Origin of the sequence: Rhizobium sp. RU20A (assembly GCF_900155885.1) — a bacterium.
Lineage (GTDB): Bacteria > Pseudomonadota > Alphaproteobacteria > Rhizobiales > Rhizobiaceae > RU20A.
On record NZ_FTMB01000008.1, the window covers coordinates 1 to 168,456 of the forward strand.

At 62.6% G+C, this 168,456-nt stretch carries 139 protein-coding genes and 13 pseudogenes; 87 read left to right on the top strand and 65 right to left on the bottom strand.

Going from position 1 to position 168,456, the window contains the following annotated elements:
• The 3 genes from F3H41_RS16825 to istB all read left to right on the top strand — a co-directional run.
• A partial coding sequence (locus F3H41_RS16825; RefSeq protein WP_188129511.1) for an alpha/beta fold hydrolase occupies positions 1-842 on the top strand: 842 nt, incomplete at its 5' end.
• Between the two features lie 352 nt (positions 843-1,194).
• On the top strand, positions 1,195-2,457 hold the full coding sequence (gene istA, locus F3H41_RS16830; protein WP_149739855.1) for an IS21 family transposase: 1,263 nt from the start codon (positions 1,195-1,197) through the stop codon (positions 2,455-2,457).
• Positions 2,454-3,332: an IS21-like element helper ATPase IstB gene (gene istB / locus F3H41_RS16835; protein WP_149739856.1), complete on the top strand. Its 879-nt coding sequence runs from the start codon at positions 2,454-2,456 to the stop codon at positions 3,330-3,332. Before istA ends, istB begins: the two co-directional genes overlap by 4 nt.
• A 51-nt stretch (positions 3,333-3,383) precedes the next feature.
• On the opposite strand, the pseudogene F3H41_RS16840 reads toward istB, so the two are convergent.
• Positions 3,384-4,279: pseudogene (locus tag F3H41_RS16840) on the bottom strand (IS3 family transposase); the annotation flags it as partial.
• Positions 4,280-4,798: 519 nt separating this feature from the next.
• On the opposite strand from F3H41_RS16840, the gene F3H41_RS16845 reads away from it, so the two are divergent.
• From F3H41_RS16845 to F3H41_RS16860, 4 genes are all read left to right on the top strand, one after another.
• Positions 4,799-5,713: a hypothetical protein gene (locus F3H41_RS16845; protein WP_149739857.1), complete on the top strand. Its 915-nt coding sequence runs from the start codon at positions 4,799-4,801 to the stop codon at positions 5,711-5,713.
• Positions 5,714-5,797: 84 nt separating this feature from the next.
• Positions 5,798-6,172: a hypothetical protein gene (locus F3H41_RS16850; RefSeq protein WP_149739858.1), complete on the top strand. Its 375-nt coding sequence runs from the start codon at positions 5,798-5,800 to the stop codon at positions 6,170-6,172.
• Positions 6,172-8,196: an ATP-binding protein gene (locus F3H41_RS21440; RefSeq protein WP_210246670.1), complete on the top strand. Its 2,025-nt coding sequence runs from the start codon at positions 6,172-6,174 to the stop codon at positions 8,194-8,196. Before F3H41_RS16850 ends, F3H41_RS21440 begins: the two co-directional genes overlap by 1 nt.
• On the top strand, positions 8,183-8,923 hold the full coding sequence (locus tag F3H41_RS16860; protein WP_210246671.1) for an ATP-dependent Zn protease: 741 nt from the start codon (positions 8,183-8,185) through the stop codon (positions 8,921-8,923). The genes F3H41_RS21440 and F3H41_RS16860 overlap by 14 nt, the downstream gene beginning before the upstream one ends.
• Positions 8,924-9,836: 913 nt before the next feature.
• Here the strand turns inward: F3H41_RS16860 and F3H41_RS16870 are convergent.
• The 15 genes and pseudogenes from F3H41_RS16870 to F3H41_RS16940 all read right to left on the bottom strand — a co-directional run.
• Positions 9,837-9,991 (bottom strand): annotated as a pseudogene (locus F3H41_RS16870) (IS3 family transposase); the annotation flags it as partial.
• A gap of 150 nt (positions 9,992-10,141) precedes the next feature.
• Entirely contained in the window at positions 10,142-11,410 is a 1,269-nt protein-coding gene (locus tag F3H41_RS16875) for a Zn-dependent hydrolase (RefSeq protein ID WP_149739861.1), read from the bottom strand.
• Positions 11,407-12,240, bottom strand: a complete 834-nt coding sequence (locus tag F3H41_RS16880; RefSeq protein WP_149739986.1) for a BtpA/SgcQ family protein — start codon at positions 12,238-12,240, stop codon at positions 11,407-11,409. Before F3H41_RS16880 ends, F3H41_RS16875 begins: the two co-directional genes overlap by 4 nt.
• A gap of 5 nt (positions 12,241-12,245) precedes the next feature.
• Positions 12,246-13,151: a PfkB family carbohydrate kinase gene (locus tag F3H41_RS16885; RefSeq protein ID WP_149739862.1), complete on the bottom strand. Its 906-nt coding sequence runs from the start codon at positions 13,149-13,151 to the stop codon at positions 12,246-12,248.
• A 10-nt stretch (positions 13,152-13,161) separates the two neighbouring features.
• Complete coding sequence (locus F3H41_RS16890) at positions 13,162-13,926, bottom strand: glutamine amidotransferase (protein WP_149739863.1); 765 nt, start codon at positions 13,924-13,926, stop codon at positions 13,162-13,164.
• Positions 13,927-13,953: 27 nt separating this feature from the next.
• Positions 13,954-15,045, bottom strand: a complete 1,092-nt coding sequence (locus F3H41_RS16895; protein WP_188129512.1) for a phosphotriesterase — start codon at positions 15,043-15,045, stop codon at positions 13,954-13,956.
• A gap of 1 nt (position 15,046) precedes the next feature.
• The gene (locus F3H41_RS16900; RefSeq protein ID WP_244616255.1) at positions 15,047-16,015 is read right to left on the bottom strand and encodes an ABC transporter permease; all 969 of its coding nucleotides are present in this window, start codon (positions 16,013-16,015) and stop codon (positions 15,047-15,049) included.
• Positions 16,016-16,053: 38 nt separating this feature from the next.
• The gene (locus F3H41_RS16905; protein ID WP_149739865.1) at positions 16,054-16,851 is read right to left on the bottom strand and encodes an ATP-binding cassette domain-containing protein; all 798 of its coding nucleotides are present in this window, start codon (positions 16,849-16,851) and stop codon (positions 16,054-16,056) included.
• Positions 16,852-16,922: 71 nt separating this feature from the next.
• Positions 16,923-17,864 (bottom strand): substrate-binding domain-containing protein, encoded by a 942-nt coding sequence (locus F3H41_RS16910; protein ID WP_149739866.1) that lies wholly within the window; start codon positions 17,862-17,864, stop codon positions 16,923-16,925.
• Between the two features lie 122 nt (positions 17,865-17,986).
• Positions 17,987-18,607: a cupin domain-containing protein gene (locus F3H41_RS16915; RefSeq protein WP_149739867.1), complete on the bottom strand. Its 621-nt coding sequence runs from the start codon at positions 18,605-18,607 to the stop codon at positions 17,987-17,989.
• 273 nt (positions 18,608-18,880) lie between these two features.
• Complete coding sequence (locus F3H41_RS16920) at positions 18,881-20,188, bottom strand: hypothetical protein (protein WP_149739868.1); 1,308 nt, start codon at positions 20,186-20,188, stop codon at positions 18,881-18,883.
• A gap of 452 nt (positions 20,189-20,640) precedes the next feature.
• Positions 20,641-20,979, bottom strand: a complete 339-nt coding sequence (locus F3H41_RS16925) for a hypothetical protein (RefSeq protein WP_149739869.1) — start codon at positions 20,977-20,979, stop codon at positions 20,641-20,643.
• A gap of 336 nt (positions 20,980-21,315) precedes the next feature.
• The gene (locus F3H41_RS16930) at positions 21,316-22,410 is read right to left on the bottom strand and encodes a hypothetical protein (RefSeq protein ID WP_149739870.1); all 1,095 of its coding nucleotides are present in this window, start codon (positions 22,408-22,410) and stop codon (positions 21,316-21,318) included.
• A gap of 147 nt (positions 22,411-22,557) precedes the next feature.
• Positions 22,558-23,148, bottom strand: coding sequence for a hypothetical protein (locus F3H41_RS16935; RefSeq protein ID WP_149739871.1), 591 nt, complete (start codon positions 23,146-23,148; stop codon positions 22,558-22,560).
• A gap of 88 nt (positions 23,149-23,236) precedes the next feature.
• Positions 23,237-23,632 carry a hypothetical protein gene (locus F3H41_RS16940; protein WP_149739872.1) on the bottom strand — a complete coding sequence of 132 codons (396 nt, stop codon included), beginning with the start codon at positions 23,630-23,632 and terminating at the stop codon, positions 23,237-23,239.
• 303 nt (positions 23,633-23,935) lie between these two features.
• On the opposite strand from F3H41_RS16940, the gene F3H41_RS16945 reads away from it, so the two are divergent.
• From F3H41_RS16945 to repC, 4 genes are all read left to right on the top strand, one after another.
• Positions 23,936-25,009: a hypothetical protein gene (locus F3H41_RS16945; protein ID WP_149739873.1), complete on the top strand. Its 1,074-nt coding sequence runs from the start codon at positions 23,936-23,938 to the stop codon at positions 25,007-25,009.
• Positions 25,010-25,383: 374 nt separating this feature from the next.
• Positions 25,384-26,589 (top strand): plasmid partitioning protein RepA, encoded by a 1,206-nt coding sequence (gene repA / locus F3H41_RS16950; RefSeq protein ID WP_149739874.1) that lies wholly within the window; start codon positions 25,384-25,386, stop codon positions 26,587-26,589.
• Positions 26,590-26,659: 70 nt separating this feature from the next.
• The gene (gene repB / locus F3H41_RS16955; protein ID WP_149739875.1) at positions 26,660-27,649 is read left to right on the top strand and encodes a plasmid partitioning protein RepB; all 990 of its coding nucleotides are present in this window, start codon (positions 26,660-26,662) and stop codon (positions 27,647-27,649) included.
• 153 nt (positions 27,650-27,802) lie between these two features.
• Positions 27,803-29,041: a plasmid replication protein RepC gene (gene repC / locus F3H41_RS16960; RefSeq protein WP_149739876.1), complete on the top strand. Its 1,239-nt coding sequence runs from the start codon at positions 27,803-27,805 to the stop codon at positions 29,039-29,041.
• Between the two features lie 26 nt (positions 29,042-29,067).
• On the opposite strand, the gene F3H41_RS16965 is transcribed toward repC, so the two are convergent.
• Genes F3H41_RS16965 through F3H41_RS16975 form a run of 3 tightly spaced genes read right to left on the bottom strand, consistent with a single transcriptional unit; the run spans position 29,068 to position 30,868 of the window.
• Entirely contained in the window at positions 29,068-30,213 is a 1,146-nt protein-coding gene (locus F3H41_RS16965; RefSeq protein WP_149739877.1) for a tyrosine-type recombinase/integrase, read from the bottom strand.
• Positions 30,210-30,614 carry a type II toxin-antitoxin system VapC family toxin gene (locus F3H41_RS16970; RefSeq protein WP_149739878.1) on the bottom strand — a complete coding sequence of 135 codons (405 nt, stop codon included), beginning with the start codon at positions 30,612-30,614 and terminating at the stop codon, positions 30,210-30,212. Before F3H41_RS16970 ends, F3H41_RS16965 begins: the two co-directional genes overlap by 4 nt.
• Positions 30,611-30,868 carry a type II toxin-antitoxin system VapB family antitoxin gene (locus F3H41_RS16975; protein ID WP_149739879.1) on the bottom strand — a complete coding sequence of 86 codons (258 nt, stop codon included), beginning with the start codon at positions 30,866-30,868 and terminating at the stop codon, positions 30,611-30,613. The genes F3H41_RS16970 and F3H41_RS16975 overlap by 4 nt, the downstream gene beginning before the upstream one ends.
• Before the next feature lie 191 nt (positions 30,869-31,059).
• On the opposite strand from F3H41_RS16975, the gene F3H41_RS16980 reads away from it, so the two are divergent.
• From F3H41_RS16980 to qatD, 10 genes and pseudogenes are all read left to right on the top strand, one after another.
• On the top strand, positions 31,060-32,193 hold the full coding sequence (locus F3H41_RS16980) for an RHE_PE00001 family protein (RefSeq protein ID WP_149739880.1): 1,134 nt from the start codon (positions 31,060-31,062) through the stop codon (positions 32,191-32,193).
• A gap of 220 nt (positions 32,194-32,413) precedes the next feature.
• Positions 32,414-33,601, top strand: a complete 1,188-nt coding sequence (locus F3H41_RS16985; RefSeq protein ID WP_149739881.1) for an SIR2 family protein — start codon at positions 32,414-32,416, stop codon at positions 33,599-33,601.
• Position 33,602: 1 nt separating this feature from the next.
• Positions 33,603-36,254, top strand: coding sequence for a hypothetical protein (locus F3H41_RS16990; protein WP_149739882.1), 2,652 nt, complete (start codon positions 33,603-33,605; stop codon positions 36,252-36,254).
• A 317-nt stretch (positions 36,255-36,571) separates the two neighbouring features.
• Positions 36,572-36,787, top strand: a pseudogene (locus F3H41_RS17000) (helix-turn-helix domain-containing protein); the annotation flags it as partial.
• Between the two features lie 146 nt (positions 36,788-36,933).
• The gene (locus F3H41_RS17005; protein ID WP_188129513.1) at positions 36,934-40,350 is read left to right on the top strand and encodes an AAA domain-containing protein; all 3,417 of its coding nucleotides are present in this window, start codon (positions 36,934-36,936) and stop codon (positions 40,348-40,350) included.
• On the top strand, positions 40,347-42,128 hold the full coding sequence (locus tag F3H41_RS17010; protein ID WP_149739883.1) for a hypothetical protein: 1,782 nt from the start codon (positions 40,347-40,349) through the stop codon (positions 42,126-42,128). The genes F3H41_RS17005 and F3H41_RS17010 overlap by 4 nt, the downstream gene beginning before the upstream one ends.
• Before the next feature lie 286 nt (positions 42,129-42,414).
• A complete protein-coding gene (locus tag F3H41_RS17015; protein ID WP_149739884.1) occupies positions 42,415-44,265 on the top strand; it encodes a P-loop NTPase fold protein in 1,851 nt (616 codons plus the stop codon).
• A gap of 314 nt (positions 44,266-44,579) precedes the next feature.
• The gene (gene qatB / locus F3H41_RS21615; protein ID WP_244616249.1) at positions 44,580-45,152 is read left to right on the top strand and encodes a Qat anti-phage system associated protein QatB; all 573 of its coding nucleotides are present in this window, start codon (positions 44,580-44,582) and stop codon (positions 45,150-45,152) included.
• Positions 45,153-45,265: 113 nt separating this feature from the next.
• The gene (qatC, locus tag F3H41_RS17025) at positions 45,266-46,426 is read left to right on the top strand and encodes a Qat anti-phage system QueC-like protein QatC (protein ID WP_244616250.1); all 1,161 of its coding nucleotides are present in this window, start codon (positions 45,266-45,268) and stop codon (positions 46,424-46,426) included.
• Positions 46,423-47,163: a Qat anti-phage system TatD family nuclease QatD gene (gene qatD, locus F3H41_RS17030; protein WP_149739887.1), complete on the top strand. Its 741-nt coding sequence runs from the start codon at positions 46,423-46,425 to the stop codon at positions 47,161-47,163. The genes qatC and qatD overlap by 4 nt, the downstream gene beginning before the upstream one ends.
• Before the next feature lie 353 nt (positions 47,164-47,516).
• On the opposite strand, the gene F3H41_RS17035 is transcribed toward qatD, so the two are convergent.
• The 13 genes and pseudogenes from F3H41_RS17035 to F3H41_RS17095 form a co-directional block, all read right to left on the bottom strand.
• Positions 47,517-48,755: a glycerate kinase gene (locus F3H41_RS17035; protein ID WP_244616256.1), complete on the bottom strand. Its 1,239-nt coding sequence runs from the start codon at positions 48,753-48,755 to the stop codon at positions 47,517-47,519.
• A gap of 123 nt (positions 48,756-48,878) precedes the next feature.
• Positions 48,879-50,240, bottom strand: a pseudogene (locus tag F3H41_RS17040) (NAD(P)-dependent oxidoreductase); the annotation flags it as partial.
• A 73-nt stretch (positions 50,241-50,313) separates the two neighbouring features.
• Complete coding sequence (locus F3H41_RS17045) at positions 50,314-51,747, bottom strand: NAD-dependent succinate-semialdehyde dehydrogenase (protein ID WP_149739889.1); 1,434 nt, start codon at positions 51,745-51,747, stop codon at positions 50,314-50,316.
• A gap of 45 nt (positions 51,748-51,792) precedes the next feature.
• A complete protein-coding gene (locus F3H41_RS17050) occupies positions 51,793-53,052 on the bottom strand; it encodes an FAD-dependent oxidoreductase (RefSeq protein ID WP_149739890.1) in 1,260 nt (419 codons plus the stop codon).
• Positions 53,053-53,078: 26 nt separating this feature from the next.
• Positions 53,079-53,861, bottom strand: coding sequence for an aldolase/citrate lyase family protein (locus F3H41_RS17055; RefSeq protein ID WP_149739891.1), 783 nt, complete (start codon positions 53,859-53,861; stop codon positions 53,079-53,081).
• A 24-nt stretch (positions 53,862-53,885) separates the two neighbouring features.
• Positions 53,886-55,577 carry a GMC family oxidoreductase N-terminal domain-containing protein gene (locus F3H41_RS17060; protein ID WP_149739892.1) on the bottom strand — a complete coding sequence of 564 codons (1,692 nt, stop codon included), beginning with the start codon at positions 55,575-55,577 and terminating at the stop codon, positions 53,886-53,888.
• 11 nt (positions 55,578-55,588) lie between these two features.
• Entirely contained in the window at positions 55,589-57,067 is a 1,479-nt protein-coding gene (locus F3H41_RS17065) for an aldehyde dehydrogenase family protein (RefSeq protein ID WP_149739893.1), read from the bottom strand.
• A 115-nt stretch (positions 57,068-57,182) separates the two neighbouring features.
• Positions 57,183-57,995: an amino acid ABC transporter ATP-binding protein gene (locus F3H41_RS17070; protein ID WP_149739894.1), complete on the bottom strand. Its 813-nt coding sequence runs from the start codon at positions 57,993-57,995 to the stop codon at positions 57,183-57,185.
• Complete coding sequence (locus F3H41_RS17075; protein WP_149739895.1) at positions 57,992-58,648, bottom strand: amino acid ABC transporter permease; 657 nt, start codon at positions 58,646-58,648, stop codon at positions 57,992-57,994. Before F3H41_RS17075 ends, F3H41_RS17070 begins: the two co-directional genes overlap by 4 nt.
• A 90-nt stretch (positions 58,649-58,738) precedes the next feature.
• The gene (locus F3H41_RS17080) at positions 58,739-59,479 is read right to left on the bottom strand and encodes a transporter substrate-binding domain-containing protein (protein ID WP_244616251.1); all 741 of its coding nucleotides are present in this window, start codon (positions 59,477-59,479) and stop codon (positions 58,739-58,741) included.
• Between the two features lie 141 nt (positions 59,480-59,620).
• Positions 59,621-60,613 (bottom strand): proline racemase family protein, encoded by a 993-nt coding sequence (locus tag F3H41_RS17085; protein ID WP_149739897.1) that lies wholly within the window; start codon positions 60,611-60,613, stop codon positions 59,621-59,623.
• Position 60,614: 1 nt separating this feature from the next.
• The gene (locus F3H41_RS17090; RefSeq protein ID WP_149739898.1) at positions 60,615-61,616 is read right to left on the bottom strand and encodes a GntR family transcriptional regulator; all 1,002 of its coding nucleotides are present in this window, start codon (positions 61,614-61,616) and stop codon (positions 60,615-60,617) included.
• Positions 61,617-61,878: 262 nt separating this feature from the next.
• Positions 61,879-64,227: a hypothetical protein gene (locus tag F3H41_RS17095; RefSeq protein WP_149739899.1), complete on the bottom strand. Its 2,349-nt coding sequence runs from the start codon at positions 64,225-64,227 to the stop codon at positions 61,879-61,881.
• A 155-nt stretch (positions 64,228-64,382) separates the two neighbouring features.
• Between F3H41_RS17095 and F3H41_RS17100 the strand changes: the two genes are divergently transcribed.
• The 4 genes from F3H41_RS17100 to F3H41_RS17120 all read left to right on the top strand — a co-directional run bounded on the left by F3H41_RS17100 (position 64,383) and on the right by F3H41_RS17120 (position 67,742).
• Positions 64,383-65,294, top strand: a complete 912-nt coding sequence (locus F3H41_RS17100) for an HNH endonuclease (RefSeq protein WP_149739900.1) — start codon at positions 64,383-64,385, stop codon at positions 65,292-65,294.
• 147 nt (positions 65,295-65,441) lie between these two features.
• Positions 65,442-65,669, top strand: coding sequence for a helix-turn-helix domain-containing protein (locus F3H41_RS17105; RefSeq protein WP_149739901.1), 228 nt, complete (start codon positions 65,442-65,444; stop codon positions 65,667-65,669).
• Positions 65,666-66,928, top strand: a complete 1,263-nt coding sequence (locus F3H41_RS17110) for a type II toxin-antitoxin system HipA family toxin (protein WP_149739902.1) — start codon at positions 65,666-65,668, stop codon at positions 66,926-66,928. Before F3H41_RS17105 ends, F3H41_RS17110 begins: the two co-directional genes overlap by 4 nt.
• A gap of 604 nt (positions 66,929-67,532) precedes the next feature.
• Complete coding sequence (locus F3H41_RS17120) at positions 67,533-67,742, top strand: DUF2945 domain-containing protein (RefSeq protein ID WP_149739903.1); 210 nt, start codon at positions 67,533-67,535, stop codon at positions 67,740-67,742.
• Positions 67,743-68,069: 327 nt separating this feature from the next.
• Here F3H41_RS17120 and F3H41_RS17125 read toward each other — a convergent pair whose 3' ends face one another.
• Genes F3H41_RS17125 through dinB form a run of 4 tightly spaced genes read right to left on the bottom strand, consistent with a single transcriptional unit; the run spans position 68,070 to position 70,830 of the window.
• Positions 68,070-68,594, bottom strand: coding sequence for a 2'-5' RNA ligase family protein (locus tag F3H41_RS17125; RefSeq protein ID WP_149739904.1), 525 nt, complete (start codon positions 68,592-68,594; stop codon positions 68,070-68,072).
• Positions 68,591-68,962, bottom strand: a complete 372-nt coding sequence (locus tag F3H41_RS17130) for a hypothetical protein (RefSeq protein WP_149739905.1) — start codon at positions 68,960-68,962, stop codon at positions 68,591-68,593. Before F3H41_RS17130 ends, F3H41_RS17125 begins: the two co-directional genes overlap by 4 nt.
• Entirely contained in the window at positions 68,959-69,708 is a 750-nt protein-coding gene (locus F3H41_RS17135) for an exonuclease domain-containing protein (RefSeq protein ID WP_188129514.1), read from the bottom strand. The genes F3H41_RS17130 and F3H41_RS17135 overlap by 4 nt, the downstream gene beginning before the upstream one ends.
• 30 nt (positions 69,709-69,738) lie before the next feature.
• Positions 69,739-70,830, bottom strand: coding sequence for a DNA polymerase IV (gene dinB, locus F3H41_RS17140; RefSeq protein ID WP_188129515.1), 1,092 nt, complete (start codon positions 70,828-70,830; stop codon positions 69,739-69,741).
• Between the two features lie 325 nt (positions 70,831-71,155).
• Here dinB and F3H41_RS17145 point away from each other — a divergent pair, with 325 nt between their 5' ends.
• The 5 genes from F3H41_RS17145 to F3H41_RS17165 all read left to right on the top strand — a co-directional run bounded on the left by F3H41_RS17145 (position 71,156) and on the right by F3H41_RS17165 (position 77,035).
• Complete coding sequence (locus F3H41_RS17145; RefSeq protein ID WP_149739907.1) at positions 71,156-72,160, top strand: sugar ABC transporter substrate-binding protein; 1,005 nt, start codon at positions 71,156-71,158, stop codon at positions 72,158-72,160.
• Between the two features lie 71 nt (positions 72,161-72,231).
• A complete protein-coding gene (locus F3H41_RS17150; RefSeq protein ID WP_149739908.1) occupies positions 72,232-73,773 on the top strand; it encodes a sugar ABC transporter ATP-binding protein in 1,542 nt (513 codons plus the stop codon).
• Positions 73,763-74,812 carry an ABC transporter permease gene (locus F3H41_RS17155; RefSeq protein WP_149739909.1) on the top strand — a complete coding sequence of 350 codons (1,050 nt, stop codon included), beginning with the start codon at positions 73,763-73,765 and terminating at the stop codon, positions 74,810-74,812. Before F3H41_RS17150 ends, F3H41_RS17155 begins: the two co-directional genes overlap by 11 nt.
• A complete protein-coding gene (locus F3H41_RS17160; RefSeq protein WP_149739910.1) occupies positions 74,812-75,795 on the top strand; it encodes an ABC transporter permease in 984 nt (327 codons plus the stop codon). Before F3H41_RS17155 ends, F3H41_RS17160 begins: the two co-directional genes overlap by 1 nt.
• A 25-nt stretch (positions 75,796-75,820) precedes the next feature.
• Positions 75,821-77,035, top strand: coding sequence for an SfnB family sulfur acquisition oxidoreductase (locus F3H41_RS17165; protein WP_149739911.1), 1,215 nt, complete (start codon positions 75,821-75,823; stop codon positions 77,033-77,035).
• Positions 77,036-77,162: 127 nt separating this feature from the next.
• Here the strand turns inward: F3H41_RS17165 and F3H41_RS17170 are convergent, their stop codons facing one another.
• Together F3H41_RS17170 and F3H41_RS17175 are read right to left on the bottom strand one after the other, a co-directional pair.
• Positions 77,163-78,389, bottom strand: coding sequence for an acyl-CoA dehydrogenase family protein (locus F3H41_RS17170; protein ID WP_149739912.1), 1,227 nt, complete (start codon positions 78,387-78,389; stop codon positions 77,163-77,165).
• A 142-nt stretch (positions 78,390-78,531) separates the two neighbouring features.
• Positions 78,532-79,554, bottom strand: coding sequence for a substrate-binding domain-containing protein (locus F3H41_RS17175; RefSeq protein ID WP_244616257.1), 1,023 nt, complete (start codon positions 79,552-79,554; stop codon positions 78,532-78,534).
• Between the two features lie 397 nt (positions 79,555-79,951).
• Here F3H41_RS17175 and F3H41_RS17180 point away from each other — a divergent pair, with 397 nt between their 5' ends.
• A complete protein-coding gene (locus F3H41_RS17180) occupies positions 79,952-81,367 on the top strand; it encodes an LLM class flavin-dependent oxidoreductase (RefSeq protein WP_149739914.1) in 1,416 nt (471 codons plus the stop codon).
• A gap of 105 nt (positions 81,368-81,472) precedes the next feature.
• On the opposite strand, the gene F3H41_RS17185 is transcribed toward F3H41_RS17180, so the two are convergent.
• Together F3H41_RS17185 and F3H41_RS17190 are read right to left on the bottom strand one after the other, a co-directional pair.
• Complete coding sequence (locus F3H41_RS17185) at positions 81,473-82,501, bottom strand: ABC transporter permease (RefSeq protein ID WP_149739915.1); 1,029 nt, start codon at positions 82,499-82,501, stop codon at positions 81,473-81,475.
• A complete protein-coding gene (locus F3H41_RS17190; RefSeq protein ID WP_149739916.1) occupies positions 82,498-83,985 on the bottom strand; it encodes a sugar ABC transporter ATP-binding protein in 1,488 nt (495 codons plus the stop codon). Before F3H41_RS17190 ends, F3H41_RS17185 begins: the two co-directional genes overlap by 4 nt.
• 245 nt (positions 83,986-84,230) lie before the next feature.
• Between F3H41_RS17190 and F3H41_RS17195 the strand changes: the two genes are divergently transcribed.
• The 6 genes and pseudogenes from F3H41_RS17195 to F3H41_RS17220 all read left to right on the top strand — a co-directional run bounded on the left by F3H41_RS17195 (position 84,231) and on the right by F3H41_RS17220 (position 90,789).
• On the top strand, positions 84,231-85,022 hold the full coding sequence (locus F3H41_RS17195; RefSeq protein ID WP_149739917.1) for a MetQ/NlpA family ABC transporter substrate-binding protein: 792 nt from the start codon (positions 84,231-84,233) through the stop codon (positions 85,020-85,022).
• Positions 85,023-85,165: 143 nt separating this feature from the next.
• Positions 85,166-86,206 (top strand): annotated as a pseudogene (locus F3H41_RS17200) (ATP-binding cassette domain-containing protein); the annotation flags it as partial.
• Positions 86,187-86,840, top strand: coding sequence for a methionine ABC transporter permease (locus F3H41_RS17205; protein WP_149739919.1), 654 nt, complete (start codon positions 86,187-86,189; stop codon positions 86,838-86,840). The pseudogene F3H41_RS17200 and the gene F3H41_RS17205, both read left to right, overlap by 20 nt.
• A 32-nt stretch (positions 86,841-86,872) precedes the next feature.
• Positions 86,873-88,117: an SfnB family sulfur acquisition oxidoreductase gene (locus tag F3H41_RS17210; RefSeq protein ID WP_149739920.1), complete on the top strand. Its 1,245-nt coding sequence runs from the start codon at positions 86,873-86,875 to the stop codon at positions 88,115-88,117.
• Between the two features lie 3 nt (positions 88,118-88,120).
• A complete protein-coding gene (locus F3H41_RS17215) occupies positions 88,121-89,380 on the top strand; it encodes an SfnB family sulfur acquisition oxidoreductase (protein WP_149739921.1) in 1,260 nt (419 codons plus the stop codon).
• A gap of 35 nt (positions 89,381-89,415) precedes the next feature.
• The gene (locus F3H41_RS17220) at positions 89,416-90,789 is read left to right on the top strand and encodes an LLM class flavin-dependent oxidoreductase (protein ID WP_149739922.1); all 1,374 of its coding nucleotides are present in this window, start codon (positions 89,416-89,418) and stop codon (positions 90,787-90,789) included.
• Positions 90,790-90,886: 97 nt separating this feature from the next.
• Here F3H41_RS17220 and F3H41_RS17225 read toward each other — a convergent pair whose 3' ends face one another.
• On the bottom strand, positions 90,887-91,534 hold the full coding sequence (locus F3H41_RS17225; protein ID WP_149739923.1) for an alpha/beta hydrolase: 648 nt from the start codon (positions 91,532-91,534) through the stop codon (positions 90,887-90,889).
• Positions 91,535-91,842: 308 nt separating this feature from the next.
• Between F3H41_RS17225 and F3H41_RS17230 the strand changes: the two genes are divergently transcribed.
• Together F3H41_RS17230 and F3H41_RS17235 are read left to right on the top strand one after the other, a co-directional pair.
• A complete protein-coding gene (locus F3H41_RS17230; RefSeq protein ID WP_149739924.1) occupies positions 91,843-93,225 on the top strand; it encodes an FAD/NAD(P)-binding protein in 1,383 nt (460 codons plus the stop codon).
• 377 nt (positions 93,226-93,602) lie between these two features.
• On the top strand, positions 93,603-94,049 hold the full coding sequence (locus F3H41_RS17235; RefSeq protein ID WP_149739925.1) for an Rrf2 family transcriptional regulator: 447 nt from the start codon (positions 93,603-93,605) through the stop codon (positions 94,047-94,049).
• A gap of 41 nt (positions 94,050-94,090) precedes the next feature.
• Here the strand turns inward: F3H41_RS17235 and F3H41_RS17240 are convergent, their stop codons facing one another.
• From F3H41_RS17240 to F3H41_RS17275, 8 genes are all read right to left on the bottom strand, one after another.
• Entirely contained in the window at positions 94,091-94,975 is an 885-nt protein-coding gene (locus F3H41_RS17240) for an acyl-CoA/acyl-ACP dehydrogenase (RefSeq protein ID WP_149739926.1), read from the bottom strand.
• A gap of 61 nt (positions 94,976-95,036) precedes the next feature.
• Positions 95,037-95,579: a flavin reductase family protein gene (locus F3H41_RS17245; RefSeq protein ID WP_149739927.1), complete on the bottom strand. Its 543-nt coding sequence runs from the start codon at positions 95,577-95,579 to the stop codon at positions 95,037-95,039.
• Between the two features lie 35 nt (positions 95,580-95,614).
• Positions 95,615-96,781, bottom strand: coding sequence for an FMNH2-dependent alkanesulfonate monooxygenase (ssuD, locus tag F3H41_RS17250; protein ID WP_149739928.1), 1,167 nt, complete (start codon positions 96,779-96,781; stop codon positions 95,615-95,617).
• Positions 96,782-96,944: 163 nt separating this feature from the next.
• Entirely contained in the window at positions 96,945-98,393 is a 1,449-nt protein-coding gene (locus tag F3H41_RS17255) for an FAD/NAD(P)-binding protein (RefSeq protein WP_149739929.1), read from the bottom strand.
• 86 nt (positions 98,394-98,479) lie between these two features.
• Entirely contained in the window at positions 98,480-98,677 is a 198-nt protein-coding gene (locus tag F3H41_RS17260; RefSeq protein ID WP_149739930.1) for a hypothetical protein, read from the bottom strand.
• A gap of 314 nt (positions 98,678-98,991) precedes the next feature.
• Positions 98,992-99,645, bottom strand: coding sequence for a methionine ABC transporter permease (locus F3H41_RS17265; RefSeq protein WP_149739931.1), 654 nt, complete (start codon positions 99,643-99,645; stop codon positions 98,992-98,994).
• Positions 99,626-100,747, bottom strand: a complete 1,122-nt coding sequence (locus tag F3H41_RS17270; RefSeq protein ID WP_149739932.1) for a methionine ABC transporter ATP-binding protein — start codon at positions 100,745-100,747, stop codon at positions 99,626-99,628. Before F3H41_RS17270 ends, F3H41_RS17265 begins: the two co-directional genes overlap by 20 nt.
• A 66-nt stretch (positions 100,748-100,813) precedes the next feature.
• Positions 100,814-101,644: a MetQ/NlpA family lipoprotein gene (locus tag F3H41_RS17275; protein WP_149739933.1), complete on the bottom strand. Its 831-nt coding sequence runs from the start codon at positions 101,642-101,644 to the stop codon at positions 100,814-100,816.
• A gap of 425 nt (positions 101,645-102,069) precedes the next feature.
• Between F3H41_RS17275 and F3H41_RS17280 the strand changes: the two genes are divergently transcribed.
• From F3H41_RS17280 to F3H41_RS17325, 10 genes are all read left to right on the top strand, one after another.
• A complete protein-coding gene (locus F3H41_RS17280) occupies positions 102,070-103,467 on the top strand; it encodes an LLM class flavin-dependent oxidoreductase (protein ID WP_149739934.1) in 1,398 nt (465 codons plus the stop codon).
• A gap of 87 nt (positions 103,468-103,554) precedes the next feature.
• Positions 103,555-104,373: an ABC transporter ATP-binding protein gene (locus F3H41_RS17285; RefSeq protein WP_149739935.1), complete on the top strand. Its 819-nt coding sequence runs from the start codon at positions 103,555-103,557 to the stop codon at positions 104,371-104,373.
• On the top strand, positions 104,370-105,251 hold the full coding sequence (locus F3H41_RS17290) for a branched-chain amino acid ABC transporter permease (protein ID WP_149739936.1): 882 nt from the start codon (positions 104,370-104,372) through the stop codon (positions 105,249-105,251). The genes F3H41_RS17285 and F3H41_RS17290 overlap by 4 nt, the downstream gene beginning before the upstream one ends.
• A gap of 3 nt (positions 105,252-105,254) precedes the next feature.
• Positions 105,255-106,319 carry a branched-chain amino acid ABC transporter permease gene (locus F3H41_RS17295; protein ID WP_149739937.1) on the top strand — a complete coding sequence of 355 codons (1,065 nt, stop codon included), beginning with the start codon at positions 105,255-105,257 and terminating at the stop codon, positions 106,317-106,319.
• Positions 106,320-106,325: 6 nt separating this feature from the next.
• Complete coding sequence (locus F3H41_RS17300; RefSeq protein WP_149739938.1) at positions 106,326-107,654, top strand: ABC transporter substrate-binding protein; 1,329 nt, start codon at positions 106,326-106,328, stop codon at positions 107,652-107,654.
• A 59-nt stretch (positions 107,655-107,713) separates the two neighbouring features.
• Complete coding sequence (locus tag F3H41_RS17305) at positions 107,714-109,063, top strand: ABC transporter substrate-binding protein (protein WP_149739939.1); 1,350 nt, start codon at positions 107,714-107,716, stop codon at positions 109,061-109,063.
• 63 nt (positions 109,064-109,126) lie between these two features.
• Positions 109,127-109,909, top strand: a complete 783-nt coding sequence (locus F3H41_RS17310) for an ABC transporter ATP-binding protein (protein ID WP_149739940.1) — start codon at positions 109,127-109,129, stop codon at positions 109,907-109,909.
• 222 nt (positions 109,910-110,131) lie between these two features.
• Positions 110,132-111,085, top strand: a complete 954-nt coding sequence (locus tag F3H41_RS17315; protein ID WP_149739941.1) for a sulfonate ABC transporter substrate-binding protein — start codon at positions 110,132-110,134, stop codon at positions 111,083-111,085.
• Positions 111,085-111,924, top strand: coding sequence for an ABC transporter permease subunit (locus F3H41_RS17320; protein WP_149739942.1), 840 nt, complete (start codon positions 111,085-111,087; stop codon positions 111,922-111,924). Before F3H41_RS17315 ends, F3H41_RS17320 begins: the two co-directional genes overlap by 1 nt.
• Positions 111,924-112,685, top strand: a complete 762-nt coding sequence (locus F3H41_RS17325) for an ATP-binding cassette domain-containing protein (protein WP_149739943.1) — start codon at positions 111,924-111,926, stop codon at positions 112,683-112,685. Before F3H41_RS17320 ends, F3H41_RS17325 begins: the two co-directional genes overlap by 1 nt.
• A 106-nt stretch (positions 112,686-112,791) precedes the next feature.
• On the opposite strand, the gene cysE is transcribed toward F3H41_RS17325, so the two are convergent.
• The 8 genes and pseudogenes from cysE to F3H41_RS17365 form a co-directional block, all read right to left on the bottom strand.
• Positions 112,792-113,640, bottom strand: a complete 849-nt coding sequence (cysE, locus tag F3H41_RS17330; RefSeq protein ID WP_244616252.1) for a serine O-acetyltransferase — start codon at positions 113,638-113,640, stop codon at positions 112,792-112,794.
• Positions 113,641-113,775: 135 nt separating this feature from the next.
• The gene (locus tag F3H41_RS17335) at positions 113,776-115,005 is read right to left on the bottom strand and encodes an acyl-CoA dehydrogenase family protein (protein WP_149739945.1); all 1,230 of its coding nucleotides are present in this window, start codon (positions 115,003-115,005) and stop codon (positions 113,776-113,778) included.
• Between the two features lie 477 nt (positions 115,006-115,482).
• Complete coding sequence (locus F3H41_RS17340) at positions 115,483-115,974, bottom strand: histidine kinase (RefSeq protein WP_149739946.1); 492 nt, start codon at positions 115,972-115,974, stop codon at positions 115,483-115,485.
• A gap of 700 nt (positions 115,975-116,674) precedes the next feature.
• Positions 116,675-116,857, bottom strand: a pseudogene (locus F3H41_RS17345) (transposase); the annotation flags it as partial.
• Positions 116,858-116,861: 4 nt separating this feature from the next.
• A pseudogene (locus tag F3H41_RS17350) lies at positions 116,862-117,190 on the bottom strand (transketolase); the annotation flags it as partial.
• 34 nt (positions 117,191-117,224) lie between these two features.
• Entirely contained in the window at positions 117,225-118,013 is a 789-nt protein-coding gene (locus F3H41_RS17355) for an inositol monophosphatase (protein ID WP_149739947.1), read from the bottom strand.
• Between the two features lie 38 nt (positions 118,014-118,051).
• On the bottom strand, positions 118,052-118,948 hold the full coding sequence (locus F3H41_RS17360; RefSeq protein ID WP_149739948.1) for an ROK family protein: 897 nt from the start codon (positions 118,946-118,948) through the stop codon (positions 118,052-118,054).
• Between the two features lie 51 nt (positions 118,949-118,999).
• Positions 119,000-120,235, bottom strand: coding sequence for an ROK family transcriptional regulator (locus tag F3H41_RS17365; RefSeq protein ID WP_149739949.1), 1,236 nt, complete (start codon positions 120,233-120,235; stop codon positions 119,000-119,002).
• Positions 120,236-120,593: 358 nt separating this feature from the next.
• Here F3H41_RS17365 and F3H41_RS17370 point away from each other — a divergent pair, with 358 nt between their 5' ends.
• From F3H41_RS17370 to F3H41_RS17385, 4 genes are all read left to right on the top strand, one after another.
• Positions 120,594-121,616, top strand: a complete 1,023-nt coding sequence (locus F3H41_RS17370; RefSeq protein ID WP_149739950.1) for a sugar ABC transporter substrate-binding protein — start codon at positions 120,594-120,596, stop codon at positions 121,614-121,616.
• Between the two features lie 142 nt (positions 121,617-121,758).
• The gene (locus F3H41_RS17375) at positions 121,759-122,835 is read left to right on the top strand and encodes an ABC transporter permease (protein WP_149739951.1); all 1,077 of its coding nucleotides are present in this window, start codon (positions 121,759-121,761) and stop codon (positions 122,833-122,835) included.
• Positions 122,832-123,611: an ATP-binding cassette domain-containing protein gene (locus F3H41_RS17380; protein WP_149739952.1), complete on the top strand. Its 780-nt coding sequence runs from the start codon at positions 122,832-122,834 to the stop codon at positions 123,609-123,611. The genes F3H41_RS17375 and F3H41_RS17380 overlap by 4 nt, the downstream gene beginning before the upstream one ends.
• A gap of 30 nt (positions 123,612-123,641) precedes the next feature.
• Positions 123,642-124,499 (top strand): sugar phosphate isomerase/epimerase family protein, encoded by an 858-nt coding sequence (locus F3H41_RS17385; RefSeq protein ID WP_149739953.1) that lies wholly within the window; start codon positions 123,642-123,644, stop codon positions 124,497-124,499.
• Between the two features lie 52 nt (positions 124,500-124,551).
• Here the strand turns inward: F3H41_RS17385 and F3H41_RS17390 are convergent.
• Positions 124,552-125,661 (bottom strand): annotated as a pseudogene (locus tag F3H41_RS17390) (IS3 family transposase).
• A 546-nt stretch (positions 125,662-126,207) separates the two neighbouring features.
• Between F3H41_RS17390 and F3H41_RS17395 the strand changes: the two are divergent.
• The 5 genes and pseudogenes from F3H41_RS17395 to F3H41_RS17415 all read left to right on the top strand — a co-directional run.
• Entirely contained in the window at positions 126,208-127,149 is a 942-nt protein-coding gene (locus F3H41_RS17395) for a D-ribose ABC transporter substrate-binding protein (RefSeq protein ID WP_149739954.1), read from the top strand.
• A 74-nt stretch (positions 127,150-127,223) separates the two neighbouring features.
• Positions 127,224-127,859: a DUF2291 family protein gene (locus F3H41_RS17400; protein WP_149739955.1), complete on the top strand. Its 636-nt coding sequence runs from the start codon at positions 127,224-127,226 to the stop codon at positions 127,857-127,859.
• 1 nt (position 127,860) lies between these two features.
• A complete protein-coding gene (locus tag F3H41_RS17405) occupies positions 127,861-129,408 on the top strand; it encodes a sugar ABC transporter ATP-binding protein (RefSeq protein WP_149739956.1) in 1,548 nt (515 codons plus the stop codon).
• On the top strand, positions 129,405-130,472 hold the full coding sequence (locus tag F3H41_RS17410) for an ABC transporter permease (protein WP_149739957.1): 1,068 nt from the start codon (positions 129,405-129,407) through the stop codon (positions 130,470-130,472). Before F3H41_RS17405 ends, F3H41_RS17410 begins: the two co-directional genes overlap by 4 nt.
• Positions 130,473-130,566: 94 nt before the next feature.
• Positions 130,567-131,507: pseudogene (locus F3H41_RS17415) on the top strand (IS1182 family transposase); the annotation flags it as partial.
• 176 nt (positions 131,508-131,683) lie between these two features.
• On the opposite strand, the gene F3H41_RS17420 reads toward F3H41_RS17415, so the two are convergent.
• The 5 genes from F3H41_RS17420 to F3H41_RS17440 all read right to left on the bottom strand — a co-directional run bounded on the left by F3H41_RS17420 (position 131,684) and on the right by F3H41_RS17440 (position 138,012).
• Positions 131,684-132,406, bottom strand: coding sequence for a transcriptional regulator NanR (locus tag F3H41_RS17420; RefSeq protein ID WP_149739958.1), 723 nt, complete (start codon positions 132,404-132,406; stop codon positions 131,684-131,686).
• 137 nt (positions 132,407-132,543) lie between these two features.
• Positions 132,544-133,851: a four-carbon acid sugar kinase family protein gene (locus tag F3H41_RS17425; protein WP_149739959.1), complete on the bottom strand. Its 1,308-nt coding sequence runs from the start codon at positions 133,849-133,851 to the stop codon at positions 132,544-132,546.
• Positions 133,852-133,860: 9 nt separating this feature from the next.
• The gene (oiaX, locus tag F3H41_RS17430) at positions 133,861-135,114 is read right to left on the bottom strand and encodes a 3-oxo-isoapionate-4-phosphate decarboxylase OiaX (RefSeq protein WP_149739991.1); all 1,254 of its coding nucleotides are present in this window, start codon (positions 135,112-135,114) and stop codon (positions 133,861-133,863) included.
• A 7-nt stretch (positions 135,115-135,121) separates the two neighbouring features.
• Entirely contained in the window at positions 135,122-136,972 is a 1,851-nt protein-coding gene (locus tag F3H41_RS17435; protein WP_149739960.1) for a hypothetical protein, read from the bottom strand.
• Between the two features lie 5 nt (positions 136,973-136,977).
• Positions 136,978-138,012, bottom strand: a complete 1,035-nt coding sequence (locus F3H41_RS17440; protein WP_149739961.1) for a Gfo/Idh/MocA family oxidoreductase — start codon at positions 138,010-138,012, stop codon at positions 136,978-136,980.
• Positions 138,013-138,213: 201 nt separating this feature from the next.
• On the opposite strand from F3H41_RS17440, the gene F3H41_RS17445 reads away from it, so the two are divergent.
• The 3 genes and pseudogenes from F3H41_RS17445 to F3H41_RS17455 all read left to right on the top strand — a co-directional run bounded on the left by F3H41_RS17445 (position 138,214) and on the right by F3H41_RS17455 (position 140,163).
• Entirely contained in the window at positions 138,214-139,041 is an 828-nt protein-coding gene (locus F3H41_RS17445) for a phosphogluconate dehydrogenase C-terminal domain-containing protein (RefSeq protein WP_149739962.1), read from the top strand.
• Between the two features lie 231 nt (positions 139,042-139,272).
• Positions 139,273-139,488, top strand: a pseudogene (locus F3H41_RS17450) (methylamine utilization protein MauG); the annotation flags it as partial.
• Positions 139,489-139,590: 102 nt separating this feature from the next.
• Positions 139,591-140,163 carry a hypothetical protein gene (locus F3H41_RS17455; RefSeq protein WP_149739963.1) on the top strand — a complete coding sequence of 191 codons (573 nt, stop codon included), beginning with the start codon at positions 139,591-139,593 and terminating at the stop codon, positions 140,161-140,163.
• A gap of 146 nt (positions 140,164-140,309) precedes the next feature.
• Here the strand turns inward: F3H41_RS17455 and F3H41_RS17460 are convergent, their stop codons facing one another.
• Positions 140,310-141,200 (bottom strand): LysR family transcriptional regulator, encoded by an 891-nt coding sequence (locus F3H41_RS17460; protein ID WP_149739964.1) that lies wholly within the window; start codon positions 141,198-141,200, stop codon positions 140,310-140,312.
• 99 nt (positions 141,201-141,299) lie between these two features.
• Here F3H41_RS17460 and F3H41_RS17465 point away from each other — a divergent pair, with 99 nt between their 5' ends.
• The 10 genes from F3H41_RS17465 (at position 141,300) to F3H41_RS17510 (ending at position 152,914) form a co-directional block, all read left to right on the top strand.
• Positions 141,300-142,751, top strand: a complete 1,452-nt coding sequence (locus tag F3H41_RS17465; RefSeq protein WP_149739965.1) for an aldehyde dehydrogenase family protein — start codon at positions 141,300-141,302, stop codon at positions 142,749-142,751.
• A 4-nt stretch (positions 142,752-142,755) separates the two neighbouring features.
• Positions 142,756-143,751: a membrane dipeptidase gene (locus F3H41_RS17470; RefSeq protein WP_149739966.1), complete on the top strand. Its 996-nt coding sequence runs from the start codon at positions 142,756-142,758 to the stop codon at positions 143,749-143,751.
• Positions 143,748-145,442 carry a hypothetical protein gene (locus tag F3H41_RS17475; RefSeq protein WP_210246672.1) on the top strand — a complete coding sequence of 565 codons (1,695 nt, stop codon included), beginning with the start codon at positions 143,748-143,750 and terminating at the stop codon, positions 145,440-145,442. Before F3H41_RS17470 ends, F3H41_RS17475 begins: the two co-directional genes overlap by 4 nt.
• A complete protein-coding gene (locus F3H41_RS17480) occupies positions 145,439-145,984 on the top strand; it encodes a DUF3726 domain-containing protein (protein WP_149739967.1) in 546 nt (181 codons plus the stop codon). Before F3H41_RS17475 ends, F3H41_RS17480 begins: the two co-directional genes overlap by 4 nt.
• Before the next feature lie 10 nt (positions 145,985-145,994).
• Positions 145,995-146,999 carry an Ldh family oxidoreductase gene (locus F3H41_RS17485; RefSeq protein ID WP_149739968.1) on the top strand — a complete coding sequence of 335 codons (1,005 nt, stop codon included), beginning with the start codon at positions 145,995-145,997 and terminating at the stop codon, positions 146,997-146,999.
• A 101-nt stretch (positions 147,000-147,100) separates the two neighbouring features.
• A complete protein-coding gene (locus F3H41_RS17490; RefSeq protein ID WP_149739969.1) occupies positions 147,101-148,105 on the top strand; it encodes an ABC transporter substrate-binding protein in 1,005 nt (334 codons plus the stop codon).
• A 142-nt stretch (positions 148,106-148,247) separates the two neighbouring features.
• On the top strand, positions 148,248-149,120 hold the full coding sequence (locus F3H41_RS17495; RefSeq protein WP_149739970.1) for a proline/glycine betaine ABC transporter permease: 873 nt from the start codon (positions 148,248-148,250) through the stop codon (positions 149,118-149,120).
• Between the two features lie 4 nt (positions 149,121-149,124).
• Positions 149,125-150,270 carry a betaine/proline/choline family ABC transporter ATP-binding protein gene (locus tag F3H41_RS17500; protein ID WP_244616253.1) on the top strand — a complete coding sequence of 382 codons (1,146 nt, stop codon included), beginning with the start codon at positions 149,125-149,127 and terminating at the stop codon, positions 150,268-150,270.
• 313 nt (positions 150,271-150,583) lie between these two features.
• Positions 150,584-151,573, top strand: a complete 990-nt coding sequence (locus tag F3H41_RS17505) for a phosphotransferase (protein WP_149739972.1) — start codon at positions 150,584-150,586, stop codon at positions 151,571-151,573.
• A 6-nt stretch (positions 151,574-151,579) separates the two neighbouring features.
• A complete protein-coding gene (locus F3H41_RS17510; protein ID WP_149739973.1) occupies positions 151,580-152,914 on the top strand; it encodes an aspartate aminotransferase family protein in 1,335 nt (444 codons plus the stop codon).
• Positions 152,915-153,019: 105 nt separating this feature from the next.
• On the opposite strand, the gene fabG is transcribed toward F3H41_RS17510, so the two are convergent.
• Positions 153,020-153,793: a 3-oxoacyl-ACP reductase FabG gene (gene fabG, locus F3H41_RS17515; protein ID WP_149739974.1), complete on the bottom strand. Its 774-nt coding sequence runs from the start codon at positions 153,791-153,793 to the stop codon at positions 153,020-153,022.
• Positions 153,794-154,110: 317 nt separating this feature from the next.
• Here fabG and F3H41_RS17520 point away from each other — a divergent pair, with 317 nt between their 5' ends.
• The 16 genes and pseudogenes from F3H41_RS17520 to F3H41_RS17590 all read left to right on the top strand — a co-directional run.
• Positions 154,111-155,247, top strand: a complete 1,137-nt coding sequence (locus F3H41_RS17520) for a PotD/PotF family extracellular solute-binding protein (RefSeq protein ID WP_149739975.1) — start codon at positions 154,111-154,113, stop codon at positions 155,245-155,247.
• A 27-nt stretch (positions 155,248-155,274) separates the two neighbouring features.
• Complete coding sequence (locus F3H41_RS17525; RefSeq protein WP_149739976.1) at positions 155,275-156,405, top strand: ABC transporter ATP-binding protein; 1,131 nt, start codon at positions 155,275-155,277, stop codon at positions 156,403-156,405.
• Positions 156,406-156,407: 2 nt separating this feature from the next.
• Positions 156,408-157,319 (top strand): ABC transporter permease, encoded by a 912-nt coding sequence (locus tag F3H41_RS17530; protein WP_149739977.1) that lies wholly within the window; start codon positions 156,408-156,410, stop codon positions 157,317-157,319.
• A 4-nt stretch (positions 157,320-157,323) separates the two neighbouring features.
• On the top strand, positions 157,324-158,130 hold the full coding sequence (locus F3H41_RS17535) for an ABC transporter permease (protein ID WP_149739978.1): 807 nt from the start codon (positions 157,324-157,326) through the stop codon (positions 158,128-158,130).
• Between the two features lie 29 nt (positions 158,131-158,159).
• On the top strand, positions 158,160-158,852 hold the full coding sequence (locus tag F3H41_RS17540) for a cysteine hydrolase family protein (protein ID WP_149739979.1): 693 nt from the start codon (positions 158,160-158,162) through the stop codon (positions 158,850-158,852).
• A gap of 141 nt (positions 158,853-158,993) precedes the next feature.
• A complete protein-coding gene (locus tag F3H41_RS17545) occupies positions 158,994-159,755 on the top strand; it encodes a DeoR/GlpR family DNA-binding transcription regulator (RefSeq protein ID WP_149739980.1) in 762 nt (253 codons plus the stop codon).
• A 25-nt stretch (positions 159,756-159,780) separates the two neighbouring features.
• Positions 159,781-160,914, top strand: a complete 1,134-nt coding sequence (locus F3H41_RS17550) for a P1 family peptidase (RefSeq protein ID WP_149739981.1) — start codon at positions 159,781-159,783, stop codon at positions 160,912-160,914.
• Positions 160,915-160,916: 2 nt separating this feature from the next.
• The gene (locus F3H41_RS17555) at positions 160,917-161,345 is read left to right on the top strand and encodes a hypothetical protein (RefSeq protein WP_149739982.1); all 429 of its coding nucleotides are present in this window, start codon (positions 160,917-160,919) and stop codon (positions 161,343-161,345) included.
• A gap of 105 nt (positions 161,346-161,450) precedes the next feature.
• Positions 161,451-162,151 (top strand): annotated as a pseudogene (locus tag F3H41_RS17560) (IS6 family transposase).
• Between the two features lie 127 nt (positions 162,152-162,278).
• A complete protein-coding gene (locus F3H41_RS21620) occupies positions 162,279-162,527 on the top strand; it encodes a hypothetical protein (protein ID WP_149739983.1) in 249 nt (82 codons plus the stop codon).
• Positions 162,520-162,936 (top strand): annotated as a pseudogene (locus F3H41_RS17570) (hypothetical protein); the annotation flags it as partial. The gene F3H41_RS21620 and the pseudogene F3H41_RS17570, both read left to right, overlap by 8 nt.
• The gene (locus F3H41_RS21350) at positions 162,899-163,066 is read left to right on the top strand and encodes a hypothetical protein (protein WP_188129517.1); all 168 of its coding nucleotides are present in this window, start codon (positions 162,899-162,901) and stop codon (positions 163,064-163,066) included. The pseudogene F3H41_RS17570 and the gene F3H41_RS21350, both read left to right, overlap by 38 nt.
• Before the next feature lie 141 nt (positions 163,067-163,207).
• Positions 163,208-163,825 carry a TetR/AcrR family transcriptional regulator gene (locus tag F3H41_RS17575; RefSeq protein WP_149739984.1) on the top strand — a complete coding sequence of 206 codons (618 nt, stop codon included), beginning with the start codon at positions 163,208-163,210 and terminating at the stop codon, positions 163,823-163,825.
• On the top strand, positions 163,822-164,901 hold the full coding sequence (locus F3H41_RS17580) for an efflux RND transporter periplasmic adaptor subunit (RefSeq protein ID WP_244616254.1): 1,080 nt from the start codon (positions 163,822-163,824) through the stop codon (positions 164,899-164,901). The genes F3H41_RS17575 and F3H41_RS17580 overlap by 4 nt, the downstream gene beginning before the upstream one ends.
• Positions 164,901-168,026 carry an efflux RND transporter permease subunit gene (locus F3H41_RS17585; RefSeq protein ID WP_149739985.1) on the top strand — a complete coding sequence of 1,042 codons (3,126 nt, stop codon included), beginning with the start codon at positions 164,901-164,903 and terminating at the stop codon, positions 168,024-168,026. The genes F3H41_RS17580 and F3H41_RS17585 overlap by 1 nt, the downstream gene beginning before the upstream one ends.
• Before the next feature lie 76 nt (positions 168,027-168,102).
• Positions 168,103-168,456, top strand: a pseudogene (locus tag F3H41_RS17590) (esterase); the annotation flags it as partial.

Sequence of the window (168,456 nt, forward strand, 5' to 3'; positions counted from 1 at the left end):
ACCCGAAAACCGCCTTTGTGGTGTCGAAAGCCGACGAGATGACCGAAGACGGCGCGATGGACTGGTTCAGGCGTACCAGCGGCGGCAAGCGGCGGGTTCTGATCTTCGTTCATGGCTTCAACACCACCTATGCCGATGCCGTGTTCCGCTTTGCCCAGATTACCCATGATATTCACGCCGATGCGGCGCCGGTTCTTTTTACATGGCCATCGCGAGGCAGCACGCTCGACTATGTCTATGACAGGGAAAGCACGATCTATTCCCGCTTCGGGCTGGTGGCCGTGCTCGAAAAGGCGATCAGCAGCCCCGATGTGGCCGACATCACTGTGCTTGCCCACTCGATGGGCACATGGTTGACCATGGAGGCGCTGCGGGACGTGGCGATGAAATCCGGGCGTGTCTCGCCGAAGGTGCGCAATGTCGTGCTGGCGTCCCCGGATATCGATGTCGACGTGTTCAGGCGGCAGGTCACCGAGATGGGAGCGCAACGGCCGCGCTTCACGGTCTATGCCTCGCGCAATGATATGGCGCTGGCAGCCTCCACCTTCATCGCCGGGGATGTCGGCAGGCTCGGATCGATGGACCTCAGGCCCTACAAGGCGGAACTGGCACGTGAAGGCATCAGCGTGATCGATGCGACGGACGTGAAGCAGGCGGACATGCTGGGGCACACAGCCTTTGCGCAGAATTCCGAGATGTTGCAGGCACTCGCGGCCCGGCTGTCTAGCCAGCGGATCGATACCGACGATGCGGGGCTCGGGTTACGCCTTGCCCGAACCGGAGCACAGGCCATCCGCTCCACCATCGCATCCCCCGTCCGCCTGATTCAACTCGGTTACTGAGGTTGCAATCTCGGCTCACCTGTTGTGATGTGTCCAACCAGAGCGATTTTACAGGTTGCTATATCGGCGGAAGAAGATCACATGGACGCGAACGTGATATTACTTCTTCGTAACAAGAACTGATATCAACCGTCATTGATCAGAACCGTTGCGACTACTTTCGTCTTCCGATTGACATGATCTTCCATGGTCTGTTCTGCAGGGTCTCTCCAAGCGCCGGATCAATACTCCCCAGAAGTGCCGTTTGAATCTTCCCCAGTTTGCGCCGTAGCCGGTCTTCCGGGGCGCGCCCCGGAAGACCGGCGGCGCGTCGTCATCGATACTCCTTCCGATGTCCGGAAGGAGGGAATTGGTGATCAAGCTGAGGGAGACGATGATGATCCTGGATTTGCATCGACAAGGCCTGTCGGTGTCGGCGATCGCCAGGCAGACTGGCATCGACCGCAAGACGGTGCGCAAATATATCGAGCGTGGAATGGAGGCTCCCGCTTATGGTCCGAGGAAGCCGAGATCGACAGTGATCGATCCGTTCGCCAGCTATCTTCGCGAGCGCGTGAAGGCCTATCCGGGCCTTACAGGCAGTCGACTGCTTCGCGAGATCAGGGAACGCGGCTACACCGGCGGCTATACCGCCGTGACGGATTTCCTCCGGGATGTGCGGCCGCCGGCGACAGCGGGGTTCGAGGTCCGCTTCGAGACGCCACCCGGCGAGCAGGCGCAGGTCGATTTCGCCCAGTTCCATGTCGTCTTCACCGACGAGCCTATGACGCCGAGGATCGTCTGGCTGTTCTCGATGGTGCTCGGCCATAGCCGGCTCATCTGGGCGCGCTTCGTCATGCACCAGAACCTACCCACAGTGCTGCGTTGCCACGTGGCGGCTTTCGAGGCGATCGGCGGCGTGCCAAGGGAGATACTCTACGACCGGATGAAGACCGCGGTCATCGGCGAAGGCCAGACGGAGGGCATCGTCTATAATCGCGCCCTCCTCGATCTCGCCCGCCATTACGGCTTTCACCCCAGAGCGTGCCAGCCCTATCGTGCCAAGACCAAAGGTAAGGTCGAGCGGCCGTTCCGCTATATTCGGGAGGACTTTTTCCTGGCGCGGACTTTCCGCAACCTCGACGACCTCAATGCCCAGCTCCGGCATTGGCTGGATACCGTCGCCAATCCGAGAGTGCATGCTACGACGCTGCGCGTGGTCAACGAGGCCTTCGCCGAAGAGAGACAGCATCTGCGGCCGCTGCCACTGGCTCCTTTCCGGGCGGTGTTGAAGCTGGAGCGACGCATCTCGCGCGAGGGCATGGTCAGCGTCGGCGGCAATGCCGACAGCGTCCCGGACGCGACCAGGAGCCGGCTGGTCGAAGTCCATTCGCTTGCCAATGAGTTGCGCATCTTCGAGAACGGAACCCTAATCGCGGTCCATCCGATCCTGGAGGGCCGCAAGCAACGGCGCGTGCAGCCAGACCACCGACGGAACATCACCGCTCAGCGCTCCGGGCCAAAGGCAAGTGATGCCGGCGTTACACTCCAGCCCATCGGTGACAAAGTCCCGCAGCGGCCCCTGGCTTTCTACGATGCCGTCGGCAAGGCCCTGGCAAGGGAGAACCGCCCATGAGCGCCGCTCTCGATGCCATGCCGTCGATGATCGACCGCATTCGTCACGATCTCGTCGGTTTGAAGATGCCACGCGCGCTAGAGGCGCTGGACCATGTCGTGCGCCGCATCGAGCACGGAGAGCTGTCGGCCCTGGAAGCGATCAATATCCTGCTGTCGGAGGAACTAACACTACGCGAGAACAGTCGTATCAAGACGGCGCTCAGGATGGGAAGGCTCGCCACCATCAAGACCCTGGGCGGCTCCGACTTCACCTTCCAGCCGTCGCTCGACAGGGATCGCATCTTCACGCTTGCTCAACTCGGCTTCATCGAGCGCAACGAGGCCGTCCACTTCCTCGGACCGCCGGGAACAGGCAAGAGCCACCTTGCAACTGCACTCGGCGTCGAGGCCGTCAAGGCTGGGAAGAGCGTCTACTTCTGCACGCTCGCTGACATGATCACATCGCTCGCACGAGCGGAGCGTGAAGGCCGGTTGCAGGAGCGCATCCGCTTCTTCTGCCGCCCCAGTCTGCTGATCGTCGATGAGATCGGTTATCTGCCCGTCGTCACCGGCGGCGGCAATCTGTTCTTCCAGCTCGTCAATGCCCGTTACGAGCGCGGGGCTATGATCCTGACCTCAAACCGTGGCTTTGCGGAATGGGGCGATGTCTTCGGCGATCCCGTCGTCGCAACGGCGTTGCTCGATCGGCTCCTGCATCATGCGGTCGTCGTTCAAATCGAGGGCTCAAGCTATCGGCTACGCCAGCACGCCGAGCTCATGCCCGAGCATGTGCGCTCCAAAGCCCTCATCACGCTGCCGGCCTTCGCACCGCCGCCAAGGCGCGGACGACCGCCGAAAAATGGTCACACCGTCCTGTCGTCCACCTCGGCATAACTGGGGAATTTTACTTCGGCACTTCTGGGGAAATTTGAAGCGGCATTGACACGGCTTGCCGGGCCGGGAAAAGTCGAGCACAACGCCCTTGTGATAGGCCCACAGATCGAGATCGCGAGAGATGAACTCGCTGCCGTTATCGACACGAATGACCGCCGGATAGCCAATCTGGCGGCATGTGCGTTCCAGGGTCTGGACGACGTCTTCCCCCTTATAGCTGAACCGTGCATCGACAACCGGCGAGAAGCGGGAGAAGGTATCGACGACCGTTAGGACCCTGATCCTGCGGCCGGTAGCCAGCTGGTCATGCACAAAGTCCATGGCCCAGACATGGTTAGACCGGGTCGCTGCGGTCCGGTCTGAACGCAGCTTTGCCTTCACCCGCCGCTTTGGCACCTTGTTGCGCAGTTGAAGGTCCATCTCCTTGTAAAGACGATAGATTCTCTTCGGATTGACCGGCCATCCGTCACGCTTAAGCAGTATATGCACGCGCCGGTATCCATACCGGACACGTGTCTGGCAAATGTCTCTGATCCTCAGCTTCAGTTCAGCCTGCTCGCCGCGTTTCGACTTGTAGACATAGAGCGACCGGTCGATATTGAGGACCGCACAGGCCCGGCGGGTGGATATCTTCCAGTCGGACCGGACCTTGTCGACGAGTGAACGCTTGCGGGCAGGCTTCAGAGCTTTTTTGACAGAACATCCTGTAGCATAGCCTTATGCAGCGAAAGGTCGGCGACGATCCGCTTCAGCTTGGCGTTCTCCTCCTCGAGCTGACGCAACCGCTTCATCTCGGACGGCATCAGACCCGCATACTTCTTGCGCCAATTGTAGAACGTCGCATCGGAAATGCCCGCCTTTCGGCAGACCTCGCCGATCGGCGTGCCGTCCTCCGCCTGCTTCAAAACAAACGCGATCTGCGCCTCGCTAAACTTCGATGCCTTCATCGGAACTCTCCTCTCTCCCAGCAGGGACGATAAATGGAAAATTCCAGTTCTAAATGGCCCAATTTACTGGGGGCACGTCAGGTTCGGCCAATTGTTAAGGTAGACGATGACGCCTAAGCCCCGCGTTAACCATACGCGGGCTCTTTGTTCCGGATGCGTTCTGATCCCTTGCCGGAGTGCGTTCTCCGGGCTATGTCGACGGTGTCCGCAGAAACTGAACATCTGCAGACACTTAGCGGTCCCCGCCGGTGCGCCAACACCGAACGGGGGCCTGACCAGCAACCTTCCTTGGAAAGGTCCCCGGCTATGTCGACCCTTAAATGCTTCGCTTCCCGCACGGAAGCGGCTTCTCCCTCTCTCCCCACCACACAGCGGCTTCTGCCCGACTGGCGCTCACAGATTTAGGCCGAGCATCCAGGCCAATCGACCGGGCAGCAGGGCGTGAACGCAACGCGCTTGCATCGCGAACCCGTGCCGCGTCCCTGCCCAGTTGATCCTGTAGCCCTCAGGAGAGAGACAATGACAAACACTATCGAAGTCGGCGCCACCGCGCCCGTCTACCCACACAGGATCGACTCCTCGGCGCTTTCGCCATCGCTGGCGGCGCTGGTTGACGATGTCGTGACGCCGGGCCTGTCGCGCGAAGCGCTCGGCCGCGCGCTCGATGCCGGACTGAATGACGTCACCGCGGCCCTGCGGGCCGTGCCGGTCGCAGAGGGCAAACTGCTGGAGCGCGGCATCAGCCTGGTTGCGGGTGCCAATCCCGATCTCATCGTGCTGACCCAGAACCTGCGCCTGCCGGTGACGCGGGCCGCCAGCGAACTCGTCGACAGGAACGACCCGGCCCTTTACCGCTCGCTCAGCCTCGACGCCGACAGCGGCGGGCGAAAGAGCTATACGCCCGATCTTCTGCTTCTCAACCGGCGCACGGACGTGGCGCATCTCGTCGATGTGAAGCGCAGTCTCGGCTCCTACGAGCTATCGCGGATTGCGGAACTGAAGCATCGCATGCTGGCGGCAGCGCTCGTGGTGCCCGATCTTCTCTACAAGGAGTACCGGCGTCTCAATGCCAAGGAGGTGCGTGTCGTCATCCTCAACGCCGCAAACCAGCGCGCCGATATTGCCGGCGGTGTCTGGCCGCTGTCGCATCTCGACCACCTGCTTGAGGTCACGGGCGCAGGTGCCGCCATGGCGGAGCTGCGCGATCTGTTCCAGCGCCGGGTCGGGCAGAACTGGACGGCGGCCCTTGCTGATCAGGCACGGATAACGTGTGAGCGAACGGACGTCCCATCCCTGGCACCTGGTGATGATGCCGAGCCTCGCTTGACGCCAACAGACGCCGCTGATGATCCCGGCCAATCGGATCAGGGCTGGCGCCATCGGCCGCCGGTGTCGATCGGCTTTGCGCGGGCACCCCGCGCCGTCGGCGCATAGGCGCGCTCGGCCACCCACACCTTCTTCGTTAGTTACCCCGTTTTGCCGCCTGGCCACCGGTCAGGCGATGAGGAGACGTCTGTCATGACGCCATCGACTTCCAACATCATCCCCTTTCCGATTGTGCCTGTGCGCGGTCCTGTGCCGGTCACGCCGTGTACCGCACTGACCTCTGCCAATCCTCTGGTTAGCATGCTTCCTGGTCAGTCCACGCTTTCGGAGCCCGCTGGTCACGCGGACCCTGCGGCGGACGATCACGCCGCACATGTCGCCACCGTCGTGCGGGCTGCCATCACGTTCGCGCGCCGCAAGGGTGTCGCTCTCGACAGCCTGCCGCCGCAGCTTCGCGTCTGGCTGCTGGCCCTATGCGATGCCGGCGATCCGACCTGCCGCATGGTGCGGGACTGGCTGGCGGGAAACCGTCGCTACTGCTCTCCTCCCGCCGGGGAGGACGCGTGATGGAGACTTTGACCGATCGCGTGACGCGTCATCTCCTGACCGTTCTTCGCCACCGTGCCCTTATGGCGACCTTCCACCGTGCGCAGAAGGCCGGGCTCCTTACCGCGACGGCCCTGCGCGGTCATCCCGCGTCGCAGACGGCCTTTAGGGCGACGGACGAGGCGCGGCGCATCCTGTCAGGGACGCCGGCCCGGGATCGGGAGATCATCGCGCGGCTCCTGCGGACCAAGGGCGCACAGCGGCATCAGCGGGATACACCCTTCGACTTCACGATCTCAGCGCCAGACGGGGCGGTGAATGGCACCTCAGATGGCGCGGCAGACCCTGCCACCTGCGCCATCGGTGAGATCGATTTCCGATACATCGCAACATGTCTCACCGCGCAGCTGCCCGCGGCAAACCCGGTCCATGTCGCCGTGGCACTTCTCCTCGCGCGCGCCATCGGCACCAGCTTTGCAAACAGGGAGGCGCTTACCGCGGTACTCAGGGCCCCGGCTCCCTTCCTGCTCATCAAGGCGCCGGTCAAGCGCTTCGAGACGTGTCTCGCCGCGATGCTGGAGGAGGGCCTGATCCTGCCGTTCAAGCCGGCCCTCGACGATGTCCTGCGCAACACGCCCCTGTCGGGCCGGTTCCGGCAGTCGGCAGAGACCGGCCAGCGTCGGCTGAGGACGCTGTCCGGAAAGACGGTCGCGTCCGTGGAGGAGACGATGGTGAGGCGACACCTCCGCCAGGCCCTGACGGACGAGCCCTGCCCGATCATCCTCGTCGATGAGACACGAGCGCCCCTCACGCCGGTTGTGACAGCGACCGCCGACATGATTGCCGAATGCCCCGGCTTCGACCACGCCATGATCGCCGAGCTGTTGCAGGCTTGCTGCGGCACGCCGCCGAGCCACAGTCTGACGCTGATGGAGGCGATGGGCTTTGAACCCGATCGCCTTTCCCTGGACGACATTGCGCTCGCCATCCGTCCGGATCGCGGCCCGGAGCAGACGCTGTCGGTCATGGCCATGCTGGCGGCGCGGCATGACGGAGAAGACAGCGAGACGGAGAAAGCGGGTAGCGAAGACGGGCAGCCGTCAGATACCGGGCGACAAACCAGCAAAGCCCGGCAGAAGGCGAAGTCCAAGGGACATGAGATCGAGATCATCGAGCCCGTGACACTGAGGCCAGAGACGATCGCGAAAGGGTCTGTCAGCGACAAGGGCCGTCCTGCCGAGACGAGAGATAGCCGCGACCGGACGCTGCTGGTGGAAACGCTGTCCGGCTACGGGGCGGCCCGCGACTGGGCATTTGATCTGAAGGCCGATCTGTCGCTGTGGCGAGACGGTCAGCTGACCTGGGACGCGATGAGCACCCGTCTGCTGCTCTCGGGGCCGCCGGGGACGGGCAAGACCCTGTTTGCGCGGGCGCTGTGCAACACCTTGCAGGTGCCCCTGCTCGCCACCTCCGTCGCCGACTGGCTGGAGCCCGGCTTTCTCGGCGATGTCCTGCAGCGCATGTCGGGTGCCTTCGCCTTTGCCGCTGAGAAGGCCCCGGCAATCCTGTTCATCGACGAGATCGACAACATCGGCTTACGGCACGCATCGGGGGCGAGCCGGAACTACGACGACTACTGGACCTCGATGATCAATCGCATGCTCGAGCTGCTCGATGGCGCATCGCGGCGCGAAGGCGTCATCGTCGTCGGGGCGACCAACCTGCCGGAGCGGATCGACCCCGCCCTGCTGCGCTCGGGACGGCTGGAGACCCATATTCCGATCTCGCTTCCGGATGTCGATGCGCTCATCGGTATTCTGGCCAGCCATCTCGGCCCCGATCTGGAGCGGGTGCTGGCCTCGGCACCCCCTCCCCGCGTTGCAACACGTCTCAAGCCCCCACCTGCCATCAATGCCCAGCCGCTGCGACGGAGCAGGAGGCCATCGACCGCACCCGACACGGACCGCGATACAACAAGCGACACAGATAGCGACACGGGCAGCAACACGCAGGCCACGAAAGGACCCCGCCATGAAGACCGGTGAACACCCGCAGTCCCTCGACAATCTGCGCCCGCTTGCGCTGCTGGCCCTTGGACGCAGTGGAGCGGATATCGAGCGTCTTGTTCGCGAGGTTCGCCGCTCGCTGAGACGCTTAGGCAAGCACATCGTGTGGAGCGACATCGAGACGGCACTGCGCCAGGCACAGCCCCGCCTGTCCGACGAGCTTGCCTGGCGCGTCAGTGTTCACGAGGCGGGCCATGTCCTCGTCTATACGCTGACGGGGATTGCGGAGGTCGAAAGCGCCAGCATTGGACTGAATGGCCTCGGCAGGGTGACGACCGTTGCCAACAGCCATCTGCCGGAGACCGAGGCATGGCTGATGAACTCCATCGCGGCAACGCTTGCGGGACGGGCTGCCGAACGGCTGGTGATCGGCGATGTCCTGGCCGGGGCGGGCGGCGCGGCGGAAAGCGATCTGGCCCGGGCAACGGAGATGGCTCTTGCCGCCGAGACCCGGCTCGGCTTCGCCCGCCACCGCCCGCTGCTGTATCGCTCTGCAAGCACGGCCAGCCATGCCCTTACGATCGATGACACCCTCGCGGCGCGGGTTGATGCAAGGCTCACTGCCGCAGAAGCGATCGCGACCCGGCTGATCGAGGCGCATCGCGACCGGCATCGCGCCATCGCCAGGCGCCTGGCCGCCGCCACCGTCGTCGAAGGGGATGAGTTGCGGGCGATGCTCGACGGTGCGGTCGAACCCGATGCATAGAAGCCTGCTGATGCGGAAATGATTTCCGCATCGGGCCTACGCCAGAACCCCGTATCTGGCTCCAAAACGCCGATTCCCGCGCAAACGTCGTGATAGGAAGTAACGGAGGGAAGACAGAGGAATGAGGTGATCGTTTGCACAAACGAGGAAGGGCCGGCAGGGGCTGGGAAGTGCAGGCCGGATGAAGTCAAAGCCGGGTCGCAATAGCGCTATGGTCACGGGGCAGGCACATCTTGCAAGCAGCGCCAAGGTCATGGTTTGAACAAAGACAAGCTGGGGGCATGGGCGCGCTTGAGAGCCATAACGTCACCGGCATTCATGCTCTGGCTGCCGTCAAGCCTATGCAATGCCAGTCCATCAACGATCTCATCGCGGACGCGGACGAGCGCAGGCTTCGCGTTCTTCCGCTTGGGTCAGCAAGCTGGTGATCTTTTGCACAAGGGAGCATCTGTCGCGCAATTGATGGCACCTTGTGTGCGGCCCACCCTCGCCAGCTTTAGCATGCAGCCCGTCCGGTATGACGCTGTTCCCTTTGCATGCGAAAGCAAACGGTGTTTGCACCTGAATCGCTTTCTGGTGGAAAGGAATCGCCCGCCGCGATATCGGAATCGAGCCAGCGTAAATTGAGTTGATGTGTCTCAATTTGCGGCCGATTTGATCTGAGGTGTCGGCGAGGTCCGCTGCATTGGACTGCTTTCTCCAGAAGCCACTTCTGTTGCTCCACGTTCACCGGACTAGAAGTGAAACGGGTGCAGGGAAGAAGCAGTTGTTCAGAACCGATAGCGCAAGCTGAGCTGCAACCGACTGTTACCAGCGTCTCGTTTAAGGTTTCAGGTCAGTCATGCCATCATACGGGGTGGTTCGGTTTGGCTGAACAGTTGCGGGTATTTCGCAAAGTGCATTTCCGCCTCGACTATGCCGTCACCATCATTGGTACCAAGGCGTTGAAGTAGGCCTGATCCGGCGTTTGCCGGTGAAGATGAACGCGGCGCGTGTTGTAAAAAATCAGATAGCGGCGATGCTGGCGAGAGCCTCGGAAACTGTTTTGTAGGCGTGGAGATAGACCTTTTATATTTGATCGGGAGGGTTGCGACATTGCCTGTTGCACCGTCGCGCGCCAACTATGATCGCATAACCGGAACCAAGCGGTCACCGGCAAACCCGGAGGCATTTCAAACTGAAACGGTAGCCCGATATTGATCGGGGTGCGGGCCGCCTTCACGTCATGACCCGCAGTGTTGGATTCCGGTTTGCGAGGTCAAGCGTCACATCGAGAAGGGTTGCGGCGCCTTGCACGATATCATCGGCGGCGACGAATTCTGCCTCGTTGTGACTAATGCCGCCGCGGCAGGGAACGAAGATCATGGCACTCGGCGCGATGCGGTTCACGAACAAAGCGTCGTGAAACGCTCCCGACGTCATTCGCCGATAAGCGACCCCCTGTGTCTGGCAGGCGGTTTCGATCGCAGCAGTCAGCACCGGCTCGAACACGCCGGGCGCCATGTCGAGGCGCGAAGCGATCTCCAAGGAGCACCTCCACCGCTCTGCCGCCATCGCGCATGTGGTACGCACCTGTTCCTCGAGATCCGCAAGCAACATTCTTTCCGGATGGCGGATATCGATCGTAAACGTCACCCGTCGAGGGATGACGTTGATCGAGCCGGGCTCTAGCGAAAGGCGTCCAACGGTCAGCCGCGCCTGCGGATCGACCACCATGACAGTGGCCTGCAAGGCCGCAATGGCCTCCGCTGCCGCCGCCATGGCGTCCTTGCGGAATTCCCGGGGCGTGGTTCCGGCATGAGCCGCCTCCCCGGTAAGGGTGACTTCCAGCCATTTCGTCCCCTGAACGGCGGTCACCACGCCGATGGGAACGCCCTCGCGCTCCAGCACAGGTCCCTGCTCGATATGCAACTCGATGAAGGCGAAGACCTCCGGTCGCTCGGGCCGTATCATGGCCTCCGGAAGCGCGGCGAGCGTGTCGGCCAGGTCCTGCGCAAGATGGGTTCCATCCGGCGCCGCCGCAGCGTTCCATTCGTTGATGGCATGCAAGCCCGCAAAAGCCATGGACCCCATGCAGCCGGGAGCGTAGCGACAGCCCTCCTCGTTGGTGAAGGCCACCACCTCGATGGGTCGCACGGTCGCGATACCGGCATCCTCAATCGCCTCCAACACCTCGAAGGCGCTGAGGGTGCCGAGCGCTCCGTCGAAGCGTCCGCCGGTGGGCTGGCTATCCAGATGGCTGCCGATCAGCACCGCGGGCAGACCGTCATGGTTGCCGCGGCGGCGAACAAAGAGATTGGCCGCCTCGTCCTGGAAGATCGAAAAGCCGCGCGCCTGTGCCCGCTCTGCGAGGAGCCTGCGAGCGGCGCGATCCTCCGGGCTCAGCGCTTGCCGGTTAACGCCCCCGGCCGGCGTCGCACCGATGGCTGCGAACTCGGCAAGCGAGCGCAGAAGCCGGGAGCCGTTGACCGCAGCGGCAAAGCTCATCGATGCAGGCCTGCGATGAAACGGGTGACGCGCTCGGGCTCTACAGCATTCCACCATACACCGTCGTATTTCAGCGCGCTGGCGATGATGACGCCATCCGCGACGGACAGGATGTCGTTTGCATTTTCGTGGGTCACACCACTGCCCACCAGCGTTGGCAGGCCGGCCGCTTGCTTGATCATTCCGATATAACCGGTGTCGGCGGCATGACCGGTCCGCTGTCCCGTCGCAATGATGACATCGGCATCGAAAAAGACGAGGTCCTTGACCTGCTCCTCGACCGGCCGGTCGCCGACGATGGCATGGGCGCCGTGCTTGACGTGGGCATCGGCAAAGATGCGGATGCCGCGAGCGCGCAGATGGGCACGGTAGCGCATGGCGCGGGCCGATTCTCCCTCCACGATGCCTTCGTTGGCGACGTAGGCATTGGCCCACTGGTTCACGCGGATGAACGAGGCCGAGGATGCCGATGCGATGGCAAGCGCGGGAATGGCGGCATTGGCGAGCACATTGATGCCGATTGGCCGGCCAAGCTCCCGGCGAATCCGGTCGGCGACGACCGCCATGTGGGCAGAGGTTTCGTGGCCGATATCGTCGGGCTTGGAGAAGGGAACGTCGCCGTGGTTTTCGACGATCACGGCATCGCAGCCACCATGGAGATAGGCTTTCGCATCGGACAGACCGCGCGCATAAATCGCCTCGACCCCCTCGTCGTCATAGCGCGGCGCGCCGGGAAGCGGCATGAGGTGCACCACCCCGATGATCGGCTTGTCGCGCCCGAAGAGGGTATTCAGCACCGTGTTGTCCTGTCGTCCGATGGGGTTGCTCATGATGGTCACGCGATGTCCGGTTTCGGGGATGGAAGGAGGGCGGCGAGTTCCGCCCGCGAGGGAAAGGCAGCCAGTGTTCCGGTGCGGCTGACAGAAAGTGCCGCGGCGGCACTGGCGGCGTCGGCGGCACGCGCCAGGGGCAGGCCACGATGCAGAAGCCCTGCAAGGGTTCCCGCAAAGCAGTCACCGGCGCCGCTCGTATCAACCACGTCGACGTGGCGGGCCGGAATGTGGAGGGTCGCCCGGCCGTCCAGCACAAGCGCGCCGTCGCCGCCGAGCGTGATCACGACCTGGTCGATGCCAAGCGCGCGCAGCCGCCCGGCCGCCGCCTGCGGATCAGTCTCTCCCGTCAGCCTTTCAGCCTCCGGGCGGTTGGCTATGAGAAGAGAGACGCTGTCGAGTTCCATTTTGGCGGCAGACAGGGGGCTCGGATTGAGGACCGTGAAAAGGCCCGCCGCACGGGCCTGCCGAAGGCAGGAAGCCGTGACCGATGCCTGTAGATTGCCCTGCATCAGCAGCATGTCGCCCTTCTTGAATGCCTTGATCAGCATGCCCTCGCGGAGGGGGTCGAAGGCGGTTGCGCAGCCAGCCGCGGTGACAATGACGTTTTCGCCCCGTCGATCCACAAGCACGACGGAGCGATCGCTTGGGAGGTCGAGACGCGACAGGCGAAGATCATCGATCTCGGCCGAAAGCATATCGTGCATCCGCTGTGCGAACGCATCCCTGCCAACTGCCGTCCAGAGAGTGACGGCGGCGCCGGTGCGCGCCGCTGCAACTGCCTGATTTGCACCCTTCCCGCCCAGTCCTTCGTCGACGGCATCCGCGTTCAACGTCTCGCCCGGCTGCGGAAGCCGCACCAGGTGAAAGCTGCTGTCTACGCAGACATTGCCGACGACGTGGATGGCCATGGGGATAGGCTCAGTCCGTCGCCCAGGCGAGCATCTGTTCGAACAGGGTCTTGTATCCGGGCCAAGCGATGAACTCCGGCGGCAGCCAGTGCGGTCCGACATCCGACGTCCAGACCAGCGTGCGGCCCTCGCCGTAGGTGCCGGTGACGAGCAGCGGCAGGGAACCGTATTCGCTGGAGACCGTCATCAACTGCTCGGCGCCGTCCTTCAGCGTCACTTCGTTGAAGCCGAGCAGATAGGGGAACTCGCCGGAAATGCCCTTGAGGATCGGATGGGTGGCATCGCCTGATACAACGGGCGTGAAGCCTTCGGGAACCTCGACACGATCGTCGAAGGCGAGGCAGGAGACGGGCAGAACCTCTTCCACGGCCGTGTTCCGGAAGCGCGCGCCACCATTGATGCCCTGGAAGGAGTAGTAGCCGCCGAACATCAGCAGTGCGCCGCCCTTGGCCACATATTCCTTCAAGAGCTTCAGGCGGTTGGGCGTGCGCTTGGAATGGATCCAGGTGTCGGGGTGCAGCAGCAGCGTATTGGCGCCGATATCCGACAGCACGATCGCGTCATAGGCCTGCAGCCCTTCGAGCGTCATCGGGAAATCGCGCTGCGCCTCGTGGGCGGGCATGAAGGTCACGTCGAACGGGCTGTCCTTCAGCGCGTTCAGAAGTTCATCCGCGCCAGTGTGGTAGGTCACGGTCGGAAACTGGTCGAAGCCCTTGATATGTGTTGCGGTCGACACCCAGGATTCGCCGGCGAGCAGCACTTTTTTCTTGGTCATGGAAACTCCCTGAAGGATGGCCGTGGCTTACCGCCCGGCGGAAAAGACGGTTTTCGGATTTTCGACCAGCATGCGGTCGATGGCGGCCTGATCCACGCCATGGCGTTTCAGGCGCGGCAGGAAATGCTTGAGGATGTAGCCGTAGCCGAAGCCGCCATAGCGGGTGAGCATGATCTTCAGGAACACATCCTGCGACAGGAGCAGCCTGTCGGCAAAGCCCTTGTCGACAAGCGTGGCGATGGCACGCGCATTCTGCTCGTCGGAGGGCGATTGCGCGTCCTGATCGGCGTAATAATAGTCCATGCCGATCATGTCGTATTCGAGGAAGGCGCCGCGCCGGGCGAGCGCCATCTGGTAATCGAGATCGTCATGGCTCGGGTTCATGTGGCAGAGCACGGTGTGGCGAAGATCCGCACCCTCCTCCTGAATGACATCGAGAACGCGATGGGCGAGCCGTTCCCAGCCCGGCAGGTGGATGGAGAGCGGCAGGCCGGTAAGACGCGAGGCGCGGGCCGAGGCGCGCAGCGACTTCTCCTCTTCCGCCGTGAAGTGACGGCTGACGCCGACCTCGCCGATGATGCCGGCCAAGATCTCGGGCTGGGTTTCCCCGCCCCCGACATCGTTGACGATGAAGGCCGTGACCTCGTCAACATCCATCGCCTTCAGCCAGTCGGGATGGGTGTGCTCAAGATAGAAACCGGTGCCCATGACGATCCGCAGACCCGACATGCGCGCGATACGGGCCAGCCCCTCCGCATCCCGGCCGATACCGAAATTGGTGGTCTCGACCACCGTGCAGCCGCCGAGCGCCTGGAACCGCTTGAGTTCGCCGAGTGCAAGATCGCCATCATCCAGCGAAACGTTGTCGCGGTTCATGTAGGGGTTCATGCGCAGCTCGCCGATGATCTCCATGGAGACCTTCTGCTCGGCGATCGCCTTCTCGTCCGGATGACAGGGGCAGATCCAGCTGCGTGCGCCATCGAGAAAGATGTGCTCGTGCATCAGCGTGATGCCGAGGTCATCGACCGGAACGGGGCCGGTGACCGTCATCGCGCATCCGGTCGAAACCCCGATCGGATGACGCGGGCGCGTCGCGTCGGCAAACAGGTGATCCAGCATCTCAGCGCCCCTTCGCCCCGCCGCGGAACAGGCGGAAATTCAGCCAGATGGCCACGAGGATGATGAAACCGGTGACGATCGGCGTGAAGAAGGGCGACAGGTGCGACAGGATGAGCCCGTTGGCGAGAACCGCGACGGTCAAGGCACCGAGGATCGTTCCGGCCAGCGAACCGCGCCCGCCGAAGAGGCTGGTGCCGCCGAGAACCACGGCTGCGATGACGTCCAGCTCGAAGCCCTGGCCGGCGTTGGACGAGCCGGAGCCGAGACGGGCCGAAAGAATGATGCCGGCCGCAGCCGCAGCCGTACCCGAGAGGACATAGACCCACAGGATGATGCGCTTGGTGTTGACGCCGGCACGGCGCGTGGCTTCGTTGTTGGCCCCGACGCCGGTGACGTAGCGGCCGAAATGCGTTTCGTTGAAGACCAGATAGGCAATGGCGAGAACGGCGACCGCGATCAGCGCCGGCGCGGGAATGCCGAACACCCAGGCCCGGCCGATCAGCACGAAGGGGCTCGTCGGCTCGATGGGTATGGAGTAGCCGCCCGTGATCAGCAGCGCGAAGCCGCGGATGACCGACAGACCGGCGAGCGTCACGATGAAGGCGGGGATGCGTTCATAGGCAATGAAATAGCCCTGGATGACGCCGACCAGCGCGCCCAGCGCCAGCATCATCAGGATGGCGAAGGGCCAGGGAATGCCGGCCTGTAGCGCGGCCGCCGAAAGCGTCGCCGTCAATGCAAGGACCGAGCCGACCGACAGGTCGATGCCACCCGTGGTGATGACGAAGGTCATGGCAGCCGCCACGATCAGGAGCGGCGCTGACTGCCTGACGATGTTGAGCAGGTTCGGCGCCGTCAGGAAGGCGTCTGTCGTCAGCGAGAAGAAGATGCAGCAGACGATAAAGAACAGGCCGATCGACATGACGCCGCCATTGGAGATGGCCTTGTCGAGAAGAGTCGCCTCGCGCATGCGCGGTGCATGGCCGGTATAGGCATTGGGTTCGGAGCTCATGCGGAAAGGCTCCTTTCAGCCTGATGGCCTGCGGACCGGGCAGCGAACTTGCGCCCGACGATGAGGTTGACGACCTCTTCGATATTGGTGTCCTCGATCCGCCGCTCGGCGACGTTGCGGCCTTCATACATGACCTGAATGCGATCGCAGACGAGGAAGAGATCCTGCAGGCGGTGGGTGATGAGAATGACCGAGACGCCGCGCTTCGAAACTGTGCGGATCAGTTCCAGCACCGCCTCGACTTCTGCGACGGCAAGGGCTGCGGTCGGCTCGTCCATGATGAGCACGGAAGGATTGAAGGAGGCCGCACGGCCGATCGCGATCGACTGACGCTGGCCGCCTGAGAGATTTTCCACCTTCATCCGCGTGTCGGGAATGACGATGCCGAGGTTGGAGAGCATGTCCCGAGCCCGCTCATGCATCAGCTTTTTGTTCAGCACGGGAACGCCGCCGATGCGGCGCTTCGGTTCGCGGCCGAGGAAGAGATTACCAGCAACGTCGATCGTGTCGCAGAGCGCGAGGTCCTGATAGACCATCTCGATGCGAGCGGCGCGCGCATCAGCGGGCGACGCAAACGAGACGGTCTTGCCGTCGATCTCGATCGTGCCGCTGTCCGGGATGACGGCGCCGGAGAGAACCTTGCTGAGGGTGGACTTGCCCGCGCCATTGTCGCCGACGAGGCCGAGGACTTCCCCGGGCTTCAAATCCAGCGATGCGTTGTCGAGCGATTTCAGCGCGCCGTAGCGCTTCGATATGCCGGCCATGCGGACGCGGCTGACGGCAGTGTCGGTCATGTGCGATGCCCTTGCGAGGAATGCGACTGCCCGCTCCCGGCGGGGAAACGGGCAGTCGGCGACAGTCCAGCTTACTTGAACATCTCGCGATACTGATCGACGTTGGCCTTGGTCACGATCGTGACGGGCACGTTGATGATCTTGTCGATCGTCTTGCCCTTCTTCACCTTCATCAGCGCTTCGACGGCGGCCTTGCCTTCACCGGCCGGGTCCTGCTGGATAACGGCGGTCACAAAACCCTGATCGATGCCGTCAATGGCCGACTTCGTCAGATCCCAGCCGAAGACCTTGATGGAGTCCTGACGGCCTTGGCTCGTGACGGCGGAAACGGCCCCGAGCAGCGCGGGCTCGCCCGTGGCATAGAGCGCGTTCATGTCGGGATTGGCCGTCATGAGGTTCTCTGCTGCCGAAAGTGCAACGTCCTGTACGTTCTGGCCATCGACCGTGTCGAGGAAGGTGACCTTCTCTCCGCCTTCGGAAACCGCAGCCTTGAAGCCATCGAGGCGCTGGTTCTGGATGAACGAGTTGAGAGCGCCGACGACGCCGACCTTGGCTTCACCGTTCATGTCGCTCTTCACATAGTCGGAAAAGAACTTGCCGATCTCCTTGCCGGCCGCTGTGTTGTCCACGCCGACGAAGGCGATGTTGTCACCCTCGGGAATCTGCGCGTCGATGGCGATGACCGGAATGCCGGCGTTCTTCGCAGCCGTGATGGCCGGCTTTACGCCGTTGACGTCGATGGCAACCAGGATGATGCCGTCGACCTTCTGCGTGATGTAGTTCTCGATCGCGTCATTCTGCGCGGCCGGGACGTTATTGGCGTTGAAGATCACCAGATCCGCACCGACAGCCTTGGCAGCCGCCGTCGCGCCATCATTGATCTGGTTGAAGAACAGCGCCTGCTGGTTGATGGTCACCAGCGCGAAGGTTTCTGCAAAGGCATGGGAGACGCCCATGGAAAGCGTCATGGCGACGGCTGCGGCGCAGCCGAGAAGATAGCGAGTCCGACCCATTTTTTGGTTCCCCTTGTAGGATGCCTTTTCCGGCATCGATCTGACGGGGAGGAGTATTCAAGTAACTTGAATTCTTGTCAAGCGTCTTGAATTGACCCGATGGGATTGTCGCTGCGGTGGCTTCAGAATGTCGGAGGCGTATTGACCCAGAAGATGGACGCCCGCTCTGTGCCGACATTGCGGTACCAGTGCGCCAGCTCGGAGTTGAAGACGAAGCTGTCTCCTGCCGAGAGACGGAAGGTCTTTTCCGCGATCATCAGCTCGATTTCCCCCACCAGCACATAACCGACCTCCTCGCCCACATGCTGGATCGGCCCGGCGCTTTCCCCACCGACGTCGATGTGGTGGATATTGCATTGCAGAAGATGCCCCGGCGAATAGGGGATAACGCGCTCCAGCGAAATGCCTTCGCCGCGACGCAGGGGATCAAGCGAAATCAGCGGGCGCTTCCCGGCCCGGAACACGACACTTTCATCGGCATCGGTTTCCTCGAACATCCAGCCTATGTTGGAATCGAGCGCCTGGACCAGCCGATGCAGCATCGGCAGCGAGGGAGACGCCTTGCCGTTCTCGATCTTCGACAGCAGGCTTTCCGAACAGTCCGCCGCCAGCGCCAGCGACTTCAACGTCAGCCCACGCGTTTGCCGCGCAAGCCGGAGACGGGCACCGAGCCTCTGCGGATTTGAATGGATCTTGTCCTCTCGCGCGCTATCGGCGGCAAGAGTAGGATTGGCGATATTCATGGTTGGGTGTTCGCATCTCTTGATGCGCCATTATAGGGGTGCGCTGAAGGACCTGTCCAGTCGAGCAGGAAAAGGCCCGAAAGGTCGGCCGTGCAGAAGCGAAATGCGCTTCCTGAACCACGCCGGCCAACCCTCAAACACCGTGGAATGACATCAGGCTTCTCCTTCATCGCCATCTGGTGTCACTCACCCCAGCGCTTAAAGCAGACCGGCACCCAATCCCACCTCGGCAAGCGCAGTCACGGAGGACAGCCGTTGGCATTCCCGACGGCATCAACTGCACGGTGTTCGCGGTGTCAGCTCGTAAACCTCCGAGCCTTCATTGCGGAAGACACCCATCGGGGTCTTGACCGATCCGCCACCGCTCGACACGAGTTTCCCTGCAGAGCCATCCGGGGAGAGCGTCACGACGTAGCTGCCCTTCCCCCACACGGCAAAGCCTCCAAGCACACCCTCATATGCGTAGGTTCCATGCGTTGCGTCGGTCGGTGTGAACGTGTTCGTCACGCCGCTACCAGAAATGACGAAGGGTTTGCTGAAATCGCAGATATTGCCTTCCCCATGGTAGGCATCGGCGCCACCGGATGCAAAAAAGGCTGCCGTGTCGGTATCGAAATCCACCGAGGCAAGGCCGACCCCGCGTTTTGAGCGCGCGACAAGGTTGACGCTTGCCTTCTGGTTGGCGGCGCCAGGCGCGCTGTAGCTGAAACGGGCATCAGCGCGTACCCTGGTGTTCGCGGGGTTGAGTGTCGCTCCTCCTTGCAAGGTCGCAACCACGGTTCCACCGGTTGGCTGGCCGTCCATTCTGGCACGGGGTTTGGCAAGAACGTCGAAGGCGGTGGACGGCGCGACTTTGCTGCGCTTCGATGGCGTCGTCTCGACAGACAGCGTGACGCAGTGACCATTTTCGATGGCACGCTCGATACCGATCACGATCTGACCCGCAGCCAGTTCCGCCGTGGCGCGAATGCTGTCCGCAATTTCGAAGGCTCCCGCCGTCGCCTCACCGCCTGGTGTGTTCACAATCCGGTCGCGCACCGGCGTATCGCCGACCCTCGTCCAACGGACATTCGCCTTGCCGCCGGTCTCGCTGCCGGACGCGGTGTAATCCACATTCGTATCAGCAACGAGGCCCGCATTGCGTGCCTCGTCGTCGAACTGGAGTGTGCCATCCACCGTGACGTTCACGATCGCGTTCGCGGCGCCTCCCTTTCGCGAGACGAAGCTCCTCGAACTGAGAGAAATCGAAACACGCCCATCCGAATTCGGGCAGCGGTCGAATTTGATCTTGGTCTCGACCTTGCCGCTGAGGCCGCCCGGCAAATCGCCCTCATAGGCTTTCTCGATGGAGATCGCGCCGTCCTCGACCTTGACAGCACCACCCGAATTGCTCGGGGCTTCCACCGGCGTCTCGCCGCTTTCTGACCTTGCCTCGGCGAGTTTTCCGGCCAGTGTGGCTTCCATCATCGACGAACCCGGGCCGATCAGCGCAAGTGCACTACCGGTATCAGCACGAGCTTCCGGGACGAACATCGATGTCACCACGATTGCCATACCGAACCCCAGCTTCCGGCTGTGCATGCCCGCCTCCCACAGCGCTTGTCGTCTTTAGCCAATCCAAGGAACACCAGTGGCTCGGCGCACACCCATGTCTCGGCTTGTTTACCGTCCGCGAGAGACGCCAAAGAGCGACGCTTCCCGGAGACGAAACGGAAAACACAATAGAGAAATCCCACCGGGGCGGTTCAGCCATTCGTGGGTGTAATCACCTCCGTTCGGCGTTTTAAGGCGTGAGCTTTCACCGATCTGAAGAAAGTCACGATTCCCGCGCGGAGGCGATTGCCGATGCGGAAATCATTTCCGCATCCTGCCGGCCATCAAAGGGCAGATCCTAATCCCGAACGCCGATTCCCGCGCAAACGCTGTTATCAGGAGTAACGGGGGGAAGACAGAAAAATGAGGTCATCGTTTGCACAATCAGGGACAGGCCAGCAGGACCGGGAGGTCGGTGAACGCATCCGTATAGCAGCCCCTCACCCGGATCGCGTCGTGGCCTTATCTCCAAGGTGGCGCTTTGGCCGAAACGGATAGAGACCATCGGCATATTTGAGAGCCAGGGCATCGAAGACGTCCATGCTCTCGTCGCCATCGAAGCCTTGCACCACCAGCCCATCAACGATCTCGTCGCGGACGCGGGCAAGAACCTTCTTCGGGTCCTTTCGCCTGTTCTGGACACCGACGATCATCTGCCAGAGGAACATGCGGGCGATGTCGTCGCGCGAAGGGCGGCGTTTTGCGCGCGCCCCTGCCCTCACTTTGCTCTGGCGGATGACTTGTTCGGCATTACGCTCTTTCTTCGACTTGCGCGTCATTGTGGTCTCCGGGTGTCGGTGGGCACGGCAAAGGGGGTGAATGCAATCGGTGTTTGCGTGTGAATCGCGGTTTCGTGGAAAGGAATCGCCCGCTCCGCGAGCGGAATCGCGCCAGCGTAAATTGAGATGAGGTGGCTCGATTTGCCCTGATGTGATGTGAGGTGCCGACAATGTGCGACGCGTTTCATGCACCTTGCCAAGCGTTGCCCCGCATCCTGCGTGACACGAGCTCGCTGCCACTCCCCTGCCCCGCCGCGCTGGCACGCGAGGCAGACGCAGAGGAGCTGTGGGGCCTCGGGCTTGCCGGAGCCGTCATTCCGGCAAGCCCGACCGACGCTAGCCGCCGGTGACGACAAGGTTTGCGCTTGCCGCGGACGGATGTACCGCCTCCTTCTCACCATCGCCCTGATCATCAGGCGCGTCGCGATCCGGCACATTTTCCTCCAGCTCCATGTCGTCCTCGCCAGTCGGCTCCACCGCATCCAGCGGCGGGACGGTCTCCAGAACTTCGCGGCCGGCAGAGATGCCCACTTCGGCGCTGGCAGGCTGCGCCTTCTCCGGAAGAGGATCGCCGTGAACCACGAAGCGCAGGGTCGGCAGAACCTTGCCCGTTACCCAGGCGGGGAACTCCTCCTTGGAGGGCCAGCGGGATGACTCACCGAGACGGGTGATGAGGCTCGGGACGGAGGCCCATCCGGAAGGCAGATTTGCTTCCGCCACTTGGGTGCCTCCCTGCTCCGGATCCACCTGCTTCGGATAGATCACCGAGCGAAGAAGCAGAGACGCCTTGCAGCCATCCATCTCGATCTTGTCGGCAAGCGCCTTCTTCGAGAGGCTCTTGCCGCTGGCAATGACGGCGGCGGCCTCCTCGACAGCCTTCAGGATGCGCTTGGCAAGCTGGGTGAAGAAGGCAACTTCATCCTTCATCTTTGCTTCCGCCGCACGACGCAGCCCCGCCGCGCCACCGATGGCGCCCTTCGTCTGCGCCCCGGCATCCGTCGCCGTCTTCGTCATGGCTTTCACCTGACCGACGGTCAGACGCTCGCCGCCCTCGATAACGGTCAGAACCTCCTCAACCTTCGGAGGGGTTGCGCTGGCAAGTACAAACATCACGGTCGGAGCGACGGCGGCCTCTTCCAGCCGCGCACGCCAGTCCTGCAGGTGTTCGTGAATGGCCACATAGTTGCGGCCCTGGCGCGGGGTATAGCCACACACCGTGCTCATCCAGCGCCCGAACATCTTTTCGGGAAGCACGGCCTTGGCACGCGCGAACTGGAAGCCGCGCTCGAAAGCCTGGCCGGCGGTGCTGCGTCCCATGGACGTGACAGCCTCATGCACCTCCTTCAGCAGTGGTGCGTGTTCGGCAGGGATGACGATACCCGGCGCCTTCTTCGTCTTGGTCTCGGTGGTCTTGGTCTTGGCAGTGCGCATCATGGTCTCCTTCTCGGCTTGATGCAGGAACATCGGGACAATGGTTCCTCCTCACGCCGCCGCTCGGCGATGGCGTCACAAGGAAACATCGATGGAGTGGGAGGCGCAGATCAGGTCACGCGACGAGATCTGCGCCGGCGCTGAACGCTAAGAGGGGGTGGCTTCGAGAGCGGTCTCGTCGACATCCTCGATGCCCTCTCCCTCGACGCTCTCTTCCTCGACCCAGTCCTCCTCATCGAAAAAAGGAGGCAGTCCGTTAAACAGCAGGCCATAGAGGCTGAGATACTCCGCGCTGTCAGGGCCAAGGATGGATTCCTCCCAGGTCGGTTCGTCCCAGGCGCCCACCTGCTTGTAGGTCTCTACGTGGACAAACCGTTCGCCCTCGCACAGCCAGTGTGAGGTGATGTCGCAGGCGAGCGTGTTGAACAACGCACAGATCCAGCCCCGTGGCGGGTTCCAGGCCGTCTTGAACCGCAGCACCGTGCCGCCGGGCACCTCGCCGGCGAACGGATTACCGCAGGCATTCCACTTGGTGCCCCACATGTCACGTGCAGCATCCAGCGTATTGCCGACGAACACCTCCAGAAGCCGGCGGCCACAACCGCCTCGCCAGAGATTGATCGGCAACGGCACCAGCACCTCGAAGCTCAGAGCGCCGTTCTTGTCGAAGAGATACTGGGCGCAGTCGCTCAGCTTGATATCGTGCAGAAGCACTTCGTTGATGACGTGGGCAGGCATGGGAGCCTCGTCCTTTCAAAGGAGAACTGGGCGGCCGCGGTCGAAATCTTCGGCCACGGCCGCGATGGGACAGATGCTGTTCGCGCCGTCAGATCAGGAAATGCATGCGGTACACTGCGTGCAGGGCATCGACACATTCGAGGAAGCTGCGCACGGCCATGCGGATGCACTCGACATCGCCGGGCATCACACAGGGGGCCGTGTTCGTGCGGCGCAGCGTCATCATGATCATCGCAAGGTGCTCGTCACCGCCTTCGGCAATCGCCTGGGAGATGCGGATGCTCTCAATGTCGGGATCGATCGGGATACGAACGAAGTTCGGCCCGCCGCGCAGCACCTGTGTCACCGGTACGGCCTTGATACGGTCCTCGAAAACCACTACCCCATAGCCGGACATCATGGGATGAGCCGGCACGAAGCCTTGCTCGAACCCGGTCTTGAAGGCTTGGATGGCCGCCAGGCAGTCGTTGATCTCGGTACGCATACGCACTTCCTCTCGCTACGGCGGAGGGCAACCTTGAATTGCCGCTCCAGTTGAGTACCCATTCAGGATACCGTGCCGGCGAGGGAGCGATAGCGGTCCGCTCACACAGATTTCATTGAAAAGAAAACGATAATTCCTTCGATCTGCACCGTGTGCTATCTAGAAGAGTGCTCGCGCTCCGAGCACTCGTTTTCCGATTAGAGACAACTTTATGGAAAATTCAGGAATCCGTAGCCATTCCGGTTTCGGATTTCTTAGGCCGATGTCGCGTAGCTGGGGAGGCAGCGAACAAAGGAGAGTTCCGTGCCCGAAGAAGTGACGCCGCCATTCGATTTTAGCTCCATGCGCGGGGTGGAAACGCATAGATGGGAAGACGACGACACGTTTGATCTTCCGCCCCCGCAAAGCGAGGAGGAAGTACGCCTGGATCGGCAGGAGAAACGTGAGGTTCTGATCCGTCAGGTGTCCGAGGGATTGATGATGCCTGCGACTGCCGACGATATAGCCGTCACGAACCGACTTGGCCGTTTGTCGAGCCGCTTCAGACACAGCCCGGATCTCAACCCGGAACTGTCGTTCTGGAACGTCGAAATGACTGCGGCCTGGATCAAGGAAAAGAGCGCCGTCGCGGTCCACCGGCATTACGAACCCTACTATGCGGATATGACCGTATGGACGCAGTACCCGCCCTTTGCCCAGCGGCCGCGGCAAGCCTCGCGTGACGCCAGGACTGCCTCACTCCGCTATCGTCTGGTGACGCTTGAGAAGGCCCGCTTTGAGGGGCTCTATCATTGCTTCGATGGCAAACACAAAGCGCTCCCTCCCCTCTCCGAATTCTTCCCGACGCTTCGCGGCCAACTTGCCACCGGCGCCATCTCCGCGATCGGCACGCCGCTTCGACCCGATATCGACCGTCCACGCATTGCGGCGGGCTACTGGCAGACGGCCGACTTTGATGTGACAGACGAACACGGTGCATGCCTGCGCTTGCAAGGCACTGTGATCTTCCGGGACATTCAGTTTAACGCAGCCAAGCTTCTTTCGCTTTACCCGCCGCCGCTCTCCATGCGCATCAGCCCGGCCCGAGTCCGCCGGTGGAATAACGAGATCGTTCTGAATGAAGCCTACAAGGTCAGCATCGTGGAGAAGTTGCGCGCGGTCTTCCCGCGAGGGGTCCCCGACTGGCGTCCAAAGAAGACCCGTGATCGGGAGTTGCGGCGGGCGCTCGGCCCGGACCTCACGCGGCGATGGGGATGCGAAGCAGAGGGACGCCCGTTTAATGACGAGGCATTCTGCATTGCCATGGATCGCATCCTGGGTGTGGCGCTCAGGCCAGACGTCGTGGTGATCACGGGCTTTAAGGCCAAGGACGGTTGACCCGCCCGCCCGCATGCACCCCGACGCCACCACATGCTTGGTGGCGTCGCTTCCGGGAATGGTTGGTGTGTGACTGTTTGACTAAGGGGTCTCCACTGGAGTTGGGACCCCGCCTGCTTCGATGCAATCTAACCCCCCCCTTCATTCGGCCAGATAGGCATCGATGACGGCTCATTTGACAGCCGTGCAAACTTCCAATTCATATAATTCGTACAGTAAGTTAGCGCGATTTATAGAGAGGCTTCTCCAATTGCCAATGGGCGTTAACGTTTCGTTAACCAAAAAGGATTTGCCGGACCCGTAGAATCGGGAGTACTAATAACGCTTCTAGAGACCCGTTTGCGGCAAAAGCGTTATTCCCGGAATCCAGCGACATGAACATGACGACCTCCATAGAGGACCTCGATTTCGGGCAGGAAATCCTCCGCCAAGGAGAGCTGATTTCCGACAACCTCAACATGCTCCGGCTTGAGCAGTATCCTCCGGATGCCCAGAAGGGGTTGCGATCCTTTTCGCTAGCTGAAGTTGCGGATTACCTCGGCGTCACACAGAACCATATTAAGAAGCTCCATCTGGAGGGCAAGGGTCCCGTGCCAGCGACGACGGCAACGGGTCGTCGCACCTACACCGCCACGCAGATGCTGGAACTTCGGCATTTCCTGGACAAGAATGGTCGCAGTGATTTCAAGAAGTACGTTCCACACCGGCGGGCAGGAGAGAGCCTTCAGGTCATTTCCGTAGTCAACTTCAAGGGCGGCTCCGGCAAGACGACCACGACTGCTCACCTCGCCCAGTATCTCGCGCTGACCGGCCACCGCGTTCTCGCGATCGATCTTGACCCGCAGGCCTCTCTGACGGCGCTGCATGGCATCCAGCCCGAACTGGACAAGAATCCATCGCTGTTCGAGACCCTTCGCTATGACGAAGGGCGAAGGCCGATCAGCGACATCATTCAAAGCACGAATTTTCCGGGCCTCGACATCATCCCTGCAAATCTGGAACTGCAGGAATATGAGTACCAGACTCCACTGGCTGCGACGAACAAGAGCTCCCCAGAGGGGAAACTTTTCTTCACGCGCATCTCAAGTGCGCTGAAGGAGGTTGAGGACCGCTACGACGTCGTCGTAATCGATTGCCCTCCCCAGCTTGGTTACCTGACCCTGACTGCCCTCACGGCATCGACCTCCGTGCTGATCACCGTGCATCCGCAGATGCTGGACATCATGTCGATGAGCCAGTTCCTGCTGATGCTCGGCGGCATTCTGGATTCAATCCGCGGGGCGGGAGCGAAAGTGAAACTCAACTGGTTTCGATACCTCGTCACCCGTTACGAGCCTACCGACGGGCCACAGGCCCAGATGGTCGGTTTCATGCAGGCGATGTTCTCAACTCGCATGCTCCAGAACCACATGCTGAAATCCACGGCAATCAGTGATGCAGGCATCACCAAGCAAACGCTTTATGAAGTTGAGAAAAGCCAGTTTACGCGCACGACGTACGACCGTGCTCTGGAGTGCCTCAATGCCGTAAACGGCGAAATCACTGCGCTCGTCCACAAGGCGTGGGGGCGGCGCGCATGAATTTTTTGACAGCCGTGCAGAATGGTAAAAAGCTGAATTCCTTCGATGTGTTAGGGGAAGGGTAGGGCCAATGGCGAGAAAACATTCCCTTCTGGTTCGGGGACCCGGGGACGCGGAACTGCTGACTGCCGAGGCGGGCGCACGCTCGGAATATACAAGGCGCGGTGCATCGCGTTCCATGCTCCAGTCCCTTGATGAACTCGCCGAGAATTCAATGCGCATGCTGGAAGGTGAGACGGTGGTCTCTCTGGATCCTGAGCTGCTGGAGGGTTCATTCGTTGCGGACCGGATCGGCGATGACGAGGCAGATTATGCGATCTTGCGAGAGGCAATTCGTCAATCCGGCCAGTCCACGCCCATCCTCGTTCGCCCGCACCCGGAGACGCCCGGGCGTTATATGATCGTTTTCGGTCATCGGCGTGCACGGGCTGCCCGTGATCTCGGTATGCCGGTCAGGGCAGTGGTCAAGCCCCTTGAAGATATCGCTCACGTCGTCACGCAGGGACAGGAGAACACGGCTCGCTCGGACCTGACCTTTATCGAGAAGGCGCTGTTCGCCGCCAAGCTCCTCAGCAGCGGGATGAGTAAAGATGTCGCCAAAGCGGCGCTGTCGATTGATGACACGTTGCTGTCGCGCATGCTGTCGGTTGCTGAAACCGTACCAGCCTCGGTGATTGAAGCCGTCGGCGCGGCAAAGGGAGTCGGCCGAGATCGTTGGGAAGAGCTGAAAAAGCTGATTCAGACGCCTGCGCAGGCAGCGCGCGCACAGGCAGTCCTGACGTCGGATGAATTCAAGGAAGCCGCGGTTGAGGATCGCTTCAATCATCTGCTTGCCGAATTGAAGACTGCCCGGCGTCCGAAACGGAAAGAGGGAACGCCCTCTGTACGCCGGTTCGAGGTTGCTGAAAAGGCGGTTGCCGTTTCCACCCGCAGTTCGAGCAAAACGTTCACCATCGAGCTTACCTCGAAGGATGCCAGACATTTCGGAGCGTTTGTCTCCGAACAGCTTGAAGCGCTCTACAAAGCGTTCCAGGCCAAGCAATCAGATACAGGAGACTAGACCGCAAAAGAAAAAGGCCCCCAAAACGTCGCCGCCGTGGAAGCCCTTCTCGATGTGTAGCAACTAGAGAATCGCATTTCCCGGAATCGCAGTCAAGAGTCTTTGGCACCGTTTTGGTGAGCGATTTCTTTTGCCTTATTTAAGGCTTTAGAGATGCAAACAGGAAATGTGACGACGCCCTTCGGGCGGCGGCCGGCGAAGCTTTCGCTGGTGAAACGGCAGATGGAAACGCCGGATACGAACACCGGTCGCCCGGTTGATAAGTGGAAGGTGTTTCGCGATGCCTGCGAAGCGAGGGAACGCCTTGGTCTGCAGGACAGGGCGCTGACGGTGCTTGATGCGCTGCTGACGTTCTATCCGGATGCTGAACTCAAGCCGGATCAGGGACTGGTGGTTTTCCCGTCGAATGCGCAACTGTCTGTCAGGGCGCACGGGATCACGGGAACGACGCTGCGTCGGCATCTTGCCGCGCTGGTCGACGCCGGGCTCATCCACCGTCGCGACAGTCCGAACGGCAAGCGCTACGCCCATCGCGACAGCGGTGGCGAGATCGAGGAAGCGTTTGGTTTCGATCTTTCTCCTCTCGTGGCGAGAGCCGCGGAGCTTGCAGCGCTCGCCCAGGCCATTGCGGCGGAGCGCCTTCGGTTGAAGCGGTCGAAGGAGGCGCTGACCATCTGCCGCCGTGACGTCCGCAAACTGATCTCCGCGGCCACGGAGGAGGGGGCCGACGGCGATTGGCAGGCCATCGAAAACATGTATGTGGGCCTCATCAGCCGTCTTTCACGCAATCCTGACCGTCTCCTGGTGGAGTCCGTGCTCGATGACATGCAGCTTTTGCGTTCCGAAATCCTCAACCTATTGGAAGGTCTCCTTAATTCGTCAAATACGGATGGCAATGCTGATCAAAATGGCTGCCACATACAGAATTCAAAACCCGATTCCATCAATGAACTTGAACCATGCTCCGAAAAAGAGCAGGGCGGAAACGCCGAGCCAGATCTGCCAACGCCGGTGGTTGCAACACCGGTCGTCAAACCTGAACAGATGACGGTGTTCCCGCTGGCCATGGTGCTGAAAGCCTGCCCGCAGATTGCCGATTACGGTCCGGGCGGCGCGATTACCGGTTGGCGCGAGCTGATGGGCGCGGCTGTCGTGGTCCGTTCGATGCTGGGCGTCAGCCCCTCGGCCTATCAGGAGGCGTGCGAGGTGATGGGGCCGGAAAATGCCGCGACCGCGATGGCTGCAATCCTTGAGAGGGCAGGGCATATCAATTCGGCTGGCGGCTATCTTCGCGATCTGACGCGCCGGGCGAGGGCAGGGGAGTTCGGGATGGGGCCAATGCTGATGTCACTGATGCGTGCCAATGCGAGCCGTGATCGGCGGACGGCATGAGCGCCGGAGCGTATGGCTCTCAGGCATCACTCCATGAGCCGAGCGGCCCTGCCGCTGCGCCTTGTGGCGCTGTTATAGTACTCGCTTGCCTGCTGGACGGAGCGATGCCGCGACTGCTCCATCGCTTCCGGCAGGGGAATGCCGCGATTGGCGGCTTCGGTGAGATAGCCGGAGCGAAGGCCATGGGCGGAAAACTCCCGTGGATCGAGACCGGCCATGGCGGCGCGCTGCTTGATGATGTCGGTAACGGCTTTCGGATCGAGCGGGTGCCGGGAGAGATTGCCCCAGCGATCGATGGCCCGGAAGACGCTGCCTTTCTCGATCTTCGCAGCCATGAGCCAGCTATTCAGTGCATCGACGGGACGGCCGCTGAGATAGACGACCTCGTCCTTGTCGGCCCGACTGGTCTTGGTGCGACCGAGATGGATGGAGAGCGAGGGCAGGGGAAGGGCGCCATCGATCGGGATCGGCTCCTCGGCCTGCAACTGCTCCATCCTGAGCCCGGCGATTTCGCTGCGGCGTCGACCGCCGGAGGCAAAGGCCACCATGAGGATCGCCCGGTCTCTCCTGTCGCGCAGGCTGTCGGAGCGGCAGGTGGCGAGAAGCTTCGACAGGATGTCCCCGGTCACGGCCTTGGCGCTCTTGCGCTTTCGCGGCCTCGGCGTCGCGCGGACCGCCAGACGAAGGGCGGATTTGAGGGCAGGGGAGGCAAAGACACCCTGAAGCCCGCGCCATTTGGTGAGCGTCGACCAAGTGGCAAGCCGCCGTCTCACGGTGTCCGGCGCATGGGGACCTGGCGACCGAAGGCAGCCCTGCATCCGCAGGCTCTGCTCGACATCGGCCGGCATGCCATGGTCCGGATCGATCTCGCGCTGGTCCGGCTGCCACAGATGATGGGCGACGAATTTCAAAAGCAGGGCTTCGGGCGCCGGCCAGGCGAGGGCGTCACCGGTCGCGGCAAGCGACCAGGCCTCCAGATAGGCGAGATCAGAGGTCAGCGCGCGCAGTGTGTTCTCGCCCATGCCCTCGTTGACGAGATGGCGCAGCGTTTCGATGTCCTGGTCGGTGAGCAGCGCGGCCAGCGCGTCGCGCCGGTCCATAGGCAGGACGGAGGCGATGGTGTCAAGTTCTCCAGCTCTGCGATCAACGCTGGTTCGGCTGCCACGAGTCATGCCATTGACGATGCTGGGTGCAGTTTAAGGTCCGTCTGCCCAAAATCATGGCCCTTGAACAACAGGGGCGCCTTGGCAACTGCTGCTACAGCGTAGGAAAAACAATCACCCATATTCAGGCTGGCCGGGTGGCGTCCTTTGCCATATCGGTCTAGCGCTGCTTCAGCCGCACGATAGTGCTTCTCATTGAAGGCGACCGGCACGATGTTCGGTGCGTCAACGAACCGGGAGACGATGTCTGCGGGATTGGAAAAACCCTTGGCTGTCAGAACCGTTCTTGTTTCAAACAGAGTGGGCCAACCGATAACAATTTCTTCTTGCCGTAGGACCGACTTGAAGGTTTCGGCTTCCGGCTCTTCCAAGACGATCGCGACAAGAACCGAGGTATCGATCGCAATCATATTGGAAGGCCATTTTCATCATAAAGATCATCATGCGCAGACGTGGTGCCAGCCGGAACATCGCGGCGGCCCTCCGCTGCAAGTTCCCAGACAGCATCGAGTGGATGCTTTTTATCCTGCTGCCTCAATTCTACATCGTAGCGCTCAAGCGCCAGCTCCACGAGCCTATTGATCGGCTGGCCGGTGCGGCGTGCAAGCGCATGTGCCAGGTCACGCGCCTTGCTGCTGCGGATGGATAGCTGGGGTTCGGACATCGCTTTTCTCACCTTTTTGATGTGCCAAACATAGGCCTTCTGAACGGAGATGGCAACGTATCTGGCTGAGACATCTCATCTCCGATAAGGATTACTTATCGGAAGTGAGACGTCGTCTCGACGATAGCGCCCAATGACGGACGCTAACTATGAGATAGCGTCCGTTTAGCAAATCATTTACCATAAATTCAATGCGTTACGATTTGTCGAATTTGCCCATCACAAGCCTGCTGCGACCGATTTCGGACACCGCATCCGTTCTGTCGCGCCTCGACGAGCGGATCGCCCGCTCGCCTGTCGGCGTGGGCTGGATCGAACGCATGCACTTCACTGATGCCTGTGCCTCGCTGTGGATCGATGGCGAGCTCGTCCACCTCGAAGACCTGGTGCTGCACGACGCCGGCGCCGACATCCGCGCGCCGACCCATGAGTTGACCGTCGCCCGCGACGTGCTACGCAGCCGCCGGCGGATTGCAGCCCAGCCCTCGGGGTGGGCGCTCAGCCCTGACGGCCTGCGCCGACTGCGCGGCGAGGGGAGCCTCGGCGACGAAACCGGTGAGGCGGCCACGCCGGAATTTGACCAGCCGGCCGAAATCGCTGCAGACCCGATCCGGAGAGGGGAGGGGGTGGAGCCGGACACGTCGGATCCGTTGGCCGCGGAACTGGCGTCGATCGACGCCGTGCTGGCTCGTTCCGACGCCGCGATTGCCGAGGCGAAGACGCCGAGACGGGGTGCGGCGAGGGAGAAGGAATCGCTGGTCTACGATCTCGATTGGGACGAGGATGAACGCCTCGAGGAGTGGCGCGCCGTCCTCAGGGAGACCGATGGTCTGCCATCGGTATTGCAGGCGATTATCGCCCTCGACGCCTGGAACGATCTGCAGGTCCTGCAGCACGCGCCCTGGCTGGGCCGGCTGCTCGCCGCCGAAACGCTACGGCACGCGGGTCTCACGGCAGCGGCCCACCTGGCCACGGTCAATGCTGGTCTCAAATCGATCCCCGTCGAGCGCCGCCGGCATCGCGCTCGCGACACCCGCCTGCTGGCGATCGTCCATGGCATCATCGCGGCCGCCGAGCTGGGCCTCAAGGAGCACGACCGGCTGACGCTCGCAAAACAGATGATGGAACGGCGCTTGGTCGGCCGCCGCGCGTCCTCAAATCTTCCCGGGCTGATCGAGCTCGTCATCTCGCGGCCGCTGGTCTCGGCTGGCATGGTCGCCGAGACGCTTAAGGTGACGCCGCGGGCGGCGCTCAGGATCGTCGAGGAGCTTGGACTGCGTGAGATGACGGGGAGGGGGAGGTTTCGAGCGTGGGGCATCTTGTGAAGGCTTGGAGGCGGCAGCATGGCAGAACCGCGGCAGGCCCCACCGTCGTCTCCCCGCCATGTCGGTCGGATTAGCCGCAGCTCAGCCGCGGCGTGTGAAATGGCAATCTGTCTTGGGCCGCCTCGATTTGCTGCCTTCAAGAATATCGCAGTTCCCAGTAGTTGCCGCATGTTCCTCGATGTATTAGAGGCGTTCGAAGGTCGGGCGGATTGGGGAAAACATGTCGGGAGAAGTGTACCTTGGCAACGGTCTTCCAGGCTTGCCGGAAGATCTGCTTCTGGCACGAGACCGCGGAGACGTCCTGTTCATCGTCGGAGCCGGTGCGTCCTATCCCGCCCCATCCTCCCTGCCTGATTTCGGAGGTCTCGTTGCTGACATCTATCGGAAGGTCGATCCGACAGTTGCAGCGGCCATCGAGATTGTATCGACCGTAAAGGACACGACTTGGGAAAACGTTCCCGGTATTCTTTCAGACGCACAACGCACCGAACTGAAGTTCTTTTGCCAACGCGAATACGACGTTGTTCTGGGAATGCTGGAGCGGCGTCTGGACGGCGATCCGAGCGAGGAAAGCACGATGCGACGAGCTGCGCGCGAGGTGCTGGCGCGTACGACCGCACCCAACCCGATCCACAACGCACTCGTTCACCTGGGGCAACGGTTCGGTCAGACACTCCTCGCGACGACTAACTTCGATCGCCTCTTGTCGGAGGCTGCCAAAAGCGAGCGGGTGACCGCCACGTCATTCGCGCTCGGCGAAATTCCCAATCCAAGCCGGAGGACGGACTTCGGCGGCATCCTGCATATCCATGGAAAACTTCGATGGAAGAGCGAGAAAGGGTCAGCACTCATACTGACTGATCAGGACTTCGGGGATTTCTACCTGCGGCGGCACCAGATTACGTCCTTCCTCTATGACGCGGCACGAATCTTTCATCTGGTTTTGGTCGGTTACAGCGCGAATGACTCGCCGGTCCGATATCTCCTCAACGCCATCGCCGGCGACGAACGGCACTTCAATGACCTAAAGCCTCGCTATGCCTTTGTCGGATGTGAACCCGCAGACGCGCGAACACCGACGGAATGGCGCGCGCGCGGGATAACGCCGATCCCTTATGATCGCGCCAACGGCCATAAAGCGCTCGGGGATCTGCTCGTGCGATGGGCCGACATCGTGCCGGGAAAGCGCAGTCGGGCATCGGTAAATGCCTATCTAAAGGAACTCTCCCTGCTCGATCCCGAGTCGCCAGACGGGACCGCCGGGCAATCATTCCTGAAATATTACGTGCGGCGCTCAACGCCGAGTGAACAAACCGATTTGGCAAAGCTCCTTTCTCAGAACGGCTGCTCGCCGAGGTGGCTTTCATTGTTAAACGAGACGATCCGGGAAACTGGGAAGGCACGCTGATATGCGCAGACCAAGGATATCCGACACTGGAAATCGTGTCCGTCAATCCACATGGGCCTTCGCGGATGGCCGCCTGGAAGATCTAGCCGTTATAGAGTGGGCGGCCAGCTTATCGACGGACCACGAGGCGGAACGCAGTTCGCTGCGTGATCTCTTCGATCACCGAGTGAAAGGCATTGCCGAACCCTATGCTTTGGCATGGCGTTGCGTGTTCGAATACTGGCAGAGGCCTGACGCTGACGACAATCACGAGAAATATCTGATCAAGCGCGAGCTCAAGCAGGGCGGCACGCAGCGAGAGATCATCCAGCTCATCGTCGAGGCCATCAGACCATCGCTCAAAATCGAGACATCAAAGCGATACCAAGCCCTCTCTGGCGAGAAACCGCCCGAAAAGCCGACGCTTCTCAGGCACCTCATTTGGGCATCGATCTCCAGCGGTGATCGCCTAACGCCGAACGATATCGGTCTCGAGCAGATCTCTGATCGCAACTTTCTCTTCGAGCTGGCCGTGGCGCTCAACGCTGCCCTGCTTTCGGGGCTTAATCTCGCGCGCATGATTGGCTCCATTTCGGAAGCCATGGATATTACGAACTGGCAGGTGCAACGCGTCTATTACGTGCCGGCCGTCCAGTTTGTTGCCGGTGGCGGCGAGCCCGACAGGCACCGCGACGGTTTTGCGCCGGTGACGAAGCTGATGTTCGCAGTCACTGAAAAGCTTGCGTCCATCGATGCGTCAGCCGCACGGCGCGTCGTTTCCTCCTGGGATACCAGCGAATGGAAGCTCTACAGGCGCCTGTGGGCAGCGGCTGCGCGCAATCCGGACCTCGTTCCAGCCGACGACGTATCCACGTTCCTTGAGACGGTCGAAGACGTGGAATTTTGGCGACCGGGGACGTTTCCCGAAATCGCAGAGGTTCGCGCCGTGCGCTGGGGCGATTTTTCTGCGGCGAGTGTAGCGCGCTTGGAGCAACGTCTGTTGAAGGGGGAACCGCTAAAGCTCGTTCCGAAGTCCGTCGACAAAACTGACAGAGCAGGCTTTCGACAGCACCGTATTCGCATTGAGCTGCAACGCATTCAAGCGGCTGGAGGACAGCTGTCGAAAAAGGCGAGCGGCTGGCTGACCAAGACAGTTCAACAGCAGGGAGAGGGGCCGGAAGTCAACCTCACTTTCGGATTCAGCGAAGGCGTGCGCATGTTGCGCGGCGAACGCAGCACTCAACCGTCCTTTGACGGCATCCCAAGCCCGAAGTTGCTTGACGAGCTTGCCGGCATGATCGGGGACGGCGGCTGGGACGACCGAACCCAGCAAGCATCAGACTATATCGCGCAACATCCAAGCGACATTCTCACCTTGCTCGAAAAAGCACCAGACTCCGTCGTTTCGGCTAAGGTCTGGCAGGCCTTTGGCTACGGCTTCAGACCCTCCGATCTCAATACAGGCCCAGACACTGCCACCCCGGAAGACCAAGCAAGAATTCCGATTGCCGTTCGAGCCTGCCAAGCTATCGCCAATTTGGGACCTGTCGTGCTTAAGAGAGCAATAGACGGGCTCGCATCCTTCGCGAACGGTTGGGATAAACTGCTTCAGGACCGGGGCGAATTCATCGCCGCGTGGCTGACGCTCTGGCCGATCGCCGTGACCGCGACCAACGAGAATGCGGACGCCAGCCAACCCCTCGCCGAACGGGCCTATTCATCCCCGGTTGGCCAACTCTTGTTCGCACTGAGCGGTTGGCCTACCGTGCGTGCGGGCGATCAAGCCCTGGCCGCCGGCCCTTGGCCGAAGATCCTGTCTGCGATCGCCGAAGCGACTGGCGAAGCTCGCCTCGACGCCCAATATTTTCTGACCCGCGACATCGGATACTTCTATATCGCTGATCCAGTCTGGACCACGGCAAACCTCATAGAGCCCTTGAAGACGGCCGAGCCCGGTGGCGAGGGGGCATTGGAATTGTGGGGCGCGTTCGGATCAGGACCTCTGCCAGGACCCGAGGTCCTCATTGAACTTGCCGAGCCGCTTGTCGCCGCCGCAATCTCCAGTGACCTGCCGGCCCAGGTGAGGGCGGAACTCGCCCAACGGGTCATCCTTTCCGTTCTCTTCAGTGCCCGAGATCATCAACCGCCTCCCATCTCTATCAATCTTGCTCAGCAGGTGCTCAGGATGGGTGGCGACACGGTTCGTCGCGAAGCAGTCAGGGCAATGCATGAATTTCTTGAACACGGTGACGACGCGGAGATTGCCAGGCGCTTCGATTTGGTGGCATCGGTTTTCCGTGACGTCTGGCCGAAGGAACTCACGCTCAGCTCTCGCCAGGTTTCGGAAGGATTGGCAGAGTTGCCTGCAGCAGCCGGACCATATTATGCCGAAGCAGCCGAACTCGTGCTTCCATATTTGACGCCCTTCGACTGCTGGTCAATGTTCGACTACGGCGTTTTGGACAGCAATTCGATCGACGACAGATACGCTGTGATCAACGATCGAACGAAAGCCGCAGCTTTCCTCGCAATCTTGGACAAGACGATCGGCAGCGAGGAGGACGCGATTGTTCCAAATGGGCTAGAAGGCGCTCTCCTTCACATCGCCAAGCTTGCTCCGAGGCTCGAGAAGGATGTTCGGTTTCAGAGGCTATTGACTCTGAGCCGCCGCTAGGATTTCGCGCCTTCCGTACTCCCCCGACATCGACGCTCAGCGCCCATTGTACCGCGAAATTTCTGAAATCCGAGGATCATTGTCGTCTGGTTTGGTATCGGTGCCGATCGCTATCCACCGCAACGCAAGAAGCCGCCGGTTCGGGAGAATTTATCTGAGCGCCTAGCCGGACCCTCTGGGGTGCGGAAAGACGCCAAGTCATTTAAGCGATCCCCGGCGGCATGCACCAGGACGACGATCATCGCCCTCGACAGCACGCCCTGGCTCGTGCCGGTTGTTTGGCGCCTCGATCCTGCGTGAAGCCGGCACCACCACCGGCGCGCACCTTGTTTGAACGGAAACTGGACGGACGGCGGGCCTCTTTAAAATTGCCGGAGCTGGTGGAGCTCGTCTTAGCGACTGCCGCTGGTGTTGGCGGGGATGGTGGCAAAGACGCTCGACGTTGCGTCGCACGCACCGCGGCGGATCGTTTTGGAGCTTGATCTGCGCGAGATGACGGGCAGGGGGAGGTTAGGGCGTGGGGCGTATATTGATGCGATTCTGCCCGGTTGCACTGCATTGCCGGATATTGCAACGTCAGGTTATTCTGTAAGCTATCCAGGCAGTCGAATCGATTCCCCAACACAGCTTCCCACATTGGGAGCTGCTTCTAGCTAACCTATGGGAGACGTGTAAGCGCATGGCAGGACTGAAAGGCACGAAGAACAAGCCTCTGGATGCGATTTACCGTTTTTCGGAGGATGCTTACGCCGGCGACCCTGCATCCTGGACGTCACACCTCCGACACGCGACAAGCATTAGCGATGGTGAGCAGTATCTGGTCCGGCTCTTTAGAAAAACCGGAACGGCGATTGATGGTGATCTCAGACATCTACTCGACAGGGGCCTCCGTCGTATTCATCGTGTGCTGACGTCGAGGCGAGCGCGGGATGTGCTCGTGGAGGTTATTGAGCTCGTTGAGGACGAGCACGAGATCGGCGTTGTTATGCTCCGACCTGGTGATCCCCTTTCGGGATCTGCCCATAGGGCAAGGATGCGGTCCCAGCAGCTCTTGACCACGCCTGGGCGTCAGATCTTCTGGCGTAACATGCAGCGTATCGCGGAGGCGCTGTCGTTATGCCACGATGCCGGCATAGTGCACGGGGCAATCAGTCTACATACGATTTTCTCCCACAACGACGATATCCCGGACTATCGCCTCGGAGGGTACGAGTGGTGCGTCCAAATCGCGGAAAGCGATCTTGACGCGGGACGCGAAGGACTGCGCAACACAAGCGTTGTGTCGTTCCGACAAGATTGGATGGATGTCGGCAAAGCTGCCCGTACGATCCTCGGCATGGACGGTACGTCTGCTCCACTCTTGTCGAGCATTGAATTCAAGATGCTTGATCGGTTGGCGAACCCGCCAGTTTTCCAGCTCTTTGACGGACGGACTGTTTTACGAGAGATCAAAGACGTCATCGAAGAGCTCGATCGCGTCGGTGTTGGTAGTGAAGGTGAACTCGTTCTGTATCCCAGCCGGCAGGTGATGCTGAGCGACCTCCCATCTTTGACTTCCGGTACTATCCCCGCCTCCGAGGCAGAGCGCGTTCTTCGCTTCGCGGCCGACGATCTCCTCGGTCCGGAGGTTAGAGCTGTACCCATGAGTTCTGGGTCTATAAGGCTGGTAACCGACATCGCGACCTATATTGTTCGACCAGAAGAGGGACGCATCGGCACCATAACAGCTGCGTCGAAGCGTCGTAGCGACGACCGGGTGGCGGATGCCTTTGAGATCAAGCAACGCATCCATCTGGCGTCCAACCGGGTGGGCGCCCAAGAACGCGCGAAGAGGTCGGGGCTTGCAGCGATCGGCTGGGCTGAAATTGCCAACAAGAAAACGGGGGCAGAAGTGCGCGACGACCCTCCCTCTTGGTACGCGCTGATTTTGCTGGAAGCGTATTCGCTCCTGAGGCAGCAGTTTCACATCTATCCCGTAAAGGTCGTTGATCCGCCAGATGCTTCCAGCAAGCATCTGGTCTGGGTAACACCCCGCGAGGACGAGGCGCGGGACGAGCGACGTCGGCGGATGGAACTTCGTGGATGTGCCGAAGCTCTCGAGCGTGAGCTCTCCCACGATCAGGGCGGAGCTGACTGGACCCTGGCTGCATCCGATGCTCTCGCCGGACTTCGGGAACGACAGCCGGAACTTTCGTTCGAGGCAGCCGAAACTATCAGTGGGGCAAGGCTTTACGGGTTCGCGTCAAGCGAGCCGGTGCTGCACGGACAACTCCTGTATCTGCGGCCGCGCAAGGATGTCGGCCTCGAACAGGCCGTAAGACGCCGTCTCCAGAATATTGTCGCCGCGCGCAGCAACGTCGAATTGCTCAGGGCGATCGATGATCCTGCACAGGTCGCGGTGGACGAGGCACTCGTCGAAGTCGCTGCGCCCGGGCAGGCGCCGCCCGACATTGATGCCTCTAAGGCAAAAGCGTGGGCGTCAATTGCTGGTGGAAAGTCGATCAGCGTGATCGTCGGCCCGCCTGGCGTCGGCAAGACGTTCCTGATCTCGAAGCTGGTGGAGAGCATTCACCTACCGGCGAAGCGGTCGCGCATTCTCATTTCCGCCCAGAACCACGAAACCCTCGCTAACATGGAACACGAGCTCAAGGAGGTTCTGCCTCCGGAAGTCGCGATCATCGTTCGTGTGGAGCGCTCCAAGGGCGGAGCGGAAAACGCTTCACTGCGGGCAAGGTCAATGGATGTTTTGGGCAGTATCCAAAAAACAAACGATCTCGATATCATGGCGGCGCAGTTTCGGCAGGTCGAACAGACCCTGCAGCCCGCGCGGGAGGAGGCAATCGCTGAGCGTGTTCTTCGCGACACTGACACACTCCTCTTGCGCTCGTCGAATGTAACGCTGGCGACGACATCGTCGCACGTCATCGAGGAGATGATTGCCGACGGCGAGCAGTTCGACTGGGTGTTCGTGGAAGAGGCTGCCAGAGCAAACGGCGCGGAGCTCATCGGTGCGCTGCTTCTCGGAAACCGTAGGGTCATCATCGGCGACCATAAGCAACTTTCACCGTTCGATACGTTGGAGCGCCAGAAGCTGTACGATGCACAACGATCAGAGGAGATCTTAAAAGACGCCCGCAAACAGCTGGCAGCTTTCTCCGATCTTCCCGCCGAGGTTGACCAGGCCCTTGAGGTCCTGGAAGCCGATGGACCGCTACGTGTCGACGTTCTTGGATTGGCGATCCGATTGGAGGAGCCCTTCCAGTCTATCGCGATCCGCGAGGAGGAGCGTGAGCAGGCGAATGGTTACTCAAGCTCCATAGCCGCCACGCTCTTGGAACAAAGCAGAATGCATCCAGCTATATGTCGGCTGGTCTCCAGTACATTTTACCAGGGCAAACTGGTGCCGACGCAGCGCGTCATAGATCGAAAATTGACGCTCGACTCGATGGGTGGGCTTCCGGCCAGCCCGGTGGTTGTCCTCAACGTTCCCGCCCTTAGCATGGTGAAAAGGCGCGCGTTCGAGGAAAACAGAAACGGTTCCTATGTCAATCTTACGGAGTGCTCCGTGCTGATTGATGCGGTAAAACGCGTCCGCCCCCGACTGGACCAAAAGGGCAATCGACCCACTTTGGTATTTCTCGCCCCCTACTGGGCGCAGGTCAAACAATTGGAGCGAATGCTGAGTTCATCGTTGGACGCGCGCGATGGAACGTTGTTCGGCTTCGACAGCCCCCGAAAAGACGGCAGGTTCGTTTATACCTCAGACAGTTTTCAAGGCGGTCAGGCTGACCTTGTTGCGGCAAGCCTCGTCCGTAACAACACTTTGGTCGGCGGCAGAGCATTGGGGCATGTCCGCAGTCCTCAGCGTATGAACGTCTTGTTGAGCAGAGCGAAGCACAAGCTAATACTCGCAACCAGCCTGACTTTTCTCGGCGATGCGGCCGAAGGAACCGATCCTGACCACTTGGGCGGCCAACTTGGCTTTGTACGCAAGATGATCGAGGAGCTGAACAAACTCGCTGAAACGCAGTTCGAAGGCGTCGGCCCGGGTGCAACGATCGTTTCTGTCGACGATGCAGGAAGGCTGGTCCTATGAAACTTCATATTGCAGCCTGGCATTACAGGGCCCGCGCAATCATTCAGCGGGTTTGGGGATGGAGCCCGGTCGAGGAAATGGTGCTTCTCCGCCTCCACACCGTCCCCAGTACGATCGAGGGTGTAGCGGCGTCCCTGTCATTGCCTGGCCAGATCGTGGAAGCAACGGTCGCGCGCCTCATGCAATTCGGTCTCGTCGAGATGCAGTTATCACCGGCGCCATTATTCACCACCAGCGCCGTCGGCAAGGAGCTGGTGCATACCGACCGCCCTCTGCCTGAGCGCACCGTGGAACGCGAAGTTAGCATAAGTCTCGTCTATGAGAGGGCTGGCCACTCCATATTCCGCAGAAAGGACGTCAAGTTGGAGACGAACCCTGGCGGATCGTCCGTCCGGATCGTTGGTTTTCCGACCGACGATCCGCCCGAAACGGATGACACGATGGCGGGGAGGGTGCAGGTGCTGGTCGCGGGACAGCTACGTCCAGGGGAATGGATGCGGGGTGTCAGGACGATCAATTCGGTCATCCAAAAGACCTTTGTCGTTTTCGACCTCGACGAAGTGAAAGACGGGCTCTTTCCGGACGGGACGAGCGATGAACTTAAGCGCTTCTTTGCTGAAGTTCTGAAGACTGGGCAAACCCCTCAGTTGGCAAACATTCCGCGCGAGGTCGAGCCATCCGCCTTTCAGACGCGGTTCGAGCCAGATAATTTCGTTGTCGGATCGGATGAGCATGTCGACCGGTTCGAGAAAATTGCCGACAACGCCCGGCGTGAACTTCTCGTTCTTTCAACCTTCGTCGCTGCTGCCGATGATGAGAAGTGTGATGAGAAATGCCGCGAGAACCGCGAACGGATCATTCAGGCGCTGGAGCGCGCCGTTCAGCGCCGCGTGCACGTCCATCTTTTCTACGGGACCACGCTCGATGAGCGCTCAAAGAATGCAAACGCCATGGAAGCTCTGCGTGTCAGGCTAAACGGCAAGAACCTTACACGTGGATATGTTCAGGTTCATCGCGACCCGGTGGCGAGCCACGCGAAGTTTCTGGCCGCAGACGACGGGCGTGGGGGCGCGGTGGTTTTGCTCGGTTCCTGCAACTGGCTGTCGTCACCCTTCAGCGCAGTAGAAGTTTCCGCTGAAGTCCGTGAAGATCTGGCCGTCGCCAATCTCCTCGATATTTTAAGAAGGATTATCGGCCCGCTTTCGGAGGCCCGGCGCTCAGTGGAAGCACTCAATTTCATCTCGGCCGATCTCAGGCGAGGGAAACGGAGCCTGGCAGCCGCGACAGATCCCGTCCAAGATGCGCCGGCAGTCATGAGCATCCTTCTGGCTCACGAACATGAACGTGTGCTCCGCTCGGCGGCACACGATGCCGAACACCGGTTCGTCTGTTGCACCAACCGAGCGGGCGCAACAATGGTGCCAGGGGTGTTTAATCCAGCCCATGTCGCGGGGCAAAGAATAAGCGATGTCCGGATCTATTATTCGCGCCGCTCTGGACCTATCAAACCTCGGCACATCGCGCGGCAACGAGAGCGGCTGATCGGGGTGGCGAGCATTTTTGGGGTACGCGACCCCCAACTTCATGCAAAATTCCTGGCGTGGGGTGACGACGATGTGATCGTAACCAGTATGAACTGGGCCTCGCAGTCTGGCTTAGCGGAGAACCCGTTGGACGAGATTGGTCTTCGAATACAGGGCAAAGGATTGGCCACGGCGCTATTAAGGAAGTTCGAGGCTCTGCTCCCCGACGATGCACGAGGACACCCTAGAGTATGAGCCGCCCAAATAGCTCGACATCTCCAGTCTTCAAACGCCCTGATCGAGGTGTGAAAGCATATAGCTGTTCATAACGAGGAACGCGGCCGTCGTCGTGACGTCCTGATCGCCTATCAGCAGGTCTGACCTTCGCTATGTACATCGACTTCCCTATTTCCAGCGACGGAAGAATTGACACACCTTTAGCGCGAACAATACGTTGCGAATGTGGGGTAAGGCGAATCATCCGTGCAACGTTGCACCGTGATGGTTTTACTATCGACAGGCGCGATGGGGGAGGCCTTGAATGTGGGCAGATAATGAAACTGAAAAAGACTTCCTGAATTTTTCGGGCGTGGCCGACACCGTCGCGGAAATCATCGTGCAGGCACGGGGTCGCCCGATTTCAATTGGCGTCTCTGGCTCATGGGGCATCGGAAAGTCCTCGATGATAAAACTGACCCAGGCGTCGTTGGCTCATCGGGTGAGGAAAGAGGGCGAGAAGGATTTCGTCTTCGTCGAATTCAATGCATGGCTTTACCAGGGCTATGACGATGCTCGTGCCGCATTGATGGACGTTATCGCGACGAAGCTGGAGCAAGAGGCAAAAGCGCGCGAAAAAGGACTCGACAAGGCGAAAGCACTCATCAAGCGTGTGAACTGGCTCCGCGCGATGAAGCTTGCCGCCGGTTCGGCCATAGCGGTGTCGATGGGACTTCCTCCAACTGGGCTGATCGGCGAGGTCTGGGGGCTGGGGCAGCGGCTTCTCGGTGGTTCCGTCGACGAAAAACTAATCGAAGACGCCAAATCGAAAGCGGGTGAGGTGGCAAGTGCTGCCTCCGGGCTTCTCAATCCCGCAGAGGAAACGTCACCTCCGAAGGAAATCCAGGCCCTTAGGGACAATTTCGAGGAGACCCTTGAGGAGCTTGGGGTAACTCTTGTCGTTCTGATCGACGACCTTGACCGTTGCCTGCCCGAGACGACGATCTCGACCCTTGAAGCCATACGGCTGTTCCTGTTTCTGAAAAATACGGCGTTCGTCATCGCGGCCGACAACGATATGATCAAGCACGCCGTCCGCAAGCATTTCGAAGGCGTTCCCGACGATCTACTTGTCACCAGCTATTTTGACAAACTGATCCAGGTACCCATTCGCGTTCCTCCCCTGGGTACACAGGAGGTCCGGGCGTACATGATGTTGCTGTATATCGAGAACAGCGAACTGAAGGACGACGTCAAAGAAAAGCTCCGGGTTGGAATTTGCGATCAGTTGCGAAAAACATGGCAGGGCGCGCGCGTCGACAAGGCGTTCGTAACGGGACTTCACGACAACATTCCAGCAGACCTCATCGGACGTTTCGATACGGCTGAAAGGCTCGCGCCTATCATGACGACGGCCTCGGGCATTGTCGGTAATCCACGATTGATCAAACGTTTCCTGAATGCGCTGTCGATCCGAATGGCGATCTCCAATGCGCAGGGTGTCGGCGTGGATGAGGCGGTCCTTGCGAAGCTTCTCCTGTTCGAACGGCTCGGCAGCCCCTTGGCTTATGCGGATCTCTTGAAAGCCGTGAGCCAAGATGACGATGGCAAACCCAGATTCCTGAAGGATTGGGAGGACGCAGCCACTGAAGGAAAAGAGCTGAAGCTTGCAGCTCCTTGGGACGACGCGTTTTCAAAGGAATGGCTGGCCCTGCCTCCACCGCTACATGATGCGAAATTGATGGGCGCTTTGTATGTCAGCCGCGAGCATGCGCCGCTTATCACGCCCGGCGATCGTCTCACGACGGAAGCGGCCGAAATATTGACGGCGATGCTCACGCATCCGGACATGGCTGCGGCGCTGGTAGACAAACTGGCACGGGTGTCGCGCATCGAAACGTCGATCATCATGGATCGTCTCCTGGAGCGCGCCCTTCAGGAACAAGAATGGGGCGTGCCTGACATTCTGGAGGCCTGCCTCGCGCTTGCGAAAGCAGACCCTCAGCAAGGACTGCGTTTGGCCGCGTTTCTTATTGATCGTCCACCGTCCCAAATTACTCCAGGGATCGTTCCGAAAATTGGCGATCAACCTTGGGCGGACGGCGTTTTCGCGAAGTGGAAGCGCTCGGGTGTGCCGCAGGTCGTCAAAAAAGCGATCGAGAAGGCTGAACAATAATGGGGACATCTCAATCGAGTAACGGACCGAAGGGTGGCGTCCCCATGGTACCCGCGTGGACGCCCGCGCCACCGGCGGAAGACCCGCCTCCTGGGGATCAGCCGCCGGGCGTGCCACCCGATACTACTCCGGATCGAAGTCCGCCAGAGCAGGAACCAAATGATCCCGCTCCGGACAAACCTGTCGTGCCAAACGTGCCGCCTCCGGCGGCCCCTCTCGCGCCCGGAAGCCGGTTCGCTGGCACTCGCCGAAGCCTTGGCGAATTTGCGAAAGCCGGAAACCTGAGCGACCTGCGTCGGAGCTTGGGCAACTACGTGCGTACGGGCTACGGTGGCTCGAGGACGACAACGAGCAGGTTCGGCGGGACCGCCTCTACCGCCAGTGCATTCGGTGGCATCCTCGAACGCATGGGGCAACAGCCCGCAGGCAGTCCGCTGGATCCGGCGCTCCTTGCGGGCCGCACCGCTAATGAGGTGATGGATGCTGTCGTCGAGGCGGTTCGGCCGGTCGATGGCACCCAGGACGCCGAGGCGGAACGAACCGCTATCAAGGACTCGCTTTCGGAACTCCTGGTGAAGTACCCCGACGCCGATTTATCGTCGCTGACACCAGAACAACGTGAATTCGCCATTGAGCGCTTCACAGCAATGGACGTTGCTCGTCGGTTCGAACTCGACGTTGGTAAGACAATTATCGAGAAAGCTCCCACCGCCACAGTTGCTCTCAGCCGCCTGAAACAGGTGCGTGACTACATTAAACAAACCGTTGCAGCTTCCTTTCGCAAGCTCAGCGCGGCGGGTAAGAGCGTTAACTCGAACCGTATCGCCACTGTGGTTCGAGACGCATTACGGGACACCTTTCAAGTTTTCGAGGGATACGCCGAATGAGGCTTGTTTGTGGACCTAAATCGTTCGAGCAACCACTGCGGGAGGGCGATCTGCGCGTTGTTCTGTATGGCCAGCCACGGGCCCCGTCGGAGGCCAGTGCAGGTGACGCCATAATGTCGGAGCTTAGACGACAAGGACTGAATCCGAATCCACGGGCCTGGGATCTCCTTTCAATCGCTCTTTCGATAATCACCGCCGACTTTGCGGTACTTCGAGACGCCAGCCCCGACGGCTGGACGAGGGAGATAGAACTAGATGTGGCGGTCTCCGATCCAGCTTTCTGGAATACAGTGGCTGAAGACTTGAAGCAGGCACTTGCCTTCCTCACAACAGACCGCTGGAAGCTTACCTTTCATGAGGGGGGCGTCTTACCCGCTCCGCCAAAGAAGGTCGTTATGCCGCAAGAGGACTGCGTCGTCTTACTGTCTGGCGGACTCGACAGTCTCGTCGGCGCAATCGATCTGACCCGCCGTGGGTTGAAGCCAGTCGCCGTAAGCCAGACCGTTCGGGGGGACGGTGTGAAGCAAAGAGATTTCGTTCAGGCGATTGGTTTGACGAAACACCTACAGCTCAATCACGTTGCGACTTCCCCCAACGTGCTCCAGGAAACGTCACAACGGGCGCGCTCACTGATCTTTCTGACCTTTGGTGTGGTCATGGCGACGGCGCTGGAGCAATATGCAAAAGGCAAAACCACGCCGATCTACGTTTGCGAGAATGGATTCATCGCGATCAATCCGCCACTCACCGGTGCCCGGCTTGGAAGCCTAAGCACGCGCACGGCGCACCCTGTCTTCCTAACGCGGCTCCAGAAGGTTCTCGATGCTGCAAGCTTCAACGTCAAGATCGAAAATCCCTACGCCAAAAAAACGAAGGGCGAGATGCTTATCGAATGCAAGGACCAGATTCTCCTTCAGACCGAGGCCGCGCATTCGACCAGCTGTGGGCGCTTTCAGCGGTTCAATTACCGGCACTGCGGTCGCTGCGTACCCTGTCAAGTGAGACGGGCAGCATTCGTCGCATGGGACGCGGAGCGCGACACGACGGATTACGTCTACGAGCCCTTGGGAAAGGATGATGAAGACCACGCGTCGTTCGATGATGTTCGTTCCGTTGCCATAGCGTTGGCTTCGGTGAAAGCTGACGGCCTCGATCGGTGGCTTGGCCACACCTTGTCGCCTTTGGATATTGGAGATCGTAACGGTGTCCGCGGCATGCTAGATCGAGGGTTAAACGAACTCGGCGAGCTGCATCGACTATATGGTGTTAAGTGATTGACTTCCATTGCCATCTTGATCTGTACCCGGATCCTGTTGCGATCACGCAGTCCTGCGTGAGCCGGAATATCTATGTTCTCTCTGTCACTAACACGCCCTCGGCTTGGGAAGGCACGCTTGCTCTTTCACATAAGGCAAAGCGGATCAGAACGGCGCTCGGGTTGCACCCGCAGATTGCACATGAACGCCATGGCGAACTTCCCTTATTTGAAAAACTCCTGCCATCAGCCACATACGTAGGGGAGATCGGGTTAGACGGCTCACCCGAGTTGCGACCCCACTGGGAAACCCAAAAGCGGGTGTTTCATCGCATTTTAGATCTATGTGACCAGGCGGGCGGTCGTGTAATGACTATTCATAGTCGGCGGGCGGCCACGCAGGTATTGGATGCACTCGAAGCGCACAAAGGCGCAGGAACACCAATCCTTCATTGGTTTTCGGGGACAAAGCGAGAGCTGGATCGCGCCGTCTCCATGGGCTGTTGGTTCAGCGTGGGACCAGGGATGATCCATGGTCAGAAGGGCCGGGATATCGTCAAAATGATCCCCCGTGATCGCCTGTTAACCGAATCTGACGGACCATTCACACAAATCGAGGGCAGGTCTGTTCTACCATGGGAGCTCGACCGCGTATTGAACGCGATCGCAGAACTGTGGTCGGAAGATGCGCTTGCGGTCGAAGGGCGGGTGGCGGAGAACTTACGACAACTGGGCTATGGTCGAACCGAAAGCTAACCGCGCATAAGGGCGCGATCGCTTGTCGAGAGCATCCTCCTAAAATATGCGTTGAGTCAAAACCATGGGCCATTCGATTTATCGCGAAATGGATGTGTTTTCAGAACCTTGTGAAATTTCGTGCCGGCCGGTAGTTCGAATTGGTTCAAGGCGGAGGCGACACAGCTGTGCGGCTTTCAAACGTTCACCAGGAGGAGCAGAACAGCTGCAGTTTGGCGCGCTTCACTTTCAACTCAGGCGGGCCTAACACTCAGGAAACCCCTGAGGAAGGTTCAGATGGAGAGCAGTGCTTTGAGGCTCGTCTAGGACGAACGGCGTGTTCTATGCGCCCTTCGTTCATCGTGGCGCATGCGTCATGTCACTAGGATCGCCCTGAAATCATTGACGTTGGTTCCGGTCGGCCCCGTTTCGAAGAGGTCTCCGATTGCCGCGAAGGCCGAATAGCTGTCGTTGAAATTGAGCAGGTTTCGCGGATCAAGGCCGCGTGCACGCAGCCGTCTTGCGGATGTGCCGTCGGCGAAAGCGCCGGCATTGGTTTCCGATCCATCGATGCCATCGGTGTCGGCTGCCAGGACGGTGATGTCGAACCCGTCAATGGCAAGCGCGGTCGCCAGCGCGAATTCCGCGTTCCGCCCGCCCTTTCCGGCCTTCGACCGCAGCGTCACGGTCGTCTCACCACCCGACAGCAGGACGACGGGCTTTTTGAACGGTTGATTTCGGGTGGCGATCTCACGGGCGAGCGCGGCATGCACGAAGCCGACATCGCGGGCTTCCCCTTCGATGGAATCGGACAAGATGACTGCCTCGATCCCGGATGCGCGCGCTGCGGCTGCGGCCGCTTCGAGCGACAGTCTGGCAGAGGCGACGATATGGCACCGATGTCCGGTAAAGCGGGCATCCTCCGCCGAGGGCGCGTCGGCGTCCGGGGACGACAGGTGGGCGATGGCGCGTTCGCTGAGCGTCAGGCCATATTGCCTGACGATGTCGAGTGCGTCGTGGCGCGTCGTGTTGTCTGGCACGGTTGGGCCCGAGGCGACGTGGGCGGGGTTGTCGCCGGGAATGTCCGACACGATGAGGCTGACGACACGGGCCCTTGTCGCGGCCGCCAGCCGGCCGCCCTTTATGGTCGACAGGTGCTTGCGCACGACATTCATGGCCGCGATCGGCGCGCCGGAGGCGAGTAAGATCTCGTTCAGCGCGATCTCGTCGGCAAGCGTGAAGCCCGGCGGCGGGGCGGGCAGCAGCGCCGATCCCCCGCCACAGATGAGAGCGATCACCAAATCGTCCGCTGTGAGATCCTTCACGGCGTCCAGCAGCCGCTTCGTGGCCGAAAGCCCGGCCGTATCCGGTACGGGATGAGATGCCTCGATTACGTCGATCGACTGCGTGGCGCAGCCATATCCGTAACGCGTTACCACCACCCCGGACAGGGGGCCGTCCCAGAGGTACTCCAGGGCGCGGGCCATCTGTGCGGCGCCTTTTCCGGCGCCGACGACCACCGTGCGGCCTTTGGGCGGCGCAGGCAGATGGCGCCGCATGCCCTCCAGCGGATCGGCAGCGTCGACCGCCGCCCGGAAGAGGGTGCCGAGCAAGCGTCGGGCGTCGCTGTCGGGATCATAAGGCCCTTCGATGCGTGGCTGGTTCACAGGCTCAATCCTCCTTCAAGACCCGAACGACGCGAACGCCCGGTCACATCCGTCACCGGCCTGTATGCGTCACCCCTGAAAAGGACCTTCCAGAGCGTTTGCGCGGAGCGACGCAGCCAGACCATTGCTCTGCAAGAGCACATCGCGTCCCGCCGCCTCTGCCCCGTCGCTCACCAATCTGTCGAGCGCTTCCACCAGTCCGCGGGCCGCGGCGCGCAGGGCGTCCATCCGGTCCGCATCGCCACGCAATTCCTCCAGATCGTTCGCCGTCACACCGCCGAGGCCGGGAGGTGTCCGGGCGCCTGCGTCGGTATAGCCCTCGGCCAGATCGCCGACACGGTTGCGCACCACGCCCCGGTTGATGGCGTCGAGGATCTGGTCGACCGCCTGGATCGCGCCCGACACGCGGGTCGGATGATCGGTGTCCGCGGCGGCGTGGGGCAGCAGCGACAGCTTGGCAGCGTGCTGCGGCAGCAGCGACAGATACGGCACCATCGGACCTGACAATTCGCCGCTCGATGCGTCCCTGAAGAGGTCCGCATCAATCGCCGCATGCGAGACCTGACCCGAGGCAAGGGCGGCTGCCAGCGCCGGAACATCAATGAGTTGACCACGATCGTAGTTCATCAGGACGGCCCCCTTCGCGAGTGCCGACAGGGCCTCAGTGCCAATAAGACCTGCATTGGCATAGCCATCGGGGCCGAGTGGCCCGAGGCCGAGATGCACCGACAGCACATCCGCGCCAGCGGCGGCGTCGCTCACGCTTTCAGCATGAATGAAGCCTTCGCTCTCGATCCATTCCTTATGGCGGGGCCGTGCGAAAATCCGTACCTTCATGCCGAAGGCGCGCGCAAGTTTCGCAACCTCCCGGCCGATATTGCCATAGCCAATGACGGCGAATACCCGGCCTTCCAGCTTGGCGGTCGGGAAGCGCACGAGATCGCGCCCGGTGTCGAAGCGGCCGTCAGCGACCAGCGCATGCATCTCCTCGACCGGCAAATCGGGGCAGACCCGCAGCAGTGCTTTCATCACCATTTGCGCCGTGGCGCGCGCATTGATGCCCGGCGTGTTCATCAGGGGCGCCATGCCGCCCCGCCCGTCGCCACCGCCCCAGCTGGCGGATCCCATGTTGCCGGTTCCTGCACCGATCCGCACGCCGCCCAGATCGAAACGCGTGCCCTTCGGGAGAAAGGTGGCTGCCGCGATGACGGCATCATAGAGACCGTCACCCGCCTCAGCCAGAAGCTCAGCGTCGGTGGACAGCATGGGCTGATAGTAGAAATGTGCCCGGCCGGGTTCCGGGGCCGGCAAGGCGCGCGCCGATCCTTCGTGGAAGACGCCGCCGCGGGTCTCGATGTACCGCTTGACGGCGGAATGGTCGGGGTGACCCCCCGCACCGGGGGCAAGCCCCACCAGGTCGACGATGAGGATTTTGGGTGTGGATGTATTGGGCATCTTTCCTCCTGCAGGCGGCGGCGGAGGTGCCGCCGGCCTCCCGCGCTCTTCAGAACAGCTCGGAAACGAACTTGGTGCGCTGAAACGCTTCCAGCCCCTCAATACCACTCTCTGACCCAAAGCCGGATTCATTGACCCCGCCAAACGGCGTTTCTGGCGTCGAGATCATGGTGTGGTTGACGCCGACGAGGCCGGCGTCCAAGGCCATTTCCGCGTCCCGCGCGGTGGCGCCGTCCTTGGTGAAGACGAAGGAAGCAAGGCCGAAGGGAAGCGCATTCGCCCGCGCAATGACCTCGTCGAAGGTTGAGAAGGGCATGACCGCGGCGACGGGGCCGAACGGTTCCTCCGAGAGGATCCGCGCGCTTTCCGGGACGTTGAACAACACGGTCGGTGCATAGAAATTGCCCGGCTGCTCGACCCGGCGTCCGCCGGACAGAAGCTCCGCACCCTTGCCGACTGCGTCATCGACCAGCGCCTGGATCGCGTCGCACCGGCGTGGCGCGATCATCGGGCCCATCTGCGTGTCGGGCTCCAGGCCGTCGCCAAGCTTGAGGGCAGCAGCCTTTTCCGCCATGCCTTCGGCAAAGCGACGGGCGACGCTCTCGTGCACGAAGAAACGGGTGGGCGATGTACAGACCTGACCGGCATTGCGGAACTTCGCGGCGGCCAGCGTCGCGACCGCGTGATCCAAGTCGGCATCCGCGAAGACGAGCACGGGCGCATGGCCGCCCAGCTCCATCGTCGTGCGCTTCAGCGTATCGGCGGCCCGCTTCTGCAGCAGCTTGCCAACGGTGGTCGAGCCGGTCAGCGACACCTTCTTCGGGATCGGCGATGCGAGAAGATGGCGCGACACTTCATCCGGCACGCCGAAGACGAGGTTGAGAACGCCGTTCGGCAGGCCGGCATCCTGAAAGCAGCGGGCAAACGCCACGGCCGTGCCGGGGGTCTCCTCCGCCGTCTTCAGGATGATCGAGCAACCGGCTGCAATCGCGCCGGAGATCTTCCGAATGACGTTCGAGGCGGGGAAATTCCACGCGGCGAAGGCGACGACTACGCCTACCGGCTCTTTGTAGACCATCTGGCGTTGGCCCGGAACGCGGCCCGGCACGATGCGTCCATAGGCGCGCTTGCCTTCCTCGGCATACCAGCGCGTCGCCTCCGCCGAAAAGGCCACTTCGCCGCGCGACTCGACCAGCGGCTTGCCGTTTTCCATGGTCAGAACGCGGGCGATCGTTTCCAGCCGCGCATCGATCAGATCGGCGGCCTTCATCATGATCTTGTAGCGGGCGATGGCCGTCTGGGCTTTCCAAGGACCGAAGGCGCGCTGCGCCGCCTCAAGGGCCGCGTCGAGATCGGCGACCGAGGCGTGCGGGACGGTGGCGATTTCGGCGCCGGTGGCGGGATTGATGAGCGGCTGCGCCTTGCCCTCGCTGCCCTTGCGGAACACGCCGTCGATCAACAGGTCGATTGTTTCTTCATACATGGGTTTCTCCTTGTCCGGCGTCTCGGCCGGGTTGTCGTCGCCCGGTCAGAACCGGGACGAGCGGAAATGCGATAGGTCGATGGAAGGGGGGCGTCCGGTGGCGAGTTCGGCGACCAGCCGACCGGTCACGGAGCCGCCCATAAGCCCCTGATGGCCGTGGCCGAAGGCCAGGATGACGTTGTCGTGGCGCGGCGCGGTCTCGAGCACGGGAATGCTGTCGGGCGTGCCCGGCCGGTTGCCCATCCATCGTTCCATGCCGCGGAGATCCGCGCCGGGAAACATATGCGCCGCCTGACGCAGCAGGATATCGGCCCGCCGCCAGTTGGGCTTCGCCTCCGGCCGAGCGAACTCCACCGTGCCGGACAGGCGCAGGCCGCCCTCCATCGGCGCGGCGACGAACTTGCGCTCGGCGGCGTTGACATTGACCTTCAGGCCCGTGTCGGCATGGGGCAGCATGATGTGATAGCCGCGCTCGCTGATCAGCGGCACGCACACACCGACCTGCCTTGCGAAGGGGGACGAGAAGGCGCCGGCCGCGATCACCACCTTGTCGGCGGCGATCACGCCGCCTTCCGTCGCCACACCCTTGACCCGGCCCTGCTCGACGACGAGCGAGCGAACATTGCGGCGGGTGAAGACCGAGCCCTTGGCCGCCGCAAGCTTTGCGATGGCGGCGACGAGCCGGCCCGGATTGGGGCACTGTCCCTGCTCCGGCAGGAAGACGCCGGCGCGATAGTCGGGCGAGATCGCCGGCTCCAGCTCGCGCATCTGGCGGTCGTCGAGGATCTCGACCTTGACGCCGCGTTCGCGCCGCATGCCGATGGAAAGGGCGCTGCCGGCCGGTCCGTTCGGGTTTTCATAGGCAAAGAGCTGGCCGCGATGGAGGATCAGGTCCTCGCAGCCGGCCTCCTTCACAAGCGGCTCGTAGCAGGCAAGCGTCAGCCGGTTCAGCGCAATCATGCCATCCGAGATGCGCCTGACGCGCGACAGGCGCGAATTGGCGAGGAAGCGCAGAAGCCACGGCAAGGCGTGGGGCAGGTCCAGAAGGCGCAGGCCGATCGGGCCATCGGGGTCGAGCAGCATGCCCGGCACCTGTCCGGCGATCCCCGGCATGGAATTGGGAATGCACGAGCCGGGGGAAAGCCCCCCGGCATTTCCGTAGGAGCATTGCCCGGGGCTGCCGGGCTCCAGGGGATCGACCACCTCGACCGAAAAGCCTTCGTCCACGAGGGCGTTGGCGGCGCAGACACCGATGATGCCCGCGCCGATGACGACCACTTTTCCGCCGCGGTGAGATGGCGACATGGCGTTCGCTCCTGTCCTGTGTCCACTCAGGGAATGTTCGGCATCGGCGTGCCGGCGCGGAAGGCGGGAAGCGCGCGGCTATAGGCCATCTGCAGCATGCGGAAGTCCGAGAGGTAGGCGATGAACTTGTAGCCGAGGTCACGCATCTTCTGGCCGTACTCGATCGAACCGACATGGATGCCCGGCACGACGCCCGCCTTGATGCACCGCTCCGCGATCATCGCGATCGCTTCGTTCACGTCGTCCCATTTGGGGTCGAAGCCGGGCGTGTAGCCCATGGAGACGGCGAGATCCGACGGGCCGACGAAGATGGCATCGAGGCCGGGTGTTGCGAGGATCTCGTCCAAGTTGGCCACACCTTCCTTGTGTTCGATCATCGCCATGGTGATGACCGTGTTGTTGGCATGGGCGAAGTAATCCGAGCCGCCGTACAGGCCGGCGCGGATCGGGCCGACCGAGCGGCCGCCTTGCGGGTAGTAGCGGCATGCCTCGACAAAGGCGCGGCATTCGGCGGCGGTGTTGACCATCGGCACGACCACGCCATAGGCGCCGGCATCCAGCACGCGGCCGATGATGGCCGGATCGTTCCAAGGCACGCGCACGAAGGGCGTCTTGTCGGTCGTGGAAATTGCCTGCAGCATCGACAGCATGTCGGAATAGTCGGCGCAGCCGTGCTGCATGTCGACGGTCACGGCATCGACGTCCTGCTGGGCCATCATCTCGGCCGAAAGGCTGGAGGGGATCGCCAGCCAGCCGGTGACGGCGCATTCGCCCTTCGACCACAGGGTCTTGACCTTGTTCTCACGCATGTGGGCTTCCTTTTCGTCGTATCGTCAGGAGTTGAGGATGAGATCGGCGGCCTTCTCGGCCATGGCGATCGTGGTGATGTTGGTGTTGGCGGCGATGACCGAGGGCATGGCGGAGGCATCGACCACGCGCAGCCCCTCGACGCCGCGCACGCGGCAGTGGTTGTCGAGCACGGCCAACGGGTCGTCGTCGCCGCCCATCCGGCAGCTGCAGGAGACATGCCAGCCCGACCAGACCGCCTTCTTCGCCCAATCGACGATCAGGTCGCGGTTCTGCATCATTTGGTGCATCCGCTCGGTCGTGCCGAACTTGTGACGCAGCAGCGTCTCTCGGAAGAACGGCGCGTAGTCGAACAGGAGCGCGGCCGCGCCGGTCTTGACGTAGTTCGACAGCTTGCGGACGGAGAGCGAGCGCGCCTCTTCCGTGTAGCCTGCCAGAAACCAGGTGTTGACATGGGCCCGCACGCGCGGGTCCTCCATGATCCGGTAGATCCGCTCGAAACCATCGACGAGCCGCATCAGGTCGCGTTCGTCACCGGCAAGGTTCAGGTTGACCATCGGCTCGTCGCGCCAGTCGGCCGACTTCACGCTCACCGTGCCGCGCGAATAGGATTTGTTGACGCAGACATTCAGAGCGCCCATCGCCTTACCGAGCGGATGCCAGCCGGCGCGGTTGACCGGCATCAGCAGCATGTCCGAGGGCGAACACCCCTCATAGCCCGAGGAATAGCGCACACCGAGGAAGATGTGGCGGCGCTGACCGCGCTTCAGCCGGGCGGAGCGCTTGAAATGCGCGCCCACGGCCAGATGCGGATGGTCCATGAGATTGGCGCCGACACCCGGCAGGTTGGAGAGAACCGGAATGCCGAGGGCTCGCAGGTCGGCCGCCGGGCCGATGCCAGCGCGCAGCAGGATCGGCGGCGTGTGCAGCGCGCCCGAGCAGAGGATGACTTCGCCCGCCCGCCAAAGTTCCGACGGACCGTCGCCGGTATGGGCGTTGACGCCGGTGATACGCTTGCCCTCCACCTCCAGCCCCTCGACCTGGGTATTGGCGAAGATGTGCAGGTTCTTGCGCGCCCGGACCTCACGGGTGAGATAACCGAGCGCCGTGGAGACGCGGTGGTCGTTCTCGTTGGCGAGCGGCATCGGAAAGGAGCCCTCGTCGAAGGAGGCGTTGTAGTCGTCCTGGTAGGGGGCGTCCTTCTCGGTCACCGCCAGCACCGACCGCGTGAAGCCCGCCCAGTCCTTGGGGAAGACGCGGCGGATCGGCATCGGGCCGCTCTTTCCGTGCAGCGGGCCGTCGAAGTCGAGATCGCGCTCCAGCTTGCGGAAATAGGGAAGCATATCCTCCCAGCTCCAGCCCGAAACGCCCATGGCCTGCCATTCATCATAATCGGCCGGCAGACCGCGAACAGCGAACTGGCCGTTGATCGACGAGCCGCCGCCCATGACGCGGGCCTGCTCGAGACGGGTGGGCGGAATGACCTCCGAATTGGAGCGCGGATTGCGCGCATAGACCCGGAGTTTCGACCAGTGAAACCGCGGATCGAAATAGGAAAGGCCGGGATAGCTGTCGGCAATCACATCCGGGACGTTGTCCGGCGGCGTATCCGGCCCGGCTTCCAGCAGCGCAACCTGTTTGGAGGGATTTTCGGACAGGCGGCCCGCAAGCGCAGCGCCTGCCGACCCGCCTCCCACAATGACGTAATCGTAGATCATTCGGGATGCCCTCAGAGATAGTTGATCCACACGGCCTTCTGCCGCGTGAATTCCTCGATGCCGGCGCGGCCCATGTCCTTACCGAAGCCGGAGCCCTTCCAGCCGCCGGCCGCATAGGTGAATTCGGGATCGCGCCCGTGCTGGTTGACCCAGACCATGCCGGCCTCGACAGCATCGGCGACTTTCATCGCGAGCTTCAGGTCCTGCGTGTGGACGGAGGCCGACAGGCCGTAGGTGGGGTGCTGCGCCTCGGCGATGGCCTGCTCGATGTCATCATAGGTCGTGACCGACATGACGGGCCCGAAATACTCCTCGCGGAAACCGACATTGTCGCGCGAGACATTGGCGAGCACCGTCGGCGCGTAGAAATTGCCTTCGTTCGGGCCTTCCAGCCGCGTCGCGCCGGTCAGCACCTCCGCACCCTGCTTGACTGTCTCCTGCACCAGCGCGTCGATACGGTCGAACTGCCTTGCGGAGATCACTGGGGCAAAGGTGGTGGTCTCGTCCCAGGTGGGGCCGGCCTTGATCGCCTTCGTCCTGGCGATCACGCGGTCGATCAGTTCGTCAGAGATGGCACGGTCGACGATCAGCCGCGAGGCGAGCGTGCAGACCTGTCCGGCATTGACCATGAACCCATTGGCGACCCGGGTCGCCACGGCATCCATGTCGCCGGGATTGCGGGTGACGATCTGCGCGCTCTTGCCGCCAAGCTCCAGCACGACCGGCTTGATGCCCGACTGCGCGGCGAGCGACATCACGGCCGCTCCGGTGGCCGTGGAGCCTGTGAAGGAGATGATGCCGATCTCGGGGTGTGCGACGATCGCGGCACCCGTGGTGTGGCCCCAGCCGTTGACCACATTGAGCAGGCCGCCCGGAAGCCCGGCCTCGGCCGCGCATTCGGCAAGCGCCAAAAGGCTGTGCGGGGTCAGCTCCGAGGTCTTCATCACCACGGCATTGCCGGCGGCCAGCGCGGGGGCGAACTTCCACGCCGCCGTGATCATCGGGAAGTTCCACGGCACGATCGCGCCGGCGATGCCATAGGGTTCGCGCCGCGTGTAGCTCAGCGTGTCGGCCTTGGTGGCCGTGACGATGCCTTCGAGCTTGTCGCAGTATTCGGCGAAGTAGCGCACCACGCTGGCGGTGCGCACCGCATCCCCCGTGATCGTTCCCGCCACCAGCCGGCTGGAGCCCGCCGCCTCGAGTCGGCCGAGATAGTCGGCCTTTTCCTCGATCTTCTCGGCAAAGCGGAAGAGCACCCTCGCCCGGTCACGCGGGTTCATCCGCGCCCAGCCGGAGGTGGCGAGGGCGGATCTGGCCGCCACGACCGCCAGATCGACGGCGGCCTGTCCGCCATCCGTGATCACGCCCATCGGCTGCGCGTCCGAAGGGCGCAGCACCGCGATCTCTTCGCCCGGCAGGTCGACGAAACGCCCGCCGATGTGATGACCCGAGGGGATGGTGACGGTGTCGGGATTGAAGCTGAGGGACATGAGCTTTCCTTCGTATGTGGCCTGCGCCGGGACGCAACGTGTCTCTCGGCCCCGCGACAGGGCCGACGCACGGATTACGGGAGGGGCGGGCCGCGGCCCGCCGGAGCGTTCGGGATCAGCCGCCTTCCAGGAAGGGGCGCAGCAGGTCGGCTGTTTCGTGGAAACGGCCGACGAAGCTTTTCAGGCGCGGATGGGTCGGGCGCAGCAACACGTCCTTCGGCGGCCCGTCCTCGGCAATCGTGCCATGGTCGAGAAAGATCACACGGTCGGCGATCTCGAAGGCAAAGCCGAGTTCGTGGGTGACGATGACCATGGTCATGCCGCTGCGGGCGAGATCGACCATGGCCTTCATCACCTCGCCCACCAGTTCGGGATCGAGCGCCGAGGTGGGCTCGTCGAAAAGCATGACCTGCGGATGCATGGCGCAGGCCCGCGCAATGGCAACGCGCTGCTGCTGGCCGCCGGACAGCTGGCGCGGATATTTGCCGCCGTGGTCCTGCAAGCCCATCTGGGCCAAAAGGTCCAGCGCCTCCTTGCGGGTCGTTTCCACATTCGCCTTCTTGACCGTCACCGGCCCTTCCATGACGTTTTCGAGCGCGGTCATGTGCGGAAACAGGTTGAACTGCTGGAACACCATGCCGGTCTGCGAGCGAATGCGGTTCACGGTCCTTGCCGGCACGGCGTTGCCGTCGCGCGCCGCCGGGCTGGCGTCGTAGATCGCCTCGCCGCCGATGGTGATGCGGCCCGCATTGGGCATGTTGAGAAGGTTGATGCAGCGCAGCAGCGAGGTCTTGCCCGAGCCGGATGCCCCGATCAGCACGACCACTTCCCCGGCTTCGACGGAAAGATCGACACCCTTCAGCACTTCGCGCAGGCCGAATTTCAGCCGCACGCCTTCGATCTTCAAAAGCGGACCGGACTTGCTCATTTGACGCGCTCCGAGATGGTTTCCAGCTTGCGCGACAGGAAGGTCAGCGGAACAAGCAGAGCGAGGAACATGACGCCGACCATGGTGTAGACTTCCATCGGCCGGTAGGTGAACGAGCTGACGTAGCTCGCCTGATACAGAAGGTCGGGCACGGTGATCATCGACATCAGCGTGGTGTTCTTGATCTGGATGATGGACTGGCCGGCCAGCGGCGGGATCATGCGGCGGAAAGCCTGCGGCAGGATCACCCGGCGCATGCGCTGGCCGTAGGTCATGCCGAGCGCGGTGGAGGCATCGGACTGGCCCTTGTCGATCGACTGGACGCCGGCGCGCAGAATTTCCGCATAGAACGCGCCCGCATAGAGGCTGAGGCCCGCAAAACCGGCCCAGAACTTGGTGACGGCGAGACCCGCGAAAATGGGAAAGGCGTAGTAGATCCACAGCAGGATCACCAGAAGCGGGATATTGCGGAAAATCTCGACATAGACCCGTCCGACAAGGGACAGGGCGCGGGACCCGGTGAGTTGGATCAAGCCGATGAACAATCCGATCACCAGACCGGCTGCGATGGAAATCACCGAATAGAACAGCGTGACCAGGAGCCCGTTCCAGAACAATGGCCAGTTCTGCTGAATGACGGAAATATCGAACAAAAGCGTAACTCCGGGGCTGGTTCGACGGGCCGGGCGCCATGCCCGATGCGAGAACCTGCCGAGCCGGAGCCCGGCAGGTCTTTTAGCGGATCAGAAGCTGAAGTTGCTGGGCAGGATCGACAGGTCGATGCCGCGATCTTCCCAGGACTTGGCCAGGCGCCCCTGGGCCAGACCCAGCGAACGCTGCTGCTGGATCCAGTTGGTCAGGAAGTTGATGAAGCCCTCATTGCCCGGCTTGCGCGTAACGGCGAGCGTGGCGGGATTGCGCAGTATCGGCTCGGGAACCGAGACTTCGCCATTCACCTGCTTGGCGATCTGCAAGGCGTCGAAGATGGACTGGATCATGGCGTCGGCGCGACCGGCCTGCAGTTCCATGATCGCGAGATTGCGGTCCTCTACCACGGTGAGCTTCGCCTTCGGCAGCAGCGACTCGGCAACGACCTGCATGGTCGAGCCCTTCTGGACGACAACGGTCTTGTCCGGCGAATTCAGCTCGGCCCAGGTGGCGACCGGCTTGCCCTTCGGCGAGAAGACGCCCCAGGCATCCGTGAAGAGCGGCTCCCAGAGATAGTCGACCACGAGGCCGCGCTTCGGGTTCGGGTTCACGCCGATGGCGATGTCGATCTTGTTGGACTGGAAGTCGGCGGCGAGGTTGCCCCAGGTGGTTTCGACCGGAACGATCTTCACGCCGAGCGTCGTCGCCAGGTCGGTCAGGAAGTCGACGTAGAACCCGCTCCAGTTGCCGGTGGCCGGATCCTTGATGTAGCCGGGCTCTTCGCCGATCATGACGGGAACCTTCAGTTCGCCGCTGGCGCGGATCTGATCGATCACCGCCGAAGGGCCTTCCTGAGCGGCTGCAGGGTTCCATGCGCCAATAGCTACCGCCGCCCCCAGGGCACATGCCCGGAGGATTTTTCCGAAAAATGACATTTCAATTCTCCCTGTTTTGCGAAAGATTGAGGCCGGTTTTCCTCACCGGCTCAAGAACCCCTTGGAAAGTGGATCACCTTTTTCGAGGTAGAGTGTGCCCTGGGAGACGAGGTGAGCCTCTCCCCGGACGATGACGGAATAGCCCGTCGTACCGCAGACCGCGCTCTTTTCGGCGAGTTCGGCGATGAAGGAGACGCCGAAAATGTTTTCGGCGCGATAGGTGTCGGTGTCGGACAGGTCACCGCGGATCAGCAGTTGCGCCATCCGCGCGCAGGTGCCCGTCCCGCAGGGCGAGCGATCATATTTGTTGGGTGCGAGCACCAGGAACTGGCGCGCATGGCCCCTGCCGAGATCGCTGTAAAACAGGACGGAGGGGGCCGGAAGCTCGCGCATCTCGGGCCGCCCGTCCGTGGCTTTGGCAATCGCCTGCTTGATCGCCCAGCCGAGCGCGAGGTTTGCCGACGCCGTGTCAGGCGTGAGCGCCACTCCCAGCCTGTCGGCATCGACCATCGCATACCACATGCCCGAGTAGAGAATGTCGGTGCGGATCGTGCCGAGCCTTGGAACATCGACCTCCAGCGCCTCGAAACCCATATAGGCCGGGACGTTCTTCAGCGAGACGGCGCCAAGCTGCCCCTCCCCGTCCCATTCGACCCGGACATCGACCACGCCGGCCGGCGTTTCCAGGGTGAAGCGATCGCCGCTCTCAGGAGAAATCGCGCCCGTGAAGGCCAGCGTCTTGGCCAGGCCGATGGTGCCATGGCCGCACATGCCCAGATAGACATAGGACGAGATGAAGATCGCCCCGAAATCCGCGACCTCGGAGGGAACGGGGATCAGCCCGACCATCGCGGCATGGCCACGCGGTTCGTGCAGGAGGGCGGAGCGCAGGTGGTCGAAGCGACGCTCGAAATCCTCGCGCTTTTCCAGCACGCTGCGACCCTGCAGAGGCGGAATCCCGCCCAGAACGGCGCGGGTCGGATGCCCGGCCGTGTGGGTGTCGATATACGGGAAAGCCGCCTGGATACCGGTCATGCTACCGACCCTCTCCGAATTCGGCGCGGATCGCATCGCGAGTCTCGCGCCAGATTTTCTCGATGAGATCGTGCTCCAGCGTGTAGGCCTGCGCCGCCTCGCCATCGACGATGGCCCGGAACACCCGCGCCGTGTCGTCGAAGGAGAGATCCACCACGCTGCGGTCGTTGCGATAGAGATGGTAGCGATACCGCAGCGCCTGCTTTTCCAACCCCTTCAGCAGGCGGCGAAGCGTCGGGTTGTCGGCAATCTCGTAGATCAGCTGTGAACCGCGCACGTCATGCTGGAAGAACAGCCGCGCATTTCCGGCTTCCCGCGCCCGCTTCATGTCGTCTAGCACATGCCAGAGCTGCTCTTTGAGCGCCCCGTTGGTCGAGCGAGCCGCCTGTTCCGCCGCGATGGCTTCGAGCGCGATGCGGCATCGATAGATGTCATCAAAATCTCGGAGCGACATGGGCGTGACCCAGATGCCTTTGCGCGCCTCGCGCAGCACAAGCCCGTCATTTTCCAGGGAGCGCAACGCCTCGCGCGCTGGAGATCGACTGACGCCGTATCGTTCGGCGACGTCTTCTTCGGTCAGCCGCTCGCTGGGCGCAAGCTCGAGAAAGACAATTGCCTCCTCCAGAACGGCCACGAGATTGCCGGCGATCCCCGCTGAAAGCTTGTGTGAAAACGTCATATCCATGAACCCACCATACTGCATCCTGTATACAATGCAAGCTTCCTTTTCTGCTGCTGCCCCGCAGACAGCCAAGTTGTCCCTAACCACCTTGAATAGCAGCGAACGTCGGGAAAGTGCACAGGCGCCGTGAAAGGCCTCGTGTTGCGGTTCCTCCGGCAAAACCGGAGCCAGGGTTTCTTTGGTCAAAAACGACGACTCGCGTGTGGTCGAAAAGCGGCATTCTCGGCAGCCTCTTCGCGTCGTCTGCGTCCTCTGGTGCGCCGTCTCCAGCTTGCTCGCCTGGATGCCATGGCAATACGGCGCAACCGAACCGGGCTTCACGATCTAGCGCTCTCCGCCGGAGACCTGAGAATTGAGGAGATTAGAAATTAGGACAGTCTAGAGATTTGTTCTATAATTAGATCTTATGCTAGGCACTCCGCTCTGTACGTTAGCACTCGGAGTTTTAGCTACTTTGAGGGTATAATCGACAGGAAGCGGGTTCGATTTCCATCAGGGCAAAGACAACCGGCAGGGCCCATGCAGATGCGGGGCTTGGTTTGCATCTGCATGGGCGATGTGGGTCAGCTATTGATCCGAGCGGCTATGCGGCTTCCCAAACCTGATTGAGGATCTTTGCCGCAAGCGCCGCCTTGTCCTGCGGCAAGAATCGGCCGTAGTGCTGCTGAACGACATCCGGGGTGTCCTGGATTGCATAACTCGCCTGCTCATATGACCCGGTCTGCTTGAGGATATGCGTTGCCAGAATATCCCGAAGATTGTGCGGTCCGTGCGGGAGCAATCCCTTGATCGCGCCGCGGCCGGTATAGGGATTGTAGATGCCGTAGCGTTGGATCACGGTTCGCCAGGCTTCATAGAATTTGGCGGAATCGTATGCCGCGTCCAGGCTGGTTGTCTTCACCGTCTTGACGAACAGGGTGCCAGGATCCTTCGCGGAACCAAGCAGCACACCTCGGTGGCGACCGATATAGGCCTCGAGGTATTTGTAGAGGTCGAGCAAATTCGGCAGGATCAGGCGAAACGGCTTCTGTCCGAAGAATGACGAGCCTGAGTTCTTAAAGGCGATTGATGGGATGAGAACCTCCCATCCATTTTCTCGATCGCTCCAGCGTAGTTCGCCGCATTTCATATCCTCCAGCCGCCGCTCTGAAGTCGGGAAATGCCCGCGTGGGCATAAGCGAAGCTGGCGAAGGTTCTTTTGCCGAAGTCCCAGATGCAGGCCGAGGCGCAGCAAAAGGAAAGAGCGGACCGCTTCGGCTGCTGCCCGAGGATAACGATTTTCATCCGGCATACGCTTCAGGATCTCATCTGTGATCTTGCGGTATTCCGACAGCGGGCTGTCTGCTTCAAGAACCACCATGATCGGCTCGAACGGATCGCGGTGCACGCGCACAACACGCTGGATTTCCTTCGAGCGATTGGCAGCGTGCCGGTGAAGTGCGTCGCAGGCGCCGTGCCAGTCGCGTGCTGCAAATTCTATCTCCTCCGGCGCGATCAGCCCTTCGATTGGCTGAACCCTCTTCAGGAGCTCCGGATGCTGGCGGATCCAGCCCACCTCCGCCCGCGTGACAGCTTGCGCCACCATCAGCATGTCTTCTTCCCATTTTGTGTAGAAGCCGCGGCGCTGCTCCCGCCATTGGAGGTACCAGTCCCAAACGCCCGGGAAGATCAACAGGCCAAAGGTTAGTTGGCTGAGCGGCACACCGCGCCCTTTGACGACGCTGGCGGGTGAGGCAGCAAGTGCACCGAACATGAGGCCGAGATGCTCAACCTTCTGGGATGCGGTTTCCTCTCCCCAAACTCCATTTCGTTGGAAGCCGATTGCGGTCAGCGTCGATGTCTTGAAGCGGATCAGATCGGCCATCTCCATAGCCAACCGCGGCGGCGCATCGACGACGCCGGACAGGAGATCAGGATCTTCAAAGGCCTCGGGATTGTGGCTCGTGCTGTCCGGGTTCATTTGCGGTCGTGCAGACAGGGTGCCTCCGCCATAGGTGATCCCCGGAAATCGTATTGCATAACGCTGTTTGGTTGCCGCCGCCTGGTAGCGACGATAGTCGGTTGAGCCCGAGATAATAACCCGGCGCACCCATTCGATGATTTCCTCCCGTTTGGAGAACGGCAAGCTGCTGAAATTGTCCGGAAGGTGCCATGCAAGTCGTCGCCGCTCCGCAGCGCTGATGTCGCCCATATCATGGCCGTATAGGGAGCGGGATTGGTGCGGCAGCTTCGCTTTGAAATAGCCCTGTCCCAGTCGGTAGCGCCGCTCGATACGGGACAGGATCTCGAAGCTTGTCAGAGATCGCGGCACGCGCTCGCCCTGAACCCACGACAGCAGAGTCTTGTCATCGAACGTCTCGCCCAGGCGAACGACGGCGCGGTAAAGCTGCCAGTAGCTCTCGCCGAACCGGCGCATGTGATAAACGAGGGCATCGTGGAAGCTGGTTGGATCATCGGTTGCTTCGAACAATGGCTCAGGGAAAGGACTGATTGGTTTCGGTTGTGGTCCCCTCGGCACTGACGAAGAGGCAGCCGGGGTCTTGTCGGAGAGGATCTGTTGCGGCCTGGAGCGCGTGACAGTTTCCGACTTGCGGGGAACGGTATTGCGCGATTTCGTGCGTGTTTTCGTTGACTGGATGTCATCGGCGGCAGGCGGTTCTCCGAGCCAGCGGATAATCGCGTCCAGTCCCGGACGGAGCGCCTTCTTCAATTCGGACGTCAATTGGTTTTCGATCCCGCATGCGTCGCCAATGGCCGTCCAATCCATACGACCACTAACGATCGGTGGTGGCCGGCGGTGGATGACAAGACCAAAGAGATAGGGCCGAATGCTGTCCAGAACGCGCTGTGAGGCGATTGGCGCGATGCGCACGTCGCAGAAATCCGAGATTTTTCGTTGAAAGTGATGAGTTGAAAGATCGTGTTTTGTCATGCTCTTATTCCGTTCTCTCGGCACCAGTGCCGAGCGCGGGCGGGTAGGAGCGGACATTTAACAAATGGTATTGCCGCAGCGGCGAACATTTGGGGCCGGGCTCAGGTCCCCAGATTTCAAATGAAGCATCAAGAGCCTCATGCTAAAGGTTGAAGATGGGCTTCGGGGTTTTCATTCACCGGTCAGATTCGATTTACGACGATAGCCCGGCTGAACAATACCAGTTTCCGGGCCAGTATCTCGGTCGTGTCCAGGCGTGTGTGGGTGACTGGATCGTCTACTACGAGCCTCGGAAAGTCGCAGCGACCCGCGGCTATTTTGCTGTCGCCAAGGTTGAACGGCTTATTCCTGATCCGAAGGCCCCCGGCATGTATCTGGCGCTGATCGAAGACGGCAGCTATCTCGACTTCATCAATCCCGTTCCGTTCAGTGGACCAGACGGTGTCATAGAGCGAGGCGTACTGAATGAAGAGGGCCGCATTTCCGGCAGAGCACAGGCCGCGGTCCGGCCGATATCCGCAGCAGATTTCAACCGCATCGTATCGATCGGCATAGACGAGCATGAGCCTGAACTGCCTCGACTGGATAGTCCGGGGGTGACGCATACGGTCGATGGATTTGCCGATGAAGCTCAAGCGCCCTTTATGTTCGAGCAGGAGCGTGACCGGGTCATGCAAATCTCATCGCGGATCGTTCGAAATCGGCTGTTTCGTCGGCTCGTTCTTCACGCTTATGATAAACGATGCGCCATCACGGGATTGAAGCTCATCAACGGTGGTGGCCGGGCGGAGGTCGACGCCGCACATATCCGGCCGGTGGAAGCGAGCGGGCCTGACATTCTTTCCAACGGAATTGCTCTTTCGGGTACCGCACACTGGATGTTTGATCGCGGTCTGATTGGCCTTTCGGACGATCTTGATATCCTGATATCGCGTCAGGCGAATGATCCTGACAGCATTCAAGGACTCCTCAACAAGACTGGGAAGGCGATCGTGCCTAGCAGGGTCTTCGAGCGCCCACATCCCCAGTTCCTGAGATGGCACCGTGAGAACTGCTTCAAGCAGTGAGCGCCAAGGGAAGTCTGGCGTTGTATTTTCATCCCGAGCGGGTCTATTTCGGTCGGTCGGCGCCAATAATCAGAAAATCATCCCGATCGGTTCTTTTGTGTTCCTTTTGCACCATCTGATGATATAATCATCCCGATAGGGGTGATTATGGAAAAGATCAAAGATGCAAAAAGCCTCGGCATGCTGATCCGTCAGGAGCGCAAACAGCAAGGGTTAACCCAGGAGCAACTCGCCGGGGTGATTGGTGTGGGCGTACGGTTTCTGCGTGAACTCGAGGCCGGAAAAGAGAGCTGCCAGATTGGCCGTGCGATGCAAGTCTTGGCCGGTCTTGGCCTCAGTGTTTCGGTCGGGCGTCGCCAGGGCCCGCGATCATGAGCCGCGTCTTGGACGTCTATTTTCGTGACACCAAGGCGGGCGTGCTCGGGCGGCTTGACGACGGCCTGCTCACCTTCACCTATGACGGCGCGTATCTTCTGGACCAGACGTCGCGGGCGATCTCCTTCTCAATGCCTCTGCGAGAAGAGCCATTTGGTGATCAGGTAGTGCGATCGTTTTTTTCAGGGCTCTTGCCGGATGAGGGCGCGCGGCACCGCCTCGCGGGGGCGCTCGGCCTTTCGGCAGGCAACGCCTTCGGGCTACTGGAGGTTATCGGGGGTGAATGCGCAGGTGCCTTGTCACTCTATCCCGCCGGCACGGCGCCAGAACCTTCCGGCCAGTCCGAAGCCGAAATTCTCACTTCGGAACGTCTGGATGAAATTCTCAGCAGGCTGCGGAACCGGCCCTTGCTTGGCGGAGACGAGGGCATTCGTCTGTCGCTCGCCGGCGCGCAGGATAAACTGGCGGTCATTGTCGATGGAGATTCCATTGCCTTGGCGAGAGATGGGCGACCAACGACCCACATCTTGAAACCAGTCATCCAGGCGTTGGAAGGCACGGTGGAGAACGAGTATTTTTGTATGCGGCTGGCTGCCCGCCTCAAGCTGCCGGTACCTCATGTCGAGATACGCCTAGACGGGGCGACTGCCTTTCTCCTGGTTGAACGTTACGATCGGACGAAGGCTGCAGACGGCATCATTGAGCGCCTACACCAGGAAGACTTTTGCCAGGCCCTTAGCGTGCCGCCGGAGCTGAAGTATGAGGCTGAAGGTGGACCGGGAACGAAGCGGTCTCTCGGGCTAATCGACCAAGCCTGCGCTAGACCTGTCGTGGATCGGTTACAGTTCATCCGCATGCTGATCTTCAACTATCTCGTCGGCAACGCCGATGCCCACGGCAAGAACTACGCCCTGCTTTATGGCTCGGATGGACCGGATCTGGCGCCAATCTACGATGTCGTTTGCACGGCTGTTTATCCCCGCTTGTCAAAGAGGCTCGCAATGAAGATTGGCGGCCGCGATGTGCCCGACACGATCCAGTTGAAGCATTGGACGACACTTGTGCCCGACACCAAGTCTTCCCAGCGTATCCTTGTTCGCGATCTTGCCCAGATGGCGGAAAGGATTGTGGGCGAGGCCGATGCCCTTGTTGCAGAACTGGCTGAAGAGGGGATCAGGCACCCCATCCTGGGTGCAATTCGCAAGGTCATCTCTAGTCGGGCTGGTTTGCTACAGAGAGCCGCGGAGCAGGTCTCTTAAGCAGGTGGCGTGTCGCGGATATCCAGCGTTTTGTCCTTCGACCAACGGCCCGGTGGTTCGTGTCCCTTCAAGAGTCCTATCGCTCCCAACGAAACGCGGAAATAATTTCCGCGGCTTCTTAAGCAGTAAGGGGGTATTGGGATTGGCCCCACTGGATGTCTCTGTTTCCTTTCCCATTAAGACCAAAATTCGCGGCTTTGCTGTTTTCCATCGCGCAGCGTCCGGTAATGCCCGGGAACGCAATAAGCAGTCCACCAGCCATAATCTGAAGCACGATGAAGGGCACGAGTGCCTTGAAAATGATGCCGAGTGTGACGCCGAGAGGCGCCACTGATTTCAGATAAAATGCCGCGGTGCCTAAACATGCGGGGAAGAGCGATTAGGACCTGTTCAGAACGTGAATTCGCAAACTGGCACACGCGACAGCCACATGCGGCCTCTCAACGATGCTCTTGGACTGTTCATCTGCGCTGAAATTTTGGGAGCTGGTGATGGGCCACAGTCCGGCAAACGCGGGATGTCCAGACAGCGGCGGAACTTGTTTCAGCATCAACAGTTCAGAAGTGCGGCTTTGGGCCGTGCACCTTCTTACCGGAGATAACCAATGGCAAAGTCTTTGAGCAAGGGCGACAAGGTCGAGTGGTCTACCAGCCAGGGCAAGACGACGGGCACGGTCATCAAGAAGCAGACGACGGATACGAAGATCAAGGGTCACGAGGTGAAGGCCTCGAAATCCGATCCACAGTACATCGTGCAAAGCTCGAAGTCGGGCAAGCGCGCGGCTCACAAGCCTGAACAACTGCACAAAACCTGAGCGGGTTCTGAGGGCATGATCAAGGCGGATGCTCTGGCGCGTGATGTAAGGTGTCTCGATATCGTTGCGGTGGGGTGCATCCGCCTGGTGTCAAATTTACAATGAACTGCCTCGCGCTCTTGCGGTCCAAGTTTTGGGCTCAGCGCCACGATGCGACGGATTATACCAAATTTGGAGGAAGTTCAGAGTCTCAGGTCATCCGCTGCTTCTCGAACTCGACGGGCGACCGCATCCTGAGCCTGCGTGTGTGGGTTTCGGTTTGTAAAAATCTCGATATAGCCGAGCACATTCTGGCGAGCTTCATTGCATGAATCGTAGATAGGCTTCTCACAATTGAGGCGCGGCAGCGAAGGGTTCGAAGGCCACATGCTGCCATGGCCCACTGAGGTAGGCCCAGAGGTCTAGGCTAACGATCTCGATCTGCCACGGCTTCAAACTCGCCTGCAGAGCGAGATGGAGTGCGTCTGCCTTTGGTCTCGTAACCTTGTTCTGGACCGTGATGTGCGGCCGCCACGGCTGCATGTCCTGTGGGCCGAGCCAGGATAGGAATTGGCTTTTCAACGTGGTACGAATGCTTTCGAGCTCTGGGCTTTCGATCGTAAAGGCGACGCCGGCGCCGAGATGCCTTACGCCCCCGACCCTGGCCATGATCGCCTGCGTGCTTCCGATGACGCCGTTGAGCAGATCGGAAATCTGCGGCTCATATTCACCGGGAAGCCGATGAAACATCGTCAGGTGCGCGCGCAGAAAGTTTCGATCGGGTGGAAAATGCGCCTGCCTTAGCCGATCGAATGGCGCGAGGTCTTCGTCCTTGATCCGAGCGATCACGATGAGCGGATGGCGCGTCTTCAATCAGATCTCCTGCTTTGCGGTGGCGCGTCGAACTTGTCTTTCGGCAGCCGATCAAACCAGGCGGCATAGGGAGTGTTCTTCACCAGATGCCGGTTGAGATCCGGCGCGCCGTCGTCCCACCAGACAGGGCCACGCTCGCCCAGTGCGACCTTCGCCTCGTTTACCCTCTGCCGTGCCAGTCGCATCTTGGCCGGATGGTTCTTTGCTTCCTGCACCGCGCGCCTGGCAGACATCAGTTCCCTGACCAATCTTTCTCTCGTTTCTGCGTCGAGTGCCGGATTGCTTTTGCGCCAGAGCCGCCCGCGCACTAGGAAATACCGACCATCGGGCGTGTCCGGATCGTGTGAAGATGGTGTGTCGGTCGTCACAGGAATGACCCCTGTGCCGGCTTGTCGGCGTTCGCCTCTCCATTCTCACCACGCCTGGCCAATTCGCTTTGCGCGCTGAAGCGAATGTCTGCGTCCCGGTCGCGAAGATAGTCCCGCAGCGCGTCCGTGCCGAGCCGATCCCAACTCTTGCCACGGTCCGGCCCTGAGGGAACGCGCGGGAGAAGGCCGGGTTCGGTGGTCCATTGCAAGAGCTGCTCGATCGAAGCGGTGTTCAACAGGTCACGCAGGTGATGCGCCGTGACATAGGCATCCGGCATGGCGCGATGGGCCGGCAGCCCGAGCTCGTGGACCAGGCCTTCGGGCCTGCGCTGATAGCGCAGCATCTGGTTGGAAAATCGTGTCAGGTCCGGCCAGACACGCAGCGCGCATTTCCAGGTGCAGATCCACGGGGCGCCACCGCTGAGGCGCGGGGTGCAATAGCGCTGCTCGAACGCGGCACGGTGCGCCGCCAGTGCCGCGACACCGCCATCTGGGCGCAGGATCGATGGCGCGACGTCCTTCCAGAAGGGCGCGTCAGCGACCTGTTCGTCGAGAATATGGTGGATTGCCATCGTCTCGGCCGCGATCGGCCGCCCCGGATTGACCAGGCACGCGCCGCGCTCCTCGTTGACGGTCCACCGGCCGTCCTCATCGAAGACGACATCCTGCCAGCCGATCTCGCAGACGTCCGTTGCGCCATTCCCAGCGGTTTCGAGATCAATGACGCGGACGCGGGCTTTCGGCACTGTCGGTGGTTCTTTCCGTTGTTCCAACGATCATAAATCAAGACCGAGCTGAAGAAGTTCCCCGTCGCCGGCAACACGGTCATTCGTGAGCGACGACAAGGTCACGCCGAGAAGGCGGACGGAACGCCTGAACGGGTAGACGGTCGCCAGCAGGCTGGCCGCAGCCTCGAGAACATCGTTGCCGTTGGCAAAAGGCAGGCTGTTGCTCCGGGACCGGGTCGCCTGGGTGAAGTCGGAATATTTGATCTTCACGGTCACCGTCTTCCCGCTGAACCCCTTGGCCTCGCAATGGCGCCATACCTTTTCGGCAAGCGGCTTCAATTCGCTGGTCGCGAGGTCAAGAGTGTCGATATCTTCCGCGAACGTGTCTTCGGCGCCGACGGATTTTCTGACCCGGTCGGGCCGCACCTGCCGGTCGTCTATCCCGCGTGCAATGCCATGAAAGTAAGGTCCAGACTTGCCGAAATGCTGTGTCAGGAAAGCCAGCGATTGCGCCTTCAGATCCGCGCCGGTCTCGATCCCGAGCTTGCGCATCTTCTCGGCGGTCGCCGGACCGACGCCATGGAATTTCTTGATGGGCAGGCTGGCCACGAAGGCCGGCCCGTTCTTGGGCGTGATCACCGCCTGGCCATTCGGCTTGTTGAGGTCGGACGCCATCTTGGCCAGAAACTTGTTGTAGGAGATCCCGGCCGACGCGTTGAGGCCGGTCACAGCCTTGATCTTCGCGCGGATTTCCAGCGCGATCTGCGTGGCGACAGGCATGCCCTTGAGGTTTTGCGTCACGTCGAGATAGGCTTCGTCCAACGACAGGGGTTCGATCAACGGCGTATATTCGGCGAAGATTTCCCGGATCTGCTGCGAGACTGCCCGGTAGACCTCGAAGCGAGGCTTCACGAAGATGATCTCAGGACATTTGCGCGCTGCCGTGACCGACGGCATGGCGGAATGAACCCCGAACGTGCGGGCCTCATAGCTTGCAGCCGCCACCACACCGCGGGCAGCGGCGCCACCGACGGCAAGCGGCTTGCCGCGCAATTCCGGATTATCGCGCTGCTCGACCGAGGCATAGAAGGCATCCATATCCACATGGATGATCTTACGGATTGCCTCTGCTGGTGCCATCGTGTCGGTCATGGATCTGCGGCAACTCGTATCGTGTTCACGGAACGGAAAGTGAACATACCATCCTTTATGCCGATCGCAAACCGCCTTGCAGGCCCCGCGCCGCGCTTCCCTACCTTTTCCTGCTTGAAACCCGGCGAGGGAAGGGTCCTCGTGGATGGTCGATCTTTACCGCTCCGTTGAGGTTCTGCAAATGTGAGAGGCTTGGCTCCCGGGTGGATGCAAGCCAGATTTTTCGCGCGCTCGTTTTGAATTGGAAAATTCTGCCTGTCTCCCGATTTTGATCTAATAATATATAGATATTATAGACAATTTGGAGGCTGGCATGAGCAATGAATTTCTGGGTGGCGTGAACCGCCGCAATCTCCTGAAGCTGACCGCCGCGGTGGGCGCGGTCGCGGGCGCTGGGCTTTTCTCGAGCGGTCCGTCCTTTGCTGCGGAAGAGCTTTCGCTCAAGGGCAAGCGCATCGGCATCAGCACAGCGGGCACCGACCACTTCTTCGACCTTCAGGCCTACAACGCCCAGATCGAGGAGGTGAAGCGCCTCGGGGGCGAGCCGATCGCGGTCGACGCCGGCCGCAATGACGGCAAGCTCGTTTCGCAACTGCAGACCCTCATCGCACAGAAGCCCGATGCGATCGTCCAGTTGCTCGGCACGGTCAGCGTCATCGATCCCTGGCTGAAGAAGGCGCGCGATGCCGGCATTCCGGTGTTGACCATCGACGTCGGCACGACCAATTCGGTCAACAATTCCACCTCGGACAACTGGGCTATCGGCAAGGATCTCGCGCTGCAGCTCGTGTCCGACATCGGCGGCGAAGGCAATATCGTCGTCTTCAACGGCTTCTACGGGGTGACGCCCTGCGCCATCCGCTACGATCAGCTCGTCAATGTCATCAAGTATTTCCCGAAAGTGCAGATCATTCAGCCGGAACTGCGCGACGTCATCCCCAACACGGTCCAGGATGCCTTCACCCAGATCACGGCGATCCTCAACAAGTATCCGGAGAAGGGCTCCATCAAGGCGATTTGGGCCGCCTGGGATGTTCCGCAGCTCGGCGCTACCCAGGCGCTGACGGCCGCCGGACGTACCGAGATCAAGACTTATGGCGTCGATGGCAGCCCGGAAGTCCTGCAACTGGTCGCGGATCCGAACTCGCCCGCTGCCGCCGACGTGGCCCAGCAGCCGGCCGAACTCGGCCGCACCGCCATCCGCAACGTTGCCAAGCTTCTGGCCGGCGGCACCCTGCCGCGCGAAACCTACGTGCCGGCGCTGCTCGCCAACAAGGAAAATGTCGGGGAGATTTCCAAGAAGCTTGGGCTCGGCTGATTGCCGGAACCACTGCGCCGCGGCCTGATGGCCGCGGCTTGCGCGCGTCCGACTTGAAGGGAATGGATGGGATGGCGACGTCGGTTGTATGGAATGAGGCGGACGATATCATCCGCCTGAGCGATATCGTCAAAAGGTTCGGCGGTGCGCAGGCGCTCTCCGGCGCTTCGCTCGCCGTAAGGCGGGGCACGGTTCATGGCCTCGTCGGCCAGAACGGCGCGGGCAAGTCGACGCTGATCAAGCTCCTGGCCGGCCTGCATGCGGCGGACGAGGGCGTGATCGAAATCGATGGCACTGCCTATGCCAGCCTGTCGCCCCAGCAGGTCGAGCATCTCGGCATCCATTTCATTCATCAGGACAGGCTGCTGGTGCCGACCTTCACCGTCGGCGAAGCGCTGTTCCTTGGCCGCGAACCGCGCATCCCGGGCACTCCCTTCCTCGATCGCAAGCGGATGCGGCAGACGTCAGCCGAGATTCTCGACCGCTACTTCGGTCTTCGCCTGCCGCATTCGGCCCTGATCGGCGAGCTGACGGCCGCGGAAAAGCAGATCGTCCAGATCACCCGCGCGCTGCTCGACAATCCGAAGATCCTGGTGTTCGACGAGCCGACCGCGGCCCTCGTGCGGCGGGAGGCCGAACTTCTGTTCACGCTCATCCGTCGCCTGCGCGACGAGGGCATCACCATCCTCTACATCTCCCATTACCTCAGCGAGATCGTCGATCTGTGCGACACGGTCACAGTGCTGCGCAATGGCCGCGATGTCGCGACACTTCCCGTCAAGAAAACCTCGGCCAAGGAAATCGGTGCGCTGATGGTCAATCGCGATATCGCCGAGCTCTATCCGAAGCCGAAGGTCTTGCCCGGCCGCCCGTTTCTCGAACTCGATGGGCTCGGCCTTGCCAATCGATATGCCGATGTCTCGCTGACGCTCCACCGCGGCGAGGTGCTGGGCCTGACGGGTCTGGTCGGCTCCGGCGCGAAGGAGCTGCTGCGGACGCTTTTCGGCCTGGAAACGGCAACGGCCGGCACGGTGGCCATCGAAGGTGAGACGGTGTTTTCTGCAAGTCCCGCTGCCGCGACGGCCAAGCGCCTGGCACTGGTGCCGGAGGACCGGCGGCGGGATGGCGTGGCGCTCGATCTCACCGTCAGCGAAAACACGACGCTTGCGAGCCTCGACCGCTTTGGGCGCGCCGGCTTGCTCGACAAGGGCGCGGAAAAGCGCCAGGCCCGCGAGTTGATCGAGCGGCTGCAGATCAAGACCGACAGTGCCGATGCGTTGGTGCGCACGCTCTCGGGCGGCAACCAGCAGAAGGTGGCGATCGCCAAATGGCTGAGCCGCCAGTCGGAAATCTATCTGCTCGACGAACCCTCCGTCGGCGTGGATATCGCGGCAAAGGTCGAGATCTACACGCTGATCGGCGAGCTTGCCGCGCGCGGCGCCGCCGTCATCGTGCTGTCCTCCGATATCGATGAACTGCTCGGCATCACTGATCGCGTGCTCGTCTTCTTCCGCGGCAGGATCACGCGGGAATTCATCTCGGCCGAAACATCCCCGGATCAGGTTCTTGCCGAACTGACCGGCGCCAACGAGACCCTTCGCCATGTCGGTTGATGCTGCCCATCTCTCCACTGCGCTGTCTGCTCCCGTCCGACATGAAACGGGCGCGACAAAAACTGCGACTGGCGCCTTTGGACGCAGGCTCGCCGTGCTGGCCCTGCGCCAGGGTTCGATGGCGGTGTTCATCGGCGTGCTCGTCTATTTCTCCATCGCCGCGCCCTACTTCTTCACCGTTGGCAACATCGGCAATGTGCTCGGGCAGTCGGCCATCGCCGGCGTCCTGGCGATCGGGCTGACGATCGTGATCATCGCTGGCGGCTCCAATGTGGTAACGGGCGGCATCGATCTGTCGCTGGCGGCCAATATGGGTCTGAGCGCGGCCGTCTATGCCTCGCTCTTGCAGGCCGGGCAGGGGGATGCTGTCGCCATCATCGGTGCCCTCGGCACGGGGCTTGTCATCGGCGCGATCAATGCGGCGGCAATCACGCTCGCCGGCATCGTGCCGCTGCTGGCGACGCTGGCGGTGATGAATGTCGTCGCAGGCCTCGAACTGGTGCTGACCCAGAACACCGTCGTTCCCGCATCGAGCGACTTCCTCTCCGCCGTCTCGGCAAGCGGCCCCTTCGGCATTCCGGTGCTGGCCTATGTGCTGCTCGGCTTCGCGGCGCTCGTGGCAGCCCTGGTGCAGTATACGCCGCTTGGCCTACGCCTTTATGCCGTCGGCGAGTTTCCCGAAGCGGCGCGGGCGGCAGGGCTTCGCGTCAAGCTCTTCATTTCCGGCGCCTTTCTGGCGAGTGGCCTGTGCGGCGGCTTCGCGGGCATTCTCTCCGTTTCCTATCTCAGCGGCAGCACGACCGGAGCGGGCGACATGCTCCTGCCAGTCGTGGTGACTGCGCTCCTGGGCACTGTCTTTTCCCGCCGTCTGGTGCCGACCATCGGCGGCACGCTGCTCGCGACCCTCTTCGTCTCGTCTCTCATCAACGGCTTCCAGCTTCTCAACATCTCCAGCACGCTGGTGAGCGGGGTTCAGGGTCTGCTGATCCTGCTGGTCGTTTCCGCCACCACGCTTCTGCAACGCAAGGGAAACCAGTGATGGCCAGCAACGCGTCTTCTGCCTCTTCCTCCCTGCGCGGGCTGGCGCGCTACGCTCTGGTCGCTGCGTTCGTGGTCGTCTTCGCGATCTTTTCCGCCATCGCGCCCGCCTTTCTCAGCGGCGCCAATCTCTTAAGCGTGCTGGTCAACAATTTCGCCCTGCTCGCCATCGTCGCCATTGCCATGACCTTTGCGGTCGCGGCCGGCGGTATCGATCTGTCTGTCGGCACGGCCATCGATTTTGCCAGCTTCGCCTTCGTGTCGCTGGTGCTTGCCGGCCAGCCGATCCCGCTGGCAATCCTCGGTGGCCTCGCGGGCGGCACGCTCGTCGGGGTCTTCAACGCCCTTTTGATTTCGGGCATCGGCATTTCCCCGTTTCTTGCGACGCTTGGCACGCTCTTCGTCGGGCGCAGCGCCCAGCAGTTACTCACCAACGGCGGAAACCCGGTCTATCTGCCACCATCGGGCGTGCCGGAAGCCTTCCGCTTCCTTGGTCACGGCACGTTGGCAGGCATTCCGGTTCCGCTGGTTCTTGCCTTCGCGGTGATCCTCGGCACCTATCTGATCCTATCGCACACCCGCTTCGGCCGGGTGGTGCTGGCAACGGGTATCCAGGCCAGCGTCGTGCGCTATTCCGGCATCGCACTGTCGCGCTATACGGCGCTGACTTACGTGCTGGTCTCGGCGATCGCCGCCATTGTCGGGCTGATCGTGACATCGACGGTGACTGTCTACATTCCCTCCTCCGGCAATGCCTTCCTGCTGAATGCCATCGGTGCGACCTTCATCGGCACGACGCTCGACCCGCACGGCCGACCGAACATTCCCGGCACGGTTCTGGGCGTTCTGCTTCTGAGCATCGTCGCAAACGGACTGCTGTTGTCGGGGCTCAATTTCTATTGGCAGCAGGTCGCCACGGGTCTCCTGATCTTCTTCGTCCTGGCCATCGGTTTTGCCAATCGCAAGGCCGCGTCGCGGGCCTGAGCCTTCCCTTTCGAAAGGACATGTCATGAGCAGTGTCACCAAAATCGCGGAGCATCGCGGCTCCGCCCATCGCATCGCCAGCGAAGAGGAAGCGTTGTCGATCGCAAGGCATCTCGCCGGCGAATTTTCGAGCGGTGCCAGCCGCCGCGATCTGGAACGGGCGCTGCCCTACGAGGAGCTGGAAAAACTCTCCGCCTCCGGCCTCCTTGGCATTACCGTGCCGTCCGAATATGGCGGCATCGACGTTTCGAATGCGGTGCTCGCGGAAGTCACGGCCATCCTTTCGGAGGCTGACAGCTCGATCGGCCAGATTCCGCAGAACCATTTCTATATTCTCGAAGCGCTGCGCCACGATGGCAGCGAGGACCAGAAGCACTTCTATTTCAGCCGCGCGCTGGCCGGCGACCAGTTCGGCAATGCGCTGTCGGAAACCGGCACGAAGACCGTCGGCCATTACCATACCCGCATCACGGCAGATGGCGCCGGCTACCGCATCAACGGTCGTAAATTCTATTCGACAGGCGTTCTCTTTGCCCACTGGGTCGTTATCTTTGCGCTGGATGACAACGACTTGCTGACCATGTCTTTCGTGCCGAAGGGGACCGAGGGCATCGAGATTGTCGATGACTGGGACGGCTTTGGCCAGCGCACCACGGGCAGCGGCTCCACGATCCTCACGGATGTCTTCGTGACGGCCGATGCGGTCGTGCACCATCACAAGGGTTTCGAGCGGCCGACGACGATCGGCTCGGTCGGGCAGATCATCCATGCCGGCGTCGATCTCGGCATTGCCCGGGCCGCGCTGAAGGAAACCATCGGCTTCGTACGCGAGCGTGCACGACCCTGGACCGATAGCGGCGTGGAGCGCGCCGCCGATGATCCGCTGACGATTGCGCGCATCGGCGAAATTGCCATCAGCATCGAGGCGGCAGAGGCGACCGTGGAGCGCGCTGGCCGCAAGGTCGATCTGGCCCAGATCACGCCGACCGAGACCAACACCGTCGCGGCATCACTTGCGGTGGCCGCCGCCAAGGTGCTGACGACGGAAGTCGCGCTCGACGCGACCAATATCCTCTTCGAACTCGCCGGCACGGCGTCGACCAAGCGCGGCTTCAACCTCGAGCGCCACTGGCGCAATGCCCGCACCCACACCCTGCATGATCCCGTGCGCTGGAAATACCACGTCGTCGGCAACTACCACCTGAACGGCGTCATTCCGCCCCGCAGCGGCGCTCTCTGATCTCTCATCCGATTGGGTGCAGTTGGGCCGTGATCCCCTGAGACCACGGCTCTTTTTCGTGCACCAAAAAACCGCGGCGCCGGCCGCGGTTTGTGAGTCTTAACGGGCAGGCGAGGCCCGGCGAAGGTCAGCTGTAGAGGCTCGGTTCCGGTACGCGTCCGTTCAGGGCAAAATCCCCGACTTCGCGCGCTTTGTAGAACACCGGATCATGGAGCGTGTGGGTGCGCACATTGCGCCAGTAGCGATCGAAGCGGTAGTGGGATGCGGTTGCCCGCGCGCCCATCAGCTCGAAAACACGCGACGTGACGTCGAGCGAGACATGGGTGGCATTGACCTTGGCCGTATAGGCTTCGATCGCCGCCTCGCCACGCTCGCGCTCGGTGACATTGCGCCCGCGCGAAAGCGCCGCCTGCACGGCGTGCGCCGCAGCATCGGCAAGCGCCGCCGACGCCTTGAGCGTTGCGCGGAACTCCCCGATCCGCTCCAGAATATACGGATCTTCGCTGGCCGTCGCGACACCTGAGGTCACCCAGGGTCGCGTCGTGGTGCGCACATAGTCGGTTGCCGCCGAAAGCGCGCCCTCCGCCGTGCCGATGTAGAAGTTCACGAAGACCAGCTGGATCAGCGGTGTATTGAAGGTCGCCAGCACCGTGGGTGCCGCACCCTTCTCGACCAGCGGGAACAGGAAATCGCTCTCGTAGACGACGTAGTCCTTGAACTCGACGCTGCCGCTGTCGGACAGCCGCTGGCCGATATTGTCCCAATCGTCATAGGCGATGTAGCCCGCGCGATCGGTCGGCAGCACGAGGTTGGCGACCTGGTTCCTATAGGCGGCATTGGCGTTGATGCGGTCGGAAACATGCGCGCCGGTGGAGAAGGTCTTGCGGCCGTTGAGAAGGTATTGATCGCCGCGTTTCGTGAGCGTCAGTCCCGGATCGCGCGGATTGACGGCGGCTCCCCAGTAGAGGGATTTCTGCACGGTCTCGACGCCGAGATCATGGGCCTTCTGCGACTCGGACACGGCCCAGTAGGGATACTGGCTGTTGACATAGTGATAGCCGAGCAACTGGCCGATCGAGCTTTCGCCGCGCGCCAGGATGCGCACCAACCGGAGCCCATCGATCCAATCGAGCCCGCCGCCGCCGATCTCGGTCGGGTGAAGTGCGGTCAGCAGGCCCGCAGCCTTCAATGTCGTGATGTCCTCGAGCGGTGGCCTGCCTTCGGCATCGAGTTTGGCGCCGCGGCGGACAAGATCGGCGGAAATCGCCGCTGCCCTGGCAAACAGGTCCTCCCGCTGGCTCGTTGGCTGGGTTGGGGATTGGTCGCGCTCCTTGAGCAGATGCAAGGCGGTCATCTCAAACTCCTGATGTTTGTTCGAAAAAGAAACAGGGCGCCGCCCTTCCATCCAAAGGGGAACCCCGGCGTTCAGCCGAGGCTCCCGGAGCGGAGAAGGGGAGGGCGCTTTCCTGGCCGGGTTTTGATCCGAGACAGGCAGATCAGAACAGTTTTGCCGGGATCCAGTCGGCGGTGACAGCATCGCTGTCGCTGAAGGCCGGAACCTTGGCCGCCAGTTCCTCGATCGTCTTGACACCGGCTTCGCGAAGCGCCGTCTGGGTCAGGAGCGCCGGCTTGACAAGCACCTGCGCCGGGACATCCTGACCGGCGATCTTCAGCGCCACGGCACGGATCGAGACAGCGCCGACGACGGCGGGGTTGGTCGCAACGGTCGCCACCCACGGACTGCCGTCCTCGGTGATTTCCTGAATATCGGCGGTCGAGACGTCGGCCGAATAGATCTTCAGCCTGTCGGAAATGCCGAGATCGGCCGCCGCAAGCTTCACGCCACGGGCGAATTCATCATAGGGTGCGAAAATGACGCTGATATCGGGGTTCGCGGTCAGCACGGCCTTGGCCTGGTCGGCCGTACTGGTCGCGGTCGTGTCGTTGACCGCGCCGAAGCGCGCCTTTTCGACGACACCCTTGTTCTCCGCCTTGAACTTTTCCCAGACCTCGTTGCGCCGGTCGAGCGGGGCAAAGCCGGCGACATAGACATAGCCGGCGTTGAACGCGGTGCCGTTGTCCTTGACCACCTGCTCCAGCGCGAGGCGGGAAAGCTCATGGTCGCTCTGTTCCACCTGCGGAATGGCGGGGTTGTTGAGATTGACGTCGAAGGCGACGACCTTGATGCCGGCATCCAGCGCCTGCTGGGCGACATCCGTCAGGGATTCCGGCTGGCCGTGATCGATGACGATGCCCTGAACGCCGAGATTGATCGCCTGCTGAATCTGGTCGCGCTGCTCGGCGGCGTTCTGCCGGCCGGGGAAGACGCGCAGGTCGATGCCGAGCGCCTTGGCCTGGGCTTCGGCGCCGGCCTGGTAGGCTTGGAAGAAATCGCCGGCGGAAATATAGGAGATCAGTGCCACCTTGACGCCGCCCTTGTCGAACGGGGCAGGCGCGCCCGCAAGGCCTTCGGCCTGCGCGGCGCCAAAGAGAGTGAAGGTGACCACCGTCGCGGCCATGAATGTCTTGATCGCCTGTCGCATATGCTATGCTCCCTCAAATGCCGTTCGAGGATGGGCCCTCGATCTTGCGGCTTGGGGTCAAGTTTAAAATCTATAGAATAGATTGATAAATATGGCCGTGCCATTTGCGGCGGCTGAACGGGAATATTTTGCTTCCGGCAGCACCATCCGCGGCATAGATGCGTAGGCCGTCTGACGGCATCCTTCCCACGGCCGGGAGACGGTGCATGGAAGAGCGCGAGGCGGTCTAACGGGCTCGCAAGGAAGCGGAACGCAAAACTCTTCCATAAATTAATTGATGAAAAATATAGAATTTCTGTATCCGCTACCGCAGCCGGGTATGCTCTTCCAAATGGCGCTTTCCAGCGCCCGATCAGCAATGCCGGAGAGACCCATGGCCCGCCACATCCGTTTCAATGCCTTCGACATGAATTGCGTCGGCCATCAGTCACCCGGCCTCTGGGCGCATCCGCGCGATAAATCCTGGAAGTACAAGGATCTGGATTACTGGCAGGATCTCGCCCGCACGCTAGAGCGCGGCATTTTCGATGGCATCTTCATCGCCGACGTCATCGGCTATTACGACGTCTACAAGGGCTCGAACTACCATGCCATCCATCAGGCGGCCCAGATCCCAGTCAACGATCCGCTGCAGCTCGCCGCGCCCATTGCGCTTGCGACCGAGCATCTCGGCATCGGCATCACGGCATCGACGAGTTTCGAGCATCCCTACACCTTCGCCCGCCGGCTCGCGACGGCCGACCACCACACCAAGGGGCGTGTGGGCTGGAACATCGTGACCTCCTATCTGGAGAGCGGCGCCAAGAATGTCGGGCAGGGGGGCTTGCGCCGTCACGACGATCGCTACGAGGTCGCCAACGAGTATGTCGAAGTGCTCTACAAGCTCTTCGAAGGCAGCTGGGAAGAGGGCGCGGTGCTGCGCGACCGTGAGAACCGCATTTTCACCGATCCCTCCAAGGTTCACGAGATCGCGCACAAGGGCAAGTATTTCGACGTTCCCGGCTATCATCTCAGCGAGCCCTCGCCGCAGCGCACGCCCGTTCTCTATCAGGCCGGGGCGTCCGGTCCGGGCAAGACCTTCGCCGCCGGCCATGCCGAGTGCATCTTTGTCGCCGCACCCACGAAATCGGTGCTGAAGGGCTATGTCGCCGACATCCGCGAGCGCATCGCGGCTGCCGGTCGCGATCCGAAGAAGGTCTATATCTACACGCTGATCACCATCATCACCGACGAGACGGAAGAAAAGGCGCAGGCGAAGTTCGATGACTACAAGCGCTATGTGTCCTATGATGGCTCGCTCACTTTCATGTCCGGCTGGAGCGGCATCGACTTCGGCCAGTATGCGCCGACGGATGTGGTGGAGCGAATCGAGACGAACGCCATCCACTCCTTCGTCGAGCATATTGCCGGCGGCGACAAATCCTGGACCATCGATGAACTCGCCCAGTTCGGCGGTATCGGCGGCATGGGCCCGGTCTTCGTCGGCTCCCGCGAACGCATCGCCGATATCCTGCAGGAATGGGTGGAAGACACGGATGTCGATGGCTTCAACATCGCCTATGCGGTGACCCCCGACAGCTTCGAGGATGTCGTTGCCCACATCGTGCCGGAACTGCAAAGACGCGGCGCCTATCCGACGGCCTACAAGCCCGGCACGTTGCGCGAGAAGCTGTTCGGTGAGGGGCCGTATCTGCCCGCATCCCACCCGGCCGATCTCTACCGCGATATCGAGGCGGTGAAGAAGCGCGAAGCGGAGCAGGTGGTGTCGCCGAAGTCTGTGAACGGCTAACAGGTCCCGCCCTCTCCCTGCGTGCGGGGAGAGGGCCCGATCGCGTTTGCAAGACATCCCGAACCCGCTTCCGCCCCGGCCGGGGCAGGCTTTGCGCTCGCCGCCTCAGGCTTTGCGGGCAATGCCGTAGGTCAGCGCCAGCGCCCCGACCAGCACGGCGCCCTTGACGAAATCCTGGGTGTAGTAGGGGGCGTTCAGCATGGTCAGCCCGTTCAGCAGCACGCCCACGAAGACCGCTCCGACGAGCGTGCCCAGGACGTTCGGTCGGCGAAGGCCGAGCACGGCATAGCCGATCAGGGAGGCCGCGACGGCATCCATCAGCAACGAGCCGCCGGAGGAAACGTCACCGCGCCCGACGCGCGCGGCAACCACGATCCCGCCGAGCGACGCGAGGGTCCCCGAGATCACATAGGCCAGCGTTTTCAACCTGTCGGTCGGCCCACCGGCGAGCCGCGTCGCCAGCTCATTGCCACCGGTCGCAAACAGGAGCCGCCCGATGCGCGTGCGCTCCGTCAGCACGTAAAGCGCAATCGCAACGACAGCCATCAGGATCACCGGCAGCGGCACGATGCCGAAGAGGCTGGAGCGGCCGATGGTGAGAAACGCCGGATCGTATTTCCCCGTCGCCGTCGCGCCATCGGGCAGGATCAGCCCCGGCGAGATCGAGCGTCCGGCGGTGGGGATCAGCTGCAGGCCTGTCAGCAGGAACATCATGGCCAGCGTCGCGAGCAGATCCGGAACCTTGAGGCGGACGATGAGCAGCGCATTGAGCAGCCCGATCACCGCCCCCAGCGCCAGGACCAGCGCGACGGTTTCGGCCGTACCGAGGCCCCAGACGATCATGGCATAGCTTGCCGCCATGACGCTCGAGGCGGCCACCGCCCCGATCGACAGATCGAAGCCGCCGACGGCAAGCGTGACGGTGACGCCCACGCCAAGGATCGCGACGACGGAGACCGCCTGCAGGATGCTCATTAGATTGTTGAGGTTGATGAAGGCCGGCTCGGCAAGCGAGAAGCCGATCATCAGCGCAGCGAGCAGAATGAACACCGCGCCGGATCGCAGGATATCGCGGATACCGTCGCCGGTCCTTGCCGGTGTTCCGGCGGCAGGCGTGTTGTCTTGGGCTGTCATTGGGTGGTTTCCCTGCTGCGCACTGGCGACGCATTGCCATCGCGGTGGCTGTGGAGAATGGTGTGGTGGTCCATGGTCACAACGCGGTCCGCGACCTCATAGGCCTCTTCCGGATCGGACGTTGCGATCAGCGTGGCGCGGTCGTCGCGGCTGCGAATGGCGGCGATGATGTCGTGGCGGGCGCCGACATCGACGCCCTGGAACGGCTCGTCGAGAAGCAAAAGCCTGCCGGGCTCGGCCTCCCAGCGCGCGAGAACCACCTTCTGCTGATTGCCGCCGGACAGCGTCCAGACGGACGCATCCGGTCCGGAGGCCCGAATGCCGAGTCGCCTGATCGCGGCCTTGGCCTTTTCCCGCTCCAGCCGCGGCCGGATCAGGCCGGCCGGGTTCCAGCGGGTGAGATGCGGGAGGCTGATGGTCGCGGCGATTTCTTCCCCGGGCCATCCCGCCGGCATCAGCGATGAGCGATGCCGATCCTCGCCCGCCATGAAGACACCGGCATCCACGGCGTCCCGCGGGCTCGAGGGCGTATAGGCCTCTCCGCCCAGCCGCATGATGCCGCCTGCCAGAACGCCGTTTCCAAAGATCGCGCAGAGCAGCCGGCTTTTGCCGGCGCCGAGAACGCCGGTGATTGCCAGCACCTCGCCCCGATGCACTGTGAGATCGAACGGATCGCTGCCGGGCAGAAGTCTTGCGCCGGAAAGCTCGAGCATGGGCTCGCCGCCTGCGGCCCGCGCATCGGGGCGCGCAGAGGCAAGCGGCCTGCCGATCATCGTCTCGATGGCCTGGTCGAAGTTCACCGGACGGGCAAAGGTTTCGACCAGCCGTCCGCCGCGCAGCACCGCCACGCGATCGGCCAGGGCTTCGAGGTCGGCCGTGCGGTGGGAGATATAGAGAATGGCGATGCCGCGGTTCTTCAGGTCGAGCAGCGTCTGGTAGAGCCTGCGGGATTCGGTGGCCGAAAGGCTGGCCGTCGGCTCGTCAAGGATCAGCAGTTCCGCCCGGTTGGCAAGCCCGCGGGCAATCGCTACCAGCTGCCGCTCGGCGGCGGACAGCGCGGCAAAATCCCTGTCGACGGGAAGGTCGAAGCCAGCGTCCCGCAGCATCGCCTGCGCTTCGCGCCTAACCCGCGCTCGGGAGACGAAGAAGGGCTGGCTGCGATCGACAAACCGGTTGAGCAGAAGCGCATCACCGACGCTGAGGCCGGGAATGCCGACGAGATCGGTCGACTGATGAACGGTCACGACCCCGGCTGTGTTCGCCTCGGCGGGGGTCGCGGGGGCATAGGTCCGGCCCTTGAATGTCAGGCCGCCGCCGTCTGCGGCGAGCACGCCTGAGATGATCTTGACGAAGGTCGATTTTCCCGCGCCGTTTGCCCCCATCAGCGCAACGATCTCGCCGGGCTCGATGGAGAAACTGAAATCCGCAAGCGCCCGGGTCGATCCGAAGGACCGGCTGAGAGACTTGGCTTGAAGGAGGGGCATGGGCATCAACCGCAATTGGGACGCGTGCACTGTGCCGAGGCGAAAGGCCTCCCCGCAAGGATGCGTTTTGCGCGCGGGTGCCCCGGTCGAAAAAACTATTCCATCGAAAGGCGACGTGGGCCGTGGTGAGGCTGGCGGCTGCGAGGGAGAATTTTTTACGAACCGGTGCTTGGAGGAACAAACATCTCTCTCAAAAACCATTTCGTCTATTAATTTAGATGAAAATCGATGTTTGAGAGGTTCCCATGACACTGAAAGCGCTTTTCTCTGCCCTCCTGATTGCCATTGCCGGGCCGGCCGCGGCCGAAACCGTGAAGATCGGCGTCGTGCCGGGGGTCTATGGCGATTCCGTCGAGGCCCTTGTCCCGGAGGCGAAGGCGGCCGGGATTGACTTGCAGGTCATCGAATTCAGCGACTGGACGACGCCGAACGAGGCGCTGCAGGCCGGCGATCTCGACCTCAACTACTTCCAGCATGTGCCCTTCCTCACCAATGCGATCAAGCAGAAGGGGTATACCATCGTTCCGATCGGTGTCGGCACGCTTGCCAATATCGGCATCTACTCCCTGAAGCATAAGGATTTCGCCAGCGTTCCGGACGGTGCGACGGTGGCGATCGCCAATGACCCGGTCAACCAGGGGCGCGGCCTGCTACTGCTCGAAAAGGGTGGCCTGATCAAGCTGAAGGACGGCGTCGGCTATCTCGGCACGCTGGACGATATCGTTGAGAACCCGAAGAACGTGACCTTCAGCGAAGTGGAAGGCCCGCAGCTTGCCCGCGTGACCGGCGATGTCGATCTGGCGCTCGGCTATCCCCACTTCATCATTGCGGCCAAGACCTTCGATCCCGGCTCGGCCCTGATCTATTCCGGCATCGATGACAAGCAGTTCGCCATCGTTTTTGCCGCCAATGCCGCGAAGGCCGACAATCCGGCGCTGAAGAAGGTGGTCGAACTCTACCAGTCCTCCAAGGCCGTGCGCGAAGCGATCGATACCGGCTTTGCCCGCAATCCGAAGCTCTACACGATCGCGTGGTGACCATGAGCCTCGCTTTTCTGGGTGGAGCAGACCACCCGATCTCCGAAACCGGCGCGGTAGCGCGTCATCATGCGAAATCAGAGAGGCGCCCAGGCGCCGCGTCAAATGCCGGGCTCTCCAGCACTCACGTGACGCCGGCGGCCGGGTCCGTGCGCTTCGAGGGTGTCGAGAAGGTCTATACATCCTCGGCGGGCCGCGTCGAGGCGCTGAAGGATATCAGCATCGACATTCCCGCTGGCGCGATCTTCGGCATCATCGGCCGCTCCGGTGCGGGCAAGTCGAGCCTGCTGCGCACCATCAACCGGCTGGAGCGGCCCACCGCCGGCCGGATGCTGGTCGATGGCCAGGATATCGCGGCCTATGGCGAGGATGAACTCGTCGCGCTCCGGCGCCGCGTCGGCATGATCTTCCAGCATTTCAATCTGCTCTCGGCCAAGACCGTGTTCGGCAATGTCGCCCTGCCGCTTCTGGTGGCGGGCGTCGGTGCGGCCGAAATCGAGGCGCGGGTGGCGGAGGTGCTGAAGCTCGTCGGCCTCGAGGGCAAGGAGACCACTTATCCGTCCCGACTTTCCGGCGGCCAGAAGCAGCGTGTCGGCATTGCCCGGGCGCTCGTCAGTCGCCCGGAAATCCTGCTCTGCGACGAGGCGACATCCGCGCTCGATCCGGAAACGACGCTGTCCATCCTGTCGCTGCTGAAGGACATCAATCGTCGCCTCGGCCTTACCATCGTGCTTATCACCCACGAGATGAGCGTCATTCGCGAGATCTGCGACGAGGTGCTGGTGCTCGAGGCTGGCCGCATCGCTGAGACAGGTCCCGTCTGGAAGGTCTTCGGCAATCCCCGGCATGATGCGACGCAGGCGCTGCTTGCGCCGCTGACGCGCGGCTTGCCAGAGGAGATCGCCAGCCGCATGACGCCAAACCCGGTGGATGACGCGTCGCTCGCCATCATCGAATTCGCCTATACGGGCGAGGGCGGGCGCGAACCCGATCTTGCCCGGCTCGTGGCGCTGCTCGGGCCAGAAGCACGCATCGTTCAAAGCCAGCTCGACCGCATCGACGGCCACCTCAGCGGCCGCCTGATCGTCTCGGCGCCGGCATCAGGCGATCTGCCGTCCCGTCTTTCCGGCCAGGATCTGGTCAATGCCGCAAGGATCATCGGTTATGTCCCCGCAAATGCTTGACCGCCTCTGGCAGGCCTTTCTCGACACGCTGACCATGGTCGGCGTTTCCGCCGTGATCGCGCTCTTCGTCGGCGTGCCGCTGGCCGTGTTCCTCGTCCTGTCCTCGCCCGGCGGCCTCATTCACGCGCCGCGCACCAACCGGGTGCTCGGTGCCGTCATCAACGGCTTTCGCGCCGCGCCATTCATCGTGCTCCTCGTGGCGCTCCTGCCCTTCACGCGGCTGGTCACGGGGACAACGATCGGTGTCTGGGCCGCCATCGTGCCGCTGTCGATCAGCGCCACGCCGTTTCTGGCCCGCATCGCCGAGGTCAGCCTGCGCGAGGTGGAGCATGGGCTGATCGAGGCGGCGCAGGCCATCGGTTGCCGGCGCTGGCACATCATCCGCCATGTGCTGCTGCCCGAAGCACTGCCCGGCCTCGTCGGCGGCTTCACGATCACGATCGTGTCGATGATCGGCGCTTCCGCCATGGCTGGTGCCGTGGGCGCCGGCGGGCTCGGCGACATGGCGATCCGCTATGGCTACCAGCGTTTCGACACCACGGTGATGCTCGCGGTTCTCGCCGTCCTGATCGCCACCGTCTGCCTCGTCCAGTTCATCGGCGATACCGCCGTGCGGCGCCTGCGCGCCCGCTGAAGCTCTTCCATGCCTCGCACCGAGATCACGTCATGACCCGTTCCGAAGCCGATATTGCGCTCGCCACCGAACGTCGCCGCCCCCGGCCTCCGCGCCCGGTGCATCGCATTCGCGACGATGCCGAGGCGATTGAGATCGCCCATCTCTTGGCCGAACGCTTCGCGGCCGGTGCGAGCGCGCGCGACCGCGAACGCCGGCTGCCCTGGGACGAGATCGAGGCCTACACCGACAGTGGTCTCGGCGCGATCACCGTACCGAAAGCCTATGGCGGCACGGGTGCAAGCTTTGAAACCCTGGCAAAAGTGTTCGAAATTCTCTGCGCGGCCGATCCGGCGCTGGGGCAGATCCCGCAGAACCAGTTCGGCGTGCTGGCCCTCGTCCATGATATCGGGACGGAGGCGCAGAAGGCGCGCATCTATGCCGATGTGCTCGGTGGTTACCGCATCGGCAATGCCGGGCCGGAGCGCAAGACGCGGCTGATCACCATTGCCACCACCCGGCTGGAGGAGACCGGCGAGGGCCTGCGCCTCACCGGCGAGCGCTTCTACTCCACCGGCTCGATCTTCGCGCACTACATCCCCACACGGGCGGTGGATGCTAAGGGGCGGGTGGTGCAGGTCTGGGCGCGTGGCGATGCCGAGGGCGTCACCGTCATCGACGACTGGAATTCTTTCGGCCAGCGCACCACGGCAAGCGGCAGCGTCGTCTTCGATCGTGTGGTGATCGATCCGCTGCTTGTCTTCCCGGTCCATGCCTTTGCCGATCGGCCCGGCCTTGCCGGCCCCATTTCGCAGCTGATCCAGGCGGCCATCGATGCCGGCATCGCGCAGGCGGCCTTGGACGAAGCCTGCCGCTTTGTACGGGAGCGGGCGCGGCCCTGGGTGGATTCGGGGCTCGAGCGGGCCACGGACGATCCGACTATTCTCCATTCGGTCGGACATCTGGCGACCGAACTGCATGCCGCGCAGGAGATCCTCTACGAGGCGGGCCGGATGCTCGACCGCGTTTCCGCCGCGCCCGTGACGGCGGAGAGCAGCGCCGAGGCCTCCGTCACCATCGCCGAGGCGAAGATCGTGACGACAGAAATCGCGCTCGAAGCCAGCGAAACGCTTTTCGACCTCGCCGGCTCCTCCGCCACCCGCGCGACCCACAATCTCGACCGGCACTGGCGCAATGCCCGTGTCCATACGCTGCATGATCCCGTGCGCTGGAAATATCACCTGATCGGCAATTACGATCTCAACGGCGTGCTGCCCGCCCGCCATCAGTGGAATTGAGCGATGACGATCCACAATCCCGCCCCGTCCGTGCCTGCGCAGCCCGTGCTTGCCCAGCCGGCGGCTTTGCCAGAGGCTGTTCCGTACCGCATCGCCTCCGATGCCGAGGCGATCACTGTCGCCGAGGCCTTCGCCGAGACGCTGCGGGCCGGCGCGTCAAAACGCGATGCCGAGCGCCAGCTTCCCTTCGATGAACTGGATGCCTTCGTGGCCACAGGGCTCTGGGGCATCAGCGTGCCAAAGGCCTATGGCGGCGCTGGCGTTTCGGCCGGCACGCTCGCCCGCGTCACCGCGATCATTGCCGCAGCCGACGGTTCGCTGTCGCAGATTCCGCAGAACCATTATTATTCGCTGGAGGTGCTGCGCGTCGGCGGCAGCGAGGCGCAGAAGCGGTTCTTCTATGATCGCGTGCTGGCCGGCGAACGGACGGGCAATGCGCTGGCGGAAATCGGGCACAAGGATTTCAAGCGCCGCACCCGGCTTTATCGCGAGGGCAGCGGCTGGCGTGTCGATGGCACCAAATATTACTGCACCGGCGCCATCTACGCCCACTGGATCCCGACGCTCGTCTCGGTGGAAGAGGCTTCGGGCGCAAGAACGTATATCGTCTTCATCCCGCGCAGCGCGCCGGGCGTCAGCATCATCGATGACTGGGACGGTTTCGGCCAGCGGGTGACGGGCAGCGGCACGGTGCGCTTCGATGCCGTCTCCATCGAGCCGGAATGGATCGTGCCGTTCCAATCGTCTTTCGAACGGGCAACGACCATTGGCCCGGTCGCGCAGATTATACACGCCGCCATCGATCTCGGCATTGGCGAGGGCGCCTATCGCGATATGCTCGCCTTCGTGCGCAGCCGGGCACGGCCGTGGATCGACGCAAAGGTCGAGACGGCGGCGGAGGATCCGCTGACGCTTAGCGAAATCGGCAAGGTGCGGGTGCGCCTGAGAGCAGCCGATGCGCTGTTGCGCAAGGCGGGCGAACGCGTCGATGCGGCGATGGCGAACCCGACCGAAGACACGGTCGCGGCCGCCTCCATCGCGGTTGCCGAGGCGAAGATCCTCTCCACGAAGGCCGGGCTTCTCGCGGCCAACAAGCTCTTCGAGCTCTCGGGCACCTCCGCCACCATGGTCGAGGACAATTACGACCGGCACTGGCGCAATGTACGCACGCACACGCTGCATGATCCCGTCCGGTGGAAATACCAGGCGGTCGGCCAGTATCATCTCAATGGCCGGCGTCCGCCGCGCCACGGCGCGATCTGAGCGCGTCCGCACGTCCCGAAAGATCGAGATCAGGCATGTCCCAGAGAAAACAGATCCTTCTCAACGCCTTCAGCATGAACTGCGTCGGCCATATCAATCACGGGCTGTGGACGCATCCGCGTGATCGCTCCGCAGACTATCGCCGGCTCTCCTACTGGACGGAGCTGGCCCGGACGCTGGAGCGCGGCCTGTTCGACGGCATCTTCCTCGCCGACATCATCGGGGTCTACGACATCTATCAGGGATCGGTGGACCTGACGCTGAAGGAAACGATCCAGCTCCCGGTCAATGATCCGATCCTGCTGATCTCGGCCATGGCGGCGGCAACCCAACATCTCGGCTTCGGCGTCACCGTGAACACCAGCGTGGAGGCGCCCTATACCTTCGCGCGGCGCATGTCGACGCTTGATCACCTCACCGAGGGGCGCATCGGCTGGAACATCGTGACCGGCTATCTCGACAGCGCCGCCCGCGCGCTCGGGCAGTCCGGCCTTGGCGAGCACGACAACCGCTATGACCGGGCGGACGACTACCTCGACGTGCTCTACAAGCTCTGGGAGGCGAGCTGGGCGGAGGATGCGGTGCAGCGCGACAAGACTGCCCGCATGTTCGCCGACCCTGCCCGTGTTCGGGCGATCCAGCACGATGGCCCCTATTATCACAGCGAAGGCTATCATCTGGCCGAACCTTCCGCACAGCGCACGCCGGTGCTCTACCAGGCCGGCACCTCAGGCCGCGGCCGGAAGTTTGCGGCGCGGCACGGCGAGTGCATCTTCATCGGCGCTACCGACAAGGCCGCCGCCGCGCGCACGGCCAAGGCGCTGCGGGAGGCGTCGGTCGCGGCCGGTCGGGCGCCCGACGATATTAAGATCTTCGTCGGCATCACCGTCGTGCCGGGCCGCACGAATGCCGAGGCCGAGGAAAAGCTCGCCGACTACCTCGATCATGCCAGCCCCGAAGCGGGCCTTGCGCATTTTGCGGCCGGTAGCGGCATCGATTTTTCCCGCTTCGAGGCGGACGAGCCGATCGACTACGGCACAGGCAATGCCATCCAGTCCGTCAACCAGCTTGCCCGCCAGAAGGGCTGGACGAAACGCCAGCTTCTGAAGGAACTCGCCATTGGCGGGCGCTATCCGCTTGTCGTCGGGGACGGTGCCAAGGTGGCCGAGGAGTTGATCGGCTGGATCGAGGAGGGAGGCATCGACGGCTTCAATCTCACCCGGACCGTGGTGCCGGAAAGCTATGTCGACTTCATCGACGTCGTCATTCCCGAACTGCAGGCCCGCGGCGCCTACAAGACCGCCTATACCGATGGAACGCTCCGCCACCGCCTGTTCGGCAACGGTGACCGCCTGCCCGACAACCACCCCGGAAGCCGGCAGGCACGCGAGCTGGCACGACGCTGGTAAAGATGGATCGAGGTCATCTCGCTCGAGTTTCGCGACCGGCATCCCTTGCCGAGCGGCACGAGGCTGCCGCAAAGATCCGCAACGGACTAGCGTGACCTCAGCGATGGTCTTGCAGGGCCTGTTTCGGCTGGATCGCATCCAGGGGCTGGCGCAGCGTTGCGGCCCGCCGCTGCATCTGGCGCCGGTCGATCTCGCGCGTCTTGACGCCGTTCAGCAGGTGGTAGCCAAGGGGCCAGCGGCCATGGCCGCTCGCGATATTGATGTGGCCACTCGGTCCGAGATCGACGAGATCGCTGCCCCAGAGATTGGCAAAACAGGTTGACGTCTCAAAACGCATATAGGGGTCGTTTCGGCTGGCAACGATCACGCTGGGAAAGGGCAGGCGGCGGTTCGGCATGGTGCCGAAATCGACGATACAGGGGTGCATGGCCTCCACGCGCTCCAGATCGCAGGGCGCGACCAGCAGGGCGCCTCGCACCTTTGCCGCCGCCGGCCGACCGGCCAGCTTGGCGACGAGGATACAGCCGAGACTGTGCGCGACGAGCCAGACGCCATCACTTGCCGATAGCGCTGCATCCAGTCGTGCTTCCCAGGCCGCAAGGCTCGGGCACGCCCAGTCATCCTGCACCAGTAGCTCCGCACCCGGAATGTCCCGCGCCCAGTGGGTTTGCCAGTGGCCCTCGCCAGAGCCGTTGAGGCCGGGAAGGATCAGCGTGTCCAGCGGTGTCCCGGAAAACGTCGACATTGCGGTGGCTCCCTTGCGATCGCCCCAGTATCCGCAATTGCCAGTCGTGCGCGAAGGATCCGCGTTCTATTGTCTATAAGGTAAGTAGATTATCTTTTGCCTGCCGCCCGCTTTTGCACCCGTCTTGCAGGTTGTCCGCCCCTTCACGACCGAATTTCGCAAGGCGGTGCCGTGGCTTGGAGGCGCAGGGGCCCGGAGCTCCGCTATAAGGCTTGCTTCTCGATATATATACCCTACTATCTCTGTAGAGTATGCGTGATACCAGTCACCGGCCGTTGTCGGCCCAACTCGATCGGAAGGAGCCCCGGATGACCCTCGTCCCTGCCTCGCCGTCCCCCAGCAGCATCGCCATCGACCGCCTGCCGCGCATCGCCATTGTCGGCCGCGGATTGACGGGCATGGTGACGGCCATTGCCCTCCTGAAAGCCTGCCGCCAGCCTTTCCATCTGGTGCTCTACGATCCCGATCCGAAGATCGAGATGGCGGGCGAGATCGGCTGGTCGGGGTCGGGCCTTGTCAACAGCCGGGTGCGCGACCTTTCCATCGATCCCGGCCTGCCGCTCGATTTCGGCACCTGGCTCGAAACGGATGGCGCAGCGCTGTCGGAACCGCAGGCGGATTCGGCCGATCTCCATGCCTTCGTCTCCGGCGATGTCTTCAGCACCTATGCCTACCAGCGCTTTGCCGAGGCACATCGGGCGCGGACGGATGTTCTGGTGCAGTTGCGTCAGGATGTCGTGACGGCCGTGGATCGCAAGGCCGACGGTCTTCTGCGCCTGCGCGCGGGCGCCGGCGAAGACTCCGTCGCTTTCGACGCCGTGTTCCTGGCGACCGGCTACGGCCTGCGCCCGGCCTCGGTCAGCGCGCCGCCGGCGGGAAAGCCGGACCACGTCGCCGTTCTCGGCGGCGGCGTGCATGCTGTGGATCGCGCGCTCCATCTGCTCTCCAGCGGCGCGGCCTCCCATGTCACCCTCATTTCGGCCTCCGGCTTCCTGCCGCAGCCGCACGCCCCGCAAGGCGTCGGCGCGGTGCCCACGACCGCGATCGACAGCCCCTTTCCGAAGACCTTGCGCGGCGTCTTCCGCCGTCTGCGCGAGGCGGCCAACCATGCCGCCGAGGCGGGAACGGGCTGGCAGGGCATCATGAACGACTTCCGCGCCCATGCCTACGGGCTCTGGCAGGGCCTCAGCGTCGAGGAGCGCCGCCGGTTCAAGCGCCATGTGAAGCCGATCTATGACAGCCACCGCAATCGCCTGCCGCTCAAGCAGTATGAGGCGCTGCAGCGCGCCATTTCGGTCGGCGCGATCACTGTGCGAAAGGCCCGCGTCGAGCAGATCGTTCCCCACGGCGTCCTGCTGTCCACTCCGGCCGGTATCGAGGTTCTGGCCGTCCAGTCGTTGATCGATTGTCGCCTGCGCCCTGCTGCGGTGGATTCCCATTTGATCCGCGGCCTAGTGCGCGACGGGCTGCTAGCCCGCGACGAGCTCGACCTCGGCATCGCCGTCGATACGGCCGGACGTGCCACGGGCACGGCAGACGATGGTGCGGGGCTCTTCGCCATGGGCCCGCTCGGCCTCGGCAGCCTGCCTGACATCGATCTCGCGCCGCAGATCGTGCAACAGGCCTTTTGGGCAGCCAGAACAATCGAGATCTGGCTCGTCGCACGGCGCGAGGCGGCCCTGACGGCATAGGCTTCGCGGCAGTCCGATCCGAATGATCTCAGGCCGACCACTCCGAGGTTTTGAGGAGCCCTTTCCCGTCAAGTAAAGGGAACTCAGGGATTGCCACCGATCCTGCGCATGCGCCTCATCGTCTATGCGTCTGCAACACGCACGGCCTCGGCTGCATCGTTGACAGGATTGGAACGGTCCCCGCTGAAGCGATCGGATCCCATCGCGGCCAGGAAAACCGTGGTTTAGATGGTCATTTTTGCAACTGTGCGGCCAAATGTGCGTGTCCGTCCAGGCTTTTCGCTGGCATGGCTTGAGAGTCAAATCGGTAAAAACTATTTACTAACTTTGGAATTGCATTCTTTCTCGACCCCATCGCTAGGCAGCCAGGCACAATAATGCTGACGAAAAAAGGAAAATACGGACTGAAGGCTCTGGTCGATCTCGCGCGTCTGGCGCCGGGGCAGACCGCTTTCGTGACCGAAATTGCCGTACGGAACAACATTCCGAAGAAATTTCTCGATACCATTCTTCTCGAATTGCGCAACACGGGCATCCTGAAGTCGAAGAAGGGGCCGAACGGCGGATATTCGCTGTCGAAGCCCGCCGACGAGATCAGAATCGGGCAGGTGATCCGGGCCCTCGATGGACCGCTTGCTCCGATCCGCTGCGCCAGCCGGACCGCGTTCGAAGCCTGCGACGACTGCAACGATCCCGAGACCTGTCAGGTGCGCCTGTCGATGACCGAAGTCCGCGATGCCATCGCGACGATCCTCGACAACATGACCCTGTCGCAGTTTGTTGCGAAAGAGACCTCCGTCGATCTGTTGATCGCCGGCGAATAAGCGGCAGATCGTCAAACGACCGAGTTGCCGCCGGCCCCGCATCAGCGCGGGGTGTTTCCGCGCGCCGTCCCAATGAGCGACTCGAGCGCGCGAGCCGTCTGCCGCATGTCGCCGATCGTCAATGTCGAGGCGCCGACCTGTATGCCGTCGATGGCGGTCGCAAGCCGGGTCACCATGGCGCGTAGCCATTCGATGTGAACGGACATCACGTCGCCGGCTTGCGGATCGTCATCGGTACGTGGGCGCGTCTTCGCCTGAAGTGTTCCGACTAGGGAGGCGGCGTCGAGGAGCGTCGCAACGGCGTGTGCACACACGTCCGTTTGCGGGCCGGATGCGAGAAACTGGTCCCGCGGCAGGTGAAGGCCGACCGTGGTCGAACCGGCCTCGACGGCGGCCGACGGCACGAGAGCGATGCCGCGCCTGTCCTCGTCGCTGACCGGGAAAACCGTCCAATCCTGCTCCATGACCGGAAGGGACATGAGCGGCAGTGACAGCGTCAGCCCGATCCGGTCGGTCTCGCAGGGGAGGGCGGCGATGAAACCGGCATGCGCGAGCCGCTCGCCTCGCAGCACGAGTTGGTGGATGCTGCGGCGCTGCTCTGCACTGCCCGACGTCCGGACCTGTTCGAGGGCGACAAAATGCGATGCGGCCCGCAGGGCGGCCGCCTCGGACCTTAGCGCCAGCGCCGTAAAAAGCTCCGCGATCAGGTCGTTTGACAGGTCGCCCCCGCCGTCATCCGCGGGCACCGACAAGGCCAGAAGGCCGCGCCCGGTGATCCAGTCGATGAGGTCGCCCACTCCATCGTCACCGGCATCATCGACGGGCACCTCTGCCACGCTCTCGATCGCGGCGCGCACCTCATCGTCCGTCACCAGGGCAAGAGGAATGGCTTTCAGCCTCTCGTTCAGCTGCGTGATGACACCCATCGCTTTGGTTCTCCCATCCGGCGCGGGCTGCGCGATACCAGAACGATCGCGGCGCGCCCTGTCATGCGAAATGACGGTAGGCACCATCCACATAGGCTAGCGACAGCCCGTTGCCGGAACGAATGCCGACGACGCGGCCGATGATGATGACATGGCTGTGGCGTTCGATCGCCTCTTCCAGTTCGCAATCGATGGCCGCGACCGCATCATCGAGCAGCGGCGCGCCGGAGACGAGGCTCTGCCAAGTCGCGCCAGCGTAGCGGTCCGGACCCTTCAGGCCGCCGACGCCGGCGAACTGGTTCGCCAGATCCTGATGGCGGGAGCCGACAATATTGACCCCGAACGTCCCGAAGGCCTGCACGACGGGCCAGGTGGACGATGTCCTGTTCAGCGCAACGAGCATGCGCGGCGGATGGAGCGAGAGCGCCGTTGCCGAGGTCACGGTCGCGCCGGTGCGCTCGCTTCCCGATCCCGTCGTGATGATCGTGACGCCGCCGGCCAGACGCCGAAGGGCGCCCTTCAGGGCCTGCGGATCGGCGTCCGGTGTCGCATCGACCTTGTGGTCGGCATTGAGGGTGACGATCTGTGCGGTCTGGCTGGTCATTGTCCTATCCTCTAGCGAAACGAGGGAACGCGATGTCACGATGCGGATGCGGTCTTGACGTTGCCGCCATGCCCGCCGCCGCCGAAGACCTGATGCTCTCCGAAGGACGAGCGAATCTGGCCGTGCGGTCCGGGCAGCCCGATTTCCGGGAACAGAAGTTCGGACACGCGATAGGCTTCCTCAAGATGCGGATAGCCGGACGCGATGACCGTATCGATGCCGATCTCCTGATACTCGCGAAGGCGTGCTGCGATGGTTTTGGGAGAACCGACGAGGGCGGTTCCGGCGCCGGACCGCACAAGTCCGATGCCGGCCCAAAGGTTTGGCGAGACTTCCAGTTTGTCCCTGCGGCCCTGATGAAGGGCGACCATGCGCGCCTGGCCGACGGAGTCGGAGTTCTGCGCGAAGACTTTCTGGGCGGCGGCGATTGTGTCGTCCGAGAGCTTCGAGATCAGCCGGTCGGCGGCCTCCCATGCCTCGTCATCGGTCTCGCGAACGATGAAATGCAGGCGGATGCCGAACGTCACCGTCTTGCCGTGCGCCCTTGCCGCCTTGCGAACCTTGGCGACCTTCTCGGCAACTTGCGCCGGCGGTTCGCCCCAGGTCAGGTACTTGTCGATGATGCCGCCCGAAAAATCGATTGCGGCGTCGGAGGACCCACCGAAATAGAGCGGCGGGCGCGGTTCCTGCACGGGTGGAAGGCCGAGGCGCGCGTCGAGCGCCTTGATGTAGCGGCCGTCGAGGTTGGCCTTGCCGGTTTCGATCAGCGCATTGAACACCTGGAAGAATTCGTCGGCGTGATCGTAGCGTTCGTCATGGGGCAGGAAGATGCCGTCGCCCGCCAGTTCCTGCGCGCTGCCGCCGACCACGATATTGAGAAGCAGGCGGCCGTTCGACACCCGGTCCAGTGTCGAGGCAAGACGCGCATAATAGGCGGGCGATGCCGTTCCGGGCCGGATCGCCACGAGGAACTTCAACCGCTCCGTATGCGCAGCCAGATCCGCCGCCAGAATGAAGGATTCCTCGCAGGCAACGCCGGTCGGGATGAGCACGCCGGAATAGCCCAGCCGGTCGGCAGCCCTGGCGATCTCCCGGAAATAGGCCGGGTCGGCGGGCCGGCTCAGATCGTCCGAGCCCAGATAGGCGCCATCGCCGGAAGAGGGGATGAACCAGAGAAAATCGAGAGGCTTGTCGATGGCCATAGGTAAAGTCCTGTGAACGCGGCGCCGCTGATCGCGGCATGCGGCAGATATTATGAAAGCCTATAGTTTTTATAAGGAACGCTTTTCCAATTATTGCCGGCCTTCGAAAACAACTGTTCTTCGGTGGCCGGCGCGCAGCTTCCTGAAAAGCGTCCCCCGGATTTCAGGAGGCCTTTGGCCAAGGACTGGAAAGCTGCTGGCGTTCCTGCAGGCAGGAGCGGACGCGATCCGCGATGAAGATGGCGTGATCCGTCACCTGCGGTAGGCCCATGAGTTCGCCGAAAGTGCCGCGCGCCAGCGGACCGGCGATCAGAATGTCGCGTGAGACCTTCGCGTCGCGCCCGACGGGATGTCCGTTGCGGTCGCAGGCAATGCCGAGCCCTGTCGGGCACGGCTGCAGAATACCCGCAGCCTCGAGGTCGCCCAAGAATGCCTGGCTCGTGAGAATGTTGCCATGCGCCGGACCCGTCGTCACGACGATCGCATCCACCTCGATAGGGCGCGTCGTGCTCTGATGACGCTGGCGAAGCTGCACCCGGTAGGCGCCTGCGGCAGCCTCGACGGCGGCGACGGAGGCTGCGAGAATATCGAGACGCCCCTCCCGGCAGGCCGCGTCGATGACATCCTCGACCTGCGGCGCGATGCGGAAGCGGTGCACGTCCCAATAGGGACGCAGATGCTGTACAATCCGCCGGCGTTCGGGCAGCGGGAGAATTGCCCACAGGTCTTGACCCTGCGCCCGCAGAGCATCGAGCACGCTATGCCAGGTGAACCCTTCAGCCTGCGCCGCCGCAATCTGGCGACGGACCCGCCGCAGCAGGGCGCTGGCGGTTTTCGCAGGCTGCGTGACGAAGTCTCCATAGGCCTCCTGGCCGGCGGGCCCGTGTCCACGCGAGCGAAGTCCGCGACGGGAAATCGATGTGAGAGGGCCGCGATGCCCGCGCCGTGCGAGCGAGGCGACGACATCGGCCGACGTCAGGCCGTTCCCGATGATCAGGATGCGGTCGTCAACGTCTATCGGGTCAAGCGCGCCGAGGCGCGTGACATCGGCGATGAGCTTTGCATCGTCGCGAAACGGCGCCAGCACGCGGGGCAAGGCGGGAGAGGGATGGCTGACGGCCAGCACGATGAGGTCGGCGCTCACCGCGCGCCCGTCTTCGCCCCGCAGACTGTAGCCGCCTGCCTCTGCCCGAACCGATGTCACGTGCGTGCGCCAGTGCTCGACGCCCGTGTCCCTCAGGGTTTTGCCGAGTCTTGCCGCCATATAGTCCCCGAAGACGCTGCGCTGCGGATAGGGCTGGCCGTCCCGCCCGACGAGATCCGCGTCCCTTGACGGCCCCGAGGCGGCATCGATGAAATCCTGGAAATCACTGGGGCAGTCGGGAAAGAGCGTCATCTTGCCTGCGGGCACGTTGACCCGGTGCGCCGGATCATCGGTGCCATAGGCAAGGCCGCGCCCAAGCTCGTCCCGCGGTTCGACGACCACAATCCGCACACCGTCCGGCAGGCCGCCACCGCGCGTCAGATGCGCCACCAAGGCCGCCCCCGTATATCCGCCGCCGATGATCGCGAGCGTTGGGGGGCGGTGGGAAGATGGGTTTCGAGCGCTCATGGCTTTATCCTCTCGTTGACAGCTTTGAGTTGTCGATCGCGCGCCGGCCGGAGACCCTCTCGGTGCGCTGAGACCGCTGCCCCGCGTCAGAGGACCGGGAAATAGAGAGGTCCCCAAAGGGCCTGCTCCGCCGTCGCCTGGAGATCCTGATCGTCCTTTTTCCCATCGGCATCGGTAACCTGCGGGCGCGGACCATCCGGCAGCGTCGCACCGGCATCATCGCATCTATGACGTCGAAACGCCGCCAGAAGATCGAATGAGAACAGACCAAATCCCATCGGCATCTTGGTTCTCCCTTTTCCCCAAGCTCAAAACTCTCCCCTCTTCGAATGAATATGTCAATATATTCTACAAATTTACTCTTCTAATTGACGCTGATTTTTGTGAATTTGGGCCGTTATCAGCCTGCCGGACATCGATCTTGCGCCCCCGATCCAGCCGTTGGCCTTTGCTTCAGCCGGAATGATCGAGACCAAGGCTGGTCGCTCGCCGGGCGGCTCTGACGGCATAGGTCGCACCGCATGCTGACCGGGTCGGATCTGGACCGCTCCGGTAACAAAGAACACCGCGGGACCATCAGTCGCCCCGCAGCAGCGCATCACCGCCGCTCCAGTCTGGCCACCAGCCGGTCACCGCCCCACTGGATGAGGCTGACCAGCGCGATCAGCACCACCACGACGGCGATCATCACACCGGTCTCGAAACGCTGGTAGCCGTAGCGGATGGCGAGATCGCCAAGGCCGCCGGCGCCGATCGCGCCCGCCATGGCAGAGGCGCCGACGAGAGTCACCAGCGTCACGGTAAAGCCGGAGACGAGGCCGGGCAGCGCCTCGGGCACCAGCACTTCGCGCAGGATCGTCCAGCGATTGCCCCCCATGGCGCGCACGGCGTCGATCAGGCCGCGGTCGACTTCGCGCAAGGAAACCTCGGCGATGCGGGCGTAGTAGGGCGTGGCGGCAATGGCGAGCGGCACGATGGCCGCCCAGGTGCCGAGCGCCGTTCCGACGATGAGGCGCGTGACTGGAATCAGCGCCACGAGCAGGATGATGAAGGGGACGGAGCGGAAGGCGTTGACGACGGAGCCGAGGATGCGGTTGACCCAGAGGTTTTCGGCAATCCCGCCCTTGGCCGTCGCGACGAGAGCAAGGCCGAGCGGTAAGCCGGTCACGAAGGAAATCAAGCCCGCGGCGAGCGTCATCAGGATGGTTTCCCAAAGGGATTTCAAAAGAAGTTCAAACAGGATCGGCGACATGGCCAAGAGCCTCCAGCTGCGCACCGCGGGCGGTCAGATCGTCGCGCACGCGCGATATGAGGGCGGGATTTGAGGGCAGGGCGAGAAAGCCGCGAAAGACCGGGTTCGACTGGATCTCATCGATACCGCCATGGACGACGCGCACGCCGTCCGCCAGAAGAGCCGAAAGCGACGCCTGGACGGCCTTAACGCTATCTGCGCCGGCCGCATCGAGGCTGAGGATCGCGGTGCCCGCCGTGCTGCCGGTCGTCGCGGGCAACAGTCTGGCCGCTATGCTGTTGGGCAGTTGCGGGCGGCTGCTTTTCAGCAGGCTGCGGGTAATCTGGGCCTGCGGGCTGGAAAACACCTGCCAGATCGACCCCTCTTCGACAATCCGCCCGGCGTCGATGACGGCGACCCTGTCGGCCACGGCGCGCACCACATCCATCTCGTGGGTGATGAGGATGATGGTGAGGCCAAGCTTGCGGTTGATGTCCCGCAGGAGAGCGAGGATCGAGCGGGTCGTTTCCGGATCGAGCGCCGATGTGGCTTCGTCGGAGAGGAGAAGGGCGGGTTCGGCCGAGAGTGCACGGGCGATGCCGACGCGCTGTTTCTGTCCGCCCGAGAGCGCGGCCGGATTGGCCCGGGCCTTGTCCGAGAGGCCGACGAGATCAAGAAGGTCCCGGGCGCGGGCCAGCCGTTCGGCCTTCGCCACGCCGGCGATCTTCAGCGGCAGCGCGACATTTTCCTCGACCGTTTTGGCCGAGAGCAGGTTGAAGTGCTGGAAGATCATGCCGATGCGCCGGCGCACCGGTTGCAGGGCCTGTTCCGACAGCGTGGCGATCTCCGTCCCCTCGATGCGGATCGCCCCGCTGTCCGGCCGCTCCAGCCCGTTGAGGCAGCGGATCAGCGTCGACTTGCCGGCGCCGCTGCGGCCGATGATGCCGAGCACCTCGCCCTTGCGCACGCTCAGCGAAATGCCGTCGAGCGCCGGCACGGTGCCAAAGCGGCGGTGCACATCGACAAGTTCGATAACGGGGGCGTCGCCGGCCGATTGTTTCTCGGCACGGGTGGTCGGAGAGATCTGCGGTGCCGTTTCCGGCGGGTGTGTGTGAAGGGTCATACATTGCTCCGAACGGCACGAGGCGGCAGGATGACCGGCCGCCTCGCTGACAGGAAAAGGGATGGATCAGTAGGCGATGAGACCCGTGCCCTTGTAGACCTTCTCGAAGACGGCGCGGACGGCGTCGTTCTGATAGGAGGCAACGAGTTCCTTGACCCAGGGCTCGTTCTCGCTGCCTTCCTTCACGGCGATGAAGTTGCGGTAGGGATTATCGGCGATCGGCTCCTGGGCGATGCGCTCGGCCGGGCTAAGCCCGGCCTTCAGGGCCCAGTCGGTGTTGACGACGGCGGCGTCGAGGTCATCGATGGAGCGGCCGACGATGCCCGCATCGAGTTCCTTGATCTCGATCTTCTTCGGGTTTTCCACGATGTCGGCGATGGTGGCGAGAATGCCGGTGCCATCCTTCAGCTTGATCAGGCCTTCATTCTGCAGCACGCGCAGCGCACGGCCTTCGTTGGACGGGTCGTTGGGAACGCCGATCGATGCGCCCTCGGCGATTTCGGCAACGGACTTCGCCTTCTTCGAATAGAGGCCGATCGGCCAGACGCCGGTATAGCCGACCGGCACGATCTTGTAGCCGTGCTGCTTGATCTGGTTGTCGAGGTAGGGCTTGTGCTGGAAGGCGTTGGCGTCGATCTCGCCGCGCTCCAGCGCTTCGTTCGGCTGGGTGTAGTCGTTGAAGACGACGGTTTCGATCTTCAGGCCACGCTTGGCGCCCTCTTCCTGCACGGCGCGCCAGACATCTTCGTCCTCGCCGCTGATGATGCCGACCTTGATCTCCCTGTCGGCCGCAAAGCTCGCGAGCGGAGCGGCGAAGGTGACGACGGCCGCGGCAACGGCTGCGCCGAGCGTCAGGAGACGGGTGAAGGCAGGGGTGTTTCCGGTCTTGTTCTTCATTGGGTTCTCCAGTCGGTTTCAAGTCTGGGATGACGCCAACAAGAATGACGCGGCTGATGCTGCAGTGCGAAGGATCAACGTCTTTTCTCTGAGCGGCGCGCGGAAAAGAAATTGGCGAGACACCGCAGGAATGGAAATATTGTTCACTGAAATTGTGGACTAATGGTGCGCGCTCCGGGTGAGGAGGCCGGGGTGCACCCGTAAGCATAAGATATTTCGCTGTTATAGGAGGATCGTTGGACTATCGCGTCGCGCGCGAGAGCGGACAAGAGTGGAATGACTGTGGAGCCGGTACAACCCATTTGGCATCCGCCAGAGCGTGAAGAAAAATTTTCTCCGAAATTCTCTATAAAAAATATAGAAAATGTTTTTTTGTTGGGCCTCGTCTCCTACTGTCGCATCGAAAGTGGCATCGGGGGTTCATCATGGCCAAGACAATCCGTTTCAACGCGTTCGAAATGAACTGCGTCGGGCATCAGTCCCCGGGGCTGTGGCGTCATCCGCGCGACCGGTCGTGGGACTATAAGGACCTCGACTACTGGACCGATCTGGCGAAGCTTCTCGAGAGCGGCTTCTTCGAGTCGATCTTCATCGCGGATGTGATCGGCTACTACGATGTCTACAAGGGCAATCTCGACAATGCGCTGCGGCAGGGCGTGCAGATCCCGGTCAACGATCCGCTGCAGCTCGCCAATCCGATCGCGCAGGCGACCAAGCATCTCGGCATCGGCATCACCGCGTCCACGAGCTTCGAGCACCCCTACACCTTTGCGCGTCGCCTCTCCACGGCGGACCACCACACCAAGGGGCGCGTGGGCTGGAACATCGTAACCTCCTATCTGGAGAGCGGCGCCAAGAATGTCGGGCAGGGGGGCTTGCGCTCCCACGACAACCGCTACGATGTCGCTACCGAATATGTGGAAGTCCTCTACAAACTCTTCGAAGGAAGCTGGGAGGAGGGGGCCGTGCTGCGCGACAAGGAGCGCGGCATCTTCATCGATCCGACGAAGGTGCACGAGATCGGCCATAAGGGCACCTATTTCGACGTGCCGGGCTATCACCTGTGCGAACCCTCGCCGCAGCGCACGCCCGTCCTGTTCCAGGCAGGCGCGTCCGGTGCCGGAAAACAGTTTGCGGCCGGCCACGCCGAATGCGTCTTCATCTCCACACCGCTGAAGGATGCGACACGCGCCTATGTCACCGATATCCGCCAGCGCGCCGCCGCTCAGGGGCGGGATCCGAAGAAGGTGCTGATCTACGCCATGGCGACGATCATTGTCGATGAAACCGATGCCAAGGCGCGCGCCAAATACGAAGATTACGTCAAGCACGCGTCCTATGACGGTGCGCTGGTGCTGATGTCGGGCTGGACCGGCATCGATTTTGGCCAGTACCGCCCGACCGATACGGTCCGCAAGGTCAAGACCAACGCGATCATCTCCGCTGTCGAGCATCTGGCGGAGGGTGACAAGGTCTGGACAATCGAAGAGCTGGCCAGGTGGGGCGGCATTGGCGGTCTCGGACCACTTTTCGTGGGATCGCCGGAGACGATCGCCGATCTGTTGCAAGAGTGGGTCGAGGAAACCGACATTGATGGCTTCAATCTCGCCTACGCCCTGGCGCATGACACGTTTGCGGATGTGATCGGCTACGTCGTGCCGGAGCTCCAGAGGCGCGGCGTCTATGCCACGGCCTATCGAGAGGGGACACTGCGCGAGAAGCTCTTCGGCGACGGCCCCTATCTGCCGGCCTCCCATCCCGCCCATCAGTTCCGGGATATCGAGCGCCTGAAACGGGAGGCGGCAGGCGGCCAGGCAGCCTGACGCCCACCACACAACCCGATGCCGTGATGCAACGTGCCGGTGATCGCGCCGGCCGCGACCGGTCACGCATGTCCATTCATTCGGAGAATGCCCGTGACTTTAGAAGCGCCGACACCCCAGCAGCCCGACCTCGTCCTTGAGGTGAGCGGCGTGTCGCTGTCCTTCAACGGCGTGAAGGCGATCTCGGATTTGTCGTTCAAGGTCGCGCAAGGCGAGATCTGCGCCCTGATCGGGCCAAATGGCGCCGGCAAGAGTTCGCTTCTCAACATCCTCAACGGCGTCTACGTGCCGGATCAGGGCGAGATCGTTTTCGCGGGCGAGCATTTCCGTCGCATGCATCCGCTGGAAGCGGCCCGCCGGGGCATCGGACGCGGCTTCCAGAACAACGCGCTGTTCCGGGGCATGAGTGTCATCGACAATGTCATCGCCGGCCTTTCGCGGCGCCAGACGGCGAGCCTCGTTGAAGAGGCGCTTCTCCTGCCGCGCGCGCGTCGCCAGGAGCGGGCCTTCCGCGATCGCGCCCGGGCCGTGCTGGCACTCTTCGGTCTCGAAGCCGTGGCTGAGACAACGGTTTCGTCGCTTCCCTATGGCGTGCAGAAGAAGGTGGAGATTGCGCGCGCCATCGTCGCCGAGCCGAAGCTGCTGCTGCTCGATGAGCCGCTGGCCGGCATGAATGCGGGCGAAAAGCAGGAGATCGCCGCGGCCATCGCGCGTCTCAACCGCGATCTCGGCCTGACGATCGTGCTGATCGAGCACGATATCGGCATCGTCCTGAAACTCGCCCACCATGTCGTCGTCCTCGATTACGGGCGCAAGCTGGCCGACGGCGCGCCCGACACGATCCGCGACAATCCCGATGTCATCGCTGCCTATCTCGGCAAGCAAACCAGCGAGCGCGCCGCATGAACATGTTCCTGGAAACCCTGATCGGCGGCCTCCTTGCCGGCACCATGTATTCCCTCGTCGCCATCGGCTTCGTGCTGATCTACAAGGCGTCGGGCGTCTTCAACTACGCGCAGGGCTCGCTGCTTCTCTTCGCGGCGCTGACCTTCGTGACACTGACGGACAACGGCCTGCCGGCGATTGCGGCCATCGCCATCACCATCGCCATCCTGATCGCGACCGCCATCGCCATCGAACGCTTCCTGCTGCGGCCGCTAACCAACCGCAGCCCGATGACCCTCTTCATGGCGACGCTCGGCCTCGCCTATGTGGTCGAGGGTGTTGCGCAGGGCATCATGGGCTCGCAGGTCCGCGCCATCGATCTCGGCATCGAGGACATGCCGATCTTTATCGGCGACATCCTCATCAGCCAGTTCGACCTGACGGCCGCCGCCGTGGCGATCACGCTCGTCGCCGTTCTGGCGCTGCTCTTCAATCGCACCCGGATCGGTATCCAGCTTCGCGGTGTGGCAGACGACACGCGCGCGGCGCTTTCGATCGGCATCGACATCAACCGCATCTGGCAGATCGTCTGGGCGGCGGCCGGCCTTGTCGGGCTGGTGGCGGGCCTACTGTGGGGTGCGCGCCAGGGCGTGCAGTTCTCCCTCTCGCTCGTGGTGCTGAAGGCGCTGCCGGTGCTCATCATCGGCGGCTTCACCTCCATTCCCGGCGCCATCGTTGGCGGGCTCATCGTGGGCGCGGGCGAGAGCCTTGCCGAAACCTACATCGGCCCCTTCCTCGGCGGCGGCATCACGCCGTGGTTCGCCTATGCGCTCGCACTCGTCTTCCTGTTCATCCGCCCGGCCGGCCTGTTCGGCGAGCGACAGATCGAAAGGGTCTGACCCATGTCCGATGTCGAAGCCCCCGCCGTCCTCGATCCCGCCATCCGGTTCACGCCACGCGTCCTTCTTGCGGCGGCCGGTCTTGCCCTCCTGACCGCGGCGCCATTCCTTGCCAGCGAATACTGGATCAACGCCATCGTCGTGCCGTTCCTGATCCTCTCGCTTGCTGGCCTCGGCCTCAACCTGCTGACGGGCTATGCGGGCCAGATGTCGCTCGGTGCCGGTGCCTTCATGATGGTCGGCGCCTACGCAACCTTCGCCTTCCAGCTGCGCGTTCCGGAGCTGCCGCTGCCGCTGGCGCTGATCCTTGCAGGCGTCATCGCAGGCGCCACCGGCCTCGTCTTTGGCATCCCTTCGACCCGCATCAAGGGCTTCTATCTCATCGTCAGCACCCTCGCGGCGCAATTCTTCTTCGAGTGGCTGTTCCTGAAGTTTCCCTGGTTTTACAACGGCAACTCGTCCGCGACGATCTCCCTGCCGGGCGGCCTGTCGATCTTCGGTATCTCTGCAGAAAATCCGCACGGCCGCTATTTCCTGACGCTCGCCACGGTGGCGCTTCTCACTATCCTGTCCTTCAATCTGGTGCGTGGCCAGACGGGCCGCAACTGGATGGCGATCCGCGACATGGACACGGCCGCCGCGGTCATCGGCGTGCCCATCGTGCGCTCAAAGCTTGAGGCCTTTGCCGTGTCGAGCTTCATTCTCGGCATCGCCGGCGCGCTCTGGGCTTTTGCCTATCTTGGCTCTGCCAGCGTCCAGAGCTTCGGCCTGACTCGTTCTTACCAGATCCTGTTCATCATCATCATCGGCGGCCTTGGCACCATCCGCGGTGCTTTTTACGGTGCATTCTTCGTCAGCCTCCTGCCGCTCGCGCTGGACTGGCTGTTCCAGCACCTGCTCGGCGGCCAGATCGATGCCGGCCTGCTCCAGAACATCCAGAAGGCCATCTTCGGCCTGCTCATCATCGGCTTCCTGATCCGCGAGCCCGAGGGCCTTGCAAGGCTCATCGGATGGAAGGCAGCCGCGCCTATCCGCAACCCCTTTTCCCGTTCCAGAACCCGGAGGTAATCCAGAATGAAATCCTTGCTTCTTGCCCTGCTGGTCGCCAGCAGCGCCCTTTCCAGTGTTCTTCCTGCCTCGGCTGCCGATGTCAGCCAGTACGTGCCGCTGCCGACCTACCGCGTCGGACCCTACGCGTCGTCGGGCGAATTGTGGTGGGCCGGTACCCGCGACTATTTCCGCTACATCAACGAGGTCGAGGGTGGCATCGACGGCATCAAGATCGATTACGAGGAATTCGAGACCGAATGGAGCCCGGACCGCACGGTTGAAGTTTATGAGCGCGTTAAGGCCGGCAAGAACGGCTCGCCGCTTGCCTTCTTCTTTACCCATGGCACGCCGGCCACCTATGCGCTCCTCGAAAAGGCTGCCGCCGACAAGATCCCGCTCATCGATCCGGCTGGCGGCAAGACGGAGTCGGTCGATGGTACCGTCTTCCCCTATGCCTTCCCGCTGCTCTTCAGCTATTACAGCCAGGCTTCGACGGGCATCAACTACATCGCCTCCAAGGTCGGCGGTCTCGACAAGCTGAAGGGCCTGAAGATCGCCACCGTCTATCATGACAGCGCCTATGGCCGCGCCACCCAGCCGGCCGTCGATCTGCTGGCGAAGACCTACGGCTTCGAAAACATCCAGATCCCCGTCGCCGACCCCAACAACGAACAGTCGCCGCAGTGGCGCCAGATCCGCGAGGCCAAGCCCGACTGGGTGTTTCTGCGCACCTGGGGTGTTTCGACCGTTGTGGCCATCAAGACCGCCCAGCGCTTCGGTTTTCCGTCCGACAAGATTATCGGCGACGTCTGGGCCGGATCCGAATCCGACGTGATCCCGGCGGGTGCTGCCGCCATCGGCTATTCGGCTCTCGCGCCCTATCCGGCTGGCACGGATTTCGAGATCCACAAGCGGCTGAAGGCCGAGATCCTCGACAAGGGCAAGTCGGACCTGCGCGACCAGAAGTATTTCGGGGCCGTGAACTACAATGTCGGTCTGGTGAACGCCGCGCTCGCGGTCGAGGCCTTGCGGACCGGATATGCCAAGTTCGGCAAGCGTCCCCTGAATGGCGAGGAAGGTCGCTGGGCTTTCGAGCACCTGACGGTCGACGATGCCCGTCTCGAGAAGATCGGTTTCAAGGGACTTCTCCAGCCCCTCAACATCACGGCGACTGATCACGAGGGCGGCGGTGCAGCGCGTATCCAGAGCTGGGACGGCCAGAAATGGGTGCTCCAGACGGACTGGATCAAGGCGGACCACGCGCTGCTTCGCCCCCTCATCGAACAGGGCGCGCAGGCCTATGCCAAGGAGCACGGCATCACGCCGCGGACCCCCGAAACCGAAACCAACTGACTCTTTGGCGGGAGGCGCGCCTTCGGGGCGTCTCCCGTCTCCAACACCTGGAGACGATCATGCGTAAGACTTTCCTCCGCTCGCTGGCGGCTGCCGCCACCGCCACGCTTCTTCTTGCCGGCCAGGCGAGCGCGCTCGACACGACGCCCGGCCCCGACAGCGACAAGCAGTTCTTTCCGATCGCGAGTTACCGCGTCGGGCCGTACGCTGCGGTCGGCGCGTCGATCTGGGCTGCCCGAATCGATTACTACCGCTACCTCAACGAGGTCGAAGGCGGCATCAACGGGGTGAAGATCGTCTGGCAGGAATGCGAGACAGAATGGACCGCCGAAAAGGGCATCGAGTGCTATGAGCGCTTCAAGAACGGCCTGAACGGCGCACCGGTCTCGGCCTATTTCCCCAACGGCGCCCCGGCGGCCTATGCGCTGGCCGACCGCGCCGCCAAGGACAAGATCCCGCAGGTAACGCTGGCCTATGGCCGGACGGAAGCCACGGACGGTCGCGTCTTTCCCTATATCTTCCCAGTCGTCCTGACCTTCTATTCCGAAGCCTCTGCGCTGCTGAACTACATCGCGGAACGCGAAGGCGGCTTCGACAAGCTCAAGGGCAAGAAGATCGCCACTGTCTATCATGACAGTGCCTATGGCCGCGAAACGCTCGATCCCCTGGCGTTGCTGGCCGAGAAATACGGCTTCGAGAACATCCAGATCCCCGTCGCCGATCCCGGCAACGAACAGTCGGCGCAGTGGCGCCAGGTTCGCGAGGTAAAGCCGGACTGGGTGTTCCTGCGCACCTGGGGTGTCTCGACGCCGGTCGCCATCAAGACAGCGCAGCGTTTCGGTTTCCCCTCCGACCGCATCATCGGCGATGTCTGGGCCAGTTCCGAAGAGGATGCGATCCCCGCCGGGGATGCCGCCAAGGGCTATCTGGCGCTGACACCGTACCCGGCCGGTGCGAATTTCGAGATCCACAAGCGCCTGAAGAAATACATCCTCGATCAGGGCAAGTCGGACCTGCGTGATCCCAAGGCCTTCGGCTCGGTCTACTACAATTCCGGCCTTCTCGATGCCCTGATCTCCGTCGAGATCGTCCGCCAGGCGCAGGCCAAATTCGGCAATCGTCCGATCACCGGCGAGGAAGGTCAGTGGGCGCTGGAGCATCTGAAGCTCGATGACGCCGCCCTTGAGAAAGCCGGTTTCCTCGGCCTTTCGCAGAACCTGCAACTGACGCCGCTCGACCATGAAGGTGGCGGCTCCGTGCGCGTCCAGCAGTGGGACGGCAAGGCCTGGACGCCGGTCAGCGACTGGGTCAAGGCCGACCGCGAAACGCTGCGTCCGCTGATCGAGGCAAAGTCTGCCGCCTATGCCAAGGAGCACGGCATCAAGCCGCGCGACGTCGGAACGAACTGATCGACATAATCGGGCACGTGGTTGCTGCGTGCCCGTCCTTCAACCCGAGCAAGGATCTTGACCATGACCCCTGGTGTGACGCATCCGACTGCCGAAACGGCTTCGCAAAGCATTCTCGATGTCGAGTCCATCGAGGTCGTCTATGGCGGGGCGATCCTGGCGGTGGCCGATGTTTCCCTCACGCTCGGGCCGGGGGAGATCGTCGCCCTGCTGGGGGCGAATGGGGCTGGCAAGAGCACGACGCTGAAGGCGATCTCCGGTCTCGCGGCCGCCGATCGCGCCACTGTCAGCCGCGGCGCGGTGCGGTTCGACGGTCAGGATGTGCTGGCCATTCCCGCCAATCTGAGGGCCAAACGCGGCCTCGTGCATGTTCTGGAGGGCCGGCACGTCTTCCCGCATCTGACGGTGGAGGAAAATCTCCTGACGGGGGCCTTCCTGCAAAAGCCCTCGCGCAAGGCACTTCTGTCGAAGGTCAACGACATCTACGCCTGGTTTCCCCGTCTGAAGGACAAGCGGCAAACCCAGGCTGGCCTGACTTCGGGCGGCGAACAGCAGATGCTGGCGATCGGTCGCGCGCTCCTGACCGAACCGCGCCTCGTGCTTCTCGACGAGCCGTCCATGGGCCTTGCGCCGCTGATCGTCGAGGAAATCTTCGAGATCATTACCCGGCTCAACCGTGAACGCGGCACGGCCTTCCTGCTGGCCGAGCAGAATGCGGCCCTCTCGCTCAGCCACGCCCACCGCGCCTATGTGCTGGAGACGGGACGTGTGGCGCTGGAGGGAGCAGCACAGGATCTCGCCGCCCGCTCAGATCTCCATCACATCTATCTCGGCGGTATCGACTGACGTCGGCAACGTGCGCCGGCCGTCTGCGGTTGAATTCGGCTTTCTGTGCCCTCCGCCCGGCCATCGGAAACGATTTGTCGATGGGAGCTGACCCTTGGCGCGGAAATTCCCTGAAGGCCGGGATCTAAGTATTTTATTCCTGTGAAATCCATAAAAACTATCGGATTTTCGATCAGGTCCCGCAGAACCGCCGGGGCAGGGGATTTGAACAGGAGTTTTGCGATGCGCATCACCAGACGTGGCTTCACCGGATTGTTGGGAGGGTCTGCGGTTCTGCCGTTCCTTGGCGCGAAAGGCGCATTGGCCGAGGACAAGGTCGTGCGCATCGGCTTCCAGAAATACGGAACGCTCGTGCTGCTGAAGGGCAAGGGTCTCCTGGAAAAGAAGCTGGAGGCCATCGGCTATCAGGTGCAGTGGACGGAGTTTCCGGCCGGGCCGCAATTGCTGGAAGGGCTGAATGTCGGCGCCGTCGATTTCGGCTCGACGGGCGAAACGCCGCCGATCTTCGCGCAGGCCGCCGGCGCCCCGCTGGTCTATGTCGCCCACGAACCGCCGGCTCCGCGCGGCGAGGCGATCCTTGTGCCGAAGGACAGCCCGATCAAGACGGTTGCCGACCTCAAGGGCAAGACGGTGGCGCTCAACAAGGGCTCCAACGTGCACTATCTGCTCGTCAAGGCGCTGGAAGAGGCCGGTCTTGCCTATACGGATATCAAGGTCTCCTTCCTGCCTCCGGCCGATGGGCGTGCCGCCTTCGAACGCGGCGCCGTCGATGCCTGGGTCATCTGGGATCCCTTCCAGGCGGCGGCCGAAGTCGCCATCGAGGCGCGCGAGTTGCGCAATGGCGAGGGCATCGTGCCCAACCACCAGTTCTATCTCGGCGCCCGTCCCTTCGTGGAGGCCCATGCCAACGCTGTCGAGGTTGTCATCGAGGCGATCGCCGAAATCGATGAATGGACGAAAGCCAACACGGCCGCCGCGGCAGCCGAACTCTCGCCCTCGGTCGGCATTCCCGAACCGGTTCTGGTGCGTGCCCTCGACCGCCAGTCCTATGGCGTGAAGACGCTCGACGAGGCCGTCGTTGCCCAGCAGCAAGCCATCGCCGATACGTTCTTCGAACTCGGCCTCGTTCCGAAGAAGCTGAGCATCGCCGATGCCGTCTGGAAAGGCGGGGCGTGATGGCGGAGGTGGCGCTGGCGCCGCATGAGGCCGGGCGGGAGAAGGCGGCCTCCGACCGCTCCCGTATCCTCTGGGAGCGGCTTGCCCCCTGGGCCCTGCCGCTCGCTCTTCTCATCATCTGGGAGATCGCGGCACGGGCCGGCTTCGTCACGGCGCGGCTGATGCCGGCGCCGAGCACGGTGGCGCTGGCCGGCTGGACGGCGCTGCTCGACGGGACGCTGATCTATCATACGCTGGTCTCCACGCAGCGGGCCTTGATCGGTCTTGCCATTGGCGGTGGCCTCGGCTTCGTGGCCGGCATCGTCAACGGCCTTTGGAAGCCGGCCGAAACCCTGCTCGACAGCACGCTGCAGATGCTGCGCAACATTCCGCATCTGGCGCTCATCCCGCTCGTCATCCTCTGGTTCGGCATCGACGAGACGGCCAAGATCTTCCTCGTCTCGATCGGCGTCTTCTTCCCGATCTACATCAACACCTTCCATGGCGTGCGGACCGTCGATCCGCAGGTGATCGAGATGGCGCAGATCTACGGGCTGGACCGCAAGGCGCTGATCACGCGCATCATTCTTCCCGGCGCCCTGCCGTCGATCCTCATTGGTCTTCGCTATGCGCTGGGCTTCATGTGGCTTACCCTCATCGTCGCCGAAACCATCTCGGCAAATGCCGGTATCGGCTATATGACGATGAATGCGCGCGAGTTCTTTCTGACCGACGTCGTGCTGCTCGGCATCATCATCTACGCGCTGCTCGGCAAGGTTGCCGACAGCCTGACGCGGCTGATCGAAAAGCGGGTGCTGGCCTGGCATCCCGCCTACCAGACATCCGGAGAGAAACGCTGATGGCCGCCGTTGAAGACTGGACGCGGCAGGATTCGACCGCGCCGGCTGCCGATGGCGGTCTGGGCATCTCCCTCTCACGCGTCGAAAAGGCGTTCGGTGCGCTTCAGGTTCTCAGGCGCTTCGACCTTAACATTCCCGCCGGGCAGTTCGTGGCCGTCGTCGGTCGCTCGGGCGGCGGCAAGTCCACGCTGCTGCGCCTGATTGCCGGGCTCGACCGGCCGACGGCCGGGCAGGTGGCGATCGGCAAAAGTCAGGTCGAGGGGCTGAACCCGCAGGTGCGGCTGCTCTTCCAGGAGGCGCGCCTGGTGCCCTGGCAGCGCGTCGTCGAAAATGTCGGCATCGCCCGCGGTCCGGACTGGCGCGAGGCGGCCACCGAAACGCTGGCCGCCGTCGGCCTTGCCGGGCGTGAAGACGACTGGCCGTCGGTTCTCTCCGGCGGGCAGCGCCAGCGCGTCGCGCTGGCCCGCGCGCTGGTCAGCCGCCCGCAGATCCTTCTCCTCGACGAGCCCTTCGGTGCGCTGGATGCATTGACCCGCATCGAGATGCACAAGCTGCTTGAGGGCATCTGGCGCCAGCGCGGTTTCACCACGGTGCTGATCACCCATGACGTCGCCGAGGCCGTTGCGCTCGCCGATCGCGTCATCGTGCTGAAGGAAGGCGCCATCGCCCTCGACATTCCCGTCGACCTGGAACGCCCGCGCCGGGAACTCGCCGACCCCCGCGCCGTCGAACTGCAAAGGCAGATCCTCGAAACGGTCTGATGCGGTGTCGGGCGGGATTCGCTTCTGCCCGGCACGCCCGCAGCCTGCGGCGGTCGCCTTCAGGCCAACGCCTTCTCAAACCCTCTGGTGATCCCTTTCCCATACTTCAAATCACGTAGTCCGGCTCGCTTAGCACCTGGTCCATCGTGACGCCGGGAAGGGCGGTGTGGGGGCGCCCGATGGGTCGCGCGGGAACGCCGACGACGGAGGTGTAGGGGGCGACAGATGAGACGACGACGCTTCCGGCGCCGACCTTCGCCCCCATGCCGACCTCGATATTGCCGAGAATCTTCGCGCCGGCGCCGATCAGCGCGCCCCGGCGCACCTTCGGGTGGCGATCGCCGGTCTCCTTGCCCGTGCCGCCGAGCGTCACGTTCTGCAGGATCGAGACATCATCCTCGACGACGGCGGTTTCGCCAATGACGAGACCGCTGCCGTGATCGAGCATGATGCCGCGTCCCATCACTGCGGCCGGATGGATATCGATGGCAAAGACCTCCGAGATGCGGCTTTGAATGTGCCGCGCCAAATGGCTTCGGTCATGGGTCCACAGCCAGTGGGCGATGCGGTAGCCCTGAAGGGCATAGAAGCCCTTGAAGTACAGGAAGGGGGTCAGGACCTCCGTGTTGCTCGGATCCCGATCCTTGACCGCGAGGAGGTCCGCCACGGCGGCCGACAGAAGGTCCGGCGCGTCGATATAGGCGCCATGAACCAGCGTCAGCAATTCGTCCCGGTCGATATCATGATCGAAAAGCTTGATGGCCAGGCGGTGCGAGAGCGCGTGGCCAAAACTGGCATGCATGAGCACAGCCGCGTTCATGGTGCGCGCCAGCGCCCGGTCCCGCCGGAGCGCAGCATCCGCTTCCCGACGCAAGGTTTCCCACAGCAGGGCGACATTGCGGCTCGCGGGTTCCTCAAGCGGCAGGAAGATGATGTTGTCATCGTGCACCGGCACGTCGCGAGCTCCCCGCATGGTTTCAAGGCTTTCGTGGCTTTGCGATCGGATGCAGCAGATCTTGATGGTGCGCCGTGGCGATGTCGCGATGGGAGGGCAGCCGGCTTTTGCTGCGCAGGGGCTTTTCCTGCGGCGTCATGCCGGCGCTTGGCCGATGCGCCACTGGTAGGGCGGCGGCGTGCCGTTGACGGCGAAATCGCCGACGATGCGGTCCTTGTAGATGCGCGGATTGTGGGAGGCGAGCGTGCGGGCATTGCGCCAGTGCCGGTCGAGCCCGGCGGGCTTGCGCGCCGCCGATGCGCCGAGCGTGTCGAAGAGGATCGTCGCCGCCTCCAGCACGAGATTTGTAACGACGGTCAGCGCTTGCGACGTTTCGATTTCGGCGATCACGTTGGCGCGCTCTTCTGCCGCCTGATCTCCGGCGAAATGCGCCTGATAGGCACGCTCCAGAGAACGTGCCACCTGCAGTACGATGGCCGTTGCGGCATAGGCATTGGAGCGGATGCGGCCGACGACCTGAAGAACCTGGGGATCCTGGCTGGAGCGCGGGCCGGCCGCGTTGGTGTAATGACGCGTGCGCTTGGCGACCGCGTCGGCCGTCTCGTTCGCGATCGCCCGGGCGATGCCGGCGAGCGTCGCGAGGTGAACCGTCTGGTAATAGCCCGCGCCATACCGGAACTGCGCCTCGTCCGGCACCACATCGGCGGGATCGACGGGAACATCGGCGAAGGTGGCCGTGCCGGACGCCGTCAGGATTTGTCCGAAGCCGTCCCAGTCGTCGATGACTGTCACGCCGGCTGCGTCGCGGCGCACCTGCGCGGCACCGCTGGCGCCATCAAGGCCGGTCACGCCGACATTGATCCAGTCGGCAAAGAGCGAGCCGGTCGTGTAGTACTTGGCGCCATTGACGACCAGTGCGCCATCCTTTTCGCTGACGCGCGTCGAAAAGGCCTCCTGGCTGGCATTGCCGATTTCGGTCCAGGCATTGCCGACGATCTCGCCGGCCACGATCCGCTTGACCCAGCGGGCGCGCTGCGGCCCTGAGGGCCGGTTGACGACCTCTTCCGCAAACCCGAAATGGCCGCGCAGCGCCTGCGTAATGTTGGAATCGGCGGCCGAGAGCTCGATGAGCAGGTTGAAGAGTTCGGGAAGTGTCGCCCCCGCGCCACCCTCTGCCTCAGGAATGCGGATGGCACCGAAGCCGACAGCCTTCAGCGCCGCAATTTCGCCGACCGGCAGCTGGCGCGAGAGATCGCGCTCGACGGCTCCCTTGGCAATCTCGGCAAAGAGCGGGCGAAAGCGTTGGGCCAAAGTCTCGTAACGCTCCGAAGGGCCTTCCCCCCAGGCGCTGTCAATCTGTGTCATCCCATGGTCCTCGGAAAATCAAAGCGGTGTCAGAAGCGCCGTCCTGCGTTAGATGCGGGCCGATCTCCATGGTCTGGGACAGGCCGACAACGGAGAATTCTGCGGCAATATAAAGAACGCATGCTGATAAAAACAGAAATTATATATTTTTAATCAGAAAATGGGAGTTGGTTTTGCTCCGATTCCCATTTCAATGTGTAGATTTGCACTGAGAGCTGACGCGGCGCCGAGGCGTTCGGCGCCAAGAAGCGGGCAGCAGGCGCTGGCAGCGGCTGGGATGAGTTCTGGCCGATAACGCCGAGAATGTAGTCGCTCAACCCAGGACCCTTGGCGCGTCATTCTACCCAGAATGACGCGCTATCGCTTTGTGAACGCTCCAAGCTCCCCCGAACTTCAGAGGCAATGCGGGTCCAGACGAACCAGCAGGATGCCGAGGACGTCACGGTCACGAGTCGCTTCGGCGTCCAGTCTTCGCTCTCAGCTTGCCGGCTTGAGGGAGGCCAGCATCTCGCCGAGCTCTTTCTGGTGCGCGGCCTGCGTGTCCTTCGAACCCCAATAGGTGAAGATCAGCACTTTCTCACCGGCGGCGGCAAAGCCGATCGAGACGTCAACCGGGCCGTCCTCGTCCGTGCCCTGGTAATCGAGAGAGGAGATCTTCAAGCCGTTCACATCGGTCTCGGGAGACTCCTTCAGCGTTGCCGGGTCGATCTTGACGCCGTTCTTCGTCAGAAAGTCGATGGCGATTTCCGTCGTCTTGTCCGTCGAGGCAGCATCAGCGACATCGATCGAGAAGTAGATTGCCCCGTCTTCGGAGGTGGCGTCGACGCCGGTTTCGGTTTCCTTGGGGCCCCAGCTGTCGGGAATGGTGATCGATGCGACCGGAGCATCGCTGGGGAAGATCAGTTCGGCAGCGGAGACGCTGAACGGCAGAGAGAGTGCAAAAGCGCAGGCGAGAAGAAGCTTCTTCATGGTCGACCTTTTCAAGGATGTTCCCGGTAAGGGATGCGGACGATGTCCAGCGGCATCGATATATCCAAGGCGATTGTGTCTCGTAAAGGGATCTCTAAAACGGCGATGTGCATGGCGATCTGTCGGATCGCGGGTGCCCCACCAGCCCGCGCGAGCGACTCTGCTGCTGAGCGCGATGGGCACGGTAGCTTGAGCCCCACGTTAACCATACGCGGGCTCTTTGTTCCGGATGCGTTCTGATCCCTTGCCGGAGTGCGTTCTCCGGGCTATGTCGACAGTGTCGGCAGAAACTGAACATCTGCAGACACTTAGCGGCCCCCGCCGGTGCTGGAACACCGAACGGGGGCCTGACCAGCAACCTTCCTTGGAAAGGTCTCCGGCTATGTCGACCCTTAAATGCTTCGCTTCCCGCACGGAAGCGGCTTCTCCCTCTCTCCCCACCACACAGCGGCTTCTGCCCGACCGGCGCACCCAGCTTTAGGCCGAGCATCCAAACCGATCGACTGGGTAGTAGGGCGCGAACGCAACGCGCTTGCATCGCGGACCCGTGCCGCAGCGCTGCCCAGGCGATCCTGTAGCCTTCAGGCTGTTGGTTTGCGCGCAGAACTGAGCCGGTTAGGCGCATAATTTCCATTGAGAATTGAGCCATGTGAACCTTCCCCCGACGCGGAGAGCGACGTGGGCAACGGAGTGATCCACATGGCCTGATCTGGTCGGCGACATTGCGCCACTGGGTACTTGCTGCCTCCGGTATATCCTGGGCAAAAGCCGCGGCGATGAATGCGGAGACGACGCGCCTTCCGCTCTTCCCGGCATGGTCCAGCGCGTGGCGCATAAAGTGAATCCTGCACCTCTGCCAGGTAGCCGAGAGCACCTTCGATAACCCTGGCGTGGCCGTATTCCGGGTGGCCGGCGGTCTTGGAGCCGAGCTGGCGGAACGCCTTCAGATCGTCAACCGACATGTCCGGGTAACCGGTCAAGTACAGCAGCGAGTAAAGCGGCATCGAGCCATGGCCGGTCGACAGTAAGAACTTGTCACGGTCCGGCCAATGCGGTTTGGTCGGGTCGAACTTCAGATACTTCGAGAACAGGACGGTGGCGACGTCGGCCATACCCATCGGCATGCCCGGATGGCCGGAATTCGCCTTCTCGACTGCATCCATTGAGGGGGAACGGATCGCATTGCCATCCGGTCGTGTTGTTGAGGAGAAATCATGAACCCAATGTCTTGCGATCAGAGAAGGAGAAGCTCAGCCGTAGATCTCGACAAGCGCCTGGTAGATCGTCTCGTTGCCGGCGATTACCCGATTGCCCTTGCGAAGCCCGTCATCGGCTAGGAAGTCGTTGGTCTTCAGGCCAGCGGCGCGGATGACGGCGATGGCGCCGAGGCAATCCCACGAGTTGATATGTGGCTCGATGTAGCCGAGCAGGCGGCCGCTGGCGATGTAGCAGAGCGTCAGCGCCCCCGATCCGTCGCGGTAGAACATGCCGCCTTCCTTCAGGAAGCGTTCGAACATCGGCAGGAATTCGTCGGGCGTCACGCGCGGCGAATAACCGACGCCGACGATGCCGTCGCGGATGGTTTTTCCGGGATGCCGGCCAACCGGCGCGCCGTTCAGCGTTGCCGGAGAATCGATGCCGCCGGCAAAGAGCTCGTTGCGCTCGGGCGCGTAGACCATGCCGAATTTCAGCGCGCTGTCTTGCACGAAGGCGATGGAGACACACCAGCTCGACATGCCGGAGATAAACGGCTGGGTGCCGTCGATCGGATCGACCACCCAGATCCCCTGGCCTTCGGCGAATTCCGAAAGGCCGGTCTCCTCGCCGAGGAAGGCGTCATCGGGGAAGTGCTTTTCCAGTGCGCCGCGGATCAGCAGTTCGGTGTTGAGGTCGGCCTCGCTGGCCATGTCCTGCAGACCCTTCTCCTTGATCGTCAGGCTGTCGCGGTTCTTGAAATAGCCATGAGCGAGATCGCCGGCCTGACGGATGAGGTCGAGCGCGAACTGGAAGCGCGCGTTGATACTGGATTGAGCGGTCATCGAGTGTTGTCCTTGAATGAGGTCGGGCAGCGGGCAGCTCAGTCTTTCCAGAGCCAGGCGGCGCCACGCACGCCGCTGGAATCGCCATGCACGGCCTTTCGGATGGGCGTATGGAAGACGGTGGAGAAGGTTCGCTTGGCGAGCGCCGGCGGCAGGTCCTCGTAGAGTTCGTCGACGTTGGACATGCCGCCGCCCATCACGAGAACATCCGGGTCCAGCGTGTTGACGACGGTCGCAAGCCCCCTGGCAACGCGGTCGACATAGCGATCCCAAAGAAGCCCGCAGAGGCGGTCGCCATCGCGCTTCTTGGCGATAATCTCCCGCGCCTTAAGCTCCTCGTTGGTGTGGCGCGTATATTCGGCCTCGAAGGCGCGGCCGGCGACCCAGGTCTCCATGCAGCTATGGCGGCCGCAATAGCAGGGGCGGCCGGCGATTTCGGTGACATCGGGAAAGGGCAGGGGATTGTGGCCCCACTCGCCGCCGCTGTTGTTCGGACCATGATGCGCCTTGCCGCCGACGGCGATGCCGGCGCCGGCGCCCGAGCCGAGGATGACAGCAAAGACCACGTTGTGGCCGACGCCGGCGCCATCGACCGCTTCCGAAGCGGCGAAGCAATCGGCGTCGTTTTCGACGCGCAGGTCGCGCTGGATCGCGTCATGCAGGTCCTTCTCTACCGGCCGTCCAAGCAGCCAGGTCGAGCTTGCGCCCTTGCCCAGCCGGCTGACGGGCTCGAGCGAGCCGGGAATGCCGATGCCGATCGATCCCCTCTCGCCGGTCTTTTCCTCCAGCGCATCGATCATCGCCTTGATCATGGCGATGCAGCCGAAATAGTCGTGGCGTGGCGTATCCTCGCGCAGTCGCAGCAATTCCCTGCCTTCGCGCGTCATGGCGACACCTTCGATCTTGGTGCCACCCCAATCTATTCCTATGAGCACGTTTTCCTCCCAGGCTCGCTTGGGCCGAGCCCTATTGCGTGATGATATCAATCACGAGGCCGCCGAGCTGAAGAGCACGTCGCGGTCGCGCGCGTAGTCGGCAAGAAGCGGCAGGCTTGCGGCGCCTAAGACGCGTGCGTCGCTGCCGATTTTGCCTTCGACGATTTCCACGGGCGCCGCTCCCTGCATCTCCAGGCGCCCGAGCTTCTCCCTGGTCCTTTCCACCACCACGGCGCGGACATGCGGCGGAAAACCGCCGTCGATCACGACGTGATGGAAGTCGATCACCGATATGAACGAGCCGATCGCCAGCGCCAGGCTGTCGGTCGTCTGCTCGATCCAGCGATCGAGCACCGCGCCGATGTGCGACCAGTCGTCCGATTTGTGCCAGATGACGCTGGGGTCGCCGCCCTCGGCGACGATCATCCGCTCCAGCAGGAAGATCGAGGCGCACTGGATCAGCCGCTGCGGTGCACCACCCGGTACCGTTGACGGAACCGGCGCCGAGCCGATCGAGCCAGCATAGCCGCGCCGACCGGGATAAAGCGAGCCGTCGAGGACGACGCCGCCGCCGATCAGCGTTGCGAAGAATATGTAGAGAAAATCCGGATATTTCCGCCCCTCGCCGAAGGCGAGCTCCGCAGCGCAGGCTGCCGTCGCGTCGTTGTAGGAATGGACGGGCAGGGCGAACATCTGCTCGATCTCGGATTTCAGGTCGAACCATTTCCACGCTTCCACTACATCGTGCGGCGCGCCGACTTCTTCTTCCCAGCTCCACATTTCCGAGGGAACGGCGATGCCGATGCCGCGCATGCGCGAGAACTGCAGCCGGGTCATGTTGTCGATGATCTCGTTGACGCCCTGCTCCAGGAAGGCGAGCAGCAGCGAGGGCGTCGGGTAGCGATAGGTGGTGCTGATGAACCGGCGCACCGCACCCGAGAGATCCATCAAGACCAGCTCCGCCGTGCGTCGACCGACCTTGAGGCCGATCGAAAACGCGCCTTCGGGATTGAGCGACATCGGAACCGAGGGCTGGCCGACCTTGCCGCGCTGCGGAGCGCCCTTGATCAACAAGCCATCGCTTTCGAGCTGCTTCATGATGACGGAGCTTGCCTGCGTCGAAAGGCCGGTCAGGCGGGAGATCTCGACCTTCGACAACGAGCCGTGGGCGCGCACCAGCGAGAGCACGAGCCGCTCATTGTAGAGCTTGATCCCTGTCTGGTTGGTGCCGCGGCTCGGATCGCCAAGGCTCGGCTGATCCTGTTCGGCTCTTTCGGTCTCCAGCAAATCCGTCCCCTCCAACAAGACGCGCCCTTTTCGGGCTGGCGTTACCCATAGCAAAGCGCCGATTGCGCCGCCGGGCAAGTGCTCGCTGATGAATCGACTATCGGAAATAACAGGATTGTCGTCAACATATAAATCATTCGGTATGATTATTGTTGATGCTGGAAGGGCGTAAATCAGCAATAAAAACGACAAAGGCTGATGTTCTGGGCGTTTCGCGTCATTTCATAAATCATACCGACTTATCTATTGACAGTGAATGGCTTTGATGTTTGCCTGTGACGGTCGGCAGTGAGGAGCCGATGACGCCCGGTCGCCACCGATCGGGAGAGCGAACGCCTAAGGGCATAGGGAGGAAAACATGCGAAATCTTTTTGCAGGCACTGTCTCGGGGATCGCGATGGCGCTCGCGCTCGGCGCGCCGGCACACGCCGAAGACATCACCGCCTGCCTGATCACCAAGACCGAGGTCAATCCGTTCTTCGTCAAGATGAAGGAAGGTGCGTCCGCAAAGGCGAAGGAACTCGGCATTAACCTCTTGACCTTCGCGGGCAAGCAGGACGGCGATGCCGACACGCAAATCGCCGCGATCGAATCCTGCATCGGCAGCGGCGCCAAGGGTATTCTTTTGACGCCGAACGATTCGAGCGCGCTGGTGCCCGTCATCACCGAGGCCCGCAAGGCCGGCCTGCTGACGATCGCGCTGGATACGCCGCTTGATCCCGCCAATGCCGCCGACGCGACCTTCGCGACCGACAATTTCAAGGCCGGCGAGCTCGTCGGCAAATGGGCGGCCGGAACACTTGGCGACAAGAGCAAGGATGCGAAGATCGCGCTCCTCAACCTTAATGCCCAGCAGATCACCGTCGACTATATGCGCAACCAGGGTTTCCTGACGGGGTTCGGCATCGATGTGAAGAACCCGCAGCGGATCGGCGACGAGGATGACAAGCGCATCATCGGCAACGCCGTGACCAATGCGAATGAAGACGGCGGCCGTACCGGCATGGAAAGCCTGCTGCAGGTCGATCCGGAGATCAACCTCGTCTACACGATCAACGAGCCGACGGCGGCTGGCGCCTACGAGGCGATCAAGGCCGCGGGCCGTAAGGACAAGGTGACGGTCGTGTCGATCGATGGTGGATGCCCTGGCGTCCAGAACGTCAAGGCCGGCATCATCGGCGCCACCTCCATGCAGTTCCCGCTGATGATGGCGTCGATGGGCATCGAGGCAATCAAGACATTTGCCGACAGCGGCAAGAAGCCCGAGCCGACTCCCGGCCTCGACTTCTTCAACACCGGCGTGGAACTGGTGACCGACCATCCCGTCGAAGGACTGAAGTCGATGACTTCGGACGAAGCCCTGAAGAAGTGCTGGGGCTGATCCAGGTCCCTTATCGGGAAAGCCTCTGAAAACGGTCCTCCCAAGGACAAAGCAGGGGATGCGCGTGACCTCGCGCATCCCATCGAAACGCCATGTGCACGCCAAGGAGCGTGTCGGCGCGCCCAGGAATAAGGGGTTCTCAATGATCAACACCGAAGGGCAATTGCCGCATCCGGGCGGCGTCAACGCCGAAAGTGCCGCTGACGCCCATGCCAGGTTCGACCTTGATGATGTCGGAATCGTCGGCAGATTGCAGCGGTTCCTGCACGGCTATCCCACCATCATCCCGCTGATCGTGCTGATGCTCTCGCTGATCGGCTTCGGGTTGTTTGCCGGATCGAAGTTCTTCTCGCCCTACAACATGTCCCTGATCGTCCAGCAGGTGTCGATCATCGGCGTGCTTGCCGTGGCGCAGAGCCTTGTCATCCTGACGGCCGGCATCGATCTGTCGGTGGCTGCCATTCTGGTGCTTAGTTCCGTCATTGCCGGCAATCTTGCCGTCAAGCTCGGCTGGCCGGCGCCGATCGCGCTCTTGATCGCCTTTGCATGCGGCATCGGCATCGGGCTGTTCAACGGCTTCCTCGTGACCAAGATCAAACTGCCGCCGTTCATCGCCACGCTCGGCACCTGGAACGTGTTCTACGCGCTGAACCTCTATCTCTCCGGCGCCCAATCGATCCGCGGCAGCGAGATCGACACGTCAGCACCGCTTCTGAAGTTTTTCGGGCAGAACTTCTCTGTCTTCGGCACCGATGTCAGCTACGGCTCCATCCTGTTCGTTATCGTGTTCCTCGTCCTCTGGTACGCGCTGACGCGCACCGCCTGGGGGCGCCACATCTATGCGGTGGGCGATGATCGCGAGGCGGCGGAGCTGGCCGGCATCCGCACCGATCGGGTTCTGATCTCGGTCTACGCCGTGGCGGGCCTGATCTGCGCTCTGGCCGGCTGGTCGGCGATCGGCCGCGTCGGCGCCGTGTCGCCGACAAGCTTCTTCGAAGGCAATCTGCAGTCGATCACGGCGGTCGTCATCGGCGGCATCTCGCTCTTCGGGGGCAGGGGCTCGATCCTTGGGCCGTTGATCGGCGCGCTTATCGTCGGCGTCTTCCAGTCGGGCCTCAGGATCGCCGGCGTCGATGTGCTCTGGCAGCTCTTCGCCATCGGCTGGCTCATTCTCATTGCGGTCGCGATCGATCAGTGGATCAGGAAGGTATCAGCATGACCGAGATGGCAAAACCCGTTCTGCAGGCCAAGGGCCTCGTCAAGAAATACGGTCGCGTCGTCGCCATCGACCATGCCGACTTCGACCTGATGCCGGGCGAAATCCTCGGCGTGATCGGCGACAATGGCGCCGGCAAGTCGAGCCTGATCAAGGCGCTGTCCGGTGCCATCCGTCTCGATGCCGGCGAGATATTGCTCGATGGCGCCCCGGTTGCCTTCAACTCGCCGATCGAGGCGCGCAAGGCCGGTATCGAGACGGTCTATCAGACGCTCGCTCTGTCACCGGCGCTGTCGATCAGCGACAACCTGTTTCTCGGCCGCGAGATCTACAGCAAAAGCATCTTCGGCCGGCTGCTGCGTCAGCTCGATCGGCCGGCGATGGATCGGATCGCCCGCGAAAAGCTCTCCGATCTCGGCCTGCTGACGATCCAGAACATCCAGCAGGCGGTGGAAACACTATCCGGCGGGCAGCGCCAAGGGGTGGCGGTGGCGAGGGCGGCAGCCTTCGGCAGCAAGGTCATCATCATGGATGAGCCGACCGCCGCACTTGGCGTGAAGGAGTCCCGCAAGGTGCTCGATCTCATCCTCAAGGTGAGAGCGCGCGGCGTGCCGATCGTGCTGATCAGCCACAACATGCCGCATGTGTTTGAGGTGGCGGACCGGATCCACATCCACCGCCTGGGACGCCGCGCGGCGATCATCAAGCCGTCCGATTATTCGATGTCCGACGCCGTCGCGATTATGACGGGCGCTATCGCGCCGCCAGTGGCGGCGTGACGGAGCGATCCGGAATACAAGGAATCCAGGATGAAATTCGCTTTCAATACCTTTCCGTTCAGCAGCTTTCCGACCTTTCTTCCGACCTACTCGCTGCAGGACACCATCAAGATCCTCGCCGGCATCGGTTATGACGCGGTGGAGATCGGCTGCTGCGCGCCGCACGCCTGGCCGGCGCATCTTTCCAAGGGGCGTCGGGCTGAAATCCGGGCGCTGGCGGAGGGCGAGGGTATCGCCATCAGCAGCCTTTTGCCGGCGATCGGCGGCGGTTTCGGATGTAACCCTTGCTCTGTGCTGCGCGCCGAGCGGCTGGCGACGGTCGCCCATTACATCGAGATCGTTGATCTAGCGCATGATCTCGGCGCGAAAATGGCGCTGTTCATCGGCGGATGGCGGGCCGAGGGCATGTCGTTGGAGGAAGGCTGGGCGCATAGTCGCGATTGCCTGCGCGCGGTCGCAAATCATGCGGCGGAGCGCGGCATCACCGTCGCCATCGAGCCGACCACCGCCGACACCAACCTCATCGACACCGCTGCCGATGCGCGCCGGATGATGGTCGAGGCCGAGTGCGCCAATGTCGGGCTGATGTTCGACACCTGCCATGTCGCCTATGAGGGCCGTCAGCTTTCGTCCTACGTGATCGATATGGGCGCCGACCTGATTCATCTCCATGCCGCTGATACGGGCCGCAAGGCGATCGGCCACGGCGATACAGATTGGGACGACCTTATTCGCGCGCTGGTGGAAGCGAACTACCAGGGATACTTCACTGTGGAGACTGGCTTCGGCTCCCGCCACATCAATCCGGTCGAGGTCGCAAGGCACAGCTTGTTACATATAAAATCAAAACTGTCCCTTACGAGTTCGGCCTGCATAAGCGCACTTTGATGTTGCATTGAACCTACCTGTCTGGCCTGCTGCCGGTTTTTCGGACACCGAGTCAAGCTAATCGCACCTTTGTTTCAAAGTCATTGGGGCTGAGATAGCCCAGTGTCGAGTGGCGGCGCTTTGGATTGTAGAAGCGCTCGATGTAATCGAACACATCCGCTCTTGCATCATTCCTCGTGCGATAAACCCTCCGTGCTGTTCTCTCCGTTTCCAGTGATGAGAAGAAGCTCTCCGTTGCAGCGTTGTCCCCGACTTTTCCAGAGCGGCTCATGGCGCAGGTGATGCCGTGGTCGCTCATGAGACGCTGGAACTGCTCGCTCGTATATTGGCTTCCCTGATCGGCATGATGCAGTAGCGCGTCTGGTTTTCCTCGATGCCAGATTCCCATGATCAGGGCATCTGTAACGACTTGGGCCGTCATGTTGGCATTCATCGACCAGCCGACAGCACGGCGTGAGGACAGGTCAATGATGGCCGTGACATACAGCCGGCCTTCTGCTGTCCAGATATAGATGAAGTCGGCCACCCATTTCTGGATTGGTCGCTCTGCCACGAACTGACGGTCCAGCACGCTCGGCATGATGCCGGCACGGTCACCGGCATCTTTCAGCAAGCCACGCCGTCTCGGCCTAGCCCTGAGCGCATTCAAGCGCATCAGCCGCTCGCTACGATGGAGGCCACAGGATAATCCTTCTTCCACCACGTCATGGTCGCTGATTTTGAAGCTCTGCCTGATCTTGTCCAGCAGAACCTCATCATAGCGAGCGCGTTCACGCGCAGAACGGTTGAGCCAGGCATGGAAACCTGAACGAGAAATCCCTAGCGCTTCGCAGAGCCATGCCACCCATTGCCCGGCAGTCGTTGCGCAGCAACGGCGAAAGAGTCCAGATCGAACGGTGCTTTGCAATGAACGCGAACCTCATATCGCGTCCCTGGCAAACTAGGCTGCGGCCTTTTTTAGGATGTCGCGCTCCGCGTTCAACTCGGCGACTTCACGACGGAGCCGGTCAATCTGAAGCTGCTGCGGCTTCATCGGGCCTTTTCCAGGAAAGGACTGGCTGGGATCGTCACCGTATTCGCGAACCCATTTGCGCAACACATTCTCGTGGACATCAAGATCACTGGCCGCCTGGGCAACAGCGACCCCGCGCTCCTTGACCAACTTTGCCGCCTCAAGCTTTTACTCGCGACTGAACTTCCTTCTTTGCATTCACGCTCTTCGTTTTCAGAGGAACACAGTAACTCGGTGTCCATGAAACCGGCAGCAGGCCAATGGGATCAACTTTCCGCGCCGAATTACAGCCCAAAGCTCCCATTTTCTACCATCGGTCCCGCATAAGCCATCATCTGGCAATGGAGGCCCGCGAACTGGAGGGCAGAGAAACTAACAGGGTGTGCCTCCGCACGCGTCTCATGCAGCTCTTGCCATACCAGCTGCTCCGTCTGTGTCTGGCTATGCATACCTGTCGGTGATCAGAATACATCATCATTGACATATTATACCAGTAGGGCTATGAAGACCCTTGAGGATGCCGCCGGGAGAGGAGATCGTCATTGCCGGGAGGGAGTTGTTTCCCTGAAGCCGCCACGAGCGGGAACGAATGCAATGACCACGTCACCCGCGGCAAGGCCATTCATCCGCAAGGGCATGGCCGGGGAATCGCAGATCAAGCGCTGGGCTTTTTCTGGTTGATGAGGAGGAGAACACATGAAATCCGTACGTAAACTCGGCGCGCTGGGCTTTGCCGCCCTGATAGCAGCGTCTGTTGCCATGCCCGTCTGTGCGGCAGACCTGATCGCAATCATTACCCCCAGCCACGACAACCCGTTCTTCAAGGCGGAAGCCGTTGGCGCGGAAGCCAAGGCCAAGGAACTGGGCTACGAGACGCTCGTGCTGGTGCATGATGACGATGCCAACAAGCAGAGCCAGCTGATCGATACCGCCATCGGCCGCGGCGCGAAGGCCATCATCCTCGACAATGCCGGCTCGGAAGCCTCGATCGCCGCCGTCCAGAAGGCAAAGGATGCCAAGGTTCCCTCCTTCCTGATCGACCGCGAAATTAATGCAACCGGCGTTGCCGTGTCGCAAATCGTCTCGAACAACTACCAGGGTGCCCAGCTTGGCGCCGAAGAATTCGTGAAGCTGATGGGCGAGAAGGGCAACTACGTCGAGCTGCTCGGCCGCGAAGCCGACCTCAACGCCGGCATTCGCTCCAAGGGCTATCACGACGTCATCGACGATTATCCGGACATGAAGATGGTCGCCCAACAGTCGGCGAACTGGAGCCAGACGGAAGGCTATTCTAAGATGGAAACCATCCTGCAGGCCAATCCGGACATCCAGGGCGTTATCGCCGGCAACGACACCATGGCCATGGGCGCCATTGCTGCGCTGCAGGCGGCCGGCCGCAAGGACGTGATTGTCGTCGGCTTCGACGGCTCCAATGACGTGCGTGACTCCATCAAGGCCGGCGGCATCAAGGCGACTGTACTCCAGCCCGCCTATGCGCAGGCGCAGATGGCCGTCGTGCAGGCAGACGAATACATCAAGACCGGCAAGGCCCCGGCCGAGGAAAAGCAGCTCATGGATTGCGTGCTGATCAACGCCGACAATGCCGACAAGCTCGAGACCTTCGCTCTCTCGAACTAAGACCTCCCGGGCTCGCGAGACGGGGGCGGCCATGTGCTACCCCCGGACCATTTCCCCCATTTCAGGATGACGACATGCGAACCGCCAGACGCGCTGCAGCGCTGTTCCTTTGCCTGGCCGCCCTGACCGGCTGCAAGCTGGTGAAGACGGCGGACGAGGAGAAAATTGCCGAGGCCAATGCCTTCAATCCGGACAGGATGGTCGCGGACATCTGGAGCGAAAAGGTCGTTCCGTTCTACGAGACGCGGTCCGGCAAGTTCCCCGAAGTCATGGCGCTCATTGCCAGCAGTCCGGACCAGGCGGGCGAGAAATTCGGGCACAAGGAAAAGCAGGGCACTGCGCCTTGGACCTATGCCGTCCATGTGACCGGCAAGATCGTCGCCGAGGAGATGAAGTCGCGCGCGGCCTATGTGGAGGTCGACGTCGATAATGACGGCAAGGGCGACCTGCGCGTTGCCTGGGGGCCCGCAGTTCGCGGCACGGCCCTGCGCGATGCGTTGAGCTTCGTCGACTTCAACTCCTTCAAGAATCAGATCGAGTGGGCGCAGTTCGGCAAGTCGTTCAACACCCACATGAACGCAACGGTGCTGTCCAAGCTTCCGCGCGAAGGGCTGACGGGCAAGACGCTCGATGCCTATGGCGCCTTCCCCCTGCCGTCGAGCGGGCAGCTGCCGCAGTTCGTGCCGGCCAAGATCTCCATCGGAGGCTGACATGGCGCAGGATTGCGAAGAACAAGACATCGTCCTCGAGCTGCGCGACGTCACCAAGGCCTATTCCGGCATTGTCGCCGTCAAGAAAGCGAACCTGGCACTTCGCCGCGGCGCGGTGAACGTGCTGGTCGGCGAGAATGGCGCCGGCAAGTCCACCCTGATGCGCATCATAGCGGGCGTGGAGCAGCCGACGCTCGGCGAGATCTGGCTGGACGGCCGCAAGGTCGAACTGGCGTCCCCGGCCGATGCGGTGCGCCACGGCATCGGCATCGTGTTCCAGGAACTCAACCTCTTCGGCAATCTGTCGGTCGCCGAGAACATTTTCGCCACCCGCGAGATCACCCGCGGGCTCCGGGGCATCGACCACAAGGCGCAGGTCGCCCGCGCAAATGAATTCCTCGACCGGCTGGAAGCCGGCATTCTCGCCGATACGCTGGCGGAGGACCTGCCGATCGGCCAGCAGCAGCTGGTTGAGATCGCCCGCGCCGTCTCGCTTGATGCCAAGATCCTGATCATGGACGAGCCCACTTCCGCGCTCAGTGCCGCCGAGGTCGAGGTGCTCTTCCGCGTCATCCGCGAGCTGAAGGCGCAAGGCGTGGCGATCGTTTATATTTCGCACCGGCTCGAGGAGCTGATGACCATCGGCGACTACATCACCGTCCTGAAGGACGGCCAGATCACCGGCCATGCGCGGGTGCGGGAGGTCGACACCGGCTGGATCGTGCGTTCAATGATCGGCTCCGATGCCAAGGACTTTGCCAAGCCCGTCGATCACGCGCTGGGCGAGGTGATCTTCCGCGTCGAGGACATGACGCTGCCGCGTGCCCATGGCGGCATGGCCGTCGATCACGTGTCGCTCGCTGTGCGCAAGGGCGAGATCCTCGGCATCTACGGCCTCATGGGCGCCGGCCGCAGTGAGCTCTTCGAATGCATCATGGGTCGGCATCCGCATGCCAGGGGCCGCGTCTTCATCGAGGGCGAAGAGGTGAAGGCGCGCGACACCACGCGGCGCATCCGCCACGGGCTGGCGCTGATCCCCGAGGACCGGCAGCGCGAGGGTCTCGTCCAGTCCATGTCGATCGCCAACAACCTGTCCATGGCAAGCCTTGGCAAGTTCGTGAAATGGGGCTTCCACATTTCTCCAGCACTCGAGCGCTCCGCCATCGGGGAGGCCATCAGGAAACTCTCGATCAAGGCGAAGAACCCCGACCTCGAGGTAACCTCGATGAGCGGCGGTAACCAGCAGAAGGTGGTCATCGGCAAGGCGCTGATGACGGGCCCTAAGGTGCTGCTCATGGACGAGCCGTCGCGCGGCATCGACGTCGGCGCCAAGGCGGACGTGTTTCGCACCATGCGTTGGCTGGCGGGGCAGGGGCTGGCGGTGCTGTTTTCCACATCCGATCTCGAGGAGGTCATGGCGCTCTCGGAACGCATCGCCGTGATGAGCAATGGACGGCTCGTGACCATCCTCGACCGCGAGGAAGCCACCGAGGAACGCGTGGTCGCCGCGTCCGCCGAGGGACACAAGACAAAGAGGATTTCCGCATGACGAGCATCCAGACCGCCGCAGCCCGGAGCACGGCCGCACCCGGCAGCTCCTTCCTGCTGAAGCTCATGAAGCTCAGGACCTTCATCGCGCTCTTTGCCGTCATCATCTTCTTCTCGCTGTTCGCGCCGAATTTCCTTTCGACGGCGAACATGGTGCTGATGTCCAAGCATGCCACGCAGAACGCCTTCCTCGCGATCGGCATGACCTTCGTGATCATCACCGGCGGCATCGACCTCTCGGTCGGCTCGATCGTCGGTCTCTGCGGTATGGTTGCGGGCGGGCTGATCCTTAACGGGATCGCTCTGCCGCTCGGCTACACGATGTATTTCAACGTGTTCGAAGTCGGGCTGATCGTGCTCGTGGTCGGCGTCCTCATCGGTGCCGTCAACGGCCTGTTGATCACCCGGCTCAACGTCGCGCCCTTTATCGCCACGCTCGGCACGCTCTACGTGGCGCGCGGCATGGCGCTGCTCTATTCGGACGGCCAGACGCTGCCGAACCTTGTCGGCAAGGAAAGCCTCGGCAATACCGGCTACAGCTATCTCGGCTCCGGCACCATTTTCGGCCTTCCGGTCTCGGTCTGGATGCTGATCGCGGTCGCGCTTGGTGCCGCCTATTTCGCCCGCTTCGTGCCGCTCGGTCGTCACATTTTCGCCGTCGGCGGCAATGAAAGGGCCTCGCGCATGTCGGGCATCCGCGTCAACAGCGTGAAGATGTTCGTCTACATGTTCTCCGGCTTCTGCGCCGCCATCGTCGGCCTCGTCATCTCCTCCGAGCTCATGGCCGCCCATCCCGCGACCGGCACCAACCTGGAACTCAACGCCATCGCGGCGGCGGTTCTCGGCGGCACGTCGATGTCCGGCGGGCGCGGCACGATCGGCGGCACCATCGTAGGCGCTCTGGTGATCGGCATCCTCTCGGACGGTCTCGTCATGATGGGCGTCAGCTCCTTCTGGCAGATGGTCATCAAGGGGCTCGTCATCATTGTCGCCGTCGTGGTCGACCAGGCGCAGCGCAAGCTGCAGCAGCGGGTAACCCTGATGCAGCTTGCCAAGGCGGAATGACGCGACTTCCACCGAGAACAAAAACTGGCCCATGGCCGGGTCAGGCTGCTGACAATCCCCTGGTCACCACCAGGGGGTTGTGACGCATTGGGACATGATGAAGAAACCTGCTCCCGAACAGACAGCTCTCGAGAAGGTGACGCTCGACAGCCTGGTGCCGAAGGATCATCTGCTTCGCAAGATCGACGCAGTGATCGACTTCTCCTTCATCCGTGATCGCGTTGCCGGCCTTTACTGCGCCACCCATGGCCATAAGCCACTGAAGGAAAAAGAGCGTGAGCCGGAGGTGAAGGAAACCAAGGTCAGCTGCACCGATCTGGACAGTGGCTATATGGTGCGCGACGGCAAGCCCAAGGGCTTCTTTTATCTCGATCATCGCACCGTCGATGGCCGCCATGCGATCATCACCGATACGCATGTGACGCCGGCCACCGTGCATGACAGTATCGTCTATCTGGAACGGCTCGACCGGCAGCGCGAGCGTTTCGACTTCCATGTCGGCGCAGTCGGCCTGGATGCGGGCTATGCCACGGCAGGCATTGCCAAGGGGCTGGAGGCGAGACAAATCCTCGGCGTGACCGGCTATCGCAACCCCACCCCGCCCAAAGAGGGCATGATGCGTAAGTTGAAGTTCGCCTACGAGCCCGAGACCGATGGCTATCGCTCTCCGCAGGGCCAACTCCTTGCCCACGCCACCACCGACCGGAACGGCTAAAAGCACTACCGCTCGGACCCGGCAGTCTGCCACGACTGCCCGCTTCTGGCATCGTGCACCACCAATGCCAAGGCAGAGCGGACTATCCCCGGCATGTCTGGGCCGATGCCCGAGAGCGCACCGACATGAACCGCAAGACGGCATCGGGCAAGGTGATCCACAAACGACGAAAGGAGACGGTCGAGCGCTCCTTCGCCGACGCCAAACAACTCCACGGCCACCGTTACGCGCGCTTCAGAGGCCTCGTCAAAGTCCAATGGCAATGCCTACTGAACGCAGCGGCGCAAAACATCAAGATCGCAATGGCAATGACGAAAGCCCAAAACCAGCCTGGGGATAAGGGCTTCCCCCCACCAAAAGGCGCGGCAACCCTCGCGAAAACACGATCTGAGCGTGCACTCCCGAAACGCCAAAACCTGCCGAGAAAAACCGGCGGGTTCGTCAGCAGTCTGAACCGGCCCATGGCCGGTTACTTGGTTTTTTCTCTGCGTAACGGTCAAGCGACGTTCTCGTCCTGCCTGAGCGCGTAGACGGCGCGCGAGCGCTCGAGGTGCTGAACCATGGCGCGCTCAGCCCAGTCGGGATCGCCCTTTTCCACGGCCTCGATGATCTCCGCATGCTCGGCAAGCGTCAGGTTCTCCTTGCCGGTCCAGATCAGCACATGGCTGTGATAGGCCCTCAGCCATCCCAGGATCGCCTCGCTGACGGCAGTGAAGATCGGATTGCGCGAGATGCTGGCCAGGCGGGTGTGGAGCCGCATGTCGGCCTCGATGAAGGCTTCGGCATTGCCGAGGCTCTCTTCCTGCCGCTTCAGGCAGAAGCGCAGCTCCTGCTTGTCTTCTTCGGTCGCCTTGAGCGCGGCCTCGCGCGCCATGCCGCGCTCGAAGAAGATGCGTGCGTTCTTGAGGTCCTCGAGCGTCTGCGCGGAGGCCGCTATCATCAACTTGAAGGGCAGGTCCATTTGCTGGAGGATTGCGTGCGCCGTGGGCTGCACCACCCGGGCGCGTTCGCCATGGCTGATGGCGATGAGGCCCTTCGAGGCCAGTGCCTGCATGGCTTCGCGGATGGCGGGGCGTCCCACGCCGAACCGGTCCATGAGCTCGCGTTCCGAAGGCATCTCGTCGCCGACGGTGAGATCGCCCGCCTCCATCATCGCGCGCAGACGGTCGAACACTTCGTCCGACAGCTTTCGCCGCACAATCGGTTCGGTGGGCTTCATGTCCGCAATCCTCGTTGACGCCATCTGCGTATAGATCATCTACCTTGCATTCTAGGCCACTCCATCCGAAAGCTTCAATATTTCCCGCAGAGTGCAACGCACGTCCTCCACATCGGCATCGGCAATGAAGTCTGCGATCAGGCGGCGCTGCCCGGACGTCCGGAGCGGATCATCGAGAAATAATCGTCATGGCCGACCTGCCCGCCCTTCAGCGCCACCTGCAACGCGCCGCCGCCGAAGCCGTGGGCTGTGCAGAGCGGCGAACCCGGCGTCTGTGGCAAGGGCATGCGTAGCGTCAGCGCGGCGATCCCCATTTCCGAGAGCGCATGGCTCGACGTATCGCCGCCGGCAATCACCGTGCGGCTGAGGCCCGTGGTCTCGACCAGCGCCCGGTTGATGCGGCCGAGCGCCTGTCCGATCCTGTGGCGCGCGCCGGTGCTTCCGGAAAGCGCCTCGCCCTTGTCGGCGGAAGGGCCGAGCGCGGTATAGACGAGGGGGCTCGCACCGCGCGACAGCACCGCCAGGCCGGCTTCGATCGCCCGCGCAGTTGCGGCTTCGTCCGAAGAAAGGGCAATCGGGTCGAGCGCAACGCCCTCGAAGCCATTGGCCAGCGCATGGCGGATCTGCCGCTCGGTGGTGGGCGAGACGCTGCCGGAGACGACGGCCATCTGCCTGACGGGACCGGCATCGGCAAAGACGGGGCGTTCGCCGACCAGTTCGGCGGCCTTGAAGGCGTGCACGAGCGCATATTCGACCCCCGAGGAGCCGACGAGGAAGGGCGAAGATTGCCGGAGGCGGTGCCAGAGGAGGTTGCCCGCCGCCATCTGGGTCGGCAGATCGTCCACATCGATCAGCAGGATGTCCGCGTCCGGGATCTCGGGCTCGCCGAGCAGTGCCACGTTGTCGATCGAGGCGAACGAGAGCGTCGTTTGGTGCGAAAGATGCCTAAGCACGTCCGCCTCCGCCATCGGTGTCACGGGGTGGCGGGCCATCACTGGGTGGCAGTCGATCCGGTAGACCCTGCCCTGATAGGCGGCGAAGAGATGACCGAAGGCGGTGTAGCGGCGGATCTGCGGTGCGCCGACCACCAGCGGCACGCGCTTGACGCCGAACACGTCGCGCCCGATCTCCAGCGCCCGGCCTATGCTGCCGACATGCGGCGCACTGTCGAAGGTCGAGCAGACCTTGTAATGGCAGAACTGTGCGTCCAGGCTCTTCAGCCATCGGAATGCGGATGGCAGGTTGGCGTCCATCCATTGCGGGCTTTCGCTGCGGCTGGTGCCGGCAAGGCCGAAGGCGCGGGCATGCGGAAACGTGCGGCGCAACGCCTCGTTCGGCTCGCGCAGGAAAAGCACGGTTTCGATGTCATGGGTGGCGAGCGCCTCCATCACGTCAGTGGAGCCGGTGAAGTCGTCACCGTAATAGCTGAGGAGCGGGCGGGTCATGGCGGTCCTTCAGGTATTCTTGCCGTCGGCAAATTTCTCGATCGCTTGAGCAAGTTCAGGGTGCTCCCGCGCGTAATCGTCAAGATCTATACCGGCAACCGCAGCCTCCCAGGCCTGGGTCACCGCCCGCACGCCGGCGCCGGGGCCGCCGGGATGGCTGACGACGCCGCCGCCGCAGAGATAGAGGAGATCGGTGGAGCCGGTTGCGGCAAACGTGTCCGGCGCCTGCCCGCCCCATTGCCCGGAGCCGACGACGGGTAGCGCGCAGTCCCGCTCGTCGAAGATCGGCGTCGTCACGGCTTTGAAGGAGCGGACGAAGCTTTCGTCCGGCTCCCAGTATTTCACCCGGATGCCGTTGATCTGGAACTGGTCAACGCCGAGGAGACGCCAGAACTGCTGCCAGACGGAAAATTCGAAGCCGAGATGGGAATGGCGTGTCAGGATGTCCCAGCCATTGCGGTGGGCGTGCAGCACCAAGCCGGAGCGCTTGCGCAGGAAGGCCATGCCACCGAAGCCGATGGAGTTGATATTGATGACCGCGCAGTTTCCGCCCGCCGCGAGCACCAGATCGTGGTTGCGCATCATCTCGTCCGGATCCGTGGCGGAAATACCGTAGGCATACATGACCTTCTTTCCGGTCTTCTGCTCGTGCTCGAGGATCCTCGGCATGATCGCCTTTACGCGCTCGGCGAGCGGTGAATAGGCCGGGCTCATCAGCTTTTCGTCGTCCTTGATGAAGTCGACTCCGGCCTCCAGAAGTTCCTGCACCATGTCGGCCGTCTCCTGGGGGCGAAGGCCGAGTGCGGGCTTGACGATGGTACCGATCATCGGCCGGCCGTGGACGCCTGTCAGGCTGCGGCTTCCGGCGGCGCCGAACTGCGGGCCGGGATAGGCGCCGGAAAAGCTCTGCGGCAGCCTGAGATCCACGATCCGGATGCCCGTCATGCCGCGGATGGAGAAGACGCCGCCGATGGCGATCGTCATGAGGGCCGCGAGATCGGTCCCGACCGCCTCGATGGGAAACCCGATCTCCGCTTCGCCGCAGTTGAAGCGGGTTGCACCCGCCGTTTCGTCCGGGAAGGAAGAAAACGGAACCGGCGGAAGTTCGCGGACCGAAAGCACCCGTGCCGCCACGCGGGCCTTGAGCTCTGGCGTCTCGCCGGGCAAGGCCACGAAGGTCCCGGTCGATTGGTCGCTGGCGATCTTTGCCGCCATGGCCTCCACCGACCCCGGTGTCTCGATCCGGTAGGTGAGGCGAATCAGGTCTTCGTCACGCATGGGGCATCTGCTCCAGGAGGAGGGTTTCGAACGGACCGAGTTCAGCCGTCCGGCCACTGCCATAGCCTTCCGGCAGGAGCACCTGCTGTGGTTCGGCAGTGATGTTGACGATGAGAAGCCGGGCGGGTGTCGCAACCCCCAGCACGGCATCCGGCTGGTCGCTTTCCGCTGCAAGGACCGCTTCGCCCGCCATCGCGGAAAGTGCCCCGATGACTGCGGCCAGCGGACGGGGCATGTTCGGCGCGCTCGGCTCGTGCTGCCCGGCAACGAGGCCGAAGGGGCCGGCGAGGGTTGCGAGCGTCAACAGTTCGACGCCGGCGGGCGCAACGGTGGCCGCATAGGCGGCGGCGAAGGCCGCGCCGAACTGGCCGTTGTGGCGCGGATCGACATTGGCCATGGGGATGCGGCCAAGGCCCGGATTATCCTTGGTGGCGGAGCCATACGGGTTCTGCCGCATGGCGATGGTGGAAGGGCCGATGCGGTACGGCTTGTCCGGATAGATGGCACGAACCGAGCGTACCACGTCCTTCAACGCCTCGAAACTCTGCATGACCGAAAGATCATCCGCGGCATGGACGATGGGATTGGTGCAGTGGGAGACATAGTCGAGATGTTCTGCCGGTACCCGCTTGCGGTTGAGTTCGGTGAAATAGCTCATCATGCCGCCACCGAGCCGCGTGCCGGGGAAAGCGGAGCGTGCCGCCTCATAGATATTTTCGAGCGGCGGGCAGGCGGGCCAGGCGCTGCCCGGCGGAGTGGATTGCCGGTCGACCGCGGGGCTGACTAAGAGCGTGGAGGGCGTGAAGCCTGTCTCGCGGCAGAGCGCGGCGATCTCCCGCAATTCCTTGGCGGGAGAGCTCCGGCAGGGGAGGGCAAGCTCCAGCGTTACTGGCAGGCCGGAGGCAGAAGCGATTTCCGCGTATCCCCTGAGGGCATCGAGGCCGTGGCCAGCAAGCGGGTCGAAATGCGCGACGAGCTCCGAGATCCCGAGCCTTGCGAGCACGGGCAGGGCTGCCCGCTCCGCCTCCAGGCATTCCGGCCGCAGGCCGAGGCCCATGGCGGGCATGGTCGCGCCGCTGGGGCCCAGCGCGATGCGCACCGGCCAGGCCGCGGCCGCCGCCCCGCTCTCCTCAGCCTGCCCCGTTACGGTCAGCGTGACGTTCTGGAATACCTCCTCGCCTGCCGGCACCAGATAGGGCCAGGGCAGGGCGAGCGGCCGCACATAGGTCTTGTAGGACCCGTCCGTCCAGTTGCGCTGGTCTTCCATCTCGAAGACATCGCCTTCGAACCGCGTCTCCGCCTTGAGGCCGGGTGCAACGCCATGGGTGATAGCGCTGATATCCATGAAGGGTTGCCAGGGCTCGATGGCGTCCGGCCAGCGGGCGCTCTCGACAGACCCGTCCACGTGACGGATCTCGACCGGTTCGCCGACCACGCCCTTCAGCGGATGCAGCACGGTGAAGCCGGCCCGGGCCGTCTGGAAATCGCGGTTGGAAGAGAAGCGGGCCGAAAAGGTCAGTCGCCCGCTCGCAAGCCCTTTGATTTCGGCGCGGCAGACGAGCTCCGCTCCATCGGGCGCCACGAAACGGGCCTTGTAGCGCACGGCAAATGCGGATGCGTCTTCCGACACGGACAGATCCGAGATCTCGGGCGCGCAGGTACCCCAGTCCTTGTCGCGGATCAGAAAGGACACGCCCCGCAGCACCTCGTGCCCCGCGAAGCGTATGGTGCGAAGATTGCCGTCTTGCAGACGGGCCAAAAGCGGGCCGGCGGACAGAAGTCTTGAGGCGGGCAGGGGCTCGCTTGTGCCGTAGAGGCGGAAACGTGCGTCTTCCGTCAGCATGGGTATCACCGCAGCAGTTCGCCGAGGTCGACGGTGCGGCCGGTCTCAGCACTGAGATAGGCCGCCTCCACCAGCGCAAGGGTCCTCAGGTTGTCGCGGCCGGAGGTATCTGGTTCGCGGCCCGCCTGCAGCCTCTCCACCCAGTGATGCTGGATCAGCGCCACGCTTTCCTGGATGTTGTGCCACGGGCGCGAGGCCCAGGACAGGAGATGAGGGGCGACCTCACGGACCTTGGTACCCTTCGAGCCGTGCACGGTGAGCCGGTAGTTCTTGCCGAGCCTCAGCGCGCCCTCCGTTCCGTCCACTTCCAAGAAGGTTTCAGGGAAAGATTCCTCCGGCAGCTTCGTGGCATAGCTCACGTCAACGATCGAGGTCAGGCCGCTTTCGTGATCGAGCAGCATGGTGGCAACGTCCTCACCGGCAATCGCCGGATTGACGCGGCGGGTACGGGCCGTCATGCGCGCGGCATCGCCGAAGAGGTAGCGGGCAATATCGAGCGAGTGAATGCCGAGGTCTTCGATGATGAAGCGCTTGCTCGTTGCAAGATAGGGCTGGCCGGAGAAGACGTCGTAGCCCGAGCGGAAGGAGACGCGGCCCCAGAAGGGTTCGCCGATTGCTCCCGATGCCAGCACGGATTTGGCCGCCAGGATCGGCGTCTGCCAACGGAAATTCTCGTGGATCATCAGCGGCACGCCTGCGGCCTCCATGGCCGCGACCATGGCCTTGGCGTCGGCAAGCGTCGGCGCGAAGGGCTTCTGGCAGATGGCCGGCAGGCGATGCAGCGCGGCAAGCTCCACCAGCGCGCGGTGGCTGTTGACGGTCGTCGCGATGTCCACGAAGTCGAAGCCACCCTCCGCCATCATGGCTTCGGCGTCTTGATGGCGGCGCCCGATGCCGAACTGGTCGCCGATAATGCGAAGGCGCTCCGGATCCCGGTCGCAGATGGCCACGATCTCGACGCCCTCCAGACCCGCCCAGGCGTGCATCTGGTTTACCGCGAAAAAGCCGCAGCCGATCAGTGCCCCTTTCATGACCGTCATGCCATTCTCCCCCTCCCCTGCCGTTCATTGGTATGCTGGTATAATATCCTTCACCGCTGGCGTCCAGTCTCCGTGACCGGTTTTTGGCATGGTCATTGACATATTATACCAGTTGGTCGTAGATGAAATGCATCAGGGCCGACGCAGGATCGTTGGCAGGAAGTTCAGGCCAGATGGCCGCTCGACACGGGAGATCACGACATGACGGTAATTGCGCTGTTCGGCGCCGGCGGAAAAATGGGATATCGCCTCTCCAAGAATTTCCAGGGATCACGCTTCGAGGTCCGGCATGTGGAAGTGTCGGACGTCGGCAAGGCACGCCTGAAGGATGACCTCGGCATCACGGCGCACAGCGCCGACAAGGCTCTCGACGGCGCCGACGTGGTCATTCTCGCAGTGCCCGATACGATGATTGGAAAGGTTGCGACCGGGATAAACGACAAGCTTAAGGCTGGAACTATGGTCGTGGCGCTCGATGCGGCCGCGCCTTTCGCCGGCCATTTGCCGGAGCGGCCCGATCTGACCTATTTCGTTACTCATCCCTGCCATCCGCCGATCTTTAACGACGAGACGGACATGGCCGCAAAGCGCGACTTTTTCGGCGGCGTCGCAGCCAAGCAGCACATCGTCTCGGCGCTCATGCAGGGGCCGGAAGAGGCCTATGGACTGGGCGAGGAGATCGCCAAGGTCATCTGGGCGCCAATCATGCGGTCGCATCGGGTGACCGTCGAGCAGATGGCGCTTCTCGAGCCTGGCCTTTCCGAGACCGTCTGCGCCTCGCTGTTGGTGGTCATGCGCGAAGCCATGGATGAGGTGGTCAAGAAGGGCGTGCCAAAAGAAGCTGCTCGCGATTTCCTTCTCGGTCACATGAACGTGCTCGGCGCGGTAATCTTCGAAGAAACGCCCGGCGTCTTCTCCGATGCCTGCAACAAGGCGATCGAGTTCGGGAAGCCGGTACTGATGCGCGATGATTGGAAGCGCGTTTTTGACATGGATGAGATCGCAGCCAGCATTCAGCGCATCACCTGATTCCGGCACAATTCTAGCAAAGCGGGCGCCGGGCAAGCGATTCGAGTGCTTGGCCGGCCTCCCTACGTGCTCTCAGAACTCGGCAGCCCGAGCCGGCTCCACAATATCCTACGCCAAGCGAGTATAGCCGGGTGGGTTCGGGATTGAGTGCGAATTCCGAAAGCCCTCAACGGTTCGCTCGGCTTTGGCGCGCAAGACTGCTTTGACCTTGGCGAAAGCCGTCTCAATGGGGTGATCCTGTTCTACAACAAATACAACGCGACCATCGCCTCCCGGCAGATCAATCCGGAGACCGGGCAGACATGGGGTGCACCGGAGGTCGACGGAACGCTGTCACTGACCGAACTCAGGGCAGGACGGGCACTCGACGACAAACGCATTGACGCCCTGGTGGCCTTCCTGGAGACGCTCACCGATCGTCGATACGAGCACTTGCTGAAGCGCTGAGGACACTTGGCCCGTCGGACTCTTGCTTGGGCAACTCGTCCAATCGCAAATCCGGCCGGGTTCGGACATGAGAGAGCCCATTCGACACTGGGGTTCTCCTTCATGCTGGACACGATTGTACACTGGTTGGCGCAACGACCTCACCGTTGGCACACGGTTCACATCACCCTCATCACGGCGATCCTTGCCGTTGTCGAGGACCGTGCCCTGACGGCTTTGATCAACTGTGTGGTTTTGGCGGTTCTTGCCCTGTTGGGCGCGGCCTCGGTTCGGGTGTCGCTCGGGCATCTGCCCCATCCGCTCCATCCCTTTGAGCTGTTGTTCCTCTGTCTTCCCGGCGCATTCGCCTTTTTCATTGCCTGGTTGACGCTCCCCGACGTGAGTAGCCCGACGACAGGCGTTCTAGTCACATTCGGTCTTTCCATTCCCGTAGCCGTTATTGCATGCATTCTTATGTGGCAGGAGATCCGAGCTGCCGATCTGCAGGTTGGTAACAAGTTTGGCGCTACCGTCACCACCATGCTGCTCGTGATCGTCCTGATGGTGGCTGGGAGACATCTGTATCGTGAGGCGGCAGTCGATCATCACCGGGCCGCCGTTGCGCAAAAGACGCGTCTGTTCAACGAAGCGTCTCGTCAGGCACGCGAAGCGGCTAGTGCCTTCGATGGCAATTGATGCAGTCGAGCACCACTACGGTTTACTCAATTATCAAAAAAGTAGGATCGTTTCACCGCATGTTCCATAATAATGCCTATGCCGCAAGCCTGCTTTTGCGGGCAGATTCCATTTTCAAATGCAACAGCAACGCGGACAGGCAGATCCTATTTCGAAATGCGGCATGCCAGTGCGGGTATTTCGTTGAGGGCGAAGGCGCGGAACGCGGCGGCGACGGGTGACGGGGGAACGTCGCGCCGTTCCACCAACCCCAACTGTCGATGTGCCGCGTCATCGGCGAGGTCGAGTGCCGCCACGCCATCATGGGTTCCATGCATGGTAAGGGACGGCAGAATGGTCAGTCCCACCCCGGCTCTCACCAGCGCGACCAGCGAGGTGACATTGTAGACGGTGATCAGCGATCTGGCGGAAATCCGCCGGTAATCCTCCGCCTCGATCCGGTCGGACGCGCCGTTGCGGATCAGCGTGATGTCTTCGAGGTCGCTCCAGTCAACGGGCCGGTCCAGGAGGCAGAGGTCGTGGTCGTCCCTGCACAGGAGCTTTAAGCGGTCGCTGAAGAGCGGCGTAAAGGCCACGCTGCCGCCAGAGCGGCTTTCACCGGCAAAACCGAGGTCTGCCGTTCCGCTTTCCACCATGCGCCGCACCTGTGCGCTGTCGATGTCGAACAGTTCCAGCTGCACCTGAGGCCGCGTCTCGAGAAAGCGCTGGAGAATGCTCGGCAGCACATTGGTGGCCACGGAGGGAACGGATGCGATGGAAAGGCTGCCGATGCGGCTGTGCGCGAAGGCGCGCATGACACCGACGGATTTGTCGAAGCTGCGAATCTGCTCGCGGCCGAGATCGAGCATCAACGTACCCAGCGCCGTCAGGCAGTTCTTGCGGTCTGTCTGGAAAAGCGGCCCGCCGATCTCGTCTTCCAGCTGCTTCAGTGTCATCGATACGGCCGAAGCCGTGCGGCCGACAGCATCGGCAGCGTCCTTGATGTTTCCGCTCTCCGCCACGGTGACGAAGACGCGCAATGCTTCCAGCTTGATCATGGATACCGTTTCAATTCTTCTGAAATTGATAACAGAAATATCCGCTTGATTGAAGCGGGCTGCTGAAGGATTTTCCGCTTCACCAGAAGGAGACAGCAGATGGCAGAACACTACGCCAACCTGATCGCCGGTAAATGGAGGCAGAGTGCGCGTTTCCACGAGAACCGCAACCCTTCTGATATCAGCGATCTGATCGGGCTTTACGCACAGGCCGATATGGCGGACCTCGACGAGGCGGTCGCAGCCGGCCGTGCGGCCTTGCCAGCCTGGCGGGCGACGGGCCTTGAGCAGCGCCAAGCCATCCTCAATCGCATCGGCCTTGAAATGATGGAGCGATCCGTCGAACTGGGCGCACTGTTGTCACGCGAAGAGGGAAAGCCGTTGGCGGAAGGCCGTAGCGAAGTCTTCCGCGCCGGTCAGTTCTTCACCTATTATGCGGCGGAAGTGCTGCGCCAGCTTGGCGAGAATGCCGATTCCGTGCGCCCTGGCATCGAAATCGACATGCGCCGCGAACCCATGGGACTGGTCGCCGTCGTCTCCCCCTGGAATTTCCCGACGGCGACCGCCAGCTGGAAGATCGCGCCTGCGCTGGCCTATGGCAACGCCGTCATCTGGAAGCCGGCAAACGAGACGCCGGCCTCGGCCTGGGCGCTCGCCGACATCATTCATCGCGCCGGCCTGCCCGACGGGACGTTCCAGCTTCTGATGGGTCAGGGGGCTGTCGTCGGTAACGGGCTGGCCGGCCATCGCGACATCGATGCCATCACCTTCACAGGGTCTTACGAGGTCGGCCGCCAGGTCGCGGTCGCGGCGGCTGCGAACCTCACGAAGTTCCAGCTGGAGCTGGGCTCGAAAAATGCCTTGCTGGTCATGGACGACGCCGATCTCGACCTCGCGGTCGCGGCCGCCATTGGCGGTGCCTATTCCGGCACGGGTCAGAAATGTACGGCTTCCTCGCGGCTCGTCGTGCAGGAAAACGTGCATGACGTGTTCGTCGAGAAGCTGGCCGCCGCCGTCGCCGCGTTGAAGGTGGGGCATGCCTTGACCGATGGCACGCAGATTGGCCCGGTGGTCAGCGAACGCCAGCTTGCGGCGAACCTTGCCTGGATGGATCGCGCCCGTGCCGCCGGCGCGGAGGTCGCGGTCGGGGGCGAGCGTCTGCGGCTGGAACATGACGGCTTCTATATGGCGCCGGCCCTGCTGATCGGCACGACCAACGCCATGGACCTGAACCGCGAGGAAATGTTTGCGCCCATCGCCGCGGTGCAGAAGGTCGCCTCGTATGAAGAGGGCCTTTCCGTCGTCAACGACACGCGCTTCGGTCTTGTTGCCGGCATTTTCAGCCGCTCGCTTGCCCGCACCACGCATTTCCGCCGTCATGTCGAGACCGGCTGCGTGACCATCAACCTGCCGACGGCGGGCACGGACTATCATGTGCCGTTCGGCGGCCGGAAGGATTCAAGTTTCGGCTCACGCGAACAGGGTCGCTCGGCGGCCGAGTTCTACACCCAGGTCAAGACCGCCTATATCCGGGCGGGAGAGCCGGAGTAAAGCCATGGACGCGAAGATCGCCACGCCGCTCGTCGACTGCCTGCAATATGCCAACTGGGGGCCGAGCGTCTTTGCCGAGATGCGGACAGGCGGCGTGCATGCCGTACACGCCACCATCGCCTATCACGAGAATTTCCGGGAGACGGTCGCCAACATCATCGCCTGGAACCGGCATTTCGAACGCCATCCGGACCTGATTTTCCTCGGTCGCTCCGGAAGCGATATCGAGCGCGCCATGCGGGAGGGCCGCACGGCGATTTTCTTCGGCCTGCAGAACCCGTCGCCGATCGAGGATGATATCGGGCTGATCGCGGTCTGCCATACGCTCGGCGTGCGCTTCATGCAACTGAGCTACAACAACCAGTCCCTGCTTGCCACCGGCTGCTACGAGGCCGAAGATCCCGGCATCACCCGCTTCGGACGACAGGCCATTACCGAGATGAACCGGGTGGGCATGGTCATCGACATGAGCCATTCCGCCGAACGCTCCACCCTGGAGGCCATCGAGTTCTCGGCACGTCCGATCGCCATCACGCACGCCAATCCGCACTGGTGGCATCCGGCGCTGCGCAACAAGTCCGACAGGGTGCTGAAGGCCCTGACGCAATCGGGCGGCATGCTCGGCCTGTCGCTCTATCCGCACCACCTGAAGGACGGGTCGAATTGTTCGCTGGAAAGCTTCTGCGCCATGGTCGCCGAGGCCGGGGCACGCTACGGCGCGGAGCATATCGGCATCGGCAGCGACCTGTGCCAGGGCCAGCCCGATTCCGTCGTGACCTGGATGCGCAACGGCCGCTGGGCCAAGGCGACGGACTATGGCGAGGGATCGGCGGCCGCGGCGGGCTTTCCCCGGCAACCGCACTGGTTCAACAGCAATGCGGATCTCGGAAATCTGCGCTATGGATTGCGCAATGCCGGCTTTTCGGACGCTGAAGTCGGCGGCATCATGGGCGGCAACTGGCTGCGGTTTTACACCGCCTCCTTCGAGGCGATGCCATGAAGGGCAGCGCGGCCGATCCCACAGCGGACATGGCGCCGGCGCTCAGGTCGCCGGATATCGTCATGCGCCTCCAGCGCATGGGTGCTTCCTTCCCGACACGCCTCAGCTTCCTGCGCAGCCTGATCCGCCGGCTTGCGGCAAACGGCAGCACGGTGGAGCGCCGCGTCTGGAACATCGACCATCTGGGCTTCGGCGATGCCGTCTACACGGTTGCGCTTGGTGGCCGTGACTACAGTCTCGTTGCCTTTTCCTGCCACCTTGCCGACGATCAGCGCTCCGACCGTGTGATCGCGCAGGCCTGGGATACCAGCTATGTGCTCTATGACGGCGCTCCCGATGCCGGCGAGATCGAGCGGCTGCGGGCCAATGCCCCACGTCAGGAGGCCGGGCGCTTCGGTCCGCGCGACCTCGTGCTGAGCCGTGCGAACAAGTCCGTGCGCTTCTTCGAGCATGTCGCCGACAGCCTCGCCCACGGTCGACAGCCGGATCGGCAGCGCCTGGGGGAAGTCGGTTACCTGCTGCGCACCACCGCCGTTTACGGCAATGGCAAGTTCGGGATTGCCGATCGTTTCGTGCTGGCCGCACGGGAGGGCCTCGACGGGCCCTTTCAGGCAGAGATGCTGACGGTGTGGCTGATCCGTGCCTTTTCCCACGATCTGGTCGAACACGTTGCCCGTTGCCGGGCGCCGGAAACCTTCGTGCCGCTGGCGCCGGAGTTTCGCCGCCATATCGGGGTCGGCAATTCCACCGGCCTCGGCATGGCGCCCTTCCTGGTCAACCACCCCGCGCTGCTGAACAGCTGGGTCGTCGCGCGGGAAACCGCCCTCGCCCGCGTCAGGGCAAGGCGATCGCTGGACGCAGCCTCCTGTGACCGCCTTGGCACGCTCTGGCGGCAGGCGACCCTGCATCTCGACCAATGGTCGGTGGACGATGCGGCCCTGATGGCGCGGCTTCTGCGTCTGCGGCAGGAGTGGCGGGACGCCGAGGGATGGATTGCGCCGCAGACGCTGCTGCCGACACCCTTTCCCGTCGCGTCTCTGCTGGACCGGTCGCAGGCCCTGTCCGTGGACTTCCAGGAACTGCTCGTCGCCCTCCTCATCGAAATGGCGGGCGCCGAGAATGACGACCTTGCGGAGGGCATGGCGAGGGCGCGGGAAAGCACGCTCACGCGCGCCATGCCGGTCGCGACCCTTCGCGGGCTTGTGCGAGACCACTACGCCTGGGCGAGCGCCCTCGCCTTCGATGCGCCGGCTGAAACCGCCCAGTTCTGGTATGTCTCGGAAGAGAAGCTGGAACCGCGCCTCGGTCGTCGTGCCACGGAGCCCGGCGCGGAACTGGAACAGCCGCTCGATATCGCCCGGCAAGCGCAGCGGCTCGCTGCCGACCTCGCGGATGCGCCCGGCGACCAGACCGTGGCTGCCTTTCTCGCTCAGTTCCCGCAGCATCGCCATATCGTTCGTCGCATCCAGATGGCGGCTGCCGCCCCATATGCGGAAATCCGCGACAATCTGCTTTCGGAGCGCTGCCTGCCGATCGACATGCTGCGCTGCAAGCTCGCCTTCTTCGGCGCCTCGAAATTCGACCCGCGCTCCGACCGCTGGACACGCATCACCCTGTTCCAGGGCGCCCCGACCCCCGACGACATCCTGGCCGGCGAAACGGACGATTGCTGGCTTCCGGTGCTGAGATGACGACAATCCAGCTTTCCTACAACGAAGTGCAGTCGCTCGCCCTGAAAGCAGCGCGTGGGGCGGGATTGCCGCAGGGTATCGCCGAGGAGATCGGCACTGCGGTCGTCTGGCTTTCGTCCCGCGGTGTCGATGCCCTCAGCCACCTTGTCGAGGCGCTCGCAACTCCGCAGGTCATTCTCGTTACGCTGGCGATGGTCGATGCGGTGTGCAGCGGCGAACGGACAGGAATGCGCCTTGCCGAAAGCGACGTGCTGCTGCTTGGCCTCGCCGGTGCGAGCGGCTGCCTGGCAATGAAATCGGAGGAAGGCCGGACGATCCGGCTGTCACGGATTGCCGATGGCGCTTCCCCGCCGCCCTGCGCAACCATGCTGCGCGGCGTGCCCGATCCTGCAGATCCTGCCAACGCGGCCACGGCGCGACCAGCGGCCACCGATACGAAGGCCTATGCGGCGGCGCTCGCGCTTGCGGCGCGCACCTATGTGCCGGCGTCGGACCTTTCGCGCGACCGCGGCGCCGGTGCGGGCACGACCGACAACGATTGAGGATGGTTGCATGACCGAAGACCTGATGACGCTTGCCGCGATTGAGACGCTGTGTCTGCGTGCCCTCGTCGCCGCAGGCGCCAGCCAGCACAATGCGGCATCCGTCGCCCGCTCGATCATGCTGGCCGAACGCGACGGCATCCGCAGCCACGGCCTGCTCTATGTGCCGATCTATGCGGAGCATGTGCGCTGCGGCAAGGTCGACGGAAGCGCACGTCCGGTCGTGACACGCCCCCGTCCCGGCGCTATCGTCGTCGATGCCGCCACCGGCTTTGCCCATCCGGCAATCGATGCCGGCTGGCCCCTCTTCGTCGCCGCCGCCCGCCAAAACGGCGTGGCAGCGATGACGGTCTTCAATTCCTACAATTGCGGCGTTCTTGGCCATCACGCCGAACGGATCGCCGAATCCGGCCTGCTGGGCCTTTGCACCACCCATGCGCCCGCCTCGATCGCGCCGCCCGGCGGCCGCCTTCCCATCATCGGCACCAATCCTTTCGCGCTCGGCGTGCCCGATGAGACCGGTGGCGCGGCGCTGGTGCTCGACCAGTCGGCGAGCGTCGTGGCAAAGTCGGAGATCCTGCTGCGCGCCCGCGAGGGCCGCCCCATCGAACCCGGCTGGGCGCTCGACGCGGAGGGCGGGCCGACCGTCGATCCGGACGCCGCTCTCAAGGGCTCCATGCTACCTGCTGGCGGGCACAAGGGGTTCGGCGCCGGGCTTCTCGTCGAGATCCTTGCCTCCTGTCTGTCGGGGGCGTTGCTCAGCAAGGATGCAAGCCCGTTTTCCGGCGCGGCCGGAGGACCGCCCAGGACCGGCCATTGTTTCATTGCCTTCGATCCCCTGGCCTTTTCCAGCGGTTTTTCGCAGCAGGTGGCGAGCCTGCTCGCCGCCGTTCGCGCGCAGGAGGGTGCCCGGCTTCCCGGTGGCCGCCGGCGCTCTGCGCGCGCCCGCACCGAGCGCGAAGGCGTGCCCGTCGATCCGGCGCTGGCTGCGCGCATCGAGGCCCTTCTCCAGTAAAGTTTTTCTGAAATACGGATCAGTTATTTCGGTTTGATATAAATGGTGGCTTTCGACATCGTACCCTCGAGGAGCATGCAACGATAACGAAGGGAACGGAAATGAAGATCAGGACATCCATTCTTGCGGGCCTTTGCCTGTCCTGCATGGCCTTCGGCGGGACCGCTGCCAAGGCGGCGGAGTGCGGCACAACCGACCCCATCACCGTCGCCGAAATGACATGGCTTTCGGCGGGAACGCTCGCTTATGTGACGAAGGCGATCCTGGGAGAGGGGTATGGCTGCAACGTGCAGATCGTGCCCGGCGATACGGTGCCGACGGCCTCCTCCATGCTGGCCAAGGGCGAGCCGGACATCGCGCCGGAACTTTGGGTTTCCACGACGAAGGCAACTTGGGACCAGATGCTGGCCAAGGGCACCGTCTACAAGGCCAGCGACATCTTTGCGAGCGGCGGCCAGGAGGGCTGGTGGATCCCGGACTACGTCGCCGCGGCGCATCCGGAAATTCGCTCCGTCAGCGACCTCAAGGCGAACTGGAAGGTGTTCGAGGAGGATTCCAATCCTGGCAAGGGGCGCCTTTATGCCTGCCCGCCCGGCTGGGGCTGCGAGATCATCACCAACAATCTCATCAACGCGCTCGGACTCGAAGAGACCTACGAAATCTATCCGACCGGCTCTGGCGCCAACCTGAAGGCCGCAATCGCCCGGCAGATCTCTCGCAAGAAGCCGTTCCTCGGCTATTACTGGGGCCCGACCGAGGTGATCGGCAAGTACAAGCTGACGAAACTCGACATGCCGGCCTATGATGCGGCGAAGTTCACCTGCCTCACCGATCCCAAATGCGAGAAGCCGGAACTGACCGGCTGGGCCGTCGGCGAAGTTGCCGTGGCCGTGACGACAAGCCTGAAGAAGAAGGCCCCCGAGGTCGCCGCGTTCCTGTCGAAGATGCAGGTGCCGAACGACGAGATCAGCACTGTGCTGGCCTGGGGGGACGACAACAAGGCGTCGCCCGAGGAGGTCGCGACCTACTTCCTCAAGAACTACGAAACGATCTGGACCAAATGGGTGCCGGCCGATGTCGCGGCCAAGGTCAAAGCCTCACTGTAACGTTTCAGCCCCGGGGCGGTGCGCACCTCAGCGCCGCCCCGCCTACTGCCCTTCGCCCGTTGGCCGGCTGCCGCGCGATGTCCGTCCTGCGGACAAGGTTGCGGCGCGGCTGGCGGGAACCCAGCCTTGAAAGGCGCGCGCCGTGGCGGATAATTTCCCTGAACTCATCGATACGCGCGGTCTGCGCTTCGCCATCGACGATGGCTTCAGCTGGGTTGTGACGAATTATGGCGATACGTTCGAACGGCTGATGATGCCGTTGCTGAAGTTCCTCGCCGGCCTGGAGGGCTTCCTGCAGTGGCTGCCTTGGTATGTCACGATCATCACCATCGCCGCCCTCACCTATTCGGCCTCCCGAAGCGTCAAGGCGACCGCCGGTGCGGTTATCATGCTCGTCTTCATCGGCACGCTCGGCATGTGGAACGATGCCATGGCGACGATCGCGCTGATGCTGGCCGCCACGGTCGTGGCCGTCGTTGTCGGCATTCCGCTCGGCATTCTGATGGCGCAGTCGAACCGGTTGCGGTCTCTGGCCCTGCCGCTGCTCGATATCATGCAGACACTGCCGATCTTCGTCTATCTCATTCCCTTCGTCATGCTGTTCGGCCCCGGCAAGATCCCCGCCATTCTCGCCACGGTATTCTTCGCCATTCCGCCGGTGATCCGGCTGACCGATCTCGGCATCCGTCAGGTCGACGGCGAGGTGGTCGAGGCGATCGTCGCCTTCGGCGCGACGCCCCGACAAAAGCTGTTGAAGGTGCAAATCCCGCTGGCTTTGCCGACCATCATGGCCGGCATCAATCAGACGACGATGATGGCGCTTTCCATGGTGGTCATCGCCTCGATGATCGGCGCGGGCGGCCTGGGCTACCAGGTGCTGCAAGGCATCCAGCGGCTCGAAGTCAGTCGCGGCCTCATCGCCGGCATGGCCATCGTCTTTCTCGCGGTGATCTTCGATCGTATCGCCCAGTCCTATGGACGGCGCTCCCAGAAACATCTGGCCAGCGGAGAGTGAGCCCGTGACCGCTTCCGACGTTAAGATCCGTGTCGACAAGGTCTACAAGATTTTTGGCAGCCGTCAGAGCGATGCGCTGGCGGAAATCAGGGCCGGCGCCGAGAAGGCGGAGGTGCTCAGGAAGACCGGGTGTGTCGTTGGCCTCAAGGATATCGATTTTTCGATCCGGCCCAGTGAGACCTTCGTCATCATGGGCCTCTCGGGCTCGGGAAAATCGACGCTCATCCGCCATTTCAACCGGCTGATCGAGCCGACCGCCGGCCGCATTCTGGTCGATGGCCGCAACATCATGGAGATGGATGCGCGCGAACTCCTGGCCTTCCGCCGGGAAGGAATTTCCATGGTGTTCCAGCGTTTCGGCCTGCTGCCTCACCAGACCGTGCTGGAAAACACCATCTGCGGGCCCGTCCTGCAGGGCGTCAACCGGCGCGAGGCCGTCGAACTCGGCATGGAACAGCTGGAGCTTGTGGGCCTGAAGGGCTTCGAGAACCGCTTTCCGCGACAGCTTTCGGGTGGCATGCAGCAGCGTGTCGGCCTCGCCCGCGCGCTGGCCACCAAAGCGGATGTGCTGTTGATGGACGAGGCCTTCAGCGCGCTCGACCCGCTGATCAAAAGCGATATGCAGGAGCAGCTCAAGGACATCCAGGCGCGGCTGAAGAAGACGATCATCTTCATCACCCACGATCTCGATGAAGCGCTGTATCTCGGCGACCGCATCGCCATCCTCAAGGATGGCGAGCTGCGCCAGGTCGGTACGGGGGAGGACATTCTCTTCCGCCCCGCCGACACCTATGTCGAGCGTTTCGTGCGCAAGGTCGATCTTTCGCGCGCCCTGTACGCCCGCGAGGCGTTCACGAAAGTGCCGGTCCTGACGACATCCGAGGCAACGCCGGAACGGTCGGCGGCACTCCTGCGCGACCATCCGGGCATCATCGTCAATGATGGAGGCGGACCGCGTCTTATCATGCAAGGGGCGACGGGCGAGGCATTCCCGGTCTCTACCGTCGATGCCGGGATCGCGATCGGCCAGTGTTTCCCGCTGCTTGCCGCGCATGACACCATCGTTGTGACGGAAGGCGGTCGGGCCACGGGCATCCTGACGCGCGAAATGACGTTCAGGGCAATGGCCCGCCCGGACTGCAAGGCCTAGCGCCTAGCGTTGCCATGCCTTGCGCTTTGGCGCTGCCATTCGATCCCATCCTCCTCGACAGAACGCCTGTCCTGACCGGGTTTTGACCCTTCAGCATTTCCGGTGAAAACGGGATTACCTGAAATGCTGCATCTCTTTGTTGTCAGTCAGCCCGGACGCAAAATCGCCGATGCACTTTTGCTGGACGTGCCCAAGCGCCGTGTCGGAGGTGATGCTGTCTCGCAATTTCGTTGTGTTTCCATCAAATAAATGTTGTCATTCCAACATTTATGGTGTTGGATTCTGATGTTCATTGGCGGGTGGGGCGGCTCTGGTGTTGTATGATGAAGATTTTCTGTCGCGGCTGGGTTCGGGGGTGCGGGAACTCGCGCCGGCTTGGGGTCTCTCCGCCGAGGCGCAGCTGCGTCTGCTGACGATTTCGGAGAACGCGACCTTTCTTTTCGACGATCCGTCCGACGGTCGCAAGCTGATCGTCCGCGTGCATCGCCCCGATTATCATACCGAAGCGGAAATCCTGTCCGAACTCGCCTGGATCGAGGCGTTGCGCGCCGATGGCGTCGTGGCCACGCCGAAGCCGGTGGCCGCGGCGGATGGCCGGCTGCTGCAGCGTTTTTCGGACGACGCCAGCCTTCGCCATGCCGTCGCCTTCGAGCATATGGCGGGCCGCGAGCCGGATGCGGAGGCAGATATGGTCAAATGGTACGGCACGCTCGGCGAAATCAATGCCCGGCTGCATGCCCACAGCCGCGGCTGGACCCGTCCCGCGGGCTTCGTGCGCAAGACCTGGGATTTCGACCGGATCCTCGGGAAGGGCGCGCACTGGGGCGACTGGCGCGCTGCACTCGGCCTGACCGCCGACGGCCGGGCGATCCTGGAGCGCCTGCACGCGCTTCTGGAGCGGCAGACGGCCGCCTATGGCCATGGCGCCGACCGGTTTGGCCTGGTCCATTGCGACATGCGCGCCGCCAACCTGCTGGTCGAGGGCGACAGGCTCGGTGTTATCGATTTCGACGACTGCGGCCTTTCCTGGTTTGCCTATGATTTCGCCGCCGCCGTCAGCTTCATCGAGCACGAGCCCTCGGTGCCGGAGCTGATGGAGGCCTGGCTGGAGGGTTACCGGCGCACTGCGCCGCTTGCCGCCGAACAGGCGGCGGCGCTGCCGATGTTCATCATGCTCCGGCGCATGCAGCTGACCGCCTGGATCGCCTCGCATGCGGAAACGCCGACAGCCCAGGCGCTCGGCACGGCCTACACGGACGGCACGGTGGCGCTCGCCGAGCGCTATCTCTCACGGGAAGGGTAAGGCAGGATGGCGAAGAGCGCTGCGACGACGGAAATTCTCGACCTCAACCGCTTCGACGCCGCCGCCGTGGCTCAGCTCTCGCCGCAACTGGCGACCAAGGTGGCGCGGCGCCAGGCGAATTTCGGCGCATCGTCCGTGCTGTTCTTCGACCAGCCGATCGAGATGGTCCGGGCCGAAGGGGCCTATCTCTACGATGCCGAGGGGCGCCGCTATCTCGACGTCTACAACAACGTGCCCTCCGTCGGCCATTGCCATCCGCGCGTGGTGCAGGCGATCGCGCGGCAGGCCGCGGAGCTCAATATCCACACCCGCTATCTCAACACTGTGGTCGATGCCTATGCGGAAGACCTGCTGTCGCGTTTTCCGGAGGGGCTCGACACGCTGTTGATGACCTGCACGGGCAGCGAGAGCAATGACCTCGCCATGCGCATCGCCCGGATCGCCACCGGGGCGGAAGGCTTTATCGTCACCGAGGCGGCCTATCACGGCAATACCGCGCTGGTGACGGAAATCTCGCCATCGTCGCTGCGCAAGCGAAAGCCCGCGCCCTTCGTGGCCGTCATCCCGGCCCCCGTTGCGCGCGATGGACGCGATGTGGCCGACAGTTTCGCGGCCTCCGTCGAAGAGGCCATCGCGGCGCTGAAGGCGCGCGGCATCGCAACCGCCGCCCTGATTGTCGATACGATCTTTTCCAGCGACGGCATCTTCGCCGATCCGCCGGGCTTCATGCAGACGGCGGCGGCGGTCGTGCGCCGTGCCGGCGGGCTTTTGATCGCCGACGAGGTGCAGCCGGGTTTCGGTCGCACGGGCGGGGGGCTCTGGGGTTTCCAGCGTCACGACGTGGTGCCCGACATCGTCACCATGGGCAAGCCGATGGGCAACGGGTTCCCGATGGGCGGCGTGGTGACGCGGCCGGAATTCGTCCGGCGCTTCTGCGAGGAAACGGGCTATTTCAACACGTTCGGCGGCAATCCGGTGGCGGCGGCGGCCGGTCACGCGGTGCTGCGGGTGCTGGATGAAGAGGGGCTGGTGCAGAAGGCGGCCGATGTCGGCGCCCACTTCCGCCGCCGCCTGGAGGGCGTGATGGCCGCCCGGACCGAGATCGGCGCGGTGCGCGGCGCGGGCCTCTTCCTCGGTCTGGATTTCGTCGTTCCCGCCACGGGCGAGCCGGATGCGCGGCTGGCGACCCATGTCATCAACGCGCTGCGGGAGAACGGCATGCTGATCGGCGCGGCCGGCAAATACGGCGCGACGCTCAAGATTCGCCCGCCGCTGTGCTTCTCCGCGGCCGACGCGGATCTCTTCTCCGACACGCTCGCCGCGATCCTCGCGCGCCGCTGAGGCGCATCGGGGAAACCTGCCGCGCCCCGCACAAGCGGAGCCGCAAGCCGGTCATGCCCTGCCCGGCTTCGTCGTCCCCGGCCCGGTCGGCCAAGCTCGGTCGTCTCAGCCCATCGCCTCGAGCGCGCCGAGCGATTCCGGCAGGATCTGCCCGCCATCGACGACGATCGACTGTCCCGTGATATAGGCCGCTTCCTCCGAGGCGAAGAACAGCGCGGCATTGGCGATGTCTTCCGGCCTGCCGAGCCGGCGCAGCGGCACCGAGGCTTCCATGGCGGCGATGTAATCCGGCCCGTTGCCCTCCAGCCCCTCCGTCATGATGTTGCCGGGCATGACGGCGTTGACGGTGATGTTTTTCGGCGCAAGCTCGATGGCCGCCGTGCGCATGAAGCCGAGCTGGCCGGCCTTGCTGGCGCCGTAATGGGCCCAGCCGGGATAGCCGGTGATGGGGCCGGTGATCGATGAGGTGATGACGATGCGCCCTGCTCCCGCCTTCGTCATCGCCGGCAGCACGGCCGAAACGCTGAGAAAGGTGCTTTTCAGGTTCGTCGACAGCACATGATCGAAATCGGCCGCCGTCATCTCGCCGAGCTTCGCGGCCGGAAAGATGCCGGCATTGGCGCACAGGATATCGATCCCGCCGTAACGCTGGACGGCGGCCTCGGCCATGGCGCGGCAACCCTCTTCGGTGCTGACATCGGCGCCGAAACCGGAGGCATGGCTGCCGATCCCGGCGGCGACCCGGTCTGCATCCGCCTGGCTGCGCGAGACCACCAGCACATTGAGGCCCGCCGCGCCGAAGCGCAGCGCGATGCCCTTGCCGATGCCTCGACTGGCGCCGGTGACGATGACGGTTTTCCCCTGTAGTGACTTCAACATTTCTCACTCACTTCTTTGTTGTGGTGTGTGGCACTTTTCTGTAGCATTGCACCAATTTTCAGCGGTCAGACTAAAAGCTAGTCACACGGCCCGCCTGATCTGCCCAAAAGAAAATCACTGCAATTCTAGTGTATTAGAAGGTCCCGCGATCGAAGGAGGCTTTCCGGTGACGCGCCCCGCTCGTCCTGGTCATCGATGACGCAATGCACAATGGCGCAGAAAATTTATGTTGTAAATCACACATTCATGCGACACACTTCCAACAAAAGAGAGCAACGGCGGCGCGGGCGCCGACCGCATCACAAGGGGAACTGACGATGAAAATGTCCAGACGCAACCTGATGCAGATGATGGGCGCCGCTGCCTTTGCAGGGCCGCTGGCCTCGGCCAGCCGCGCCTTTGCCGCGCGCGAGACGGAGCTGAACATCCTGTGCTGGGAGGGCTACAATTCGGCCCAGGTGCTCGATCCTTTCCGCTCCGGCCATTCGGCGACGGTGAAGGCCGAAAGCCTGACCAATGACCCGACGATGATTAACCGGCTGCGCGCCGGCGAGACGAAGCTCTGGGACCTCATCAACGTCAACAATCCCTGGGCGCGCAAGGTCATGGCGCCGGCCGGCCTGATCAAGCCGTTGCCGCGCGCCGAGTTCGAGCCCTTCTTCGACACCATGCTGCCGAACTTCAAGGCGCCCTACCGCTGGGCGATGAGCGAGGACGGCAAGGACCTGCTCGGCATGGCGCAGCGCTTCGGGCCCTACAGCTTCGTGGTCGATACGGACAAGATCAGCAAGGCGACGGCGGAGGAGCAGGGCTGGAACCTCTTCAACGACCCCTCCCTTGCCGGCAAATACGGCATCCAGGAATCGGATGACTGGAACGTCTTCAACATCTTCCTGGTCGCCGGCATCAATCCGTTCAAGACCCATGACGAGGCGGAGATGAAAGCCTTCTCGGAAACGGCCGCGAAGGTCTTCAAGGGCGCTAAGATGGTGGGCGACATGGCCTCGCTGAACCAGGCGCTGGTCTCCGGCGAAATCGACCTCTACATGACCGGCGGCACCTATTCGGTCTCGCCCGCGCGTGCCGATGGCTATCCGAACCTGCGCGCCATCACGCCGCTCAAAGGGCCGATCGACGGCAAGGGCGGCATTTCCTGGATCGAGATCACCTCGACCGTCAACAATCCCGCGCTTTCGCCGCTCGCTACCGAATTCCTTAAATATGTGCAGGCGCCTGAAATCGCGCATACCGTCGCTTTCGCCGAGGGCACCTTCAATCCGGTCAGCCAGATGGGCAATCCCAAGTGCTTCGAGCTTTTCACCGCAGAGCAGCTGGAAGCGATCCAGTGGGATACGCTGGAAGAGGATATGGCGCGCTCGGCCGAATACGACATCGTGCCCGACTACGACAAGGCGCTGGAACTGATGACGGCCGCCAAGCGCCTGCGCGGCTGAGACGGACATGACCGGACGGAGACTGACATGGGTATCGCGATGATCTCGCCCGCCGTGAACGACACGGAAACAGATGGGGAAGCGGCCGCCCGGCCCAAGGCGCTGCCGGTCCTGCAGCTGGTGGATGTCCGCAAGGTCTTCGGCGATTTCGCCGCAGTCGACGGCATCAACGTCGACATCAGGGAGGGTGAGTTCGTCACGATCGTCGGCCCGTCCGGTTCCGGCAAGACGACATTGCTGCGCATGCTGGCCGGCATGGAGGCGCCGACCTCCGGCTATATCACGCTGCGCGGTACGCTCATCAACGACGTGCCGGCCGACAAGCGGCCGACATGCCTCGTCTTCCAGTCGCTGGCGCTGTTCCCGCACAAGACCGTCGGTGAAAACATCGAGTTTCCGCTGAAGGTGCGCGAGGTGCCGGCGGCGGAGCGCAAGCGCCGCGCTCTGGAATTCATGCGCATGGTGCGCCTGCCCGACCATTATTATGCGAAGAACGTCATGCGCTGCTCGGGCGGTGAGAAGCAGCGTGTCGCGCTTGCCCGCGCCTTCGCCTACGATCCCGATGTCCTCTTCTTCGACGAGCCGCTCTCGGCGCTCGACTACAAGCTGAAGAAGGTGCTGGAAAAGGAGCTGAAGGACCTGCACCGCGAGAGCGGCAAGACCTTCGTCTACATTACCCATTCGCTCGAGGAAGCGATGGTCATGTCCGACCGCGTCGGCGTGATGAGCCGCGGCCGTCTGGTGCAGATCGGCACGCCGGAAGAGATCTACACGAAGCCCGCCACACGTTTCGTGGCCGAATTCTTCGGGGAAGTGAACAGCTTCCCCGTCAGGCGCACGGCCGATGGCGGCTGGACGCAGGCCGATGGCGGCCCGATCGTCGTTGCGCCGGCCGGCGACGATATCGGCGAGGCCGCCACCGTCATCGTGCGGCCCGAGACGATGCGCTTCGTGACGGGGCCGTCCAGCGCCGACAATCTGATCTCGGGCCGGATCTACAACGAATATTCGCTGGGATCGCGCATGCTGTATCAGGTGCATGCCGGTGAGCGTATCTACCTCGTCGAGGTCGCCCGCGCGGCCGCCGGCGGTCTGGTCGCCGGCGACACGGTCACCATCGGCTGGGATGCGCGCGACGCCATTCTGGTGGGAGACTGACCATGAGCGCCATCACCTCCTCCGCCACCTCCTCCGCGCAGGCGACGGGCGAACGGGCCGCTGGTCCCGCCATTCCGGTCGGGCTGCGCGCGGCCTCGCCGGTCATCCTCCTGCTGGTCCTCGGTTTCCTCGCCCCGCTGGTCACGGTCGCCGCCTATGCCTTTGCGACACCGAAGAGCTTCGACGTCTTCCGTTCCTTCACGCTCGCCAATTTCGCGGCGATCGTCGAGCCGTCGAACACGGTGTGGACGTCCTTTGTCTGGTCGCTCTGCTTCGCGCTGGCAACGACCGTGCTGCTCGCCATCATCGCCTATCCCATCGCCTATGGCCTGAACCGCATGTTCGGCAAATGGGCGGGGCTCGTCAGCGTGCTCTTCGTCTTTCCGCTCTTCGTGTCGGAAAATGTCCGCCTCTACGGCTGGGTGCTGTTCTTCATCAAGAACGGGGTGATGGATGGCGCCTTGAAATGGCTCGGCTTTTCCGGCGGGCCGGAGGTGCTCTACACGCCGGGCGCCACGCTGTTCGGCATGCTCTATGTCTATCTCCCCTTCATGCTGTTTCCGATGTCGCTGGGTCTCGCGATGGTCCCGCGTGATCTCGTCGATGCCGCGCGGGACCTTGGCGCCGGACGGCTGATGATCTGGCGCGAGATCGAGCTGCCGCTCGCCATGCCCGGCATCCTCATCGGCATGCTGCTGACCTTCGTGCTGGGGGCAGGCGCGATCGCCGAATCCAAGATCCTCGGCGGCCAGTCCGTCATCACCATCGCGCAGGATATCGAGATCGCCTTCACCTATGCGCAGAACTGGCCGCTCGGTTCCGCGCTCGCGCTGCTGCTGGTGGTGATCGTCAGCGGTCTGGCGCTTTTCATGCTGTCGAAGCTCGACCTCGACCGCATTCTCGGCAGGAGGTGAGAGAATGGAAACCCGTTCGCAAATCCACGCGCGCACCTTCGTCAAGGTCTGGACCGGCTTCGTGGTCTTCGCGCTTTACCTGCCGATCCTGTGCGGCGCGCTGGCCGGTCTCTCCAAGGGACGGTATTTCGGCTTTCCCATCAAGGTCTTCTCGACGGAATGGTGGGGCAAGACCATTGCCTCGCTCGAAATCCAGACGCTGGTGCAGAATTCGCTGCTGATCGCCTTCATCGTCACGCTGGTCTCGGTCTTCTTCGCCTTTTTCGGTGCGCTGGCTTTCGCCCGCTATGACTGGAAGGGGCGGCGCCTGTTCCAGAAGGCGATCCTTCTGCCGGTCTTCTTTCCGCAGCCGGTGCTGGGGCTCGCCCTTCTCCTGTGGTTCAATGCGATCGGCATCAATCCGAGCTGGCAGACCGCCGTCATCGCCCATCTTGTCTGGATCGTGCCGGTCGTGACGCTCGTCATTGCCATCCAAGTCTATTCTTTCGATCCGACGCTGGAGGAGGCGGCGCGCGATCTTGGCGCCAGCCGCTGGTTCATCCTGAAAGAAATCACCCTGCCGATCCTCTGGCCGGGCATCTGGTCGGGTGCGCTCTTCGCCTTCCTGCTTTCCTGGGGCAATTTTCCGCTGTCGCTCTATACGGCCGGCGTTGATTCCACGATCCCGAAATGGCTCTATTCGAAGATGGTGGCCGGCTATTCGCCGATGGTGCCGGCACTTGGCACGATGAGCACGCTGTCGGCGGCAACGCTGCTTCTGGCCGGCGGGCTGGTCATCATGATCCTGCGCCGCCGCCAGCGGGACCTATGAGAGCCGGCGGGAAGGATGAGGAAAACGCGATGAGCTGGAAAACCGAACGTCGGTCCTTCTATTACCAGGGTGCCCCGGAGCCGGATTATCCCGTGCTCGAAAAGGGCAAGGTGGCGCTGCTCGTCATCGACATGCAGAACACCTATCTGGAACGGCCCGACCCGGCCGGGCTTTCGGAGGCAGAGCTTGACCGCTACCATGCCTGGACGCCGTTTCACGAGCGCATGCACGGAACGGTCATTCCAAACAACCAGCGTCTCATCGAGCATTTCCGCGCGCGTGGGCTCGACGTGCTCTTTGCGCGCATCGCCTGCCTGCGCACGGACGGGCGCGACCGGTCGCTCAGCCAGCGCAAGCCTGGCTGGAACAACCTGCTGCTGCCGAAGGACGAGGCTGCCTCTCAGATCCTGCCGCAGATCGCGCCGCGGCCCGACGAGATCGTCGTGACGAAGACCACGGACAGTGCGCTGACGGGCACGAACCTGCGGCTCGTCCTCACCAATATGGGCATCACCCATGTGGTCTGCAGCGGCATTTTCACGGATCAGTGCGTGTCCTCCACGGTGCGCAGCCTTGCCGATGAAAGCTTCGACGTGATCGTGATCGACGATGCCTGCGCGGCTGGCGCGATGGACCTGCACGTCAGCGAACTGGAGCGGCTGCACATGATCTACGCCAATGTGATGACGACCGATGAGCTGATCGGCTATCTCCCGGCCTGACGAGGTGGCGGAAAGGTGTGGGCGCAGGCCGCTTGTGCGCGCCGTTCTTTCTTGCCAGAAGGAAGGCTATCGCCACGCTGGCCGGTTCGGGCCAGACGGCGAAGCGGATAAAGCCGGCCGGCAGCAGATGGGCGATGCAGGATGAAGAAACCGAAGAGCCTGCGCCAGGAGCGCATCCTGACCGAACTCACGCAGGCGCCGAGCCTGCGGGTGGCCGAACTGGCGCGCCGCCTCGACGTATCCACGGAAACGATCCGCCGCGATCTCGACGAGCTGACCGGACAGGGCCTGCTGAACCGCACCTACGGCGGCGCGGTGCGCTCGCTTTCCACCGAGCCCTCCGTCACCGAACGGCATATGCTGTTCGTCGCCGAGCGCGAACGGATCGCGCGCGCGGCGGTGCAGATCCTCAAGGGCGCGCGCGTGCTGATGATCGGTTCCGGCGCGACAACGGTGCATACCGCACGGCGGATCGCGGTGGAGATGAAGGACATCACCGTTCTCACCCATTCCTTCGGGGTCGCGACCGTGCTGGCGATCAATCCGACGATCAAGGTCATCATGCTGCCCGGCGATTACCACGCCACCGAAGGCGCCACGGTCGGCGCCCATGCGGTGACGTTCCTGCATGGGTTCAACGCCGATGTCGCCGTTCTCGGCGCCAGCGGTCTCGGCTCCGACGGTCCGTCTGACGCGCTGATCGAATGCGGCGCCGTCTATTCGACGATGATGGCGCGTTCTGCACGCACGCTCGTCGTGGCCGATCATTCCAAGCACGATCGCCTGTTCCCGGCCCGCTATGCGCCCTGGGGCGCGATCAGCGATCTCGTCACCGACGCGGCCCCGGTCGCGCCCTTGCGGGATCGGCTGATCGCCAATGCCGTCACCGTCACCCTCGCCTGAGCGCACGTTTTCCCGGAAGCCGGCCATGATTGACAACGCGGACACTCCCCCTTCCCCGCCCCTTTCCCGCGCCACCCGCCGGGCGCGGGATTTCGGCATTCCCTTCGATGGCACGCCGGGTCCGCTGAATGCTCTGACTGACGTGCCGGGCCTCCACGTCGGCTTCTCCACGCTGATCAACGAGACGCCCCGGCCGGGCCGACGCCTGCCGGTGCGCACCGGCGTCACCGCCATCCTGCCGCATGCGACCGCGCCGGAGCCCGTTCCGGTCTTTGCCGGCCTGCATCGCTTCAATGGCAACGGCGAAATGACGGGCGCGCACTGGATCGAGGATGGCGGCTATTTCGTCGGTCCGGTGCTCATCACCAATACCCACAGCGTCGGCATGGCCCATCACGGCGCCATCCGCTGGATGCTGGAGCGCTACCCCGAGACGTTCGACGGCGACGATCCGCTCTGGCTGCTGCCCGTCGTGGCGGAGACCTATGACGGGCTCCTCAACGACATCAATGGCCAGCATGTCACGCTCGACCACGTCTTCGAGGCGCTGGACGGCGCCGCGTCCGGGCCGGTGGCGGAGGGCAATGTCGGCGGCGGCACGGGCATGATCGCCTACGGCTTCAAGGGCGGCACGGGCACGGCCTCGCGCCGCATCGCGATCGGGGCATCGCCGTTCACGGTGGCCGCGCTGGTGCAGGCCAATCACGGCCAGCGCGACTGGCTGACCATTGCCGGGCGCGCCGTGGGCAAGGATCTCGCCCAGGCCGATCCGGGGCTAGCGGAGCGCGGCTCGATCATCGTTGTCATCGCCACGGATCTGCCGCTCGCCCCGCACCAGTTGCAGAAACTCGCCCGGCGCGGCGCTATCGGCATCGGCCGGAACGGAACCGTCGGGGGCAACAGCTCGGGCGACATCTTCCTCGCCTTCTCGACCGCCAACCCCCATCCGCTGCGCCACCGGGCCGCGCCGATGCTGAGCCTCGACATGCTCAACGACGAATTCCTCGATCCCGTCTACCAGGCGGCCGTGCAAAGCATCGAGGAAGCCGTCGTCAATGCGATGGTCGCGGCCGAGACGACCGGCGGAACAGCCAACGACCGCTATAGGATCGAAGCCATCGACGCGGCCGCCGTCGCCCGGCTGTTGGGCGTGACGTGACGATGGCAACTCCGGCCCGCCGCGACCGGATGTCGCCGGCCGGGTCGTGGCCGTCTCTCGGCCACGGGAGCCCGCCATGGCGCGGTGTGGCATGTTTCCTGCTTCTTTCCGAGGCGCGACAGGAGACCCGCTTCGCCACCCTACCCCTTCTCTGCATCGTGATCGGCCTGAGTTGGGCCGATTTCTGGCCCGTCTACCTGGCGCCGGACGGCGTATCGCGGGTCATGCTGCTCAAGGCCGCGATCGCGTCGAGCCTGCTCCTCAGCGCACTCGCCCTTGTATCGGCGGCGCCGGATATGCTGACGACGTCCCTGCTCCTGTTGCTCAGCCTGTCGATTGCCGGGATGGCGCATCGCCGCCTGTCGTCGCCTCTGTCCCTGACGGCGGCGGGCGCAAGTTTTGCCTGTTATTTCATCGGTTCGCCTCTGTGAGCACCTCAAGGATCAGCGCCGACCTCACGATCCTCGTCATCGACGAGAACGCCATCGGCATCGTCAACTTAACGAAACGTGGACGTGGCTGTGAGATGACAGGGTATGATAAACCGTGACCCGCTCTATCGCCGCCATCGTTTCCCCGCCGAGATCATAGCGCACGCTGTCTGGCTCTACTTCCGTTTTCCTCTTAGCCTACGAATGGTCGAGGACATGCTTGCGGCACGAGGGATCATTGTCTCGCATCAAACAGTCCGGCTGTGGGCGGAGAAATTCGGGCGGGCCTTCGCCACCGAGATCCGTCGCCGTTCAGCTGGTCGGCTCGGAGACAAGTGGCATCTCGATGAGGCAGTCGTTTCGATCCGTGGCAAGAAGCACTGGCTCTGGCGTGCTGTCGATCAGGACGGTTTCGTGCTCGAGGTTCTGGTGCAAAGCGCCGAAATGCGAAGGCGGCCAAGCGTCTGATGCGCAAGCTGTTGAAGAGCCAGGGGCGCGCGCCGCGGGTGATGATTACCGATAAGCTCCGGTCCTACGACGCCGCAAAGCGCGAGATCATGCCCGGTGTTGAACATCGTTCTCACAAGGGCTTGAACAATCGAGCAGAGAATTCCCATCAGCCAATCCGGCGGCGAGAGCGGATTATGAAACGCTTCAAGTCAAGGCGACATCTTCAGCGTTTCGTCTCCATCCACGATCCCATCGCCAACCTGTTCCACATCCCCCGCCACGACATCTCCTCCGGTCATCATCGCGAATTGCGTTCAGCGGCGCTGAACCTGTGGGCGAAAATCGCCCGAGCATGATCGGAGAAATAGGCAGGTACAATGGCCTGCCCTCGTTGCCGTTAAGTTTACGATGCCGCTCGACGCTTTTTATCGCTGGCTTGACGCTGTTTGATATTTCAATCTGTTCCTATGAAGGAAAAATCACATGCTTCGGTCATTTCAGGCCACAACACTAAAGAAGCGGCACGCACGCTTTACCGTCGGGCAAGACCATCACGGCTGGTGGGTCGTCCGCGATGAGGCTGGCCTGGTCGGCGGCCTTTTTTGCAATGAGGAAGCCGCCATTCACTTCGCTCATGAGGAATGCGCGCGCCTCGCCTGTGCGCTTCGCATAGCGCCCTACTCCGAACACGTCGAACTAAAAGATTTGACGGATGGAACCGCAACCGGTTAGCGCTGGCTCCAGCCTGCTCGATAGCCGCGAGTAGGCGCTGAAGACAGCCGATGAGATTGGCTATCCTGTGATGCTGAAATCCACCGCTGGCGGCGGCGGCAAAGGCATGCAACTTTGCGATACTGCCGACGCCCTGGCTGCCGCATTTGATAGCGTGCAGCGCACGGCGAAATCGAGCTTCGGTGATGCGCGCGTCTATCTGGAGCGTTTCGTTTCCAAAGCCCGCCATACGGAAGTGCAGATTTTCGGCGACGGTAATGGCCGGGTGATCGCGCACGGCGAATGCGATTGCTCGCTGCAACGCCGAAACTAGAAAGTTATCGAGGAGACGCCTGCACCGGGTCTATCCGATGAGGTGCGCGCGAAACTGCATGCGGCGGCTGTTTCCCTTGGGCAGCAAGTTGCCTATCTGTTCGCTTCAAATCCATTACGACAGCACCGCGCTCCCTCGCACGAAGCTGTTGAGCATTCTTGCAGATATCGAGCAAGGCCTGCCGCCGGTTTCCGAGATCACGGTGCCGACCATTGCCGGCGCCTGACACAGATCGGCTGAGATATCGCTCTGAACTGCTATTCTTGATCCCCCCTGCAATCAGCTCATCGCGAGGCTCGTGGGCCTTGACGCGTTCATTGAACGCGTTTATTAAACGCGTCATATTTACTTATGGTGAGGAAAATTCATGCCGAGGCCCGCATTGACCGAAGAAGAGATCCGAAGCTTTCGCAGGACCATCCTGGCGGCCGCTGCAAAGATCGTCGGGCGTGAGGGCCTTGGCCAATTGTCGATGCGCGGACTGGCGGATGCTCTCGGCATGACGGCCGGAGCGCTTTATCGCTACTATCCGAGCAAGCAGGAACTGATCGTCGATTTCTGTCGTGACGCGATCACGGACCTGCAAAATCGCTTCGGCGAAATTGATCGCACGATGCAGGATCCGTTGTCGGCCATACGGTCCATGATGAAGGCCTATTCCGGCTTCGGCCTGGAAGACAGGGACCGCTTTCGCATGCTGTTCCTGGAGAACGACCAGGGTGTCACCTCTCCGCTGATGCAGGACGAGGCGACGATGCTTCCCTACCGGCAACTCGCCGGGCAGGTCGCCAAGGCTGCCGCAGCAGGCCTTATCGTCGCCGCCGATACGGAGCGGTCGACGCAGATCATCTGGGCCGGCGTGCATGGCATTGTGACCCTTGCCTCCACCTTCAACGATTTCGACTTCGGGAATGTCGACCAGCTCGTCGACGAGATGATCGAATTGTTCATCAGCGGTCTCAGCCCGCAGGGAGCCTCACTATGAAAACCAGCATTCTGAAGTACGTTGCTCTCGCGGGTGTCTTGGGCCTGCTTGCCGGGTGCAGCGAAGCCGAGCCGGAAGCCAAGGGGCCGCGGCCGATTAGGTCGGTCGTCGTCGAGATCCGCTCGATCGGCGAGACCGTTAGCCAGACCGGTGAGATCCGCCCGCGCTACGAGACTCCGATGAGCTTCCGTCTAGACGGCCAGCTCACCTTCCGCGTCGAGAACGGCGTCGAGGTCAAGGCCGGGGCGCTGCTCGCCAGCATCGACAAGGTGCCCGCGCAGAATGACGTGCGGACTGCCCGTGCCGAACTGGCCACCGCCCGGTCGGCCCTGGAGTTCGCCCGGCTGACCGCCGAACGTAATCGCGAACTCTTCTCCAAGACCGTCATTTCGCGGGCGCAATTGCAAGAGGCCGAAGCCAACCTCCAGGCCGCGCAGGCCCGTTTCGAGGCTGCCACCACGGCACTGTCGAAGGCCGATGAAACGCTGACCTATACCGAGATCAAGGCGCTGCGCGACGGTATCGTCTCGGCGGTCGGTGCGAATGTCGGCCAGATCGTGCAGGCCGGCCAGCCGGTCGTAACGCTGCTCTCCAACCAGGAGCGTGACGCCGTCTTCGACGTGCCGGAGCGCCTGCTCCATTCGGGTGCCGAGGCCACCGAGGTTCAGGTCAGCCTGATTTCCAACCCTGAGGCGACCGCGACCGGCACTGTGCGCGAGGTGACGCCCTCGGCGGATCCGATCACCCGAACTTTCCGGGTCAAGGTTTCGCTCGACGGCAAGGGGCAGGACATGCCTTTCGGCGCCGCCGTGCTCGGCACCATCGTACTTTCGCCCAAGCTGTTGGTGGAATTGCCGGCTTCGGCACTGACCAGCAACAACGGCGCCACCGCCGTGTTCGTCTTCGACACGGCCTCGGGCAAGCTCTCTTATCGGACCGTTCAAATCGACCGCTACGACGACCGGGCAATATACGTTTCCTCAGGCCTGGAGACCGGCGACATCGTCGCGACGGCCGGAGTCAGCAAGCTGCGTGACGGTGAAGCCGTTAAGCTCGAGACCGAGGAGGCACGGTAATGGGCAAGACATCGCAGCCGCACGGCAGGAAATTCAACCTCTCGACCTGGGCGCTGCAGCACCAGTCGCTGGTCATCTTCCTGATGATCCTGACCATGGTCGCCGGCATCTGGAGCTATCAGCGCCTGTCGCGCAACGAAGACCCGCCGTTTACCATTAAGACCATGGTGGTCTCGGCCATGTGGCCCGGTGCCAGCGCCACGGATACGGTCAATCTGCTGACAGAAAAGCTGGAGAAGAAGCTCTCCGAGACGCCCTATCTGGACCACACCCAGAGCTATTCGCGCGCCGGCCAGTCGGTGATCTTTGTCAATCTGCGCGACGATGCGCCGCCGGCAGAGGTCACCGACGTCTGGTACCAGGTGCGCAAGAAGATGACCGACCTTGCGCCGACCCTGCCCCAGGGCGTTCAGGGCCCCTTCTTCGACGACGAGTTCGGCGATACCTTTGGCAGTATCTACGCCTTTCAGGCGGAGGGCTTCTCCAAACGCGAACTGCGAGACCGCGTCGAGACGGTCAGGTCCGAGCTTCTTGCGATCAAGGACATCGGTAAGGTCAACGTACTCGGCGTTCAGGAAGAGGAGATCGTCATCGAATTCTCGTCCGTCAGGCTCGCCAGCCTCGGCGTCGATCCCGCCGCTGCGATAGAGGCGATCCGGGCCCAGAACGCGGTTACCCCGACCGGGACGGTGCGCACTGAGAGCGAAAACGTGTCGCTGCGCGTCAGCGGCGCCTTCGTGTCGGAAAAGAGCCTGCACGACCTGACCTTCCGCGTCGGCGACCGCTTCATCCGGCTGGAGGACGTCGCCACCATCCAGCGCGGCCTGGTGGATCCGCCGGCCCCGGCGTTCCGGGTCAACGGCGAGCCGGCGATCGGCCTTGCCATCTCCATGTCCGAGGGCGGCAACCTGCTCGACTTTGGCGATGCCCTGAAGGGGCGCATGGCCGAGATTGCCGCCGAACTGCCGCACGGCATCGAGATGATCCAGGTGGCCGACCAGACCACCGTCGTCAAGGATGCCGTCGGCGGCTTCGTCAAGGTGCTGATTGAGGCGATCGTCATCGTGATCGCGGTTTCCTTCGTCTCCCTCGGCACACGGGCAGGTCTCGTCATCACCGCCTCGATCCCGCTCGTGCTGGCGATGACCTTCTTCGGCATGGATCTCGCCGGCATCGGCCTGCAGCGCATCTCGCTCGGTGCCCTGATCATCGCGCTTGGCCTTCTGGTCGACGACGCCATGATTACGGTGGAAACCATGGTCTCCAGCCTCGAAAATGGCGAAGACCGGGCAGTCGCGGCGAGTCATGCCTATGAGACCACCGCCTTTCCTATGCTGACGGGCACGCTCGTCATGATCGCGGGCTTCATTCCTGTCGGCTTCGCCGCGTCGAGCGCGGGGGAATACACCTTCTCGCTGTTCATGGTGGTGCTGATCTCGCTTCTGGCGTCCTGGATCGTGGCGGTGCTCTTTTCCCCGTTGCTCGGCACCTGGATCCTGCCCAAGACCATGGAGCGTCACTCCGATCAGGACGGTCGCGTGATGGCCGCCTACAAGCGGGCGCTGAACTGGTCGCTCGACCATCGCTGGGTAACGCTCGGCGCGGCAATCGGCCTGCTTTTTCTCTCCGGCCTCGGCGCCACCAGGCTCGAGCAGCAGTTCTTCCCCGCCTCCGACCGCCCGGAGCTGCTCGTAAGCCTCACCCTGCCGCAGAATGCCTCGCGCGAGGCGACGGAAGAGCAGGCCCGAAGGCTCGAGGCATTGTTGAAGACGGACGAGGACGTTGTTCACTTCACCACCTATGTCGGCTCGGGTTCGGTCCGCTTCTACCTGCCGATGGACCTGCTGCTGGAAAACGACAATGTCAGCGAGACGGTTGTCGTTACAAAGGGCGTCAACGAACGCGACGCCGTGCGTGCCCGTCTTGCACAAGCCATGCAAAAGGATTTCGCAGACGTCACGACCCGCGTCTCGCCGCTTGAACTCGGCCCTCCGGTCGGCTGGCCGCTGAAGTATCGCGTCACTGGGGACGACTACAAGGCGGTGCGGGAACTAGCGTTGAAGGTGGCGAATGTGGTCGGCGAAAACGCCGATACGCGGGACGTAAACCTGACAGCCGGTGAACCACAGCGACGCGTAACCGTCGTCGTCAATCAGGTCGAGGCGCGGGCGCTGGGCATGAGTTCGGAATCCGTGGCGAGCGAGATTTCCGCACTCTTCGCCGGCTCCACGGTCACCACTGTCCGGGACAGCGACCGATTGGTCAATGTCGTGGTCAAGGGCATCGAGGCCGATCGGACGTCGATCGCAACGATCGGCAACCTCAACCTGCGCGCCAGCGACGGTCGTTCTGTGCCGCTGCGCCAGGTCGCCACGATCGAGTATGGCATGGAAGAGCCGGTCATCTGGCACCGTCAAGGCCGCCCGATGATCGTGGTCCAGGCCGATGTTCCCAAGGGCATGCAGCCAGCGACCGTGGCTGCCGAGGTCAACGCCTCCCTCGATGCACTCCGGGAAACCCTGCCGATCGGCTATCAGATTGAGTCTGGCGGCATCACTGAAGAAGCTGCTAAGGGCAATGCCTCCGTCTTCGCGGTACTGCCGATCATGCTGATCGTTATCGTCGCACTGCTGATGGTCCAGTTGCAGAGCTTCTCGCGTATGGGACTTGCCATCGCCATGGCGCCCTTCGGCCTGATCGGGGTTGTGGCGGCGATGCAGCCGACCGGAACGCCGATGGGTTTCGTTGCACAGCTCGGCGTAATCGCGCTATGCGGCATGATCATCCGCAACGCCGTCATTCTGATCCAGGAGGTCGACCAGAATGTCTCGAGAGGTGAGGCGATCCGCGCGGCGATCGTGCATGCTGCCGTCCACCGGTCACGGCCGATTCTTTTGACGGCACTGGCCGCCATCCTCGGAATGGTCCCCATTGCAGTCCAGATCTTCTGGGGCCCGATGGCCTATGCCATCATCGGTGGCCTGGCGGCAGCGACTGTGTTGACGCTGACGCTGCTGCCCTGCCTGCTGCTCTGGCTGCTTTTTGTCGAACAGGGCAAGACGATCGTCAATGACAGCGCCGCAGATCCCGGGGCGGAACAGGGGATACCGGCCCATGGTCGTTGATTGTGTGCAGGAAACGCATGACAGGGGGGCCGCGCCGGTAGCGCGGCCTTCCACGACTGGCTGTCTACGTCGGGCCATGCTGCTGGGGCTTGTGCTGGCATTGACCGCTTGCGGTCACCGCGCGGATGTTTTGCAGCCGATGGAGGTCAGCGATTCCACGGTCGGCAAGGTGGACATGCTGGTGGCAACCACGCGCGCACCCTCCGAAAACAGGGCGCTGCGCTACGCCGGCGAGCGCGGCGAGGATGTCCGCCTCGACAATATCATCGTTTCAATCCCGCCGGCGGATCGCCGTCGGCCTGGCGAAATCCAGTGGCCGCGCGGCGCACGGCCCGACCCGAAAACCGCCTTTGTGGTGTCGAAAGCCGACGAGATGACCGAAGACGGCGCGATGGACTGGTTCAGGCGTACCAGCGGCGGCAAGCGGCGG

Bases quoted from the DNA above. Each gene is read 5' to 3' on its own strand.
- F3H41_RS16850 (WP_149739858.1), top strand. From the start codon at position 5,798: ATGACGCCATCGACTTCCAACATCATCCCCTTTCCGATTGTGCCTGTG.
- F3H41_RS16985 (WP_149739881.1), top strand. From the start codon at position 32,414: ATGTCGGGAGAAGTGTACCTTGGCAACGGTCTTCCAGGCTTGCCGGAA.
- dinB (WP_188129515.1), bottom strand. From the start codon at position 70,830: ATGGCACCAGCAGAGGCAATCCGTAAGATCATCCATGTGGATATGGAT.
- F3H41_RS16940 (WP_149739872.1), bottom strand. From the start codon at position 23,632: ATGCGTACCGAGATCAACGACTGCCTGGCGGCCATCCAAGCCTTCAAG.
- F3H41_RS17290 (WP_149739936.1), top strand. From the start codon at position 104,370: ATGAACATGTTCCTGGAAACCCTGATCGGCGGCCTCCTTGCCGGCACC.
- F3H41_RS17325 (WP_149739943.1), top strand. From the start codon at position 111,924: ATGGCCGCCGTTGAAGACTGGACGCGGCAGGATTCGACCGCGCCGGCT.
- F3H41_RS17210 (WP_149739920.1), top strand. From the start codon at position 86,873: ATGACCCGTTCCGAAGCCGATATTGCGCTCGCCACCGAACGTCGCCGC.
- F3H41_RS17205 (WP_149739919.1), top strand. From the start codon at position 86,187: ATGTCCCCGCAAATGCTTGACCGCCTCTGGCAGGCCTTTCTCGACACG.
- F3H41_RS17460 (WP_149739964.1), bottom strand. From the start codon at position 141,200: ATGATCAAGCTGGAAGCATTGCGCGTCTTCGTCACCGTGGCGGAGAGC.
- F3H41_RS16910 (WP_149739866.1), bottom strand. From the start codon at position 17,864: ATGGGTCGGACTCGCTATCTTCTCGGCTGCGCCGCAGCCGTCGCCATG.
- F3H41_RS17215 (WP_149739921.1), top strand. From the start codon at position 88,121: ATGACGATCCACAATCCCGCCCCGTCCGTGCCTGCGCAGCCCGTGCTT.
- F3H41_RS17105 (WP_149739901.1), top strand. From the start codon at position 65,442: ATGGAAAAGATCAAAGATGCAAAAAGCCTCGGCATGCTGATCCGTCAG.
- F3H41_RS16890 (WP_149739863.1), bottom strand. From the start codon at position 13,926: ATGACCAAGAAAAAAGTGCTGCTCGCCGGCGAATCCTGGGTGTCGACC.
- F3H41_RS17065 (WP_149739893.1), bottom strand. From the start codon at position 57,067: ATGTCCCTCAGCTTCAATCCCGACACCGTCACCATCCCCTCGGGTCAT.
- F3H41_RS17165 (WP_149739911.1), top strand. From the start codon at position 75,821: ATGAGCAGTGTCACCAAAATCGCGGAGCATCGCGGCTCCGCCCATCGC.
- F3H41_RS16860 (WP_210246671.1), top strand. From the start codon at position 8,183: ATGAAGACCGGTGAACACCCGCAGTCCCTCGACAATCTGCGCCCGCTT.
- F3H41_RS16935 (WP_149739871.1), bottom strand. From the start codon at position 23,148: ATGCCTGCCCACGTCATCAACGAAGTGCTTCTGCACGATATCAAGCTG.
- F3H41_RS16900 (WP_244616255.1), bottom strand. From the start codon at position 16,015: ATGCGCGAGGCGACTCTTCTCGACAAGGCCATCTCCAATGGCGGCGTC.
- F3H41_RS17370 (WP_149739950.1), top strand. From the start codon at position 120,594: ATGCGAAATCTTTTTGCAGGCACTGTCTCGGGGATCGCGATGGCGCTC.
- F3H41_RS16930 (WP_149739870.1), bottom strand. From the start codon at position 22,410: ATGCGCACTGCCAAGACCAAGACCACCGAGACCAAGACGAAGAAGGCG.
- F3H41_RS17575 (WP_149739984.1), top strand. From the start codon at position 163,208: ATGCCGAGGCCCGCATTGACCGAAGAAGAGATCCGAAGCTTTCGCAGG.
- F3H41_RS16915 (WP_149739867.1), bottom strand. From the start codon at position 18,607: ATGAATATCGCCAATCCTACTCTTGCCGCCGATAGCGCGCGAGAGGAC.
- F3H41_RS16875 (WP_149739861.1), bottom strand. From the start codon at position 11,410: ATGAGCTTTGCCGCTGCGGTCAACGGCTCCCGGCTTCTGCGCTCGCTT.
- F3H41_RS17155 (WP_149739909.1), top strand. From the start codon at position 73,763: ATGTCGGTTGATGCTGCCCATCTCTCCACTGCGCTGTCTGCTCCCGTC.
- F3H41_RS17425 (WP_149739959.1), bottom strand. From the start codon at position 133,851: ATGACCCGCCCGCTCCTCAGCTATTACGGTGACGACTTCACCGGCTCC.
- F3H41_RS17175 (WP_244616257.1), bottom strand. From the start codon at position 79,554: ATGGCCGCGACGGTGGTCACCTTCACTCTCTTTGGCGCCGCGCAGGCC.
- ssuD (WP_149739928.1), bottom strand. From the start codon at position 96,781: ATGGCCATCGACAAGCCTCTCGATTTTCTCTGGTTCATCCCCTCTTCC.
- F3H41_RS17445 (WP_149739962.1), top strand. From the start codon at position 138,214: ATGACGGTAATTGCGCTGTTCGGCGCCGGCGGAAAAATGGGATATCGC.
- F3H41_RS17375 (WP_149739951.1), top strand. From the start codon at position 121,759: ATGATCAACACCGAAGGGCAATTGCCGCATCCGGGCGGCGTCAACGCC.
- F3H41_RS17235 (WP_149739925.1), top strand. From the start codon at position 93,603: ATGCTGACGAAAAAAGGAAAATACGGACTGAAGGCTCTGGTCGATCTC.
- F3H41_RS17580 (WP_244616254.1), top strand. From the start codon at position 163,822: ATGAAAACCAGCATTCTGAAGTACGTTGCTCTCGCGGGTGTCTTGGGC.
- F3H41_RS17055 (WP_149739891.1), bottom strand. From the start codon at position 53,861: ATGCGTGAGAACAAGGTCAAGACCCTGTGGTCGAAGGGCGAATGCGCC.
- F3H41_RS17085 (WP_149739897.1), bottom strand. From the start codon at position 60,613: ATGACCGGTATCCAGGCGGCTTTCCCGTATATCGACACCCACACGGCC.
- F3H41_RS17490 (WP_149739969.1), top strand. From the start codon at position 147,101: ATGAAGATCAGGACATCCATTCTTGCGGGCCTTTGCCTGTCCTGCATG.
- F3H41_RS17005 (WP_188129513.1), top strand. From the start codon at position 36,934: ATGGCAGGACTGAAAGGCACGAAGAACAAGCCTCTGGATGCGATTTAC.
- F3H41_RS17270 (WP_149739932.1), bottom strand. From the start codon at position 100,747: ATGACCCTTCACACACACCCGCCGGAAACGGCACCGCAGATCTCTCCG.
- F3H41_RS17540 (WP_149739979.1), top strand. From the start codon at position 158,160: ATGAGCTGGAAAACCGAACGTCGGTCCTTCTATTACCAGGGTGCCCCG.
- F3H41_RS17465 (WP_149739965.1), top strand. From the start codon at position 141,300: ATGGCAGAACACTACGCCAACCTGATCGCCGGTAAATGGAGGCAGAGT.
- F3H41_RS17310 (WP_149739940.1), top strand. From the start codon at position 109,127: ATGACCCCTGGTGTGACGCATCCGACTGCCGAAACGGCTTCGCAAAGC.
- F3H41_RS17190 (WP_149739916.1), bottom strand. From the start codon at position 83,985: ATGCCCCTCCTTCAAGCCAAGTCTCTCAGCCGGTCCTTCGGATCGACC.
- F3H41_RS17060 (WP_149739892.1), bottom strand. From the start codon at position 55,577: ATGATCTACGATTACGTCATTGTGGGAGGCGGGTCGGCAGGCGCTGCG.
- F3H41_RS17195 (WP_149739917.1), top strand. From the start codon at position 84,231: ATGACACTGAAAGCGCTTTTCTCTGCCCTCCTGATTGCCATTGCCGGG.
- F3H41_RS17120 (WP_149739903.1), top strand. From the start codon at position 67,533: ATGGCAAAGTCTTTGAGCAAGGGCGACAAGGTCGAGTGGTCTACCAGC.
- F3H41_RS17455 (WP_149739963.1), top strand. From the start codon at position 139,591: ATGCTGGACACGATTGTACACTGGTTGGCGCAACGACCTCACCGTTGG.
- F3H41_RS17245 (WP_149739927.1), bottom strand. From the start codon at position 95,579: ATGACCAGCCAGACCGCACAGATCGTCACCCTCAATGCCGACCACAAG.
- F3H41_RS16965 (WP_149739877.1), bottom strand. From the start codon at position 30,213: ATGACTCGTGGCAGCCGAACCAGCGTTGATCGCAGAGCTGGAGAACTT.
- F3H41_RS17170 (WP_149739912.1), bottom strand. From the start codon at position 78,389: ATGACCGCCTTGCATCTGCTCAAGGAGCGCGACCAATCCCCAACCCAG.
- F3H41_RS16845 (WP_149739857.1), top strand. From the start codon at position 4,799: ATGACAAACACTATCGAAGTCGGCGCCACCGCGCCCGTCTACCCACAC.
- F3H41_RS17300 (WP_149739938.1), top strand. From the start codon at position 106,326: ATGAAATCCTTGCTTCTTGCCCTGCTGGTCGCCAGCAGCGCCCTTTCC.
- repA (WP_149739874.1), top strand. From the start codon at position 25,384: ATGAACATGACGACCTCCATAGAGGACCTCGATTTCGGGCAGGAAATC.
- F3H41_RS16970 (WP_149739878.1), bottom strand. From the start codon at position 30,614: ATGATTGCGATCGATACCTCGGTTCTTGTCGCGATCGTCTTGGAAGAG.
- F3H41_RS17240 (WP_149739926.1), bottom strand. From the start codon at position 94,975: ATGGGTGTCATCACGCAGCTGAACGAGAGGCTGAAAGCCATTCCTCTT.
- F3H41_RS17265 (WP_149739931.1), bottom strand. From the start codon at position 99,645: ATGTCGCCGATCCTGTTTGAACTTCTTTTGAAATCCCTTTGGGAAACC.
- F3H41_RS17535 (WP_149739978.1), top strand. From the start codon at position 157,324: ATGGAAACCCGTTCGCAAATCCACGCGCGCACCTTCGTCAAGGTCTGG.
- F3H41_RS17475 (WP_210246672.1), top strand. From the start codon at position 143,748: ATGAAGGGCAGCGCGGCCGATCCCACAGCGGACATGGCGCCGGCGCTC.
- F3H41_RS17160 (WP_149739910.1), top strand. From the start codon at position 74,812: ATGGCCAGCAACGCGTCTTCTGCCTCTTCCTCCCTGCGCGGGCTGGCG.
- istB (WP_149739856.1), top strand. From the start codon at position 2,454: ATGAGCGCCGCTCTCGATGCCATGCCGTCGATGATCGACCGCATTCGT.
- F3H41_RS17010 (WP_149739883.1), top strand. From the start codon at position 40,347: ATGAAACTTCATATTGCAGCCTGGCATTACAGGGCCCGCGCAATCATT.
- F3H41_RS17050 (WP_149739890.1), bottom strand. From the start codon at position 53,052: ATGTCGCCATCTCACCGCGGCGGAAAAGTGGTCGTCATCGGCGCGGGC.
- F3H41_RS16895 (WP_188129512.1), bottom strand. From the start codon at position 15,045: ATGCTGGATCACCTGTTTGCCGACGCGACGCGCCCGCGTCATCCGATC.
- qatC (WP_244616250.1), top strand. From the start codon at position 45,266: ATGTCGGAGCTTAGACGACAAGGACTGAATCCGAATCCACGGGCCTGG.
- F3H41_RS16920 (WP_149739868.1), bottom strand. From the start codon at position 20,188: ATGCACAGCCGGAAGCTGGGGTTCGGTATGGCAATCGTGGTGACATCG.
- F3H41_RS17070 (WP_149739894.1), bottom strand. From the start codon at position 57,995: ATGAGCAAGTCCGGTCCGCTTTTGAAGATCGAAGGCGTGCGGCTGAAA.
- F3H41_RS17395 (WP_149739954.1), top strand. From the start codon at position 126,208: ATGAAATCCGTACGTAAACTCGGCGCGCTGGGCTTTGCCGCCCTGATA.
- F3H41_RS16980 (WP_149739880.1), top strand. From the start codon at position 31,060: ATGCGTTACGATTTGTCGAATTTGCCCATCACAAGCCTGCTGCGACCG.
- F3H41_RS17380 (WP_149739952.1), top strand. From the start codon at position 122,832: ATGACCGAGATGGCAAAACCCGTTCTGCAGGCCAAGGGCCTCGTCAAG.
- repB (WP_149739875.1), top strand. From the start codon at position 26,660: ATGGCGAGAAAACATTCCCTTCTGGTTCGGGGACCCGGGGACGCGGAA.
- F3H41_RS17150 (WP_149739908.1), top strand. From the start codon at position 72,232: ATGGCGACGTCGGTTGTATGGAATGAGGCGGACGATATCATCCGCCTG.
- F3H41_RS17145 (WP_149739907.1), top strand. From the start codon at position 71,156: ATGAGCAATGAATTTCTGGGTGGCGTGAACCGCCGCAATCTCCTGAAG.
- F3H41_RS17335 (WP_149739945.1), bottom strand. From the start codon at position 115,005: ATGACACAGATTGACAGCGCCTGGGGGGAAGGCCCTTCGGAGCGTTAC.
- F3H41_RS17320 (WP_149739942.1), top strand. From the start codon at position 111,085: ATGGCGGAGGTGGCGCTGGCGCCGCATGAGGCCGGGCGGGAGAAGGCG.
- F3H41_RS17110 (WP_149739902.1), top strand. From the start codon at position 65,666: ATGAGCCGCGTCTTGGACGTCTATTTTCGTGACACCAAGGCGGGCGTG.
- F3H41_RS17230 (WP_149739924.1), top strand. From the start codon at position 91,843: ATGACCCTCGTCCCTGCCTCGCCGTCCCCCAGCAGCATCGCCATCGAC.
- F3H41_RS17530 (WP_149739977.1), top strand. From the start codon at position 156,408: ATGAGCGCCATCACCTCCTCCGCCACCTCCTCCGCGCAGGCGACGGGC.
- F3H41_RS17510 (WP_149739973.1), top strand. From the start codon at position 151,580: ATGGCGAAGAGCGCTGCGACGACGGAAATTCTCGACCTCAACCGCTTC.
- repC (WP_149739876.1), top strand. From the start codon at position 27,803: ATGCAAACAGGAAATGTGACGACGCCCTTCGGGCGGCGGCCGGCGAAG.
- F3H41_RS17355 (WP_149739947.1), bottom strand. From the start codon at position 118,013: ATGACCGCTCAATCCAGTATCAACGCGCGCTTCCAGTTCGCGCTCGAC.
- F3H41_RS17280 (WP_149739934.1), top strand. From the start codon at position 102,070: ATGGCCAAGACAATCCGTTTCAACGCGTTCGAAATGAACTGCGTCGGG.
- F3H41_RS17405 (WP_149739956.1), top strand. From the start codon at position 127,861: ATGGCGCAGGATTGCGAAGAACAAGACATCGTCCTCGAGCTGCGCGAC.
- F3H41_RS17180 (WP_149739914.1), top strand. From the start codon at position 79,952: ATGGCCCGCCACATCCGTTTCAATGCCTTCGACATGAATTGCGTCGGC.
- F3H41_RS17420 (WP_149739958.1), bottom strand. From the start codon at position 132,406: ATGAAGCCCACCGAACCGATTGTGCGGCGAAAGCTGTCGGACGAAGTG.
- F3H41_RS17340 (WP_149739946.1), bottom strand. From the start codon at position 115,974: ATGAAGAAGCTTCTTCTCGCCTGCGCTTTTGCACTCTCTCTGCCGTTC.
- F3H41_RS17095 (WP_149739899.1), bottom strand. From the start codon at position 64,227: ATGACAAAACACGATCTTTCAACTCATCACTTTCAACGAAAAATCTCG.
- F3H41_RS21620 (WP_149739983.1), top strand. From the start codon at position 162,279: ATGCTTCGGTCATTTCAGGCCACAACACTAAAGAAGCGGCACGCACGC.
- F3H41_RS17520 (WP_149739975.1), top strand. From the start codon at position 154,111: ATGAAAATGTCCAGACGCAACCTGATGCAGATGATGGGCGCCGCTGCC.
- F3H41_RS16885 (WP_149739862.1), bottom strand. From the start codon at position 13,151: ATGGCCATCCACGTCGTCGGCAATGTCTGCGTAGACAGCAGCTTTCAC.
- F3H41_RS17315 (WP_149739941.1), top strand. From the start codon at position 110,132: ATGCGCATCACCAGACGTGGCTTCACCGGATTGTTGGGAGGGTCTGCG.
- F3H41_RS21350 (WP_188129517.1), top strand. From the start codon at position 162,899: ATGCGGCGGCTGTTTCCCTTGGGCAGCAAGTTGCCTATCTGTTCGCTT.
- F3H41_RS17545 (WP_149739980.1), top strand. From the start codon at position 158,994: ATGAAGAAACCGAAGAGCCTGCGCCAGGAGCGCATCCTGACCGAACTC.
- F3H41_RS17485 (WP_149739968.1), top strand. From the start codon at position 145,995: ATGACCGAAGACCTGATGACGCTTGCCGCGATTGAGACGCTGTGTCTG.
- F3H41_RS17100 (WP_149739900.1), top strand. From the start codon at position 64,383: ATGGGCTTCGGGGTTTTCATTCACCGGTCAGATTCGATTTACGACGAT.
- F3H41_RS16990 (WP_149739882.1), top strand. From the start codon at position 33,603: ATGCGCAGACCAAGGATATCCGACACTGGAAATCGTGTCCGTCAATCC.
- F3H41_RS17015 (WP_149739884.1), top strand. From the start codon at position 42,415: ATGTGGGCAGATAATGAAACTGAAAAAGACTTCCTGAATTTTTCGGGC.
- F3H41_RS17400 (WP_149739955.1), top strand. From the start codon at position 127,224: ATGCGAACCGCCAGACGCGCTGCAGCGCTGTTCCTTTGCCTGGCCGCC.
- F3H41_RS16905 (WP_149739865.1), bottom strand. From the start codon at position 16,851: ATGACCGACACTGCCGTCAGCCGCGTCCGCATGGCCGGCATATCGAAG.
- F3H41_RS17305 (WP_149739939.1), top strand. From the start codon at position 107,714: ATGCGTAAGACTTTCCTCCGCTCGCTGGCGGCTGCCGCCACCGCCACG.
- F3H41_RS17385 (WP_149739953.1), top strand. From the start codon at position 123,642: ATGAAATTCGCTTTCAATACCTTTCCGTTCAGCAGCTTTCCGACCTTT.
- F3H41_RS16975 (WP_149739879.1), bottom strand. From the start codon at position 30,868: ATGTCCGAACCCCAGCTATCCATCCGCAGCAGCAAGGCGCGTGACCTG.
- F3H41_RS17435 (WP_149739960.1), bottom strand. From the start codon at position 136,972: ATGCTGACGGAAGACGCACGTTTCCGCCTCTACGGCACAAGCGAGCCC.
- F3H41_RS17480 (WP_149739967.1), top strand. From the start codon at position 145,439: ATGACGACAATCCAGCTTTCCTACAACGAAGTGCAGTCGCTCGCCCTG.
- F3H41_RS17045 (WP_149739889.1), bottom strand. From the start codon at position 51,747: ATGTATGAAGAAACAATCGACCTGTTGATCGACGGCGTGTTCCGCAAG.
- fabG (WP_149739974.1), bottom strand. From the start codon at position 153,793: ATGTTGAAGTCACTACAGGGGAAAACCGTCATCGTCACCGGCGCCAGT.
- F3H41_RS17295 (WP_149739937.1), top strand. From the start codon at position 105,255: ATGTCCGATGTCGAAGCCCCCGCCGTCCTCGATCCCGCCATCCGGTTC.
- F3H41_RS17410 (WP_149739957.1), top strand. From the start codon at position 129,405: ATGACGAGCATCCAGACCGCCGCAGCCCGGAGCACGGCCGCACCCGGC.
- F3H41_RS17585 (WP_149739985.1), top strand. From the start codon at position 164,901: ATGGGCAAGACATCGCAGCCGCACGGCAGGAAATTCAACCTCTCGACC.
- F3H41_RS21440 (WP_210246670.1), top strand. From the start codon at position 6,172: ATGGAGACTTTGACCGATCGCGTGACGCGTCATCTCCTGACCGTTCTT.
- F3H41_RS17255 (WP_149739929.1), bottom strand. From the start codon at position 98,393: ATGAGCGCTCGAAACCCATCTTCCCACCGCCCCCCAACGCTCGCGATC.
- F3H41_RS17525 (WP_149739976.1), top strand. From the start codon at position 155,275: ATGGGTATCGCGATGATCTCGCCCGCCGTGAACGACACGGAAACAGAT.
- F3H41_RS17225 (WP_149739923.1), bottom strand. From the start codon at position 91,534: ATGTCGACGTTTTCCGGGACACCGCTGGACACGCTGATCCTTCCCGGC.
- F3H41_RS17550 (WP_149739981.1), top strand. From the start codon at position 159,781: ATGATTGACAACGCGGACACTCCCCCTTCCCCGCCCCTTTCCCGCGCC.
- F3H41_RS17440 (WP_149739961.1), bottom strand. From the start codon at position 138,012: ATGACGGTCATGAAAGGGGCACTGATCGGCTGCGGCTTTTTCGCGGTA.
- F3H41_RS17185 (WP_149739915.1), bottom strand. From the start codon at position 82,501: ATGACAGCCCAAGACAACACGCCTGCCGCCGGAACACCGGCAAGGACC.
- F3H41_RS17555 (WP_149739982.1), top strand. From the start codon at position 160,917: ATGGCAACTCCGGCCCGCCGCGACCGGATGTCGCCGGCCGGGTCGTGG.
- F3H41_RS16925 (WP_149739869.1), bottom strand. From the start codon at position 20,979: ATGACGCGCAAGTCGAAGAAAGAGCGTAATGCCGAACAAGTCATCCGC.
- F3H41_RS17260 (WP_149739930.1), bottom strand. From the start codon at position 98,677: ATGCCGATGGGATTTGGTCTGTTCTCATTCGATCTTCTGGCGGCGTTT.
- F3H41_RS17220 (WP_149739922.1), top strand. From the start codon at position 89,416: ATGTCCCAGAGAAAACAGATCCTTCTCAACGCCTTCAGCATGAACTGC.
- F3H41_RS17285 (WP_149739935.1), top strand. From the start codon at position 103,555: ATGCCCGTGACTTTAGAAGCGCCGACACCCCAGCAGCCCGACCTCGTC.
- F3H41_RS17470 (WP_149739966.1), top strand. From the start codon at position 142,756: ATGGACGCGAAGATCGCCACGCCGCTCGTCGACTGCCTGCAATATGCC.
- F3H41_RS17275 (WP_149739933.1), bottom strand. From the start codon at position 101,644: ATGAAGAACAAGACCGGAAACACCCCTGCCTTCACCCGTCTCCTGACG.
- F3H41_RS16880 (WP_149739986.1), bottom strand. From the start codon at position 12,240: ATGAGCAACCCCATCGGACGACAGGACAACACGGTGCTGAATACCCTC.